The 230,686-nt window shown below is 34.8% G+C and carries 190 protein-coding genes and 1 pseudogene (1 of these 191 cut by a window edge); 94 read left to right on the top strand and 97 right to left on the bottom strand.

What is annotated here, in order from left to right; genetic code table 11:
- Positions 1–140 carry the start of a PepSY-associated TM helix domain-containing protein gene (locus ACHRV3_RS04280; protein WP_395442776.1) on the bottom strand. It extends 1,060 nt beyond the left edge of the window, so only the first 140 of its 1,200 coding nucleotides appear in the window; its start codon is at positions 138–140; the stop codon falls past the left edge of the window.
- A 46-nt stretch (positions 141–186) separates the two neighbouring features.
- A complete protein-coding gene (locus ACHRV3_RS04275; RefSeq protein ID WP_395433435.1) occupies positions 187–2,559 on the bottom strand; it encodes a TonB-dependent siderophore receptor in 2,373 nt (790 codons plus the stop codon).
- Between the two features lie 229 nt (positions 2,560–2,788).
- On the opposite strand from ACHRV3_RS04275, the gene ACHRV3_RS04270 reads away from it, so the two are divergent.
- Positions 2,789–3,778: an AraC family transcriptional regulator gene (locus ACHRV3_RS04270; RefSeq protein ID WP_047775569.1), complete on the top strand. Its 990-nt coding sequence runs from the start codon at positions 2,789–2,791 to the stop codon at positions 3,776–3,778.
- A gap of 83 nt (positions 3,779–3,861) precedes the next feature.
- On the opposite strand, the gene ACHRV3_RS04265 is transcribed toward ACHRV3_RS04270, so the two are convergent.
- Positions 3,862–6,288, bottom strand: coding sequence for a TonB-dependent siderophore receptor (locus tag ACHRV3_RS04265; RefSeq protein WP_395433433.1), 2,427 nt, complete (start codon positions 6,286–6,288; stop codon positions 3,862–3,864).
- 222 nt (positions 6,289–6,510) lie between these two features.
- Here ACHRV3_RS04265 and ACHRV3_RS04260 point away from each other — a divergent pair, with 222 nt between their 5' ends.
- On the top strand, positions 6,511–7,674 hold the full coding sequence (locus ACHRV3_RS04260; RefSeq protein ID WP_395433432.1) for an MFS transporter: 1,164 nt from the start codon (positions 6,511–6,513) through the stop codon (positions 7,672–7,674).
- Between the two features lie 166 nt (positions 7,675–7,840).
- On the opposite strand, the gene ACHRV3_RS04255 is transcribed toward ACHRV3_RS04260, so the two are convergent.
- From ACHRV3_RS04255 to ACHRV3_RS04240, 4 genes are all read right to left on the bottom strand, one after another.
- Positions 7,841–8,317 carry a DUF6265 family protein gene (locus ACHRV3_RS04255; RefSeq protein ID WP_047775575.1) on the bottom strand — a complete coding sequence of 159 codons (477 nt, stop codon included), beginning with the start codon at positions 8,315–8,317 and terminating at the stop codon, positions 7,841–7,843.
- 229 nt (positions 8,318–8,546) lie between these two features.
- On the bottom strand, positions 8,547–10,850 hold the full coding sequence (locus tag ACHRV3_RS04250; protein WP_395433431.1) for a DNA topoisomerase 3: 2,304 nt from the start codon (positions 10,848–10,850) through the stop codon (positions 8,547–8,549).
- Positions 10,851–11,089: 239 nt separating this feature from the next.
- On the bottom strand, positions 11,090–12,253 hold the full coding sequence (locus ACHRV3_RS04245) for an FAD-dependent oxidoreductase (protein ID WP_395433430.1): 1,164 nt from the start codon (positions 12,251–12,253) through the stop codon (positions 11,090–11,092).
- A 60-nt stretch (positions 12,254–12,313) separates the two neighbouring features.
- Positions 12,314–13,069 carry a helix-turn-helix domain-containing protein gene (locus ACHRV3_RS04240; RefSeq protein WP_395433429.1) on the bottom strand — a complete coding sequence of 252 codons (756 nt, stop codon included), beginning with the start codon at positions 13,067–13,069 and terminating at the stop codon, positions 12,314–12,316.
- A 275-nt stretch (positions 13,070–13,344) separates the two neighbouring features.
- On the opposite strand from ACHRV3_RS04240, the gene ACHRV3_RS04235 reads away from it, so the two are divergent.
- Positions 13,345–14,136, top strand: a complete 792-nt coding sequence (locus tag ACHRV3_RS04235; RefSeq protein WP_047775583.1) for a DUF5995 family protein — start codon at positions 13,345–13,347, stop codon at positions 14,134–14,136.
- A 134-nt stretch (positions 14,137–14,270) separates the two neighbouring features.
- Here ACHRV3_RS04235 and ACHRV3_RS04230 read toward each other — a convergent pair whose 3' ends face one another.
- On the bottom strand, positions 14,271–14,507 hold the full coding sequence (locus tag ACHRV3_RS04230) for a helix-turn-helix domain-containing protein (RefSeq protein ID WP_047775585.1): 237 nt from the start codon (positions 14,505–14,507) through the stop codon (positions 14,271–14,273).
- Positions 14,508–14,623: 116 nt separating this feature from the next.
- Between ACHRV3_RS04230 and ACHRV3_RS04225 the strand changes: the two genes are divergently transcribed.
- Entirely contained in the window at positions 14,624–14,935 is a 312-nt protein-coding gene (locus tag ACHRV3_RS04225) for a hypothetical protein (protein ID WP_395433428.1), read from the top strand.
- A 484-nt stretch (positions 14,936–15,419) separates the two neighbouring features.
- Here the strand turns inward: ACHRV3_RS04225 and ACHRV3_RS04220 are convergent, their stop codons facing one another.
- The 4 genes from ACHRV3_RS04220 to ACHRV3_RS04205 all read right to left on the bottom strand — a co-directional run bounded on the left by ACHRV3_RS04220 (position 15,420) and on the right by ACHRV3_RS04205 (position 19,440).
- The gene (locus ACHRV3_RS04220; protein ID WP_395433427.1) at positions 15,420–16,181 is read right to left on the bottom strand and encodes a methyltransferase domain-containing protein; all 762 of its coding nucleotides are present in this window, start codon (positions 16,179–16,181) and stop codon (positions 15,420–15,422) included.
- Between the two features lie 109 nt (positions 16,182–16,290).
- Positions 16,291–16,998 carry a DUF6090 family protein gene (locus ACHRV3_RS04215; protein WP_395433426.1) on the bottom strand — a complete coding sequence of 236 codons (708 nt, stop codon included), beginning with the start codon at positions 16,996–16,998 and terminating at the stop codon, positions 16,291–16,293.
- A 183-nt stretch (positions 16,999–17,181) separates the two neighbouring features.
- Positions 17,182–17,979, bottom strand: a complete 798-nt coding sequence (locus tag ACHRV3_RS04210) for a DUF5694 domain-containing protein (RefSeq protein WP_395433425.1) — start codon at positions 17,977–17,979, stop codon at positions 17,182–17,184.
- Positions 17,980–18,477: 498 nt separating this feature from the next.
- Positions 18,478–19,440, bottom strand: a complete 963-nt coding sequence (locus tag ACHRV3_RS04205; protein WP_395433424.1) for a S41 family peptidase — start codon at positions 19,438–19,440, stop codon at positions 18,478–18,480.
- A 413-nt stretch (positions 19,441–19,853) separates the two neighbouring features.
- Between ACHRV3_RS04205 and ACHRV3_RS04200 the strand changes: the two genes are divergently transcribed.
- Positions 19,854–20,525, top strand: coding sequence for a hypothetical protein (locus ACHRV3_RS04200; protein ID WP_395433423.1), 672 nt, complete (start codon positions 19,854–19,856; stop codon positions 20,523–20,525).
- Positions 20,526–20,704: 179 nt separating this feature from the next.
- Here the strand turns inward: ACHRV3_RS04200 and ACHRV3_RS04195 are convergent, their stop codons facing one another.
- The 8 genes from ACHRV3_RS04195 to ACHRV3_RS04160 form a co-directional block, all read right to left on the bottom strand.
- Entirely contained in the window at positions 20,705–21,139 is a 435-nt protein-coding gene (locus tag ACHRV3_RS04195; RefSeq protein WP_395433422.1) for a hypothetical protein, read from the bottom strand.
- A gap of 173 nt (positions 21,140–21,312) precedes the next feature.
- On the bottom strand, positions 21,313–21,642 hold the full coding sequence (locus ACHRV3_RS04190) for a hypothetical protein (RefSeq protein ID WP_230005074.1): 330 nt from the start codon (positions 21,640–21,642) through the stop codon (positions 21,313–21,315).
- A gap of 309 nt (positions 21,643–21,951) precedes the next feature.
- Positions 21,952–22,386 carry a RidA family protein gene (locus ACHRV3_RS04185; RefSeq protein ID WP_395433421.1) on the bottom strand — a complete coding sequence of 145 codons (435 nt, stop codon included), beginning with the start codon at positions 22,384–22,386 and terminating at the stop codon, positions 21,952–21,954.
- Between the two features lie 197 nt (positions 22,387–22,583).
- On the bottom strand, positions 22,584–23,435 hold the full coding sequence (locus ACHRV3_RS04180) for a TIR domain-containing protein (protein ID WP_395433420.1): 852 nt from the start codon (positions 23,433–23,435) through the stop codon (positions 22,584–22,586).
- Positions 23,436–23,665: 230 nt separating this feature from the next.
- Positions 23,666–24,112: a hypothetical protein gene (locus tag ACHRV3_RS04175; RefSeq protein ID WP_395433419.1), complete on the bottom strand. Its 447-nt coding sequence runs from the start codon at positions 24,110–24,112 to the stop codon at positions 23,666–23,668.
- Between the two features lie 252 nt (positions 24,113–24,364).
- The gene (locus tag ACHRV3_RS04170) at positions 24,365–25,195 is read right to left on the bottom strand and encodes a hypothetical protein (protein WP_395433418.1); all 831 of its coding nucleotides are present in this window, start codon (positions 25,193–25,195) and stop codon (positions 24,365–24,367) included.
- Positions 25,196–25,540: 345 nt separating this feature from the next.
- Positions 25,541–27,085: a hypothetical protein gene (locus ACHRV3_RS04165; protein WP_395433416.1), complete on the bottom strand. Its 1,545-nt coding sequence runs from the start codon at positions 27,083–27,085 to the stop codon at positions 25,541–25,543.
- 2 nt (positions 27,086–27,087) lie between these two features.
- The gene (locus ACHRV3_RS04160; RefSeq protein ID WP_395433414.1) at positions 27,088–28,152 is read right to left on the bottom strand and encodes a protein kinase; all 1,065 of its coding nucleotides are present in this window, start codon (positions 28,150–28,152) and stop codon (positions 27,088–27,090) included.
- Positions 28,153–28,554: 402 nt separating this feature from the next.
- On the opposite strand from ACHRV3_RS04160, the gene prfA reads away from it, so the two are divergent.
- On the top strand, positions 28,555–29,631 hold the full coding sequence (gene prfA / locus ACHRV3_RS04155; protein WP_047775612.1) for a peptide chain release factor 1: 1,077 nt from the start codon (positions 28,555–28,557) through the stop codon (positions 29,629–29,631).
- Between the two features lie 577 nt (positions 29,632–30,208).
- Here the strand turns inward: prfA and ACHRV3_RS04150 are convergent.
- The 11 genes from ACHRV3_RS04150 to ACHRV3_RS04100 all read right to left on the bottom strand — a co-directional run bounded on the left by ACHRV3_RS04150 (position 30,209) and on the right by ACHRV3_RS04100 (position 36,633).
- On the bottom strand, positions 30,209–30,544 hold the full coding sequence (locus ACHRV3_RS04150) for a hypothetical protein (protein WP_047775614.1): 336 nt from the start codon (positions 30,542–30,544) through the stop codon (positions 30,209–30,211).
- A 22-nt stretch (positions 30,545–30,566) separates the two neighbouring features.
- Positions 30,567–30,947, bottom strand: coding sequence for a hypothetical protein (locus ACHRV3_RS04145; RefSeq protein ID WP_047775616.1), 381 nt, complete (start codon positions 30,945–30,947; stop codon positions 30,567–30,569).
- 36 nt (positions 30,948–30,983) lie between these two features.
- Complete coding sequence (locus tag ACHRV3_RS04140) at positions 30,984–31,268, bottom strand: YtxH domain-containing protein (RefSeq protein ID WP_047775618.1); 285 nt, start codon at positions 31,266–31,268, stop codon at positions 30,984–30,986.
- A gap of 36 nt (positions 31,269–31,304) precedes the next feature.
- On the bottom strand, positions 31,305–31,457 hold the full coding sequence (locus ACHRV3_RS04135; protein ID WP_117610295.1) for a lmo0937 family membrane protein: 153 nt from the start codon (positions 31,455–31,457) through the stop codon (positions 31,305–31,307).
- A 37-nt stretch (positions 31,458–31,494) separates the two neighbouring features.
- Positions 31,495–32,142 carry a porin family protein gene (locus tag ACHRV3_RS04130; protein ID WP_395433413.1) on the bottom strand — a complete coding sequence of 216 codons (648 nt, stop codon included), beginning with the start codon at positions 32,140–32,142 and terminating at the stop codon, positions 31,495–31,497.
- A gap of 44 nt (positions 32,143–32,186) precedes the next feature.
- On the bottom strand, positions 32,187–32,756 hold the full coding sequence (locus ACHRV3_RS04125; protein ID WP_230005082.1) for a DUF4142 domain-containing protein: 570 nt from the start codon (positions 32,754–32,756) through the stop codon (positions 32,187–32,189).
- A gap of 133 nt (positions 32,757–32,889) precedes the next feature.
- Entirely contained in the window at positions 32,890–34,674 is a 1,785-nt protein-coding gene (locus ACHRV3_RS04120) for a CHASE3 domain-containing protein (RefSeq protein WP_395433412.1), read from the bottom strand.
- Positions 34,675–34,683: 9 nt separating this feature from the next.
- Positions 34,684–35,133 (bottom strand): response regulator, encoded by a 450-nt coding sequence (locus tag ACHRV3_RS04115; protein ID WP_047775625.1) that lies wholly within the window; start codon positions 35,131–35,133, stop codon positions 34,684–34,686.
- Between the two features lie 20 nt (positions 35,134–35,153).
- Positions 35,154–35,705, bottom strand: coding sequence for an AraC family transcriptional regulator (locus tag ACHRV3_RS04110; protein WP_047775626.1), 552 nt, complete (start codon positions 35,703–35,705; stop codon positions 35,154–35,156).
- Positions 35,706–35,867: 162 nt separating this feature from the next.
- Positions 35,868–36,053: a CsbD family protein gene (locus ACHRV3_RS04105; RefSeq protein WP_047775628.1), complete on the bottom strand. Its 186-nt coding sequence runs from the start codon at positions 36,051–36,053 to the stop codon at positions 35,868–35,870.
- 106 nt (positions 36,054–36,159) lie between these two features.
- A complete protein-coding gene (locus ACHRV3_RS04100) occupies positions 36,160–36,633 on the bottom strand; it encodes a Dps family protein (protein WP_395433411.1) in 474 nt (157 codons plus the stop codon).
- 159 nt (positions 36,634–36,792) lie between these two features.
- Here ACHRV3_RS04100 and ACHRV3_RS04095 point away from each other — a divergent pair, with 159 nt between their 5' ends.
- The 4 genes from ACHRV3_RS04095 (at position 36,793) to katG (ending at position 43,704) form a co-directional block, all read left to right on the top strand.
- Positions 36,793–38,976 carry a DUF5723 family protein gene (locus ACHRV3_RS04095; RefSeq protein WP_395433410.1) on the top strand — a complete coding sequence of 728 codons (2,184 nt, stop codon included), beginning with the start codon at positions 36,793–36,795 and terminating at the stop codon, positions 38,974–38,976.
- 114 nt (positions 38,977–39,090) lie between these two features.
- The gene (gene pyrF / locus ACHRV3_RS04090; RefSeq protein ID WP_047775788.1) at positions 39,091–39,909 is read left to right on the top strand and encodes an orotidine-5'-phosphate decarboxylase; all 819 of its coding nucleotides are present in this window, start codon (positions 39,091–39,093) and stop codon (positions 39,907–39,909) included.
- 178 nt (positions 39,910–40,087) lie between these two features.
- Positions 40,088–40,888: an ABC transporter substrate-binding protein gene (locus tag ACHRV3_RS04085; protein ID WP_230005087.1), complete on the top strand. Its 801-nt coding sequence runs from the start codon at positions 40,088–40,090 to the stop codon at positions 40,886–40,888.
- A 611-nt stretch (positions 40,889–41,499) separates the two neighbouring features.
- Positions 41,500–43,704, top strand: a complete 2,205-nt coding sequence (gene katG, locus ACHRV3_RS04080) for a catalase/peroxidase HPI (protein ID WP_395433409.1) — start codon at positions 41,500–41,502, stop codon at positions 43,702–43,704.
- Positions 43,705–43,881: 177 nt separating this feature from the next.
- Here the strand turns inward: katG and purU are convergent, their stop codons facing one another.
- The 5 genes from purU to ACHRV3_RS04055 form a co-directional block, all read right to left on the bottom strand.
- Positions 43,882–44,736, bottom strand: a complete 855-nt coding sequence (purU, locus tag ACHRV3_RS04075; protein ID WP_395433407.1) for a formyltetrahydrofolate deformylase — start codon at positions 44,734–44,736, stop codon at positions 43,882–43,884.
- 136 nt (positions 44,737–44,872) lie between these two features.
- The gene (locus ACHRV3_RS04070; protein ID WP_047775635.1) at positions 44,873–45,592 is read right to left on the bottom strand and encodes a DUF4197 domain-containing protein; all 720 of its coding nucleotides are present in this window, start codon (positions 45,590–45,592) and stop codon (positions 44,873–44,875) included.
- Positions 45,593–45,910: 318 nt separating this feature from the next.
- Positions 45,911–46,531 (bottom strand): hypothetical protein, encoded by a 621-nt coding sequence (locus tag ACHRV3_RS04065; protein WP_395433406.1) that lies wholly within the window; start codon positions 46,529–46,531, stop codon positions 45,911–45,913.
- Between the two features lie 25 nt (positions 46,532–46,556).
- Positions 46,557–46,976, bottom strand: coding sequence for a cytochrome c oxidase assembly factor Coa1 family protein (locus ACHRV3_RS04060; protein ID WP_047775792.1), 420 nt, complete (start codon positions 46,974–46,976; stop codon positions 46,557–46,559).
- A 129-nt stretch (positions 46,977–47,105) separates the two neighbouring features.
- Positions 47,106–48,716, bottom strand: coding sequence for a murein L,D-transpeptidase (locus ACHRV3_RS04055; protein ID WP_395433405.1), 1,611 nt, complete (start codon positions 48,714–48,716; stop codon positions 47,106–47,108).
- Between the two features lie 291 nt (positions 48,717–49,007).
- Between ACHRV3_RS04055 and ACHRV3_RS04050 the strand changes: the two genes are divergently transcribed.
- The 5 genes from ACHRV3_RS04050 (at position 49,008) to ACHRV3_RS04030 (ending at position 58,447) form a co-directional block, all read left to right on the top strand.
- Positions 49,008–52,448, top strand: a complete 3,441-nt coding sequence (locus tag ACHRV3_RS04050; protein ID WP_395433404.1) for a methylmalonyl-CoA mutase family protein — start codon at positions 49,008–49,010, stop codon at positions 52,446–52,448.
- Between the two features lie 128 nt (positions 52,449–52,576).
- A complete protein-coding gene (locus ACHRV3_RS04045; protein WP_395433403.1) occupies positions 52,577–54,163 on the top strand; it encodes a T9SS type A sorting domain-containing protein in 1,587 nt (528 codons plus the stop codon).
- Positions 54,164–54,428: 265 nt separating this feature from the next.
- Positions 54,429–56,024, top strand: a complete 1,596-nt coding sequence (locus ACHRV3_RS04040) for a T9SS type A sorting domain-containing protein (RefSeq protein ID WP_395433402.1) — start codon at positions 54,429–54,431, stop codon at positions 56,022–56,024.
- Between the two features lie 260 nt (positions 56,025–56,284).
- Positions 56,285–57,487, top strand: coding sequence for a hypothetical protein (locus ACHRV3_RS04035; protein WP_395433401.1), 1,203 nt, complete (start codon positions 56,285–56,287; stop codon positions 57,485–57,487).
- 138 nt (positions 57,488–57,625) lie between these two features.
- Entirely contained in the window at positions 57,626–58,447 is an 822-nt protein-coding gene (locus ACHRV3_RS04030) for a hypothetical protein (protein WP_395433399.1), read from the top strand.
- Positions 58,448–58,784: 337 nt separating this feature from the next.
- On the opposite strand, the gene ACHRV3_RS04025 is transcribed toward ACHRV3_RS04030, so the two are convergent.
- Both ACHRV3_RS04025 and ACHRV3_RS04020 read right to left on the bottom strand, forming a co-directional pair.
- On the bottom strand, positions 58,785–59,351 hold the full coding sequence (locus tag ACHRV3_RS04025) for a hypothetical protein (protein ID WP_230005095.1): 567 nt from the start codon (positions 59,349–59,351) through the stop codon (positions 58,785–58,787).
- 328 nt (positions 59,352–59,679) lie between these two features.
- Positions 59,680–60,018 carry a hypothetical protein gene (locus tag ACHRV3_RS04020; protein WP_395433398.1) on the bottom strand — a complete coding sequence of 113 codons (339 nt, stop codon included), beginning with the start codon at positions 60,016–60,018 and terminating at the stop codon, positions 59,680–59,682.
- Positions 60,019–60,208: 190 nt separating this feature from the next.
- Between ACHRV3_RS04020 and ACHRV3_RS04015 the strand changes: the two genes are divergently transcribed.
- Together ACHRV3_RS04015 and ACHRV3_RS04010 are read left to right on the top strand one after the other, a co-directional pair.
- Entirely contained in the window at positions 60,209–60,619 is a 411-nt protein-coding gene (locus ACHRV3_RS04015) for a helix-turn-helix domain-containing protein (protein WP_395433397.1), read from the top strand.
- Positions 60,620–60,758: 139 nt separating this feature from the next.
- Positions 60,759–60,995, top strand: a complete 237-nt coding sequence (locus tag ACHRV3_RS04010; protein WP_395433395.1) for a type II toxin-antitoxin system ParD family antitoxin — start codon at positions 60,759–60,761, stop codon at positions 60,993–60,995.
- A 79-nt stretch (positions 60,996–61,074) separates the two neighbouring features.
- Here the strand turns inward: ACHRV3_RS04010 and ACHRV3_RS04005 are convergent, their stop codons facing one another.
- Positions 61,075–61,461 carry a flagellar motor protein MotB gene (locus tag ACHRV3_RS04005; RefSeq protein ID WP_395433394.1) on the bottom strand — a complete coding sequence of 129 codons (387 nt, stop codon included), beginning with the start codon at positions 61,459–61,461 and terminating at the stop codon, positions 61,075–61,077.
- A gap of 269 nt (positions 61,462–61,730) precedes the next feature.
- Between ACHRV3_RS04005 and ACHRV3_RS04000 the strand changes: the two genes are divergently transcribed.
- The 9 genes from ACHRV3_RS04000 (at position 61,731) to ACHRV3_RS03960 (ending at position 67,862) form a co-directional block, all read left to right on the top strand.
- Positions 61,731–62,342: a murein L,D-transpeptidase catalytic domain-containing protein gene (locus ACHRV3_RS04000; protein WP_395433393.1), complete on the top strand. Its 612-nt coding sequence runs from the start codon at positions 61,731–61,733 to the stop codon at positions 62,340–62,342.
- 96 nt (positions 62,343–62,438) lie between these two features.
- Complete coding sequence (locus ACHRV3_RS03995; RefSeq protein WP_395433392.1) at positions 62,439–63,104, top strand: hypothetical protein; 666 nt, start codon at positions 62,439–62,441, stop codon at positions 63,102–63,104.
- Between the two features lie 104 nt (positions 63,105–63,208).
- Positions 63,209–63,349: a hypothetical protein gene (locus ACHRV3_RS03990; protein WP_395433390.1), complete on the top strand. Its 141-nt coding sequence runs from the start codon at positions 63,209–63,211 to the stop codon at positions 63,347–63,349.
- A gap of 66 nt (positions 63,350–63,415) precedes the next feature.
- A complete protein-coding gene (locus ACHRV3_RS03985; RefSeq protein WP_395433389.1) occupies positions 63,416–63,655 on the top strand; it encodes a hypothetical protein in 240 nt (79 codons plus the stop codon).
- Between the two features lie 442 nt (positions 63,656–64,097).
- Complete coding sequence (locus ACHRV3_RS03980) at positions 64,098–64,688, top strand: hypothetical protein (protein WP_047775651.1); 591 nt, start codon at positions 64,098–64,100, stop codon at positions 64,686–64,688.
- Positions 64,689–64,692: 4 nt separating this feature from the next.
- Positions 64,693–65,520: a penicillin-binding protein activator LpoB gene (locus tag ACHRV3_RS03975; RefSeq protein WP_230005101.1), complete on the top strand. Its 828-nt coding sequence runs from the start codon at positions 64,693–64,695 to the stop codon at positions 65,518–65,520.
- 7 nt (positions 65,521–65,527) lie between these two features.
- Complete coding sequence (locus ACHRV3_RS03970; RefSeq protein ID WP_395433388.1) at positions 65,528–65,998, top strand: hypothetical protein; 471 nt, start codon at positions 65,528–65,530, stop codon at positions 65,996–65,998.
- Between the two features lie 10 nt (positions 65,999–66,008).
- Complete coding sequence (locus tag ACHRV3_RS03965; RefSeq protein WP_395433387.1) at positions 66,009–66,914, top strand: DUF6175 family protein; 906 nt, start codon at positions 66,009–66,011, stop codon at positions 66,912–66,914.
- A 6-nt stretch (positions 66,915–66,920) separates the two neighbouring features.
- Entirely contained in the window at positions 66,921–67,862 is a 942-nt protein-coding gene (locus ACHRV3_RS03960; protein WP_047775655.1) for a hypothetical protein, read from the top strand.
- Between the two features lie 64 nt (positions 67,863–67,926).
- Here the strand turns inward: ACHRV3_RS03960 and ACHRV3_RS03955 are convergent, their stop codons facing one another.
- Together ACHRV3_RS03955 and ACHRV3_RS03950 are read right to left on the bottom strand one after the other, a co-directional pair.
- Positions 67,927–68,313, bottom strand: a complete 387-nt coding sequence (locus ACHRV3_RS03955; RefSeq protein ID WP_047775656.1) for a T9SS type A sorting domain-containing protein — start codon at positions 68,311–68,313, stop codon at positions 67,927–67,929.
- 891 nt (positions 68,314–69,204) lie between these two features.
- Positions 69,205–69,612, bottom strand: a complete 408-nt coding sequence (locus ACHRV3_RS03950; protein ID WP_230005105.1) for a secretion protein — start codon at positions 69,610–69,612, stop codon at positions 69,205–69,207.
- A gap of 908 nt (positions 69,613–70,520) precedes the next feature.
- Here ACHRV3_RS03950 and ACHRV3_RS03945 point away from each other — a divergent pair.
- The 3 genes from ACHRV3_RS03945 (at position 70,521) to ACHRV3_RS03935 (ending at position 73,195) form a co-directional block, all read left to right on the top strand.
- Positions 70,521–71,393 carry an AraC family transcriptional regulator gene (locus tag ACHRV3_RS03945; protein ID WP_395433386.1) on the top strand — a complete coding sequence of 291 codons (873 nt, stop codon included), beginning with the start codon at positions 70,521–70,523 and terminating at the stop codon, positions 71,391–71,393.
- Positions 71,394–71,707: 314 nt separating this feature from the next.
- Positions 71,708–72,577 carry an alpha/beta hydrolase gene (locus ACHRV3_RS03940; protein WP_395433384.1) on the top strand — a complete coding sequence of 290 codons (870 nt, stop codon included), beginning with the start codon at positions 71,708–71,710 and terminating at the stop codon, positions 72,575–72,577.
- 102 nt (positions 72,578–72,679) lie between these two features.
- Positions 72,680–73,195, top strand: coding sequence for a hypothetical protein (locus tag ACHRV3_RS03935; RefSeq protein WP_047775660.1), 516 nt, complete (start codon positions 72,680–72,682; stop codon positions 73,193–73,195).
- Positions 73,196–73,241: 46 nt separating this feature from the next.
- On the opposite strand, the gene ACHRV3_RS03930 is transcribed toward ACHRV3_RS03935, so the two are convergent.
- The 3 genes from ACHRV3_RS03930 to ACHRV3_RS03920 form a co-directional block, all read right to left on the bottom strand.
- Positions 73,242–75,104, bottom strand: a complete 1,863-nt coding sequence (locus tag ACHRV3_RS03930; protein WP_395433383.1) for a T9SS type A sorting domain-containing protein — start codon at positions 75,102–75,104, stop codon at positions 73,242–73,244.
- A gap of 194 nt (positions 75,105–75,298) precedes the next feature.
- Positions 75,299–76,264 (bottom strand): TerC family protein, encoded by a 966-nt coding sequence (locus tag ACHRV3_RS03925; protein ID WP_395433382.1) that lies wholly within the window; start codon positions 76,262–76,264, stop codon positions 75,299–75,301.
- Positions 76,265–76,529: 265 nt separating this feature from the next.
- Positions 76,530–77,546 (bottom strand): glutamine synthetase beta-grasp domain-containing protein, encoded by a 1,017-nt coding sequence (locus tag ACHRV3_RS03920; protein WP_047775796.1) that lies wholly within the window; start codon positions 77,544–77,546, stop codon positions 76,530–76,532.
- A gap of 427 nt (positions 77,547–77,973) precedes the next feature.
- On the opposite strand from ACHRV3_RS03920, the gene ACHRV3_RS03915 reads away from it, so the two are divergent.
- From ACHRV3_RS03915 to ACHRV3_RS03850, 14 genes are all read left to right on the top strand, one after another.
- Positions 77,974–80,163: a glutamine synthetase III gene (locus tag ACHRV3_RS03915; protein WP_047775665.1), complete on the top strand. Its 2,190-nt coding sequence runs from the start codon at positions 77,974–77,976 to the stop codon at positions 80,161–80,163.
- A 396-nt stretch (positions 80,164–80,559) separates the two neighbouring features.
- Positions 80,560–81,408, top strand: a complete 849-nt coding sequence (locus tag ACHRV3_RS03910) for a hypothetical protein (protein ID WP_047775666.1) — start codon at positions 80,560–80,562, stop codon at positions 81,406–81,408.
- Positions 81,409–81,472: 64 nt separating this feature from the next.
- Complete coding sequence (locus tag ACHRV3_RS03905; protein ID WP_395433381.1) at positions 81,473–81,994, top strand: hypothetical protein; 522 nt, start codon at positions 81,473–81,475, stop codon at positions 81,992–81,994.
- A 2-nt stretch (positions 81,995–81,996) separates the two neighbouring features.
- The gene (gene csgH / locus ACHRV3_RS03900) at positions 81,997–82,401 is read left to right on the top strand and encodes a curli-like amyloid fiber formation chaperone CsgH (protein WP_047775670.1); all 405 of its coding nucleotides are present in this window, start codon (positions 81,997–81,999) and stop codon (positions 82,399–82,401) included.
- Positions 82,398–82,727, top strand: coding sequence for a curli production assembly/transport protein CsgE (locus ACHRV3_RS03895; RefSeq protein ID WP_230005111.1), 330 nt, complete (start codon positions 82,398–82,400; stop codon positions 82,725–82,727). Before csgH ends, ACHRV3_RS03895 begins: the two co-directional genes overlap by 4 nt.
- 16 nt (positions 82,728–82,743) lie before the next feature.
- Positions 82,744–83,151 carry a curli production assembly/transport component CsgF gene (locus tag ACHRV3_RS03890; RefSeq protein ID WP_230005112.1) on the top strand — a complete coding sequence of 136 codons (408 nt, stop codon included), beginning with the start codon at positions 82,744–82,746 and terminating at the stop codon, positions 83,149–83,151.
- 1 nt (position 83,152) lies between these two features.
- Entirely contained in the window at positions 83,153–84,532 is a 1,380-nt protein-coding gene (locus ACHRV3_RS03885) for a CsgG/HfaB family protein (protein WP_395433380.1), read from the top strand.
- 97 nt (positions 84,533–84,629) lie between these two features.
- Entirely contained in the window at positions 84,630–86,114 is a 1,485-nt protein-coding gene (locus ACHRV3_RS03880) for a carboxypeptidase regulatory-like domain-containing protein (protein ID WP_395433379.1), read from the top strand.
- 156 nt (positions 86,115–86,270) lie between these two features.
- Positions 86,271–87,449 (top strand): AIR synthase related protein, encoded by a 1,179-nt coding sequence (locus ACHRV3_RS03875; RefSeq protein WP_047775801.1) that lies wholly within the window; start codon positions 86,271–86,273, stop codon positions 87,447–87,449.
- Positions 87,450–87,933: 484 nt separating this feature from the next.
- Positions 87,934–88,290 (top strand): hypothetical protein, encoded by a 357-nt coding sequence (locus ACHRV3_RS03870; protein WP_230005116.1) that lies wholly within the window; start codon positions 87,934–87,936, stop codon positions 88,288–88,290.
- 51 nt (positions 88,291–88,341) lie between these two features.
- Positions 88,342–88,938: a GNAT family N-acetyltransferase gene (locus ACHRV3_RS03865; protein WP_395433378.1), complete on the top strand. Its 597-nt coding sequence runs from the start codon at positions 88,342–88,344 to the stop codon at positions 88,936–88,938.
- 662 nt (positions 88,939–89,600) lie between these two features.
- Positions 89,601–91,955, top strand: coding sequence for a GH92 family glycosyl hydrolase (locus ACHRV3_RS03860; protein WP_395433377.1), 2,355 nt, complete (start codon positions 89,601–89,603; stop codon positions 91,953–91,955).
- A 294-nt stretch (positions 91,956–92,249) separates the two neighbouring features.
- Positions 92,250–92,693 (top strand): hypothetical protein, encoded by a 444-nt coding sequence (locus tag ACHRV3_RS03855; protein ID WP_047775680.1) that lies wholly within the window; start codon positions 92,250–92,252, stop codon positions 92,691–92,693.
- Between the two features lie 562 nt (positions 92,694–93,255).
- Positions 93,256–93,570, top strand: coding sequence for a GIY-YIG nuclease family protein (locus ACHRV3_RS03850; protein ID WP_395433375.1), 315 nt, complete (start codon positions 93,256–93,258; stop codon positions 93,568–93,570).
- Positions 93,571–93,857: 287 nt separating this feature from the next.
- Here ACHRV3_RS03850 and ACHRV3_RS03845 read toward each other — a convergent pair whose 3' ends face one another.
- From ACHRV3_RS03845 to ACHRV3_RS03775, 15 genes are all read right to left on the bottom strand, one after another.
- A complete protein-coding gene (locus ACHRV3_RS03845) occupies positions 93,858–95,717 on the bottom strand; it encodes a peptidase M61 (protein WP_230005119.1) in 1,860 nt (619 codons plus the stop codon).
- Positions 95,718–95,827: 110 nt separating this feature from the next.
- Positions 95,828–96,106: a DUF2805 domain-containing protein gene (locus ACHRV3_RS03840; RefSeq protein WP_047775685.1), complete on the bottom strand. Its 279-nt coding sequence runs from the start codon at positions 96,104–96,106 to the stop codon at positions 95,828–95,830.
- 120 nt (positions 96,107–96,226) lie between these two features.
- The gene (locus tag ACHRV3_RS03835) at positions 96,227–97,054 is read right to left on the bottom strand and encodes a sterol desaturase family protein (protein WP_395433374.1); all 828 of its coding nucleotides are present in this window, start codon (positions 97,052–97,054) and stop codon (positions 96,227–96,229) included.
- 380 nt (positions 97,055–97,434) lie between these two features.
- A complete protein-coding gene (locus ACHRV3_RS03830; protein WP_047775688.1) occupies positions 97,435–97,677 on the bottom strand; it encodes a GlsB/YeaQ/YmgE family stress response membrane protein in 243 nt (80 codons plus the stop codon).
- 44 nt (positions 97,678–97,721) lie between these two features.
- The gene (gene aqpZ, locus ACHRV3_RS03825) at positions 97,722–98,429 is read right to left on the bottom strand and encodes an aquaporin Z (protein ID WP_047775690.1); all 708 of its coding nucleotides are present in this window, start codon (positions 98,427–98,429) and stop codon (positions 97,722–97,724) included.
- Positions 98,430–98,458: 29 nt separating this feature from the next.
- Positions 98,459–98,815, bottom strand: coding sequence for a DoxX family protein (locus tag ACHRV3_RS03820; RefSeq protein ID WP_047775692.1), 357 nt, complete (start codon positions 98,813–98,815; stop codon positions 98,459–98,461).
- 84 nt (positions 98,816–98,899) lie between these two features.
- Positions 98,900–99,796: an EamA family transporter gene (locus ACHRV3_RS03815; RefSeq protein ID WP_395433373.1), complete on the bottom strand. Its 897-nt coding sequence runs from the start codon at positions 99,794–99,796 to the stop codon at positions 98,900–98,902.
- A gap of 292 nt (positions 99,797–100,088) precedes the next feature.
- Positions 100,089–101,228: a peptidylprolyl isomerase gene (locus ACHRV3_RS03810; RefSeq protein WP_395433372.1), complete on the bottom strand. Its 1,140-nt coding sequence runs from the start codon at positions 101,226–101,228 to the stop codon at positions 100,089–100,091.
- A gap of 27 nt (positions 101,229–101,255) precedes the next feature.
- Positions 101,256–102,332, bottom strand: coding sequence for a peptidylprolyl isomerase (locus ACHRV3_RS03805; protein WP_047775696.1), 1,077 nt, complete (start codon positions 102,330–102,332; stop codon positions 101,256–101,258).
- Between the two features lie 15 nt (positions 102,333–102,347).
- A complete protein-coding gene (gene gldI / locus ACHRV3_RS03800) occupies positions 102,348–102,989 on the bottom strand; it encodes a gliding motility-associated peptidyl-prolyl isomerase GldI (protein WP_047775698.1) in 642 nt (213 codons plus the stop codon).
- 6 nt (positions 102,990–102,995) lie between these two features.
- Entirely contained in the window at positions 102,996–104,000 is a 1,005-nt protein-coding gene (locus ACHRV3_RS03795; protein ID WP_047775699.1) for a bifunctional oligoribonuclease/PAP phosphatase NrnA, read from the bottom strand.
- 186 nt (positions 104,001–104,186) lie between these two features.
- Positions 104,187–105,422 carry a voltage-gated chloride channel family protein gene (locus ACHRV3_RS03790; protein WP_395433370.1) on the bottom strand — a complete coding sequence of 412 codons (1,236 nt, stop codon included), beginning with the start codon at positions 105,420–105,422 and terminating at the stop codon, positions 104,187–104,189.
- A 466-nt stretch (positions 105,423–105,888) separates the two neighbouring features.
- Positions 105,889–106,272 carry a RidA family protein gene (locus tag ACHRV3_RS03785; protein ID WP_047775703.1) on the bottom strand — a complete coding sequence of 128 codons (384 nt, stop codon included), beginning with the start codon at positions 106,270–106,272 and terminating at the stop codon, positions 105,889–105,891.
- 166 nt (positions 106,273–106,438) lie between these two features.
- A complete protein-coding gene (locus tag ACHRV3_RS03780) occupies positions 106,439–106,744 on the bottom strand; it encodes a chaperone modulator CbpM (RefSeq protein ID WP_395433369.1) in 306 nt (101 codons plus the stop codon).
- A complete protein-coding gene (locus tag ACHRV3_RS03775) occupies positions 106,734–107,651 on the bottom strand; it encodes a DnaJ C-terminal domain-containing protein (RefSeq protein WP_395433368.1) in 918 nt (305 codons plus the stop codon). The genes ACHRV3_RS03780 and ACHRV3_RS03775 overlap by 11 nt, the downstream gene beginning before the upstream one ends.
- A gap of 303 nt (positions 107,652–107,954) precedes the next feature.
- Between ACHRV3_RS03775 and ACHRV3_RS03770 the strand changes: the two genes are divergently transcribed.
- The 5 genes and pseudogenes from ACHRV3_RS03770 to ACHRV3_RS03750 form a co-directional block, all read left to right on the top strand.
- Positions 107,955–108,695 carry a hypothetical protein gene (locus tag ACHRV3_RS03770; protein WP_395433367.1) on the top strand — a complete coding sequence of 247 codons (741 nt, stop codon included), beginning with the start codon at positions 107,955–107,957 and terminating at the stop codon, positions 108,693–108,695.
- Between the two features lie 181 nt (positions 108,696–108,876).
- Positions 108,877–110,406 carry a glutamine-hydrolyzing GMP synthase gene (guaA, locus tag ACHRV3_RS03765; protein WP_047775709.1) on the top strand — a complete coding sequence of 510 codons (1,530 nt, stop codon included), beginning with the start codon at positions 108,877–108,879 and terminating at the stop codon, positions 110,404–110,406.
- Positions 110,407–110,669: 263 nt separating this feature from the next.
- Positions 110,670–112,772, top strand: a complete 2,103-nt coding sequence (locus tag ACHRV3_RS03760; RefSeq protein WP_395433366.1) for a LysM peptidoglycan-binding domain-containing protein — start codon at positions 110,670–110,672, stop codon at positions 112,770–112,772.
- Complete coding sequence (locus ACHRV3_RS03755) at positions 112,772–113,173, top strand: OsmC family protein (protein ID WP_230001248.1); 402 nt, start codon at positions 112,772–112,774, stop codon at positions 113,171–113,173. Before ACHRV3_RS03760 ends, ACHRV3_RS03755 begins: the two co-directional genes overlap by 1 nt.
- 127 nt (positions 113,174–113,300) lie before the next feature.
- Positions 113,301–113,434, top strand: a pseudogene (locus ACHRV3_RS03750) (XRE family transcriptional regulator); the annotation flags it as partial.
- 234 nt (positions 113,435–113,668) lie between these two features.
- Here ACHRV3_RS03750 and ACHRV3_RS03745 read toward each other — a convergent pair.
- The 4 genes from ACHRV3_RS03745 to ACHRV3_RS03730 form a co-directional block, all read right to left on the bottom strand.
- Positions 113,669–115,048, bottom strand: coding sequence for a Gfo/Idh/MocA family protein (locus tag ACHRV3_RS03745; RefSeq protein ID WP_047775715.1), 1,380 nt, complete (start codon positions 115,046–115,048; stop codon positions 113,669–113,671).
- Positions 115,049–115,131: 83 nt separating this feature from the next.
- A complete protein-coding gene (locus tag ACHRV3_RS03740; protein ID WP_395433365.1) occupies positions 115,132–116,472 on the bottom strand; it encodes a DUF3472 domain-containing protein in 1,341 nt (446 codons plus the stop codon).
- A gap of 109 nt (positions 116,473–116,581) precedes the next feature.
- A complete protein-coding gene (locus ACHRV3_RS03735; protein ID WP_395425891.1) occupies positions 116,582–118,279 on the bottom strand; it encodes a RagB/SusD family nutrient uptake outer membrane protein in 1,698 nt (565 codons plus the stop codon).
- 11 nt (positions 118,280–118,290) lie between these two features.
- On the bottom strand, positions 118,291–121,374 hold the full coding sequence (locus tag ACHRV3_RS03730) for a SusC/RagA family TonB-linked outer membrane protein (protein WP_395433364.1): 3,084 nt from the start codon (positions 121,372–121,374) through the stop codon (positions 118,291–118,293).
- A 645-nt stretch (positions 121,375–122,019) separates the two neighbouring features.
- Here ACHRV3_RS03730 and ACHRV3_RS03725 point away from each other — a divergent pair.
- Entirely contained in the window at positions 122,020–122,670 is a 651-nt protein-coding gene (locus ACHRV3_RS03725) for a sugar-binding protein (protein ID WP_395433362.1), read from the top strand.
- A gap of 415 nt (positions 122,671–123,085) precedes the next feature.
- On the opposite strand, the gene ACHRV3_RS03720 is transcribed toward ACHRV3_RS03725, so the two are convergent.
- The 8 genes from ACHRV3_RS03720 to ACHRV3_RS03685 all read right to left on the bottom strand — a co-directional run bounded on the left by ACHRV3_RS03720 (position 123,086) and on the right by ACHRV3_RS03685 (position 141,942).
- Positions 123,086–125,272 carry a M1 family aminopeptidase gene (locus ACHRV3_RS03720; protein WP_395433361.1) on the bottom strand — a complete coding sequence of 729 codons (2,187 nt, stop codon included), beginning with the start codon at positions 125,270–125,272 and terminating at the stop codon, positions 123,086–123,088.
- A gap of 26 nt (positions 125,273–125,298) precedes the next feature.
- The gene (locus ACHRV3_RS03715; protein WP_395433360.1) at positions 125,299–128,394 is read right to left on the bottom strand and encodes a DUF5107 domain-containing protein; all 3,096 of its coding nucleotides are present in this window, start codon (positions 128,392–128,394) and stop codon (positions 125,299–125,301) included.
- A 387-nt stretch (positions 128,395–128,781) separates the two neighbouring features.
- Positions 128,782–131,790, bottom strand: coding sequence for a glycoside hydrolase domain-containing protein (locus tag ACHRV3_RS03710; RefSeq protein WP_395433359.1), 3,009 nt, complete (start codon positions 131,788–131,790; stop codon positions 128,782–128,784).
- A gap of 38 nt (positions 131,791–131,828) precedes the next feature.
- Positions 131,829–132,818, bottom strand: coding sequence for a c-type cytochrome (locus tag ACHRV3_RS03705; protein WP_047775746.1), 990 nt, complete (start codon positions 132,816–132,818; stop codon positions 131,829–131,831).
- 263 nt (positions 132,819–133,081) lie between these two features.
- On the bottom strand, positions 133,082–134,491 hold the full coding sequence (locus tag ACHRV3_RS03700; protein WP_395433358.1) for an aryl-sulfate sulfotransferase: 1,410 nt from the start codon (positions 134,489–134,491) through the stop codon (positions 133,082–133,084).
- 102 nt (positions 134,492–134,593) lie between these two features.
- Entirely contained in the window at positions 134,594–136,102 is a 1,509-nt protein-coding gene (locus ACHRV3_RS03695) for a RagB/SusD family nutrient uptake outer membrane protein (protein WP_047775749.1), read from the bottom strand.
- Positions 136,103–136,137: 35 nt separating this feature from the next.
- Positions 136,138–139,236: a SusC/RagA family TonB-linked outer membrane protein gene (locus ACHRV3_RS03690; RefSeq protein WP_395425900.1), complete on the bottom strand. Its 3,099-nt coding sequence runs from the start codon at positions 139,234–139,236 to the stop codon at positions 136,138–136,140.
- 1,665 nt (positions 139,237–140,901) lie between these two features.
- Positions 140,902–141,942: a LacI family DNA-binding transcriptional regulator gene (locus ACHRV3_RS03685; RefSeq protein WP_395433356.1), complete on the bottom strand. Its 1,041-nt coding sequence runs from the start codon at positions 141,940–141,942 to the stop codon at positions 140,902–140,904.
- A gap of 232 nt (positions 141,943–142,174) precedes the next feature.
- Here ACHRV3_RS03685 and ACHRV3_RS03680 point away from each other — a divergent pair, with 232 nt between their 5' ends.
- The 17 genes from ACHRV3_RS03680 (at position 142,175) to ACHRV3_RS03600 (ending at position 165,860) form a co-directional block, all read left to right on the top strand.
- Positions 142,175–143,266 (top strand): mevalonate kinase, encoded by a 1,092-nt coding sequence (locus ACHRV3_RS03680; protein WP_230001317.1) that lies wholly within the window; start codon positions 142,175–142,177, stop codon positions 143,264–143,266.
- A gap of 9 nt (positions 143,267–143,275) precedes the next feature.
- On the top strand, positions 143,276–144,157 hold the full coding sequence (locus tag ACHRV3_RS03675; RefSeq protein ID WP_395425902.1) for a sugar phosphate nucleotidyltransferase: 882 nt from the start codon (positions 143,276–143,278) through the stop codon (positions 144,155–144,157).
- A 164-nt stretch (positions 144,158–144,321) separates the two neighbouring features.
- Positions 144,322–145,701, top strand: coding sequence for a sugar MFS transporter (locus ACHRV3_RS03670; RefSeq protein WP_230001326.1), 1,380 nt, complete (start codon positions 144,322–144,324; stop codon positions 145,699–145,701).
- A 27-nt stretch (positions 145,702–145,728) separates the two neighbouring features.
- Positions 145,729–147,657, top strand: coding sequence for a glucosamine-6-phosphate deaminase (gene nagB, locus ACHRV3_RS03665; protein ID WP_230001328.1), 1,929 nt, complete (start codon positions 145,729–145,731; stop codon positions 147,655–147,657).
- A gap of 277 nt (positions 147,658–147,934) precedes the next feature.
- Positions 147,935–148,171, top strand: a complete 237-nt coding sequence (locus tag ACHRV3_RS03660; protein ID WP_047778819.1) for a DUF3820 family protein — start codon at positions 147,935–147,937, stop codon at positions 148,169–148,171.
- A 384-nt stretch (positions 148,172–148,555) separates the two neighbouring features.
- On the top strand, positions 148,556–149,890 hold the full coding sequence (locus ACHRV3_RS03655; RefSeq protein ID WP_395433355.1) for a hypothetical protein: 1,335 nt from the start codon (positions 148,556–148,558) through the stop codon (positions 149,888–149,890).
- A gap of 1 nt (position 149,891) precedes the next feature.
- Positions 149,892–150,476 (top strand): hypothetical protein, encoded by a 585-nt coding sequence (locus tag ACHRV3_RS03650; RefSeq protein WP_395433354.1) that lies wholly within the window; start codon positions 149,892–149,894, stop codon positions 150,474–150,476.
- Positions 150,477–150,483: 7 nt separating this feature from the next.
- A complete protein-coding gene (locus ACHRV3_RS03645) occupies positions 150,484–152,670 on the top strand; it encodes a peptidase domain-containing ABC transporter (RefSeq protein WP_395433352.1) in 2,187 nt (728 codons plus the stop codon).
- On the top strand, positions 152,663–153,988 hold the full coding sequence (locus tag ACHRV3_RS03640) for an HlyD family efflux transporter periplasmic adaptor subunit (RefSeq protein WP_395433351.1): 1,326 nt from the start codon (positions 152,663–152,665) through the stop codon (positions 153,986–153,988). The genes ACHRV3_RS03645 and ACHRV3_RS03640 overlap by 8 nt, the downstream gene beginning before the upstream one ends.
- A gap of 278 nt (positions 153,989–154,266) precedes the next feature.
- On the top strand, positions 154,267–155,883 hold the full coding sequence (locus tag ACHRV3_RS03635; protein ID WP_395433350.1) for a CTP synthase: 1,617 nt from the start codon (positions 154,267–154,269) through the stop codon (positions 155,881–155,883).
- A 79-nt stretch (positions 155,884–155,962) separates the two neighbouring features.
- Positions 155,963–157,867: a membrane protein insertase YidC gene (gene yidC, locus ACHRV3_RS03630; protein ID WP_395433348.1), complete on the top strand. Its 1,905-nt coding sequence runs from the start codon at positions 155,963–155,965 to the stop codon at positions 157,865–157,867.
- Between the two features lie 94 nt (positions 157,868–157,961).
- Positions 157,962–158,681, top strand: a complete 720-nt coding sequence (locus tag ACHRV3_RS03625) for a toxin-antitoxin system YwqK family antitoxin (RefSeq protein ID WP_395433347.1) — start codon at positions 157,962–157,964, stop codon at positions 158,679–158,681.
- 357 nt (positions 158,682–159,038) lie between these two features.
- Positions 159,039–161,225, top strand: a complete 2,187-nt coding sequence (locus ACHRV3_RS03620) for a T9SS type A sorting domain-containing protein (RefSeq protein ID WP_395433346.1) — start codon at positions 159,039–159,041, stop codon at positions 161,223–161,225.
- A gap of 420 nt (positions 161,226–161,645) precedes the next feature.
- Positions 161,646–162,833 (top strand): tRNA 2-thiouridine(34) synthase MnmA, encoded by a 1,188-nt coding sequence (gene mnmA, locus ACHRV3_RS03615; RefSeq protein ID WP_395433345.1) that lies wholly within the window; start codon positions 161,646–161,648, stop codon positions 162,831–162,833.
- A gap of 43 nt (positions 162,834–162,876) precedes the next feature.
- Positions 162,877–164,475, top strand: a complete 1,599-nt coding sequence (locus ACHRV3_RS03610) for a S8 family serine peptidase (protein ID WP_395433344.1) — start codon at positions 162,877–162,879, stop codon at positions 164,473–164,475.
- Positions 164,476–164,487: 12 nt separating this feature from the next.
- A complete protein-coding gene (locus ACHRV3_RS03605) occupies positions 164,488–165,432 on the top strand; it encodes an NAD(P)H-dependent flavin oxidoreductase (protein ID WP_395433343.1) in 945 nt (314 codons plus the stop codon).
- Positions 165,433–165,449: 17 nt separating this feature from the next.
- Positions 165,450–165,860, top strand: coding sequence for a hypothetical protein (locus tag ACHRV3_RS03600; protein WP_047778804.1), 411 nt, complete (start codon positions 165,450–165,452; stop codon positions 165,858–165,860).
- Positions 165,861–165,927: 67 nt separating this feature from the next.
- Here ACHRV3_RS03600 and ACHRV3_RS03595 read toward each other — a convergent pair whose 3' ends face one another.
- From ACHRV3_RS03595 to ACHRV3_RS03585, 3 genes are read right to left on the bottom strand one after another with little or no spacing between them, the layout of a single operon-like run.
- Entirely contained in the window at positions 165,928–166,362 is a 435-nt protein-coding gene (locus ACHRV3_RS03595) for a DUF4268 domain-containing protein (protein ID WP_230001359.1), read from the bottom strand.
- A gap of 29 nt (positions 166,363–166,391) precedes the next feature.
- On the bottom strand, positions 166,392–167,462 hold the full coding sequence (locus tag ACHRV3_RS03590) for a PCMD domain-containing protein (RefSeq protein WP_395433342.1): 1,071 nt from the start codon (positions 167,460–167,462) through the stop codon (positions 166,392–166,394).
- Positions 167,459–168,211: a hypothetical protein gene (locus ACHRV3_RS03585; protein WP_395433340.1), complete on the bottom strand. Its 753-nt coding sequence runs from the start codon at positions 168,209–168,211 to the stop codon at positions 167,459–167,461. The genes ACHRV3_RS03590 and ACHRV3_RS03585 overlap by 4 nt, the downstream gene beginning before the upstream one ends.
- 169 nt (positions 168,212–168,380) lie before the next feature.
- On the opposite strand from ACHRV3_RS03585, the gene ACHRV3_RS03580 reads away from it, so the two are divergent.
- Both ACHRV3_RS03580 and ACHRV3_RS03575 read left to right on the top strand, forming a co-directional pair.
- Positions 168,381–169,031, top strand: coding sequence for an NUDIX hydrolase (locus ACHRV3_RS03580; RefSeq protein ID WP_395433339.1), 651 nt, complete (start codon positions 168,381–168,383; stop codon positions 169,029–169,031).
- A 126-nt stretch (positions 169,032–169,157) separates the two neighbouring features.
- Positions 169,158–169,967, top strand: coding sequence for a 1-acyl-sn-glycerol-3-phosphate acyltransferase (locus tag ACHRV3_RS03575; RefSeq protein WP_047778799.1), 810 nt, complete (start codon positions 169,158–169,160; stop codon positions 169,965–169,967).
- A 269-nt stretch (positions 169,968–170,236) separates the two neighbouring features.
- Here the strand turns inward: ACHRV3_RS03575 and ACHRV3_RS03570 are convergent, their stop codons facing one another.
- From ACHRV3_RS03570 to ACHRV3_RS03555, 4 genes are all read right to left on the bottom strand, one after another.
- Positions 170,237–170,869 (bottom strand): hypothetical protein, encoded by a 633-nt coding sequence (locus ACHRV3_RS03570; protein ID WP_047778798.1) that lies wholly within the window; start codon positions 170,867–170,869, stop codon positions 170,237–170,239.
- Positions 170,870–170,877: 8 nt separating this feature from the next.
- Positions 170,878–171,372, bottom strand: coding sequence for an RNA polymerase sigma factor (locus ACHRV3_RS03565; protein WP_047778797.1), 495 nt, complete (start codon positions 171,370–171,372; stop codon positions 170,878–170,880).
- Positions 171,373–171,413: 41 nt separating this feature from the next.
- Positions 171,414–172,475 carry a DUF3810 domain-containing protein gene (locus ACHRV3_RS03560; protein WP_395433338.1) on the bottom strand — a complete coding sequence of 354 codons (1,062 nt, stop codon included), beginning with the start codon at positions 172,473–172,475 and terminating at the stop codon, positions 171,414–171,416.
- Between the two features lie 273 nt (positions 172,476–172,748).
- Positions 172,749–173,309, bottom strand: coding sequence for a hypothetical protein (locus tag ACHRV3_RS03555; RefSeq protein ID WP_230001382.1), 561 nt, complete (start codon positions 173,307–173,309; stop codon positions 172,749–172,751).
- Positions 173,310–173,530: 221 nt separating this feature from the next.
- Between ACHRV3_RS03555 and ACHRV3_RS03550 the strand changes: the two genes are divergently transcribed.
- A complete protein-coding gene (locus ACHRV3_RS03550; protein WP_395425918.1) occupies positions 173,531–174,991 on the top strand; it encodes an aminoacyl-histidine dipeptidase in 1,461 nt (486 codons plus the stop codon).
- Positions 174,992–175,179: 188 nt separating this feature from the next.
- Here the strand turns inward: ACHRV3_RS03550 and ACHRV3_RS03545 are convergent, their stop codons facing one another.
- The 5 genes from ACHRV3_RS03545 to ACHRV3_RS03525 all read right to left on the bottom strand — a co-directional run bounded on the left by ACHRV3_RS03545 (position 175,180) and on the right by ACHRV3_RS03525 (position 180,600).
- On the bottom strand, positions 175,180–176,514 hold the full coding sequence (locus ACHRV3_RS03545) for a DUF389 domain-containing protein (RefSeq protein WP_082210676.1): 1,335 nt from the start codon (positions 176,512–176,514) through the stop codon (positions 175,180–175,182).
- Between the two features lie 157 nt (positions 176,515–176,671).
- Entirely contained in the window at positions 176,672–177,445 is a 774-nt protein-coding gene (locus ACHRV3_RS03540; protein WP_047778793.1) for a carboxypeptidase-like regulatory domain-containing protein, read from the bottom strand.
- An 88-nt stretch (positions 177,446–177,533) separates the two neighbouring features.
- Positions 177,534–179,447 carry a DEAD/DEAH box helicase gene (locus ACHRV3_RS03535; protein ID WP_047778792.1) on the bottom strand — a complete coding sequence of 638 codons (1,914 nt, stop codon included), beginning with the start codon at positions 179,445–179,447 and terminating at the stop codon, positions 177,534–177,536.
- Between the two features lie 204 nt (positions 179,448–179,651).
- Positions 179,652–180,230 (bottom strand): non-canonical purine NTP diphosphatase, encoded by a 579-nt coding sequence (locus ACHRV3_RS03530; protein WP_395425920.1) that lies wholly within the window; start codon positions 180,228–180,230, stop codon positions 179,652–179,654.
- Positions 180,196–180,600, bottom strand: coding sequence for a DUF2809 domain-containing protein (locus ACHRV3_RS03525; RefSeq protein ID WP_230001387.1), 405 nt, complete (start codon positions 180,598–180,600; stop codon positions 180,196–180,198). The genes ACHRV3_RS03530 and ACHRV3_RS03525 overlap by 35 nt, the downstream gene beginning before the upstream one ends.
- 198 nt (positions 180,601–180,798) lie before the next feature.
- Here ACHRV3_RS03525 and ACHRV3_RS03520 point away from each other — a divergent pair, with 198 nt between their 5' ends.
- Positions 180,799–181,206 carry a hypothetical protein gene (locus ACHRV3_RS03520; RefSeq protein ID WP_395433337.1) on the top strand — a complete coding sequence of 136 codons (408 nt, stop codon included), beginning with the start codon at positions 180,799–180,801 and terminating at the stop codon, positions 181,204–181,206.
- Positions 181,207–181,427: 221 nt separating this feature from the next.
- On the opposite strand, the gene ACHRV3_RS03515 is transcribed toward ACHRV3_RS03520, so the two are convergent.
- Together ACHRV3_RS03515 and ACHRV3_RS03510 are read right to left on the bottom strand one after the other, a co-directional pair.
- On the bottom strand, positions 181,428–182,939 hold the full coding sequence (locus tag ACHRV3_RS03515; protein WP_230001391.1) for an FMN-binding glutamate synthase family protein: 1,512 nt from the start codon (positions 182,937–182,939) through the stop codon (positions 181,428–181,430).
- Positions 182,940–182,973: 34 nt separating this feature from the next.
- Positions 182,974–183,753, bottom strand: a complete 780-nt coding sequence (locus ACHRV3_RS03510) for an NYN domain-containing protein (RefSeq protein WP_047778787.1) — start codon at positions 183,751–183,753, stop codon at positions 182,974–182,976.
- Positions 183,754–184,043: 290 nt separating this feature from the next.
- Here ACHRV3_RS03510 and ACHRV3_RS03505 point away from each other — a divergent pair, with 290 nt between their 5' ends.
- Entirely contained in the window at positions 184,044–185,306 is a 1,263-nt protein-coding gene (locus ACHRV3_RS03505) for an aminotransferase class I/II-fold pyridoxal phosphate-dependent enzyme (RefSeq protein ID WP_395433336.1), read from the top strand.
- A 120-nt stretch (positions 185,307–185,426) separates the two neighbouring features.
- Complete coding sequence (locus ACHRV3_RS03500) at positions 185,427–185,903, top strand: hypothetical protein (RefSeq protein ID WP_395433335.1); 477 nt, start codon at positions 185,427–185,429, stop codon at positions 185,901–185,903.
- A 53-nt stretch (positions 185,904–185,956) separates the two neighbouring features.
- On the opposite strand, the gene ACHRV3_RS03495 is transcribed toward ACHRV3_RS03500, so the two are convergent.
- The gene (locus ACHRV3_RS03495; RefSeq protein WP_395433334.1) at positions 185,957–187,075 is read right to left on the bottom strand and encodes a GTP cyclohydrolase; all 1,119 of its coding nucleotides are present in this window, start codon (positions 187,073–187,075) and stop codon (positions 185,957–185,959) included.
- Between the two features lie 53 nt (positions 187,076–187,128).
- Positions 187,129–188,109 carry a transporter gene (locus ACHRV3_RS03490; protein WP_395433332.1) on the bottom strand — a complete coding sequence of 327 codons (981 nt, stop codon included), beginning with the start codon at positions 188,107–188,109 and terminating at the stop codon, positions 187,129–187,131.
- Positions 188,110–188,233: 124 nt separating this feature from the next.
- On the opposite strand from ACHRV3_RS03490, the gene ACHRV3_RS03485 reads away from it, so the two are divergent.
- From ACHRV3_RS03485 to ACHRV3_RS03450, 8 genes are all read left to right on the top strand, one after another.
- Complete coding sequence (locus tag ACHRV3_RS03485) at positions 188,234–188,518, top strand: DUF4834 family protein (RefSeq protein ID WP_047778782.1); 285 nt, start codon at positions 188,234–188,236, stop codon at positions 188,516–188,518.
- A gap of 50 nt (positions 188,519–188,568) precedes the next feature.
- On the top strand, positions 188,569–191,007 hold the full coding sequence (locus ACHRV3_RS03480; protein WP_395433331.1) for a YfhO family protein: 2,439 nt from the start codon (positions 188,569–188,571) through the stop codon (positions 191,005–191,007).
- Between the two features lie 80 nt (positions 191,008–191,087).
- Positions 191,088–191,255, top strand: coding sequence for a hypothetical protein (locus ACHRV3_RS03475; RefSeq protein ID WP_395433330.1), 168 nt, complete (start codon positions 191,088–191,090; stop codon positions 191,253–191,255).
- Complete coding sequence (locus ACHRV3_RS03470) at positions 191,252–191,725, top strand: DUF6036 family nucleotidyltransferase (protein WP_395433329.1); 474 nt, start codon at positions 191,252–191,254, stop codon at positions 191,723–191,725. Before ACHRV3_RS03475 ends, ACHRV3_RS03470 begins: the two co-directional genes overlap by 4 nt.
- Before the next feature lie 39 nt (positions 191,726–191,764).
- The gene (locus tag ACHRV3_RS03465) at positions 191,765–193,051 is read left to right on the top strand and encodes a glycosyltransferase family 4 protein (RefSeq protein ID WP_395433328.1); all 1,287 of its coding nucleotides are present in this window, start codon (positions 191,765–191,767) and stop codon (positions 193,049–193,051) included.
- A 31-nt stretch (positions 193,052–193,082) separates the two neighbouring features.
- Entirely contained in the window at positions 193,083–194,552 is a 1,470-nt protein-coding gene (locus ACHRV3_RS03460; RefSeq protein ID WP_230001405.1) for a lipopolysaccharide biosynthesis protein, read from the top strand.
- Between the two features lie 94 nt (positions 194,553–194,646).
- Complete coding sequence (locus ACHRV3_RS03455; RefSeq protein ID WP_047778777.1) at positions 194,647–196,299, top strand: mechanosensitive ion channel family protein; 1,653 nt, start codon at positions 194,647–194,649, stop codon at positions 196,297–196,299.
- A 239-nt stretch (positions 196,300–196,538) separates the two neighbouring features.
- Positions 196,539–196,838 (top strand): hypothetical protein, encoded by a 300-nt coding sequence (locus ACHRV3_RS03450; protein WP_047778776.1) that lies wholly within the window; start codon positions 196,539–196,541, stop codon positions 196,836–196,838.
- A 538-nt stretch (positions 196,839–197,376) separates the two neighbouring features.
- Here ACHRV3_RS03450 and uvrA read toward each other — a convergent pair.
- Positions 197,377–200,172 (bottom strand): excinuclease ABC subunit UvrA, encoded by a 2,796-nt coding sequence (gene uvrA / locus ACHRV3_RS03445; protein ID WP_395433327.1) that lies wholly within the window; start codon positions 200,170–200,172, stop codon positions 197,377–197,379.
- Between the two features lie 191 nt (positions 200,173–200,363).
- On the opposite strand from uvrA, the gene ACHRV3_RS03440 reads away from it, so the two are divergent.
- The 9 genes from ACHRV3_RS03440 (at position 200,364) to ACHRV3_RS03400 (ending at position 215,445) form a co-directional block, all read left to right on the top strand.
- Complete coding sequence (locus tag ACHRV3_RS03440; RefSeq protein WP_395433326.1) at positions 200,364–203,165, top strand: triple tyrosine motif-containing protein; 2,802 nt, start codon at positions 200,364–200,366, stop codon at positions 203,163–203,165.
- A gap of 241 nt (positions 203,166–203,406) precedes the next feature.
- A complete protein-coding gene (locus ACHRV3_RS03435) occupies positions 203,407–206,481 on the top strand; it encodes a SusC/RagA family TonB-linked outer membrane protein (RefSeq protein WP_395433325.1) in 3,075 nt (1,024 codons plus the stop codon).
- A gap of 11 nt (positions 206,482–206,492) precedes the next feature.
- Complete coding sequence (locus ACHRV3_RS03430) at positions 206,493–207,992, top strand: RagB/SusD family nutrient uptake outer membrane protein (protein ID WP_395433323.1); 1,500 nt, start codon at positions 206,493–206,495, stop codon at positions 207,990–207,992.
- Between the two features lie 12 nt (positions 207,993–208,004).
- The gene (locus tag ACHRV3_RS03425) at positions 208,005–209,618 is read left to right on the top strand and encodes a hypothetical protein (protein ID WP_395433322.1); all 1,614 of its coding nucleotides are present in this window, start codon (positions 208,005–208,007) and stop codon (positions 209,616–209,618) included.
- Between the two features lie 56 nt (positions 209,619–209,674).
- Positions 209,675–211,330: a family 16 glycosylhydrolase gene (locus tag ACHRV3_RS03420; RefSeq protein ID WP_395433321.1), complete on the top strand. Its 1,656-nt coding sequence runs from the start codon at positions 209,675–209,677 to the stop codon at positions 211,328–211,330.
- A gap of 113 nt (positions 211,331–211,443) precedes the next feature.
- A complete protein-coding gene (locus ACHRV3_RS03415) occupies positions 211,444–212,202 on the top strand; it encodes a family 16 glycosylhydrolase (RefSeq protein ID WP_395433319.1) in 759 nt (252 codons plus the stop codon).
- 331 nt (positions 212,203–212,533) lie between these two features.
- On the top strand, positions 212,534–213,118 hold the full coding sequence (locus tag ACHRV3_RS03410) for an RNA polymerase sigma factor (RefSeq protein WP_047778768.1): 585 nt from the start codon (positions 212,534–212,536) through the stop codon (positions 213,116–213,118).
- A 52-nt stretch (positions 213,119–213,170) separates the two neighbouring features.
- Positions 213,171–213,314, top strand: a complete 144-nt coding sequence (locus ACHRV3_RS03405) for a hypothetical protein (RefSeq protein ID WP_165579396.1) — start codon at positions 213,171–213,173, stop codon at positions 213,312–213,314.
- Positions 213,315–214,383: 1,069 nt separating this feature from the next.
- On the top strand, positions 214,384–215,445 hold the full coding sequence (locus ACHRV3_RS03400; protein ID WP_395433318.1) for a tetratricopeptide repeat protein: 1,062 nt from the start codon (positions 214,384–214,386) through the stop codon (positions 215,443–215,445).
- Between the two features lie 350 nt (positions 215,446–215,795).
- On the opposite strand, the gene nth is transcribed toward ACHRV3_RS03400, so the two are convergent.
- Positions 215,796–216,455, bottom strand: coding sequence for an endonuclease III (gene nth, locus ACHRV3_RS03395; protein WP_047778765.1), 660 nt, complete (start codon positions 216,453–216,455; stop codon positions 215,796–215,798).
- Between the two features lie 188 nt (positions 216,456–216,643).
- Here nth and bcp point away from each other — a divergent pair, with 188 nt between their 5' ends.
- Complete coding sequence (bcp, locus tag ACHRV3_RS03390; protein ID WP_230001434.1) at positions 216,644–217,096, top strand: thioredoxin-dependent thiol peroxidase; 453 nt, start codon at positions 216,644–216,646, stop codon at positions 217,094–217,096.
- Between the two features lie 143 nt (positions 217,097–217,239).
- Here bcp and ACHRV3_RS03385 read toward each other — a convergent pair whose 3' ends face one another.
- Positions 217,240–218,700: a TonB-dependent receptor gene (locus ACHRV3_RS03385; RefSeq protein WP_047778763.1), complete on the bottom strand. Its 1,461-nt coding sequence runs from the start codon at positions 218,698–218,700 to the stop codon at positions 217,240–217,242.
- A gap of 90 nt (positions 218,701–218,790) precedes the next feature.
- Between ACHRV3_RS03385 and ACHRV3_RS03380 the strand changes: the two genes are divergently transcribed.
- From ACHRV3_RS03380 to ACHRV3_RS03370, 3 genes are read left to right on the top strand one after another with little or no spacing between them, the layout of a single operon-like run.
- Positions 218,791–219,555 carry an MBL fold metallo-hydrolase gene (locus tag ACHRV3_RS03380; RefSeq protein ID WP_047778762.1) on the top strand — a complete coding sequence of 255 codons (765 nt, stop codon included), beginning with the start codon at positions 218,791–218,793 and terminating at the stop codon, positions 219,553–219,555.
- A gap of 12 nt (positions 219,556–219,567) precedes the next feature.
- Positions 219,568–220,071, top strand: a complete 504-nt coding sequence (locus tag ACHRV3_RS03375) for a hypothetical protein (protein ID WP_047778761.1) — start codon at positions 219,568–219,570, stop codon at positions 220,069–220,071.
- A 45-nt stretch (positions 220,072–220,116) separates the two neighbouring features.
- On the top strand, positions 220,117–220,545 hold the full coding sequence (locus ACHRV3_RS03370) for a hypothetical protein (protein WP_395433317.1): 429 nt from the start codon (positions 220,117–220,119) through the stop codon (positions 220,543–220,545).
- Between the two features lie 135 nt (positions 220,546–220,680).
- On the opposite strand, the gene ACHRV3_RS03365 is transcribed toward ACHRV3_RS03370, so the two are convergent.
- From ACHRV3_RS03365 to ACHRV3_RS03340, 6 genes are all read right to left on the bottom strand, one after another.
- Positions 220,681–221,250, bottom strand: a complete 570-nt coding sequence (locus ACHRV3_RS03365; protein ID WP_395433316.1) for a cysteine hydrolase family protein — start codon at positions 221,248–221,250, stop codon at positions 220,681–220,683.
- 50 nt (positions 221,251–221,300) lie between these two features.
- Positions 221,301–221,873, bottom strand: coding sequence for a hypothetical protein (locus ACHRV3_RS03360; protein WP_395433314.1), 573 nt, complete (start codon positions 221,871–221,873; stop codon positions 221,301–221,303).
- A gap of 45 nt (positions 221,874–221,918) precedes the next feature.
- The gene (locus ACHRV3_RS03355) at positions 221,919–222,563 is read right to left on the bottom strand and encodes an alpha/beta hydrolase (protein ID WP_395433313.1); all 645 of its coding nucleotides are present in this window, start codon (positions 222,561–222,563) and stop codon (positions 221,919–221,921) included.
- 132 nt (positions 222,564–222,695) lie between these two features.
- Positions 222,696–223,022, bottom strand: coding sequence for a hypothetical protein (locus ACHRV3_RS03350; RefSeq protein WP_047778756.1), 327 nt, complete (start codon positions 223,020–223,022; stop codon positions 222,696–222,698).
- Between the two features lie 5 nt (positions 223,023–223,027).
- Complete coding sequence (locus tag ACHRV3_RS03345) at positions 223,028–224,284, bottom strand: dihydroorotase family protein (protein WP_395433312.1); 1,257 nt, start codon at positions 224,282–224,284, stop codon at positions 223,028–223,030.
- A gap of 141 nt (positions 224,285–224,425) precedes the next feature.
- A complete protein-coding gene (locus ACHRV3_RS03340) occupies positions 224,426–226,354 on the bottom strand; it encodes a BatA domain-containing protein (protein WP_395433311.1) in 1,929 nt (642 codons plus the stop codon).
- Positions 226,355–226,872: 518 nt separating this feature from the next.
- On the opposite strand from ACHRV3_RS03340, the gene ACHRV3_RS03335 reads away from it, so the two are divergent.
- Positions 226,873–227,985, top strand: a complete 1,113-nt coding sequence (locus tag ACHRV3_RS03335; RefSeq protein WP_395433310.1) for a lactonase family protein — start codon at positions 226,873–226,875, stop codon at positions 227,983–227,985.
- Positions 227,986–228,199: 214 nt separating this feature from the next.
- Here ACHRV3_RS03335 and ACHRV3_RS03330 read toward each other — a convergent pair whose 3' ends face one another.
- Positions 228,200–229,552: a DEAD/DEAH box helicase gene (locus ACHRV3_RS03330; RefSeq protein WP_395433309.1), complete on the bottom strand. Its 1,353-nt coding sequence runs from the start codon at positions 229,550–229,552 to the stop codon at positions 228,200–228,202.
- Between the last annotated feature and the right edge of the window lie 1,134 nt (positions 229,553–230,686).

The following is a 230,686-nucleotide window of genomic DNA, read 5'->3' as shown; positions in this document are numbered from 1 at the left end:
ATGATACCCGAACTTAGTCCTAACCATAAATGGAGCCAGTGATTTAATTTGCTCCATTGGCTCTTTTGTTTGACTTTTTTTTCAGTTCTTTTAATTGGATTGTTGGTCATAATAGAAAGCGATAAAAACCAAGCCGGCATTTCGAGAACGATAAGCCAGCTTGGAAAAAAACTAATTTAAGTGGTATTAAAATTTGAAAGTAAGATTAGCAACTAATTGTCTTGTAGGCATCATAGTAGCCCAGTAATCAGACGTCCAATATTCTTTGTTTGCAATGTTGTTTAGTTTTAGACCCAATCTGATTTTTTGCTTTTCGTAAAAAACAGTGGCGTCCATTACCGTATATCCGTTTACTTTAAAGGTATTCGTATCGTTTATGTAGGTGTCACTTTGTGTATTACCTCCAAAACCAAAACCAAGTCCTTTTACTTTACCATCTAATATTTTATAACTTACCCAAAGGTTTGCTACATTGGCAGGTGTAGAATATGGTCTTTTTCCCTGAGTTGCCGCATTTGTTTTGGTAAATTTACTTTCGTTGTAGCCATACCCTAATATAATGTGTAAACCTCTAATTGGATTTGCGATTAAATCTGCCTCAAAACCTTTGCTTTTTTGGGTAGCGTCCTGAATAGAATACAAGTTGTTAGTAGGATCAGTACGTACCTTATCTTTTACTTCAATATCATAATAGCTTAAAGTTCCGTTTAGTTTTCCTCCTAACAATTCAACCTTCACACCACCTTCAATTTGGTTGGCTTGTTCTGGTTTGAATTCTGTTAATTCCGTTGGATTTGCAGCTGTAGTTCCCGGACCTACATTGGTAAAGCCGTTCATATAATTTCCAAATAAAGAGACTTTATCCTTAACCACCTGATAAATCAAACCCATTTTTGGAGAAACGGCAATCTGATTGTATTTTGCAATTTTGTTTTCGTAACGGTCAACTCGCACACTGGCCATTGCAATAAATCGGTCTGTAAAGTTAATTACATCCGATACATAGCCGCTTAACGTTCTAAAATCTCGGATACCAACTACGCTTGGAGCCGGCAAGGCAGCAATCAGCTGTTTGTATTTTTCCATGTTTATAAAGGCAGCATTTCCGTTGATTGCCAATGCAGGATTTCCGGCCGCAGCATCGTATGAATTAATGACCCATCTGTTATCGTTGGTACTGATGTAAGTATAATCAAGTCCGATCAATGCGCGGTGTTTTATACTTCCGGTATGAAATGTTCCAACAAAATTTTGCTGCAATTGTGTTGTTTTGAAAACACTATTGATGTTCATTAGCCTTCTTTGTAACGTTACATCACCATTGGCTGCGGTATTAAAAAGGAGGAACAAATAGTTGGCCTTGTTGTCTGTATAAGCATTTGAAAAATTGGTCTGTGATACCCAATTATCAGACAATTGGTAGGTAGCTCTGGCGTAAATATTAGTGTTTTTTGACTCCGACTGTAAATCGTCTGTTGTATATGATTTTTTGAAATCAAAATTCAATTGATCTATATTTTTTGCAGTTGGATTCCCGGATCCAAGACCTATCCAGCTTGAGTTACGACTTCCTTTGTACAATTCTGCATCAAAATCTAAAGTTAATTTATCGCTTACTTTATAGGTAAATGACGGTGCAATTATAAAGGTGTTGCTTTTTCCTTGATCTTGCCATGTTTTTTGATTGTCCAGAGCAGCATTTACTCTAAAAAGCATTGTTTTTTCTTCGTTCAAAGGCGTATTAAAATCTATAGTTGTTCGACTTAACGCCCAGTTTCCGGTAGTGTAGCTCACTTCCCCTTTGGTAAATTCAAATGGTTTTTTGGTTACGCGGTTGATAAGACCTCCGTAGGTAGTTAAAGCAGATCCGAAGAGTGTTGCGGATGGTCCTTTTATTACTTCAATGCTTTCCAGATTTACAGGATCGCTTAAAGTTACCCAGTTGGTGTTCATTCCGTTACGGATAGATCCTGCTGCAGATGCACCACTAAAACCACGCATTCTGATGCTCAGACCAATTCCTCCTGATCCCAAACTTTGTGTTACATTATTTAATCCCGGTGCTGAATTTAATGCGCTTCTAAAATCAACTGCAATTTGCTCTTGGAAAAGTTCTTTTGGTACTACCGTATAAACCTGAGGGTTCTCAAGATTACTGATTGGTAGTCTTGCAACAAATTCACTTTTCTTTTCAGCGAATTTTTTAGCTGCAGAGACTACAACAACTTCGTTTAATTCTTTTAACGAAGACTGAAGCTGAAAAGAAACGGTAGCAGTTTCTCCTGTGGTTACGGTTACTTCTTGTTTTGATGGTGTATGTCCCGTCATATTAATTTCAATCTGATACGTTCCTGCCGGTACTTTGTGAAAAAGGAATACTCCATTTTCGTCTGTAGTTGCTGATTTTTTTAATTCAGCTATAATTACATTTACCGATACCGCATTTTGATCATCAGCTGTGATTACGGTTCCTTTTATCGAACCGGTGTTTTGTTGTGCAAATGTCTGCGTTATTGACAGACACAGCAGTATTGCCCCTAAAAATAGCTTGTTTAACATTTTTTTTGCTTTGGTTTTAATAAAAAACATTTTATCCTTATTTAGATTAGTTATAAATTGATAATTTTACGCAAAAGTAATGTGTTAACAAAAACTTAATAAACGCAAAAAGGATTAATATAAACGCAAAAGGGATTTTGTGAAACTTGCCTAGCCTCAGTTAGTTGCAACGGCTGTAAGGAATGTAAGCGCTATCTTACGCAATAAAAAAGTGGATAAAAAAGGGCCAATGAAAACAATGATGAGAAGTGATATCTTCAAAAAAGAAGTGGTGGTTGTAAATGATCCTATTCGATTTAATAAAGAAGATCTTATTGAGAAAAAAATCAATTTTGACAACAAAGGAATCAAAGGTGTAATCACTGATATTATGCTAAACGGAATCCATGTGGTTGCGAGAGATTTGACAATGGAGAATGATTCGTATGCGATTGAAGTAGAACATGATTTTTCTTTTGTAAAACTTCATATTGAAATGGAGGGAGATAACGAATATTGTCCTGAAGATAAATCCCAGCGTGGAATTTACATTCCGCAAGGACATTATAATTTATTTTATTTACCCAAAATAAAAGGGGTTCTAAACTACAGAACCAAAAGAAGAAGAACGTTGGAAATTACTTTTACGGAAGCGTATTTAGAGAAGTTATTTTATCCGAATTTAAAAACTACAATACCATTGCTGGCAGACGCAATAACAAACCAGACTTCATACGCCATGTGGGAAACCAGTAAAAGTATTTCGCCAAAACTAAATATTTTGATTGAAGATATTCTGCAATGTTCTTATTCGGGAGCGATCAAAAAAGCCTTTTTAGAGTCAAAAATAGTAGAGATTCTTTCGTATTTGTTTACGATAATTAACGAAGAGGAAAACACTTCAGTAAGTGTCGAAATAAGCGCCGGTGATTATGCAAAAGTTCTGGAAGTCGAAAATATCTTAAAAACACAATTCAAAGAGAAACTTACGCTGGCAGGTATTGCCGCTGAGGTTGGCTTGAATAATTTTAAAATTAAAAAGTATTTTAAATTAGTTTATAATACCACTGTTTTTAATTATCTGACAATGGTGAGAATGGAATATGCCAAACAATTGTTGGTCGAAAAAGACTATCCGATTTCTGCCGTTTCAGAAGAATTGGGATATAAAAATCAACATCATTTCACAGTAGCTTTTAAAAAGACATTCGGCTATTTGCCTAGTAAATTGAAGCAATAGCTTTTAACTTTAATAAAAAAACAAGCCTCGAAATCACTAATTGCATATAGGATTTCGAGGCTTTTTATTTAAATAGAAATGGATTAAAACTTATACGAGAAGCTTGCTACCAGATTTCTTGGTTTTTGTGGATTCACGGTAGACCAGCCACCGTTAAAGTAATCTTTGTTGGCCATATTATTAAGGTTTAAAGCCACACGGAATTTAGTCGAGCTGTAAAAAACAGAACTATTTACAACTGTATATTCAGGAAGTACAAATTTCCCTGTTTTTGGACTGTCCAGGATGGCATTTTCGCTAGCATAATTTCCTCCAAATCCTAAACCAAATCCATCAAGAGTACCGGAATCAAATTTGTAAGTAGCCCAAAGATTGATCAGGTTTTTTGGTCCGGCCCAGAAAGGTCTTTTTCCATTTTCCAACCAGACATCACCATCGTTTCCTTTGGTAATTTTACTGTCATTGTAGCTATATCCTGCTATGATGCTTAACCCTTTTATTGGAGCCGCATTCAAGTCAAGTTCAAAACCTTTACTTCTTGATTCACCTCCCTGTACAGTGAATGTATTGGAGCTTACTACTAAATTGGCAACATTAATATCATAAAAACTTACAGTTGCATTTAATTTATCAGAAAGAAGATTGGCTTTAACTCCAAATTCTAATTGATTGGCATGTTCAGGTTCAAAAGTTTTAGGCTGTATATCTCCGTTAGCATCAGTAGTACTGCCTGGGGCAACATTTCTAAAACCATTCATATAATTGGCAAATACAGCTAGTTTATCTTCAATAGGCTGATACAATAATCCGAATTTTGGAGATAAAGCCGTTTGGGTATAATCGTCTTTGTCATTTTTGATGTCGCCTTTTGTGTCAAAATAATCAATTCTCAAACTGGCCATTGCCAATAAAGTTGGCGTAATGTTAAGTACGTCTGAAGCATAAGCACTATAGGTCGCATCCTGTTGGTTAAAGTTTTGCGCTGCTTCCTTAGAAAGAACATTATCAACCGATGTTCTGGTCAGGTAATTTGGAGCTAAAGGATCAAATTGTCTGACTTCTCCTTGTGCGGTAATATTGTACAATTTTGCATATCCTGATCCTGCATAGGTTACATTTCTTTCAAAATAATCAAGACCGGCCACGATACGATTGCGCAGGTTTCCAATTTTAAAATCACCTACAAAATTCTGTTGTATGTCTGTTGTACTGGTTTGTGACTGTTGGTCGCTAATCCAGAAGGCAAAATCTCCTTTTCCATCTTCGTTATCATAAATATAAGAGTAGTATCCGTTTGATTTAGAAGAACCTCGTGATAAAACCGTTTGAGATGTCCATTGATCAGAGATTTTATAATTCATCTGTGCCTGTAAACTAAAACGAGGATTTTTTATCGATAAATCATTGCTGTAAAAAGAAAGATCGGTGTTGTAATTTAATTCCCCAAGGTTTGCAAATTGCAGCTGCTGGTCTCTTCCTAAAAACAACATGGACGGAGTTGTTTTTTCTTCCTGCATAAACTCGGTGTTGATAAGGAAAGACAATTTATCATTTACCTTATAAGAAAAGGAAGGAGCTACAAACAAAGCCGTACGAAAGCCCGCATCCTGAAAACTGTTTTCTGTTTGATACGAAGTATTGATGCGAAACAAAATGTTGTCGTTATCGTCCAGCGCTGTATTGACATCTGCCGTTACTCTGTTTAGTCCAAAACTTCCGCTTGTATACGAAACTTCGCCGGCGAAACCAACAAATGGTTTTTTGGTAACCGTATTAATAAGACCACCATAACTAACTAAGGAGCTTCCGAATAAAGTTCCGGATGGTCCTTTAATTACTTCTATTCGTTCTATATTGGCAGGATCAAGGCTTCCGTTTGTTAAGCCCGGCAATCCGTTTACAACATTGGCCTGAACTTCAAAACCACGTAAAGTATAGTAAGATCCTCCATCACCACCACGTCCGGTAGATTCCCAAAGTTTTTGAATTCCGGGAACATTTTTTAAGGCATCTTCATAATTGGTAATGGCTTGCTCTTTCATTATTTCAGAAGAAACAACATTATAAACTTGCGGATTCTCAATGTTTTTCAATGGCATTTTAGAAACGTAAGTACTTTGTTTTGGAAAAGCCTTTCCTTTATTACTGGTAATTACAACCTCTTTTAATTGTTTGTTAGAAACCGTTAACTGTAATTGTAGTGTAGTAACCTGATTTTCGGTAACGGTTATTTCTTGTGTCAGTTTTTCATAACCGGCCAATGAAATTTGTAAAGTATAACTTCCCGATTTTACTCGGTTTAGTTCAAATGCGCCATATTCATTGGAAGTTGTAGCGTATTTTGAATTTTTTAAGTTCAAATAAACATCTTCTGCCTTTTCGCCGTCAGAAGTTGTTATGGTTCCTTTAATACTTCCGAAAGATTGTTGGGCAGAAATAGTAGTTATAGAAAATAAGAAGGAGAAAAAAACAAAAAGAATTTGTTGTACTCTGAGGTTTAGATAATTCATGGTTATTTAAATTAATTAAAATATCTTTATTTGGAATAAATAAAAACTGCGCAAATTTAAAAATTAATATTATTTTAACAATTGTAATTCTTTAAAATTTGGTGATGAAATTGTTAAATGTTGATTTTGCAGTAATTAAAGTAAGAATCGTCTTTACAACTGCATTAGGCAGGGATTAAAAAAGTCTTATTTTTGCAACTTAATTAAGTGCAGATACAATCGATGATAAAAGCCTATTTTGATAAACTTCGCCATTCTCCTAAAGGATACAGACTGGCCAATACCGTATTTTTTTTCCTGTCCGGATTTGGATATTCTTCCTGGGCGTCCCGGATTCCACACATCAAAGCACAATTACATTTGACTGAAGCCCAATTTGGAGCTGTTTTATTTGCATTCCCAATTGGTTTAATGCTGACAATGCCTTTTACAGGAAAGTTATTAAACAAATACAGCAGTCGTTACATCATGCTTTTAGGAGCGGTGATGTTTAACCTTGTATTGGCTTTGCCTGGTTTTGCTGCTTTTGTGTGGCAGCTAATTATTATACTTTTAGTTTTTGGAGCGTCACGGAATATTTTCAATTTATCGATTAATGCGCAAGCTCTTGAAGTGCAAAAACTGTATCCAAAATCAATTATGACGCGTTTTCATGCGGTTTGGAGCCTAGCCGGATTTGCCGGTGCGGGTTTGGGTTATGTAATGGTAACGCAGCACATCGATCCGTCTCAGCATTTGTTGGGCGTTAGTATTTTGATGCTAGCCGTTACAGCTTGTTTTTACCCGCTGAGTATTCATACAGAACCGGTTCCGGAGAAAAAGAAATTCTTTTCTATGCCGGAAAAAAACCTGATTAAGTTTGCCATGATTTGCTTCGTCTCCATGGCATGCGAAAACACCATGTACGACTGGAGCGGGATTTATTTCCAGAATATATTACACGCTTCTCCCAAATTAACCACCGCAGCATTTGTGTTTTTTATGACCGCTGTTACGTTAGGACGTTTCTTGGGAGATTATGCCGTAACAAAATTCGGGATTAAGAATATCTTATTAAACAGCGGTGTTTTTATCACTGTGGGATTTTTAATCTGCTTTTTGCTACCTTATATCTATCCAACGATTTTTGGATATGTTTTAATCGGAGTGGGGGTTTCCTGCGTTGTGCCGCTGGTATTTAGTATCGCGGGAAGATCATCAAAATTAAGCAGCGGATCAGCCTTAACTTCAATATCAACAATAGGTTATCTCGGATTTCTACTTGTGCCGCCAATAGTTGGTTTTATCTCAGAATATCTAAGCATGAAATGGGCTTTTCTGATAATGGCCCTTCTAGGTGGACTTATGATTTTGATGGTTAATAAGATCGGAGAGGAAGAGGAGTAAAGGAGTAAAGTTGCTGAGGTACAAAGTTGCAAAGACACAAAGACACAAAGTTTTCTTTCCCCATATGTCAGGCTGAGCGAAGTCGAAGCCCCCTTTTATCTAACAAGCCTTCGACTCCGCTCAGGTTGACAATGGTACAGAAAAAAATATTTCACAAAAAAAAGAGCTACTTCTTAGTCATAATAAACCTTTCCGTAGTCAATTTCCCTTGTAGTTTCCCGGAAATCTCGGCTGTCATAGTATTATTGGCTCCTTTGGTATAAGTAATTTTTTGAGGATAATCGTGTTTTGGATTCTCAAAAACCAATTGTTTCTCGTTTGAAATCGTAGAAGGAAATGAAACCGCTTTACCGTCATTTTGCCCTTTTACAGTTGCTTTGTAGGTTAAGGTTTCGCCTAATTGCGCCAAAACGATGCTTTCAAAATGAATAGTATCTTTTCCTTTTATAAAATACGATGCAGCGCTAAAAGTGCTGTCGTTTAGTTTTTGCCAGTTTTCGGTAAGTACACCATCCGGATTTTTATTCTCCCAGTTTCCGATAAGCCAGTCGGCTACTTTGATTTTGTCTTTTTCTACAGTTGCTTTTTTCTGGCAGGAAACAGAGGCTAGAACAAGCGCTAAAAGAGTAATTTTCTGAAACATATTTAGAGATATTTAGTGTTAGATTAATGAGCTAAGTTAGTAAAAAAAAGATTGCTGCGAATTGCATAATTTTACACGAATTAATCATGAAAAAGAATGCCACAGATTACAGGATTAAAATGATTTTACCCGCACCATCATAGAAACAATTCGAGAAAACTAATGTAATTCGTGGCAAAAAGAAATCACTTTAATCCTTCTAATCTGTGGCAAAAAAATACTATTTGTATTAAACGCTTTCAGACAAGATAGAATAAACCAATTCTCTAGTTGGTTTATTGTCTCCGAGTTTGATTCTGACATCATCAAAAGTCACTTTAAAATCACAACCCAATTTATAGTCACCACAACCATAAGCGGTTTTTCCTTTTAGAATCGTCCCTTTTTTACATTTTGGACACGTCAAAGAATCTGCTGTGGTCTCTGATGTCGGCTTTGATGGTGTTTTCTTTGGTTCTAATTTGAGTTTGAAGTTCTCTTCAAAACGAATTAAACCCTCAACCGTTCCCGAATCGTCTTTAAATCCTTTTATGTTTACTGTTGAGCCTTTTTGAAGTAATCTCAAATATTGGCTTTCCGTTATTTTTTTTCCGGCAAAAACATTAGGCAATACAAAATCACAACCCGATTTGTATTCACTGCATCCAAAAGCCGTTTTTCCTTTTATAAGTGTCGCTTTTTTACATTTTGGACAAACTTCTGCCGCAATTCCGGCAGCTTTCTTTTTTTCTACTTTAGCAACTGGTTTGGGAACATTGGCGACATGCGAGATATTAGCATGTTTGGTTTCACTTCGGACTTCATAGACCAAAGCTTCCACCATACGTTTCATGTTTCGAATAAAAGCGGCAGCGGTAAAAGTGCCTTTTTCAATATCTTTCAGTTGTTTTTCCCAGGAACCGGTAAGTTCAGCCGACTTTATCAACTCATTTTGAATGGTTTCTATAAGCTGAATCCCTGTTGGTGTTGGTAAAACCTGTTTTTTATTTCGAACGATGTATTGACGTTTAAAAAGCGTTTCAATAATATTTGCCCGTGTTGACGGACGACCAATACCATTTTCTTTCATCAACTCGCGTAAATCCTCATCATCGACTTGTTTTCCGGCGGTTTCCATGGCACGCAGCAAAGTTGCTTCCGTAAACTGATTCGGCGGTTTGGTTTCTTTTTCCAGAAATGATGGTTCGTGTGGCCCTTTTTCACCCACAACAAAACTAGGTAACAGATCGGGTTCTTTTTCTTTACCGTTAGGATCTTCGAAAACAATTTTCCATCCTTTTTTTAAGATTTCTTTTCCGGTAGTTCTAAAAGTTACCTCGGCGGCTTTTCCGATTACTGTCGTATTGGCAACCAAACAATCATCATAAAACACCGCAATAAAACGCTTGGTAATAATGTCATAGACCTGTTGCTGATTGTATTGCAAATTGCTTTGAATCCCGGTTGGAATAATCGCATGGTGATCGGTTACTTTTTTATCGTTAAAAACCTTAGGTGATTTTTTGATTTTCTTTTCTAAAACGGGCTGAGTTAGTGCCGCATAATCCGTCAGTTTTTGCAAGATACCTTGCACTTTCGGGTAAATGTCATTCGGTAAAAATGTCGTATCCACTCTGGGATAGGTGATTACTTTTTGTTCATATAAGGTTTGGGCAATTTTCAGTGTTTCATCTGCCGAAAATCCAAACTTTGTATTGCAAAAAACCTGTAATCCTGTTAAGTCAAACAATTTGGGAGCGTATTCATTTCCGTTCTTTTTTTCAACAGAAACAATTTCAAATTCACTTTCTTTAACTTTATTCGCTAAATGTTCTCCATCTTCTTTTTTCAAAAAGCGACCTTCCTCATAGCTAAAAAGCACTTCTCGGTATAAAGTCTGAAGTTCCCAGTAGGGTTGAGGTTTAAAGTTTTCAATTTCTTTAAAACGATCTACAACCATTGCCAGTGTTGGGGTTTGCACACGTCCAATAGACAAAACCTGTTTGTAACCACCATGTTTTACGGTATACAAACGGGTCGCATTCATACCCAATAACCAGTCACCAATGGCTCTGGAAAATCCGGCGTAAAATAAATTATCGTAGTTGGCTGATGGCTTTAAGTTTTCAAAACCTTCTTTTATTGCTTCGGTTGTTAGGGACGAAATCCATAAACGTTGTACTTCACCTTTATAATGGGCTTCATTCATCACCCAACGCTGAATGAGTTCTCCTTCTTGCCCGGCATCCCCGCAGTTGATCACTACTTCGGCTTTGTCAAATAAGGTTTTTATGATTTTAAACTGCTTCTGAATTCCCGTATTCTGTACCACTTTGGTTTCAAATTTTTCAGGAAGCATCGGAAGATTGTTCAAATCCCAGCTTTTCCAATGGGGTTTGTAGTCGTTGGGTTCTTTCAAGGTGCATAAATGCCCAAAGGTGTAGGTCACCGCATAACCATTGCCTTCGTAATAGCCATCGTGTTTGGTATTGGCACCCAAAACGGATGCGATTTCTCGTGCTACACTTGGTTTTTCAGCAATACAGACCTTCATTTTCTCCTTCTAATTTGAAGGGGTAAAATTAGGGATTTAGAAATTGGTATTGAAGTTTTTTGCCATAAAGCCACAAAGGCTGTAAGTTTTTTTGTTTTTTGGCATGTGAGGAGCTGGACTTTAAAGTATTTATTGTTTTGCGTTAAAGAGACTTAGATACATAGTTCTTTTTCGAAGAGATACACTAAGTTTCTCGTATTTGGACTGTCTTTAGGTTGATGTGAAAGTCATCTTTGCTTTTAGTTTTCTCCTTTGAAAAAGTCTAACATTGTTTTTAAAGCGTCTTTCGAATGCATTTTTTCACCGTTTTCAAGGGACTCTTGTATTGCTTTTGCAGCTCTTTTGCGCATATTTTTTTCATAAAAAGAGAGTGCTTCCTGTACATTTTCATGTTGATCAGAGGTTAAACATTCACTTAATTCCAACGCATCCAGCATGGCCATATTAGCACCTTCACCTGCAAAGGGTGGCATAACATGGGCAGCGTCGCCAATTAAGGTGGCATTAGGCAAAGTTTCCCAAGTCTGATCTAAGGGCATGTAATTAATAGGACGAGGGATATATGGTACACTGACATTTTGAAATAATTCATACCAAATGCTGCTCCATTCCGGATATTCTTTTTTAAACCATTCCAGTATTTGTGTTTTGTTAGAAAAGTCCAATCCACTGGTTATTGACCAGTTTTCATCGGTTTTAAAACTGGCATAGAAACCAAGATTTCCGTCTCCTTTTTGTCCTAGTAATAGATTTTGAGTATCTCCAAAGGCCATTATTTTTCCGCCATTTAGGAGGGATGAAATATAAGGAGCGGTTTTTTGAGATTCGTAAATATTTCCTTCAAGCATTGTTATACCTGAATATAATGCTTTGATGTCAGTAATATAAGGGCGTATTTTTGAGTTGGCACCATCCGAACCAATTACAATATCGGTATAAACTGACAAACCGTTTTTGAAATGCAATAGCCAGCCTTTATTTTGTTTTTCCATTGCCATAAAATGACTGTCCCAGACTACCGTTTCCGGTTGTAAAGATTCCAGCAATATTTTTCTTAATGAACCCCGGTCGATTTCAGGACGAAAATGTTCATTGCCAAAATCCTCCTGACCATTTGTTTCGTGGTCACTGAAAAATATTTCAGCATGTTCGTTTACAATCAGTGTTTTGTCGGCACCGGGAAGAAAATTGGTTTTAAATTCGTTCAATAAACCGGCCTTTCTAATCGCTGCCAGCCCTGAATCGTCATGCAGATCCAGTGGTGATCCCTGCACTCGTGCTTCTTTATTAAAATCTCTTTCGTATACTTTTACATTTACGTTTTGCAATTGTAAAAGTCTTGCCAATGTAAGTCCGCCAGGACCGCCGCCAATGATCGCGACTTGTTCATTTTGTAGTATCATTTTGTATCGTATTCCGTTAATTTTATTCCGTTTGGCTTATCGGCCTCGGTCGGAACAAAATTATTGCTGTTTCAGAACGGATAATAGTACAAATCGGTCATCTTTATTTTTTAATAATTCACTGGGCACCACACCTGAGAATTTTTTGATCTCTTTGATAAAGTGGGTTTGATCCGCGAAGTTTAATTCGGGGTAAAGTTTGCCTTGTGCAATATGCGCTAAGGAGGCTTTAAAACGTAAAATTTTGCAGAATGCGTTTAAAGAAAGTCCAAACTGTTTATTGAAATAGCGATTGATTTCTCTGCTGCTCCAGGCTATTTTTTCAGAAAGTTCTTTGACTTTTATTTCGCCGTTTGATGCGTAAACCAATTCAAACAGCTTGCGTTTTCTTTCGTCAATTTTAGTTGGTAAAAGGGTTGTTATTTTTTGTACTGCTTTTTTATGAAAGGCATCAAAATCTTTCAAGTCAGCGGCATTAAATTCCCAAAAATCCGGAGGTAGATTTTGGGCACTGTTTAAAAAAGCAGCAATAGAAGTTTGTAAAATATATTCGACTCCCAACGGCTTAAAACTAATTTTGAAGGCAAGAGTCTGTGGAGGAATGGTTCTCTGCTCCGGTACTGTTTCCAAACCGATAAGCGTACTATGAAAAGAGTCTGATTGAGATTTCATAAAAAATAAATCAACTCTTCCATCAGGCATTAGAACAACTTCTTTTGCTTTATCAGACGGATTGTGAAACATTCCAATATTTTCTACAAAATCGCTAATGGATTGGTCCGGCAGAATGAATTTATAATAGAAGTCGTTGTTCATATGGTCTATTCTTTTAATAATGTGCCGTTCTGTAAAGTTGGAAAACTTTTGCTGGTATTCCAATTTTTTATGAAGATACATTTTTCCGGAGTGAGTTACCAACGAAATATTTTCGGGTGTATGGTAAGCTGTAAAGCAATTACATGTAATGGATTTAGTTATTATTTGAATATTAAAAGTAGAAAAAATAACAAGATAATTGCTTCAAAATAATAGGCTTTAACAGATTAAAAGAATTATATTCGTTGTTGCTAATTTAACCACAACCCATTACAATGAATATAAAACAAGCCACTACTATAGACGAGGTCATTCAGTTATTGGATGAGATAATAGAAATATCAAAAGTAGAACAAAGCGCTATAGGTTTGTTTACTATGTTGTATCGTGAAGTTACGGTAAGAATAAAAGAAGGCATCGCCGATCATTCTTTTCAGAACGGAGAGCGAATGGAAAAACTCGATGTCATTTTTGCCAATCGCTATATAAAGGCTTATTACCAATATAAAGCCAAAGAAAAGCCATCCGAATGTTGGGAATTTTCGTTTCAACAAGCAGAAAAATTTTGGCCCATAGTGGTTCAACACTTATTGCTTGGAATTAATGCCCATGTGAATCTGGATTTAGGAGTAGCCGCAGCTCAGGTCAGTACAGTAGATGACATCGGAGACTTAAAAGGTGATTTTGATAAAATAAACGGTATTCTGAGCAGTCTGGTAGGAAACGTCGAACAATGTTTAATTAAAATTTGGCCAACGCTGACGATCTTACTAAAATGGACCGGCAAAATGGACAACTTCTTTATTGATTTTAGTATGGAAGTCGCCAGAGATGGTGCCTGGAAATTTGCCAACGAATTTGTAGCACTTCCCGAAAATCAAACGGAAGCCTGTATCCAACTAAGAGATAAAAAAATCACAGAAATTGCTCGATTGGTTTCAAACCCCGGGTATTTTGTTAGTGCTATTTTCAAATTCATTCGTTTGTTCGAAAAAGGAACTGTGGCTCAGAAAATAATCGATTTGCAGATTGTCCAGCTAAAAAAGGTGGATTGTGCTGCTGGTTGATTTTAGTAAAAAACAGAAAGATTTTTAAGTTTTCTTGTGCTAGCGCGAGCGTCCCGCTCGTGACTATTTTTAATGTTTTATTGTGTTTACGAGTGGTATGCTGACGCTGGTGGTGAATTGAAATTATTTGTCTTTTATAAATCTTTAATGAAATCACTTGGACTTATTTTTAAAGCTTGAGCAATTTTAAATAGAGTACTTATCTTCATTTCTTGTGAACCTTTAATGTATTTCCTTAGATTTTCTACATCCATTTCAGCTTCATGAGCAACCTCTCTTTGTTTTAATTGATTGTCCTCTATTATATCCTTTATTCTGATTCCGAGTTGTTTTACAACTTCCGGAATTTCAGTTTTTCTTGTTCTTTTCATGGAAATGAAATTACAAGTAATAGATTGTTTTTATGGGATTGTAAAGAATCGGTTGTTTGTAACCGATTTTTTGTATATTTGTTTTTCAATTAGTAGAAATATAATTTAATTTAATCATGGAAGTACAAAATAATAAGCCAGTTACAGAATTTTCAGAATTGATGAATAAGACAAAATATTTCACGAAGTTAAAAGAGAATACGATTGATAATTCCTTTAGTGTACCAGTAAAAGTGTCCGGTTATGAGGAATTAAATCTAATAGCTTCAAATCTTCTTAAAGCAAGTATCTTTATGCTTAAAAATGATGGTGAATGTTTGTCAAACAGTTCTGATATTGATGTCATATCTTTACTTGAACTTGCATTGCAGCTTCTACCGGAGGATGAGATGGAGTTGTTGGATGAGTTAAATAAACGTCATTTGTAGTTGATACTATGCGATCGTAGTATTGGAAGAACACTTCGAAGAACTGAGGATTAAATATGCAAGTCTTTTCTCGAAGCATAAATTTTTCAAGCACATGCACTATCAAATACAGGACTTAAAATTTTATACATTTTTCTTTTTATTGATATCCCGAATTGTGAAAATCATTGCTAGTATTAATAACAAATTTGAAACAATACTTGCGTATCGATTTTCTTTTAAGTTGTCAAAGTTTAATTCACTTATGTTGAAAATGAGCAAAATTAAACTTGCAAATATTAAAAAGTAGGCTATGATTTTTCTATTCATATCTTTTCTGTTTTTTATTTCAATTTTTAGAAAACTTTTTTTTTCGTTGCAACGTAGCTGTTTGACAATTCCTTGTCCTACAGTCAGTTTTCGTTGGTTAACTAGTGGGTCATTTTATGCAATTCATTCAATAACCCGCTTTTTTGTCAAACGCCCGTTAGCAGCAGTTGTTTTGTCACTCTTGTGGTTTTATAGCTCTTGTCGCAATGAATGCAGGTAAAAATTCGTCCATTTTATTTTCTCCGCCCCAAGAGTCTTCAAACATTGCAGTTATTGTAAAACCAGCTTCTAGTTGTCCACCAATTTGATCTGTCAAACTGTGTCCAAATAGTAATGCTTCCTTGTTTTTTTTCAACTCTTCTAATTCTTCTGTCGGCAATGAATGCAGGTCTGAAAAGGGTTGCTTGTAAATTAACTTCAAGTTTTTTTCGTCAAGCTGAAGCGAAATTGGATTCATCAAACCCGTCATTAAAATTCCGTTGGGTTTTAAAACTCGAAAACATTCTTTCCAAACGGGCAAAACATCATCAACGAAGAGTATGGAGCAAGGATTAAAAATTAAGTCAAATGAGTTATCTGCAAACACAGAAAGGTCTTTCATATCTCCTTGAACAGTTTTTATGTCAAGGTCGAATTTGTCGCTTAGCGTTTTGTCTTGTAATAATTGCTTTTCGGAATTGTCAAAAATGGTTACGTCTGCACCCAAGGTCGCAAGGATTGGACCTTGTTGTCCACCACCGGAGGCAAGTCCTAATATTTTTAAACCTTTTAAAGTAGGAAACCAATTTTTAGGTACCGCTTTTTTAGGTGTCAAAACGATACTCCAATTTCCGTTTTTTACGTTTTCCAATTCTTGGTCTGAAACAGGAATTGTCCAACGGTCTTTTTTGTCAACGTAATTGTCCCAAGCTAATTTATTATGTTTTACTATGTCCATTTATTTGTCGTTTTACAATTGATGCTAACTAGTATATATGTCTTATAAAACTAGACCGCTGCTGCATGATTTTAATAAAAATAGCACAAAAGACTAAAGATATCATTTTTTATTTAGCCTCTTCTGCTTCAATTTCTTTTATAATTTCTTTTGCTTCCTTAATTGCGTTTTGATAAGGTTCTTGACTATATTGGGTGAATTTACTAAGTCCCGATAAAACAATTTTTGTCTTCTTTTTCAATACAGTTGTATTAATATCTTCATCTTCTTTTCCGGATATTAATAAATCTACATATCTTGAAATAAGTCTTTCGTATGAAACTTCGACAATTGCTATTTGTGGAATAGTTTGCTGATAATAACTCAAAATCTTATTTCTTACCTTTTGATTTTCAATAGTATTTATTTTTCCACTAGATTTGAAGCCTTCATAGCTACCATTATTTATTAAGGTATTAATGAAATTTGTACCTGAATTAATCTCTTTATGATTCGCTTCAATACTGTCTATTTTTTTTGGTGTAAGATGTAAAACAAAATCTATTTGTTTTTGCGTTTTACTTAATAACTTTTTTGTGTTTTCCAGGTTCGAAATGTCATTTTGTAAATCTCCTTTCAATCCCACTAAAAATTTTTGTGCATCTTTCTGTTGATGCTTTTCTTCGCTCCAAGAGTGAAGCCATATTGAAAGTGAAACTGCAAATACAATAATTAAAATTTCAGTAAGTATTTCTTTTACTTTTTCTTTGAAGGAATGTTTTTTATTGTTCATCTCTGAGTATATTTTTTTTGTGTGTTTTATTATTTCGTCTTGCATCTTTGTAGTTTTGTAATTTTAAATGTTTATTCGTTATTCTGCTGCTGTAAAGTGACGCACAACATTTTGCCACTTTGAAACGACTGAGAATTCGTATACGCTCCGTTTTCGGCTGAACGAAAATTGGATAAGAAACAGTAATTCCACTAAATTGTAACTCGTTTAAAAGGGCTGTTCGCGACTTTATTTTAATACGTCCTTAAGTTCCACAACATCAAAGTTATCGTTGTTTTCTAAAAAGTGTTTTATTATTGGAATGTGCCCTTGTCCAAAAATTAAAATGACATATTTGTCCGAAGGTTCAACTTGATTTATAATATTTGAATAAATAGCAAGATTTCTTAAATACCATTCTGATACATATTGTGCTCCTGCATAATTTTTACCTCCACCAATCTTTGCTAAAAACTTTAGATAAATGGATAAATTTCTTTTTAACTCTTCGGGTTTATTTACGTATTTTATGACTTCGGTTATGGTGCTTTTTTTTACTTTATTATTATAATCATTTAGCATTGCATTTGCTTGAGTCCCTAAATCTTTTAGTATATAAAGTTGATTATTTTCTTTTGCGGTCGCAGCCATTAAACTATCGTGTAACCCATAAAATTTGTCTATACAGTTTACTTGATTTAATTTTAATTTTTTTGCTAGCCTAAAGCCAATTTGTTCTCTTTCTGAAACGGTAAGTTTATAATGATCGGTTAAATATAAATGATACAAACTGTCGCTGGAACGTTGATTTTCAAATGGTCTTTCAATCATCACTTTAGTCGCTTTTGTCTGAGATAGAACATTTGTTAAGTCTTCTAATTCATTTTGTCGCTTAGCACTAAAAAAATCGTCCACTTTTAGTTCAAAACTATCTTTATGTGGGGTTTCAAAATGGATAGTTCCAATTAATAAAATTTTTGTTTTCTGAGTTTGTCCGAATGTGATAAGTCCAAAATTTAAAGCAAAAATTAACGGTAATAGTTTCATAGATTTTATTCTGTTTTGGTTGTTTTTTTTGGTTGTTGAGGTATTAATAGCCGCTAACGTTCTGACGCTAGACGAGGTTTGGAATCAAAGATGCGAGTTTTTTCCATTATGCACAAATTTTGTAAGTACAAAACACAGCTGAGTTGTAACGGCAGTTCGAGACTGTTTTTTGTTAGATATTTTTCTTCTAAATTTATTCTGTTGGAAAAACATTCAACATTTGGATTTTTGTAAACATATTTCTTCTATGGTATTGTGTAAAGTGAGTCAATAAGATTTCTTTCGGCTAGATCTTGCGTACTGTCATTAAGTTTTAAAATTTTTTCACGTAGATTCTGCGGATTTTGCGGATTTTTTTTATTCTATCCCGCTAAAATCTGCATGAGACTTTTTTGATAATCCTTAATTTAATGACGTTGAGCCATTGTGCCCCGCTCGTGACTTTTTTTAATGTTAGCCTTTATTTTAACTGTATTCACGAGCGGAACGCGAATATTATTATTTAGTAATTTTTTCGATGTAATTTTTTAAACCCGTTGTTTCAACCTGAATATCTGGAGCAATTCCTTTTCCAATTTCACGATATTCTGTTTTGTTTCGATCCATTAGAATACCCGTTGTTATTTTTAAAATTGCATTATCGATAAGTCTGAATTCTGAGTTATCGGAAGTTAATCCTTGTGTGTTGCAGCCAATTATTTTTACGTTTTTTTGTCCTTTGAAACTGGCAACAATAAATTCTCCCGAACTCGCTGTTTTTTTACTCGTTAAAATGTATATAGGTCTGTTCTTTTTTTTGATTTTTATATCCGGTGTTTGAAAGGTCGCAATTACAGTTTTGTTAAAATTGATGTTCGAATTGGTGTTGCTATAGTAACCAATTTCTCCCGAATTATCTATTGAACCCACCACATTTACAGCATCTAAAAAAGGATAAATGGATTTAAACATGGGCGAAAACATTCCTCCATCATTTTCTCTTACATCAATTATCCAGGCTTTTGGATTTATCTTTTCCAGTTTTTTAATCTTTTTGTAAAAAGAACTCACATATTCTTCCCAATCTTCCTGGTTTAGATTTCCAATGGCTGGAATGGTAATATAGGCATATTTGTCGTTTATTATACTGTCTTTTGCATAAGGAAAAGGCAAACCGCTGTCCTTGTATCTTTTTAAATAGAATTCCACCACTTGAGGTTCATAAAAGCCCGAATGTTGGTCGCCCAATTCATTCAAAATATTCTTGATAATTGGATACGTGTCTTGTATTGAATTCGATTTGTTATTTTCAAGCTTGGCCTCAGTTCTTATTTTTGCCCAATCTATTTTCTTTTTGTTGACCGAGTTTTGTTCCATTATAGCAATAGCTTTTTCTAAATAAGAATCCGGTTTTGATTGGGAGAAAGTTTTAGTGGTGAATGTTAACAAAGCTAATAGTCCTAGTAGTGTTACTCTTTTCATTTTGGTTTTTTTGTTATTCTTTTAGTGTTAGTTTTTATCTAGATTGCGTTCACGAGCGGGACGTTCGCGTTCGCGGTGGTTTGAATCAAAGATGCGGGTTTTTTCAATTATGCACAAATTATTCAATTATAAAACCATCTTTAAATTCGGACTAAGGCTCTGCTTTGGGAAGTCAGGTTGTGTACACGATTGGAATGCTCGTACTAGCGGAGTTGGTATATCTGCATGATTAGACTTTTTTTGTTTTGAAAAGTATTAATCTATATTTGTTCGAGTTTGTCGTGAGTATGTCGATTGTGATTACTTTTTCCGTTGCGAAAAGTAAAATGATTCAAATACTGTGTTTACGAACGTTGCCTTTGCAATAGCGGGCGGTATTTTATCGTTTATAGAATTTATTTTAAAAATAAAAAATGAGTACAAAAGTAGAATATAAGGACTCTTTTGGTTCAATAATAACAGAACAACAAAAAGACAATTTATCAGAACATTTTAAATTAGTCTATGATTCAAATACGGATAAGTTAAAAACAAGATTCCACTATTTTAGCAAAGGGGTCATTAATGAAGGAGTATATTATATGAATCCTTCTGAGGATATTCTTAATGTAATTTCACAAATAGATCCATCACATCGTTGGGGAATTATGAATGACTTACAAGTAATAAATGAATATAATGTTTGGAGAAGAAATTATTTTAAAAATGGAGAATTAAGTAATCTGTATAGTAAAGAAGTTTTCAATAAGAATGGAGATTATATTGCAGGTATCGGGTATGATAACAATGATCAACCGACTAGAGGTTGCTCTAAAAAATTTGATTTGAGTAATAAAAAGATGATTGATGAAGATGGTGACATTATCGGGAGATTTGAAAAGGGAGATTTTATTCTTTTTGGTCATGGTAGTGACGGTTCTTTTAGTGCACATTCATCAAACTCAGATATATTTTTTAAACCTTATAAAACCCTTCAAAGCTTTTTAGATAATGAGCAAGATAGTTTTATTATGAACCTTATGACACAAGAAATGAAAGACTATTATTTAAATTTTCATCCATTAGTACCACCATTTTTGACATAAAAACATTATTAAATTTTTAAATAGACCTCTGCTGTGCGAAGTCTCCCGACGTCGTACCCCCTCCAATGAGCGAAAAAAAGGTGTAGTGTAATATAGCAGTGTGTGCGAATTCAGGAGACTTTGAATAGCGATTGCAATATTTAAAGAACATTTTGAAAAGCTGGTGCAGGTATTAGTTTTTATTTTAATTGTTCTGTAATTATTTTTAAAATGTCAGTTGCAATTTTCTCATTTTCAATTTTATGTTTTGCTTTTTCTTGTTCCCAATTTTTCTTGATCCATATTATTTCATAATCATTATTTAGTTTTTCAACTTCAATAACTGTTCCGCCTCTTGTTCTTGTTGCGCATAAAATAATATCGCATTTTAATTTTGCAAATATTGGTAGTGAAAAAAATATTCTTGAATTTGGGTCGCCTTGACTTTCAATTCCAATTATTTTGTTATTTATTATTACGATAACTGAAATATCTCCGTTTTCGTGGGTTATTTGTTCAAAGTCTTCATGAAAGATAAAGCCTTGAAATTTTTCATGAAGTTTTTTATAAACCAATTTGATTGTTTGAGATTTTCCGACATTTGAAGTTCCGTAAAGGCCAATAAGTTTTTTCATATTTTTTATCTTAATTTTAAAAAGTACCTTTTAGGAATAGTTACACTAATAAAGCTATTTAACGCTGCTGTGCGAAGTCTCCCGACTTCGTACCTCTTCCAATGAGCAAAAAAAGGTGTAGTGTAATATAGCAGTGTGTGCGAAGTCAGGAGACTTCGCACAGCTGACTGGTTTTATTCAGTTGGTATTCCCGCATTTTTAGCGTCTTCTTTTTCTATAGCTTTCCATTTATTATAATTGACTTCATCTTTTGCTTGTAAATATGCTGCAGCTACCAAACTTGCTTGTACATAAGTTTGCATTTTATCACCTCCATTTTTTGCTATTTCATATTGTTGTTCAGCATCCAAAGCAACTTGATTCTCTATTTTTTGCATATCGTTAGCAACTTGTTTATCCATTCCGCCTCCAAAAAAATACCATATAACTCCGATAAAAATTATTGCTGAAATGATTGTTTTCGCTTTACTTGTTTTTTTAGGTGTTTCCATTTTTGTTTCCATAATTTTAATTTTTACAATCTTTAGTTAATTCTCGTTTATTTATGTGGTTTCTGAACTCCACTTTTATTTTCTATAGCTATTGTTTGGAAAGAGTGTCCGGTTTTCGATATTAGACCAAATTAGTTTCTGTTTTATATTCTTAAAAATGAATTTCCCCCACTATGCATACCCGAGCAATAGCGCACTGACAAAGTAAGTTTTGCAAGTAGAAAACAAAGCTGAGGACGTTTATGAGGAAAGAAAATAAGTTCGTATTCAATCTGAACTTTGCGAAATCTATTTGTTCGCTGAAATCCCAATTGAATCAAATTATTTTGGTAGATGCGCAATCAATTCAACTTCTAATTTTGCATTTGGTAGGTACAATTGTACTATTTGAACCCATGTAGCAGCAGGAAAATCACCATTATAGAATTTTTTTCTAACGTTATTGTATTTTTTCATTGTCTCTATATCTGTTGTATATAAATTTTCTTTTACAACATTTTCAAATGTGGCACCATAACTTGATAGTGACGCTTTTAAATCGTTATAGACAGCTGTGATTCCTTCAGGAGTTAATTCGGTTGTTACAGCACCGGAAATGTAAAGAACATTGTCAACTTTTAAAACTTGAGTATAACCAATATCGGTATCTTGTTTTGCCTCATTGTTCCAATGCCATTTTTCTTTTTTTATTTTAGCTTCTTGTGCAAAGTTTTTGGTGAAAATTAATAGAAAAGGAAGTAAAAGGAAATATTTCATAATGGTTTGTTTTTTAATTGAAGTTTGTTTTAAGGTTTTATTTGGTTAACTCAAGCTGTTAGAAGTCTCCCTACTTTGTACCAGTCGTCACAATGAGCGAAAAAAGTTGTAGTGGAATATAACAGTATGTGCGAAGTCGGGAGACTTCGCACAGCGATCACAGTATTGGAAGAACATTTCGAAGAGTTGGAAGCTTGTTAAATTGTCCTAGAACGTCTAGCCTTTCTGTTTATAGAAATTAAATAATCCTGTATTTCGTAAAGCCTTGAAAAGTTCTTTTCAAATTCTTCGTCAATGCTTTTATTTTCAGATTTATAATAATTTATCATCTCTCTCAATCTTGATATAGAATGTTCCATATCTTTCAATACCATTGCCTGGTCTTTATAAAAATCTTGTGTTCTGTCTGAATCTTTAGCTTTATTTATAGCATAGTCTAAATAATTTAAGGGTAAAATCGATTCAGGAGAAGTCAATAATCTTTGATTTGATCTTGATAATTCAAGTATTTCTTCTAAAATTTCTTGATTTTTATTATCTAGAGGATTAGTTGTTTCTTTTTCAACCTCTATTGTTTTTATTTTTGATAATTCTTCTTCTAATTTTGGAAACCAAACATCAAAGGCTTTTTCTAATCTATCATCTTTTAGATTTTCTTCTCCACAAGCTTTATTTATTGTTTTCACTAACTTTAGTATATCAGATCTATCTATTATTGTTGATTGAAATTGTAAAATAGGACCTTTAATTTCAGAACGTTTAATATCAAATAAAAATGGACTAACATATGATTTGTCAAGTTTTTTAGATAACGCTCCAGCTTCAAATTGTAACCAGGGAGCATTTATGTTTTCTTTTGTTACACATAATATTCCAAATGCGGAATCTTCAAGCTCTTTTGAAATATCAGTACTCCATCTTGCTCCTTTATCTATATCTTCAGAAGATACATAAGGTTCAACAACTTGTATTACAGAAGGTAACCAGTCTCTTAGTTTCATGGCAACTTGATGACTTGTGCTTCCTGACCAACTTAAAAATATTTTCATAATTAATGCTTTATTTTTTCGATAATGTTAAATTAAAAAACCAATATATTATTACTAAAGAAGATATATAATTAAGCTTGTAATCTATATCGCAAAGATTAGACGGAATAATTTATTTACAATATTTTGATTTAATTATAAAAACAAACATCGCCTTTAATTCAAATTAATCACCACGTATAAATACCTGATTTTAGTAAAAAAAAGAAAATGAAATCTGACTATAGGATTTAATCTCCCTTTTTAAATTCTTTAATATTTTGCGAATTGTCATCGAAGGTTTGAATAATATGTACTTTGTTTTCTTTTTCGGCAAAAGTTATTTTTTCATCATATTTTGAATTTCTCCATCGTCCATCAAGATTAGCCCAAAGAATTTTGTTTCCGTCAAACTTTATTTTGTAATCGAATTTTTGATCGTCAGATTTTCTAATGTAGGACACGAAATACAATTCGTCTTTTTTTATTACTTTAATTGTCTTCGTTGGTCGTCCCATAATCGAAGCCATTGTATATCTGGCAATATCTTCATAAGTGAAATTTTTTAAGAGTACTTTTTCAACTTTTTTAATTTCTTGAACTTGAGTTTTTATTTCTAAATCCGTTTCTTTTTGTTCTTCGTGTTTACAGCCAATGATTAGAATAATAAGAAGTGAAAAATATAAGATTGATTTCATACTGATTTAATTTTTAGTTCTGGTTTATAATTGTTTTTTAAAAGTAATTCCTTTTAATTTCAATACTTTACGGAAAACCATAAGTCTCTAAAAAAAAGATTATACCGATCTTAGATGGAGACGGTCTTTTTTTAGGTGATCAGAAATTTCTATTTTCTTAAAAACTACTGCAATAAAACTACCAGTCCTGATAACGATCGAGATAGGAAAAATTTCGTAAAAAACACACACAAATCAGCGAAAAGACCGATTTTATATTGTCTCAATTAGAACGGCCTTTTTAGAACCATTTGTCACCGCAATCACCAGCGCAATACCACAAAATAGCAACGCAATAATGGTACGAACAATTTCATTTCCGTCTTCTGTTGAGGGGTTTGCAATGGCGTAAGGCACATGGAAGAGGAGGAAAAAAAGAAACAGCATGATTGCCAGAAGAAAGGCAATTGGTCTGATTGCTATTTTAGAAATAATTGAAATGGCGGAACAGATTAGAGCAACGCCTGTAAAATAAGTCCAAAACATTGGTACCGGTAGCCATTTAGGGATCATGGTAGCGATAAAGTCAGCAAAAAGAAAATGACTGCATCCAAATAAAAGTATAAGAAGAGAATAAAAAATCCGTCCGCAGGGGATTAGTTTTTCTAAAAATGAGGTAAAGGAGCTTGTTTGGTTTTTATTAGAACCGTTCGTTGGAAATGAGCTTGCCATGACAAATGCGCCACCGCTATAGGCTAGTTCTTCGAAGGCGCTAATCAAAATTTGTGGTCCTGAAACTTTAGGGCTGAGTATGAATATATACGGAAGATGAGAAATTAGTACGAGGGCAAGAAAACAAAATCCTAAATAGAGACATGTTTTTTTGGTGTCAACAAATTTGATTTTAAATAATCCTGAAATGATAATTCCTGTCAGTATTAAGGCTATTCCGGTAAGAATAGGGAAGATGTTATAGTGATGTGCCCATTCCGGAAACGGAGATAAAATTTCGGAACGAAAATCTTTGATAATAAGTTGATGTATACCCAGAGCAACAATGCCGATGCCATAAAACAGACGACCGATTTTAATAAGTTCTTTCATTAGTAGTAGCGTTAGAAAAAATAATTAAAAAATAGTTTTTTGGTAAGAATCAAATATATAAATTGATACAGAAAATACGGACAGAATAAAGTTTGCTTTTTATTCTTTTTTGTTAAAATAATATCCTCTTATTCTGAGTTTTATGGGGAAGTGTAGAAGCTTTTTGAAAATATTTTTTTTATCCCAGATAGGAGCTGCATCCTTTTTAGGTAAAGAAAAAAGAGTAATTTAAACGTAAATAACCTGCTTAAAGAGATATAGTGTATGGCGACTTCACAGTGCGATCACAGTATTGAAAGAACACTTCGAAGAGCTCGGCCTTTAAACAGTACTTTGAGTAACTATCTATAAAATACTTTTTTTGTATAACTCAAGAACTTCTTTAGCATCCTCTGCAATATCTTTTCCAACATTATTTTTTACAATTTTATCTATAGTTGGTATTGCTTCTTGCACATTTTCGCCTATTAAAATTTCTTCCCTAATGTAATTGATAATAGCAAGAGAGTTTAAATATGTTAGTTTTTCTTCATTAGAAATTTTAATTGCTTCTGCATAATATTTTCGACCAAGATCATGAAAACCTTTTCTAAAATATAAAAGACCTGTAGTGGCAGTTAGGCAGATTCCTACATAATTGCGTGAATTTAAATCCTCTTTTTTAATTTTCTTTAAAAAGTGATCGGCTTCGTTAAGTTTGTTTTGTAAAGACAAAGCATAAATAATATTATTTAATAAGTGAGGATCGTGTGGATGTGAAATTAGACCAAGTTTCGCAATTTCAACAGCTTGATTATTATCTCTCAACTTTCTGGAAGCTACTTCATTTCCAAAAAGTACTCCTAGTTTAGAAAATGGTTGATCAAAAAACCATTTTTTTGAATAGTTTATTGATTCTTGCCAATTTCCTTCGTCAAAAAATTCTCTTGCTGACGCCTCAAAAGAATTGACCAAATTAAATTTGTTAGGATCAACATTCATAAGACTTCGGTCTTCTTGGGATGCCCATTCTGCTTGAGCTAGAGAATTATCATTTGGGCAGATTAGTGATTGTTGAAATAATTTTTTACTCTTTGCTACACTTGCATTTTTTAATTCAACACTTGCAACAGAACTCGCTAGTTCACTTACGTTGAAAGGATGAAAATTATTTGAATTTACTAGTTGAATTCCAGTTTTTGTAAATATTGAATTTCTTTCTCTTAAAGTGGCTAATGCTATTTCCGTTGCCATAAGCCAAGGATCTATTTTTGTCAAATTGCTTTTTCGAATTATATCATGCGCTAAATCAAAATCTCCAATATGAACATAAAATCTTGAAATACTGCGAAGAATGTAGCGATTTTCAGGTGCTAAATATAATGCATTTAATAAAGCTTTTTCAGCTCTTTTATCTTGTCCTAGAATTGAATAAAATCGAGCTATTTCAACCCACAGAACTGGATTGTAGGGACTGTTGGTTATTTTCTTTTTTAAATTATTTATTTTTATATGTATTTCTAATAAGTTAGTTTTAATTCCAAATTCGTTTGGGTTAGAGATATCCAAATTCAATTGAATTTCTTCCTTTTTAGGTTTTAAAATATTGTTTGCAGCTTCAATTATTGCTTTAGAAGCTATTTCCTGATTTTGCAGTACAAATTTTGATATATTTTTAACTGTTTGATTGTCTGATTGATTACAAACAAGGGCTACTCCTAAAATATCTCCTGCAATTCCAATAGATTGTGAATCGTTCCATCCATCTAATAAATCTGAAATATCAGGTTTAAAAGATGAATCTAATTTTATACTTTTACTACCATTTAATTCACCAAGTTTTGCTGTGTTGTCAAAACTTCTCCAGTTTGGAATTAAATGTCTATCCTTTTTTTCAAAAAAATCTGCCATCTTTATTTAGTAATTTTGTATTCGGCTTTTTTAGCTAAAAGATTAAACAATTCAACAAATCTTTCCATTTGAAAATTATTTCCTATTTGTTTGATATTCTTAAAATGTCCTCTTTTATTTGGATCTGGATAACACAACATCTTTATTGCTTCGATTAATTTATCTTGTCCATCAATATCTTGGGTATGATCTTTTATCACTTCTAAAGCTTCATCAAAAGCAGCTATCCAATAAGGTAAGGCATTTTCAAAATTAAGAGAGAGGATATTTATCGAGGAATTAATTTTTTGAGATAGAAGAGCCGTCATGTTTTGTCCAGTGAAATAAAAAGAAGCCATACTTCCTAGTAAATAACAATCTATAGCAAAAACTTTATCTTTCCATTCAGGTATTACGTAACTGTGAAATACTTCTGGTGGTGCATATCGCGTATCACCTGAAAAATTTAATTCAGAGTGTGGTGCAATTATTGTATCACTTAAGGCTCTTCCTAAATCTCCTACCTTCGAAATTCCATCTTCAAATATGAAAACATTTGAAGGCTTAACATCTTGGTGAGAAATATTTATAGTATGGAGTTGTTTAATTCCTGTGGCAACATTGTGAAGAGATTTTAATTTCCATGCATTATCAATTAATGAGGAGAAATTCAAATGATTCCTAACATCACTATCAGCTTTTTCGAAAATCATATAATATACGTTAGGAACAAGAAAACCTTCAAAATTTTCAAATGAAGCTTCTAATAATTTAGAAACCTTGGATAAATTTTTATTTTTACAGCGACTCAAAATTTCCTTTTCAAAATTATAGGTGTTTAACATTTCAGTCATAGAAGCTAAAAGATCAATTTTCGAGTTTAGAAATGATAAAATATTTATAGCTTTTAAAAAACCAATTTGCCCATCTTTTTCAACAAGATAACAAACTGAAAAATTTCCTCCAGTTGAGCCAGGTTTAGACTTGGCTTTTTCTATTACTGTCCAGCCTGTTTGTAGAATTTTTCCTTTGAGTGAATGAACAGCACTTAATTGATCTTCGGGAATATGTTGAAATGGATTTGACATGTTTAGAATTTATTGGTTGCTTCTTTAGTTAAATGAGTGATGCGAAATAATGGTTTGATAATCAAATATATAAAATTAACAATAGAAAGTTGATTTAATATATTTCAAAACTAAAACCTTAGATTTCAATAATATTACGGAAATCCATAAAAGCCAATATAAAATCCGAAATCCCTAGCCCTGATAGCAGCGGCATCCTTTTTAGGCAGTCAAAAACGTCTAATTCAACCATAAAATCTCTGCCTGAAAAGATACAGCGGATAGCAGGAAATAGCTCCTGAAAAAGAATATAAGTCTCCTAATGTTAAGTGAGAATAGGCTTCTAAAAAACTTGAAACATGAAACATACAACTATAAACAAAAATTTCGTAATTTTGCACTCCAAATAAAAGGGATTATAAAATGTTAGATAGACTTCAAATAGTAAAACAACGTTTTGACGAGATTTCGGATTTGATTATCCAGCCGGATGTTATTTCGGATCAGAAACGTTATGTGCAATTGAATCAAGAGTACAAAAACTTGAAAGCATTGGCTGAAAAGCGTGATGAATATGTGCTGTTGATGGCTAATATAGAAGAGGCAAACGAAATTATTGCTGATGGAAGTGATGCAGATATGACCGAAATGGCCAAGATGCAATTGGATGAAGCAAAAGAAAGACTGCCTGAACTTGAGGAAGAAATTAAATTTATGTTGATTCCTAAAGATCCTGAAGATGCTAAAAACGTGATGGTCGAGATTCGTGCTGGTACGGGTGGAGATGAAGCGAGTATCTTTGCAGGGGATTTGTTCAGAATGTATACAAAATACTGTGAAAATCAAGGTTGGAGAACTTCGGTTGTAGATATGAACGAAGGAACTTCTGGTGGTTTTAAAGAGGTTATTTTTGAGGTTACAGGTGAAGATGTTTACGGAACTTTGAAGTTTGAAGCTGGTGTACACCGTGTACAACGTGTTCCTCAAACGGAAACTCAGGGTCGTGTGCATACCTCGGCAGCTACCGTTATGGTTTTACCGGAAGCGGAAGAGTTTGATGTACAGATTGATATGAACGATGTTCGTGTGGATTTCTTCTGTTCGTCAGGACCTGGTGGACAGTCTGTAAATACTACGAAATCTGCGGTACGTTTAACACACATTCCAACAGGATTGGTGGCGCAATGTCAGGATCAGAAATCGCAACATAAAAATAAAGACAAAGCGTTAACGGTTTTACGTTCTCGTTTATACGAACAAGAATTGGCTAAGAAAGAGGCTGAGGATGCTACAAAACGTACTTCTCAGGTAAGTTCAGGTGACCGTTCGGCTAAGATTCGTACTTACAACTACGCACAAGGTCGTGTAACGGATCACAGAGTTGGATTGACTTTATACGATTTAGGAAATATAATGAATGGTGATATTCAGAAAATTGTGGCTGAGCTGCAATTGGTGAATAATATGGAGAAATTGAAGGAAGCTTCGGAGGTTTTCTAAGGGACTGAGGTTCTGAGTTACTGAGATGCTAAGATTTATAGAAAAGGCTGTTTCACTTTGTGAAACGGTCTTTTTTTTGGTTATTTGTGTTCTTTCGAACGAAGTCGAGAAATCACACAAGAAACTCCGTATAGTTTGTCATCCTGAGGAACGAAGGACCTTCGTTTGCTGAATCGATAGCGTTGCGCTTTACTTTGCGGAATTACTTGTGAAGATACTTCGTTCCTCAGTATGACAAAATTGTGGAAAATAGAAACGGAGCGCCTTGTGTGATTTCTCATTTGAAATGACAAGATTGTGGTTACGTCGCTGAAAAACAAAGAAAAAGCCTTTCCTTTTTCTAGTAACAAAAAAAACAAAAAACCCGATAGATTTTTTAAAATCCATCGGGGTCTTATTTTAAATTTCAAATTTGAACCTTTGCAACTCTGAGCCTTTGCAACTAAGCAAAGAACCTAGACTCCAAAAAATACTCTCGTAAATTCAAAACATTTATATAGATTAGAGTAGAGTTGCACACCGTTTTTTATAAGTACTTCATTGAACTTTTCCATACTATAAGATTTAAGTTAGACAATTACTCCTTTGATGATTCGTGCGGCTTAGAAACGATATTGGTTACGGCAAACTGTAAGAGTGTACCAAAGATATTTTTGATTTTAGAATCACTTTTTCCGACTACGAATTTTTTGGCCAGATAGCCAATGGCGATGCTAACCGCAGATTGTGCTAAATTGCTTTTAAAACCGACTGTTTCGTTGATTTCTTCAACGGTATTCCGAATGAGGTTAAGAGGTTTTAGATTGTCTCTGATCTCATCGATTTCCTCTTTTATGGCACACCATTCTCTGTCCTGTCGGTTTTCGAGTAGTCGAATCCTCTGATTTAAGGTATCAATAGTATAAGTTTCCATAACAGTCTTTTTTGATTTAACGTTACTTTAAATCAGGATCGATTTCTGTATTTTCGTCTTTTAAAATACTGGAAATAATCATATTCCCAATCGGAGTCTTGATTAGTTTGTGTTGCATTTTATGCAATACGATGGCCGCAATCAGATAAACCAGTGCCATGATAAAGAAACCGTAATAATACTGTCCCAGTTCGCTCCCAATCCATAAACTAAGTCCAATATTCAGGAACAAGGTAAAGAATGCAACAACAGCGCCAACCGCTATTCTGGATGTTAAGGTCGACAGCGCGTCTGCAGACGACGACACTGTTTTGAGTTTGATTAATTCAAAACTCGTTTTGGTATAATTTTCAGCCTTTTCATAAAGATTAAGGTTCTCGTTTGTTGTTGCATTCGGTTCCATTATATTTGGTTTTATGGTTTGAAAAATTCCCTTTTTCTAGTAGTTCGTTTTTACGGTTTTTGCTTCCTCCTTAATGGTATTGAAGTCTTCTTTGGCAGCATTGAATCTTGCTTTACCTTCTTCGATAATTTCTTTACCGTTTGAAGAGATGGTGTGCATGATATCATCAACTTTGCTTTTTAAATTATCTTTGTAATCTTTCGATTTATCTGAGATTTTTTTTCTTGTATTTGATCCTTTATCCGGTGCAAATAATACTCCTAAAAATGCTCCCGCCGCTGCGGCTCCTAAAATTCCTAAAACTGTGGTGCTCGTTTTCATAATATTTGATTTATTGGATTATTAATTAGTGTTGTTTTAAACTTCACGGCCTTTTATAAGCCTCAATAAAATAGCGATAATAGCAATGACTAATAAAATATGAATAATACTTCCCAGGCTGTAAACAAAAAATCCAAGGGCCCAAAGAATAACTAAAATCAATGCTACTGTGTATAGTAAGTTTGACATGGCTTTTATATTTAGGGTTAATATTCAGTTATTGTTTTTAATTTAACTTATACGAGAGGTATAAAGTCAAATTGCTGTTTTTGGCATCAGGAAAAGTATAGGTTGTTCCTAGTACTGTTCGTTCTTTACCAATTGTAGTAAGACCATAATTGTAACGTAATCCGATACTTAGAGGGTTGAAATCAACTCCTACACCTGCTGACAGACCGGCGTCAAATTTGTTCAGATCATCGGTGTCTATGTCTTGGTTAAAGTTAATATCCCCTTCACCGCTTACTTTGGAGCTTACCAGATAGGAAGCATAACCACCGGCATGAACATTAAAATTTTTGGTAATATTTACGCGTACTAACAAGGGAACTTCGATATAGCTTAATTTAAACTTCGCACTTCCACTTCCAGTTCCGATAAAGTCATTGTAGTCTAGTTTTGAACCCTTTGTGGTAAACAGAATCTCGGGCTGAATAGCGATAAAGTCCGAAATGGGTAATGTTGCATAAAGACCGGCATTAAAGCCGTACAATATATTCTCATCGTCAGCGTCGTTGCTGTATAAGTTAGACATGTTGAATCCTCCTTTTACACCAAACTCTGTATTCACATTATTGTTTTGAGCGTGCAACATTCCAAATGAGGCTGTTAAAAAAAGGGTCAAGGCGAGTAAAAAATTGGTTTGCATTTTCATAGTTAAATAATTTAGTTAATAGTAGATAGATTAATTAAAGGCGTTTAGTTTATTTGTTCTCTGATTTGCGCAGTTTCTCTTAAAAACTGATAATTTTCCGGTAGATACTGTAATACAAATTTTAAAATCACTCTGTCGTTTGTGTCTTTAGAAATGGATTCAAATAACTTGATTTGCTGTTCTAATAATTTTGCAATCGAATTAAGATAAGCTTCATCAAAGTCAACGTCATTTTTATCAATTAGTTCTCGTAAACCTGGCGTGTTGTTGGCGTTTATATCGGTAACGATTACAAGCCTGTTATTGGCCATTTTGTTTATGTCTTCTAACAAAAGATTCTGATGACTTTCTATTCTTTTACTGATTTCCCGGATACTACTTTGTGAACTCTTTTGTTCGGCAATCTGACTTTTAGAAATAATAGACTTACCAATATTTGCCGTCGCAATTAGAAAATAAGCTTCAGTATGTTCTTTGTCACTTTTAATAAAAACCTCATTTTTTAAAGTCGTTTCTATTGAATCACTTTCTTTGCATGATGAAATGCACAGGGTCATAATCAATAAAAAAAAGACTCTTAAAATAGATGCTTTTACGTCAGGTTTTGCTTTCATTTAGAACTTCATAAAGTATTACATTACAAAGATGCCACCGAAATGATTATTTTATTTTACAGCATAAAAAAGAAACGTTATATAATTCCCATAATGGGCTTATATAACGTCTTATAGGTCGGTTTTTTGAGTTTTAATCCGGTAGAAAAACAGTAAATAAAGAGCCCTCGTCGGGAGTACTGTCGGCTATAATATAACCTTTATGGTTGTCGGCTATTTTCTTACAGATGGCTAAGCCAATTCCGGTTCCGGGATAATCTGTTTTGGAGTGTAAACGTTGAAAGAGCACAAAAATAGTTTCTTTAAACTGTGGGTCAAATCCCATTCCGTTATCCTTAAAAGTGATTTTGTGGTACTTTTTGACGTTTTGATCTAACAAATTATGATAGTCGGCTGAGTTTACTTTTTCACTTTCAACCTGAATTTCAGGCGCAATACCCGGACGGTTGTATTTTAGTGAATTTCCAATTAAATTAATAAAAAGCTGTTCGATCTGGTAGGGAATTACAGATAGCTTAGGCAATTTAGAAACGGTGATCGTTGCCTTTTTCTCGTCAATAACTTCTGTTAGTTCCGATTTGGCATTTTCGAAAATATCATTCAGATTGGTTTTAATGAACTCTTTTTTGGTGGTATTGGTTCTTGAAAACAATAGTAAGTCATCGATTAAAACGCGCATTCTCTTGGCTGAGGCCTCAATTTTATTGAGGTATTCTTTAGCGCTGTCGGATAAAACGGCTTTATCGGCATCAGAAACTCTGGATATAAACGTTTGAATTTTTCGAAGCGGTTCCTGCAAATCGTGACTGGCAACATGATTAAAAGAAGCCAGCTCTTTGTTGCTTTTTTCCAATTCGTCATTTCGCTCCTGAAGTTCTATATTTAGCAAATGCTCGTCTGTGATGTCAAAATTAATTCCGAGTAAAATTTTTCCGCCCTGTTGATCCGTCAGTAGTTTTCCGGTCGATTTAAAATGTCTTATTTCATGATCGGCACGTAAAACTTTATAATAGATAAACGGCAATTGTTTTTTGTTTAAAATACCGTCCATAGAATTTGCAATAGCGTCTCTGTCATCAGGATGGACATATTCTAAAAAGGTCTCTTTTTCGGGAACAAATGAATGTGGTTTAACGCCAAGTAAACGATATTGATTGTCGGAATAATCAATTTTTTGAGTGTCTAAGTCCCATTGCCAGGTGCTAAATTTACCTGTTATTTCAGACTCTGCCATTAAACGGGACGAGATCAGGAGTTTTTTGTTGTAGACCATCAAACGATGAATGTCTCTGCTGATTTGTCTGTAAGCCAGTATGATGAAGGTTAAGGCAGTCAGGAATAAGGAGATCGAAAAAACAGGCCCCAAAGAAATTTCCTCATCGTAAATTTTCAAGCGTTTTTGCAAATACTCTTTTTCAATATCATTCATTTTGTCTACCTGAAAGCGAATGTTCTCCATTAGAATTCGGCCTCCGAACATATAATTGTCTAGTCTTCTTTTGTCGTATGTTTTTGGATCGCTGTATTTAAAACAATTTTCGAACGAAGTAAAACGCTGAATAATTAATTTAAATAGTTTTCGAAGGTTTTGTTGTTGCCTCGCATTATCTGCGGTGAGTTTTTTTAAGGTAATAAAGGAAGTATTTACCTTGTCCCGGGAATAAAGATAGGGGCTCAGGAAGCGATTATTGCGCGTTATGATGTAACCGCGCTGTCCGGTTTCGGCATCTTTTATAGCCGACATTAACCGCTCCAGCTGAATGTTTATTTCATATGTATGCATAACCAACTTACTGGATTCGTTTAGATCCTGGTTGTGTTTGTATGCAATAGAGGAAAGAAATAACAGAATGAAAACTGCAATTACAAAAATAACTCTCAATGAGTTTGAAGAATTAAACTTGGGTAGCCATTTCATGGAATGTTATTATTTTAGGCGTAACAAAAAATTATCACGGTTAAGACCAGACGTGTGGTAGTGCCAATTTAAAGTAACGACTTCATTAATAATTTTTTTCAGTGTACTAAAATCACTTGGTTTTTTGATGTAAATATTAGCCCCTTCAATAAAGGTATCTTCGATGTCTTCTTCTGAAGACGAAGTAGAATATATAGCGATAATGATGTTTTTAAGATGCTCGGTTTTTTTGATTTCCTTCAAACATTCTTTACCTGTTTTTTTCGGCATATTTAAATCCAGAAATAAAATATCAGGTATTTTGATGTCCGGTGTTTTCAAATGTTCCATCAATTGAAGACCATCATGAACGAAGGTTACATCGGTTTGAACTCTTACTTCTTCAAAGGCATCCTTAAAAAAAAGTCTGTCATCTTCATCGTCATCAGCGAGTAAAATGTGTAATGCGTTTTTTTGCATCTATTTTATGGTATTTGTATTTATTGTAAATTTTCTCGTCTCTTTTTTATAATCCTCTGAAAAGCGGATGGCGTAATTCCGGTCGTGTTTTTAAATTGTGTACTCAAATGGGCAACACTCGAATAATTCAATAAAAAAGCAATTTCGGTCAGACTCATCTCATTGACTAACATCAACTGTTTGGCTCTTTCTATTTTTTGTATAATGATGAAATTTTCAATCGAAGAATAGGTTACTTCCGAAAACACATTCGATAAATAGCCATAACTATGATTTAATTTCTCCGCCAAAAAAACAGAACTTTTCAGGTTGTTGTTATCATCTACATAAACCAGTTCAATAATTGCATCTTTGATTTTCTGAACCAAGACACTTTTTTGATTCTCAACAACTTCAAACCCATATGGACTTAGTGAATTTTTTAAGTTTTCAAGTCCTTCTGCATCAAGCATTTTAGTAAGTTCAATTTCACCAAAACCCAGGGTGCTAAAGTCTATATTTTGTTCGTCCAGCTTTTCTTGTAAAAAAAGGGAACAAATCGCATTGATATCGAACTTTATAAATAGTTTCATAGGATTAAAATAGGGTTAAAGATAATTATTTTTTTCATGCTTACTGTTGGCTTATAGATTTAATTAAGATTTTGGGGCTTGAAAATTTATGGTTTGTCGTAACGAAAAAAATACCGTCTAAGTTTAAAATTCAGACGGTATTCTCTCTGGGCCAAAAAAGGTTTATAAATCAGATAACATTTGCTTAAATTCCTCCTTCGTTTTGCCTAATTTTTGCTGAAGTTTTCCATACATTTCTTCTTCTTTTCCCTCAGCATACATTAAGTCATCATCTGTCAGTTCGGCAAATTTTTGTTTCAGTTTCCCTTTTAGCTCATTCCAGTTTCCTTTTATTTCTGTAGTATTCATAATAGTTTTCTTTAATGATTAATAGTATTGTAAAATTGCAAATTAATCATCGTTTATCTCTTACATCGATTTTTAGGAATGTTACATTATTCACAGTTATGGTATTTTAAATCTGATAACGACGAAGAATCCAGGCCATTTTTTCGTGTTGTTGTAATAATCCCGTAATAAAATCAGCAGAACCCACATCGTGATTGTCATTTTCGAAAGTCGGAATAAAAGCTCTGAATTCAGTAATCAGTTGTTCGTGATTATCGAGTAATTCCTGTAACATATGTTTCTGTGAAGCATATACTTTGGGAGATTCTTTTAAGGTTGAATTTTCGATAAATTCGTGCATCGTTCCAATTGTTTTTTCACCCAATTGACTAATGCGTTCTGCCACTTCATCGATGTTATTTTCTAAAATTCGATACTGTTCTTCAAACAATTTATGCAATTCCATGAAGCTGTTTCCTGAAATATTCCAGTGAAATTTCCTGGTTTTTACATATAATGTCATTTCATTCGATAAAATTGTGGCTAATATATTCGTGCTTTTCTTTAAATTTTTTGTGGTAATACCAATATTTGGAATCATAATCGCTTGATTTTCGGTTCATTCCAAATTTAACATAAAGAGCTGTTTTATTTTTTATAGAATTTGACAAAGATGTTACAGGAATTCAATGTTTTGGTAACCTCCGAATGAATCCTTTATTGTAGTTTTGCCGCCGAATTAACTTAAACCCCGATTTGAATGAAAAAACAAATACTTATTCTATTAACTTTCAGCGCCTCTTTTACAGTCAAAGCCCAATCTTATTCCGGTTATTTTCATGATAATTATGCTGGTGTACAAAGTGTACTTTTTAACCCGGCTTCTATAGCTGATTCTCGTTTTAAAACCGATATCAATATATTCTCAGTGAGCGGATCGGTACAAAACGATTTGTACGGGGTACGTCTTTTTGATGTTTACAAGGATGGTTATGATTTTGATAAACAAGCAAAAATGACGCCTTCTGGCTCAAATAGTGGTCTTGCCAATTTTGATATTATGGGGCCGTCTTTTATGTTTAACATCGCTCCGAAGCATACTTTGGCAGTTTTTACAAGAGCCAGATCAGTATCTAATGTTAGAAATATTAACGGATATCTTGTAGATCAGGTTAAAGACGGATTGGACATGTCAGGCAATTTTAACTTCGATGCCGGGAATGTAAATGCAGCTTCAAACTCATGGGCTGAATTAGGGATTTCGTATGCAGCAGTTTTATACCAAAAGAACCAACATTTCTTAAAAGGAGGTTTAACAGCTAAGTATTTGCAAGGTGGTGTAAACGGTTATATACAAGGAAAAGATGTAAAAGTAGCGTATGTTGAAAATACAACTAATCCGCAAGCTGGCGTTCTGGCATCTACAGGAGAAATTACGATTGGTGCAAGTCAGGATTTTGAAGCCAATGACGATTACAAATTTGATTCCGGTTCAAGAGGATTCGGTTTTGATTTTGGACTTGTTTACGAATGGAGACCGGATTATGAGCAATATGATTTGAGTAATGCAAAACCGGCAGACAATAATTTCAGAGATTTAAATAAATACAAACTTCGCTTTGGATTGTCTGTTACAGATATTGGATCTATAGATTACAGAAACGCAAAACAGGATACCTATAATGTAACTGGTGTTGTGACAGAAAAGATGATCGATGACATGAGTAATTTATACGATTTTCTAAACGAACATTATACGAAAACGTCAACTTCAAAAGGAGCAAAAACAAATTTGCCAACTGCACTTCATGCTGATGTGGATTGGAATATGTACAGAAAATTCTATTTGAATTTGAACGGAGATATCAATATGGTTTCGGCTAATAAACTAAACGGTTACGGAATCGCGGACCGAGTAAGCTTAACTCCTCGTTACGAAAGCAGATGGTTTAGTTTTTACATGCCGGTTACCTGGATGGAATACAGCGGAATGCAGGTTGGTTCCGGAATTCGCGTGGGTGCTTTCTTTATTGGTTCAGGATCTGTGTTGACTAATTTAGTTTCTAAAGAATCAAAAGGAGCCGATTTTCATTTGGGTATGAAGATTCCGGTTTACCAAAAGAAATTTAAAGATACAGACGAAGACGGTGTTATCGATAAAGAAGATGCTTGTAGAAAAGTAGCCGGACCGGCAGAAAATAATGGTTGCCCTTGGCCGGATACAGATGGTGATAACGTTTTTGATAAAGATGATGCTTGTCCGGATGTGAAAGGTCCAATCGAAAACAAAGGTTGTCCATGGAAAGATTCAGATGGTGATACTTTATTAGACAATGTTGATGCTTGTCCAAAAGTGGCCGGTCCTGTAGAAAACAAAGGATGTCCTTGGCCAGATACGGATAAAGACGGCGTTTTAGATAAAGATGATGCTTGTGTTGATGTTCCTGGTTTGGTTGAAAACAAAGGCTGTCCGGTTTTAGATGCGGATAAAGACGGTATTCCGGATAATGAAGATAATTGCCCATTGATTGCGGGACCAAAAGAAAATAAAGGTTGCCCGGAAGTTTCTAAAGCGACATTAGAGCAATTAAAAGTAGAAGCAAAATCGATCTTTTTTACAACAGGTAAAGCAACGTTGAATGATGCCAGAAAAGGAGAAACATCAGGAAGATTAGACGCGATCAAAGAAATCCTGAAAAATTATCCAAATGCTAAATTTGCGATTAACGGTCACACGGATAATGTTGGTAATGCTAAAGCCAATCAAAAATTATCGGAAGCCAGAGCCAAAGCAATTATGGATCTTTTAATTAGTAAAGGAGTAAATCCTGCTAATTTGACTTCTCAGGGATTTGGATCTTCAAAACCGGTAAAATCAAATAAAACCGCAGTAGGAAGAGCTGAAAACAGAAGAACAGAAATTGTTTATTTAGGCAATTTATAAGCCAAATTGAATATAATACCAAAAAGCCATTCTTAATTGAGTGGCTTTTTTTATTTTTGCATACTTCTAAAAAAGAATTATTTCTTGCGAATTGGAAGGATTAAAAAAACAAGAATGACAACACAACAACTACACGAACAAATTCTTCAGAAAAAATCATTTTTATGCGTTGGATTAGATCCTGATTTAACGAAGATTCCACCTCATTTATTAGAAACTGAAGATCCTATTTTCGAATTCAATAAAGCCATAATCGATGCAACACACGATTTAACGGTAGGGTATAAGCCCAATACGGCTTTCTTTGAAGCGTATGGAATCAAAGGATGGCTTTCGCTTCAGAAAACGATCAATTATATCAATGCCAATTATCCGGATATTTTTACCATTGCCGATGCAAAACGCGGTGATATCGGAAATACATCGAGCATGTACGCCAAAGCTTTTTTCGAAGATTTAAATTTTGACAGTGTGACCGTTGCACCGTATATGGGAAAAGATTCTGTTGAACCCTTTTTGGCTTTTGAAAACAAACATACTATTATGTTGGCCTTGACGTCAAATGAAGGTGCTTTCGACTTTCAAACGTTAACTACAAATGGAAAAGAGTTGTACAAACAAGTTTTGGAAACGTCTAAAACATGGAAAAACAGCGAAAACCTAATGTACGTGGTGGGCGCTACAAAAGCAGAGTACTTTGCAGACATCAGAAAAATTGTTCCGGATAGTTTCTTGTTAGTTCCCGGAATTGGTGCGCAAGGCGGTAGTTTATCTGAAGTATGCAAATACGGAATGAATGATAAAATCGGTCTATTGGTAAATTCTGCCAGAGCTATTATCTACGCCTCAAAAGGAACTGATTTTGCCGAAAAAGCAAGAGAAGAAGCTTTGAAAGTACAGCAGGAAATGGAATCGATTATTAATAATAAATAAGTTTGCAGTCTCGGTTTTCGGTCTCAGTCGGATCGGCTTTGTGAGTTTAACCGCAAGGTTCGCAAAGTTTTAAGCAAAGATCGCAAGAAAAAAACCTTTGCGAACCTTGCGTAGCCCCTTGCGCCCTTTGCGGTTAAGAAAACCTGAAACCTGAAACAAATAAAACAAATCTCCCCCTTTGAAACAATTCCCCGACCAGCTAGGAACTTTACACACCTTTGAAACGGCTCCAAAACGTATTATTTCGTTGGTCCCTTCTCAAACCGAATTATTATACGATTTAGGTTTAGAAGAAAAAATCATTGGGATAACCAAGTTTTGTGTACACCCATATCATTTAAAAGCGACCAAAAAAGTAGTTGGCGGAACAAAGAAGATTCATTTCGAAAAAATAAAACTATTACAACCCGATATTATCATTTGTAATAAAGAAGAAAACACGGCGGAAATTGTAGCACAATTAAGTGAGATTTGTCCGGTTTGGGTAACGAACATTGTTACTTTGGAAGACAATTTTCAAATGATTTCAGATTTCGGTCAAATTTTTAATTGCCGAACCGAAGCCCAAAAGTGGAATAACAAACTGGCTTTCGCCTTGAGCGATTTCAGAAAATATATTGAGGACATCCCGGTAAAAAAAGCAGCTTATTTTATCTGGAAGAATCCTCACATGGTGGCCGGAAAAGATACCTATATAAACGAATTACTGAAACTGAATCATTTTCAGAATATCTACGAAGACAAAGGGCGTTATCCTGAAGTCGAACTCAAAAAAATGCGCTTGGAAGGCGATCCCGATTTGGTTTTTCTTTCCTCAGAACCTTATCCTTTCAAAGAAGAAGATGCTTTCGAAATAGGACGTTTTACCCATCACGCCAAGACTGTTTTTGTTGACGGTGAGATGTTTTCGTGGCATGGCAGCAGATTGTTAAAGGCCTTTCCATACTTTAAGTTACTTCATGAAAGGTTGAAGAATTAATCTGTTTGAAGCTTAAAAGTTTCAAGTTTCAGGTTTCAAGTTTAACCGTAAGGATCGTTAAGTTTTTCACGCAAAGGCCGCAAAGTATTTATTAAAATCTTTGCGGCCTTTGCGTAACTCCTCGCGTACTTTGCGGTTAAATAAGCAAAGTCAAGCAACCTGAAACTTTAAACTTGAAACCTGAAACAATTCAAACCTGAAACAATTCAAACTTGAAACATTTCAAACCAGAAACATTTCAAACTTCTACCAAAAAAAGAATGCCGGCATCTCGAAGACGCCGGCATCATTTAACTAACCAAAACCAAAATAATAAATAACCAGTTTATTACATTACAAAGATCAGACATATATGAATCGTTTGCTGTTAAGGTTTTGTTATTACTTTGTTGAACATAAGTTAAGATTTTTTAATACACTGTTCTGAGCTTTCTGTAGCGTTAAATAACTTTTGGTTATTAAAATATAATAACAATCAATTTTGTTTATGAATATCGAAAGCTTTTGTTTGTATATTTGATAAAACGTTAAATATCAGTGTAATGTGGTTTTGTGAAAAAATTACCATTTCACAAAAAAACAGGCAGCTGTCTCAAAAAAAAACAAACAAAATGAGTGAATCAAATCAAAGTAAATGTCCTTTTCATAATGGACAAGTGAAAGAAACGGCCGGGTCAGGAACATCTAATAAAGATTGGTGGCCAAATCGCTTAAACGTTGATATATTACGTCAGCATTCTAATTTGTCAAATCCATTAGGAGAGGGTTTTGACTATGCGGCTGCGTTTAAAAGTTTAGATCTAAGTGAAATCAAAAAGGATATTTATGATCTAATGACAAACTCCCAAGACTGGTGGCCTGCAGATTATGGTCATTACGGGCCTTTGTTTATTCGTATGGCGTGGCATAGTGCAGGGACATATCGTATATCAGACGGTCGTGGTGGTGCAAGTTCGGGTAATCAACGATTTGCTCCGCTAAATAGCTGGCCGGATAATGGTAATTTAGATAAAGCTCGTTTTTTACTTTGGCCAATTAAACAAAAATATGGAAATAAAATCTCCTGGGCAGATTTGATGATTTTGACAGGAAACTGTGCTTTGGAATCCATGGGATTTAAAACCTTTGGATTTGCAGGAGGAAGAGAAGATATTTGGGAATCTGAGAAAGATGTAAATTGGGGTTCAGAAATAGAATGGTTAGCTACCAGTGATAAAGCGAATAGCAGGTATACTGGTGATCGAAATTTGGAGAACCCACTTGCTGCCGTACAAATGGGATTAATATATGTAAACCCTGAAGGCCCGGACGGTAATCCGGATCCACTTGGTTCAGGAAGAGATATCAGAGAAACATTTGCCCGTATGGCGATGGATGATGCAGAAACCGTAGCACTAGTTGCCGGTGGACATACTTTCGGAAAAGCGCATGGTGCTGGTGATGCTGCTTTAGTAGGAGCAGCTCCCGAAGGGGCAAGTATTGAAGAAATGGGACAGGGCTGGAAAAGTACGTATGGTACCGGTATTGCAGGTGATGCCATTACAAGTGGTATCGAAGGTGCCTGGAAACCAAATCCTACTACTTGGGATAATGGTTATTTCGAGACATTATTCAAATACGATTGGATATTAACAAAAAGCCCTGCCGGAGCACACCAATGGAAACCTTCCGATGAAAGTGCTGCCACTACAGTAGAAGATGCGCACGATCCGAACAAACGTCACGCTCCAATGATGACAACGGCTGATATGGCCTTAAAATTAGATCCTGTTTATGAGCCAATTTCAAGAGATTACTTTGAAAATTTTGACAAATTTGCGGATGCGTTTGCCAGAGCATGGTATAAGCTGACGCATAGAGATATGGGACCAATTGCGCGTTATTTAGGGCCTGAAGTTCCTAGTGAAATACTAATTTGGCAAGATCCGATTCCGGCGGCTAAAAGTGAATTGAATCAAAATGATATAGCTGTATTAAAAGATAAAATCCTTTCAAGCGGACTTTCAATAGCACAATTAGTTTCTACTGCTTGGGCTTCTGCTTCTACATTCCGTGGTTCGGATAAACGTGGAGGTGCTAATGGTGCACGTATCCGTTTTGAGCCTCAAATTAATTGGGAAGTCAACAATCCAAATCAATTAAAAAAGGTATTGGCTGTTTTAGAAGGGATACAAAATCAATTTGAAAATTCAGGAAAATCGGTTTCTTTAGCGGACTTAATTGTATTGGGAGGTTCTGCTGCAGTTGAAAAAGCGGCTGGTAATGCCGGTTTTAATTTCGAAGTTCCATTTGCACCGGGTAGAGGAGATGCTACTTTAGAGCAAACGGATGTACATTCCTTTAATGCATTAGAGCCCAAAGCAGATGGGTTCCGAAACTATAAAAATGCCAATAATAATTCGATTACAGAAGAACTATTACTGGACAGAGCGCAATTATTGACTTTGACTGCTCCAGAAATGACCGTTTTGATTGGTGGACTTAGAGTTTTAGAAGCTAATTATGACGGGTCTAAAAAAGGTGTTTTTACAAAAAATACAGATACACTAAGTAATGATTTCTTCGTTAACTTATTAGATCTAACAACAACATGGAAAGCAACAGACGAAACCGGAGAAACATTCGAAGGACGTAATCGTGCAACCGGAGAAACCAAATGGACTGCATCCCGAGCCGATCTTATCTTTGGTTCAAATTCAGAACTTCGCGCCGTAGCTGAAATTTATGGTTCAAACGACTCGAAAGAAAAATTTGCAAAAGATTTTGTTGCTGCCTGGACCAAAGTGATGAACTTAGATCGATTTGATTTGGTTTAGTTTTTTTGGGAGGTTCTGAGTTACTAAGTTTCTGAGGTTCTAAGTTTAGTTGCAAAGACTCAGAGTTGATTTAAAATAAAACCCGACAGGTTTCAAAAACCTGTCGGGTTTGTTATTTTTTTAAAGGTTCAGGGAGAAAACTCAGAGCCTCAGCAACTCAGACCCTTAGTACCTTTTTCAAGAAAACACCACCGTCTTATTGCTATAAACCATTGTCTTTCTTTCTGCATGAAGTTTTATCGCACGTGCCAGAACAATTCGTTCCAAATCACGTCCTTTCATTATAAAATCTTCGATGGAATGAATATGTGATACCGGTGCAATATCCTGCTCTATAATCGGGCCCTCGTCCAACTCCTCGGTTACATAATGACTTGTCGCTCCAATAATTTTTACACCACGTTTAAAAGCCGAATGATATGGTTTTGCACCCGGAAAAGCAGGTAAAAACGAATGATGAATATTGATTATTTTATTTTCGTAAAGCGAAATCAGTTTAGGCGTAATAATCTGCATATAACGTGCTAAAACAATAAAGTTGATCTGATATTTGTTTAACAGTTCAATTTGTTTTGCTTCCCCTTCTTCCTTATTGTCTTTTGTAAAAGGAACACAATGAAACGGAATGTCAAAACGCTCTGCTATCGATCGCAGATCATTATGGTTGCTTATAATTACAGGAATTTCAACATTCAATTCATCTGCACTGTAACGACCCAAAATATCAAACAAGCAATGATCGTATTTTGAAACAAAGAGTGCCATTCTGGGCTTTTGTTCCTGATTGTACAAATCCCACGACATTTGAAAATCGGTGGCAATCGTTTGACTGAATTCATTTTTTATGACTTCAATACTACTGTTGGGATTGGTAAATTCACACTCCAGACGCATAAAAAAAACATTTTGCTCCACGTCAACATGTTGATCAATATAGATAATATTTCCATCTACTTTTGCGATAAAAGTAGTTACTGCGGCGATAATTCCTTTTTGGTCTTTGCAGTGAATCAGAATGGTTATTTTTTGCATTTTTTCCGGGTTGTTTATAGTTTTTTGGTTTTAGATTTAAATATAAAGTCTGAAAAGGTTTATACTATGCTCTCAAACAATTAAAATCTTAGGATCTTAGTCACTCAGCAACTTAGAGCCTTGCGATTAAAAGTAATTATTTAGCATCCTGCATCGCAAAAACTTTTTGTAACAGAGGACTTGTTCTGGATTTGATATTTTCGCGGATCTCTTTTTCTTCTACGGCAATCATTTTAAAAACACCGGCTAAAGCCTGATTCGTTGTATAATCAGTTAAGTCAGGATTTACTTTTTTAACTAAGGGTAGTTTGTTGTATTTAGTAATGATTTTTGTCCAGATTGAATCGGCACCTACTTTTTCGAATGAACTTTTAACCACCGGATTAAATTTTCCGTATAAGTCTTTTGTGGTACTTCCCTGAAGATAGGTTGTAGCGGCACTTTCGTTTCCAAGCAGTATGTTTTTAGCATCTGTAATCGATATGTTTTTTACGGCAGAAACAAATATCGGAGTCGCTTCTTTAACCGCATCTTCTGCAGCACGATTCAATACTTTAACACCTTCATCTGCAAGAGAACCCAAACCGAATCTGCGTAAAGTAGCATCTACTTTTTGAAGTTCTTCGGGCATTAAAATTTTTACCGCTTCATTTTTATAAAAACCATCAACAGCTGTTAATTTACTTACTTGCTCTGTAATTCCTTTGTTTAGTGCTTCTTTTAACCCGGAAGCGATATCAATACCGCCAACCCCTAGAACTTTTGAAGATGATTTTGGAAGTTTATTTAGAATGTCTTTCACTTGGGCATTAGAACTAAGAGAAAAGACGAACATTAAAAGGATAATTTTTTTCATTAAATTTTATTTTTTATAAGTTTCAAAAATACTACTTATTCAAAAATAAAGCCACAATTTTATTGCAGGAGCAGAAACAATTTGTTTTAGAATTAACAGTAGTCCCGCTATCCGTTGCAATCTTTTGTGTCGAACTCCGACACAAAAGGATTTTCACTGCTATCGGGGCTATATTATGCGTTTTAGTTTTTTTGAGAATGTGTTTTTTATGCCAATTCTGGATTGGTAGTTATCATAAGAAAAATCTTTCGACCCTATTGTAAAGCAAAATGATTACAGATGTTTTATCGAAAAAAAGAGTTTATTTCTTAAATAATTTTAGTTAAAACCACCATTGATATTTCTTCGGTGTATTTGTTTAATTCCATTTTTTGTAAAAGAATAGGTAGATTCTTCCGTCCAGCTCCATCTTTGAGGTGTTTTTTCGTCAAAGCCTGCCGCAGTGTAAATAATTCTTATCGTATTGTTTAGGGTAGCCATTTTTAATACAATAAAAAAATCTTGACTTTTTTCTGAAGATTCCGTTTTACTGCAATATTGTAGGTTTTGCAGAACAGCTGCATCCTCTTTAAACCATTTCTTTAAAAAAGACAAATGCGTGTCAGAACATTGGTAGCCCAGATTAAGAGCCCATAGAAATTTACATTTTAGATTACTTTTGTCCGGTTTTTCATCCCCGTCCCAAGAACATTCGTTACCAATAGAAGTTGCAATATAGCCTAATGCCGCACGCTGTTGGTTTGTTATTGTTTTGATAAATTCATCGTTGAGTTGAAGGTTGCGATTTTTGTCCAGCCACAATACTGTCACATAATCCTCTTGCGATGCTGGATTGGTCGCTTCTTTATTAGTGGCTGAAGTACTTTTATTTTTGGTTTGAGAAAAAACGGAAAGACTTAAAATTAGAAGAAGCAGGGAGAAAACGACACGTAGGTTCATTAGTAAAGAGTTTTAAAATTGAGTTTTACTTCTTTAGTAAATCGATTTTTTCGTCTGTAGCTTTAATATAAACAGCCATTTCACGGTATTCCCAGGTTCCTCTTTTTTGGGCACTTACAAACAAAGTACCCGTACCTTTTGGACCTTTTATCGGAATTTCTAAATCACAATTTTCAGAATTGCCATTTATTTGAATGCTGCCGGAAGGTAGTCCGTCCATTTCGATAGGTTTTCCTAATTTTTGAATTACTACTTCATTATGGCGAACCTGATTCATTGCATTTTTATAAGCCTCTGATTCTTCCATCATTGAAGTAACTCCGAAAAAAATACCGGCAATAAACAAACCAAAAAGTACGATAAGGCTTAAACATCCGGTTGGTACAAACCATTTCCAGTTTCTGTCCCACCAATTTTTTTTAACTTCATTGTAATTTTCTTCCATAATAAAATAGGGTAATTTTAAATTTAAGTTTAACACTTGAAAGATATTCTTTTTCTCCCAAAATTTTAAACAAACTTAAAATTACCCCGCTTAAAAAATTTAAAAATCAGTTAGTTTTGAATTTAAATATTAGTTGTTAAATGCTACAGATTCCTGATACATAATTTTATTCAGATCATCATCTTTCTCATAAACATCTCTAAAGAAGCTTATTTCCCCGGATTCATTCACCCATGAAGTAAAATAACAGATGTAAATAGGTACTTTGTTCGCTAATTTAAAGGTAGTCTCTTCTTTCCCTTCCATAGCTTTGTTTATTCTGTCGGTAGTCCATTCAGGATAGTCTTTAAGCATGGCGATAGCCAGATTTTTTGCTTCTTTTACATTAATACAACCATGGCTGAAGGTTCTTTTTTCAAAATCGAATAACGTTTTTGCCGGTGTGTCGTGCATATAAATATCTTCAGGGTTAGGGAAAATAAATTTCACCAGTCCAAGAGAGTTTTCAGGGCCCGGTTTTTGTCTCACCTGACCATTTACCATTTCCATATTATGATCGGCCAGATAATTTTTATCAGCGGCCATTTTTAATTTTAATTCGTTGTCAACGATACTTTGTGGTACAGTCCAATACGGGCTGAAAACAATTCGGTCAATGTTACCGCTAAAAATTGATGTTTTAGTCAATGCTGAACCCACAAATACGCGGGATGCTAAGGCTGTTTTTCCGTTTTTTACATACACCAATTCAAAAGAAGGAACATTAACCATGATGTATTCTTTGTCTTTGATCAATTTTGGAGAAATCCAACGGCAACGTTCCATATTAACCGTCAATATTTTGATTTTATCGGCAATAGGCGTGTTCATGTCTTTAATATGTTCTTCGGCCAGAATGTAATTGGGTTTAAAACCGTTTCTTAATTTGTATTTCATTACAGCATCCATCAGTTCTCTGTCATACACATTACTTTTAGAATCCTGTTTTAAATCCCCCATAACCATCAATCGTGTTCTCACCTGAGCAATTGTATTCGAAACAGCATCAGGACGTAAATCTTTATAAGGAGTTTCTGTTCTAATTGGTGTCCATGTACCGTCTTTTTCGATTTGTCTGTATTTTTCCAGCGCGCCTTGTAATTTATAATACTGATCAAAAAGCAGTTCATCATTTTTCTCCAGTAAAGCAGGATTTACAATAAGAGAATCTAATAAAGTTTCATAAGACAATTGTTTTTTAGGTAGAAGCCAACCGGTTTTTTTTACCGTTTCTGCATCTAGTCCTTCATAAACCTGGCTCATATAGATAATGTAAGCAGCACTTAATAACAGATCAGAATCAGATTTCGAAGGTCTTTCTTTCACTTTTTTGTTGAAAATTTTATCAATTTCATTTTCGTAAGGAATTTCAATTTCTAATCCTTCCTCATGTGTTGATTTTAATTTTTGGTGTAACAACTGACCAAATTCATTGATTTTATTGTCTTCAAACCAAATCGATTCATACGATCTGTTTTTGTACAAGGCCACCACTTTGTTTTGGTATTTTTTTAAATCGGTATATCTTTTAAAAAAGTCATTTAGTACCTCATTATCTACTAAAGGATCAGAATTAGTTGAAAAGGCAGAAGGAAGATCCTGTGATTTCTTATTTTCTGTAGGGTCATTTTTTTTCAAATCAAAGGAAGAAGTTATTAAACCAGTGAATAGAATGATGGTGAAGAGATATATTGTTTTCATTGCATTAAATTTTTACGTTACTACTTAAGTTTGAAAAGTCGTGGTAAAAATTTGGGGTTTTTCTACACAGCTAAATTATGTATTATGTTGTTTTTCAAGTTGTTGTATTTCTTTTAAATGTTTCGAAATTACCATGTCCTGTAGGTTAATATACCTTATATACGTAGAAAGTTTAAATTGTTACCCCTCGATTAAAAAAAAACGATTTTTTTTGTTAACATAAAGCTATCAAAGTGATCAAATATTAAAATAATTTGTAAATTGCTCCTCTAAAATTATCATATTCATAAAATGGAACAACAAATACCATATATTCCTAAAAATAAAGTAAGAATTGTAACTGCAGCTTCACTTTTTGACGGACATGACGCTGCGATCAATATTATGCGACGTATTATTCAGTCAACCGGTGTTGAGGTGATTCATTTAGGTCACGACCGTAGTGTTGAAGAAGTTGTAAATACCGCCATTCAGGAAGATGCCAATGCGATCGCAATGACGTCTTATCAAGGAGGACACAATGAATATTTTAAATATATGTATGATTTGCTTCACGAAAAAGGAGCAGGACATATTAAGATTTTTGGTGGTGGTGGAGGTGTAATTCTGCCAAGTGAAATTTCAGAATTACATGAATATGGAATTACAAGAATCTATGCTCCGGATGATGGCCGTTCTTTGGGACTACAAGGAATGATTAATGATTTGGTGCAACAAGCAGATTTTCCGATTGGAGATAAACTAAACGGAGAAATTGATCATATCGAAAGCAAAAATCCAACCGCAATTGCGCGTTTGATTTCTGCCGCAGAAAATTTCCCTGAAATTGCAAAACCTGTTTTTGATCAGATTCATGAAAACAATGCCGATTCTAAGATTCCGGTTTTAGGAATTACGGGAACGGGTGGAGCAGGAAAGTCCTCTTTGGTTGACGAATTAGTACGTCGTTTTCTAATTGATTTCCCTGAAAAAACAATCGGATTAATATCAGTTGACCCTTCAAAAAGAAAAACCGGAGGAGCACTTTTAGGAGACAGAATCCGTATGAATGCCATTAATAACCCTCGTGTTTATATGCGTTCGTTGGCGACACGTCAGTCTAATTTGGCATTGTCTAAATATGTAGCCGAAGCGATTCAGGTTTTAAAAGCCGCAAAATACGATTTGATTATTCTGGAAACTTCCGGAATTGGACAATCGGATACCGAGATCATGGACCATTCTGATGTTTCTTTATATGTGATGACGCCTGAATTTGGTGCTGCAACACAATTAGAGAAAATCGACATGCTTGATTTTGCAGATTTAGTTGCCTTAAACAAATTTGACAAAAGAGGTGCACTTGATGCGATTCGTGATGTAAAAAAACAATACCAGCGCAATCATAATCTTTGGGATAAAAATCCGGATGATATGCCGGTTTTCGGAACCATTGCTTCTCAGTTTAATGATCCGGGAATGAACACGCTTTACAAAGCGATTATGGATAAAATTGTCGAAAAAACAGCTTCTGAGTTGCATTCGACTTTCGAAATCACACGTGAAATGAGTGAGAAAATCTTCGTGATTCCACCACACAGAACCCGTTATTTATCTGAAATTGCAGAAAGCAACAGAAGTTATGATGAATCGGCACTTTCACAACAAAAAGTAGCGCAAAAATTATACGGAATTTTTAAAACGCTGGAATCTGTTTCAGGAAAAGTTCCACAAATCAATAAAGCGGGAATCGATGATGCTACTGTTTTACCATCAGGAATTGCAGAACACGACGAAAACCGTATTTTCTTAAATCTTTTACTCAATCAGTTTGATAAAGTAAAAATGGATTTAGATCCGTACAACTGGGAAATTATCCTGAATTGGGAGGAGAAAGTAAACAAATACAAAAATCCGGTTTACTCGTTTAAAGTTCGTGATAAAGAAATCAAAATCGCAACACATACAGAGAGTTTATCACACCTTCAAATTCCGAAAATTGCTTTACCTAAATATGAGGCATGGGGTGATATTTTACGTTGGAGTTTGCAGGAAAATGTTCCGGGAGAATTTCCTTTTGCTTCAGGATTGTATCCGTTTAAACGTGAGGGCGAAGATCCGTCGAGAATGTTTGCGGGCGAAGGTGGACCGGAAAGAACGAACAAACGTTTTCACTATGTAAGTGCGGGATTGCCGGCAAAAAGGCTTTCGACTGCTTTTGATAGTGTGACTTTATATGGAAATGACCCTGATTTACGTCCCGATATTTACGGAAAAATTGGTAATGCAGGAGTTTCGATCTGTTGTTTAGACGATGCTAAAAAACTGTATTCCGGTTTCGATTTGGTTCACGCTATGACTTCGGTAAGTATGACAATCAATGGACCGGCACCAATGCTGTTAGGCTTTTTTATGAACGCGGCGATCGATCAGCAATGCGAACATTATATCAAAGCCAATGCTTTAGAAAAAGAAGTTGAAGCTAAAATCAATAAAATATATGCAGGAAAAGGAGTAGAGCGTCCTAAATACCAAGGCGATTTACCCGAAGGAAATAATGGTTTAGGATTAATGCTTTTGGGTGTGACCGGAGATCAGGTTTTGCCTTTGGAAGTATACAACGAAATCAAAGTTAAAACCCTGTCACAAGTTCGTGGAACAGTACAGGCCGATATCCTAAAAGAAGACCAGGCGCAAAACACCTGTATTTTCTCTACCGAATTTGCTTTGCGTTTAATGGGTGACGTTCAGGAATATTTTATTACCAAAAACGTCCGTAACTTTTACTCAGTATCTATTTCGGGTTATCATATTGCTGAGGCGGGTGCCAATCCAATTACGCAATTGGCTTTTACGCTTTCAAATGGTTTCACTTACGTGGAATATTATTTGAGTCGTGGAATGAATATCAATGATTTTGGGCCGAATTTATCGTTCTTCTTCTCTAACGGAGTTGATCCTGAATATGCTGTAATCGGACGTGTAGCGCGTAAAATCTGGGCGAAAGCCATGAAAAACAAATACGGTGCTAACGAAAGAGCGCAGATGTTGAAGTATCACATTCAGACTTCAGGACGTTCGTTGCACGCACAGGAAATTGATTTCAATGATATCCGTACGACATTGCAAGCTTTGTATGCCATTTACGACAACTGTAACTCGTTGCATACGAATGCGTACGATGAAGCGATTACAACGCCAACAGAAGAATCTGTTCGTCGTGCTATGGCTATTCAGCTGATTATTAATAAAGAATTAGGTTTAGCGAAAAACGAAAACCCGATTCAAGGTTCGTTCATCATCGAGGAATTAACCGATTTAGTGGAAGCAGCCGTTTTACAGGAATTCGACCGTATTACAGAACGTGGAGGCGTTTTAGGTGCTATGGAAACCATGTACCAACGTTCTAAAATTCAGGAAGAAAGTTTGTATTACGAAACCTTAAAACACAACGGAGATTTCCCAATTGTGGGTGTAAATACATTCTTAAGTTCAAAAGGTTCGCCAACCGTTATTCCGGCAGAAGTAATTCGTGCTACCGAAGAAGAAAAACAGTATCAAATCACGATGCTGGATAATTTGCATCAATTTCACGAAGCAAAAGTAAACGAGCATCTAAGTAAACTACAGGAAGCAGCCATTAAAAACGAAAACTTATTCGATCATTTAATGGAGGCTACAAAAGTTTGTTCTTTAGGTCAGATTACTTCGGCGTTGTTTGAAGTGGGCGGGCAGTATAGAAGGAATATGTAGATAGTTAAAGTATATAACAAAAGAGGACTAATTTCTTAATTAGTCCTCTTTTGTTTTATTATTAATATACATTTACGTACTAATTTTTCAGGGTTATTATTTAACCAAATTTTTAAAAACAAAAAGCAATGCAAAAAAAATTACTCTTATTATTTTTAACTTTTAACCTTACTGTAGTTAATGCACAGCAGGAAATCTATGATTTTGCTCCGGGTAATCCCAGAGGCCTTATACAATTTAATGATAAAATCTTTTTAGGAGGTCATCAAAAGAGTACTGGTGAAGAAATTTGGCAGAGTGATGGAACAATGTCAAATACTTCTTTACTAAAGGACATTAATCCAGGGGGAGGTACTGGATTAGCTGTTGCGTTACAGCAAGGTTCTACCGTTTTGAATAATAAACTTTACTTTCTGTCAAGAGATGAGAATTCGTTAGGAGAAATATGGAAAACAGACGGTACTGAAAACGGAACTGAGAAAGTAACTAATTTTATTAACGGAAGAGTTTTGAAATTAACAACAGTTGGGAATCTAATTTATTTTGTACTAAAAAAAGATGCAGAAAAAATTGAGGTTTGGAAAACTGACGGAACAACTATAGGAACAGTTTTAGTAAAAGATAATCTGCCTTCTTGGGGAGTTTCTTTTGAAGGAACCTGTAATACTACCTTTATATTTTCAAGTAGGCCGGTGAAGGCTAATAATGTAAGAATATGGAGAAGTGATGGAACAGCTGAAGGGACATTTCCAATAACTGACGAATACGATGGGAACGGTTCGGGTTCAAATAACGGGTCCGGGGGAACTCATATGCTAACACAATTTATTGAATCTAATGGTAAATTGTATTTTGCTACCAGATATTTTTTGTTTGAAACTGATGGAACTCTCGAAAATACAAAAAATGTTGCCCGGGTAAGAAGTCAAGGTGAATTACTTAATTATGATGATATTATTGCAGTGAATAACGATTTATATTTGGTACTTTTTACTGCCAGCGGTTTTAATAACTTAGTAATATTAAAATATAATACATTAGATAAGACCATTACTAAAGTTTATGAAAAAAATGCCAGCGCATATTTTTTTGCATCAAACTTAGTTAAGATAGATAATTCTCTTATTTTTACCACTTCAAATGCAACTGCAGGTACAGAATTAGTATCGTTAAATCTTACTGATAATACCATTTCAAATATTAAACAATTAGCTGCATCGGAAGATTTGAAAGCTATTCCCGCTTTATCTGTTGGGAATGCTTCCATTATGAAAATAAGGAACGATGAGTATTTTATTTTGACAGGAATAGATAAAGATTATAAAAGAAAAGGATGGATATTCAATTCTAGTACGAAAGCTACCCAAAATGTTAGTGCTTTAGATAATATTAGACAGCCTTTAGTTTATAAGGAAAATTTATATTATTTTAAAGACACTAAATTTTGTAGGTACGCTAATAATTTGAGTACAATTGATTTTGATAAAAAACAGTCAGTCGTTTTTTACCCAAATCCGTCATCTGATATCATGCAGTTAAATGTTGAGAATAGCAGTGAAGTAGAAAATATAAGTGTTTTTGACTTAAACGGGAAATTACTTCAAACCCTGTCAAACTCTTCTAAAATTGATATTTCTAAGTTACCCAAAGGAGTTTATACTGCTCAAATAAAATGGAATGGAACTTTGATTAATAAAAAGATCATTAAAAAATAACAATAGAGGAGTCTTCCTAAAAATGAAAATTCTATCCTTCAATGGAGGTTACAAAAGTTTGTTCTTTAGGTCAGATTACTTCGGCGTTGTTTGAAGTGGGCGGGCAGTATAGAAGGAATATGTAATTATTAAAGAGTATAGAAAAATAGAGGGTTAGTTCCATAATTAACCCTCTATTTTTTTATGCTTTTCAATTATTAGTATATATTTACGTACTAATTTTTCAGTGTTACTATACAATCAAATTTTTAAAATCAAAAAATCAATGAAAAGAAAATTACTCTTACTACTTTTAACTTTTATGTGTATCGGAGCTCATGCACAGCAAGAAATTTATAGTTTTACTTCAGCTCATCCAGGAGGCTTTGTACAATTTAATGATAAGATTTTTTTTGGAGGTAATCAAGAGAGTACAGGTAAAGAAGTTTGGCAGAGTGATGGAACGACATCAAATACTAATTTACTAAAGGATATTAATCCTGGTATTGGTAATGGATTAGTTGGTGTGTTAAAGCAAAGTTCTTCAGTTTTAAATAATAAGCTTTACTTTCTATCAAAAGATGAAAATTCATTAGGTGAAATATGGAAAACAGACGGTACTGAAAATGGGACAGAGAAAGTAACTAATTTTATTAATGGAAGAGTTTCGAAATTAACGACAGTCGGGAATCTAATTTATTTTTTGTTGAAAAAAGAAGATGATAAATTAGAGGTTTGGAAAACAGATGGAACAACTATAGGGACCGTTTTAGTAAAAGATAATCTACCTATTTGGAATCGGCCTTCTTTTGAGGGAAGCTGTAATAACACTTTTGTATTTGTATTTCAGCCATTTGGGACTAATAATTCAAGAGTATGGAGAAGCAATGGAACTACTGAGGGTACATTTCCGATAACGGAGGAATATGATGGTAATGGTTCAGGTTTTAATAACGGAGCTGGGGGAACTCCTATTCTAACACAATTTATTGAATCTAATGGTAAATTGTATTTTGCTACTAGATATTTTTTGTTTGAAACTGACGGAACTCTCGAAAACACAAAAAATGTTGCTAGGGTTAGAAATCAGGGTGATTTGGTTCAATATGACGATATTATTGCGGTAAATAACGACTTATATTTAATGTTTTTTACTGCCACAGGTTTTAGTAATAACTTAGTAATTTTAAAATATAATACATTAGATAAAATCATTACTACCATTTATGAAAAAAATACCAACGATTATTTTTTTGCATCAAACTTAGTTAAGATAGATAATTCTCTGGTTTTTACCACATCAAATGTAACAGCAGGTACAGAATTAGTATCATTAAATCTTACTGATAACACTGTTTCAAATATTAAACAATTAGCTGCATCGACAGATTTGACAACACCTCATTTTTTTGATGAAGTTGCGGTTGGTTCCATTATGAAAATAAAGAATAATGAATATTTTATTCTTTCAGGACTAGATAAAAATGATGCCAGAAAAGGGTGGATTTTCAACTCTAGTACACAAACGGTACAAAATATTAGTGCTTTAGAAAATATTCTGCAACCTTTTGTTTATAAGGACAATTTATATTATTCTAAAAATTTTAAATTCTGGAAGTACGCTAATAATTTAAGTACAATTGATTTTGATAAAAAACATTCAATTAGTTTTTACCCAAATCCATCATCTGATATCATGCAGTTAAATGTTGAGAATAGTAATGAAATAGAAAATATAAGTGTTTTCGACTTAAATGGGAGATTACTTCAAACCCTGTCAAATTCTTCTCAAATTGATATTTCTAAGTTACCTAAAGGAATTTATAGCGCTCAAATAAAGAGGAATGGAACTTTGATTAATAAAAAGATTATTAAAAACTAGAAATAGATGAAGCTTTCATAAAAAAACGAAAATTCGATCATTTAATGGAGGCTACAAAAGTTTGTTCTTTAGGTCAGATTACTTCGGCGTTGTTTGAAGTGGGCGGGCAGTATAGAAGGAATATGTAGTTATTTCAACCCGTTGAGAGTAACTATGTTTCTATGTGTTAAATAACATTTAGAAGAACTATCTTCAAAATAGTTATCTTTTTAATATTGGAAAACCTCTCAGAAATGAGAGGTTTTTTTTATTTTAGTGTTATGAAAAACACTATCTATTCTATTCTGTTTCTTTTTGTTACAGTTTTTGGATACACTCAGGATAAGCAATTGTTACCAACCGGAGCTATTATCGATTCGGTGAAAATTGCAACTGCTCCAACAGAATCGTATGCCCTCTATTTTCCTAAAAAATACGATGCTAAAACCCCATTGGCATTGGTTTTTATTTTTGAACCCGATGCGAGAGGTAAAATAGGGATTGAACCCTTTATTCTGGCTGCAGAAACATATCATTATATTTTGGTATGCTCTAATACGCTAAGAAATGGATCAATTCAAGATAATATCGCTGTTGCCAATAGATTATTTGAGGATGTATTGCAAAGCTATACTATTGATACTTCACAACTTTATATAGCAGGTTTTTCGGGTGGTGCAAGATTGGCCAGTTATTTCGGGATATCTACGGGGGCTTTTCAAGGGGTTATTGCTTGTGGCGCTTCTTTTAATAATATGGATAAGTTTATACCTCCTTCTAATAAATTCTCCTATGTAGGTATGGTTGGCGATCGGGATATGAATTATCAGGAAATGATAGGAAATAAACAATGGCTGGATAACGCAAAGATGGTGAACACCCTTTTTGTTTCTCATGAGGAACACGTTTGGCCCAAACAATCTGAAATGCTTCGCGCATTTGACTGGTTGGAAATTCAGGCTTATAGAAAAAATATAAGACCAAAGAACGATACTATTATTAAAAGAATTTATGATGTCAATGTGCGAATCGCCGATAGTTTAAAGACCAATAAAGAAATGGTCCCTTCGGTGAATGCCTATGAAAAAGGCATTACTTTTTTTAATACCAATGAAGACAATTTTCTAAGAGCTAAGATTGCCGAAATCAAAAAGTCCAGAGAATATAAAGAGGAAGTCACCAAAATGGAGAAGATAAATATTTTGGAAAATGAACTTTTAGATAAACTTTCGCTTCGTTTTGATCAGGAATTAAAATCGGCTAAGAGTAAGGCTAATTTTAAGTTTTGGAAATCTGAAATTAAAGATTTGAAGATGATGAAGTCAGACGACAAAAATCCTCTGTTACAGAATATGGTTATTAGGGTATTATATTGGTTTCAGGTTTCGGTTTATGAAACGGGGCAGGGAAGTAAAAGAAACCAACAAAAGGATAAGTTTGCCTATTGTGAAGAATTGTATAAAATTATTACTGAAGCTGATTAATATGAAAAGCCTGATCCTTGAAAAAGAATTAGAATAAACTTTAGAAAAGCATTCATTTATTAAGCGGTCAATTTTTGGTCATTAAATTCAAACGGTGTTATATTTACTGACGAATTAACGAAAACAAAGAGACTTGATATGAAGCATTTATTTACAATTTTATTTATTGGAATCTTATTTTTTTCCTGCAGCAGCAATGAAGATGACGCAGCGGATACTAACAGCGATCCATTGGTAAAACAAATAAAATTTGATGGGGCTACTAATACTGGTCTTGCGATTAATTCTCAGGAGATTAATTTTAATTTTGAATACGACAATAGCAAAAGATTAACCAAAAAAGTGGGTGGCTATTTAGCTATTTCTCCTAATACTGGTTTTGATAGAATTTTTTCAAATAAGGTATATACATCCTTTGTTTACAGCAATAATAAGGTTACTGTTGAAAATTTTTATGATTCAGATGTATATGCAGTTGCTAAAGGCACGATCTATTATACATTAAACAGTGCTAATCTCATTGTCGAAAAAGAAGTGCCAAATAGTATTGCCATTAATTCCAAAAAGCTAGTTTATAAATATTCAGACGGAAAACTTACAGAGGTCGTAACGAGTTATCCAAATATGACCTACTACCCGGATGATGAAACCGATTTTATATTGACATTTTCGGAGAAATTCTATTACGACGCCAAGAATAACCTGACGAAGACAGAATATACAGAGTTACATAATGGAAAGAGCGATGGAAGAAAAATCGTAAGGACTTTTGAAGAATATGATACCTCTTATAATCCGTTTAAGAGGATGCAATTAGTAGAAGAATATTTTTATCGTTCACTTTCCAAAAATAATTTTAGAAAGTATACAGAGACTTCCTATTACCATGACGATGTCTCAACAAAAGAAACAGGATGGAAATTTGTCTATGATACTCAGGGAAATATTATAGTCAATTAGTACCTAGCTCCACGAAGTGTTTGCAATCGCTACGCGAAGTCTTAAAAAAATCATTAAAATAATTCTCTCTTTGCCTCTGAATAGTCAGACGTTTGCACTGGCAGAGGATAAATTAAAAAGTTTCTCAATTAATGTTTTGAAACAAAAGAAGCTTCTAAATTTAGAAGCTTCTTTTTATATTGCTGGAACTACCCAAATACGCATTCTGCCTTTTGGCTTCCCAAACTTGTATTCTGTCCCAGTTATTTCTTTAAATAACAAATTTAATGCAGATTGTAAAATATAACAACTGAATTTGATATTTAATAACTATAGTAATTGCTTTGATTATAGTATTTTATGATGCTTCGAATTGGTCTATAAACATAATGTTGTTTCCATTCTTTAAGTTTAATGTTGACTGATTTTTATCAAATATTAATTCATATTGACCAACAGAAATTGTAAAATCCTCTTTTCGCATCGCAGTTACAACAGTAACTTCATAGATATTTGTATCAAAGAAATGATACTCAGCTATTATATTTAATGTTGTTTCATTATTAAATTGATCTTTTAAAACGACCCTCAAGGCTCTATGCCCTGGAGGTGGGTGGTTTATAAAATGAAATGATTTATGTTTTAATGAATAATATAGTAAATGAGGTAAAGCTTTTTGAATTAAGGGTTGAATGTGCAATAAACCAATATCCTCCCTTTTTGTTCCATCATCTTCACCATGTTGGTCTCGATCAGAATAGTGCTTGTCGACCCAAAAATTAATTATAATTTTTTCAGAATGACTTCCGACATGTTTTGCATTAGAAGAAGAACAATTTTCTTTATATTCTTCTATATCAATTACAATATCACCTTTAGAAGCAGGTTTAATATGAACTCTTTTTCTTCTTGATTTTTCTTCCATGATTTCTGTAAAAATGCAATGATAAAGAATATTTTGACCACTAAAAAGGAAACACATGAAAAAATACGAATTTTATTAATAAAATTAAATTATTAGCCACAATTTAAAAACTCAGCTCGCACGCAATGCCATTGAGTTAAGATCTTTTTTAACGCAGATTCTGCAATTTTTTTTTTTTCATTGCGCTAAAATCTGCGTGAGTTTTTTTGAAAACCCTTAACTCAATGGCATTGCGCACTAGCAGGGTTTAGAGTTGACTACAAATTGTAGTCAACTCTGAAAAACTACCCTGAAGAATATTGGTCAAGTTTGAAACCGTGACTATTTGTCACGATTTGGGATGTAAATCCCCATCAACCATCTCGCTAACATAACTCAAAAACTCCAACTCATCCAAAGGAAACAGAGAGAGCACGGTTTCTAAGAGCAGTGCAACATCAACAGATTCCTTTTCGTTATTTTCTGAAATTTTATGCCTGTTATGATGAAGTGCTAAAATGCATAACTTTAGCAGATCGGTAATAACACAACCCAATTCGAAATAGTTAAGAACTTTAATCTGTGCTGTGTAGGTTTGGGATTGGTCATTTGCAGGTTTTAAGGTCTGAAAATGCTCGGCAGCTAATTTTTTAAGATACTCTAAATTTTTAATTTCATTTGTTTCCATAAGGCATATATTTTTAGTTTATGTTTTGTTAAACGTTTTATTTTTTTTAAAGAAAAATCGTACATTTGTTTAACTTGGCGAAGAAAGAAAAAGATTCTACTGTATTAAATCATTTTTGGTCGTATTGTACATCACTAAATATGTTTTTTACATCTTACCAATTATTACACTTAATTATTATCTTTGAATTATGAGCACACTAACAAAACCAAATCATATAGGGCGCAAAATAAGCCGTATTCGTGAACTTCGTGATATGAAACAGGAAGCTTTGGCGCAAGCTTTAGGAACAAACCAACAAGCTATATCGGCTATTGAAAATAGCGAAACGATAGACGAAGAAAAACTGATTCAGGTTGCAAAAGCACTTGGTGTTTCGGTCGAAGCAATTAAAAACTTTTCTGAAGAAGGCATGATTAATTATTTCAATACTTTTAATGATTCAGGTAATAATACTTTTGGTGATTATAATGCCTGTACTTTCAATCCGTTAGACAAATTAATGGAAGCAGTAGAAGAAAATAAAAAGCTCTACGAACGTTTGCTTCAATCCGAAAAAGACAAAATCGAATATTTAGAAAAATTACTAAAAGGAAAATAATAATCTCTACTGAGATTTATTTATAAAAACAGCTTTTTCGGAAGCTGTTTTTTAGCTTTGCGACTCTGCGACTTCGCGAGATTTTTGTTTCTCCACAACTTTTAGAATTGATTCTAATTTTACTCAAAATTTTAATCTCATGAGAAAGAACAGATCCATATCATTGGACAGTTATTTTGAAAATTTCATAGAAGACAGCCTCTCTGATGGCAGATTTAAAAATGCAAGTGAAGTTGTCCGGGCAGGTTTACGTCTTTTGGAAGAAGAAGAAAGCAGGCTTTCAATTTTAAAAAATGCTATTCAGGAAGGAATAAATAGTGGAAGAGTGGAGGATTTCGATCCAAATGAACATTTAAAAATCTTTAAATCCAAATAGTAAGAATCCTTCATGGCAGAATGGATTTAAAAGCAAAACTTTAAAGAAAACAGTTAGCGCGAAGTCTAAAAGAAATATACTAAACCTTCTTTTTTATTGATGTTTTAGATTTACGATGCAGTTTTTCGATAATAGCATCGGCTTTTTCATTTTGACAAATAAACCTTAGAGATTCTGCATAACGGTAGTAATATTCAGCCTCTAAATCTGATGTCATGGCAAATAATTGATCGTACCACACCGCTGCTTTTTCTAATTTATTGCGAGAATAAGATGAGTCACCTAATTTCTGAAATAAGTCTATTGATTTATAGCCTTTTGCAGCGATTTTTTCATATGTTTTTATCACGTCAACATAAGCATATTTGTCGCTTACTTTATCTGTGATATAAACAGTTTGATTTTGTGCAGCAGCACGAAATGAAAATACAATTAATACTAGTAAAACAATAAGGTTTTTTTGCATAGTATTAATTTGAAATATTGGTTTTGATTCTCATTTTTTATTGAATATTTTTTTTGGTATTCTTATGTTTACAAATATATCTAAATCAGTAGTATAACTTGTTTTTTGGCTGATTTTTTTTCGTTTTATCGATTTTTTAAAGCGGTTATAAGAAATAATTTACAGTTAATTTCAGAACATTTTTTTTAAGGGAAGAATGTTTATGCGACTAATTTTTTATTTTTATAAAGTTAATTTATAGTATATTTCGACTTCTGTAATATAAAATCATGCGTAAAATAATCCTCTCTTTGCTAATTCTTATAATTGTGCTATTTGGTATAATATTATTTGTAAAGAATCCTAAAGAAGAGACAGTTTTTGATAAAAAAGCTGATAATAAATTTACCAAAAGAGTTAGTGCAGTAAAAAAACTAGTTGCGAGTGATTCTAAATACAGTAACAAAACTGCCTTTTTTATCGACATGAAAATTAGTTCGGGAAAGAACAGATTCTTTGTTTATGATTTACAAAATAATAGAGTAATTGATAAAGGTTTAGTGGCTCACGGTTCGGGATCTGAAACAAAAGTTGAAGGAGAATTGAAATTTAGCAATGTTAATAATTCACTTTCTACATCATTAGGAAAATATTACATTGGGTATAGTTATAACGGAGATTTCGGAAAGGCATACAAATTACATGGTTTAGACAAGACAAATGACAATGCCTTTTTAAGAAATATTGTTTTGCATAAGTATAGTAAGGTTCCGTATGAGGAACAAGATGCCCCGATTTGCAACAGTTACGGTTGTCCAATGGTCAATGAAAGGTTTTATAAACGAATCGAGAAGCTAATTGATGCTTCTGATAAAAAGATTGTTTTAGATATTTATTACTGATTTAAATGAATGCCTAATTTTTTCGGACATTAGAAACAATACACGAGCGTGACGCCCGCGCCAACGACAGATTGATACCAATAAAAATAATAATTGATGAGCGAAAAATATACCCTTACCGGAGGAGCAAGAATAGGTAAAGCAAACGCAAGCTATCCCCTTGCTAATTTGTATGTTGATAAAGATGTTTTAAAAATTAATGCTTCTATTGTGGGGAATTTGGTTTTTCTACCAAAAGATATCATTTCTATAGAAGCCTATACCTCGATTCCAATAATTGGAAATGGAATAAAAATTAAACACAGGGTCGAAAAATATAATTCAGAAGTTATATTCTGGACTTTTAAAAATCTAGAGACGGTACTTAATGAAATTAAGAAAACAGGATTTTTAGAAAACACAAACTCGGAGCTAAGCGAACATGATTTTGAAATTATAGAAAGACAAAATAAGGGAGGATTTCCAATAAAAAAAGGTGCTGTTCTATTTTTTGTTGTGACTTGGAATTTTCTTTTTTTATATGATATTGTTCCTTTTTTTCTGCAAGAGAAGTCAGAAGGTTTTCCAATTGGAATAGGTATGAACCTGGCTGTTGGTCTGGTTTTGATTAGCTCGATTTTGGTTTTAGTTTCAGAAAAATTCAGAAAATTAATTCTGAAAGAAGACAGAGGAATTAATGATATTAAGGGATTTATATATTTATTAATCGTGGTATGTGGATTGTTGTTTATTCAATTTACGATTGTAAATAGTAGTCGTTAATCTTCTATTGTTTTAAAAAAAAAGAAAGTTTTTTCTTTCAATTTAATTGTTATTACCAACAAATAACCTTAAATTTGAGAATTAAAATTTTGTAGATTCAGATTATGGAACATTCAGAAAATATTCAATTATTCGAAGAAAAGAAAGTGAGAGTAGTTTGGGATCAAGAGGAAGAAAAATGGTATTTTTCTATCGTTGATGTTATTGGTGTATTAACTGAAAGTGTTGATGCAAATGCTTACTAGCGAAAATTAAAACAGCGTTTAAAAGAAGAAGGAAATGAAACCGTGACGAATTGTCACAGTTTGAAGATGAAAGCTGCTGATGGTAAAATGCGCTTAGCTGACGTTGCCAATACAGAACAACTTTTCCGATTAATTCAGTCTATTTCGTCGCCAAAAGCGGAACTTTTTTTAATATACCTCGTCATGCATTTAGGTAATATTGTACTTTTTGAATTGCCGTTGGTTTTAACCAACGGATTAAGAAGTTACAGCTGCAAGGCTTTAGCCAAAACTTTACTCTTAGGTTTTTTGGCTAAAGCCGCTTGACTTAAACATACATGACCGTTGGTTGAAACCAACGGCTATTCAAATCTGGATTATTTCCCCACTTTTTTTATTTTCAAAAGAACACTTCTCTTTATCAAACGATCACTTAGATATTGGGTGTGGTTGATAATAAAAAATTAAGAGACCTTAAACTCGCACTAATAGCTCTTCGAGCCCCTTTGTTATGGATAGTTATGGATAATCAGATCTTTATAAAAGTGATCACTTATTTTCAAAAAAATATTCGTTTATGTTGCGGTAAGTTAAGTTTTATTAAAAAATAAAATTTAAAACAGCCAGAATGTGGAAAACCGTAAAAAAATTCCGAAGATAATACCTAGTTTAGCCAAAATAAGGGTGGAGTTCAGACACCACTTAAATAAACGGGGAGTAACTGAAAATCCTAAAGAGTAAGGAAATCAAAACAAAAAACAAAAGAATTATGTTAACAAAATTAGTTTACAAAGCAGCAATTTGCCTAGGTTTAATTTTAGTAATGCAACAAAACTGTTTTGCACAAGCCAAAACAAAAGACGAATTAAAAGCAGAACGTGAAGTTTTGAAATCAGAAATGAAATCAAAAGATGCTGAAGAACGTAAAGCTAAATTGGAAAAATTATCTGCACCAAAACCTTCAGGTATCTCAAGCGTTGATGGACTTGCAGCAAATTCATCACAAATGTTAACTTCTTCAAAAGAATTAAATGTATTGATTCCTGAAATGTACAAAAGAACAGTTGGAGAATCTGTTGACGGTGTTGCAGATGTAACCGTTAAAAAACCAACTTTAGACGAACTTAATGCTCTAGGATTAAATATTGCTACACAAATCAAAACAGTTTCAGAGGCATCAGCAACTGTTGCTACTGCTTCAACAGATTTAAAAGGAGCCGGAATGATGCAAGCACCAAAAGGAGCTAAATCATTAAACTTTTCAAAAGATGTAATGGCTTTGGTTTTACCGGAATTAAACTTAAACTTAAAAGTGGTAAACAATTTAATTTCTACTTTGAAATCATCAGGAAACTATTAATTATATGAGAAATTTATATTTTCTTTTAGTACTGCTTTTGAATAGCCTTGTGGGCTATTCACAAGCAGCAACGAAACCGGTTGTTGGTGTTGCTGCTTTTACTTCTGAAGTCGATTCTAAATATTCGGGTGCAGTTGCCGAAAAAGTAGTTCAGATTGTTACGAATACAAGACGTTTTACCGTTGTTGACAGAACAAGTTACGACAAAGTAAAAGAGGAATTGGAGTTTCAAAAAACGGAAGCTTTTCTTGATAGTAAAAACACTGCCAAACAAGATGTTGCTTTGGCTGCCCAAAATATGATTATTGGGAATATACTAAAAATGAGTGTTTACGCGATAAAAAATACAGACGGTAGTGTAAACGGTTACAAATCTAGTGTTGCTTTTACGCTAAAAGTAAACGAAGTAGAGACAGGACAAACTACTGAGGCTGAGAGTTTTCAAACCTCCGTTAGTCCGTTGATGTTATCACCTGAAAGTGCTGTGAACGAAGCTTTGAAGTCTATTGAGCCTAAATTGAGTGAGTATTTTATCAAAACCTTTCCTTTAACAACTAAAATCAGTAAAGTCCTGACTGTAAAAAAAGAATCAGCTGCTGTTGTTTTAATTTCAGGTGGTAAAGAATTTGGTTTTAAAGAAGGAGACAAATTAATCGTTGAAAAAAACGAATTGATTGACGGTAAGCCTTACCCATCTCAGATCGGAGAATTAAAAGTAGTTAAAGTAGCCGGAAATGATTTCTCTGAATGTGCTGTTTCTGACGGCGGAAAAGAAATTTTGTCAAGATTTAATGCGGCAGAAAAATTGACGTGTAAACTAATCGTAAAATAAGTACAACATGACTTTATCAAAAAGAATAGGTGTTTTAGTTCTTCTGATTTTAATTTCATTCACGTATAGCTGTAGTCAAAAAACACTTCCAACTTCTGAGGTTAATTATGTTTCAGGAAACGCAGGAACAATTACGATGCGAACAATTGGTAATGGTTCAAATGAGATGGAAGCAATTAGTGAAGCAGAAAAAAATGCGATTAATGTATTGCTTTTTAGAGGACTTCCGGAATCAGAGCAGAAGTCGGCCTTAGTTGGAACTAATGAGTCAGAAGAGATAGAAAAACATAAAACCTATTTTGAAAAATTTTATGCTCAAAAAAGGTATAAAACTTTCTTTATGTCGAGTATTCCGGTAAGTGATTTTGCAAAACAAAAGGGAGGGGCAAAAAGTCTGACTTTAGATGTCAAAGTTAATCTGGCGGCATTGCGAACAGACCTTGAACAAAACAACATAATCCGCAAGTTTGGATTTTAAAATAAAATTTATGAAATATAAATATATTAATTATATGATTTTATTTGTAACGTTATGCGTTACAAATTTTGCATTTAGTCAAAATCCTGCAACAAATAGCGGTGGGCAAGTAGTAACAGTTCAACCCAAAATAATGGTAATCCCTTATACAAGAGAAGGGGAAGATTTGAGAACTGTTTTAGAAGATGATCCAAACAAAAGAATTGCCATAACAAAAATAAAGGAAGGTTTTGACAGCAGAGGTTTTACAACTGTAGATTTTATTGCAAAATTAAAAGCTGCCAAAGACAATCACGTATTTACTTCAGATAATCAAACGGATATTAAGTCGCAGATTATTCAAATGTCCGGTGCAGATGTTTATGTGCAGGCAGAAGTTATTATTGACAATACAAGTTCGGGAAATTCAGTTAAGTTAATTTTGACGGCTTATGAAGCATCAACCGGAAATTCATTGGCCAATAAAGTTGGAGAAAGCGGAAGATTTTACACCGAAGATTACAACAAATTAGCCTCAAAAGCGGTTGAAAGTTGTATTCATGATTTTCTTAATGTTATGCAAGCCAAATTTACAGACATTGTAAATAATGGTAAGTCTGTAATTGTAGACATTAGTTTTGATGCAGGTTCACAGCACAATATGGCTTCAGAAATTGGTTCTGATGGTTTACCATTATCTGACCAAATCGAGGCCTGGATGGAAAAAAATGCCTTTAAAAACAACTATCATATTCAGGGAACAACTGACTTGAAAATGATACTTGACGATGTTAAAATCCCATTAAAGGATCAAGCAACGGGGAATAATTATAATCCAAATAAATTTGCGCTTGAGCTTTTTAAATTCTTCAAAGGATTAGGATTGCAACCGGCAAAAGATGTTAAAAGCAGTACTATTTACATCACAATTAAATAAATAGAGATGAAAAATATTTACTTTATACTAATTGTTTGGCTTTTTTCATTAGTGGCAAAAGCACAAACAACCAATGATATCGGAAAAATTTCTCTTTCGGTAGTGGTACCTGAATACATGGAGGATTTAGGTGATTCTCAACTCTCAAAATTAGATACAAAAATCTCTCAGATCGTGACAAGTTCAGGTTTGTCGGATTCGGGTTATGGTAATAATTTTGTGATTTATCCGAAATTTGCCGTTAACGAAACTAATGTTGTGGAAGGCGGAATGCAAAACATAACAGTTGTTACTATTGATTTTAGTTTGTTTGTGAAACAAGTAGACAGCAATATTTTGTTTTCGACTATTACCAAAGCAATCAAAGGGAGTGGAAGTAGTAAAGAATTGGCCATCACCAATGCGATTTCTAAAATTGCAACAAATGATCCGGGCTACAAAAAGTTTATTGAGGAGAGTAAAAAGAAAATTTTTCAATATTACGAAACCAAATGCACTGAGCTTATTAAAAAATCGGATGGATTTGTAAAAACGCAGCAATATGAACAGGCTTTAGGTTTACTGATGTCAATTCCTGACGCTGTAAGTTGTTATAGTCAAGTTCAGGTGAAAGCAATTGAAGCGTACAAAGGTTTTCAGAAAAATAATTGTGCGAAACAAATGCAATTAGCGAGAACCACAATCGCAACAAACGATTATGTTGGAGCATTGAATATTTTAGCTGAAATTGACCCTTCTTCCCCTTGTTTTAAAGAGTCACAAACTATGGCGAAAACCGTAGAAACAAAAGTGAACGCGGAGGAAAAGAAACAATGGGATTTTCAAATGAAACAATACAACGACGAAGTTAGTTTAGAAAAGCAAAGAGTAAATGCCATTAAGGATATCGCTGTTTCTTATTATAAAAGTCAAACAACAGACATTAATTATACTGTAATTGTAAAATAAAAATCTGTGGTAAACAAAAAAAGCAGCTCCGTAAAGAGCTGCTTTTGTTTTTTCAGGCAAAAAATTAACGACGGAATGCTGGACTTTTATTTACAGATTCGTCAAGTTTAACGGTTTTTGTTTTCTTTGTTGAAACCGTAATTTCATGCTTTGTGATTTTACCATTTTCAGTTACTTCCAAGGTATAAGTTCCAGCTGGATAAGCTTCTAAACTTAATGTTTTTGAAATTTCTAATTCATCTGTAGCAGAAGTTCCTGTATAGACTAAATTATTATTTACGTCGAAGATTGAAAAACTTGATTTCTCAACGGTGTTTATAGTAAAGCTTACTACCTTTCCATTTCCGGTTTTTATATACAAGATATAATCCCCTTTTCCATCAATTGCATAAGTAAATACAGTTGTTAAAAACACGGCTACAACCAAGCCTAATTTGATAAATCTTGTCATTTTTTTTAAATTTAAATCGTGAACCGCGCAAAACTACAAATAGAAATTGAATTTCATATAAAAAAAATATTTTTTTAAAAGACATAAGTAGTTGAATTAAAACGCTTTCGGTGTTTTGTACGAACTATGTACGTCATTACTGGATTTCCGGATGTTTTTGTAGGTGTTTTTTTTTAATGCAATACAAATCAGGATCTTAAAAATTATTAAGAATAATTTTTCAAATGAAAAAAAGCACTACGAATTATGTTTTAAAATTGTGTAATTTCTGACAAAAATAACTGCTCCGTTGATCGAATTGGTACGAATTATTTTCTGCCACAGATTAGAAAGATTCGCACAGATTATTGAATCATTTTAATGCTTTAATCTGTGGTGGGATACAAAAAGAACAGCGACATTTTTTTTAAACCATATAAGTTATAAAAGCTCATTTAAGATTGTTCTTTGTGTTTCTTGCGAAACCTTTGCGGACTTTGCGATTAGGAAGTTTAATCGCAAAGTCCGCAAAGGTTTTTATTTGTGTTGAACGTTAAGTGCGCAAGTGGTTAGGCTTTTGGGAATAGGCTTAGAGGTTCAGAGTTGCAAAGTTTTTCTTTTTCATGCAGATTTAGCAGATTGAACAGATTTTTTTAAGAGGTAAACAGATCAGCCTAATCTGCTAAATCTGTGTGAAAAAAAATAGGTACAAAATTTAAAAGGATCTACTATACCAAAATTAAACTTTGCACCCCTTGCGGTTAAAAAATGCAACACAAGATTGTGAAATATTCAATAAAGTTCTGCATAAAAAAAACAGCTCAATGATTAACAAGGAGCTGTTTCTTAAACAATCGTTTTATATAACTAACAATATAAAAACATTTTTATACCAGATAATAGGTATGTTTTTTAACGTACCGCTATGCTGCTGTTTTTGGCAGACAAACCGGTTTTGTAAACAGATGAAACTGCTTTTCGGGATAAAACAGATGTGTCATCTGTAATTGTAATTTCATGTCTTACTTTTTTTGCATTATCTTCCACTTCTAAGAAGTACGTTCCTTGTGGTAATTCTTCCAGGTTAAAAGTTCTCAAAATCCCAACTGTGCCCGAAGCATTTTCAGAATAAATAAGAGTATTCTCTTTGTCATAGATCGCCAGATGGGCTTTCTTAACCTGATTCAATGCAAACGTAATTTGTTTTCCGTTTGCTTTTAATACATGAAGATTAAAATCTTCATTCCCGTCGATTGCATAAGAGCTCATTCCTGTGAAAAGCACTGCACATACTAAACTTAATTTTAAAATCTTTTTCATGACTGTTGTTTTTTAGATTAATAGTTCTAATTCTATGGTGCTAAATTACTCCAGTCTTACATGATTTTTCACAACTCTATTGGCTAATTGTGATGCTGTATTCTCATTTACGAAACCGTTATAGGTTAAAATTTAAATTATTTTAGGTATTTTTGTTAATTATGGTGTTATTTTCTAATGTTTGTGTGTGGTGGAGTTATTTTTACTTTTTCTGTTCTTCTTACAAAAAGCGCTAGTGAAATAAAAGACGTTTTATTGTGTCACATAGTAGTTCGGGAAAATGCAGAGCCACTAAGTCTTTGCCTGCTTTTTTAACCTTTGTCCCTTTTTGACTTTTGAAGCTGATCCAAATAAGGCATAAAAAAACAGCTCAGTAACCACAAAGAGCTGTTTTGAAAAACAATTAAATGTTTTTAAACTTTACTAACTATCAAACCTCGTTTTATACTATGCAGTATAAACTCTACCAGCATGTTACCACGCTTGTATTTCTATTGCTAAAGTACTTCGATTTTAATTTTTTTTGCACAACTCTATTGACTGATTTATATGCTGTATTCTCATTTACGAAACCGTTATAGGTTAAAATTTAAAGTATTGTAGGTGTTTTGGCTGATTGAGTAATTATTTTTTAATTATTTATTGAATATAGTGTTTTGTTTTTCCTTCCGACTTTCTTACAAAAATTACCGTATTTGTATAAAATAAGCAGATTAAATACGATTTGTAAAAAAAAAGTAGTGATAAAAAATCAGATGCAAAAAAAATGACTATTTCTACGATTATTCAGTTTTAGCTATTTTTGATTTTTCGCACTATATTCTTGTTTACGAAACCGATATAGGTTAAAATATGAATTATGTTAGGCGTTTTTGTTAAATTTGTTATTATTTTTTAAAATCCTTAGCATGAAGACTATCGTTCCGACTCTTGAAATAATATCCAATTCATACGGAAGTTCTTTTACCTATACGAAACATGCTGAAAAGACCAATAGCAAAACACATTTGTGGCATTATCATCCTGAAATCGAATTGGTTTATATAAACGGAGGAGCAGGAAAAAGACAAATTGGGAGCCATATTTCATATTATACTAATGGAGATTTACTTTTAATCGGTTCGAATATGCCTCACTGTGGTTTTACTAATGAACAAACAGGAAATAAAAATGAAATCGTGATTCATCTTAAACCGGAATTTTTAGGGAATGATTTTTTTGTCGCTCCCGAAATGAAAAAGGTTTTAAGTGTCATTAATCAAGCCAACGCCGGAATCGCATTTGGAGGGGAGACTAAAAAAAATATCGGAAAAAAGATAGAAATGATGGGGGATCAGCTTCCTTTTGAACGTTTATTGACACTCCTGAGTATTTTGGATGAGTTAGAATCTTCAGAGGAATATACGGTGCTTAATGCTAATGGTTTCTCTCTTGAGTTAAATGCGCAAGACAGTGACCGGATAAATGTGGTTTTTAATTATGTCAAAGATCATTTCCAGGAATCGATTGCCATAGATGAAGTTTCGAGTTTAGTGAGTATGACTACACCTTCTTTCTGCAGGTATTTCAAGAAAATATCCAGCAAAACATTTACAGAATTTGTAAATGAATATCGTTTGGTTCACGCCTCAAAACTTTTGGCGGAAAAACCAATAACCATAAATGAAGTCTGCTACGAAAGTGGTTTTAATAATTTTAGTCACTTTAGTAAATCATTTAAGCAATATACGGGTAAAAGCGCCTCGCAGTACCGTAATGAGCATAAGATAATTATTAAGTAATGTCTTTTTAGATGCTTGATTTTTTTTTCACGCAGATCTGGCAGATTTGGCTGATTTTTTTGTTGCGTTGATAAAAGGTAAATAAATCTGCTTAATCTGCTCGCCAGAGAAAAAAACCTTACAATTCCACGAGCTAAAATTATGCTTTTGCTACCCTTGTAGTTTTAAAAAAAAGCAACCATTTCCAGAATAAAAAATCTCAGCCAACTTTACGTTAACCCTTTGCGACCCTTGCGGTTAAAAAAAACACACACAAATAATCTTTTACCTGGAAAAAGTTATATTTACAATCCCTAATCAAAAAAAACACCAATATGAAAAAGATCAGAGCTCTAGTAGTAGTATTTCTTGTAGGCATCACCTCAGTGAGTTATGCGGCAAAAGTAGATACTTTACAAATTGCAAGTACAGCGATGGGCAAGACCTACAAAGCCGCCGTTGTATTGCCAAATACCTATGCGAAAAGCAAATCGACCTATCCCGTTATGTATTTATTGCATGGTGCCTACGGTCATTTTAGTGACTGGTTGAAAAACACTCCGAACAAAAAGCTAGTCCAAAATTTGTCGGACCAATACAATATGATTATTGTAATGCCCGAAGGAGAAACATTTAGTTTCTATCTGGATAGTCCTATGAACAAAGAAAGTCAGTTTGAGACTTTTATCACGCAGGAAGTGATTCAGAAAGTAGATAAAACATACCGAACGATAAGCAACAGAAATGGTCGTGTCATTACAGGGCTTTCTATGGGCGGACACGGTGCTTTGTATCTCTCCGGCAGGCACCCTGATTTGTTTTGTGCAGCCGGAAGCATGAGTGGGGCAGTAGACATGAGCGCGATGCTCAACAGGGATTCTTCTACTCAGGTGATAAAATTGATGCAGCCAGTTTTTGGTGATAAAAGCAGTAATACGGAATTGTACGAGCAGAATTCTGTATTGGCGATGATAGATAAACTAAAAGCCAATAAACTACCTTTAATTATAGACTGTGGTGTTAACGATTTTCTGATTGAGCCCAATAGAGAATTGCACCGCAGATTGGTTTACAATAAAGTAGATCATGATTATACCGAACGCCCCGGAGCACACACTTGGGACTATTGGGAGAATTCATTGCCGTATCATGCGTTGTTTTTTAATAAAATACTACTTAAAAATCAAGTAGTTAGTAAGAAATAATGAGAAATAGCAAAAAATATTAAGGTAAAATACCCTCAATCGTTTTTTTTGGTTTGGTTTTTGGAATACCTTTATATATAGAAACTTAAAAATATATAAATTATGAAAAAGATACTTACCTTATTCGCAGTTGTTGGATTAATTGTGTTTTCTAGTTGTGAAGGACCTGAAGGGCCTCCGGGACAAGATGGATATGATGGTTTAGCACCATCCGCTTTTCAAATTAATAATGTGAACTTAACAAGGATTACTAATTTCAAGTACCAATTTGGCGCTAATTTTAATCCTGTTTTATTTAATGATGAAACTGTTTTGATTTATAGAAAGACAGATCAAACTAATTCTGGTGCTCCAGTTTGGCAGTTAATACCAAAAACAATAAATTTTGATAATGGAGATACTGCAGATTATTTCTTTGATTTCAGTAAAGAAGACTTTAATATTATAGTAATAGCTTCTTTTAATTTGGCTGAAGAACCAAGTCTAATAAATAGTCAAACTTTTAGAGTTGTTGTTATTCCTTCTACGTTAGCTAAAACTGTAAATAAAAATAGTTATTTGGAAGTGATGAAGGCAGCAAAATTAAACGAAAGCGAAATTCAAAAAATTAATTTTTAATTTTAATTTATATAAAAAAAAGGAAATCGTAAGATTTCCTTTTTTTTTAATTGCTTTTTAGAAAAGTTAGTTGGACCATGCCTGTGCCTCGTCTGCCAGTTCCAGGATCAACATTGATAAAATATGTTCCAATAGCTAAATTTGAAACATCTATACTTATTAAGTTTGGGCTTATTATTGAAAAATTATTTGAATTTACGATAGCCCCCATAGTGTTTGTTATACTTATTTTAGTATTAGATAAAATATAATCGGTAGCTTTGTTTTCAATATTTATAACTGATTTTGCAGGATTTGGATATGCAATTAATGTTGCAGGACCATAAACTCGTCCTGATTTCATATTTATTTCGTTACTGTAAGATTTTGTGCTAACATTTGTTAAGGCTCCATTGACTATATTCTCAATTACATAGTTTATTGTTGCAACTCGTCTGAAGTTGTAAGTGGTTTCAATTGTTAATCCTCGTCTGGGGTCAACTTTAAATTCTAAAGGACTTGGAAGATAGTCTTTAGATGTTGCACCAGTAATGTTTGACCAAGTACCGTATGTGTTTGGTCTACCAGTGCTAATTGATTGACTTTGCCATTGATAAGAAATGCTTGCAAGCTCAAGTTTTTTGCCGGGAAGATTTAGGTGTTCAATTGATGGAGTAGAGCCAGTAATTGTAGAAGGTTTTTCAATTGTTTTTAACGATGGGTCTTGACCTAATACTTGATCACAACAAATCATATTGTTGAAACTAACTTTTCGGGGTATTACGTTTAATAAATTGCTAACCCTACTAATGCCCTTGTACGTTGAAATTCTTCTGATACTAAAGTAGTTATCTGTGTCGTTTGAAATGTTTTTTGGGTAAAAGAAATTTAAGTATGAAGAGTTTTCATTTTCGATCGTGATCCATTTTTTATAACGGTAGCTATCTTTTTCGTCTGTTTCAGCATATTGCCATTCATATCGTTCGACATTGTCAAAACTATCTCCTCTTTGTGGGATATGATTTGAATTTTTTAAAATACTCAAATTAACATCCCTGCCACTTTCTGAACCTATTAGTTTTGGATTGGTGTCGATAATTTCTATAAATCCTTGACTATTTGGCCCTGATTCAAGGACAGAAATTTCATTTATTATTGGTGATGGGATTATTGTTAAGTAAACAGCATTACTGATATTATCAAAATAATAATTACCATATCTTCGTTTTATGGTTGTGTTTTTGGTTAAATAATCGACTAATAATATATTGTTTTCAGTTTTATAGTCAGAATCATTCCCTATGTAATTTCTTGTGCTTGGTGATTTACCGTCAGTAACATCGTGCCATTCGCCATAAGCTATCTTGGGGTCTAAATAAGATCCTACAATTGGAGCTGGTTTATCTCCGTATCTTACAATTTGATCGCAGCATATAGTGTTTTCTAAGTTTACAACAGGTGGAGTCACAGGTGGGGTTACAGGCGGAGTTACAGGTGGAGTTCCTTCTTTTACAACAGATACGTTATTACTTTTATAAGTTAAACCTGAATTCGTTTTGTATTGGGCGAATATATATCCTCCGGTAGTATTAAAATCGGTTAAATTCAGAATAATCTCAAAATTACTGGTTGAAGTTTTGCCTTGTATAAAACTTGTAATTCTTTCAGGTCCTCCTGAAACAACTTTAGGATTAATTGCAGGGTCTTTTGTGAAATAGATTGCGATAGTACCTTCAGCCCCGACTGGGACAGGAGATTCTATTTTTGCTGATAAGGATGCATTAGATTGGCTTTTGGATTCCAGATTTATTGGATTTGTACTGATTACATTTTTGCCGTTGACGACTAATGGTGTAAGCGTAACCTTCTGTGCCACTGCAAACGAACAGGAAAGAAGAAGAAAGACTAAAAAAGCGTAATTTTTTTTCATAATAAAAATTGTGTGTGATATTAATAATGTTGTAAAAATACAACTAAATAGTTTATTTTTCTTACTATTACTGTCTGTTGAATAAGTTTATTATGATTAAAATTATATTTTAAGATAAAATAAAAACTTTCAGAAATAAAAAAAGGAAATCATTGCGATTCCCTTTTGTATATATTTAAATAGAGATGTAAAGCTTATTTTTCTTTTTCTACAGCCTCCTTAGTTTTACCATACTTTAAAGAAACCAAAATTCCAACTAAAAGCGAGAGTGCGATAAACCCTAAAGAAGCCCACTCTGGAATGTAGATATAATGGTGTAGCAGCATTTTTAATCCCACAAAAGCTAAGATAGCCACCAAACTGTATTCTAAATAACTAAATTTTTCCAGCATATTGGCCAGGAAAAAGTACATTGAACGCAGTCCGAGAATCGCGAAGATATTAGAACTAAACACTAAAAACGGATCAGATGTAATGGCCAGGATTGCCGGAACACTGTCTACGGCAAAAAGCACGTCCATAACTTCAATGACGATCAAAGCAACGAATAGGGGGGTAGCGGCTTTTTTTCCTTTGTCGGTCAGAATGAAAAATCGCTCATGATCCATATGTGAGGTAATCGGAATAATTTTTCCTAAGGTTTTGTATACGAAAGAATCTTTGGGGTTGAAATCTTCCTCTTCACGCGAGAATAACATTTTGATGGCGGTAAAAAGCAAGAAAGCACCAAACAAATAAGTCGTCCAAGTGAATTTATTAATTAATAGTACACCAAAGAAAATCATTAGTCCGCGGAAGACAATCGCACCTAAAATTCCCCAGAACAAAACACGGTGTTGGTATTTTTGAGGTATTTTGAAAGAAGCAAAAATAATAGCAATCACAAAAATATTGTCAACACTCAAGGACAATTCAATTAAATATCCTGTGATGAATTTCATGGAAGCCACAGCAGGTTTCAGATTATCTGGATTTGAAATATAGTCGGTAGTGTATAACCAGTATATTACTCCGGAGAACAGAAAAGAAAGCGTTACCCAGATCAGGGTCCATTTGCTGGCTTCTTTGGTACTAATAATATGTGGTGTTTTATTGAAAACACCTAAATCTAGAGCTAAAATAAAAACTACGGCTAACAAGAAGAGAATCCAGACTATCATGATGCTATTTATTAGTGATTTACAAAGATAGTTTTTGATATTAAACTTAAAAAGTAATTATTCAAAAGTTATTTCTAAACCTAACAGGTTTTTAAAACCTGTTAGGTTTAAGATGAAAAGGTTCTCGATTTCGCTCAAACTGACAACGAATCGTTTTTAAAAACCTAACAGCTTTCTAAAACCTGTTAGGTTTAGACAATAAAAGCGGCTAAAAAAAAGTGCCATCAATTTTGATGGCACTTTTGAATATAATTTAAGCAATGAATTACAACGCTGACTTTACAGTTTTGATAATTCTTGCTGCAATTTTGTATGGATCTCCATTTGAAGCAGGTCTTCTGTCTTCTAACCAACCTTTCCAACCTTTTTGAACTGTAATTAAAGGGATTCTGATTGAAGCTCCTCTATCAGAAATTCCATAAGAGAAATCGTGAATAGAAGCTGTTTCATGTTTACCGGTTAAACGTAAGTCGTTGTAAGCTCCGTAAACCGCGATGTGCTCAGCAGTAACAGGTCTGAAAGCCTCACAGATTCTTTCGTAAGTAGCCTGATCTCCACATGTTCTTAAAACTTCGTTAGAGAAGTTAGCATGCATACCAGAACCATTCCAATCGGTGTCTCCAAGTGGTTTTGGATGGTATTCGATATAGTAACCGTATTTTTCAGTCAAACGATCCAGTAAGTATCTGGCAATCCAGATTTCGTCACCGGCTTTTTTAGCTCCTTTAGCGAATAATTGGAATTCCCATTGTCCACAAGCAACCTCTTGGTTAATACCTTCAAAGTTAATTCCCGCAGCAATACATAAATCAGCATGTTCTTCTACTAATTTTCTTCCGTGTGTGTTTTTTCCACCTACAGAACAGTAGTACATACCTTGTGGAGCAGGATAACCTCCAACAGGGAAACCTAATGGCAATAAAGTTTTAGTATCCATGATGAAATACTCTTGTTCAAAACCAAACCAAAAATCATCATTATCATCATCAATCGTAGCTCTACCGTTAGAAGGGTGTGGCTTTCCGTCAGCATACATTACTTCTGACATAACTAAGTATCCATTAATACGAGTTGGATCTGGATAAATGGCAACAGGAACCAAAAGACAATCTGAAGAACCTCCCTCAGCTTGTTTAGTTGACGAACCATCAAATGACCAGTTTCCAAGTTCTTCTAATGTTCCTTTGAAATTTTCGTGCTCTTCAACTTTAGTTTTACTTCTTAGATTTTGAGTTGGTTCATATCCATCTAACCAAATGTACTCTAACTTAATTTTAGCCATAATAATATAAATTTTTGTTTTTTTGTTTTTTCGCTGGGTCAAAGATATATTTATTTTTTTACTCCTGAAAATTAGGGGGCTATTTTGTTTGAATGACTATAATTTTTTAGAAAAGCATAATTTTGATAGGGGTGTATTTTGTAAAAAGCATTTTTAAAGGCTTAAAAAGGCAAATTCGTAAAAATTGAGGTTGTTTATTGAATTTTCTGTCTGCTGAATTGCGAAAAAATGTTTGTTTAATGAAGAATACTGCGGTGTTTTGTTATATTTATTCAATTCAAATTAATTATTCTTGGTAAAATGCTTTTTCTGTTGATAAATCGTTGGATAAAATTCTGTGATTTAAGTTTCAAACAGGGGGTTTAATTCGTTATATTTGTTTTTCTTTTTTTAGTGAAAATGAGTACGAATTTTTAAAATTATATACATGTCAACATTACGTTTCCAAGCTTTAAAAGAAGCTTCTACAAGAAAGCCGGTACATTTTGAGGAAATAGACAGAAAGTCTAACATTTTTGGTTCAAATGTGTTTAATGAGAAAGCAATGAAGCAATATTTAACTTCGGATGCTTTAAAAGGGGTACGAGACGCCGTTCAGCACGGAACTAAAATAGACAGAAAACTGGCAGATTATATTGCCATGGGAATGAAAGAATGGGCACTTGCCAAAGGAGTAACACATTATACACACTGGTTTCAGCCACTTACGGGGACAACTGCAGAAAAACACGACGCTTTTTTTGAAACTTCTTATGATGGCAGTGATCCGGTTGAAAAATTTGGAGGCGCACAATTGGTACAACAAGAACCTGATGCCTCAAGTTTTCCGAACGGAGGAATCAGAAATACATTTGAAGCCAGAGGGTATACTGCCTGGGATCCTACTTCTCCCGCTTTTATATATGGTACCACTTTATGTATTCCAACCGTTTTTATAGCCTATACAGGAGAAGCCTTAGATAATAAAATTCCGTTATTAAGAGCATTGTCTGTTATGGATGAGGCTGCAACAGAAGTATGTAAATATTTTGATAAAAATGTCAAAAAAGTAACCGCTACTTTAGGATGGGAACAAGAATACTTCCTTATCGATAAAGCATTGGCAAATTCCCGTCCGGATTTAATGATGACCGGAAGAACTTTGTTGGGACATACATCGGCAAAAGGACAACAATTAGACGATCATTATTTTGGTTCTATCCCGACTCGAGCCTTAACTTATATGAGAGATTTAGAGCAAGAATGTATGTTATTGGGAATTCCGGTAAAAACCCGTCACAATGAGGTAGCACCTAACCAATTTGAGTTAGCTCCAATTTTTGAAGAAACCAATCTTGCCGTAGACCATAACTCTTTATTGATGGACGTAATGCAAAAAGTGGCAGAGCGTCATGATTTTAAAGTATTATTTCACGAAAAACCATTTAAAGGAGTAAACGGTTCCGGAAAACACAACAACTGGTCATTAGCAACCGATACGGGAGTAAACTTATTAAGTCCGAGTAAGACGCCAATGAGTAATTTACAGTTTTTAACCTTCTTTATCAATACAATTAAAGCGGTAAATGATAATGAAACTTTGTTGAGAGCCTCAATCGCAACAGCAAGTAATGACCACAGATTAGGAGCCAATGAAGCACCGCCGGCCATTATCTCTGTTTTTATCGGAGCACAATTGACAAAGGTATTATCCGAATTAGAAAGTGTAACCACAGGAAAATTATCACCGGAAGAAAAAACCGATTTAAAACTGAATGTGGTAGGGAAAATTCCGGACGTTCTTTTAGACAATACCGATAGAAACCGAACATCACCATTTGCTTTTACAGGAAATAAATTTGAGTTCAGAGCAGTGGGTTCAACCGCCAATTGTTCGAACGCGATGACAACATTGAATGCTATTGTTGCCAAACAATTAATAGACTTTAAAAAAGAAGTAGATTCGTTGATCGATTCAAAAGACATGAAAAAAGACGATGCTATTTTTAATGTTTTAAGAGAATACATCAAACAGTCCAAAAAAATACTTTTTGAAGGGGACGGTTATAGCGAGGCCTGGGAAAAAGAAGCCAAAAAAAGAGGCTTAAGTAATTTTAAAACTACACCTGAAGCTATTAAAGCCAAAGTCTCTAAGCAGGCCTTAGATTTGTTTAGTGAATTGGGAATTTTAAATCACATCGAAGCAGAAGCACGTTACGAAATTGAATTGGAAGAATACACCAAAAAAATTCAGATTGAAGGAAGAGTTTTGGGCGATATTTCAAGAAACCACGTAATTCCTACTGCAATTCGTTATCAAAATACCTTGATTGAAAACGTAAAAGGATTAAAAGAAATCTTCGGAAAAGAATTTGAAACCATTGCAAAAGAGCAGATTGTTTTGATTAAAGAAATCTCCGGTCATATTGAAGGAATTAATTCTAAAGTTGAGGCGATGACCAACGAAAGAAAAACAGCCAATCAATTGACAGATGCGCAAAAAATGGCAGAAGCCTACTGCGATAAAGTAAAACCTTATTTTGAAGATATTCGTAATCACTGTGATAAATTAGAATTATTGGTAGATGATGAAAGCTGGACATTGACAAAATACAGAGAATTGTTGTTTACAAAATAACATTTGCTGAACATTTATTTAAAGCCTGTCTCAAAAAGACAGGCTTTTTTGTGATTATGTTAAAATTAAGTCAGTTATTTTTTAATTTTAACAAATGTTTTGGATTAAATGTAAGGAAATTGCAATAAGTAATTAATTTCTGACGACCCAAAATAACAAAAATAGTAGTTCGTCGAGATAGTGTTACATTTCATCGAAAAGATGTTAATGTATTGTGAAATAGGTATTTGTACTTGATTTTTGTTTGGGTAACTTTTTTTAATTTTGAATCAGAAAAGAGAAAATAAGTGCAAAAATTTGTTTTCAAATGATGTTAGATTCTTAAAGAATTTCACCCCAAGATTCGCTTTAGCCTACATAATAAGTTGTATTAATAACCAATTAAATATATTTATTATGAAAAAAGTAATTTTAAGCATCTCCGCGATGCTATTTGTGGGTGCAGCAGCTTTTGCTCAAGGAAACACTTCTTCTGTGAATCAGGTTGGTAACTCTGACCAAGGTATCGTAAATCAAAACGGACAAACGAATGCTTCTACAATTGATCAATTAGGAAATACCAATAAATCAGAAGTTTATCAAGGTATTATGCCGGGAGTTTACAATGCTAAAAGCAATATGGCAGATGTGAAACAAAAAGGAGACAACAATGGTGCATTTATTTCTCAAAGTAATCACGATAACAAAGCGTATCAAACTCAAACAGGAAACAGTAATGGCGCAACTATCTGGCAAGATCAGATAGCACCACCGGCTTCAGCTCTTGGAGGATGGGATAAAGCAACTCAAACTCAAACAGGAAACTATAATTCAGCTACCGTAGATCAGGGTACAACAGGAAACGAAAAACCAACCGGACTTCCTTTCAATGCTACTCAATTAGGGTATGCAGCAGCAGTTAGTGTTCCGTTTGCTCCTCATAGCCAAAACGAAGCAACCCAAACTCAAAATGGAGATAACAATGTAGCTTATGCTAGTCAAGGTGGAGTTAAAAACAAATCTTGGCAAACTCAAACTTCTCCAACCGGTACTTCTGCAGCTGATAAAAACGTTTCCAACCATTATCAATATGGAAATGAAAATGAAGCAAAAAGTACTCAAACCGGTACTAAATTGACTGAAAACACACTACAAATTGGAGATTACAACAAAGCAACTGTAACTCAAACAGGAGCTTCTCACAGTAGTATTTCTTTCTCAAAAGGAAATTCAAATACGATCTTGGTGACACAATCAGGAATGTAAGGAATGAAATAGATGAGATAGTCGTAGAACGACTATCTCATTTTTTAATTTTAAAAGAGTAAAGATGAAAACTTACATTTTAAATAGTGTCTTGCTTTTGCTTTTTTCGTCCGCATTTTATGCGCAGGAGAAAGAAGACAGTCCTTATTTCAGACCATACAGTTCTTCTGTGTTTAATACAAAAGAAGTGGCGCTGAGTGTGATTTCTTCTTTGGATAAAAAAGCGCAGAATGATTTATATGCAAGAATCCAATCGGGAGTTCAGATACAGCAGATTGGAGATTATAATACCGTAAACGCCAATCTAAAAGCAACAGAAGTAAAAGTTTCGGTTAATCAACAAGGGAATGGTAACGAATTGTTTTTAGACAAAAATGCAAAAACAATTACGCAGAATATTATCCAAAAAGGGAACGACAATGCTATTTCTGACTTCACTTTGCATACCAATTATAAGGTAAATACGCAGATGATTCAGAATGGAGATAATCAAAATATTAAAAGTATCGGAACCAATTCCATGTCAAAAAACATGAAGATTACCCAAACCGGAAATGGTGCCTCATTAATTCTTATAAATAAGTAAGTATGCATTTTTTATACAGACATATAACCCTTTTATTACTTGTTTTTACTGCGATATGCTATGGACAGGTTCCTCAGGATAAAATAAAGGCAAAAATAGAGATTGAAAAAATAGAAGGAAACGTAAAAATTACGGCCAGTGCTGAAAATCTCACAGAAGTAATTAGAAGTGCCAGTTATAGATTGTCTGCTATAAAAAATAATAATAAAAGTAATAATCAGTCTAATAATTCTCAGGAAGGGATTTTTACCCTCCAGCCAAGCGAAATTAAAAAATTGTCTACTGCCCAGGTAAATCTGGAACCCGATGATGAAGTAATAGTTTTGTTATTGTTTTATGATGAAAATAAACAAATCATAGCAAAAGATCGTGTGGTGATTGGGGATGAAAAAAAAAAGATGATGTGAAAGTTCTTCCTGTGGACGGGTTTGAGTTGAGAGGTATCATTACAGACGATACGAAAACTAAAATAGGAAAGGATTTTTACGATCGCTATTATTACAGATACAATGATATTGGAATAAATGCTGAAAAAATAGTAACAATAGGCGAAGAATATAGTTTTGCACGAAATACCTCCATATCAATTACCATTGATAATGAAGTTATTTATGAATTTTTAGCCAGACCCGATGATGATTTTTTAGATGCTGTCGCAGAAGAATCTGTAAACGCGACCTATGCCTATTTTAAAGAGAAAGAAAAACAAAGCAAATATTTCACTCAGTATTAACTTTATTATTAGCGATATGAAATTTATTTTAACCACCGCAATAGTAGTATTTCTGATCCCTCTGTCTATAAGAGCCCAGGCCTTGGTGTATAAACCTGTCAATCCGGCTTTTGGAGGAGATACCTTTAATTATCAATGGCTTTTAAGTAGTGCAGAAGCTCAAAATAAGCAAAAGGATAAGACAGTAGATACGACCCCACAAACCGATTTGGAGCGATTTAAAGCCAATTTAAATTCGCAATTATTGAGTCAGATTTCCAGTACACTCTACAAACAGCAATTTGGTACAGACGGAATCAAAGAAGGATCTTATACTTTTGGGAGCTTTTCAATAGATGTTTATCCGTCGGCAGATGGTTTAACACTTAATATTTTAGATACCAATACAGGAGAGCAGACTCAGGTAATTATCCCAAATCAATAACATGAGATCGCATCACTATTTATTTATCCTAGTCGGAATTCTTTTTACCGGTTGCGGTGCCTATTTCAATCAGCCTACAGGAGTAGAAAAAGCTACTTTGGGCGAGAGTACGCCGGCGACCTCATTGCTAAAAGAATTGCCTAAGCCAAAAGAACCAGTCATAGTAGGAGTCTATAAGTTCAGAGACCAGACCGGACAATATAAACCGCAGGAAAACGGAAGCAGTTTTAGTACGGCGGTCACTCAGGGTGCCACTTCAATTTTGATTAAAGCACTTGAAGATTCCAAATGGTTTATTCCTATCGAAAGGGAGAATATAGGCAACTTACTTCAGGAACGAAATCTAATTCGGGCAACTCGCCAGGAGTATATTAAAAATGCAAATCCAAATGAACCACAATTAACGCCTTTGCTGTATGCCGGAGTTTTATTGGAAGGCGGTATCGTTTCGTACGATTCGAATATTATTACCGGAGGTTTTGGAGCGCGTTATTTTGGAGCAGGAGGTTCGGTTAAATACCGTCAGGATCGGGTGACGGTTTATTTGCGTATGATCTCGACTTCCAATGGGAAAATTTTAAAATCAGTTTATGTTTCCAAAACTATTTTATCACAGGCAATTGATGAAAGTTTATTTAGATATGTGAATTTTAAAAGACTTTTGGAAGTAGAAACCGGTTATACTACTAATGAACCGGTTCATATGGCCGTGACAGAAGCAATAGAAAAAGCGGTAGAATCTTTGGTTTTAGAAGGAATTAAAGACAATATCTGGCAGGCCGATGCACCAAAAGAAAAAGTTGATGCACTGTTGGAAGCCTACAGTAAAGAAACCGAAACAGCAGAAGCAACGGCACTTTATGGAAGACTTTTAGAAGAACGCAGAAGTAAATTTGCTATGGAAATTTCCGGTGGAGGAACATTAATGGACGGTGATTATGCCAATCCAATTGTAAGACCTTTTGGTAGAGGAGCGTTGAAGTTTTTTATTTCTCCCAGTTTAGATATCAGTGCTTCTACAAACGTGGTAAATCTTGCGAATAAAAACTTACTCGACGTTGGTTACATCACCTTCGATCTTAATCTGGAATGGATCATACTGCCCCGGGACCGGTTTACGCCTTATGTTTACGGAGGTGGCGGATATGCGATGAATCGAAAATTTGAAAACGTTTACGGCAAATTTCAATACGGTTTAGGTCTTGAATATTTAGCATCGAGAAGAATCGGAATAAAAGTATTCGCAGAACAAAATGTAAATTTTAGCGACAATGTCGATTATATAAAAGCAGGAACCCGAGACGATTACTATTATAAATTCGGATTAGGTCTGACCTATTATTTTGCTAAAAATAAAAATAAAGCAAGTAAGAAAAACTAAAAGGATCTATGGAGTTGCATTCGAAAAAAGAGGGTACTCTATACGTTAAAATAAAGGAGGAGACAGCAGGAAGTTTAAACTTAAAAACAAATGAATAATGAAGTATTTATACAAAATAGCAAGCGTACTTTTTTTATTGTTTTTGACGGCATGCAGTGAAGAAAAAATAGACGAATCTCAGTTTGGAACAGTTTCAGGAAGAGTAGTTTCAGCAGATACTTTTACCCCTATGGAAAACGTAAAAGTATTTTCGAGTCCAACCTCTAGTATTGTATTTACAGGTGCTGACGGTAAATTTACTATACCTAATGTCAAAGTGGGTGAATATTCTTTTCAGGCTCAAAAAGACGGGTATATTGCCAAGTTTGAAGCTGTGACGGTTGGAGCTAATAAAGCGGCAGAAATTGTATTCGAACTTAAAAAATCAACAGCAAACAACAAACCGCCAACTGTTCCGGTATTGGCAGCACCAACAGATAATAGTACAGGGCAGGTGATTCCATTAGATTTGACTTGGACCGTAACCGATCCCGATGCAGACGAACTGACTTTTAAAATAACAGTAAGGAACAATAAAAACAGCGACGTAAAAGTCTATGATGCCGTAAAAGAGAAAAAACTAACCTTGACTGATCTGCTCTACGGTGTAAAATATTATTGGCAAGTTGAGGTAACAGATGGTGTAAATACCCCCGTTTTAAGTGCTTTAAGTAGCTTTACGACAATGGCATTTCCAACGGCACGCTATTTATTGGTTAAAAAAGTAAACGATAATAATGTAATTTATGCAGCCGATGATGCCGGGAAACAATACCAGTTAACCAGTTCCGACAAAAACAGCTGGCGTCCAAGGAGAAATAATCAGGCCAATAAAATCGCTTACATCGCAACAAATGGCTCTCAAAATGATATTTATACGATGAATTTAGACGGAACAGGAGCAAAAAAAGTAACCAGTTCGGTTCCAATTGCGGGTTTCAATTCAAATTATATAGGCTTCTCTTGGAATACTTCCGGCAGCGAACTGATTTACCCCAACTTCGACAAATTGTACAAAATAAGCAGTGACGGAAGTGGTCTCACAAAAATATACCAAACGCCAACAGGTAAGTTTATATCAGAATGTGATTGGAGTGCTGATGGAAAGAAAATTGCTTTGAAAGTAAATGATTCAGATGGTTACGGTGCTGAAATTTATGTCATTAATTTGTCGGGAGTACTAACAACATCGATTACTTCGGGAGAAGACGGAGCGTTGGGCAGCGTGAATTTTTCAGTTACCGGACAAAAGCTCGTTTATACCAAAGATGTTTCAGGATTTGAAAATTCGACCTACCGACAGTTAGATAGCAGAATTTTTGAATATAGTTTTCTAACGTCGACCTCCACCCAGATTGTAACGGAGAAGGTATCGGGAACAAATGATTTAGACGTTCGCTATTCGCCTAATGAATCCGAATTAATTTTCACGAACACGTCTAATGATGGTATTTCGGCGAAAAATATTTTAAAAACCAGTATCGGTATTGCCAATTCCAGACAGGTATTGTTTTCGGGAAGTTCAATGCCCGATTGGGAATGATTTAAGGAATGCTAAAAGTTTCAAAACCAGATTTAATAGCAGAATTCGGCATTGCCTAAAAACATGCCGAATTTTTTTGCGAATCAAGCAATTGAATCAACCAAAGAATTAAAAAAACTGATTATCTTTGCACCACATCAACACAAACTAATTTTCATGAGTTCAGATTCTAGCAAAAGGTACGCACAAAGAGGTGTTTCGGCATCAAAAGAAGACGTACACAACGCCATAAAAAATATTGATAAAGGTTTATTTCCACAAGCATTTTGTAAAATTGTTCCTGATTATTTAACCCAGGATTCAGATTATTGCCTAATCATGCACGCAGACGGAGCCGGTACAAAATCGTCTTTGGCCTATATGTATTGGAAAGAAACAGGAGATATTTCGGTTTGGAAAGGAATTGCTCAGGACGCTTTAATCATGAACATAGATGATTTATTATGTGTTGGTGCAACCGATAATATTTTACTTTCTTCCACAATTGGAAGAAACAAAAACTTAATTCCCGGTGAAGTGCTTTCAGCGATTATCAACGGAACAGAAGAATTAATCAACGAATTAAAATCTTTTGGCGTGACCATTCATTCAACAGGAGGAGAAACCGCAGATGTTGGTGATGTTGTTCGTACCATTATTGTAGATTCTACGGTAACGGCACGTATGAAACGCAGTGATGTTGTCGATAATGCAAACATCAAAGCGGGTGACGTAATTGTTGGTTTGGCTTCTTTTGGACAGGCCACTTACGAGAAAAGTTACAATGGCGGTATGGGAAGTAACGGACTTACTTCTGCACGTCACGATGTTTTCGGGAAATATTTGGCTGCCAAATATCCGGAAAGTTACGATGCTGCAGTTCCAGAAGAATTGATTTATTCCGGACAGGTTAACTTAACAGATGCGGTAGAAAACAGCCCGATAAACGCAGGTCAGTTGGTACTTTCTCCAACAAGAACTTACGCGCCAATTATCAAGAAAATTTTAGACACCTATACACCAAACGAAATTCACGGAATGGTGCATTGCAGTGGTGGAGCACAAACTAAAATTTTACATTTCGTTCAGAATTTACACATTATAAAAGACAATTTATTTCCGGTTCCACCATTGTTCAAGTTAATTCAGGAGCAATCAAAAACAGACTGGAAAGAAATGTATCAGGTTTTCAATTGCGGTCACCGTATGGAAATCTATGTACCGGAAGACATTGCACAGGATATCATCGCAATTTCAAAAGCATTCAATGTAGAAGCTCAAATTGTAGGTAGAGTAGAAGCCGCTGATGCTAAAAAATTGACGATCACCAGCGAGTACGGTACTTTCGAATATTAATTTTTTTAAGGTTCTGAGTTACAAAGTTTCTAAGTTTCTGAGATTTGTTCGCACAGATGAGACTGAAAACTGCGACTGTGAACTTTTGTAAAAGTTCTGAGTTGCAAAGTTTCTAAGTTTCTGAGATTTGTTCGCACAGATGAGACTAAAAACCGAGACTGCAAACTTTTGTAAAGGTTTTGAGTTACAAAGTTTCTAAGTTTCTGAGATTTGTTCGCAAAGATGAGACTGAAAACTGAGACTGCGAACTTTTGTAAAAGTTCTGAGTTACAAAGTTTCTAAGTTTCTGAGATTTGTTCGCAAAGATGAGACTGAAAACTGAGACTGAGACTGAGACCGAGAGCTTTCTAATTAAACAGCTACGCTTCTAATAGGAGCTAAAAAAAAATATTAATCCGATAAGCTATGTAAGTTCATCCAGGCACAACGCCAACAATTTAAATGAACTTACATAACTTATATGGTTTAAAAAAAACACTAGATTATGTACGAATTACTTTTTTGGAGATATTTAGACGAAATTTACCTGAACCATCATGAAGTTTATGAAGCTCTTGTGGAGAACGAAGAGGTAAATGGACTTGAAAAACTTCCGGTAGACGTAATTATGAACCGAATCAAATCGGTATTTTCTCAATGGGAAAAAGTCGATGAAAACAGTTGGAAAAACCCAAAAGGAAAAGGAGCATTTCAAGTAATCACCACTCCACAAAGCGTACGAATCGACTGTTACGGAACCGAAGGCAAAACAATGAATCAGTTGGTAAGCCTGATGGAAGAATTCAAATGCCCGTTGTACGACCCACAAGTACCGGAACGTTATGATGAAATGAGTGAGTAATCCGATTTCATTAAATTAAAAAAAGAACGATTTTCTAAAATAAATACTGCAATGAATTTTAGTTTTACCTCCACCATAATACTCGAAGACGACTCCGTTCTACTGCGTCCGCTACAGGAATCAGATGTAGAAAATCTATTGGAAATTTCTATTAATGAACCTGAAACCTGGAAATATTCTTTGGTAGGTGCCGATGGGAAAGAAAATCTGATTAACTATATTCAGTCTGCTATAAAAGCAAGAGAAAATCAAAAGGAATTTCCTTTTATTGTTTTCGATAAAAAGTCTCAGAAATATGCAGGTTCAACTCGTTTTTACGATATGAGTCTGGATTATAAAACCCTGCAATTAGGATATACCTGGTACGGTTCTGTCTTTAGAGGAACAGGACTTAACAAACATTGTAAATTTTTACTGCTACAATTCGCTTTCGAAACGCTGGGGATGGAACGCGTTGAATTTCGTGCCGATAATAATAACCAAAGAAGTATTGCCGCCATGAAAAGTATTGGCTGCAAAGTTGAAGGTGTTTTACGCAGCCACATGCCAACAGCCAATAGTGAAATCCGTCGTGATTCTATTGTTTTGAGTATTCTAAGAAACGAATGGTTTGATGAGGTAAAAGAAAATCTAAAGCAAAAATTGTAATTTTAGGTGCAATTAAAGTTGAACACGAATTACACGAATTTTCACGAATTAATTATTGAGATTCTTTGTGGGGAATTTTTTGCCACTGTTTAAAGGATTAAAATGATTAGGCAATGCTGTAGCTCACAAAGAAATTAGTGCAAATTGGTGTAATTCGTGGCGAAAAAAGGCTGGACACGAATTGCACGAATTTTCACGAATTAATTATTGAGATTCTTTGTGGGGAATTTTTTGCCACTGATTAAAGAATTAAAATGATTTGGCCAATGCTGTAGCTTACAAAGAAATTAGTGCAAATTGGTGCAATTCGTAGCGAAAAAAAACTACTTAACTTTTACTATTTGACTTGATGCTAAACCAAGATATTCAAAAGGAATTTAAATTACAGTCATTTTAATTTTTTAGAAACCAATTTTATTGTATTTTTCTACCCGGAAATTAAAACTTTAAGACTGAGTTACTAAATCGATTTTGTAATTGATTTTCAGTAGGTTAATGGATTGTTTTTTGGGCGTAAAATAGAGTGCAGTAATCGCATTTTAGGAACCGGTCGATTAATTAATTCTTTAATTGAAAGTGACTCTAATTAGTATTTCGAATATATGCACAAACAACCTCTATGGAGGAGTATTAACTTTCTAACGAATAATAAAACCAAAAGAATGATTAAACCAAGCATTTTAAAAGCTGTGAAGTATCGTAAAACCCTTTTGTTATCATCATTTTTGATGATTGCAGGTTCTTACACTATCGAAGCACAGCAAAAAAAGACAGATTTAAAAGATCTGATTCAGTATGTTGATCCAATGATTGGGACAGCCAAAATGGGGCATACCTATCCGGGTGCCACAGTTCCGTTTGGAAGTGTTCAGTTAAGTCCCGAAACCGATACAATTGCTTACGCTTCGAACGGGAAGTACAATGGCGAAGTTTATAAATATTGTGCCGGTTACCAATACGAAGACAAAACAATTGTAGGTTTCAGCCACACCCATTTTAGTGGAACAGGACATTCTGATTTGGGAGATTTTTTAATTATGCCCACAACCGGAAAATTGCAATTGAATCCCGGAACAGCCTCCAAGCCTTTGTCTGGCTATCGATCTGCCTTTTCGCATGCAACAGAAAAAGCAGAAGCGGCCTATTACAGTGTTCTTCTGGAAGATCATAATATCAAAGCAGAACTCACGGCTACAACGCGTGTCGGAATGCATCAGTATACTTTCCCTAAGTCAGATGAGGCACATATTATTCTCGATCTAACTTCAGGGATTTACAATTATGATAAAAAGAATGTGTGGACTTTTGTTCGCGTAGAAAACGATACATTAATAACAGGATATCGCCAAACCAGTGGATGGGCAAGAACCAGAACGGTTTATTTTGCCATGTCTTTCAGCAAACCTATTAAGAGTTACGGACAAGGTGCCCTTGAAAAAAGTGTGTACAGAGGTTTTTGGGGAAGATTTGATCAAACCAAAAATTTTCCTGAAATGGCCGGACGTGACCTGAAATTGTTTTTTGATTTTGATACTCAGGAGGGCGAAAAAATCAAAATTAAAATGGCTTTATCTCCTGTGAGTTCCGCCGGTGCTCTTGAAAATATGAAGAAAGAAATTCCGGACTGGGATTTCGAACGTGTTAAAAAACAAAGTCAGGAAGTTTGGAACAAAGAGTTGAATAAAATTCAAATCGAAGCCCTTCAAAAAGAAGATCTGGTTAATTTTTATACCGCGATGTACCATTCTTTCTTAGGGCCAACAGAATACATGGATCTTGATGGTACGTACAAAGGTTTGGATATGAATGTACACAAAGCCGATAATTTTCGTAATTATACCAGTTATTCTTTATGGGATACCTATAGAGCTTTGCACCCGTTGTTTAATATTGTACAACCGGCAAGAAATTCAGATATGATCAGTTCTATGCTGGCACATTCAGATCAAAGTGTACATAAAATGCTTCCGATCTGGTCACATTATGCCAACGAAAATTGGTGTATGATCGGTTATCATTCCGTTTCGGTAATTGCAGATGCTATTGTAAAAGGAAATACCAATTTTGATCGCGAAAAGGCACTTCAGGCTTGTGTGAATACCGCTAAAGTTCCGTATTACGACGGTTTAGAATTTTATATGAAAAAAGGGTACGTTCCGGAAGACAAAAACGGAGCTTCGGTTTCTAAAACTTTAGAATATGCTTATGACGACTGGGCAATTGCTCAGGCCGCTAAAAAACTAGGCAAAACCGAAATTTATAATGAATTTATTGAAAGGTCAAAAAACTATAAAAACGTGTATGATGCCAAAACAGGTTTCATGCGCCCGAAATTAAATGATGGAACTTTCAAAAAAGAATTTGATCCTTTAGATACACACGGACAAGGTTTTATTGAAGGAAATTCATGGAATTACAGTTTGTATGTACCGCACGACCCGGCTGAAATGATAAAATTAATGGGGGGTAATGATAAATTTAAGGTTCGTTTAGATTCTTTATTTAATATGCATCTGCCGGAGAAATACTTCGAAAATACAGAAGATATTACAAGAGAAGGAATCATCGGAAATTATGTTCACGGAAACGAGCCATCACACCACGTAGTTTATCTGTACAACTGGACCAATTCACCGTGGAAAGCACAAGACAAGATTAGAATGATTTTGAAAAAAATGTACCGTAACGGAGCTGACGGTTTAGGAGGAAATGATGATTTCGGACAAATGAGCGCCTGGTATATTTTTAGTAGTTTAGGATTCTACCCTGTTGCCCCTGGTTCTGACGAATATGCTTTAGGAAGTCCATTAGTAAAAAATGCGATTTTTAATCTGGAAAGCGGTAAAAATTTCGAAGTAGAAACGGTAAACCAATCAGATAAAAATGTGTTTGTGAGTAAAGTTCTTCTAAACGGAAAATTACTTTCAAAACCTTTCTTAAAACACTCAGATGTAATTAACGGAGGAAAAATCACTTTTTATATGAGTAGTAAGCCTAATAAGAATTATGGGTTATAAGTACCAAAACTAATAAAGAAGAATTTTTAATCTGACAGGTTTTTAAAACCTGTCAGATTTGTTATAAGTAATAAGTTAGTTAAATTTAAATTGTCCCCCTGAGCGAAGTCGAAGGGAGCTTTTAAAACAAACAGGGCTTCGACTTTGCTCAAGCCTGACAATCGGGTGGTATTGAAATTTGCGAAAATTATTGCAATTCGTGGCTAAAAAAACATTGCAAACAAAAAAGACAAACATAATGGAGTTTGCAAAAAACTTCACGAAATTTGCCTTTCAAATAAAATTACAATCACTATGAAAATAAATCTAAAATCGGGAATTGATAAATTGCTTTTCGGAATGAAGCAAAATGATGTAACGGCAGCTTTAGGAAAACCGGATAAAAATTACAACGACGAAGATGATAATGTAATTTTCGTATATAATGCCCAAAAAATCAGACTGACTTTTTATCAGGAAGAAGACATGAGATTAGGTTATTTAGTAGCTTCAGCCAATGATTTAGAAGTTTTTGGATTCAAACTAATCGGAAGAAAAATTGCTGATGTAAAGAAAGATTTGGCAACAAAAGGAATCACAAAATACAATCAGGAAACCTTTGATACTTTTGAGAATTACTTCAACGAAGACAACTGGTTTATTCTTCAAACCGAATTTGATGAAGTAGTAAAATTTGAAGTTGGAGCAATTATCAACGACAAAGACGAATTTGACTGGAAATTCCCGGTAAAAAAATAATTTTAAAACAAAGGCTTTTAGTAAAACTGAAAGCCTTTGTTGTTTTAGGGAAGGTTGTTATTCTAAAGGTGCAGCTCGTGAATTCGGTTGTTCTAGGGACGTTTTTGCCATTTTCGTTGTCCGAGAAATCACACGAGAAACTCCGCTAACTTTTTCCGCAATCTTGTCATTCTGAGGAACGAAGAATCCTCACAAGAAACTCCGTCCGCAATCTTTTCATTCTAAGGAACGAAGAATCCTCGCAAGAAACTCCGAAAAGCAAAATTCATGACAATCGATTCAGCGAACGAAGATTCTTCGTTTCTCAGAATGACGCACTAGGCGGTGGCTGCGTATATAATTTCTCATTTCAAATAACAGAAAAATCTGTAAATATAGTCTGTTATTTCAGGATCATCGTCAAAAAAAAACCGCAATCTTGTCATCCTTGACGAAGGAAGGATCTTCGTAAGTAACTCCACAAAGGATCATTTAAAGAGATGAGTATTATATTTTTTTATTTAAATAAGAAAAATCTTTCTTTTTAACTTCAAAAACAAATTAAAACTACTACTTTAGCTTTATGAAATTACAAGAAGGATATCATACTTACTACATTTATATAATTACGAACAAATCAAAGACTGTTTTATATACTGGAGTAACCAACAGTTTAAAGACTCGTTTGCATCAGCACAGTGAAAATTGCATAACGGGTAAAATAACTTTTGCGTCAAGATACAAAATAGAGTTTCTGCTTTACTATGAAAAATTTAATTGGATTCAAGAAGCGATTAGTCGGGAAAAAGAAATAAAAGGTTGGCGAAGGGATAAGAAAATGGAACTGATTAAAACAATTAATCCCGATTTGGATTTTTTGAATTATTTATTTGTTTAGAGCTGTAGAGATTTCGTGTTTTAATTCTTTGTAGAGCTACTTACGAAGATCCTTCCTTCGTCAGGATGACAAGATTGCGGTTAATCTTTGTCTTTTTTTCTTGTTTTGTAGCCTTAGATGATTCATACGTATGTTAGAAATCTTCTCAAAAAAGAGGTTATACATTCTTAAAATGTTGAGCTACTTGTAAAGATTCTTTATTCGAATGGCAATTTTTCCATAAAACATATTTTCATAAAAAAAACCGACAATCACTTGTCGGTTTTCATGGATTCAGATTAAAAAGATTACCCTTTTAACCAAGCATTTTTAAGTTTCTCTTTTGAAGCATCGGTAGCTTTAAAAGTTTCTGTTTCTTCGTATGGTAATTTTACAGTTCCTTTTATAGTTTGCGCTGCACCACCACGTTTAATTTGAAGCGTGATAGCATCATTTTCTTTCCAGTTTTCACTTTCTGTAATTAACTCATAGATGTTCGTTAATGAGTATGGTTTATTGTTTACTGATACAATGATATCACCACCTTTTAAGTTTAGATTTTTGAAAAAATCATTTGGCTCAATATCCGAACGAACCGCGATCTCTTTGGTTTGTTTGTCAATTGTGATATAAGGCGTTTGACCTTTTAAGAAAATTGAACCCGGTTTTTTCTCTGTTGCTTTTGTTACACCAACTTTAGCTAAATAGGTGTCATAAGGAATTGGAGTAGTACCTTGTACATATGTTTTCAGGAATTCACCCACTTCAGGATACGTCAATTCTGTGATTTTTGCAAAAAGTTCATTGTCGTTAAACGGTTTGTCTATACCATATTCATTAGATAATTTATGCATTAGATCAAGGATTCCTCTTTCTCCATTGCTTTTTTCTCTGATGATAATGTCAATACACATACCGATTAAAGCTCCTTTTTGATATACATTTAGGTATTGATCTTTATAAGGTTGCTCTAAAACATTCGCACTCATTACCGTAAAAGACATCGTATCGTTTAAACGTTTAGCTTGTTCGATTTTATCAGCAATACGAGTGTAGAATTCAGCTTCATCAATTAAACCTTGATTGATTTGAAAAAGATTCGCAAAATATTCTGTTACCCCTTCGTACATCCATAAATGCTCAGACATTTTTGGTGCGTTATAATCAAAATATTGAATTTCTTTTGAATGGATCGTTAATGGTGTTACGATATGAAAAAACTCGTGAGAAACCACATCTTTCATAGATTCTACCAACTTTTCTTTTGGCATAGATTCCGGTAAAACTACAGTCGTAGCAGTAGGATGCTCTAAAGCTCCAAAACCATGAGCGTCATCTTTAGCCATGCTTGATAAATACAATAAAACCGTGTATTTTTTTGTAGCATTTACTTTTCCTAAAAAGTTCTTCTGAGCGGTCATCATCGTTTTCATTTCCGGAGTGATACTTTCAGCCGTAAATTTTCCTGTTGGAGAATATACTGCGATCAAAATATCCATTCCGTTTACATTAAACGTAGTGTAATCCGGTTTAGAATACATAATCGGATTCTCAACCAAAACAGCATAACGTGGCGTAGAAAACACATCACTTGTTTTGCTTGCGTCTTCGTCTGTCATTGACGTTGCTCCCCAAAGTGCTTCAGGATGTGTGATGGTTACTTTATAAGGAACATCTAACTTATCTTTAAAATACCCAACAAAACCGTGTGTATTGACCATGAAGTTCACTCCCGCGTTGATATTAGTTCCGGCTGGTGAGAAAACATCGTCATTACCAAATCCGGTTCCTTTTTCAGTATCAAAAGTATCACCAACTAAATAGGTGATTTTTTTTAATGTTTTAGCATTTGAGATTGACCATGAATTATCGTCAATTCTTTTTACTGTTAATGCATTTCCTTTAGCGTCAAAAGCTTTGAAATCATCAGAATATTTACCGTAATTATCAGTAGAATAAGTTCCCGGTACTGTTTTAGGAATACTGTAAATTACCTCGTCTGTCTTGATTTGTGGAGGTGTAACGGTTACTAAAACCTTATCGTCTTTAACATCTGTAAGGTTAATGTTAACGTCGACCGTATTTGATTTTGCAGCTCCGGAAGAAGTACCGGTTTTACAGCTCCATAATGTTATGGCGAGCGCTAAAGTGTAAATTATTTTTTTCATTATGTTTGAGTTTAGTTATCTGTGTTGGACTGACAAAATGTAAAATTGTTACAGAATTGTCAGGAAACTTTTAAAAATAAAAAAAACTCCTGATTCACAGGAGCTTTATTTTAGTCTAGTTTGTTCTTTATATAATATTTGCCATCCAAATCTTCATCAAAATCATCAATTTTAACGGGTTTTGGTTTCGGTTTATTTGCTAAAGCTTTCTTTTTCCACATCTCAAATTTTTCAAGAGGCATCTTCTTCTTCAAGATTTCCAGTACTTCTTTTTCTGCCAATCCAAATTCTTTTTTGATAATTTCAAATGGATTCTTTTCTTCCAGGGCTAACGAAACAAGTTTTTCCGTTTGCTCCCAATTCAATTCTTTGCGGTTACTCTTTTTCATCTCGTGAAAATTAATTCAAAAATAGGGGTTAATGATTAGTAGATTGATTTTCAATTTATATATCAATATTAATAAAAAAAATAATTAGTTGGTTCGATCGAGTATATTTTTTTTGTGTTTTTAACTGTTTTTTGCTGATCTGGATTCCTGAAAGGGAATATGAAGTAGATTTTTTAATTTATTGTTTTCTTCAGGCTCCATATGAGTGTCTACGCCATAAACAATGTGTTCTTTCGGAAGCGAGGTAAAAGTTCCGAAAAGACGGTCCCAAATCGAGAATATATTTCCATAATTACTGTCTGTATAGGGCAAAACATAATGATGGTGCACTTTATGCATATTGGGAGAAACGAGAAAATAACTCAAAAAAGCATCTAGCTTTACAGGCAGCGAAATATTGGCATGATTGAACTGAGAAGCTATTACAGATAAGGATTGGTATAAAAACACCATCCACATCGGACTTCCAACCAGCAAAACCCCAAGTGTAGTAAACACAAAACGAATGACACTTTCTCCGGGATGATGTCTGTTGGCACTTGTGGTGTCTATCCAGGTATCGGTGTGATGTATTAAGTGAAAGCGCCACATGAATTTTACTTTGTGCTGTACAAAATGGGCCAAATAAGCGCCAATTAAGTCTAAAAGTAATAATCCGATAATGGTGTAGAATGCAATCGGGATTTCGGGTAGCCAATTTAAAATTCCAAAATGATGTTCCGTAGTCCAATTGGCAGTTTGAATCAAAATAAAAGCCAGAATAAAATTGACAATAATGGTAGTAAAGGTGAAAAAGAAATTGAGACCTGCGTGATTCCATTTTTTATATTTCATTTGAAATAGGGGAAAGGCATTCTCAATTAACCAAAAAAGGGTTATTCCTCCAATCAGAATTAAACTTCGGTGGGAAGAGGGAATCGTGCTAAAATAGGCTATTATTTCGTTCATGATTCTATAAAGGATTTTATCAAATTTAAGTAATTTAATGAAATGTAGGGACAAAAGAAGGGATTGTTTCGCTTTTACGATCTCGCAAAGTCGCCAAGCTGCTAAGTTTTTTCTACTTATTTTTAAGTTTTACCCTTTTGTTTTCCACTTTGAGTTTCTCTAAATGTCATGGAGTCTCAAAGTTTTTTTTCTGCTTTTTCATTAAAACTTTGCGATTTTGCGACTTTGCGAGATTTTTACGTCCTGTAACTTTTGAATTTGTGTCGCTTTATATGATGTTCGTTAGTAGTTAAACATAAAAAAAGAGAAAAGCGAAGGGGTTACTTCACTTTTCTCTTTTTTGCGATTGTAGTAGTACTGTATGTCTACTTATTTCGGGATTATGATTTTTTTATGAGGCTGATAATAAACAACAAAACCCATGCACCTCCAGCGGCTATAATAATCTGCCATAACAGTCCGCCACCGCCAATACCAAGTTTAGCTGCCAGCCATCCGCCAAAGATTCCACCAATTATTCCAACAATAATATTACCAAAAAGGCCAAAACCACCACCTTTCCATAATTGACCTGCTAGCCATCCTGAGATTGCTCCGATAAGTAAAAAATATAAAAAGCCCATAAGTTTATGTTTTATAAGTTATTAATTGATTTTGAATCTTCGTTTTACGCTTCGTCGTGATTCTGCAGTAAGGTTTTGTATATAAACCCTGCGACTATAGCCCCTAAGATCGGTGCTACCCAGAATAACCAAACTTGTGATAATGGTTCTCCGCCAGTGAAAACAGCCTGAGATAAAGATCTTGCAGGATTTACAGAAGTATTTGTGATTGGAATACTAATTAAATGAATTAAGGTCAATGCCAAACCAATTGCAACTCCGGCGAATTTTCCGTTGGCAAATTTATCTGTAGCACCCAAAATTACTAATAGGAAAAATAAAGTCAGAACAAATTCAGCTATAAAGGCAGATTGTAAAGAATAACCATCAGGAGAAAAAGCTCCGAATCCGTTTGAGGCAAAGGCTCCGGCTTTGGTATTGTCGATTGCAAAACCCGCTTTTCCGGATGCAATAGTAAACAAAGTACCAGCGGCTGCTATAGCTCCAACGCATTGTGCAATGATATAGGGAATCAGGTCTTTTGCAGGAAATCTGCCTCCGGCCCATAAACCAAATGATACAGCGGGATTAAAATGTCCGCCTGAGATATGCCCGACAGCGTAAGCCATTGTCAGAACCGTAAGACCAAAAGCAAGTGCTACACCGGCAAAACCAATTCCTAAATCAGGAATTCCTGCTGCAAAAATTGCACTACCACAACCTCCAAAAACTAGCCAATAAGTTCCAAAGAACTCTGCAAATAATTTTTTCATAGTAAATAATTTTAATTAATATTTAGTTGTTAACGGGTATATAGATACGCCCATAAAATCAATGCGACTTGTAAGGGCAAGCGTACTAATAGAATGATATTTAACAAAGAAAAACCCTTTTTGCTCTTTTGAAACATATACCAATTGGCAGGAAATACAGCAATCAACAAAGCTATAATTCCCCAAGCAGCAATAACTCTCGAAAAAGGAAGAGTGAGGAGGATGCCTAGAATAATTTCGGCAGCTCCACTTAAACTATTTAATAATTTGGGATTCTGAAAATAAGGGGGAATGATTCTGATGTACATTCCCGGGTTTTTAAAATGATTAATTCCGGCAATTATATATAGAAAAGCCATTAAATATAAATGCCAAGGTAAATTCATGATATCTTGTTTATCACGAATTTATAAAAAAATTAACAAATATTGTATTATTAAGCTCTTTTTTTTGGAACTATATAAAATAGATTATTTTTTGCCTTTAAAATTTACATTCATTATAATGATAGCCAGAATGATTAGGACAATTCCAACCCATTGTAAAAAGATTACTTTTTCATTCAGTAAAAAGTAAGCCATCATTACTGAAACCGGAAGTTCAAGTGCTGAAACGATACTTCCTAAACCAATTCCAGTTAGTGGAAAACCAGCATTCATAAGCATTGGCGGGATGATCGTTCCGAATAATGACAATACAATTCCCCATTTTAGGAAAATAGCAAGGTTAAAAGGCGTTACCTGAGTAAAAAAAGCAAAGGAAAACACAATTACTGCGCCACCCAATAGCATGTACAAGCTACGTTGTGCCGATGAAATTTCGGTTGCAACACGATTAGCAGTAAACATTGTTGTTGTAAAAGAAGCTGCAGCCATAACCCCCCAGGCGATACCTCTCCAATCAAGGACTACATCATTTTGAATGATATTGGTTGCCAGTACAGTTCCCACGAGTACAATAAATACGGCGATCACTTTTTGTTTAGAAGGTAATTTTTTCTCTAAAATCATTTCAAGTAAAACCCCCATCCAAACGGTTTGCATTAGTAAAACAATACCAATTGAAACCGGAATAAATTTTACAGCCAGGTAGTAGAACAAACTGGTCATTCCCAGAGAAGTTCCTGCTGTCATTAAGCTAATGATATTTTTAGGAGTAGCTTTTACTACTTGATTTTTATTTCTTATTTTCTGAAAGGCATTGATTAATAAAATCCCTGCAATTCCAAGTACAAATTGAGATGTTGTTACCTCGGCTGTGGTATATCCTTCTGAATAGGCCATTTTTACAAAAGTGGCTAACATTCCGAAAGTTGTAGCGCCTAAAGCAACTAAAAATACTCCTTTTAATACATTGTTTTGTGACATTCTGACTTGTTTAGTTTAAAAAATTAAAGCCGGCAAAGGTAAGCTATTTTGTTTAGGATTTAATGTTAAAACTGTGATAAACTTGTTAGTCCTTAAGTATCAGGGGCTAGTTCTTTCTCAATGTGATTTCTCGTTCGTTGAAATGGCGATGGAGAGAAAAAAAGAGCTTGCGGGAGATAAGAAGATGTGTTAAATGTTGGCAGACAAGTTTTAAGTTTTAGTCAATAAAAAAACCATCAGAAAACAATTCCTGATGGTTTAATTTTTATATAACAACCGAAGTCTGAAATACTTATTTCACAGGTTGCGTATTGTAAGTTTCGATTTCGAAAACTAAAGTTGCGTTTGGTGGAATCACTCCTCCGGCACCTTTTTCTCCATAGGCTAAATTAGAAGGAAGAAAGAAGATTGCTTTTTCTCCGTCGGTCATCATGTCTAATGCTTCGATAAAACCAGGAATCATTCCGTCTTTTTTACCAACTGCAAACGGAAAAGCCTGATATCCTTTTTGCGCATCTCTGTTCGCATCATATTTACCATATGCTTTTGCTACATTGGCAATGCTGCTGTCAAAAAGATTTCCATCTTCAAAATAACCGGCATAGTGGAAATAGATATTACTTCCTTCCGCTAATTTTACACCGGAACCTTTTTGAGTGATTTTATATTTTAAACCGGAAGCCGTTGCAGTTGCAGTAGCTTTAGTAGCGGCAAAGTAAGCTGCTTTTTCGGTGACCACTTTTTGACTTTCGGCTTTTTTAGCTTCTCCTTTTTTAGCATCATCACTGATTACTTTTAAAGCATCAAATTTCTTAGCAGCAGCACCTTTACGTGTGATCGTAATTTTGGTCATCACATCGTCCTGAACAATTTTATTCACAACATCCATTCCTGAAACTACGTGACCAAAAATAGTGTGTTTACCATTCAACCAAGGTGTATCTTTATGTGTGATGAAAAATTGACTTCCGTTGGTAGCCGGACCTGAATTGGCCATAGCTAAAACACCACCTTTTTCAAATTTTAAATCTGGTACAAATTCATCTTTAAAAGAGAATCCAGGACCTCCCGAACCGTTTCCGTCCGGATCACCACCCTGAATCATAAAATCATTGATAACTCTATGGAATTTTAATCCGTCATAAAATGGTTTCCCTTTTAGTTTTTCCACTTTTACATTAGGATTTTTTCCTTCAGCTAAAGTGATAAAGTTGGCTACTGTTACAGGCGCTTTTACATACTCTAAAGACAAAACAATGGTTCCTTTAGTTGTAGCAATTGTTGCAAAAATTCCTTCAGCAGGATTTGTTGCTTTCGGAGCTACTTTTGTTGTAGTTGTTTTTGCGGCCGGTTTTGCAGCCGGTTTTTTAGTTGCTTGTGCCTGAATATTGACTACTGCCAGGCAAAATAAGAATAGAAGTTTAAATTTCATTGTATTTAGAATTTAAGTCTATGTTAATTATTGTGGTTTCTCTAATAATTGAACTTCAAAAATGATATTCGCATTTGGTGGAATAACTCCTCCAGCTCCGGCTTCTCCGTAAGCTAAGTGTGCCGGAATAAAAAGAACGGCTTTGTCTCCAAAAGAAAGTTTCTCGATTCCTTCAATAAATCCCGGAATCATACCGTCTTTACGACCTGCTTGAAATGGAATTGGCTGGTAACCTTTTGCTTCAGCTCTTGCAGCATCAAATTTTCCGAAAGTTTTGCAAACCTCTTCGATACTACTGTCAAATAAAGTTCCGTCTTCTAAAAATCCTGCATAATGAATGTACAGTTGTGTTCCGATCGCCGGTTTTTTACCTGTACCTTTTTCAGTAATAACATATTCTAAACCAGTGCTTGTTTTGGTAGCTTTTGGTTTTAAAGAAGCATAATAAGCTACTTTTTCTTTCTGAACTTCTGCGTATTTACCTTTTTCTTTTGCTATTTCTGAAAAATAGTCGTGAAATACTTTTACAGCATCAAACTTTTTTGCAGCTTCACCATTTCTGATAATAGTAACAGTGGTGATATTATCGTTTTGAACTACTTTATTAACGACATCCATTCCTTTGTCCACTACATGACCAAAAATAGTATGTTTTCCGTCTAACCAAGGCGTTTCAACATGCGTGATGAAAAATTGACTGCTGTTTGTTCCCGGACCATTATTTGCCATGGCCAAAACACCACTTTTGTCAAATTTTAAATCAGTGAACTCGTCTTTAAATTTGTATCCGGTATCGCCAGAACCTGTACCTAAAGGATCTCCGGTCTGGATCATAAAATTCTCAATAACACGGTGGAATTTTAATCCATTAAAAAAAGGTTTCTTTTTTAGGTTTTCATCCGTTACAAATTCATTTTTGCCTTCTGCTAACGTTACAAAATTGGCAACCGTTATAGGTGCTTTTTTATAATCTAACTCAACAATAATGCTTCCTTTATTAGTTTCAATTTCAGCGTATAAACCATCCGGTAAGTCACTGTGTTTGTCTTTACAAGAATAAAACGAGGTAGCGGCTAATAGTAATATTAAAATACTCTTTTTCATTTTTTAAATGTTGTTTTATGGGTTTAAAGTGTCTTTTTTAGTCTGAACTACTGGCTTTGGAGCGACAGGTTTTGGAGTTTGTGTACTCGGTGTCGTTGCTTTTGGAGCTTCTTCAGGTGTGAAATTTTTAAGGGTAACGGTACAAATTAAGGATTGATTGGTTCCTATTTTTTTATTGTCTCCATGGTAACCATAGGCGATATGTGATGGAAATAAGAAGTTTACAGTTTCGTTTTTGCGCATCAATTTAATTCCATCACGCAATCCCATCATGATTTCTTGTTTGTCTACATGATAGATTTGCGGGCCAAGTTCAGCTTCGGGATAGATAATTTTACCTTGTATGTCTTTTATTTCCAGATTATAATAAGCTATATCTCCTCTTTTTGGACGTAACGTATCAATCAGATTTTGTTCCTCATAAGCATACCAATAGCCTTTTTGTGAAGCAAAATACTTTACTTTGGGATTGCTTTTGATTATTTTTTTGATGATATCTTCTTCACTGGCAACTAATTTTTTGTTCCGATCAGCTGATTTTTTCATGAAAGTACCCGAAGTTCTTGAAATAGGTCTTCTGGCTTCTTCGTGTTGTTTACAGCCTACCAATAAAACGGCAAAAAGTAGGGCACAGCTGCTTAGTTTTAAGTAGTTCATATGGGGTTATATTTTTAGTTTAGTTACTAAATCTTCAAATTTTTTGATGGTCTCTTCCATAGAAACATCAGATCTTCCACCAGCGGCATTGCTGTGACCTCCACCATTAAAATGATCTCTGGCAAACTGATTTACATCAAATCCTCCTTGCGAACGAAATGATATTTTGATGATTTTCTCGTCTCTGTTTTCTATAAAAATAGCCGTAAAATTAATTCCTTTGATGCTTAATCCATAATTAACGATTCCTTCTGTATCGCCTTTTATGTAGTTAAAAGAATCTAATTCGTCCTGTGTAAGCGTTGTATAAGAGGTTTTATGCTCTTCAAATACTTTCATGTTTTGCAAAGCACGACCTAACAATTGTAAACGGCTGTACGAGCTATTATCAAATAAAAGTACTGGAATCTGCGTATTTTCGACACCCAAATCAATTAATTCGGCTATAATGCGGTGTGTATTTCCAGTAGTTCCGGGAAAGCGAAAAGAACCTGAATCGGTTAGGATTCCGGTATAAATACAGGTAGCAATGGTTTGGTCTAAATCTTCTTTTTTATCTAAAAAGGAAATGAAATTGTAAACCATTTCACAAGTAGAACCAAAAGTAGTATCAGAGTACATATAAGTCGCATAATCATCAGGTCTTTGATGATGATCGATCATAATAAACGGAGCTTTTAGCTTGGCTAAAGTATGTTCCATTTCACCCGTGCGATGAAAAGCATTAAAATCAAGTGTAAATACGATCTCTGCTTCTTCTAATATTTTAGTACAGTTTTCGGTGTCTTTTTCAAATATTTTTACGGTTTCCGAACCTGGTAACCAAGCTAAGAAATCAGGGAAATCATTAGGTGCAATCACCGTTGGCTGATGATTGTTTTTTAATAAAAAATGGTATAAACCCAACGTAGATCCCATGGCATCACCATCTGGACCTCTATGCGGGATTATAGCGATTTTCTTTGGGGTTGCGAGCAACAATTGTATCGCTTGAATATCTTGTATTTTCATAGTGTGCGAATTTACATTTTTTTAATGTAATGCTGAAAAGATTTTAGAGATTCTTGGGTTTCAGTTTATAGCCGTGGTTTCAGTTCTTAGTTTTTAGTCTCAGTCCCAGTCTCAGTCTCAGTCCCAGTCTCAGTTTTCAATTCACATTTCACAATTCACATTTTTGATTTTGAACTACAAAAAACATCAAAGCCACTTCTGATACAACTTATATTTAGCACCCTTGACAATCTGCGATTTATAAATACCTACCGAGCCTGAAGAAAAATAAGCAATGGTACAGGCAATCGCAATAAATAACCCGGGTTGAATTCCAAATAGCTCCATTCCCATAATGGTGCAGGCAATGGGAGTATGGGTAGCACCCGAAAACACGGCTACAAAACCCATTCCGGCCAAAAGGGCTATTGGCATAGGGATGACAAGAGAAAGTGCGCTTCCTAAAGTAGCTCCGACAAAAAATAACGGAGTTACTTCTCCGCCTTTAAAACCAGCTCCTAACGTGAATCCCGTAAATAGAATTTTGAGTAAAAAGTCATACCACGGATTTGCATTTGAAAAGGAATCCACAATGACAGGGACACCCAAACCAGCAAATTTGGTAAATCCGAAACCTGCAATGGCAATGGCCAAAATGATTCCTCCAACAAACGGACGCAATGGCGGATACTTAATGTTTTTTGAAAATAAAGAACTCCAAAAATGAGTAGTTCTCGAGAACAGCAAAGCTGCAATGCCAAATAAGAGGCTAATGAGGACGGTGTAAAATAAGTTCGTAAGATTGATTTCGGGCACATCGGGAATACTGTAATGCGTGTGTTTGACCTGCCAGAATTCAACCGTAAAATAAGCGGCGTAAGCTACTAAGAAGGATAAAATAATACTTTTAAGTTTGATTTTACTAAAGTACAGTACTTCCAAAGCAAAAATTGCTCCCGCCAAAGGTGTTCCGAAAACAGATGCAAAACCCGCACTGATCCCGAGAATAATCAGAATTTTTCGCTCTGATTGCTCTAGTTTAAAAAGTTTTGTAAACTGATCGGCAATAGCGCCTCCCATTTGTACTGCTGTACCTTCGCGTCCGGCAGAACCACCAAATAAATGGGTGAGTAAGGTTCCCGCAAGGACCAAAGGAGCCATCTTGAACGGAATGGTTTTCTTTGGGGTTTCGTATTCTTCCAACAATAGATTATTGCCTTTTACAACAGATTCTCCCCAGTAATAGTAACTCAATCCAACAAGTAATCCACCAATGGGTAAAAACCAGATGATCCAGTTGTGGTGGATTCTAAATTGTGTAATCCATTCTAACGAAACTAAAAAAAATGCTGAAGCCGATCCTGAAAAAAAGCCTATTAGAAGACAAATGAGAATCCATTTAAGGACTGTCAGGAGTATAGTTTTAGAATCAGGTAGAGCCATTTGTAGTTTTAGTTTTTTTAAACGCGAATTTCACAAATGTACACGAATTTTATTTTTTTTGCCACAGATTAAAAAGATTAGCACAGATTATTTAATCATTTTAATCCTTATAATCTGTGGCAAGGAAATTAGTGCAATTAGCGTAATTCGTGGCAAAAAAAGCAGGATGTTTCTAGCCACGAATTTTACAAATGTGCACGAATTTTATTTTTTTGCCACAGATTAAAAAGATTTGCACAGATTGTAAAATCATTTTAATCATTTTAATCTGTGGCAAAAGTAATTAGCGCAATTAGTATAATCCGTGGTAAAAAAAAAGCAGGATGTTTCTAGCCACGAATTTCGCGAATGTACACGAATTTTGCTTTTTTGCCACAGATTAAAAAGATTTGCACAGATTATTTAATCATTTTAATCTGTGGCAAAAGTAATTGGCGCAATTCGTATAATTCATGACAAAAAAAAGTTACTGAACTACAGCCGTAAATTCAATTTCAACTAAATATTCTGGAGCAACTAATTTACTGATTTCATAAAAACCCGTCGTCGGTTTTACATCTTTGAAAAAAGAAGAATGCGCTCTGGCAACCTCTTCAAAAGTGGTAATATCGGTTGTGAAAATACGGGTTCTGATTACATCTTTCATTCCAACATTCAAATCTTCCAGCACTTTTTCTACACGTTCGAGGATGTTAAAAGTCTGTGCATACGCATCGTCAGCTTTTACTTTATCGCCATCAACAATTGCCACAGTTCCTGAAACTTCAATGATATTGCCAATGCGTACAGCGCGACAATATCCCATTTTGTCTTCCCAAGGTGATCCTGTTAAGATGTTTTCTCTTTTCATTTGGTAGTATTTTATTGAATTGTTTTATTCCTTTTTTAAAACAAATCCCGGTTAGTTAATTAGGCTGCAATTTATAAAATAGGAAACTGAAAAGCGCAAATTTTATTTGAAATCACTTTCAAAATCAAGCTTTTTTGTGATATTTTAAGAAATCGTTTTTTAAGATCTACTTGGTTTGCTGGTGTTCGAAAAGTCGAAGTTTATTTTGAGTTATCGTTAAGTTTTGTTGTAGCGTTTCGATTTTGTTTAATAAATGCGCTATGGCATCAATCCCTTCAAAATTAATTTTCAGATCATAATGCAACCGGATCATTTTTTCTATGGCAGGCAAGTGTTTAAGGTGCAGATATTCATCATCTTCCTGAACAATAATTTCTACCAATCCGTAATTATTTAGTTCGGTTATAAAGGTGTATTCAATTTCGTGATACGTACAAAATTGTTTAATTTGGATTAGGTTTTTACTGCTCATGATTGCTTATTTTAGATAATTCTTCAAATAATTCTTTTTCCTTCTGGGATAATTTTGTGGGGAGTTTTAAAGTATAAGTAATGTATAAATCTCCAAACTGACCTTCTTTTTTGTAGACCGGAAAACCTTTTCCTTTTAATTTGACTTTTGTTCCGGGTTGCGTTTCTTCAGGAACTTTTATTTTTACTTTTCCGTCAAAAGTGTTAACGAAAATCTCACCTCCCAGAATAGCGGTGTATAAATCGAGAGCAACATCGGCGTATAAATTATTGCCTTCGCGTTTAAAATTAGAATTGTTTTCTATGGTGAAGGTAATGTACAGATCACCGCCGGGGCCTCCATTTGCTCCAGGTCCGCCATGTCCCGGAATTTTTATGATTTGACCGTTTTCTACTCCTGCCGGAATCGTAATCCGGATATTTTTACCATTTACCGTCAGATTTTGTTTGTGCGTGGTGTACGCGGAATCTAAATCTAATTGTAGTTCGGCATTATAATCCTGGCCTCTGTATTTGGATTGCCTTTTGTTGCCGCCAGTTGAACCGTACATGGAATTGAAAAAATCAGAAAAATCACTACCGGAGAAATCACCTCCTGAAAAGTCATTATAACCAGAACTGCTTTGTTGCCTGGTTTGCTGTTGTTGATTGGGATTGTAACCTGCCTTTTCAAATTCGTCCGCATGTTTCCAGTCTTTTCCGTATTTGTCGTATTTTTTTCGGTTTTCGGGATTACTTAAGACTTCATTGGCTTCATTGATTTCTTTGAACTTTTTCTCCGCTTCTTTATCGTTTGGATTCAAGTCTGGATGATACTTTCGAGCGGCTTTTCGATAGGCTTTTTTTATTTCGGCATCAGTAGCAGACTTTGTGATTTCTAATGTTTTATAGTAGTCGATATAATCCATTTTTCTAGTTTTTAATAAAGGTAGATTAAAACATTGAAATTAGGAATAAGTTGTTAATTATCAAAATGATATATTTTTTTAAAAGAAGAATTTAACTAAGATGTAAAATAGCATCGGTATATTTTTGTGGTATTAAAAATTTAGTTTTTTGATTTTTTGGCAGGTTTTTTGTTTCCAAAAATTAGCCTAATATATTGTTATAAAAGTCTTAAAGTTGTAGTGCCTAATTAAATTATGCTATTTTTGTGAAGCTACACTTGATTTTATAAAAATTATAAAAGCCTATTCGATAATACTTTTTCAATGAAGCAAATTCTATTTTTCATATTATTTTTTACTGCTGTAACTGTATCAGCTCAAACTGAATTCAGTACAAAATTTAAGTCGATTCCGGCTCCAAAATTTAGTGCGAAACCTAAAAAGATCCCGTCTCCGGAAATCAAAAATCCTGCGGGAACTAACTTAGATATCCCAAGTATAAAAACACCTAACGTTTTTGATAATACCAGTATTACTCCTAAGTCTAAATTTCAAATAGGAGAACAGAAAAGTACTTTTACAATGTCAACCGAAACTGATTTTGCCAATCCCGGAGATCGTTATGTTGGGAAAATGGAAAAGGATTTGGATAAGGCCGTAAAAGAAGCGGGATTAAAAGAAGGCAGAGGACCATTAGTTAGAAAAAATCTTGAATTTGGTGATATTTATACAAGTTCTACTTATTTTATAATAAAATGTCGTGATGCCGGGGCGATCGATGGTGATATGATAAAGGCCGTTTTTAATGAAAACGTTATAGTGCAGAGAATGGTGTTAGAGTCCAACTATCAGGAATTTAAAATAACTTTTAATGAAGGTTTTAATACTTTCGAATTAGAAGCACTTAATATCGGAAGCCTTGGAGGAAATACAGGTGGATTTGAAATCTACGATGCCGAAGGTAATCTGATCTTATCTGATTATTGGAATAACCTGGATACAGGATTTAAAGCAAAATTTGTCATTGTGAAACAGAAAAAAGCTCTCATAAAATCTGTGAAATAATTTCAAAAAGACATAAAGTTTCAAAGATATGAAAGGAAAAATCAACTTATTATTTAATTTTTAAGACCTTTAAACCTTTGTAACTTCGAATCTTTGTAGCTAAAATCAGAACAATGAAAAAAATATTAGTTTTTTCATTGTTCTGATTTTTCAAATTCGAATATAAAAAGTATTTTTGCGCATGCAACACAACGTACTTATTTTAGATTTCGGATCGCAATATACTCAACTTATTGCGCGTAGAGTTCGCGAATTAAATATATTCTGCGAAATTTTCCCTTACAATCACTTTCCAAGTGATTTATCACCTTATAAAGCTGTAATTTTAGGAGGAAGCCCTTTTTCTGTTCGTGCAGAAGATGCTCCACATCCTGATTTGTCTCAAATTCGAGGTAAACTTCCAATGTTGGCAGTTTGTTACGGAGCACAATATTTAGCGCATTTTAGTGGTGGAGAAGTAGCTGCTTCTAATACCAGAGAATACGGTAGAGCTAATTTGTCTTATATTAAGGAGAATGAAGTTTTCTTTAACGGCGTTTCAGAAAACAGCCAGGTTTGGATGAGTCACAGCGATAGTATCAAAGCTTTGCCGACAAATGCAGTAAAATTGGCAAGTACTCATGATGTAGAATATGCAGCTTATAAAATTGAAGGCGAGACAACTTACGCGATTCAATACCATCCGGAGGTTTTTCACTCTACTGATGGATCAAAAATGTTAGAAAACTTTTTAGTTAACATTGCTGAAGTTCCTCAAAACTTTACACCAGGTGCTTTCGTAGAAGAAATGGTGGCAGAATTAAAAGAGAAATTAGGTGATGATAAAGTTGTTTTAGGATTGTCAGGAGGAGTAGATTCTACTGTAGCGGCAGTTTTATTACACCAGGCAATTGGTAAAAACCTGTACTGTATTTTCGTAAATAACGGTTTACTTCGTAAAAACGAATTCCAAAATGTATTAGATCAATACAAAGGAATGGGATTGAATGTAAAAGGAGTAGATGCAGGAGATCGTTTTCTTGGTGAATTAGCCGGAATCAGTGATCCTGAAACCAAACGTAAAACAATTGGTCGTGTATTCATTGAAGTTTTTGATGATGAATCACATTTAATCGAAGATGTAAAATGGTTGGCTCAGGGAACTATTTACCCTGACGTAATTGAGTCGGTTTCTGTAAAAGGACCATCGGCTACAATTAAATCACACCACAATGTTGGTGGATTACCGGACTATATGAAATTGAAAATTGTAGAACCACTTAGAATGCTTTTCAAAGATGAAGTAAGAAGAGTTGGGGCTACTTTAGGAATAGATCCTGAATTATTGGGAAGACACCCTTTCCCGGGACCAGGATTATCCATTAGAATTTTAGGAGATATCACTCCTGAGAAAGTTCAGATTTTACAAGATGTTGACGCTGTTTTCATCGATGGATTAAAATCTTGGGGATTATATGACAAAGTGTGGCAAGCCGGAGCGATCCTGCTTCCTGTAAATAGTGTTGGTGTAATGGGTGATGAGCGTACTTACGAAAAAGTAGTAGCGCTTAGAGCCGTAGAATCTACCGACGGTATGACTGCCGACTGGGTACATTTACCTTATGATTTCTTAATGAAAGTATCAAATGATATTATCAATAAAGTAAAAGGAGTGAATCGTGTGGTATACGATATAAGTTCTAAACCACCTGCAACAATTGAGTGGGAATAGTATTATTTTTATAGTAAGGCGTTACAATTTGTAACGCCTTATTTTCTTAACTCCGGTACGTATATCAAAAATACGGATGAATTTTTATGCGAATAAATGCAAGAAAAAGGAAGAACAGGAGTTATATAAGTAAAGGATTATTGTTAAGATCGGAATGGACTGAAGACAATAATCAAAAAAAAACAAGCTGTGCGAATCCTGCTTTAAGCAAAAATTAGTATCTTGTTTTTTGAATTAAAAATTAAATTGTTTTAAGCCCCATTATGAAATATTATTTTACATTATTGTCTCTCGTTTTTTTAGTAACCTGTTCTGCTTTTTCTCAGGAAAAGGTAGTAAAATATACAGTTTCGAGCGGAGAAACAATTAATCAGATTGCTCAAAAATTTAAGGTAACTCCTTACGATATTTATCAGTTAAATCCGGATGCCAGAAAAGCTTTAGCTCCTAAAACCGTACTGTTAATTCCGACTAAAGGAGATAAATCAACACCTGCTAAAACGGAAGTAACTCCAACGAAGCCAAGTACATCAGGAAAAACAATTGTGCATGAAGTACAACCTAAAGAAACACTTTTTGGGATCGAAAAAAAATATGGTATTTCAGATGAAGCATTAAAAGCCGCCAATCCATTTTTGGTGACTAATGGTTTGCAAATTGGTCAGACGCTTACTATTCCATCAAAAGGAGCTGCAGTTAAAACTACTGCCGCAGTAAGTCCTAAAGCCACTAAAACACCAGCTCCTGAAAAATACATATATCATGATGTTGTACCAAAAGAGACCAAATATTCTATTGCAAAACAATACAATACGACGGTTGAAGATTTAGAGAAACGTAATCCGGATATTGTAGCAAATTTAGAAGTTGGACACCGAGTAACGATTAAAGGAACCGCTCCAAAAACAGAAGTGGCTACCCCTGTTGTTGCTAAAGTTGCAAAACCGGTTGAAACTAAAAAAGTTGATGAGTCTTCAAAGAAAGGCACAACTTATATGGACTATCAAGTGAAACCAAAAGAAACACTTTATAGTTTGTCAAGAACATTTCAATTAACTCAAGCAGAATTAATAGAATTGAATCCTTCTCTTTCTGAAGGTGTGAAAGAAGGAATGGTTTTAAAAGTGCCATCCGGATTCCTTGCACCAACTCCAATTATTGTTCAGCACCAACCAACTGAAAAAGCGGTAGAAAAGCCAGTTGATAATTCCGGTTCAGGAGCAATAAAAATTGTTGAAAAAGTAAAATCGGAAACGACTTCTGCGAATCCTGAAATAGTCGAGTTGACTAAAAAAAGAGGACAAGGTGAGCGTAAAAAATTAGTTTTATTAATGCCTTTTAATTTGGCAAAAATGCAGACTGATACCGTAAGTACTACAAATAGAATTAAAAGCGATAAATTTTTGAACATGACTCTTGATTTTTATTCAGGAGCGATGATGGCAATTGACTCGGCGAAGACCTTAAAATTACCAATTGATGTGTCGATTTACGATTCGCAAGAAACAAAAAGTACTTCCAATGTATTGAGTTTAATTGCACAGAATAAATTGCAGGATGCCGATGCAGTGGTAGGACCTTTTTATCAAGGTAATGCAGAAAGTACCGCTAATGCATTGCATTCATACAATGTACCGGTAATTTCTCCACTATCAAAAGATGCGGCCAATCCAATTGATAATTTGTACCAGTCTATTCCAACAAACGATGTCGTTAAAAATGCAGTTTTTGACTATATGCGTGCTAAAAACGGAAACATTGTTGCGGTAGTAGATAAGAAAAAGGAATCGGTTGTTACCTATATTAAACAAAATCAAAAAGGAGTTGTTTTTGCTGCTTTAACAGAGACCGGAGGTTTAGATGCAGCAAACTTAAAAAGCTTGTTATTGCCTAACCGAATGAATTATGTGGTAATGGAAACGGCTAATACCGCTATGGTGAAAGCAACAATTAAAGCATTGATTGATGCGCAAAAAACTTGTCAGGTACAATTGGTGATTTTAGAACCAAACAGCACTTTAGATACAGACGAAATTAGTTTTGAAAATTTAGTGAAGTTAAAATTAATGTATCCGTCAGTAACCCGTGAAAGTGATGAATCTGGTGTTTCAATCTTTAAAAAAGAATATCGATTGAAAAACAAAATAAATCCAAATACGTATGCGACTCGTGGTTTCGATGTAACTTTTGATACAATGATGCGTTTGGTTCAGGGTAAAACTTATCAGGAAACAGCAGATTTAATGACGACTGAACAAGCGGACAATAAATTTCAATATTACAAAAAAGAAGATGGCGGACACGCAAACAAAGGTGTTTACATTTTATATTACGATTCAGATTTAACTTTAAAAGTAGCCAATTAATGACATCAAAAGTAACCTATTTAGGGGATTTAAGAACGAAATCAATCCACGTGCAATCCGGAAGCGAAATCATTTCGGATGCACCATTAGATAATAACGGAAAAGGAGAAGCGTTTTCTCCAACAGACACCGTAGCAAACGCTTTAGCAAGTTGTATGATGACGATTATGGGAATCAAAGCTCGTGATATGGAAATCAATATCAATGATTCTACAGCCGAAGTAACTAAAATAATGAACGCTGAACCAAGACGTATCGGAGCAATCGAAATTGTTTTTGAAATGAAAGGTACAACAGACGAAAAAAGCAAAACAATCTTAGAGCGTGCCGCGATGACTTGTCCGGTGTTTTTGAGTTTAAACAGTGAGATTGAAAAACGAATTACTTTTAATTGGAAGTAGTAATTTGTGTTTTTTAAAATAAAGAAAAAGAGGTCGTTGCACTAGTGTAGCTGCCTCTTTTTTTATTAATAAGTCCAATATTTTTTTTCTTATACTACGAGATTCCATATAACCCGGTTATCAGAAAAACGAAAATTACACTTTTTATCCAATCGAAAAAATCATTCAGCTTCACGATGAAAAGATTGCTCTCTATAAAGTATGTTGAAGGAAAAAGATGGGATGATGGCAAAGTTGGAGAAATTGATTGAAGGGAAATAAGATTTGCACGCAGATTAGGCAGATTAGGCAGATTTTTTCTGTGATCTTCCGTTAAAATCCGCCGAATCTGCGTGCATATTTTTTAAACCGTTTTATAGCATCCTTTGCAAGCCTTGTGTTTTTTCTCTACGTCCTTAGCGGTTAAATAAGCGCAACAATAATAAATATTAAAATTGAAAAAAGGGCATCTAATAAATTTAAGATGCCCTTTCTCACTAACTAACCAAGAAATATTTAATTTGAAAACTCTAATTTTTGTAGTTTGTTCCAACCCCCACGTGTGAAATCAGGAATTTCTACAGGAGCTGAATTGTTGTCAAGTGAAATTTCTGTTAACGGACCTAAGCAAGACCATTCTGCTAAATCGTAAACGTCCATATCTAATGGCAATCCTTTTTGAAGACAGTAAATCAATCGGTAGTCCATTACGAAATCCATTCCGCCGTGACCGCCTACTTTTTTAGCTTGCTCTTCGATATCTTTTACAATTGGGTGTTTGTATTTTTCCATCAACGCTTTTTTAACTTCTGCAGGAACAAAAGAGTGAGCGCTTAATTTTTCATGATTTGGTTTTACATCATCCCCTAATTCTTTACCGTCTAAAGCATAACCTTCCATTGGATATTTATTAGCAAAACCTTTAGTTCCGCTCAATTGATACATTCTGCTGTATGGACGAGGAGAAGTAACGTCGTGTTGAATTTGAATAGTTTTTCCGTTTTCAGTACGAATCATCGTCATCGTATGATCTCCATTTCTAAAATCTTTAATTTCCTTTCCAGATTTCTCTTTGATGTAAGCCGGGTTTCCAACAGCTTTTGTATCCATAGAAACTAAGAAATTCATTTTATCACCACGGTGAATATTAAGTGCCTGACAAGCCGGTCCCATACCATGAGTAGCATAAATATCACCACGATGTTTGATATTGTAATCCATTCTCCAGTTGTTCCAATACTCACCCCAGAAAGGTTGTAAACCATGAATATAAGATCCTTCTGCATGAAGAATTTCTCCAAATAAACCTTGTTGGGCCATGTTTAATGTCGTAAGTTCGAAGAAATCATACACACAGTTTTCAAGCTGCATACAGTGTTTACGTGTTTTTTCAGAAGTATCGATCAGTTCCCAGATTTCTTTCATTGTCATTGCTCCAGGAACTTCTATTGCAACGTGTTTACCATCTTTCATAGCCTGAACACCAATCATAGCGTGGTGTTTCCAGTCTGTTGCGATGTATACTAAATCTACATTTGGTAATGCTGTAACTTTTTTCCATGCATTTTCGTCACCATAAAATTCCTGTGCTTTTGCAAGTCCTTGTTTGGTTAAGATTTCGTTTGCTTTAGAAGTATTTTCCTGTGTCATATCACATAAAGCGACAATTTCAACACCGGGTATATGAGTCATGCGCTCTACTGCTCCGGGGCCGCGCATTCCAAGACCTATAAAGGCAACACGTACGGTTGGCAGTGGTGTTGCTGCCAAACGTAAAACGTCAGTTTGACCTTTTGCACGTGACGGGGTTTTGGTTTTGATCATTTGCGCCGATACAATTGCTCCACAAAACAAAATGCAAACGGTTAAAATGAATTTTAAATTACTAGTTTTCATAATTAATTTGATTTTAAATGATTTGATAATCTACTAGATCGATTATCGATAATATAAGTAGTTTTGTTTTTATTAAAGATTATCTACGGTAAAGTAGTGAAATTTATTTCCGGTTTTTTATTCGTTAATGGTCTTGTAAATGTAGTTTTTGGAGTTGTAAAATCATTAAAGAAACCACCATTTTTCAAGAAAAAAGAACCATTTTCTGCACCACCGGCAAAATCCATTCGGTATTCTTTTGCACCCGTATTGTCGTTTGTGAATCGAGCAGTATTAATTTCTGACCAAGCACCTTTATCATCGCAAATCCATTGATTGTTGAATAACACTTTACGCGAGAAATCTCCTTGTTCCGGAACGAAATTTTCTAAGAAAGAATGAAATCTTTTTAAATAAGTATTGGTTTCAGGACGATTAAAACTCGCAATTAACAACCATTTGTTTACTTCAGGAGCGAAGAAATAAGCAGTGTACGTAGTGGTATTATTTCCGGCTGGAAGTCCGTGTAGTAAAAACTTGTAGGTTGTACCTGCTTTCCAGTTGTATTTTAGGTAACTCTGTCCGCCTGAACCTTCATTTCCGAATTCTCCCGTATATACATTTTCTCCTTTTTTCAACATTTTAATTTTATGAGAATCAGGAATACTGTTTGGATCATCAGTAGTAAACGGACTCCATACAGAGAACAAAACTCTTCTTTCTGTCGATGAGTTTACCTGAATTCCGAAATAACCTTCACCAAAACCATTTGCCATAAAATAAGAACCGATTTTGTCTTCGTTTTCTGGAATTGTCAACTCGTTGTAATACCATTCGGCATTGATGCTTTCCTGTACTTGATAATTTAAGTGAACAGATGGACCACGTCTTCCCCAGTGATAGAAACTACCTTCGTTATTAGGGACATAGGCTATTTTACCATCATAATCAGCACTGGCAATCGTTAAGCGACTAATAGACGGAAAACGATCGCCTGTTTTGCTGATTCCTTTTATTTTGACAGCTACATAACCGGCTTGTTTAATCGTCCAGGTTCCCGCGATAACTGCTTTTTTTGTGGTGGTAAAATTTACTTTTTTTGACTCGTTGTTTATCGAAAATTCTACTTCTGATTTCCCATTCACTTCAACAGATTCTTCAACAGTAATTTGAAATGTTCCGGGATTCGAAATTTTAAAATAAGCAGTAAAAAATTCGTTGGAATCAGTCCAGTTTTCTATTCCATTGTCTGTAATCGTATTGTTTCCGTCTAAATGTTTAGAACTATAAGCATTTCCTCCAAGTGGCAGAGAAATTGTTGTTTTTGGGTTTTGAATTGTTTCATTTTTCGGTGGTGTATCCTGCTGGGTATCATCATTATTATTGCTGGCGCATGAAAATGATACTAAAGAAGCTGCAAAAAACAAGTAAAATATATTTTTCATAATTTGAGGTTATTGGATTAGAATTTATTCAACTATTTTTAAAACAACCTCTCTAATCCTTTTTAATTAGAGAGGTAATAAACAAACAAAAAACAAATATTTAAAATGATTACGGATTCTGGGTTAAAGTCCCCGGATATGCATTTATTTCTGATTGTGGAATATATTGTACTACACGTGGGCTGGAAGCCGGAACGTCTATCATTGGCAAATGTGGACCAGGATAACGACGTGTCATGGTTTGTCCGTTTCTGTAAACATCATACCCACGATGAGCTTCAAAAGCCAATTCTAACTGACGCTCTTCATCAATTCTTTGTACGGCATTTGTACTGTTTAAAGAAGTATAACCCCCACCAACAATGGCTCTTTCTCTAATGATGTTAAGGTTTGTCAATGCATTATTGTAATCTCCTTTTTTAGCATAAGCCTCAGCCATGTTCAGATACATTTCTGCTAATCTCGAAATAATAGGCGAGTGCAGGTGTGAATCATTATCCTGTAGCGAACATTTTGTAATGTAGAACATTGGATATACACGATTTAATAACATCATAAAATCTTTTTCACCTGTGTACGTTTTACCTTGATAAGAGATAGCATATTGGTTTTCTGCAACATTTACTTCGGTAAGATTGTAATCTGCATTTGAAATGGTGATATAGTATGACCCGTCTGCTTTTGTTTTTAAAGGTTGCTGGATATAATTGTATCCGGTTTGAGTACCGCTGGCATCCTTAACATCAACAATAAAACGGAATGCGTCTGTTTTATTCCCACTAGCGTCTTTGGTGTATTGCGGATCGATAAAGGCCCAACGTGCATCTTTCTTTAATCCGGCTTTACGCAACAAATCAAGATATTCTCCACTCGCGTACATTTCTCCCCATCCTTGTCCTTGAAGATTAGCATACATTCCGCCAATTCCGTAATAATGATCAAATCCGGAATATTCTGTAGCAACTCTTTTTACAGCAAAGATAGTTTCAGTTTGTTCGGCTGAATCCGGTGCATAAGTGTTGTACTTCATAAAGTTTGCACGACTTAGTAAACTGTATTTTCCGCTGGTAATAACCTTTTGTGCATAATCTATAGCAAGCGTTGCATACTCTTGATTTGGAGTTTCATACGTTCCGCTCATATACAAATACACTCGTGATAACATAGCCTGCGCAGCTTGTTTGGTTGCGTAACTTGCAGTTTTGCTTACCGTCATTAACGCTTCAGCTTTTTTCAAGTCATTGATCGCTTGATCGTAGGTTGTTTTTATTGTTGAACGATCCGGTAATTTCAGGTTGATTAAATCATCTGGCAAACCATTTACAATAGGCACACCTAAATTAGAATCAGGAGATTGTGCATAAGGCCTTCCGTAAGTACGAGCTAAGTAGAAATAAATCATACCTCTCAGATAATAAGCTTCTCCCAATTGTTGATCAACAGCAGGGCTTTCACCTTCTGAAATCAGTTTAATCAAATCACTGGATTGCGAAATGATTTTATAACCATTATTCCAGAAAGTAGATAATCTGCCATTGTCAGGAATATGTTGATAGGAGATAAAAGAGTAAAAAGAATCTGTCGAAGTTCCTCTAATCATGATATTATCTCCGGGATATTCTCCTACACGGTGCATAACATCTGACCAGCCTTTTAGCTGTGCATAACATCCGTTTAACAAAACTTCGATAGAAGCCTCTTTATCTTGTTGTATTTTTTCTTGTGTATAGGATGCAAATGGCTCTCTGTCTAACTCACATGAGGATAGAAAACTAATCGCGACACCTAATATTAATATCTTTTTCATGATTTTGTTTTTTAAAGTGTTAGGTTAAGTCCAAGTGTAATTCTACGCGTTTGAGGGTAAATTTGTGTAGCAGTACCTGAGATTACATATTGACCGGTTGCACTATTGTAATTTGGTGAAAGTTCCGGAGTTACCCCTGAAAAATGAGAGATTGTAAATAAATTTTCTCCCGCTATAAATAACCTTAGGCTATTAATATTTATACTTTTTAGTGGTAAATTATAGCCAATTGAAACACTTCTCATTTTTAGATAAGTACCAGTTTCCAGAAAACGGGAGGATGCTTTGTTTGATTGACTGGTATTGTCATAAATTGCCTGTGGGTGTGTAGCGATGTCGCCTGGTTTTTCCCAACGGCTCCATCCACTGTGCAGATTCATTTGATTTCTATCTGTATAAGCTCCATCTGAGTCAAATTCCGATCTGGCATAGTTGTAAATTTGTCCTCCAACAGAATAACTGAAGATGGCTGAAAAATCAAAGTTTTTATAATTCAAAGTAGTCGAAAATCCTCCAAAGAAATCAGGCGTATAAGAACCGATTGTTTTTCTGTTTTTTGAAGCGTCTGCGTAATTATAAGTTTTTACACGTTCTCCACTAGCGTTTGTTGTATACCACTGTGGTTTTCCGTTTTCAGGATCAACACCTGCCCATTCGGTTAAGAACCAGCTGTCTACATCTTTACCCGGTTTTAATAGTTTATTAGCAGAACCTGCAACACCACTACCGTCTCCAGCAATAATTTCCTGGCGATCACCGTAAAGTTTTGTTACTTTGTTTTTATTTGTACCAATATTAGCATCAACAGTCCATTTCAGGTTTTCGTTTTTAATGATATCTACACTAATAGAAGCTTCGAAACCTCTGTTGTTTACTGCTCCAACATTTCTCCAGATACTGGTTACACCGATCACACCCGGAAGCGGAACTGCATACAACAAATCGGAAGTATTTTTATCATAATAATCAAAAGTAAGGTTTACTTTATTGAACAAGCTTACATCCAAACCTACACCGGCTGTATATGTTTTTTCCCAGCTTAAATCAGGATTTGCTATTTGAGAAATCAAAGCTCCCGGATTTGTATTGTAGCTTTCAGAGAAAGAATACAGTGGCAAGTGTCCGTAAAGACTGTTTGGACGATTTCCTACTGAACCATAACTGGCTCTTAATTTTAAGGTGTTAACCCATTTGGCTTTAAAGAAAGCTTCATTATGAATGTTCCATCCACCACTGATAGAGAAGAAATTACCATATTGTGCATTTTTTCCAAAATTAGATGCTCCATCACGACGGAAAGAGAATTGTGCTAAATACCTATTGTCATAAGAATAGTTTATATTAGACAGTAGCGATTGTACAGCCCATTCAGAACGGTTTCCATCTACTTTTTCCGGGATAGCGGCAGGGTCTGCTACGATAATTCCGGGAGGGATTCCTGTTGCAATAGCATTACTAAATTTAGAACTGTATTCATTCCACTCATAACCCGCAATAGCGTTTATCTGATGTTTATCAAATGAGGTGTTGAATTTTAATAATTGATTGGTATATAATCTGTTAAAAGTGCTGTAGTAGTTACTAACTCTACCTTTTACTGATAAAGCAGAAGATGATCTCGGATCCTCATAAGAAGAGAAATTAGAGTTGCCAAAAATATAATTGTTTACTGAGGCAAAAGTCAACCATTTAGTAAGTCTAACGTCAAAATCAAGATTGGAACGTACGTTGTATTCTTCAGATTCAGAAAAATTCCATTGTAAATCATACAAATAGTTTGATCCTGTAGTATTTACCCACGTTGGGTTAGGAGCATTTCCTACTAAGGTCCCGTCCGGTAAGTAAGGACTGTCCCATGGGAGGTTGCGATACATGTCACTAACAGAGTGCTGTTGGTCGTAACTTGTTTGTCGGGTTAAATTTACCTGAGGTCTGATGGTCAACCAGCTGTTTGGTTTGTATTCAAATTTCAACAGACCATTATATCTTTTGTAATCATAACCTTTTACAGCTCCTGATTCGTCATAAAGACCCAGCGAAACATAACTTTTAAAGTTTTCTCCTCCACCGCTAATAGACAAGTTATAATCTTCTGCAAGACCCGTTTTGGTGGCATTATCCCACCAATCGTAGTTTTTGTTTTTTAATTCAGGTGTCCACCATGAAGCATTTTGAAAAATCTGCTTGTTTGGGAAAGAATTGTAAAGATCATATAATTCAGCTCCATTCATGATTTTAAAATTCCCTGAATCTAACGTAGCCAAAGAGGTTTTAGCAGAGAAATTTATAGTTGCTTTACCACCTTTACCGCTTTTTGTGGTAACTACAATTACACCATTAGCACCCTGAGAACCATAAACTGCTGTAGAGGCAGCATCTTTAAGAACAGTTAAGCTCTCAATATCTGAAGGATTCATTGGAGGAGAACTGTTTCCAACAATAACACCATCAACAACCCAAAGTGGGTCTGTACTACCATTTACGGTACTACGTCCTCTAATTACCACTTTTGATGCACCTCCGGGTTGACCACCGCTGGTACTTACAAAAACACCACTTGCTTTTCCTGCCAAAAGATTTTCGACAGAAGGAGTGGTAACGTCAAGTAGTTTTTTACTATTTAAAGTCTGTAAGGACCCGGTTAAACTCTCTTTCTTAATTTTACTGTATCCTACAACAACAACTTCATCCATTTGTTGTCCGGCTTCTTTCATAGTTATTTTTAGACCACCGTTTCCTGCAGGGGCTTCTATTTCTTGCATTCCCAGAAAAGAGAATACTAATATTGTAGAAGCATTTGGCACATCTATAGCAAAACTACCGTCCATATCAGTCTGAACACCTGTTTTGGACCCTTTTATAATAACATTTACGCCGGGGATTGGAACCCCTTTTTCGTCTACAACTTTTCCTTTTACTATTTTTTGGAATGCTAATAAACTGATTTTGTTCAAAGCTTTTTCATTAGCAGGAGCAGCAGCATCGGCTGTCTGAAAGCTTAATGACAAAAGTGAAACTAAAGTCGCTTTTAAGCTTTTTTCAAGTACACTATGCAGACCTGAATTTCCAGGTTTTTTTGCAAATACTTTTTTCATACTCTGGTTTGGTTTTGATTAATAAATTGAATCTTTTGTTTAGTAGGTTTTTCTTTTTTACAGTCAAAATTTAGTTTTTAATAAGGTCTTTAGGATCGTTTTAATTCACAAAAAAAAGAGTGAAATTGAACTGAAAAAAGACCACTAAATTTTAATTATTCGACGAAACTATCGATTATATTTTTATTAAACAAGAAAAAATGTGAAAAATGTGCTCGAACACACAAAATTCGTGTTCTCGAGCACATGAAAATGCAATAAATGTTTTTTTTGACATAAAAAGATGACAATTTTTCAAAATATAATACAAAATACAGAGTTCTTTTATTTAACAGGAATCTTAAGCTGAATATTTTGTTTTTAGTGAATAACCGTTATTTGATTTTATTAAATAAGAATATATTAATTTTTTGATATTTATATTGCCAATAAATTGATTATTCGTTCGCAAAGTGAGATTCCGTATTTTTGTTATTTTTTGATTTTAAAGCTAAAAATAACGTAAAAAACAGTGTTCGTTTTAAGGAAAGTTTACCTTATATTAGTGTTTTAAAAACGAAATAAAACAGTCTTTTTTTTGAGGCTGAAATTTCGAAAAAACAGAAGCCAATTTGGGTTAATGAACCGTTGAAAATCTAAAAAAATATGAGCACAATTTTAAAAGAATATCAAGTAAAATTTACCGATCAAAACGCAAAAATAAATGCTTCAGATTTGGATTTTCAGTGTTGGGAAAAAGCCAATTGTTTAACCGATTTTTGTTCACCCTGGAATACAGATCCCTTTTCAAAAATCGAATTTCGAGCGCTTTGGGATTTCGATAATCTGTATTTTAATTTTAAGGTTTTTGATGGTAATATCCATATCGATCAAAAAGATGATAGTATCGATAGTATTGGAAATTCGGATAGGGTAGAGCTATTTTTTAGGAAAAATGAAGCGATGAGCCCGTATTATTGTTTGGAGATGGATACAGCGGCCAGAATAATGGATTTTGAGGCCTTTCCCAATCACAATTTTGATTTTAAGTGGAATTGGCCTAAAACTGATTTAAAGCTCGAAGCATCAAAAGAGGATGGTTTTTTTACCGTGCAGGGTAAGATCAGTATGGCGTCTTTGAAAGCTTTAGATTTAATTCATAATAATACAATTGAAACTGGTGTTTTTAGAGCTAAATTTTCTGAAAAAGCGGATTCACAATATGAAGCTACCTGGATTTCGTGGGTGAATCCTAATACTGAAACGCCTAATTTTCATATTGCTTCTTCTTTTGGGAGGTTTGTTTTGATCGAGTAAGGGGTGGATTGTTTTAAGTTTCAGGTTTCAGGTTTCAAGTTTAACCGAAAGGGTGTTGGGGCTTGCGCAATGTTCGCGAGTTTTTTTCGCGAAAGGGAGAACAAATGGTTGTGTTCTTTTGCGGTTAAAGGCATTTGCTAAAGAATATCGTTTTTATACTACTCTCTTTTCTGTACTATTGTCACCCTGAGCGAAGTCGAAGGCTGGATAGGTAAAGGGGGCTTCGGCTTCGCTCAGCCTGACAGATGGGAAATTTGCTCAGCCTGACACATGGGAAATTCGCTCAGTCTGACAGGTGGGGGAAAAACTTTATAAAAAAAGAGATTATCTCACGGATTGCGAGATAATCTCTTCAAAAACAAACAATACTAAATAAGATCGCTTACTTAGGTTTTAATTTCTTTTTTGTCGTTTTTTAGTATTTCTGACTGTTAAACCTTTTGATTAGCGGAGTTACATGGTTTTTGGTATCCTCATCTAAAGAATTTAGTGCTTTATCTGCCTCATCAGCTGAGAATTTAGTTAGTCCGCAGATACCGGCTGCAATTACGTTGTAGGATTGATTTTTGATGCTTTCCTGCATCAATCCTTTGTATTCGGGATTAGCTGTGCTGGCAAGTTTTATAATCGCAGCAGCTCTGGCAATTGTCTTTTTGTCGTTTTTGGCAATATTAAGAAGGCTTTTTAAGGCTGCATTTTTAGTCTGATTATCTTCTAAACTAATTGCTTTAATACTTAAAACGCGCACATCGTCTTGCTGGTCTTCTAATCCTGCCAACAGAACAAGTTGAGCGTCCTGACTTTTATCTGTAGCAGCAAATTTTACGGCTTCGATTCTGTTAAAATAGGAGGGAGCATTTTTATATTGAAAAAGATAATCGGCTATTTTTTTGTTGTCAATGATTTTGCCTACTAAGATTTTATCCGGATCCAGGTCTGTAAAATTGGGCTGTGCCGGCACATCAAAACTAAAATTTTGTTCTCTTTTGTCGATTAAAATTTCTTTTCTAATTTTAGTTCCATTTACATAAAAATCCACTTTTAGCGGTAAGCTGAATGTCTGAACTGCGTTGTCTTGTATTTGTTTTACGGCAATGGTAGCTTTTCCGTCAGCATATCCGTATTCAACATTTAAAATTGGGTTTCCGCCTTGGTAATACCATTGATTAAAATAAGGACTCCAGTCTTTTCCGGTAACCTCTTCCATAGCTAAACGAAGTTGGTGTGATTCTCCCGATTTATAAGCATTTGTCGTTAAATAATGATTTAAGGATTTAAAAAAGGCTTCATCACCCATTTGATTTTTTAGCGCATACAAGATAATCGATCCTTTAGAATAGCTGATATTATCAAACATATCGTCTTGGTTTTGATAATGAAAACGAGCTAAAACTGGACTGTCTCCATTTTTTTGAGAGCGCAGGTAATTTTGTAATTTTTCATAACGAGATTTATCTTCTGCGTCTTGTCCTGCATCATGTCCGTGCCAAAGTACCTCACCAAAAGTGGCGAAAGATTCATTCATGGTTAAGTTTGACCAGGATTCAGCGGTAACATAATCTCCAAACCATTGGTGAAAAAGTTCATGAGCAATGGTACTCTCCTGGTTATCGTCTAATAATTCTCTTTCTGTTTTTTGTACGTATTCGCCATGTAAAGTGGCAGATGTATTTTCCATTGCTCCCGAAACAAAATCTCTGGCTACTACTTGTGAATATTTCACCCAAGGATATTCCACGCCCAACATTTTGCTGTAAAACGCCATCATATCAGGTGTTTTTCCAAAAATTTGTTTGGCGTAAGGCGCATACTTTGGCTCCAGATAATAACTTACTTCTTTTCCTTTATAGGGAGTGTCTTTATAAACTTTAAAATCACCAACAGCCATCATAAATAAATAAGGAGAATGCGGTAATTCCATTTTCCAGGTGTCGGTACGCGTTCCGTCTTTATTTACTTTTTGCGCGGTTAATTTCCCGTTGGATAAGGTGGTGTATTTGCCCTCAACCGTCATAGCGATTTCAGAAGTTGTTTTCTGATTGGGTTTGTCAATAGTAGGAAACCAAGCTGAAGAGGCTTCTGTTTCGCCCTGTGTCCAGATTTGAACGGGTTTGTCTCCTTTTCCGTCCGGATTTATAAAGTACAATCCTCTTGCATCTGTGATGGCATTGCTTCCTTTGGCTTTCAATTGATCCGGTTTCGCCGTATAATCGATGTAAATAGTATAATTTTCTGTGCTTTTGTATTTTCTGTTTAGCGTAATAAAAAGCTGTTCGTTATCATAGCTGTATTTTAAAGGAATACTTTTTTTTCCGTCCATAACGGCAATTTCTTTGATGTCCATTCCTTTGGCATCTAGCGTAAGCGCATCGGTTTCGTAAAAATGAGGTTTCAGCGTAAGCCATTCTTTTCCATACAAAAAACGTTTTCCATAATCAAAAGACACTTCTAGTTTGGTATGCAATATATCATGAACTTTTAACGGTGTAACTCTGTAAATCGACAGATCGCTTTTGTTTTGATCTGCATTTTGTGCCTCTATATTTTGGTAGCCCAACAAGACAATGCTAAAAAAGGTGTATTTTAAAAAATGTTTATTCATAATATTTTAATTTATATGGGTAGTTTTTATAGTTTTTCAATAATTCGAACCTCACCGTCTTTTTCATCCTCGGTCAAAGGAGTCGATTGCTTTTTAGTATATACTTGTAAGGTCCATTGAATAATTTTGTTGGAAGGATATAACGAAGCTTGATTTTTTAACCATGCTGTTGCTTTTTCTGCTGAAGAAGTTTTTTCAATAGCCCAAGCGGACACAAGCTGATTTGCGGGTAAAAAATTCATAACGGTATTGTCTATTTTTGGATTAAAAGTAACAATTTTTTCTAAGGATTGTTTTGCTGAATCTAAATTATTAAGGCTGGTATAACAGTGATAATCTAACCAGTTTTCAAGTCTTTCGTCAATATCTTCCTCATATGGTTTTCCAACACCCAGATTTTGAGGCCACAACTTGGCATCGGCGATAAACTGTAAGGCTTTTTTGTACTGTTTGTTTTTTATTTGGGTTAATGCCTGCATGAGTTTGGCTTCGTGATAAAGTTGTCGTCCTATAGTTGCTCCTTCAAACGGAAGAATTTCTAATTTGGTTAAGAAGGTATCTGCTTCTGCATATTTTTTGTTTAACAATAAAGTTTTGGCGTATAACATTCCCATGATATAATTCGTGGAATGTTGCTTGTAAAAAGGAGCTGCAATGGCCAGCGCTTTATCATATTGTTTTTGATTGATATAATGCTCTGCCAGTAATTTAGGATATCTCCAGCTCTGATTATCTAATTTAGCAGCCTGTTGCAGGCTCGATACGACCAATTGAGCGTCTTCTTTCATTAAAGCCGCTTTTGCCGCATAAAAAGCCGGATCTGCTGGTTGGCTGCCGCATTGCAGAAACAATTCTTTAGCTTTTGAAAGCGTATTGCGATTCCATTCTATTAAAGCCAAATGATATTTCAATTGCCATTGCCCGTTGGTTTGAATTAATTTCTCTAAAATTTCTGCAGTTTCGGGACGGAAAGGAAAACTGGTTCCGGGTTGTGTTTTACTTAAATCAACAGTTTTATTTTCTAAGAAAGCCATCCAATAGATAATTTCAGCATTTGGAACAGCAAGAGCAAAAACTTTTAAAGCTTCCTCTTTGCGATTCAATTGTTGATACCAAATCCCTAATTCCAAATAAGTTTGTTCCGGCATTTCATTTCGAATGAGTGAAGTAAAATGCACTTTTGAAGCCGCTGATTTTTCCCAAAGATATTTTTCAAACCCTGCGAAATGATTCAAAGGGTCAATGGAGTTTATTTGATTTAATAAAGCGGTGGCTTTTTCGGAATTGTTTTGCAAGCGGTAAATCACAGCTAACAATTGTAAACCTTCTAAATTATATGGATTGTTTAGCAGACTTTTTTCTGCGTATTCGATTGCTTTTGCTTGTTGATTTTCGTTGAAATAAAGTTTACTCAATTGCGTGTAAGCGGCAGAGCGGTATTCGACACTTGAGGCTGCAATGTCAAAACCATCCTTAGCATCCGTATTATTTCCTAAATGTAAGTTGGCTAAAGCGTAATAATAGTTTGCAGCAGGATCGTAAGTGTTTATTGCCAAAGCCTTACTTGCGGTTGCAACTGCTTCCTTGTATTGCAGTTTTCTAATTTGTAAAGAAGCCAAGTCTGACAGAGCAGGAGCGTAGTTCGGGTCTATTTTCAGACAAGCCGACAATTTCTCTTCTGCTTTTATGTAATCTTTAAAACTAATGTAATTTTTTCCTTGAAGGTACAATCCGTAAAGAGAATTGTTGTCAAAATCTTTTGGTATTTCTAAAGGACGACTTAGATTTCCGTCTTGAGGATCTGAATTCCAGACTAATTTATTTTCGCCAAGCGTAAGTCTTATTTTATTTGGATTAACCGAAACTTGAACAGAATCTTTGAAGGTTTCTAAGGTCGAAAGCGAAATGTCTTTAGAATAAATTTTCTTTTCATTATCAAAAACTTCGAGTTTGTCTTTTATTTTTTGAAGTGGCGAAAAATAAATTTTCAGCCAGCCGTTTTCATTTTTTACATTTACAGAACCATAGTTGTTTGCTTTTACGAAACCTTTGGTCTGCTTTACAGGAAACCAGTATTCGGTCCAGGAATCTGTTTGGTAGGGTGCAAAAGAGCGTTGTTTAAAAGGAGTTAGGCTACTGTTTTCGCTTGCCTGATTGAACAATCTTCCGCTTTGTACTTCTACATATTGTCCATCGGTATCGGTCAATAATTTTTCCCAGATCATTCCTTGCTGTGAAAGCCCCCAAATCCATATTTTTTTACCTGCTTTATCATCGTGATTGCTGTATCTTCCCATTCCAAAGTCTTCGTCATGCCAATAACCACCAAAGAAATCCGTGTATTTTCCAAAAACATGATAGGATTTATAACCGCCAAAATCATTATTTTTATAGAAAGAGACCTCCTTGCCATTTTGTTTGTTGATAGGCCAGGCATTGTGCTCACCGTCATGCCCCAAATAGGTCGTGCCCGGATAAATAAACTGCAGATTTCCGGCAGCTTTGATTCCCGTATTCATCCAGGTGTAATAAGGCTGTTCGAATTCGGTTGAATTAAACCAAAACGAATTGGTAGTAAAATAAGCCTTGTCTTTTGGCAGATTAATATCCAGTTTCCAGGACGTACGGGTCAGTAAATCTAAAACCTGAATCACACAACTCACACTTCCGTCTGCTCGGTTAATAGTTATAAAATCAACGGGAGTAGCACAATTGGGAGTATGTCCAATAATTCCATAATTGCCTTCTACGCCACCGCTTGTCCAGGGTCCACGCATGGCGATATCTCTGAATTTGATTACATGGTTGTTGTAAACGAAGTCTTTTCCGGTAGCTTTTTCTACGGCTGACCAAACTTTTCCGCCTACTTCGGGCAGAATCATTAATTTGATATAGTCATTCTCCAATTCAATGACCTTCCATTCTTTTTGAATCGGTTTATCAGTAAAACCATCAAAACGGAAGTACGGATAAATTTTGGTATCCGGTTTCGGAATCGGATCCGGATCTGAGAATGGATAAGTAGTGAATACTTTTTGGTACTCTTTTATTGTTGGTTGGTTTTGAGCATTTGAAAAAAGGCTTCCGAAGAGCAGAAAGGGAACGAATAGTTTAAGTTTCATAGGGAGCGATTTATTGTTTCGTGTTTTTTTTGCCACAGATTAAAAGGATTAGGAAAGATTTTTTTCTTTTTTGTTTTTCACGCAGATTTAGCAGATTTTTTTTAGCATCTGCAAAATCTGCGTGTTATTTTATCTTTACATCTGTGTTAAAAACGATTTTACTTTTGCCACAGATTTCACAGATTAAAAAAGACTTTTTGCAATCTTGTCAATTTCTACGGGTGAGAAATCTCCGAAAGAAACTCCACAATCTTTGTCGAGCTGCTTGTGAAGATTCTTCGTTCCTCAGAATGACAAACTGGGCGGTCAATCTGTGAAATCAGTGGCAAGAAAACATTTTCAATTTGTGTTAATTCGTGCAATTCGTGTTTAAATCTGGATAAAGCATTACTTAACAATAAGCAACCACCCTTTACCTTTAGCGACCGGAATTTCATCCTTTGCCGTAAAAGTTTGCGCAGGCTGAAAATTAGCCACTTCCAACGCTGTAATTGTCGCTTTGGCAGGATTGATTCCCAGTTTTTTCCAGTCGATGTTTAATTTTATTTTTACATCAGTATCTGCCCAGCTTGCGATTGAAATTAAGGCTGTACCGTTCTTTTTGTAAACCGTTGCCAATACTTTTTCGTTAGTTGTTTTTACCGGACAGTTTTCGCTCCAATAACCAATCATTTCAGAACCTTTAATGCCGAAAGTATCCCATAATTTCCAAATTGGTCTTGGGTCAGCATTGTGACTCCAAGGCATTCTGTTGGTCATTCCGTAAACCATTCCTCTCCATGGATTTCCTCCATCTTGAAGCATTTCTCCCATTAATCCAAAAGGAATACCGCTCACTTCGGTTAAGAAAAAGTCAGGATTGTTTTTTTCATAGTCAAAATACTCTCCAAACCATAGTTTATTGATGTATGGAAAGTGTTCCATATACAAATTAGCACTATTGTTAAAACCATCACTTTTGTTGTATTGATTGGCACTATGTAAATCGATGATTCCGGGGTGACCGTCTTTGGTAAGCACTCTTTTGATACGTTTCATGGTAATTCTGTCAAAAGCCACATCGTCAAGATAAACACCATCGATGCCAACGTTTTGAGTCAGCCAATTCATTCCTTCCACATAATAATTATGCCAACGATTCATACCGCTGTTTACAATGGCAGCATCTTTTATTTCGGGAACAAACCAAGCCGCGATATAATCATCACCCACATGTTCTTGAAGCCAAGAGAATCCGCCTCCTTTACCTGGGGAATAAATTTCGTGACCCAAACTTCTTAAAGCAAAAGTTTCATAAGCTTTATTAGAAACCTCTCTTACGGTGTTGTAAATTTTTACTTTTAATCCTTTTTGATGTGCTTCATCAATGTACTCTTTCATTTTTTTGAATTCAATAAAAGGATAATTAATGTACGGATTAATGGCATTGGCATGGTGTATATTGACTACCGTTGCTCCCGTTTGGGCGATAGTGTCGAGGTTACTGTATTTATGATAAAACTTCGTGTTCCATTGGAAATCAGTATCTATTTTACGAAACGGCGTAATTAGTAAATTAAAGTTGTAGTATAAAATATCCCCTTTTTTCATTGTGCGATTGCCGCTGTAGGCATTGACCAAAATTGTTTTTTGGTTTGGCGTTATTGTGATTCCACCTTTGTTTTCGTTGCCCCATGAAGAAGGTAATAATAAAGGTTTTTGCAAATAAAAATTAGTGTTTAACGGACGGCTGTATTTTTCATCTCTTAATGAAAATTGCAATCCTGCATTCACATTTCCGATCCAGGCACCGTCCTGATTTTTATGTGCCACATCCCATTTCCAATCAAAGGTCTGAGGACGATCACCCCCTTTTTGACCTAATCCCATCATGTATTTTGAAGCAGAAGATTGCAATGGCATATGAAAATTAATATCATTGAAAACAGCATCTTCCAAAGCGGTAATTTTTACAGCATACGATACAAATCCATCAAATTCGATGCTTCCCGTCACATCCATTTGAAGGGCTTGTGAAGTAGAACTACTTTCCCACGAAACGGTTCCGGCTTCTTTTTTCAGGAATTTAAGGCTTGAGTTTTTCCATTGTAAAGATTCTTTTCCTGCTGCATCTATAAAATGAAATGCTGCCGGAGCAGTCAAAATATCATTTGGTTTTGTACCGATAGAAGTCATTTCGGGCGTAAAGAAAGTTTGGATTTGGGTTGGAAATCCATTTGAACCTAAGACTAATTTTCTCCCCAATAAAGAGATTTCAGTATCTTTTACAACTAATGGAATGTAAGGGGCAATAACCGTATTTTCCTGAGCCAAAGTTGAGTTTAGCCATTTTAAACGCGTCATTTTTTCCGGAAAATCGATTCCTCCGTTTTGGGTCACTTCGTTCGTTACTTTTATCTGAAGGGTGATTTCTTTTGTTTTTCCATCACAATTCACGACTGCTTTTCCGGTATAGGTTCCCGCGGCAGTAGTTTGCGGAATGTCAATGCCACACCACATTGCCTGTACTTTTCCTTTTGAAACTGAAACGGTATTGGCAAATACAGATCCGTCATATCTGGTTCCGTCGGTATTGATGCAGTTTAAATATTTTGCTTCAATGATCGCTCCGTTGTTGCTGATTAAATTGGAGAAAGTAACTTTTAAATTAGTAATATCCTGCAAGGCGTAAACCCCCAATTGAAAAGCTAAATACTCCCCTTTTAATGCGGTGTCAGCAAAGGTGTTTTGAGCTCCTTTTTGGATCCAGCGTTGTGGCAGATCATTTTTCATTCGGATTGAATTTAAACGGTCTTCGGGAAAAACGATAAAAGAACTACCACTGTTTTTAGCAATGATGTCCTGTGTTTCTGCGGCTGTAGCAATAACTTCCATTGGGTAGTAACTGTTAAAAGCATTTACACTCTGGATTTCCTGAACAGTAGTATTGTCCGCCGCAGCTGTTTTTATTTTGGCCAGCCATTGTGCATTGGTTTTGTATTCGGGTTTGGCATACACTCCTTTTGGATAGTTTGCATCACCTTCATCAATATAGGGCATATAGTACACATAATAAGTCGTCTGACCCGAAACCGGCTCAAAGAAAATAGTACCGCTTTCTCTCGTGATGTTAACTGTTTTCAGATTTGTAATTTCTTTTCCGGTGGCATCCTGAACAATAATTCTCTTTTGATCGGGATTTGTATCTCTTCGGCGCCATTCGATAGTCGTTTTGGCAACGGTGCCAGTACCGGAAAAGACCACCACAGCGCGATGATTTCCTAATTGATTTGGATTCCAACCGTCATTACCGTCGGTATATTTTATTTGTTGTGCGCTTAATGGAATACTGATAATGAAAAAACACATTAGCACTATTCGACTTAAAATTGGGTTGTTTTTTAGGTTTGGCTTCATTTTTTTGTTCAAGTTAAAGGGAGATATTGATATAAAAGTTAATAAACGGCTTTCCATCCATTTTGTTTCCAATAAGCAATAATGGGTTTGTATGGACCGTATTTATGTTGTTCTTCAGAAAAAGTATCACTAAAAGGACTGTGGGCATAATCGATTGGTTTGCCCATTTTATTTGGATAGTCAAATGTTTTGGGATTTGGTCTCGTGTGTATGGCATCATCATTTACATAAGCGGCAATGTCCAGTGCTTCTGTGTCCGTAAGATAAGGTTTTCCGGGTGTTACTTTATCATATGGCATATTGCTTTTTAGCCACTGTGCTTGTTTGATAACTCTGTGCATGCTTGAACCCGGCTGGTAGCCGTATTGTCCCCAAAGCGGAGGATACACATAACCGGATTTGTCTTCGTTGTATTTTCCTTCTCCATCAGCTCCGTGGCAACGAACACAGTTTTCGATAAATAGTGTTTTTCCTCTTTCAGGGCTGGCAGCTACATCGGGAAAATCGATTTCCAGATTTTTAGCCCCTTTAAATTGCCCATCTTTAGGAACAAATTTGCTAATCCATTTAAAGTAAGATAAAAAAGCGACCATTTCTTTTCCGTCAAGCGGAAGGGGTTTACCGGAATGAGGACGCATGATGCAATTGTTAACCCGTTCAGCAAGTGTGAGTACTTTATTTTCGCGTCCGCGATATTGCGGATAATTGTCATGCGAAGACATCAGGTTGAAAGCATGCGGTTTTGTACCGGCATCCTGATGGCAATTGGTACAGTTCATTTTATTACCCAAATATTTTCCTTTAATGCCGTTTGGCCCAATATAATAAGCTGTTTTTAGCATTAATTCTCTTCCATATCGAACGGATTCACCAAATGGATCGTCCGGAATTTTTGAGGTATCTATGGTAATGTAACCTTCATCGTCTGAGGTTTCTTTTGCTAATGTTTGAGAATTAGAGGTATTGCACGAATTGAACACTACAATTGGCAGCACTAAAAAGAAACCAATAAGAATTATTTTTTTCATGTTTACTAGTTTTAATCTGATACTCGAATACTAAAAAAGTGAATCGCTTACGTCATTATTATTAATCCATTGGTTATAGTTTAGCTAAATGTTTTTTAACACATTAGGAACATAGATTTGGAATTTTACAATTGGAGAAATTTCAAGAAAATCACAATTTTTTCACCTCGTCTCCTGTGATTTATTTAAAGTAAAACGCCTTTTTTTAAGCTTTGTCAGCTATGCCTCTATGTGTTAAAAATTAATTGTGACTAAAGTTTTTTTTAATTGAAAAGAAACGGTTTTAATTTTTCTTCCGGAATAAACTCAACGCGATAAGGAGGAATTTCGGACTCTAAAGCCCAAAGTAAAACTCCTTTTTTATTCGTCAGAACCGTTATATGTCTTTTTGAACAACAGCACAATAGCGTTTCTTTATCAATCATATAAGCACTTCCCATTCTGTCATTATAAATTTCTTTGGGCAATTTGATCTGAAAATCCAATTGCGCGGAATTGTCTTTTTCATTTATTTTCAAAGCAAATACCGAGGATTGTTTTTTATCAACACCATTATCAAAAAAAAGTAGACTGCCTTCGGGGTTAATGTGTGCGGCATGTGCTTGCGAGAAACTGGAATTTTCTTTTTGTGATAGTGTACCTCCTTTTCCTAATTTCCAGATCACTTTTCCGGTTTTGGCATCTACTTTCCAAATTTGACCGTTATTGTAAAAAGAGATCAGAAAGTTTCCATCCTTATCATAATTCAGACTGTTGGCGTGCATCCAGTCTTTTTTTGTTTTCAATAATGCTTTATCTTTCATTGGATCTAAGTTGTCAAAAACACTCCATTTCCAGAGCTGTTTTCCTTTTTTATTCAAAATAAGAATACCATCTCCATTGATTGTATCACGTTTTTTGCCACCAATAGCCGTTAAATCGGTTATTCTTTCATCAACAAACAAGGTTACAATTTCATTAGTCGATTTTTTGATAATTTCATGATGAATGACTTGTTTAAAATCACCTTGTCCTTTTTTAATATGTGTTAAAGTGTCTCCCTGTAAATTGATTTCCAGAATTTCACTGCCGTAGCTTGTCGGTTCATTGTTTTTTCCTAAAATAGCAATAATACTTTGGTCTTTAGTAAAATGTGTAACCTTAAAACCGGTTCCTTCTACAGTGTGATACCATCTCAAATTACCTTTATAATCAACAATGTAAGCGGTACCCGGCGTTTCTCTTTTGCCCATTAGCAGAAAACCTTTTTTGAAATTTTGAGGCAAAAGTTCCGGTTTCTGAAAATTGGCTTTAAATTGTTTTTGTAACCATTCTGGTAATTTTCTGGATTTAAAATGATATATTTTGCTTGTCTTTTTTTCTCCGTCTGCAACCGTAACCACCTGAAAACTATAACTAGTTTCGGGACTAACGCTGCAAAGTATCAAAGAATGTGAAAGCCCTGTTTTTGAAATTGGAGTAGCTACTTTGTTTTTAATTCCTTTTGTATCAGCCCAATATTCTGCATAAACCGAAAGGTTGTCACTCGTAGTAACATCGATCTGAATCTTCAATTCGTTGTTGCTATGAGTTCCAATGGCAATATTTAGAATGCGATTCTGATTTTTGGAACAGCTTGCCAATACAAGCAATGCCAAAATAAAACTCCATTTTACAATTAATTTTTTGATCATAGGAAAAGCTTCTTTTGTGAAACAGAAAGGTACTTCTTTTGTATGAAATCGGGAACAGACAACGCTGAAAACGTTGTCTACTCCTGATTTTCCTGCTCTTATTTATCTATTAGCATTGCTTAAATTGGGGTTTAGATCAACCTGGCTTTGCGGATAGGTATAATATTTATTTTGTGGCATTTTGATTTGTGCCGTTTCTCCAACTCTGAGGTGATAGGCATTTACAAGAACGTCGAATTTATTCATTCGGATTAAATCCTGACGGCGTTTACCTTCATAGAAAAGTTCCCATCCTCTTTCTTGTAGAATAGCATCTCTCAAAGTACTTTGATTGTAATCTGCTAAAACCAATAATTTGGCATGAGATCTTCCTTTCACCTGATTGATAAGATCTATAGCTTCAATGGTCGGACCACTGATCTCGTTTAGTGCTTCGGCTCTGCTTAACAATACATCTGCATAACGTAAAATGTTGACACTGTGACCGTCATAATAGGTGGTAGTTTCATCATCTGCGTATTTTCTGGTCGATACATCGGGCATGTAAAATACGCCTGCCGGTGGCTCTGCACCCAAAGATGGTGCTTGTTTGTGCAGCAATTTATCTGTTCCCATAAATTCTGGAAAAAAGCATTGTTTTCTGTCATCTTCATTACCAAAGGTGTTGTAAAAATCCCAGTTTACCGTATAATACTGCCATCTGTTTTCAACAACAGGATGATCAATTGGTCCAAAATGGTTCAATAGCTCCGTTCCGTTTGTATTGGCATCGCTAAGAGAAGAAAAAATGTTTTCGCTGCACCATTTGTTACTTTCTTTGAACAATCCTGAATAACTAGGATAAAGACTGTATTGACCTAAATTCATTACTTGTTGTGTAAGTGTAGCGACTTTTTGCCAGTCGTGGGCACGCAAATACAATTTTGCTAATAAAGTTAAAGCAGCACCTTTTGTAGCGCGTCCTACATCATTACCACCATAGATGGGATTGTCCTGATAATTTACAGGAAGTACAGCAGCAGCATCGTTGAGTTCTTTGATCAGAAAAGCATCAATTGCCTCAACCGATGTTGGAGGGGTTTGTGCCAAGTAATCCGGATTAGTTAAATCAGCTTCCGTAATTAAAATTACAGGTCCCCAGGAATCTGTTAAGTCCATATAGCCCGAAGCTCTTAGAAATCGGGCCTCGGCTATAAATTGCGCTTTATCTGAACTTGAAATTTCCTGCATTTGATTGATGTAGAAAATGGCATTATTGGCATTGGCAATCAATTTGTACATGGCATTCCAGTCTTCTAAAAGCAATCCATTAGTAGAACTCCAGGTCCCTAAAGATAATTGACCCGGATCCCCGCCGTACTGACAATGTCCCAAATCTGTTGCAATATCCGTTAAAGCAAAATGTCGTGTTGCCCAGTACGAAAAGTTGTCACCTACAGACGGACCTTTCAATCTGCCGTAAATTCCGTTTATAGCCGCTATGGCATCCGATTTTGTTTGATAGCCATTCGCAGTTGTTAAACTACTGTATATGGTGGGGTCTAGATCTTCATTACACGAAAAATGTGTACCTGCGACAAGTAAAAGTAAGAGTACTGTATATTTTTTCATTTTAATAAATTTAATGTTACTAAAAAGCCTTTAGACTAATGAATTGCAACTTTAATACCTAGAATAAACGTTCTGGAAGCCGGGAAGGAGTTAAAATCAATTCCTCCGCCTAAGTTCTGTTTGGTATTATCAGTGGTAAAATGTCCATTTACTTCCGGATCATTTCCGGAATAATTTGTAATAGTCAGCAAATTTTGTCCAATAGCATACAATCTGATACTATCTATAAATTTAACTTCTTTTAATACGCTTTGCGGAATAGAATAACCGATAGAAACATTTTTCAGACGCAGGTAGGAAGCTTCTTCAACAAATTTCGAATTGACATAACTGCCATATTTACTTTTGTAATAACCATCTCTCGGAATATCCGTATTTTCATTTGTATTGGCAACCCAGCGATTTAAAGCATCAGTACTTGTAGTAGACTCACCAACCATTGCAGTCATATTATAAACGGAATAGTCGAAAGCACCCTGAAAGAAGATATTCAAATCAAAATCTCCATATTTAAAATCATTATTAAACCCGAGAATAAAATGCGGCGTAGAATTTCCTAAATAAGTTCTGTCGGCAGCTGTAATGGTTCCGTCACCATTTAGATCTTCATATTTTGGATCTCCGGGTACAGAAAGCGGCTGCGGAGCATACGTTTCTCCTGATTTTATAACCCCTGCATACTTATAACCGAATAAAACGCCCATTTCCTTACCTGGCTCCAGTCTTGTAAATTCTTGTCCGGAAACAGTTCCGCTTGGGTTAGAAGTACTGTTACTGATTATTTTAACATTATCAGCAAGGGATACAATTTCTTGTTTGTTGTAAGCAAAATTTAGAGAAGTACTCCAGGTAAATTTATCATTGCTAAAGTTTACAGTGTTAATGCCTAACTCGATTCCTTTGTTATCAATAACCCCGGAATTGAATCTTAGGGTACCAAAGCCCCACCATCCACCAACAGGAACATTCAAAAGAGCATCAGTTGTTCTTTTTTTGTACGCATCGATAGTGATGTTCAATCTGCTGTTAAAGAAACCCATATCCAATCCGATATTGGTTTGGGCTGTTTCTTCCCATTTCAGATCAGGGTTTGCTAAATTGGCAGGCTCGTTACCACCCGAAAGACCGCCTTGTCCAATTACTGTTCCCCATGGAGTCAGTCTGCTCAGGTAGGCATAGTCTCCAATACCATCACTTCCTGTAATACCGTAACTCACTCTTAATTTAAGCTCAGAGAATGTATTTAGTTTTTCTATAAAAGGTTCGTTGGAAAGCTTCCAGGCAACGGCTCCGGATGGAAAAATTCCGAATTTGTTATTTGGGCCAAATCGGGAAGAACCGTCTTTTCTTATTGTAAAGGAGGCTAAATATTTATCTGAATAAGAATAGTTTAATCGGCCAAAATAAGAGGTAAGTTTCGTTTCTGTTTTTTCTGTTTCCGGTCTTAGGTATACTTCAGCACTTTCGAGTTTATGATAGGTCAATAAATCATTAGAAAAACCGGAACCGGAAGCTTTTAGACGTTCGTAAGTATCTTTTTGATTAGAAGTTCCAATCATTGCTGTTATGGAATGTTCTTTTATTGAAAATTTATAAGTCAGATACTGATCTGTACTCCATCTGAAATAGGTTTTATTTTCTTCAGATCCGGTACCATGCAGGGCAGCTCCGGCAATTAACGTACTAGGCGTATATTTTCCTTGGATATTTTCCTGCCATTCTGCTCCGGCACCAAAATGGAACGTAAGGTTTTTAATAATTTCATAGTCCATAAACATACTTCCGTTTACCAATCTGTTGATGACGTGGTCTGTAGGTTCCAATAACAAGGCCAAAGCATTGTCTTTTCCCTGATATTTGTAGTAAGAACCATCAGGATTGTAAATAGGAATAGTTGGAATAGCGGTCTGAATCGTAAACATAGGAGATAGGATATTGTCGCCAAAATCGCTGTTGTTCCCTTCACTTGCCGCACCATAAATATTAGTGCCGACATTTAATTTGTCGTTGAATTTTTTCTCGCCACCCATTCTTACACTATATCTTTTAAAATCAGTGTTTTCAATAGCTCCGGTTTGTTTCAGGTAATTTCCGGAAAGAAAAAATTTAGAGGTTTTATCGCTTCCGCTAAAACTAATTGTTCTGTTAATCACTTCTCCCGGACGTGTTGCAGCTTCAAACCAATTGGTATTGGCGATTGGGAAACTTGCAGGAAAAACGGGAGGTCTTCCATTTTCCTTTGCAATCGCATTTTGGATATTGGCATATTGCTGTCCGCTTAATAAAGAAGGCTCATTGATAATGTTTTGAAAACCATCCGAAATTTCGGCCTCAATTTGCATTTTTCCTGATTTTCCTTTTTTAGTTGTAATGATGATAACTCCATTTCCTCCTCTGGCACCATAAATAGCTGTAGAGGAAGCATCTTTAAGAATTTGGATGTTTTCAATATCATTAGGACTGATAGAAGCACCTGTGCTGGTAATAAATCCGTCTACAACATATAATGGAGCGTTGGAAGTATTAATAGAATTTCCTCCTCTGATTACCACTGACGGGTTTGTTCCGGGTGCGTAGCTGTTCTGCTGTACCTGAACTCCTGAAGCACGTCCTTGTAGCGCTTGACCAACATTGGCAATCGTACCTCCTAAATTTAAATTGTCTTTGCTGATCGAACTGATAGAACCCGTAAGGTCTTTTTTCTTTTGTTTTCCGTATCCAATAACAACTTCATCTAATTTTTGTCCTGCTTCTTTCAGCATAATTTTCAGAGGAGCATTTGTTATGGTAATTTCCTGGTCTTCCATACCAACATACGTTACAATAAGTTTCGCGGCATTGTCCGGTACTGTGATTGCAAAGTTTCCGTCAAAATCAGTTTGTACGCCTTTTGAACTTCCTTTTACTACAACGTTGGCACCCGCCAAAGGAACACCATTTTGATCGGTGACAGTTCCTTTTACTATTTTTTCAAAAAGAATGACTATAGTATTTTCGTCTGAAGTAGTTATCGAGGAAGCAGCCGAAGCCTGAAACGCAAAAACTAATAACGAGAGAACTGTTAATTGGACCTTTTTATCGGATAGAATGTTAATCCGAAAATCTCTAGGCTTTTTTTGGGTTAAAAATTTCATACTTTAATCGAGTTTGGTTAATTAATAATCTGTTTTTTATTATTTGTAGGTTTTGGATTTCTTTTCTGATTGGGAATAATATGGTATTCTTTAATCGAATCTTTTTTTTCAATAAATCACTGCTTCATTTTTCAACCTTAATGTTGGTTTACTTAATCCATTTTACTCGCTTTAAACCTTATAAAACGCTTTAAAAATTTCACCTATTAACTTAATTTTAAGAATAGTACCTAACGAAATTATAGATTATATTTTTATTAAACAAGAAAAAACATGAAAAATGTGCTCGAACACATTAAATTAATGTTCTCGAACACATAAATAGTTGCAAATTGTAATTATTAACTTAAAATGATGTGATTTGTATAAAATGTTTTGATTTTAAAAAGATTTATTAGTTTGAGTATTTCTAATGTTAAATTGCTATAACTTATTATATCATTAGTGTTTGTGTGAAAATGCTGAATATTTTATATTGTATAGTCTTGTGTTATGCACGATAAAGAGACTTGTGTTTTTGCAAAAAAGGGGTTTCAAAAAAGCTTTTTTACGTTTAAATTTCTAGTTTAGAAAACTATGTTGGAATTGATATAAATAAGGGATCATTTTTGATGCTATTTTCAATTTTTAGAAAAGTGAAAATTAACAAAAAATTAAGAATTAAGTTTTTGGAAGAATATCAAGTGGTTTTGGCAAAAAAAGAATAGAAAATTTCTAAGGAGTTTACGGGATTAATATTCTTTTAAAGAGATGAAGTTGAAGTGATGTGAAATGTAGAATGTTGTAGTGTGAAATGTAAAGTGTAAGATAATGAAAGAGGATGTGTTGATTTAGGGTAATGAAGAGCCGTTGTTTTTTATTAAACCATAAAAGTGTTTAAGAAAACAGAAGTATCGCTTAAATGGACTTACATTACCTCATAACTTCTGTCATCTCGAGCGAAGTCGAGAAATCGCACCAGAAACTCCGCACAGTTTGTCATCCTGAGGAGGCGTAATCAAGCGAGAAACTCCGTCCAGTTTATCATCCTGAGGAACGAAGGATCTACATTTGCTGAATCGATACCGTTGAGCTTGACTTTACGGAATTACTTGTGAAGATACTTCGTTCCTCCGTATGACAAAATTGTGGAAAATAGAAGCGGAGCACTTAGTGTGATTTCTCATTCTTCGAAATGACAAAAAAACAGAAGTACGATGTTATTATGGTTTTAAATTTTGCGCGTAACAATATTTAAGAAAATGTAGATACTGCTAAAATGGACTTACATTACCCCACAACTTCTGTCCTTTCGAGCGAAGTCGAGAAATCGCACCAGAAACTCCGTACAGTTTGTCATCCTGAGGAGGCGTAATCAAGCGAGAAACTCCGTACAGTTTGTCATCCTGAGGAACGAAGGATCTACGTTTGCTGAATCCATACCGTTGAGCTTCAGTTTATTGAATTACTTATAAAGATACTTCGTTCCTCACTATGACAAAATTGTGGAAAATAGAAGCGGAGCACCTAGTATGATTTCTCGACTTCGCTCGATATGACAAAAAACAGAAGTACGATGTTAATATGGTTTTAGATTTTGCGCGTAACAATATTTAAGAAAATGTAGATACTACTAAAATGAACTTACATTACTTATATGGTTTAAAACTTAACATCATGTATTTTTTATGAAATATAAAAACCGGCATTTTCGACATTGATAATGTCAATTGGTAGTAATACCGTTTCAGGAATTTCTTTGCTGTATAAAAAATGTTCTACTAAGGTGCTTACACCCAAATAGGCTTGTCTCTTTTGATTTTGATGAATTAAAAAGTGAACCAATCCCTGATTTAAGAAACTGACATTTTTTTCAACTAAATCGTATCCGATTAAGGCAATTTTTTTATTCTTTTGTTCGGCGAGTATCGAAGCAATTTCGTAAGCTTTGGAAGTGGTGATAAAAATTCCTTTCAGATTAGGATGTTCTTCTGTGAAATTTAAAAACTTACTTTCTACATTCGCATGTTTTAATTTTAAAGTGGTTAAGGAAAAGTTGGTTAGTTTTTTTTCATCAAAATAATTCCGGAAACCTTTTTCCTTTTCCTGCATGTGAACGGCATTTTTTAGACTCTCATCAATGTGCACAATCGCGATATGACCGTCTTCTAAAATCAAATTCATTAAACTGGCTGCAACACGACCGCTCTTGTATAAATCCTGCCCGACAAAACTTTTAATGGTATCAGACTCCACCTGGTTGTTAAACGTATTGACCATGATGTTTAACTCATCATATTGTTTTACAGCTTCTAAAGTCTCTTTGTGAAATAGGGGTGCTATCAAAACCGCTTCAGGTGCAATTTTGATCACCACATCATTGGTATTGATAAATGATTTTTTGCTTTCCGGATTAAAATAATGGATAGTGATATTGACATTGTAAGCTTTATACTCCTTTACCGCATCCTGGATTCCGTTTACGCACGGAAGCCAATAGGAATCTATTTTAGGATCAGGTAGTAAAACACAGATGCGATAAATTTTATTATTTTTTAAATTTCTCGCAATAAGGTTGGGTTCATAGTCAATTACCTTTAAGACTTCGTTTATCTTTTCAAGTGCTGCAGGAGAGACCTTTCCTCTTTTGTGTAATACACGATCAACAGTTCCTTTAGAAACTCCGGCCATGTTTGCAATATCCTTAATAGTGTATTTCTTATCCATATTAGCAAATATATAAATTTGATTTAATTATTTGAGTATATAGTTTAAGGAAATATTAAAATGTGCTCGAGAACATTTTTAAGTGTGTTCGAGCACATTTTTTTGTTTTTTCTTGTTTTATCAAAAAATAATCTATAGTTTCGTAGAATCAAAACCCGAAATCAGAGCCGAATTTATAATCAAGTAATACTGTATTTTTTTGAAATTCAGTATTTTAATATCATATATGTAAGTGAAAAGAATCATATCATCAGCACCAGGAAGAACATGTCTTTTTGGAGACCATCAGGATTATTTAGGATTACCTGTTATAGCCTGCGCCATCAATAGAAAAATTAGCCTAACGGCAGAACAAAACGGTAGAGAAACATTTGTTCTTAATATGGTTGATATTGACGAAGTTAGAGTGATTGCTATAGATGCCGCTTTTACGACGTTGGAACCACGTGATTATTTTGCTTCCTCGCTGCGGGTCTTGCGCAGATACGGCTGTATACCAACAGTTGGTTACGATATCACGATAACAGGAGATATTCCGATCAATTCGGGAACGTCAAGTTCATCGGCTTTGTTGATGGCTTGGATTCGTTTTTTAATTGCAGCTTTCGGAGTTGATGATGAGGTTACTCCTGAGTTTATCTCAAAAATCGGATACGAATCAGAAGTATTGGAGCACAGAGAGCCGGGTGGAATGATGGATCATTTTAGCATTGGTGTTGGCAATATAGTGTATATCAATACAAAAGATCCTTTTTCTTATAAAGTTATCGGGGCTGAATTAAAAGGTCTGATTACCGGAGTTTCCGGGGTTCCAAAAGAGACCATCGGTTTGTTAGGGGACTTAAAAGGGAATGCTTTAATGGCTATTGATGTGGTGAAGCAAAATTTTCCCGATTTTGATTTATATACTGCTGAAATTGAAGATATAGACCGATACAGAAATTGTCTTCCCGATCGGTTAATTCCGTTTTTTGAAGCGGCGATTAAAAATTATCATTATACCAAAGAAGCCTTAAAAGAGTTCGAAAAACCTGTTTTGGATCTTAAAAAGATAGGTTCTTTAATGAATGATCATCATGCCGTTTTGCGTGATTTATTGAAAATTACTGTTCCAAGAATTGATGACATGGTAAATGCAGCTTTGAAAGCAGGTGCATACGGAGCTAAAATCGTTGGTTCAGGCGGTGGCGGAAGTATTGTAGTTATTGCCGATCCTAAAGTGGAAAATCTGGTTATTGAGGCCATTTTAAAAGCCGGAGCAGAGGAGGCTTACGCTGTAAATGTAGATGCTGGCGTAAGAATTTTAGAAAATATTGAAATTTAAAAAAATAAGATGCACAACAATTTAGTTATTCTTGCCGGAGGAGCTTCTTCCCGCATGAAAAAAGAAGCGATTACCACTAATTTATCGCCGGAAGAAATAGCACAGGCAAACGAAAGAAGTAAAGGTTTGATCGGAGTAGGAGCCAGTGGAAGACCGCTATTGGATTATCTTTTGTTGAATGCAAAAAAAGCAGGGTACCAAAATATTTACATTATTATCGGAGAACAGGGAGGTTTGTTTAAAGAGTTTTACGGAAGTGAAATGAAGAATAATGATTTTCATGGACTCAACATCTCATTCGCTGTACAGTATATTCCGGAAGGAAGAGAAAAACCGTTTGGTACTGCTGATGCTTTGTTTCAGGCTGTTGAGCAATATCCGGAATTAAATACACAACAGTATTCCGTTTGTAACAGTGATAACCTGTATTCAGCTGCCGCTTTATTGGCACTTCGTGAAACCGAAAGTCCAAATGCTTTTATTAGTTACGATCGTGATGCTTTGGCGTTTCCAATAGAACGAATTTCACGTTTTGCGATCGCGAAACTGGATAAAAACAATCAATTGTTGGATATTTTAGAAAAACCTACGGCTGATGTTTTAGAAGAATATAAAGATGTTGACGGGAAAATCAGAGTGAGTATGAATGCTTTTAAATTTAATGGCGCAACCTTATATACGCATCTTAAAAACTGTCCGGTTCATCCCGAAAGAGACGAGAAAGAATTGCCAACGGTACTTTTGAACTCCGTTAAAGAAAATCCGGGTACAACAATTGGTATCGCATTTTCTGAGCATGTACCTGATTTAACCGCAAAAGAAGATATTGCAGACGTAAAGGAATACCTTCAAAAATATTACCCTGACCTAAATTGGGAAACAAAAAATTAACAAAATTTTCATATCTGAATTAGGAATAAGACCAACTTATTGTATTACTTTTGTTTTGCAAAAAAAATGCAAAACATTTGCGTAAAAACCGCAATAAGTAATTTAGTGTTGATTCTACTTTAGATTTGAAATCAAAATCTTTTTAACAATCAACCAAAAATAGTATGTCAAACATTGAAAATGCAGTCCGTTTAGAGAGAGGGAATCCGGTTATTCCGATGGTTATTTTAACCTTATTGTTTTTTATTCTAGGTTTTGTTACCTGGCTTAACGGGCCTTTAATTCCATTTTTCGAATTGGCCTGTGAGTTATCCTCTTCACAAGCTTATTTTGTGACTTTTGCTTTTTATATTGCCTATTTTGTGATGGCAATTCCATCCTCTTGGATTATCGAAAAAGTAGGGTATAAAAATGGTATTTCTTTAGGATTATTGATCATTGCAGCCGGTGCATTTATGTTTTATCCCGCTGCGTCAAGCCGTACTTTTTTGCTGTTTTTAATTGCATTATTTGTGATGGGAACAGGCTTAGCTGTTTTGCAAACTGCCTCTAATCCGTATGTTGTCGTTATAGGTCCTCGTGAAAGTGCTGCGGCAAGAATCAGTGTTCTGGGAATTGCAAACAAACTGGCCGGATTTGTGGCTCCGATTGTATTAACAGCCTTGGTTTTATCAAACATGCAGGATTTTACTGCCGATAAGATTGCGTTGTTAGATGAAGCATCAAAAACTGCTGCCTTAAATTCACTTGCACTACAATTGCAAAGACCTTATCTTTATATGGGGTTGATCATTATGGTTTTAGCGTTGTTGGTTAAGTTTTCTCCGCTTCCTGAGATTGATTTGGATGAAGACGGAAATGTAACAAATTTGAGTATTTTTCAGCAAATAAAAAACGCATTTAAGTACCCGCAATTGGTTTTAGGTGTTGTAACTTTGATGCTGTACATATCAGCGGAAGTTTTGGCCGGTGATTCAATAGGTGGTTTCGGAAAACAATTAGGAGTTTATGGCGATGAAGGGAACTTTTATTTGAAATTAACCTCATTCACTATGTCATTTATGGTAGTGGGTTATGTATTGGGAATCACATTAATTCCAAAATATCTTTCGCAGGTTACAGCTTTAAAAGCTTCGGGATTTTTAGGTTTAATTTTGGTTTTAGCGATTGTATTAATCTCTCCAAAGTTAATGATTCAGTTGCCCGGAATTCCAAATTTACCGATTGTAATTCTTTTGGTAGCCTTACTTGGATTGGCAAATGCACTTTGTTGGCCGGCAATTTGGCCAATGGCCCTTCAGGATTTAGGAGGTTATACTAAAATTGCAAGTGCAATTTTGATTATGGGAATTATTGGTGGTGCTGTTTTTCCGCTGTTTTATGGGATGATTGTGGAGCACGTAAATACATCAAATATTGAAAATGGAGTAGCGTTAACTTCAAAAAGCGGGAATCAAATTGCTTATTTAATATTATTGCCTTCGTATTTAATGATTCTTTTTTATGCAATAAAAGGTCATAAATACAGAAGTTGGAAGATTTAGAATCAGGAATAAAAAAAGATATATATCATGTTAAAAAGTAAAATAGACAAAGCAACAGGCTTCGAAAAACGATTTGAAAACATCAATACAGTAGTTTTTGAAAATTCTAATGAGGCTTCTAAAGCGGTTGCTCAGGAAATTGCAGCTTTAATTCAATCCAAACAAAAAGAAAACAAACCTTGTATTTTAGGTCTGGCAACCGGTTCTTCTCCAAAAGGATTGTATGCAGAGTTAGTACGTCTTCATAAAGAGGAAGGTTTGAGTTTTAAAAACGTAATTAGTTTTAATTTGGATGAATATTATCCAATGGAACCTAATTCTATCAACAGTTATGTTCGTTTTATGAAAGAATTACTGTTTGACCATGTCGATATTTTACCTGAAAACTTCCACGTTCCCGATGGACTTTTAACCAAAGAACAAATTGCAGATTACTGCCACGATTACGAAGCTAAAATTGAAGCTTTAGGTGGAATCGATTTACAGATTCTTGGAATTGGAGGAAACGGACATATTGGTTTTAACGAATCGGGTTCACTTCAAAACTCTAAAACGCGTTTGGTAGCTTTAGACCATATTACAAGAGTTGCCGCAAGTAAAGATTTTTCCGGTTTAAGTAATACACCTAGAACTGCAATCACACTTGGAGTTAAAAAAATCATGGAAGCCAAACAAGTTATTTTGATGGCTTGGGGTGAAGGAAAATCCAATGTGATCAAAAAATCAGTTGAAGATGAGGTGACCAATCAGATTCCGGCTTCGTTTTTACAGGAGCACAATAATGCTGTTTTTGTTTTAGACAAAGAAGCGTCTTCAAAACTAACCCGAATCAACAGACCTTGGTTGGTAGAAAAAGTAACCTGGAGTGATAAACTAATCCGCAAAGCCGTTTTAGGATTGGCACTTGATCTTAAAAAACCAATTTTAATGCTTACCGATGCCGATTATATCGAAAACGGTATGAGTGATTTATTGGCCGATTCAGGTCCTGCTTATGATATTAACATTAAGATTTTCAATAAATTACAAAATACAATTACAGGTTGGCCAGGTGGAAAACCAAATGCGGATGATGCTAACCGTCCTGAAAGAGCGGAACCAGCCAGAAAACGTGTATTGCTTTTCAGTCCACACCCTGATGATGATATTATCAGTATGGGAGGAACGTTTATGCGTTTGCAAGAGCAAGGTCATGAAGTGCACGTAGCCTACCAGACTTCAGGAAATATTGCCGTTGCCGATGATGAAGCCTTGCGTTTTGCAAGTTTCGTAATTGATTACAATGAGAAATTCGGAATCAAAAGCCCGGAAGCTGATGCGATTTATGAAAAAGCAGTTAACTTCTTAAAAAATAAAAAGAACAGCGAAATTGACATCCCTGAAGTACGTTATATCAAAGGACTAATCAGAAAAGGAGAAGCAAGAGCAACAAGTCATTTTGTTGGTTTAACAGACGATCAGATTCATTTTATGGAGCTTCCATTTTATGAAACGGGTACTATCGAGAAAAAACCAATCGGACAAGAAGACATTCAATTGACGATGGATTTAATTGAAAAAATTAAACCACATCAAATCTATGCTGCAGGAGATTTAGCAGATCCGCACGGAACACACAAAGTATGTTTAGATGCTATTTTTGAAGCCGTGAAAGCCCTAAAACCAAAATCATTTATGGACGACTGTTGGTTATGGCTATACCGTGGTGCTTGGCAGGAATGGGGTATTGACGAAGTAGAAATGGCGGTACCTATGAGCCCGGATCAGGTTTTGGCAAAACGCCATGGAATCTTCAAACACCAATCACAAAAAGACGGTGTTGTTTTTCAGGGAACCGATGCCAGAGAATTTTGGCAAAGAGCTGAAGACCGAAACCACGAAACAGCAGCTTTGTATCAGCAATTAGGTCTAGCGACTTATGCGGCGATGGAAGCGTTTGTGAGATGGCATTACTAGGTAGAAGGTGCTAAGATTCTGAGCTGCTAAGGTTCTGAGTTTAGGAAAATTTTTAGCCACGGATTACACGAATTTTCGCGAATTTATTTTCGGGATAATTGGTGTGATTCGTGGCTTTTTTTTGCCACAGATTAAAAGGATTCTCACAGATTAAAAAAATCATTTTAATCCTTTTAATCTGTGGCAAAAAAATAAAAAATAAAAGTAACTTTGCACAATTAGAAGCAAGAAAAGAGAATGAGTCTATTCTTTTTTTCTTGCTTTTTTTTCTAGAAAAATGCAACAAGACAGTAAACTTCTCATAAAATTAGCCCATACCAAAATGCCTTTCGGAAAATACGAGGGACGTTACTTAATAGACTTGCCCGAGTATTATGTTGTTTGGTATCAAAATAAAGGTTTCCCGAAAGGAGAGCTGGGGCAACAACTACAACTGATCTATGAGCTAAAACTAAACGGATTAGAAGAGTTGATCCGTAATATCAAAAAGCAGTATCCTAAGCCTTTGAAGTAGTTTATGGGTTAGCTGCTAGAGCTATACTTGTATTTGTTTTTCAATTATCGAAGTTTTTTTAACGGAATTAATATACCACGATTTTGCTTACGCGAAGCGGTTAATTTATGCCTTGGTTTTGCTTTGTAGCGTTAGCGTTGTGAAAAATAAATAAAACAGGCTATTATAGAAAAATAATAGCACAATTGTTTCTTTTTGGTAACAGTCTTATTCGTAAAAACTTCATTATAATGTGAAGGAGGAAGATTATCAAGGTTTTAAAAGTGGTCTTCAGACGCATAAGAGAGTTTTTTTGAAATGTAAAGACTACAAAATTTTTAAATAAATTTTATTATTTGTAAGAAATATTTTATATATTTGAATAAATATTGAAATATCTCTATTATGAAAAATCTTAAAAAAATGAAATTTTCTGACATTACAGGAATGTTAGAGGCAGATGAAGCAAAGGGAATTTTGGGAGGAGGACCTATAAAGTATACTAACGACCAAGAAGCCCCAGGTGAAGCGGATAATATTGGAGGAAACGGTGGTTTTGGCTTGACAGGTTTTGGCCAAGGTGGTTTTGTTAGCGGGAGTGCTAATAATTTTTCTCAATTAGGCAGTTATGGTAATACTTCCTTTGGTGGGAATTACTCTAATTCAGGGGCTGGTGCAAATTCTGGTTCAGGAACAAATAATTTAAATTCTTCTACTTCTAATACCAATTATAATAATGATTGGTTTGTCAATGCTCAAGGCAATCTAAGTACTACAAGTGCAATTGCTATAGATCGTTATTTTCAATTTATTCGCGCAAATAATGGGATTGTAAATGCGAATCAAATAAATGCCTTCGTAAATAACGAAAAAACGGCAAGCGGACAGCAGCAAAATTTTATTCAGTATAATATTCAATTGCCGGGCACACGATTAGATAATGTTACTGTAGTGAATTATTACAAAGGGCCAAGTACAATAAAACAAGGTACTGTAATTGATAATATGACATTGCAAATTAATCTTTCCAATGGTCCAAGAAGCACAAGTACAACCAATACGACAAATTCAAATGCGTCTTGGTATGTAATGCCTATACATGGTAGTTCTTCAAAACCTTCACCTTTAGAAGCTGCATTACTATCGAAATCAGTTTATGGCGGTAAGGACACGGTTGGGCCTGATAAGCTTTTCGGATGGAAAGTTTCCAATGAAGTAAAAGGTATTAAATATAATGACCCTTCCTCAGGTTTTAAATCGCAATTATATGAAAGAATTACAGCTGGCAAAAAAGAATATTGCTATGTAACTGCTGGTACAGAATCTGAGATAGGAGATTATGCTGCGGACGTCTTACAAACAGCGGGGATTTCTCTGCAATATAAAGAATCTGTGGATAATGCTAAGGCATTAAAGGCTCTGTTTGGTGATGCATTATCTTTTTCAGGGCATTCTTTAGGCGGAGGTATGGCAGAAGCCAATGCCCGCGCTACGGGAGGAAGTGCTGTGACAATTAATGCGGCAGGATTGAGTTATTCAACAGCTTTACTTTTAGGAATAGGGTTCGTGTCAGATACGCATTCTTATATTATGACAAATGATCCTTTAAATATAGCGCAAATGGTGATACCGGGACTAACAACAGCGGGAGGGCAAAAACACTTTATTACACCAACCAGAACATCAGGGGGACACGGTGTAAATGAAATGGCAATAGAACTGGGTATAAAATCAAAGTGAGATGAAAAATATAATTATGTTATTTGTTATTGTCGCGTTTATACTAAGTTCATGCAATTGCAAGTGTACTAAAACTCATTTATCTAAAGACGAAAAAGAGTGGTTTTCGGCTTACAAAAAAGGGCAGCAAATAATTTTTAAAAGCAATCTGGGGAAATTGGACACGCTTTTTGTAGCGGATAAATATGAAACATATGATAATAAAGAATGTAATTGTTACGAAGTAGGTAATTTACAATACAATATGATGCATATTGACTTTAAGTCTAAAATTTGCCACAATGATTCCTATTGTGTTAGCGGAGTATCAATTAGTAAAGACGAAATAAATAAAAAGTCTTTTCCTACTTTTAATGTTTTTGGTCTATTTTATCCCGATGTTCAAGTAAAACCTATACCGACAGAAAGTTGGGTTGTCCTGAGAACATCTTTAAAAAAGTATACACATGTGTATGTTTTTGAAGACGGTATCAATGCAAAAAACTTTGGTAATAACTATCTAAAATCTTTTTACTGGGATAAAAGAGAAGGTTTAATACGTTACGATACAGGTGAAGGTGAGATATTCGAGCTGCTAAAAAAATAAACCACTTATGATTAATTTCCCCCACGAGTTTCAGCTCGATGCTAAAGATTGTGGTCCTGCCTGTATAAAAATTATTGCAAAATATTATGGCAGGTTTTATAGCCTGCCTTTTTTACGTGATTTATGTGGTATCACGCGCGAAGGGGTCAGTTTTTTAGATCTTAGCGATGCTTGTGAAGCAATTAGTTTGCGTACTAAAAGTGTTAAAGTTGATTTTAGTGTTTTGCAGACAATTCCATTGCCATGTATTGTACATTGGCAGGAGAGTCACTTTATTGTGGTTTATAAAATAACACAGAAACAAGTATATGTTTCAGATCCCGCAAAAGGGTTGTGTGAATATTCTTACGAGAGTTTTCAGGAAGACTGGTTAGAAGAATCAAAAGTGGGTGCTGTTTTAGCTATAGAGCCCATGGCGGATTTTAAACAACGCTCTATAAATGATAAATTGGAACGCAGAAAAACATTGGAGAATTTTCTGGGGTACTTTACACCTTACAAAAAGAGTTTTGTAAACCTGTTTGTGGTGATGCTTATAGTAACATTGTTACAGGCCTTTTTACCCTTTATTTCAAAATCAGTTATCGATGTTGGAATTCAGACCAATGATTTAGATTTTATTGATCTTGTTTTAATCGCCAATATTACCATTATAGTGAGTATCTTATTGAGCAACATGATTCGCGATTGGATTTTGCTGCATCTTACTTCGCGAATAAACATCTCTTTGATATCAGATTATCTGATAAAATTAATGAAACTGCCTATTACTTTTTTTGAGAATAAGTTGATTGGAGATATTTTACAGCGAGCCCAAGATCATGAGCGTATTCGGGATTTTATAATGAACAATTCGCTCAATTTTATCTTCTCTATTCTTACCTTTTTTATATTCGGGATCATTCTGTTTGTTTACAGTCCGGTCTTGTGTTTGATTTATTTGATTGGCAGTACTTTATTTATCGGTTGGGTGGTCTTTTTTTTAAGATTCAGGAAAAAACTGGATTGGGAATATTTTGACGTCCACACAAAAAATCAGAGTTACTGGGTGGAGACCATTGGAAGTATTCAGGATATAAAAATCAATAATTACGAAAAGCAAAAAAGATGGAAATGGGAGGCTTTGCAAGTTCAGTTATTTAAGATTGACCAAAAAATACTGCGAATTACCAATGCACAAAATCTGGGAGCGCAATTTATTAATCAATTAACCAATTTAATGATTACGTTTTATTGTGCAAAAGCAGTGATAAAAGGTGACATTACATTTGGTGTAATGATTTCGACACAATTTATAATAGGGATGCTTAATGGTCCGATTATGCAGTTCATTTCTTTTGTTCAATCTGCTCAATATGCAAAAATTAGTTTTTTAAGGCTTAACGAAATACATGAATTAGAGGAAGAAGAAGAAAACGAGATTAATAACAGTATCAAACTTCCGGAAGATAAAAGCTTGCTCTTGCGAAATGTTAGTTTTCAGTACAGTAGAAATAGTCCTTATATTTTGACTAATATTTCAATATTGATTCCGGAGGGAAAAGTAACGGCGATTGTAGGAGATAGCGGTAGCGGTAAGACCACTTTGTTAAAACTTATTTTAAGATTGTATAAACCGACCCATGGTGAACTTTCTATGGGGAATCTTAATATTCAGAACGTTAATCTAAAACAATGGAGAGCAAGTTGCGGAGCGGTGATGCAGGACGGCAAAATTTTTAGCGATACGATTCAAAATAACATTGTCTTGGACGATGAGAATATTGATTATACAAGGTTGAAAAAAGCGGTAATGGTAGCCAATATAGCAGCAGAAATAGAAGCTATGCCCAAAGGATATCAAACGATGATGGGAGAAAACGGCAGAGGTTTAAGCGGAGGTCAGAAACAACGTGTTCTGATAGCAAGGGCTTTGTACAAAGATCCCGACTATTTGTTTTTTGATGAGGCAACGAATTCACTGGATGTTATAAATGAGCAAAAAATTGTGACAGCATTAGAAGAGATTTTTAAGAACAAAACAGTAATTGTGGTGGCACATCGATTGAGTACGATTCGTAAAGCAGATCAGATTATAGTGCTTAAAAATGGATTTATTAGTGAAATTGGAAATCACGATATGTTGATGACAAAAGAAGGTGGGCATTATTATGAATTGGTTAAAACGCAGACAGGAGATACTGTAAATGGATAATAAAGGATTTCATAAAACACTAAACTCAAATCGAACCGAAGAGGTAGCTTGGATTATTGAAAAAATGCCGACTAAATTCGGAATTTTAATCAGCTCAGTTGCTATAGGTTTGGTATTGCTATTGTTGCTTTTTGGCTGGTTTATAAAATATCCGGAAGTATTAATGGGTCAAATTGTAATAAATACAAGACAGGCTCCGGTCAAATTAGTTGCATCGACTCAAGGGAATATTATATTGTTAGAACATGCTTCCGGTGCTAATGTACATGCCGGAGAATACATTGCCTACATAAAAAATGAAGCCAATTTAGACGATGTTAAACTGTTGAAAAAAACACTCGATGATATAAATATTCATGAAGTCGATTTTCAAAAACACCGTCATTTATTTCCTGAAAATTTATCTTTAGGAGATGTAAATAATAAATACTATAACTTTTTAAATGCGCTGTATCAATATTTAGATTATACGAATCAACAGCCTTATGAGGTTCAAAAACAAATTAATAAAAAATTACTCGAGCTGCAGACAAAGAAATTTGAGCAGTTAAAAAATGATTTTAAAAGCCAAAAAATAAAACACGAAGTTTCACAGAGTCTTTTTCATAAAGATTCGACACTATATAGTAAAAATGTCACTTCCAAAGCAGATATAGAACGTTCTATTATAGCAAAAGCAAATAGTGAACTGGATTATAAAGCAATTGATAAAGAGATTAATAATACAGATTATCAAATCAATGAAGCTCATAATAAATCACAAGTAATTGCAATTGAAAAAACAGCTAAAGAAAGGGAATTGATTATTGGGTTATTTAATAGCTATTATGATTTAATCGATGCCATAAAAAAATGGGAACGGACGTATGTTTTTCTTTCCCCGATAAAAGGAAAAGTAGATTTTTTGAATTTTCTTAAAGACAACGATTATATTCAGTCCGGAGAAGAATTATTTAAAATAGTACCGGATAATAACCAAATAATAGGACAGGTTAATCTGCCTGAAAATGGCTCCGGTAAAGTGAAAATTGGACAAAGTGTTATAATTAAACTGAATAATTATCCTTATAATGAATATGGCTCGATTAAAGGTAAGGTAGTAAGGATATCACTTGCAACAAACCAGCAGGTTCTTTCTGATAATCAAAAGAAAATGAGTTCCTATCTGGTTGATGTAAATCTGCCCTACGGATTAAAAACGAATTATGATGTTGTATTAAACTTTCATGCTGAAGCTAAAGGGACAGCCGAAATCATAACAGAAGACAGGAGACTGATCGAACGTTTCTTTGATAATTTGAGATATAAATTAGAATAGAATTTCTCCCGAATAGTAGGAGCAATGTTTTTAACTTTAAATAAAAATAAGGGTTACTTATTCCGTATTTTAGATTTATAGTAAAGCAGGATTTAAGTGAGACCAATAAATTATTCAAAAATAAGTCGCTATAACATCTAAAATTAGGGATTACGGAAACAAGTAAACGATCTGTTTATAAATTTGCAAATTATCTCATTCGCTATTTGCCAAAATGTCCAATTAAATTTGTACTTTTGCCAAGTTTTTTACACAACTACAATACAAACAACAACAGAATGAATCAGACAAAATATATTTTTGTTACAGGTGGTGTGACTTCATCTTTAGGAAAAGGAATTATCGCGGCATCTTTGGCAAAATTGTTACAAGGAAGAGGGTATCGTACAACTATTCAGAAATTTGATCCATATATTAATGTGGATCCGGGTACGTTAAATCCATATGAGCATGGGGAATGTTATGTGACTGATGATGGTGCTGAAACCGATTTAGATTTAGGTCATTATGAGCGTTTTCTTAATGTTCCTACTTCTCAGGCGAATAATGTGACAACAGGAAGAGTATATCTTTCGGTTATTGAAAAAGAAAGAAGAGGAGAATTTTTAGGAAAAACAGTTCAGGTTGTTCCTCATATTACCAACGAAATCAAAGACAGAATGCAATTGCTGGGTAAATCCGGTGATTATGATATTGTTATTACTGAAATTGGTGGAACAGTTGGTGATATTGAATCACTACCTTATATAGAGTCTGTTCGTCAGTTGGTTTGGGAATTAGGTGAAAATAACGGAATCGTGATTCATTTAACATTAGTTCCATTTTTAGCTGCTGCAGGGGAGTTAAAGACAAAACCAACACAACACTCGGTAAAAACATTAATGGAGAGTGGTATCAAAGCCGATATCCTGGTTTGTAGAACCGAGCATGAATTGTCTCAGGAACTACGTCAAAAATTGGCATTGTTCTGTAATGTGAAAAAAGAAGCGGTTATTCAGTCTATTGATGCTTCAACGATATACGAAGTACCTAATTTAATGCTTGAAGAAGGATTAGATGTAGTGGCTTTGAAAAAATTAGATTTACCTAAAAAAGCACTGCCGGACCTTAAAAACTGGAATACTTTTTTACGCAGATTAAAAAATCCAAAACATACCGTAAACATCGGTTTGGTTGGGAAATATGTAGAAATGCAGGATTGTTACAAATCGATCTTAGAGGCGTTCATTCATGCCGGTGCTGCTAATGAAACCAAAGTAAATGTAATTTCTATTCATTCAGAACACATTAATGCGGACAATATTATAGAAAAACTAAAAGATCTTGATGGTGTTTTAGTTGCTCCTGGTTTTGGAGAAAGAGGTATAGAAGGAAAAATCGAAGCCGTTCGTTACGTACGTGAAAATAATATTCCGTTTTTTGGAATTTGTTTAGGTATGCAAATGTCAGTAATCGAATATTCAAGAAATATTTTAGGATACAAAGATGCGAATTCTACAGAGATGAACGATAAAACGTCACATCCTGTTGTAGATTTAATGGAAGAACAAAAAACAATTACAGATAAAGGTGGAACAATGCGTTTGGGAGCCTGGAAATGTGATATTAAACCAAATACGCTTGCACATAAAATTTACGGAGAAAAAACGATTTCAGAGCGTCACCGTCACCGTTATGAGTACAACAATAAATATGCTGAAGAATTACAAAAAGCAGGTTTATTGGCTTCAGGAGTTAATCCGGATACCGGTTTAGTGGAGATTGTGGAACTTGAAAATCACCCGTTTTTTATTGGGGTTCAATACCATCCGGAGTACAAAAGTACGGTTGCCAATCCACATCCGATTTTTGTAAACTTTGTAGCTGCTGCTGTAAATTCACATAAAAAACAATAATTAATATTCTGTAAGGTTGTAACGTTTGGATTAAACTCAAGACAAATAGCCTTTAACGAATAACCTTTTTTAAACTATAATGGAAGAAAAAAAATTTGACCTTAATTCAATCATTGGTTTTGTATTGATATTTGGAATTTTGATTTGGATTATGTACCAAAATCAACCTTCTGATAAGGAAATTGCTGCTGAAAAAGCCAAGAAAGAATTAGTTGCGAAACAAGAAGCTCAAGCTAAATCGGATAAAACTAAAACGGCAGTTTTGCCAGTTGCAGCAACAACTCCGGGCGATACAGTTCAATTAGCACAATTGCAAAAAACCTTAGGTAGTTTTGCTTACTCAGCGACACTTCCTTCTGCAAAGGAATCTTTTACAACAATCGAAAATGAGAAGATTAAACTAAAAATCGCTAATAAAGGGGGTTATATTGTTGAAGCTACTCTTAAAGAATTTGAAAAATTTCAAAAAGGTTCAAAACAATTAGTGGAATTAATCAAAGACAATAATTCTAATTTAAACATTCAGTTACAAACAACAGATAACAGAACTTTAAATTCGAAAGATTTGTTTTTTGAGCCAACACTAACTAAAGTTGGAGCAGATCAGATTTTAACAATGCGTTTGAAAGCTGGAGCGAACGAATTTTTAGAATACAAATACATTTTAAAACCAAACGAATATTTAGTTGGTTTTGATGTTCGTTCACAAGGTTTGAATAAGATTTTAAATTCGTCTAAGCCATTAGATTTAGTTTGGGATTTAAAATCATACAGAAACGAGAAAAGTATTTCTATCGAGAAGCGTTATGCGCAACTTGAATACGAATATGGAGATGAAAAATACAGTTCGGTAAGCGACGGTACAGCAAAAGAAGATACTCCTGAAAAAGTGAGTTATGTAGCTTTTAAGCAACACTTTTTTACGGCTATTTTGGAGAGTGATAAACCATTTGAGAAATCTAAATTACAATCTGATGCTTTAGTAAAAGATGAAAAAATAGATACTACTTTTATCAAACAATTTAAAGCAACAGTTCCTTTAGCTTTTTCTAATGGAGAAGTGGATTATAAAATGAGTTGGTATTTTGGACCAGCTGATTATAAAGTTTTAAAAGCATATGATAAAAACTTCGAAAAAATTATTCCACTAGGATGGGGGATTTTCGGATGGATTAATCAATGGATTTTCATTCCATTATTCGGATTCTTAAGCTCTTATATTGCTTATGGAATTGCGATTATCATTTTTACAATTATCATCAAATTGGCAATGTCGCCAATTACCTATAAGTCATTTTTGTCTCAGGCTAAGATGAAAGTTTTACGTCCGGAGATTACAGAGTTGGGAGAAAAATTCAAAAAAGACCCAATGAAGAAACAACAGGAAACGATGAAATTGTACAATAAAGCAGGGGTGAACCCAATGGCAGGATGTATTCCGGCATTGATTCAGCTTCCGTTTATGTATGCGTCATTCCAGTTCTTCCCATCTGCTTTTGAGTTAAGACAAAAAAGTTTCCTTTGGGCAGACGATTTATCATCATTTGATGCGGTTGTAAACTTACCATTCCACATTCCTTTATATGGAGATCATATCAGTTTGTTTCCAATTTTGGCTGCAATTGCGATTTTCTTCTATATGAAAATGACTTCAGGTGACCAACAAATGGCAGCTCCTCAACAAGAAGGTATGCCGGATATGGCGAAAATGATGAAAATCATGATTTACGTTTCGCCATTAATGATGTTAATTTTCTTCAATAGTTATGGTGCAGGATTGAGTTTGTATAACTTTATCTCTAACTTAATTACAATCGGAATTATGTTTGTAATTAAAAACTATATTGTGGATACAGATAAAATTCATGCTCAGATTCAGGAGAACAAGTTGAAAGAGCCTAAAAAGCAAAGTAAATTTCAACAACGTCTTCAGGAGGTAATGGAGCAACAAGAGGCCGCAAAAGGTCAGAATAAAAAGAAATAAGTACTAAAAAAAATCTCGATTTATCGGGATTTTTTTTTACGACAGATATACTTTATAAAGTGTAATTTCGTTAAAGTTTAAAAGGAATTAAAAGATGATTTTAAGAAGAATACTACTTGGCTTAGCCTTACTGAATGTTATAGTAATAAATGCTCAAACAGATTTTAATAAGTTAGACGCAAACGGAAAAAAAGAAGGTTTGTGGAAAGGAACTTATGAAGTTTCCAAACGCCCGAGATACGAAGGGACTTTTAACCACGGAAAAGAAACCGGAGTATTTAAGTTCTTTGATGACACGAAAAAAGGAGATGTTGTCGCAACACGTGATTTTAGTGCCAATGATGGAAGTGCTTATAATATCTTTTATGATCAGAAGAAAAATAAAGTAAGTGAAGGAAAAGTGATCGGGAAAAATTACGAAGGGCAATGGACATACTACCATAAAGCTTCAGCTATAGTAATGACCACCGAAAATTATAAAAATGGGAAATTGGAAGGTGCAAGGACCGTTTTTTACCCAAATGCTAAAGTCGCAGAAAAAATGACTTATGTGAATGGTCAGAAAGAAGGGATCTACGAAAAGTACGGGCAGAACGGAATTATTCTGGAGAAAAGTACCTATAAGAATGACGAATATAACGGAGACGCTGTTTTCTATGATTCTGATGGGGTTGTGGCTTCTGAAGGAAAATTTTTGAAAGGGAAAAAAGCCGGAATGTGGAAGTTTTACTTAAAAGGAAAACTGACGAAAGAAGTAAATATGAGTGACCCGAAAAGTAATTATCAGTCTGACTCAAAACCTAAAATGGAATAGAACTTTTTGGTGGCAGTTCAAATTTGAGGCTTTTTTTATGCCAAAATTTTTAGGCTTCTATTTCGGACTAAAGTAAAATAGATGCTAAGGATTTTTTTTTGATTGGTAATTTGTAACTGTGATTTCGGATTATAGCTCGACTCAATGAAAATTACTTTATATTCTATTTTGTCTAGATTGAGTTGTTTATATGTGGAGTTTTTTTGATAGTATTTTTTTTAATTTTTAATAAAAAAATGGAGTGATGTTCTTTTTTGGTAAGTAAATATCTATATTCGCCGCTTAATCGCAATTTTGCATTTTAATTAAAGAAGTGTTTTATTAGACTTCTTTTTGTATGAAAAAAAAGGAATATATATGAGGAAAAACTACGATTTTTTATTGATTTTATTAGTAATGTTTTTTTTTAATAATGTCGCTATCTCTCAAACTTCTCTAGGGACATGTACAAGCTTTATGAATAGCTTAAAGAAGGAGTTTATTGTTTCAAAGGGAAAAAGGGACGTGAAAAGTGTTTTACTTCAGACTGTCGATTCAAAAAAGTTTAATGGAAAAATAAATTACAAAGAATCAACTCCTTCGAGTGAATTTTTGATTGGAGAAATTAAAGATATTTCAGAGTCTTCTTTTTATATTAAAGTAATTGGGCAGTCATTGGAAGGGCATATTATTTTAAGAAAAACAAAAGAAGCATATAAGTATTCTTCTGATGCTCATGGAAATGCTTATGTTTCAAAAGTAGACATAAATTCTTTGATTTGTGTGGAATATAGTAAACTGCCACAAAAAAAGACCACAACTACAAAGTATAATGTTGCAGAGTTGAGTGCTAACATATTTACTTTAGAAAGCTTGCCAGGCGGAAAAGGTTGTGTACTGTTGGATTTTGACGGTTACAATATGCTTGCTGGAAATTATTGGAATGAAGGGAAAGCAATTAATGCAGCTCCGGCTGGATTGAGAAGCGCTTATATAATGGAACTTTTTGAAATTGTTGCAGAAGATTTCAGACCATTTAATCTGAATATAACAACAAATGAAGCCGTTTTTAATAAGTATCCTAAATCGAAAAGGATGCGTATAGTGCTGACCACAACAAAAACTGCAAGTCCAAAAGCGGGTGGAGTAGCTTATATGGGGTCCTTTGGCTGGGATAATGATGTTCCGGCCTGGTGTTTTAATCTTAATAATGGTAAGGATGCTGGAGATACCTGTTCTCATGAAATAGGGCATACTTTTGGGTTAGAACATGATGGCCGTACTTTGCCGACGGAAGAATATTTTTACGGATTAGAGAATACTTCCTGGGCGCCAATTATGGGGTTTAGTTATTACAGACCAGTTACGCAATGGAGCAAGGGAGAATACAATAGCGCAAATAATAAAGAGAGTGATGTTGATATTATTTCCGGACGGGAATATGGAGTGGGGTACAGAATGGATGATTATGGTAATGATGTATCTTCAGCACTTAGTTTAACTCACGATGATACAGGATTGATTATTAAAAAAGAGGGCGTAATCGAAAAAGAAAGTGATCGTGATTTCTTTGCATTTACCACCAAAGGAGGAAATGTAATAATCAACGCTAATGCAATAAACGGATCTGGTAAAGGGAATCTCCATCTTGCAATTACGTTGCATAATTCGACTGGTGCTGAAATAGAAAAATTTTGGAATCCGAACCCTTATTCGCTCAATGCGTCAATGAGTATAGACCTGCCGGCAGGTAAATATTTTATCAGCGTGAGTGGAATTGGAGCTGGCGATATTTTATATGGCGGTTATTCTGCATACGGTTCGGTTGGGGGGTATTCTATTTCAGGGTTTATTTCGATCTCGGACACCCCTGTTTCGGATATCTTTATTTCCGGAGTACAAACAAACGTAAGTTGTTATGGGGAAGCTGACGGAGTTGTTCGTGCAAGCGTTGTGGGAGGATCCGGTAATTACACTTATGCTTGGACGCCTTTCGGAGGAACAACTGCCACCGCATCCGATTTAAAAGCAGGTATTTATAGCCTAATAGTTAAGGATGATAAAGGGGGAAGTAAAACGAGAACCTTTAATATAACAGAACCTCCGGCTTTAAATTCAAATGTAACGGTTGGAACTGAAGTTTTAATTGCAGATCAATCCGGTGCGACTTACCAATGGTACGAATGTCCTATATCATCAATCGATGGAGAAACAGGTCAATTCTTTGAACCAAAGATAGATGGCTCCTATAAAGTTGTAATGACTTTAAATGGTTGTACTGTTTCTTCCGATTGTATAAACTTTAACAATCTTAGTACAGTATCGTTCGATAAAGCTGTAAAGTTTATGTTACATCCAAACCCAAGTAATAAAATTATAACGATCAAGTCAGATCATGATGCGGATTTAAATCTTATTAACTCATTGGGAGGAATTATTAAAACATTTAAAGTAGTAGCAGAGGTAGATAAAATAGTAAATGTCGAAAATTTAGCTAATGGTATTTATTTTATTTGTGAAATAAGGGAAGGAAAATTAATCACTCATAAATTTGTGAAAAACTAGTATTTAGAAAATATTTTTTTATCTGTCATTACACCTGATTTTTGCCTGTAGTAAGACCTGAATGGTTTGGTAAAATCAGGTGTAATGATTTTGATTCAGAAAAAAATACATCCCAAAATTTTTTGGACAGAAAAATAAAAAGTATAATTTCATCTTTAGTAGTAAAGTTTAAATAGTGGTGAGCGTATTTAAGTTTTATCCAAAAAACGACTTAGAGAAATTCCTGAAGAAATTTAAAGAACTTCACATTCTTTAAGAAAAAAAATAGGTGCCTTGCATTGACTTTGGTGATTTTTGCGGGCAAACAAAAAATACAATAAGTTTTATCTACCGCAGCATTATATAAAGTAATCAAAAGAATTACAATTATCTATAATTTGGCTTACCTTTGCACCCTTGTAAAAATATAAACGAGTTAAAATGAAACGTGTAGTTGTTGGACTTTCCGGTGGTGTTGATTCTAGTGTTGCAGCTTATTTGTTGCAAAAACAAGGGTACGAAGTTATTGGCCTTTTTATGAAAAACTGGCACGATGATTCGGTTACTATTTCTAACGAATGTCCTTGGTTAGAAGATAGTAATGATGCTTTATTGGTAGCCGAAAAACTTGGAATACCGTTTCAAACCGTAGATTTAAGCGAAGAATACAAAGAAAAAATCGTTGATTATATGTTCAACGAATACGAAAAAGGAAGAACGCCAAATCCGGATGTACTTTGTAACCGTGAGATCAAATTTGATGTTTTTATGAAAATTGCTTTAAGTCTTGGGGCTGATTTTGTGGCCACAGGACATTACTGTCAAAAAAGCGAAATTGAAGTAGATGGAAAGCCGGTTTATCAATTAATAGCAGGTGCAGATACAAACAAAGACCAGTCTTACTTTTTATGCCAGTTGTCACAAGAGCAATTAGCTAAATCATTGTTTCCAATTGGGGCTTTAACCAAACCCGAGGTTCGCGAAATTGCTGCCGAAATGGATTTGATAACAGCAGAGAAAAAAGATTCCCAAGGATTATGTTTTATCGGAAAAGTGCGTTTACCGGAGTTTTTACAACAAAAACTACAACCAAAAGAGGGTAAAATTGTACAGATTGATAAAAATGATCCGATTTATACAATCGAAAAACCAACTGGTTTATCTATTGAAGAAGAATTAAAATTAGAGTCTCAGAAACGAAATTACCTTCCTACAATGGGGAAAGTAGTGGGTAAACATCAAGGCGCACATTATTTTACAATCGGACAAAGAAAAGGCCTTAATGTAGGCGGAACGACTGATCCGTTATTTATTATTGCCACCAATGTTGAAACCAATACAATCTATACAGGTTTAACAAGTCAACATCCGGGATTGTTTAAGAAAGCTTTGTTTATCGAAAAGTCTGAGGTACATTGGATTCGTACTGATTTGGCTTTAAAAGTCGGAGAAACGATGGAAGTAATGGCTAGAATTCGTTACCGTCAACCTTTACAAAAAGTAACTTTGCATCAATTTGAAGAGGGGATGTATGTTTCTTTTGAAGAACCTCAATCTGCTATAACAGAAGGTCAATTTACAGCTTGGTATTTTGAGAATGAATTAGTTGGTTCGGGAGTAATTTCTTAGCTTTATACTTTTTAAGAAGGTTTTGCCTTTAAAAAAGTATACTATGAAAAACAACTACCTATTTTTTCTATTGTTATTTTCTTCTGCCCTGTTTGCGCAAGAAGATGCGTGGGTGTATTTTAATGCAAAGCCCAATGCACAGTTCTATCTGGATAACCCACTGCAAATGCTTTCACAACGAGCATTAGATCGACGAACCAATCAGAATATTGCCTTAAGCAGTACTGATGTTCCTGTAGAGACTACCTTTGTTACTCAGGTAAAACAAAGTACCGGAATTACGGTAATGGCACAATCCAAGTGGTTAAACGCACTTCATATCAGGGGGAGTCAGGCCGATATTAATGCTTTGAAAAACTTTACTTTCGTTGACAAAGTAGTTTTTGCCAATAAGATTTTAAATACGACTTCAAAAAAAGATACGCAGAATAAAATAGCGAAAACAAAGGATAAGTTTAAAGCTACCGTTAACTATGCTTACGGAGCTTCCGCAAATCAAATTCAGATGTTGAATGGTCAGGTTTTGCACCAGCAGAACTATACCGGATCGGGAAAAATAATTGCTGTTTTAGATGCCGGTTTTCCGGGAGTAGATGTGGCGCAACCTTTTCAAAGACTGATAAATAATAACCAAATTTTAGGCGGTTATGATTTTACAACCCGTAATGCCAATTTTTATGCCGGAGACGAGCATGGTACGATGGTGCTTTCAACAATGGGTGGCTACAAAGAGAATTCTTTAGTAGGAACAGCTCCGGATGCTTCTTATTATTTGTTCATTACAGAAATTGATGCTACAGAAAATCCGGTGGAAGAATCACTTTGGGTTGAAGCGGCAGAAAAAGCAGATGAGTTTGGAGTTGATATCATTACGACCTCATTGGGATATTTTGGTTTTGATAATGCGAATTACAGTCATACCTATAGTGATATGAATGGAACTACGAATTTTATTTCTCGTGGTGCCGAAATGGCGTTTAGTAAAGGTATTGTGGTGCTTGCTTCAGCAGGAAATGAAGGAAATACAACAGAACGACATATTGGTGGGCCGGCAGATGCTGTTTCCGTTATAGCAGTGGGTTCCGTTACCGCTTCAAAGGTTAGATCAAGTTTTAGTTCAATAGGGCCAAGTTTTGATAGTCGAATTAAGCCGGAAGTTATGGCACAAGGAAGCTCAGCAGTTGTTTCAAGCCCTGCCGGTACTATTACTACGATTGATGGGACTTCATTTTCGTGTCCTATTATGGCGGGAATGGTCGCTTGTTTGTGGCAGGCTTTCCCTTCCAAAACGAATCAGGAAATTAGACAAATGATTCTGAAATCTTCAGATCGATATACCGTTCCAAATAATGATTATGGTTACGGAATCCCTAATTTCGGGTCGACTTTAGGTGTTGATGATTTTCAGATCTCCTCTTTTTCGGTATATCCAAATCCGACTCAGGCCACAGTTACATTTGCCCTTTCAGATCAAAATACAGCTTCCATAACGATTTATTCTGTTTTGGGGCAAAAAGTTTTGGAGAAACAAATTACAAATGAAAATTCAACTCTTTCTTTACAAACCTTAAAAAGCGGTCTCTATTTTTATACTTTTGATGCCGAAGGTTTACATAAAACAGGAAAGATTATCAAACAATAACAGTATTTTTGAATGAATAAAATCACACAACTTTTTAAAATAAAATATCCAATAATTCAAGGAGGAATGATTTGGAACAGCGGTTATAAATTAGCAAGTGCAGTTAGTAATGCGGGAGGTTTAGGACTTATTGGCGCCGGCTCTATGTATCCGGAAGTATTACGCGAACACATTCAGAAATGTAAAAAAGCTACGGACAAACCTTTTGGAGTCAATATACCGATGTTGTATCCCAACATTGAAGAAATTATGAATATCGTTGTAGAAGAAGGCGTGAAGATCGTTTTTACTTCAGCAGGAAATCCTAAAACATGGACTTCTTTTTTGAAAGAAAAAGGTATTACAGTAGTGCATGTGGTCAGTAGCAGTGTTTTTGCCTTAAAAGCGGAACAAGCAGGTGTAGATGCTATTGTGGCGGAAGGTTTTGAAGCCGGTGGACACAACGGACGAGATGAAACCACAACGCTGACGTTGATTCCCATGGTGAAAGAAAAAGTTCAGATTCCGCTTATCGCTGCCGGAGGTATTGCAACCGGAAGAGGAATGATGGCCGCTATGATTTTAGGTGCCGATGGTGTTCAGGTTGGAAGCCGTTTTGCAGCTTCTGTAGAATCTTCTTCTCATGATAATTTCAAACAGACCATTTTGAATGTGAAAGAAGGGGATACCCAACTAACATTAAAAGAATTGGCACCGGTACGATTGATTAAAAATAAATTCTACCAGGATGTTCAGGACTTATATGAAAGATGTCCGTCAAAAGAAGAATTGGTACAGCTTTTAGGCAGAGCACGAGCTAAAAAGGGAATGTTTGAAGGAGATTTAGAAGAAGGAGAACTTGAAATAGGTCAAATTGCCGGAATTATTCATGAAATTTTGCCTGTAGAAAAAATTATTCAACAAATGATGGCCGATTTTGAAATTGCAAGCAAGGAAAAAGCTAAATTTGAGTTTTAATAGCCCTAAATTACATCATGAATACTTTACGTACCTACATATTATTCCTTTTCCTTGGACTTGGTTTGCAGCAGTCCTATAGTCAGTCTTATCGTTTTAAAACATCCGGATTTAGTGTGTTAGAAAAAAATGAAAGAGGAAAATGGGGAGAGTGGTCCACACTTGATCTGGTCAATCTTTCTGTAATTCTGGATACTGATAAACACCGAATCGTGGTGTATTCTCAGGAAATTCAGTTGTACACGATTACCAATTATATCGAACGCGAAGAAAACGACACCGACATAGTGTATTCATTTTTATGTAAAGATAATAACGGAAACGACTGTAAACTCTCTATAATTACACGGAAAAAACAAGACTATCGCAAACAGCTTTACATTAATTACGATAATCAGATTATAGTTTATAATATTGTTACGGTCTAAAAGCCTAAAAAAAATTAAAAATAAATCCGACAGGTTTCAAAAACCTGTCGGATTTATTTTTAATTAGCTACTCAATATCCTTAATGAATTCATCATATTCAAGATAGAACATTTCAAGAGCGTGCATTTTTTCGTTGAAAAAATCAAAAATAGCATCCCAATTAGTACGATTACTAAAACCAACGCCTGTTATTTCTACCCAGATTCGGCTTATGGTTTTGCCGCTTTCAAGGGTATATTCCTTTTCGAAAACCAAATCTTTGATAAATTCTTCTTCCAGAATATTTTTTAGGGCTTCCAGTTTTTCAAAATAAGCAATTCGTTTCTCATCGTTTCGTTGCTCGATATCAATTAAAACCTGTGCTTTTTTATTGTCTACATAAAATTTAAAAGAGAAGTCTTTAATTTTGGTATCATAAAGTACCCATTTACGCGGGTATTTTTCGGCGAAAGCCACCCAAAATTCTCTTTTTATTCGCTGTGATTCTTCTTTACTGTACATTTTTAAAAATTGGTATAGTCGGAACTATTTTAATATTTAAGTTCAAAATTATTTACGAATAACGTACTGTTTACACCCCCCTCATACAAGATTCCGTCAGCACTGGAGGCAAAAACAACGATGATGTGTGTTGGTTTATCATTAGAGTTTCCATAAATTCCGTTGCCAGGCTTCTGATAATCAGGGAATGTTGCGTTTAACGTTCCGTAGGTCAAAGCTACATTAATATTTTGAAGATTCACACCTGTTGTTGTCCCGGTTCTGTACCAACCTGTTGCAATACGTTTGATCGCATTAAGATCCTCTCTGTTTTCAAGAATAACATAAATATCCGCTTGGTCGGTTTTGTCTAAAACATTGCCTTTGCCATCCTGATATGGTGTTCCGGCCGTGTACTTAATTTCGGCAGAGAAACTTTTGGGTTTGGCGGTAAACGGAATTCCAAATTGTGCCGAAGCAGGCGGATTTGCAACATTCAAAACAAATTTTCCGGTAAATAAAGTACCCGATCCCATACGTTGCCCAACAATTCCGGAGACACTGCCCAAATCTTTGGTAATAATTTGAGCTACATAATCAGTGCCCGTATTCAGATAAGGATAAGTGGTTACATTGGCGCTGCTGGTAGTGGTGGTTCCGTCATTGGCGGTAGCCCAAATGGTATTATCATTGGTTCCGGGTTGTTTGTATGATTTTCCCGAAGGTTGATACCAGGCATCAAAAGTGCTGTTGTCTAATTGCGGGTTAGCATCTTCTTGCGTAATAGTAACAAGGTAGGCTGCCTGATCTCCATTTTCGGCGGTTACTATATAAGTCTGAGGAGTGGTAAAATCTCGTATCGTTTCTTTAACTGGTGAAATTGTAGCAAAAGTTGATAAAGCAAGTGAATCGATTGTTAGTTTTGTGATATCAGCTTCAGAATTCACCGTGATCTGAATCGTTTTTGTTGCGATGTTGATGGTAGAAAAACCCGACTGTCCTGCGACTGTAAAATAGCTAATAGCGTTTTTGTCGGATTTACCAAAATAAGTATCGTTTACGCAAGCAGCGGTAAGCAGAAACAAACAAAAGCTGAAAATTTTAAAGATTATATTTTTCATTTTGAGTGTTTTTTAATGGGGAAATAATAATAAAAACCAATATTCAACCGTAATAAATTGATACTGAAATCGGCATCGGTTGCATGTGATTTCTCTGTAACTTCATTATTGAGTGTAGTCTTTGACCAAGTTGAGCTAAAACCGGCAATTTGAGCGCCTACTTCAATAGAAAACCCCTTTACAACATTGACCATAATTCCCGGATTAATCTGCAATTCAAGAGCGACATCTTTGGTATAACTTCTTTTTAGCAAATCGTTTGTAGTTCGTTCTTCAATTATATGTTTAAAACTGGTTCCCAAAAGAACCAAATTGTACAAATAAAAGCGTCTTTTTGAATCAAGTGGAATGAAATTTTTCATTCCGCCATAAATTCCATAAGAATCCTTGGCATATTGCACTGCTGTTTTTGTGCCTTGTTGATCCGTTTCGGTTTGATTATGACGATCATTTTCGAAACTAATTAAGGCTCCTAAAGCAAAATTATCTTTGATAAAATAACCCGCATCGACGCTCATTTTAAACTGATTTCGTGATTGATCACTAACGTCTACAAGCAAGCCTTGCTTAACATCGGTATCTTTTGTTGAGAAATTAAAAGTTATCCCACTGTACATATTGCCTTTTGAGGTGAGCCTGTTTTTTAAAATCAAAGTTTCTTTAACGATTTGATTTTGAGCGTTAATCCTTTGGCTAGAAATAAGTAAAATAAACAGAAAAGAAAAGAGGAGTAAGGTTTTCTTAATCATAAATTAGTTTTTTGTGACTTTATTATTCATTTAAAAAATTGCCTTTTATAAAAGTACACTTTTTATTTACGCATTAAGATTTTCAGAAGTAGTTTGCATTAAAATTTGTGGGGCGATGAATTCTAAACTATCTTTAGATATTATTTAAAAGTATTCGCAACGCTATAATATGGATTTTAAAGATTTCTTGCATTATGTTCCTAATATAATTCCGGTAGAGTTGCCGGCTATACTGGCTCATTTGAAAATGGCTCCAAAAGAGCGGGCAGAGGCATTAAAGAACTTAAATGCAGAAGCGATAAATCCCAGAATAGCAGCTGTTATGATGTTGTTTTATCCTAAAAAGGGAAAAACACATTTGGTTTTAATAGTCCGAAATGCCTACAACGGAGTTCATTCTTCGCAAATTGCTTTTCCGGGTGGAAAATACGAAACGACTGATGCCGGATTTGCAGCAACCGCTTTAAGAGAGACACATGAAGAAGTAGGGATTTTACCGGAGAAAATAAAGGTAATTAAGGAATTTACGCCCATGTTTATACCGCCGAGTAATTTTATGGTGCATCCTTTTTTGGGAGTTTCTTTAGAAGAACTTTCTTTTTATCCGGATGTCAGAGAAGTTGCGGACATTATAGAATTGCCTCTTTCTGTTTTTTTGAATGACGAAATTATAATCGAGGCCACATTGTCAACTTCTTACGGATCAAATATTCTTGTTCCGGCATTTAATATTCAAAATCATATCGTTTGGGGAGCAACAGCGATGATATTAAGTGAATTAAGAGATGTGCTAAAATTGACTTTTGCAGAAAATTCGTAAAAACAATAAATTAACAATTTGATATTCATTACGATAAGCATTTGTCTTAGAAATTGCTTAATACTATAGGTAAAAGAATAATTTTTGTATGTTTGCGAACTTAACTAAAAAATACAATACACAGCTATGGGATTGTTTAAACGAAATCCTTTCGGACATATATTATTCATCAAGAAATGGTTAATCCGTGTTTTGGGTGCCATGACGCACCGAAGATATAGAGGTTTTAATGAATTACAGATTGAGGGATCTGAAATCATAAAAAACTTACCGGATACTAATGTTTTGTTTATATCCAATCACCAAACTTATTTTGCTGACGTTGTAGCGATGTTTCATGTTTTTAATGCAAGTTTATCAGGTCGTCAGGATACGATCAAGAATATTGGTTATTTGTGGCAACCTAAAATGAATCTGTATTATGTTGCTGCCAAAGAAACGATGCAAGCTGGTTTATTGCCAAGAATTTTGGCTTATGTTGGTGCAATTACAGTAGAAAGAACCTGGCGTGCAAAAGGGGTTGATGTTACCGAAAAAAGAGACGTGAATCCTAATGATACCGAAAATATTAGAATCGCACTGGAAGACGGCTGGGTAATCACATTCCCGCAAGGAACTACAAAATCGTTTAAACCCGTTCGAAAAGGAACCGCTCATATTATAAAACAGCATAAACCAGTTGTAATTCCAATTGTCATTGACGGTTTTCGTCGTTCATTTGATAAAAAAGGATTGCGAATGAAAAAGAAAGGGATTCTACAGTCCTTTATAATCAAAGAACCTCTTGATATTGATTACGAAAACGATACGATCGACGAAATCGTAGAAAAGGTAGAATATGCAATCGAACAACATCCATCATTCTTAAAAGTAATTCCCGCAGAAGAATTAAAAGTGCAGGAAGAACTGAACCAAATGAGAAGATGGGGGTATTAGAATTTTAGATTTCTGATTTTAGAGTGTAAATTTTAGATTTTAGATTTTGGAGTGTAGATTTTGGAGTGTAGATTTTTGATTGAAAATTTTTAAGTTTTTTTGGTTTGCGGACAGCAGACCCGGTATTCTAAAGTTTGTTGGTCTATTGTTTAGATTTAGTACCACAATAGGCATTGTAACTCAAAGAAACCTTTGCAACTCTAAACCTTTGCGCCTAAGAAAAAAACTCAGAAGCTTAGCAACTCAGCACCTCAGAACCTTTTTTAAAACTACAGATCAATCTTCTTCAACTCCTTATAGTTAGCGTACAATCTGCGTAAAAGTGTTCCGTACAACAATCTGTAAAAGCACCAGAATATCCCTAAGAAAGCTAATGTAACCAAAAGTAAAATCCCACCGGTAACAAACATTGCTTTACCGTTTGTGGCTAATTTATCTCTTAAAAAGCTCATATCCGGATTGTATACAAAGGCAATAAAGAAACTTATTATCGAGCTGATTACGGCCATTCCCAAATTATACCACACATAATATTGAACTGTTCTTCGGGTTTTCAAAATACTACTCATTAATAGTTTAGTAGACCCCGTAGTCGATATTGTTTTGTAATTTTTATAGAAAAAATAGACAAAAATAAGCACAACTACATAGTTGAAGTAGGTTAAAACAGCAAGATAAAAAATCATTTCAGGATGTTTTATCTTAATTAACATTTCATCAGTACTGAAAAATAAATTTGAAACGGTCCAGAATAAAATTTCCAAAATGCTGATAATCAAAATCCACTTCACGATCGAAGAAGATTTTTTGTGTATCATTTTGTAGATTTCATTTTCTGAAATTTGCTCAAAAGAATCGGCATTCTTTTTCCAGTCTTTTTTTAATAAATCCAGTTCTTTCATAATAATTTTTAAGGATTTAATATTTTTTTAAGTTTCCCCTTTATTCTGTTCATTTTCACACGTGCATTCACTTCGCTGATTCCTAAGGTCTCTGCTATTTCTTGATAATCTTTGTCTTCTAAATACATAAAAACTAATGCTTTTTCGATGTCATTAAGCTGATAAACGGCTTTGTACATCAGTTTAATTTGTTCCTCCTCTTCATAGTTGTAATCAACGTCTTTTACAAAATGCTGATGACTTTCATAATCTACAGTAGATATGGTTCTTTTGGTTTTTCGATATAAGGTAATGGCGGTATTTAAAGCAACGCGATACGTCCAGGTCGAAAATTTACTGTCGCCTCTAAATTTAGGATAAGCTTTCCATAATTGAATAGTAATTTCCTGAAACAAGTCTTTATGAGCGTCTTCGCCAGCAGTATATAATCTACAAATCTTGTGGATTATATTCTGATTTGCCTGCAATTGCACAACAAATGACTGTTCTAAATTTTCGCTCATAATCTATTAGTAGTACTGTTTTAATTTTTGTTACACTTCAATTAAAATTCTTTTCCTTTATAATAATTAACCATTAGATCGACAAATTTGCTGTAACTCTCCATGCCGTCTTTTTGCTGGTTTATTTTTAAGAAATTATCATAAAAAATATGAAAACCAGTTTCGATCGGGGTCTCATATTGTTTCCAAAAATCCTGACTTTCCTGATAGTTTTTTAAAATCCCAACATGAACCGTTTTCTTTAATTGATTAAAAAGGGGTTCGTTTTTTGCCTGCCAAATGCCAAGACAATAACGCAAAGCAAAACTATAACCGGAATATTGGTAATATAAATTATCGTTTTTAACGGTTGCCAAAACGCCAATAAAATTACATTCGCTTTCGCTGGCAAACCCGATTTGATGTGCCATTTCATGACAACTTGTTGCTGGGAAATTATACATAGGCAATAAGTCATTGACCTGCGCTTCATTGGTAAACGGATTCAGGTAACCTCCAAATCCCATATAAGTCAATGGCAGACTGAAAAGAGATTTTTTGATACTCAGATTTTGATAAGCAAAATAAGGATGTTCTTTTGCAAGATTTTGATATCCGTTTAAATTCATCTGTAAAGCTTGCTGCTGTGAATACGGGAAAACGACTTTTGAACTGTCTTTTTTTGTTATTTGAAATTGAATTTCATTCGTTTTTGCAATTAGCTTTTTGGTAAAAACCAATAGTTCGGCATCCGTGTATTCTCTTTTAATCTTCATTTTTTCAAAAAGAGGTTCACGATAATAATTAAGAGCCCAAAGCAGGTGAAAGAAAAAGTAAAATATAGAAATTACGCTTAGTGTTCTTAAAAGATGGTCTTTCCAATTTGATTTCCAGGTCTTACGGTTTTTCCAAAACCAACGAATTAAAAGGAGAATTAAGACCGAATATATACAATCGCCTATAGAAAACGGAATCCAGCCTAGAATAATTCTCGAGAAATGAGAGATTTTCAAATACATTCCATTGCTATAAAAGCGTTCGATGAATTCCGGAAAAAAGGGAAGAATCTTTAAAAGAATAATCTGCAGGAGAAGTAATAAAGGTAGAATGTATTTTCGTTTCACAATGTAAATTTTGGTTACGTAAATATAAATACAATTATTAATTTTTTATAAGACATTCTTGATATTCTGGCAGATCGTAAATGGGGGACATACATTTATGGCGATGCGAAGTATTAAAAAACAGAAAAACCGAAGAGACTTCGGTTTTTGGTTGTATTTTTTAAGTGTTATTTTTTGATGAGCTTACATTGCAATGATATCATTTTTCATAACTGTTTTGTTTTAAGTTTAATATTGTAAATGTATGTATTTATTATTGATCTAAAAAGTTAATTAACATTGTAAGATTTCTTTGAAGTTTCCTTCTTTAAATTTTCCTTCACGGATCGCGGCTTTATTGACAAATTCATGTGTAAATATGTTGTTTAGCCCCGTTAGACTATGACGGGCGGTAATTTGAAATTGTATATGTGTAGGGGAATATTTCATTTTTTCAGGTAAATCTTCATAAGTGAAGAACTGAATACAGTTATGACCGTAATTCTTTTTAAAAGGAATATAACCGGGTATGTAATTGATTGTATCTGTTTTAAGTTCAATTCTGGAAAAGATCTTATTAATAATGCCATTTTCGCCTTGTATGATGTAATAATAATTGGTTCTGGCTTCAATGTTATAAGCACCAAAGAGTGATTTGTTTATAATTTTGAACGAATAACAAATTTGGTCAATATTATCAAATGGACTATTGTTTTTTGCTATTAAGGGTACTATTTCAAATTTGGGTTTGAAAAAAATTAAAAGCGTAAAGATAAAAAAGAACGAAGCAAAGAAGCTGCAAATAATATTGAATAATAGAGTGGAAACTGTAAATTCTGAAAGGAGAGATTCCATAAAATGATTTTTAGTTTAAAAATTAAAACAATAACTAAAAGTAAGAAAAATTTTATAATTTTAAATAGATTTTTACTTTTTATAACCTTCCTTATTTGTTAATTGGAAGTAATATCCAACGATTCGTTTTATTTGTTGATTGAATGGTAGATACTTTTTTTTAAGAGGTAATACTTTCTTAACTTTGATGCTCTTAATTGTTAAACTTCAAACACAAAATAATGAGTCAGGAAATAAGAAATCTGGAACCTAAAGCGCTATGGAATAAATTCGCTGATCTGAATGCCGTTCCACGTCCGTCAAAGAAAGAAGAACGAGTGATCGAGTTTATGAAGAACTTTGGAAATAGCTTAGGTTTAGAAACTTTTGAAGACGATATCCGCAACGTTATAATTAGAAAACCGGCAACTGCTGGAATGGAAAATCGTAAGGCAATTGTAATGCAAGGGCATCTTGATATGGTGCACCAAAAAAATGCAGATACTGTTTTTGATTTCGATACGCAAGGAATTGATATGTATGTTGATGGTGACTGGGTTCGTGCGCGTGGTACTACACTTGGTGCAGATAACGGGTTAGGGGTAGCTACTATTATGGCTATTTTAGAAAGTAAAGATATTCCGCATCCTGCGATTGAAGCTTTGTTTACAATTGATGAGGAAACTGGAATGACAGGGGCCTTAAACCTAAAAGGAGGAATTCTTCAGGGGCAGATTTTATTGAATTTAGATACTGAAGAGGATGATGAAATTGATATTGGTTGTGCAGGAGGAATTGATGTAACGGCTACAAGAAGCTATCATGAAGAAGAAGTTCCGGAAGGTTCTGTTGGACATATTATTACCGTAAAAGGGCTTAAGGGAGGTCACTCGGGAATGGATATTCATAAAGGTCTGGGGAATGCGAATAAAATCATGAACCGTTTGTTATTTGATGCCTTTGAAAACTTTGGTTTACAAGTGGTTGAAATAAACGGAGGTAGTTTGCGAAATGCAATTCCAAGAGAAAGTGTTGCTAAAGTAATCATTTCTGAAATGTTTGATGAAGCTTACATTTTTGATATGCAAGAAATCATCAACGATATTAAAGCGGAGTATAAAACGACTGAACCTAATCTTTCTATTGAAATCGTGAAATGTGATTTACCGGAAAAAGTAATGGATTTAGGGGTTCAGGAAGGTATTATTCGTGCTATTTATGCAGCTCATAATGGCGTTTACAGAATGAGTGCTGATATGGAGGACTTAGTTGAAACCTCAAATAATATTGCCAGAGTAATAATAAAAGACGGTGAAATCACAATTGGATGTTTAACACGTTCTTCTGTAGAAACTTCAAAATTTGATTTGGCAAATGCATTGCGTTCTGCTTTTGAATTAGTAGGTTGTGAAGTAGAACTTTCAGGTTCTTACCCGGGTTGGACACCAAATGTAAACTCAGAAATACTAGAAGTATTAAAAGAGATTTACGAAAAGCAAAATAACGAGAAACCAAAAGTAGTGGCTTGTCATGCTGGTTTGGAATGTGGAATTTTAGGAACAAATTATCCGGATATGGATATGATTTCTTTTGGGCCAACCATTCATGGAGCGCATTCTCCGGACGAAAGAGCAAGTATCTCTTCTGCTAAGAAATATTGGAAATTTGTATTAGAAATTCTATCAAATATTCCGGTTAAATAAGTAATTAGTCTCAGTTTGCAGTCACAGTTTTCGGTAATAACTGAAAACTGCGACTGCGACTGAATACTGCTATCAATCTCGTTTAGGATTGTTTTTCTTCTCTCTTTTCTCTTCTTTCTTTTCTTTAGCCGTTTTTAACGGTTCTTTTTTTACCGTTTTTTTTGCATCTTGACTTTTTGACATAATATTTATTTTTTTAGGGTTTTTATTTCGGGTACACTTTGTCTATAAACTTCTATAGAGTCTTTTTGTAGTCTCACTTTTAGCCAGGACTTTAGTTTTTCTTTGGTTTCTGAAGTGATGTCTTTTTTACTTTGAAAAAGGATTATCGGGATAATTTTGGTCTTACTGTCTTTGTGTTCAGACGAATAATTTCCGATAGACAGTGAGGTTACAAATGGAAACAGAATTTTGGCTTCGCTTCCTATCTGAAGGTTTTTGAATTGATATTGTGACAATTGATTTCTTAAATCGTTAATCAGGACATCTTTTTGATCGACTAAGTTTTTGCTGCTGTTGATTTTATTCATGATGTCTTTTGACAGATTAAAAGTATCTTGTTTGATAATCAATCGGGTATTTTTCAGATCGTATTCCGTTAATTTTTTATTTAAATTGATAATCTCGGCATCGTTAAATTTCTTTGTTAAAAATGCAAGCTCTATTCTTTTTGGATTAGTATTGTATTCGATGTTTTTGTAGATAATAGGATAATCGTTATCCAGAAATTCTTTTCGGATAAAAGTTTCTGTTTTAAAGGTATAATTTTTTTGAATGAATAATTGGTAAGCAAAATAGATGCTGGGAACTATTAAAAATAAAATCAGAATCGTAATAATGTATTTAACACGTTTTTGATGTACAGTATCAAGCTGTCTGGTTATAGGGTATTTCAGGTAGTTAACAATTACAAAAGTAGCGATACAGATAAAAACACAATTGATGGTATATAAGTACATGGCACCTAAGAAAAACTTAAAATTACCTAAAGCAAGACCATAACCCGCGGTACATAAAGGAGGCATTAAAGCCGTAGCAATAGCAACACCCGGAATTGGATTTCCTTTTTCGACTCTGGTTACGGCTATCACACCAACCAAACCTCCGAAAAAGGCAATTAAGATGTCGTAGATATTAGGAGATGTTCTGGCTAGTAATTCAGATTGTGCTTCTTTAAAAGGGCTAATGTAAAAGTAAATAGTAGAAGTTGCTAAACTTGCGATTGTTGCAATTAAAAGATTCTTAATAGACTTTTTTAGTAATTCAAAATCATACATTCCTAAGCCAAATCCTGCGCCAACGATTGGTCCCATTAAAGGAGAGATAAGCATGGCGCCAATTATCACAGCGGTAGAGTTGACATTTAGTCCTACAGATGCAATGATGATAGCGCATACTAAGATCCAGAGATTTGATCCTCTAAAAGATACCGTGCTGCTAATGTTTTGTATTACTGTTTTTTTGTCTTCTTCCCCTTTATGCAGATCTATAAAATTTAGAATCTTATCGGTTATGTTTATCATTTTAAATTGATTTTTAAAATCGATGACGATTTTAAGAGATGTATAATGACTAATTTAATCAATTATTTGTTGAAATACCATTATTTTGAAAGAATAATGCCGTAAATAAAAAAATCCCCAATTAGACAATTGAGGATTGATTTTTATAATGTAGCAATTAATTTCGTTTTAATACTTTATATTGTTCATAACAAGCACTTATGGCATCCATGATTTGCAGATCGTTTGCAGTCTGAATAAAAGAATCAGAATAGTTACAACGGTGCATAATCTCCGGAATTTCATCTTTACTGATACCTAATAGTACAGAAACTGTTTCGCGGTCGTATTTCGACTCTAAAAGATTTCGAACCGTATCGTCTTTTTTCATCTCTTTAAGCTTCTTGAGTTCTTTACCATTTTTTCCGAAGAAATTATAAAGCATATCTGCAGGATTAAAGATCGAACCGAGTACTTTTCCAAAGGCATTTGGTGAATATTCACCGGCTTCATACCCTTGTGTAAGACCTGAAATGCTATAACGATAGTTTTCTTTAGTCGGAATTAATTTAGAATCAACTTCAAGGTAACCCGTTAAGCTAAAGGGAGCAATAATAACTTCTTCAAGCGCAATTGCTTTTTCAGTAAGCTGAATTCTGGTTACTTTATTTTTTATCCAGTCATTGGTTACTCTGATACGCAGCGATTGAAATCCTAAAATCGAAAAATGAAGGGTATCATTGACTTGTACATCGATTTCGAAATATCCTTTTTCATCAGATTTTGCACCTCTCACCTTGTTGGTGTTGATGATGTTAACTCCTGAAAGAGGTTGTTTGCTGTTGTCATTAATAATGTAGCCCGAAACTCTTTGTGGTATTGTAGACGGGGTGTCTTGTGCAAAAGCAATAGTAGATAGTAATGTAAAAAAGAAAACTGCGAAATATTTCATATCCTGATTTAAAGCACTAAAAGTAGTGAATCAAGATTAAATATTTCGCAGTATCCAAATATAATTATCAGAAAATTAACAAAGAGAATTAATCTCTTCTTGGTCTTCTTGGTCTTGGCGAATCACCAAAGCTTTCAGAACGTCTTGGGGCTCTGTCAGAACCACCTTCAGTTCTTGGAGTTGAACTTCTGAAACCACCTTCTCTTTTTGGAGCAGATGAATTTCTGTCGCTTCTGAAACCACCTTCTCTAGGAGCAGAGTTTCTGTCGCTTCTGAATCCACCACCACCAGAACCTTCACGTCTTGGAGCAAAACTTCCTTCTCTTCTTGGTCCTCCAGAGCTTCTTCCGCCACCAGAACGTCCGTTATGATCACGTCTTCCGCCACCGTCATTTTTAGAAATCTCAACATTAATACGACGTCCTTCTAATTGTACGTTGTTTAATACTTCCATTACTTTTTCTGTGTGCTCAGGATCCGTGTTGAAGAAAGAGAAACCTTCTTTAACATCTACTTTGAAAACGTCATCACGACCTAAGTCTAATGTTTCTTTCAAGTAATCTTTAAGTGACATCCAATCGAAGTTGTCTCTTGAACCAATGTTTACGAAATAACGAACTGCTCCGTTATTATTGAATTCTCTTGGTTCAGAATCACTTCTTTCGCGTCTTTCTCCAGCTTGAGATGAAATATCTCTGTTTTTTTTGTAGTAAGCGATAAAACGATTAAATTCTACAGATACCATTTTTTTGATCAACTCTTCTTTAGATAACTCTTCAAGAACGTTGTTGATAGCCGGTAGGTAGTTGTCAATTTCGTGATCTACCTCAGTATCTTTAATTTTATTAGCTAAGTGTAATAATTGAATTTCGCAGATTTCGATTCCGGATGGAATAACTTTCTCTTCGAATTTTTGTTTGATAATTCTTTCGATAGAAGAAATCTTACGCAATTCACTTTTAGTAACAATTACGATAGAAGTTCCTAATCTTCCAGCTCTACCTGTACGTCCTGAACGGTGATTGTAAGTTTCAATCTCGTCAGGTAATTGATAGTTTACTACGTGAGTAATATTATCAACGTCAATTCCACGTGCAGCAACGTCAGTAGCAACAAGCATCTGAATTTGTCTTCCACGGAAAGATTTCATTACACCATCACGTTGCGCTTGAGATAAATCTCCGTGCAATGCAGCAGCGCTGTATCCATCTTCGATTAATTTTTCAGCTACCGCTTGTGTATCACGTTTTGTTCTACAGAAAACTACTGAGAAAATGTCCGGATTAGCATCAGCGATACGTTTTAAAGCTTCGTAACGGTCACGTGCATTTACTAGGTAAAATTCGTGAGAAACAGTTGCAGAACCTGAGTTTTTAGCACCTACTGTAATTTCTACAGGCTCGCTCATGAATTGTTTTGCAATTCTGGCTACCTCTTGTGGCATAGTTGCAGAGAACAACCATGTACTTTTTTCGTCTGGAGTATCGGATAAAATAGATACGATATCCTCATAAAATCCCATGTTCAACATTTCGTCAGCCTCATCAAGAATACAGTAATCTATATTTTTAATGTTAACTAAACCTCTGTTGATCATGTCTTGCATTCTCCCCGGAGTAGCTACAATAATCTGAGCTCCTCTTTTAATTTCTCTGGCTTGCTCTGTAATACTAGCCCCGCCGTAAACTGCTACCACATTAATACCTTTTTCGTATTTTGAGTAGTTTTTAAGTTCGTTGGTAATCTGTAAACAAAGTTCTCGTGTTGGCGATAAAACTAATGCTTGTGTATTTCTGTTGTCAGCATCAATTTTTTGAATTAGCGGAAAACCGAAAGCTGCCGTTTTCCCTGTCCCTGTCTGAGCCAACGCAACCATATCTGTGTCTTTTTCCAATAATAGGGGAATCGCCTTTTCCTGTACCTCTGACGGATTTTCAAATCCTAGATCTAAAATCGCCTTCAGTAACGATTCATTCAATCCTAATTGTTCAAATTTATTCATATGTATTTTTAAAATAGGGTGCAAAATTACTGTTAATTATTCAGATAAACTAATGCTTATTTAAGAATTATGGATTTGTTATGATTTGATTATCAAAAAGTTATAAATATTGTAAAATCATTTTGAGTAAGAAATCGTTAAAAAAGAAAAAAAATACGTCGTGAAATATAATTTTTTGAGTTTAAAATGTTGTATTTTAAACGATTATTTTGCTGAATTCAGAAAATCAATTAGTTGCTGTGTTGCTTTTCCGCGATGACCGATTTTATTTTTGATCTCTAAAGGCAGTTGCGCAAAAGTTTCCGTATAGTTTTCGGGCTGAAAAATCGGATCGTATCCAAAACCCTCATTTCCTGCTTTGGTAAGTGTGATAGTTCCTTTTACGATTCCCGTAAAAAGATGTTGCTCTCCTTTTATGTTTAAGGTTATAACGGTCTTGAACTGGGCGCTGCGATCTGATTGATCTGATAGCGCATCTAAAAGTTTGTCCATGTTATCATTTGCATCACGGTGTTCGCCTGCATAACGGGCGGAGTATACACCCGGAACGCCATTCAAAGCAGTAACTTCAAGGCCTGTGTCATCTGCAAAACAATCGTAGCCATAGTTTTTAGTTACATAATCGGCTTTTAAAATTGCATTTCCTTCTATGGTATCGGCAGTTTCGGCAATATCTTCGTGACAGCCAATTTCTTCAAGACTTAATATTTTGATAGAATCCGGAAGGATGCTTTGTATTTCTTTGATTTTATTTTTGTTGTTTGAAGCGAAAACGAGATTCATAAGTAGTATAGTTTAAGGTAAGTTTTTCTATTGTATAGGCAATTGCAATTCCAAAAGTATAAGCTAGGAGATCACTCCATAAAAATCCCTGTCCTAAAACATATCTTCCAAAGAGCGTTTTTCTCAGAGCGATAATCCATTCTTGCTGACAGAGTTGAAAAATTTCAATACTATAACAAATCAATAAAGAAATTAGTATAATAAAGTATGCTTTTTTATTAATGAATACAATTCTAACTAAAGTATACATCATTATAGCGTATAATACATCTCCAAAACATAGCGGAATTAGTGTGATTTTTCTGGAGAGTATTCCAAGACAGATTACCAAAAGAAATACGAGAGTATAGTAGATTCTTGATTTTTTCAATTTCTGTATTAATTTAGGTCTTGGTAGTCTTTTAATTAAACAAAGATATAAAAAGGGGCTTAAAGTAGTGTGATTTTAGCGTGTCTAAAAAAAAGGCAACAGATTAGGTTTCTTTTTTGACTTTATAAATTAGACGGATTATTATTATCTTGAGACACTTTTAAGAGTAAAGCGATTAATGTAAAAATTCTAAAAATTATGAGGAAGAAAATAAGTCTGATTTTGTTTGCAGTTAGTATCATGGTACTGTTGGTAAGTTGTAAAAACACTAAACAAAAACTTCAGGAGTATGTGGTTGAATATAACAATACGGCTAAAGGTTTTAAAGCGGAAAATGTAACATTAACTACTGCAAGAGGATATGTTAATGATAATAAGATTGAACTGCGATTTGAGACCAACTTAGAGCAAAACGAACCTAATAAAGTAGCTGCCAATGCATCATTTCCTAAATTATTGAAAGAAATGATCCATAAAAATCAAATTGCCAAAGAGCTAATCGAAGAAGGAGTGCGATTTGACGTATATTTTTTAGCCAATGATAATACGGTTCTGGTAAAAGAGATTCTGGATAAGGAAGCTGTTGCTGTTTTGTTGAAAAAATAGTTTTATCAAAGGGGTCTAGAGGGGTGAGAAGGTTTTTTTTAGTTTAAGGTTTTGAGGTTTCAAGTTTCAGGTTGGGACTGAGACTGTAAACTGAGACTGTTTCAAGTTTCAAGTTTCAAGTTGTGACTGAGACTGTAAACTGCGACTGTAAACTGCGACTGAAAACTAAAAATAAAAGCTACTTTTCGGTTGAATATAACCGCAAAGTAGCTTTTGTTGTTTTAATGTTTGGTGACATTCGTTAGGTTATCAGGGAAATAACTGTCTGATAAATTGCTGAATTCATCACCACGCATGAATATATTAATGTCTACATCGGCGAAGCTTTTTTTACCGGCTGCGGCTAGAAGTTCATTTGCGGCATGTAAAGTGTTTTTATGAAAATGGTAGACACGATCTGATTTATCGGTTACTACCAAACCTTTCATGAGCATTTTGTTTTGAGTTGCTACTCCGGTAGGACATTCGTTATTGTGACAACGTAATGCTTGGATACAACCTAGAGAAAACATAAATCCACGGGCACTATTGCACATGTCGGCGCCCAAAGCAACGGCATGTAGGATAGAATAGCCCGAAATAATTTTTCCGCTGCCAATAATGCGTATTTTGTCACGAATATTTAAACCAACCAATGTTTTGTTTACAAAGATCAAAGCGGGTTCAAAAGGCATTCCGACACCATCAGAAAACTCCAGAGGTGCTGCTCCCGTACCACCTTCTGCACCATCTACTGTAATGAAATCCGGGAAGATGTTTTCTGCGATCATTTCGTGACAAATGGCTTCGAATTCGGCAGTGTTTCCGATACATAATTTAAAACCGATTGGTTTTCCGTTCGACAATTCACGTAAGTGTGCTATAAAATGAACTAAGCCTTTTGCATCAGAAAAAGCACTGTGGCTAGGAGGGGAGAGGATCAGCGTATGTGGAATAACTCCTCTTATTTTTGCAATTTGAACGGTGTTTTTTGCTGCCGGAAGAACACCACCATGACCTGGTTTTGCACCTTGCGAAAGTTTAATCTCAATCATTTTTACATTTGGATGATTGGCTTTTTCTTTAAAGTTTTCCGAACTAAAATTTCCTTCAGCGTCACGACAGCCAAAATAACCGGTTCCAATTTGCCAGGTAATATCTCCGCCTCCGGCAAGGTGAAATTCTGTTAATCCTCCTTCACCGGTATTTTGATAAAATTTTCCTTTTTGTGCGCCAATGTTTAATGCACGAACAGCATTTTCGCTTAGAGAGCCAAAACTCATGGCCGAAACATTAAAGAGAGAGGCAGAATAAGGTTGTTTGCAGTCTTTTCCTCCAACTAATACACGTGGTAGTTCGTCATTTACTTTTGCAGGAAAAATAGAATGTTTGATTCCTTCGTAGCTGTCTTGGTTTAAATTGAGTTGTGTTCCAAAAGGGGTATTTGAATCAATATTTTTGGCTCTTTGATAGACTAAGGAGCGTTGATTTCTGGAAAAAGGTTTTCCATCTGTAGATCTTTCGATAAAGTATTGTTGAATTTCCGGAGCGATCATTTCAAATAAATACCTGAAATAGCCTAAAACCGGAAAGTTTCTCAGAATGGCATGTTTGGTTTGAACAGCGTTATAGATTCCGACAACCAATAGAATCGGCAGAATGATAACGAGTAAAAAACCACGATCTGTATAATAATAGACGGCAGCAACAATTAGAAACAATAAGAATCCGTAAATAAAGAATTTTTTTCTCATGTTTTTTTGAAATTAAAATGGAATAGTTTGGTAATTAGTTGAAGCGTAAACGAACGTATACGTGTTTAATGCCTTTTTTGTCTGATTCTCTTTCGTCAATTTCAAGAATATCAGTTAAGGATTTCAACATGGGCGTAAGTTTTGAGAAACCATAGTTTCTAGGGTCAAATTCGGGTTTTTTCTTTACAATCAGATTTCCGACATCACCAAGGAATGCCCAGCCGTCATCGTCTTCGATGTCTTCAATTGTAGCTTCGATAAGTTCGATAGTTTGTTTGTCGATTTTGTGAAGGGCTTTTTCGGCGGGTTTTTCGACCGGTTTTTTAATATCGGCTACGGCGGTTTTTGTTTTCTTTTTCTGAATGGCTCCGTCTAAAACTTCAATATAAATAAATCGATCACAGGCGACAATAAAAGAGTTTGGTGTTTTCTTTTCCCCAATACCAATCACTTTCATGCCGGATTCCCGAAGACGAATTGCTAAACGTGTGAAATCGCTATCGCTGGAAACAATGCAAAAACCATCCAATTTACCGGAGTAGAGCAAGTCCATGGCATCGATTATAAGTGCTGAATCGGAGGAGTTTTTACCGACCGTATAACTGTATTGTTGTATGGGAGTGATGGCATGCTCGAGTAAAACCCCTTTCCATCCGTTAGCGTTTGGTTTGGTCCAGTCGGCATAAATACGTTTGGTGGTTGGTGTTCCAAATTTGGTTATCTCTTCCATCATACCCTTTACATTACTATAAGGAACGTTGTCGGCATCAATAAGAACGGCTAGTTTTAAATCTTTTGAGGTGCTTAAAGCCATTATTTAGATATTAGAATTTATAATGTTCATTTTGTAAAATGCTTTTAAAATTAATAAAAAATAAAACAATTTCGTTCGTTTATGCGGAATTTATAACAGGTATAAATTACGGTTTTTGTTGTTGGTTATATTTTTTTAAAGGAAAAACACTACAAATAAAAAGGTTTTTACTCTTAAAGTATATTAAAGTATTGCCTTGAATCCGATTCATTTTTAAATTATTATGATAACATAGAATAAATATTTATTTTTGCTCGCGTTTAAAATTAAAAATATTACTTCATTATATTATGGTAAAAGATTTATTCGAAAGAATTCAAAACAATAAAGGGCCGTTAGGAAAATGGGCTTCACAAGCTGAAGGGTATTTTGTATTCCCTAAATTAGAAGGAGAACTTGGTCCAAGAATGCAATTTGGTGGGAAAAATATTTTGAACTGGAGTATAAACGACTATTTAGGTTTGGCAAATCATCCTGAAGTACGTCAGGCAGATATTGATGCTGCTGCAGAATATGGTGCTGCTTATCCTATGGGAGCACGTATGATGTCTGGTCACACTAAATACCACGAACAATTAGAAAATGAATTGGCTGCTTTTGTAATGAAAGAATCGGCTTATTTATTGAACTTTGGTTACCAGGGAATGGTATCTACTATTGATGCTTTGGTTACTAAAAATGATATTATTGTGTATGATGTAGATTCTCATGCTTGTATCATTGACGGAGTTCGTTTGCATATGGGGAAACGTTTTACTTACAAACACAATGATCTTGAAAGTATAGAGAAAAACCTGCAGCGTGCTACTAAAATGGCATTAGAGACTGGTGGTGGAATCTTACTTGTTACAGAAGGTGTTTTTGGAATGCGTGGCCAACAAGGAAAATTGAAAGAAATTGTTGCACTTAAAGAGCAATACAACTTCAGATTATTAGTGGATGATGCACACGGTTTTGGAACTCTTGGTAAAACTGGAGCCGGAGCAGGTGAGGAGCAAGGAGTTCAGGACGGTATTGATGTTTACTTTTCTACTTTTGCAAAATCAATGGCTAATATTGGAGCTTTTTTAGCTGCAGATAAAGATATTATCGATTATTTAAAATACAATTTACGTTCTCAGATGTTCGCTAAGGCGTTACCAATGATTCAGACTATTGGATCTTTGAAACGTTTGGAATTATTGCGTAACCACCCGGAATTGAAAGATAAACTTTGGGAAAACGTAAATGCATTACAAAACGGATTACGTTCAAAAAATTTCAATATTGGAGATACTAATACTTGTGTAACACCGGTTTATTTAGAAGGAAGTGTTCCTGAAGCAATGGTTATGGTGAATGATTTAAGAGAAAACTACGGTATTTTCTTGTCTATTGTAATCTATCCGGTAATTCCAAAAGGAATTATTTTGTTGAGAATGATTCCAACAACTTCACATACTTTAGCTGATATCGATGAAACGTTAGTTGCTTTTGAAGCAATTCGTGAGAAATTAGAAAACGGTACCTACAAAGAAATAGCAAGTAAAACAAAGGTTGATTTAGATGCTTAATTGCTAAAAATGATAGATTCCTCAAATAGTGGGAATTATGTAAAAAAATCCATTCTGTATAAGAATGGATTTTTTTTATTTCAGCTAAATTTATAATAGTAAAACATAAAAATTATTATTATGAAAAAAATACTCGCACTAACAATAGTTGCTTTGGCTGTTTTAACATCCTGTAAAAAAGCACCTGAACCGGTAGAGATTACACCAAGTCCGCCAAAAGAGGCAGAGATTGCAGAGCCTTCCGGAGATCAATGTTATGCTTCGATTGCGAATAACAGTATTGTGCAACTTAGTTTTAATGTAAATTCACATCAGGAAGTTAACGGAAAATTGAGTTATGCTTTATCGGGAAAGGATAAGAATGACGGAACTATTATCGGAAATATGAAGGGAGATACGCTGATTGCAGATTATACCTTTATGTCGGAAGGACTTTCGTCTGTCAGAGAAGTTGTTTTTCTTCAAAAAGACGGTGCATTTATTGAAGGATATGGAGATATTGTCGAGGTAAATGATAAAGCAACCTTTAAGGATAAAACAAAACTGAAGTTTGATCAGAAAAATGCGTTGACGAAGGTCGATTGCAAGGTCGAATAAAATAATAAAATCAAACCCGACAGGTTTTTGAAACCTGTCGGGTTTAGTTTATTTTAAAGCTCCTTTTTATACGTTTTTCTTCGACAGTGTACTTTTGGGTCGAAATTTTTCCAAAGTAAATGAATGGCCGTATTTTCGGCTAATTCCGGAGTTCTGATGCAGTTTACGATTCCTTTTTCAGAAAAAGTTTTAAAATATTCGTCAAAGATAATCGCTGTAACTCCTTTGTTTTGATAGTCGGGATGTACGCCAATTAAATAGAAAACAACATCTTTACTGTGTTTTCTGGCTTTTAACAGATGGTAAAAACCAAATGGGAAAAGTTTTCCTTTTGCTTTTTGTAAAGCTTCAGAAAAACTAGGCATTACAATACTAAACGCTACTAATTTATCCTCCTTGTCAACTACAAATTTGATGTATTCCGGATTGATAAAACTGATGTATTTCTTTTTGAAATATTCTTTCTGCACATCAGAAATGGCAACAAAGGAAGCCAGGTTTGCATAAGAATCATTAAACAAATCAAACATTTTATCCACGTGCGGCATAATGTCTTTTGTTTTGGTAAAGGTAAGCGATCTTAAACCGTATCTTTTTTTGATTAATTCCTGTGCTTTCAGGAAAAATTCAGGTTTTACGTTAGAAAATGGGAAGATGCTTTCGAGATATTCTTTCTCGACCTGAAAACCTAATTGTTCAAAATGGGTTACATAATAAGGATTGTTGTACCAGGTAATCATAGTTCCCATCTGATCGTATCCTTCTGTAAGTACTCCAACTTTATCCAAGTTAGAAAAGCCCATTGGACCTTCAACATGTTCCAGATTGTTTTGTTTTCCTAATTCGTATACTTTTTCTAATAAAGCTTTGGTCACTTCAATATCATCAATAACATCAAACCAGCCAAAACGAACTTTCTTTTTGTGCTGATTGTTTACTTCCGACCAGTTGATGATGGCCGTTATTCTCCCAACAATTTCATCATTTTTGTAAGCCAGATAAAAATAAGCTTCGGCATTTTCAAAAGCAGGGTTTTTGGTTTTATCAAAAGACTCCAGTTCGTCAGCAATTATAGGCGGAACCCAATACGGGTTGTCTTTGTATAGTGAAAACGGGAATTTGATATAATCTGTTAATTCTTTTTTGCTTTTGGCTTCTTTAATTGTAATCATTAAGATCGTATTGTGAAATATCTCTTTGTTTAGAGATTTAGGTTATTAAATTTTTATTCGTATTTAGATTTACGTTTTCTCTCTTGTGCCTGATAATCTGTTTCCTTCTTAGATTTAGCATCTTTAGGATTGTTTTTTTCTTTTCGGGACTGTCTCTTGGATTCTATTTGTTTCTCTTTATATTTTCCATCATAACGCCACGAAACCCCAACTCCTCCGTATAATATAGACGGTGTGTTTTTAAAATTGGTGCTTACAGAAGCATCAACCTGTAAGTTTGGGTTAATCAGATAGGCTGCCCCACCGCGCACGATGGCATCGCTGTAAAAATCACTTTTATAACCCTGATTTTCAACAAAACCAGACCATTTGTTGTTGAAACCGTGCGTTAAAGTTAATACATAACCATAACTTGGGTAATCTGTTGTGATATAATCGGCAATAATATTAGTTACAAATACCCATTTCCCGCCACCAAACTGATTTTGTGTAATCAATACTACTTTTGGAGAAATACTGGACTCCGGAGAAAAAGAGTACGGATTGTTTGCGCCAACAAAATTGGCTCCAGCAAAAAGAGATACGGCAGGTATTAACTGATGCCAGTCAAAACTATGATTGGCTTTGTAACTGTATATGTTTTTTGTTTTTTCGTAGTTTTTAAAAGGATCGTAGATTAAATATTTCGCTCCCAAAACGGTTTGTCTGAAATTATTTCTCTTAGAATTGTTGTAGGGTGTATTAAAAGCTTCCATTTGATATTGCAAATCAAGTACAAATTCAAGTTTTTCTAAAAATGCACCATAACGGAATGTTAAATCGGTACCAAAGCCATTCGCATCATAATTTAATAAATCATGTTTTTCTTTTATTCCATAGATGCCAATTTCGGCCTGAATAACAGTTTTTCCAACAGCAAAGGCAGACATTGTCTCCCCTGGACGGTTAGAATTAATGATATCAGTGTATTGTGCGAAAAAGAATTGTGGTGTAAAAAAAAGAGTAGCAATAAATAAGTTTTTAACTTTTAACATAAACGTAATTTTTGATTAAAAAGTAATAACGCATTTCAAATGTACATATTTTATTATTTATTTAAGATTGATATTTTAATTTTAAACAACAGATTTCTTAATTTTGAAAAAAAAATATACAATTATGCAAGAAGCATCTTTTTCAGGTTTAATAAAAGCTATTTTTTACATCTTGGCTTTTTATTATATTTTTAAATTTTTAGCTAGAATCTTTTTGCCTGTGTTGGTTAAAAAGGCTGTAGAAAAAGCAGGAGAGAATTTTCAGAGACAACAACAATATAGTCAGGGTAACTCATGGCAAAATACGCAACGCAATAAAGATGAGATAATTATCGATACTGCGAATGCGAAAAATCCCCGTGAAACCAAAAAAGTGGGAGATTATGTTGATTACGAAGAAATAGATTAAGTTTGTGTCCTGAAAAAACAGGATTCATCATTTAACCAAACTTGCCTAAATTGAAAATAGTAAATAAGTTCTATCCGCACGCCCTAGTAGTTTTGGGCTTTATTCTCGTTTCCCTAATTTATTTTTACCCGGTTTTACAGGGAAAACAAATTTTCCAGTCTGATATTGCTCAATATACCGGAATGGCAAAGGAACAAAATGATTTTAGAGCTACAGAACATGCCGAGCCTTATTGGACAAATTCTGCTTTTGGAGGGATGCCGACATACCAGCTTGGTGCCAATTATCCGAACGATTATGTTGGGAAATTAGACGATGCATTGCGTTTTTTACCTCGTCCTGCTGATTATTTATTTTTATACTTTTTAGGTTTCTACGGTTTGTTGTTGGTTTTAAAAACAGATCCTTTAAAAGCTTTTATCGGGGCATTGGCATTTGGTTTTTCGACGTATTTAATTATTATCTTGGGAGTAGGGCACAATGCAAAAGCACATGCGATTGCTTATATGCCATTGGTTATTGCCGGATTTATATTGGTTTTTCAGAAAAAATACGTTTGGGGAGGTTTGCTCACCATGTTTGCGGTGGCTTTAGAGGTTAATGCCAACCACTTCCAGATGACCTATTATTTATTGATTTTTCTGCTGATACTTTCGGGTTATTATGCTTTCAATTTCATTAAAGATAAAGAATACAAGCCACTTTTAATTTCGTTTGGTGTTTTGGTAGCTGCAGGAATTTTGGCTATTGGAGCCAATGCAACTAATTTATTGGCGACTAGCGAATATGCTAAATTTAGTACACGAAGCAATAGCGAATTGACTTTTAATCCAGATGGAACTAAAAAGACAAATGAGAATGCGTTAAGCCGTGAATATATCACAGAATACAGTTATGGAATTGCGGAGAGTTTGAATCTAATTGCGCCAAGACTTTTTGGAGGTTCAAATCATGAAAATGTAGGGACAGACAGTCGTATGTATTCTTTCATGATCGAAAAAGGAGTTCCATCAGAACAAGCACAAGATTTTGTATCGGGGATGCCTACTTATTGGGGAGACCAGCCTATTGTTGCGGCTCCGGCTTATATTGGGGTTGTAGTTTTCTTTTTAGCCGTTTTGGCATTGTTTATTGATGATAGAAAAATAAAATACGTTTTTCTTTCGGGAGCATTAGTTTCACTTATACTTTCATGGGGGAAAAACTTCTCTCTTTTAACAGACTTTTTTATCGATTACGTACCAATGTACGATAAATTCAGAGCCGTTTCCTCTATTCAGGTGATACTCGAATTGTGTTTCCCTGTTTTGGCTGTTATGGGCTTACAATCGTTTTTTAAAGCGAAAGAAGAACCAAAATCACAACAGAAAGCATTGGTGCAAACCGGAGTTTTTGGTCTTGGAATTTTGTTGATTTTAGTAATTACCAAAAGCATGTTTCATTTTTCAGGAAGCAGCGATAGTTATTACTTAGAAAGTTACGGACCTGATTTTGTTGACGCTTTAAAAGAAGACAGAATGAGTTTGTATTCGGCAGATTTATTGCGATCAGGCTTTTTTATTGTAGTGACTTTTGGAATTCTGTGGTTGTTCATTAAAAACAAATTTTCGCAAAGTACAACTTTAGTCATTGTTGGTGTTTTAATGATTTTTGATTTGTTCTTTGTAGATAAAAAATACGTTTCAGCCAAAGATTTCGTGAGTCCGGTGCAAATTGCAGCTCCATTTCAGGAAACGCCATCTGATGCTCAGATTTTAAAAGATACCACACATTACAGAGTTTTTGAAGTAAACGGAAATATGTCGAGTGCACGTGCTTCTTATTTTCATCATTCATTGGGAGGATACCACGCAGCAAAACCAAGAAGAATTCAACAGTTGTTTGATTACCAAATTGCAAAAAACAATATGGAAGTACTGGACATGTTGAATGTGAAATATATTATCCAGACCGATAAAGAAGGAAAAGAATTCCCGACCGTAAACCCGAATACCAATGGTAATGCCTGGTTTGTAAGTTCGGTTAGACTGGTAAACAAACCGGATGATGTCATGAAAGCATTAGACAATATCGATACCAAAAGGGTCGCTGTTTTTAATGTCCGTGAACACGAAGGTAAATTCAGAAATGCACGCTTAAAAAAGCAATGGGATACAACCGGAACAATCAAAACGGTAGTATACAAACCAAATTATATTAAATACGAATCAGATAATAAGAAAGACGGTTTGGCTGTTTTCTCTGAAATGTATTATAAAAATGGTTGGAATGCCTATATCGATGGACAATTGACAGATCATTTCCCTGTCGATTATGTCTTAAGAGCGATGGAGATTCCGGGTGGTCAACACACTATTGAGTTTAAATTTGAACCTCAGGTTGTAAAAACCGGAAGTACGATTACCTTGATAAGTTCAATCGGAATGTTATTATTGTTGATTGGTGGGATTTATTTTGAGAGAAAGAATTATAGCAAGGTTAAAAACTAACAAACTATTTTTAGCCTTTTTGTAATTTACTATAAAAGAATCATTTAGTATATTTGCTGTAGTAATTTAAAACTTAAATTATGAAGACAACTGTTTTAAATTTTGGTACTCCAAAAGAGTTAGAAGAGAGAAGAATAGCTGAAATCAAAGGACTTTCTTATTTGGAAAGATTAGAACGATTAATGGCTATTCTTGAGCTTTCTTACATGCTTAAAACAGCAAAAAAAATACAACCTAAAAATAGATGAACGAACAAATAGTTGCTATTTGGAATAGTTTTTTTGAAAACAAAGTTAAATACATAACTATTGGTGGTTTTGCGGTAAATATTTACGGATATAATCGTGGTACTGGTGACATTGATATTTATTTAGAGGATACTCTGGAGAATAGAGTGAATTTAAGGAAAGCATTGAAGTCAATTAATTTAGGTGATTTTGAAACTATTGAAACCATGCAGTTTATTCCGGGCTGGACTGATTTTAGTTTGAGTTATGGTTTACGACTGGATGTAATGACGACCGTTAAAGGGTTGGAGGACAAAAGTTTTTCGTCACTTTTAGATAAGGCAACAATAGTAATGATAGGAGAAACGCCTGTTTACTTTATTGATTACAATAATTTAATCATTGCGAAGAAAGCTTCAAACCGACCAAAAGATATCTTAGATATTGAAGAATTAAACAAATTAAATAGAGATACAGAAGACGAAGTTTAGTCAAACGATCCTTAGTTTTTGTGTTAGAAATAAAATAAATTGGAACAAAAAAAGCTCTTAATCATTACCTATTATTTCCCACCTGCCGGAGGGCCTGGTGTACAACGTTGGTTGAAATTTGTAAAGTACTTACCTGACTTTAATGTTCAGCCTATCGTTTATGTTCCTGAAAACCCAACTTATCCAATCGTTGATGAAGCTTTGGTTAATGAAGTGTCGGATCAGGTAATTGTTCTTAAAAATAAAATTATGGAGCCTTACCAACTGGCGGCTCTTTTTTCTAAAAATAAAACAAAGAAAATCAGTTCGGGAATCTTTCCGCAAAAGAAAAAGCAAACTTTTCTGGATAAACTTTTTCTTTGGGTCAGAGGGAATCTTTTTATTCCGGATGCCCGTGTTTTATGGGTAAAACCTTCTGTTTCTTATCTTGAAAAGTATATAAAAGAAAACAATATAGATACGATTGTAACTTCCGGTCCGCCGCACAGTTTGCATTTAATCGGATTAGAATTAAAAGAAAAACTAAATGTAAAATGGTTTGCTGATTTTCGCGATCCGTGGACTACAATTGGCTATCATAAAGCATTGCGTTTATCTGCTTACGCTGCGAAAAAACATAAAAAATTAGAACATAAAGTGCTTAATTCGGCAGATACGATTATTGTAACCAGTAAAACGACGAAAACGGAGTTTCAGGCGATCACCAGTAAACCAATTTCGGTAATTACAAACGGTTATGACATAGAAAATGTTGAAAAACAAACGCTGGATACCAAGTTTACTCTGGCTCATATCGGATCCTTTCTTTCAGATCGTAACCCGCGTTTTTTATGGGAAAGTCTGATCGAATTACTTCAGGAAGTTCCGGATTTTAAGACACATTTAGAAATAAAATTAATTGGTGCCGTAAGTCAGGAAGTATTAGATGCTATTAAAGAGTTTAATCTGGAGGGATATTTAAACCTGTTGGGTTACGTTTCGCATCATGAAGCTATTGTGCATCAAAAAAAATCACAGGTTTTGCTGCTGATCGAAATTAATTCAGAAGATACCAGAAGTATTATTCCGGGTAAATTGTTTGAATATATGGTGTCAAACAGGCCTATAATTGCAATTGGACCACAAGGTTCTGATTTCGCGGATATTATAAAGGAAACAAATACAGGCGTATTTTTTGATTATTCTGAAAAAGCGAAACTAAAAAGTGTAATTTTGGACTTTTATAATCAATATTTGGAAGGGAAATTACAAGCGAATGGCGTTGGTTTACAACAATATTCGAGAAAAAACTTAACCAAACAGTTAGCACAGTTGATTAGCGAATAAACGATCAGAACACTACAATCTAAAATTACAAATGGGCATTGTCTTAAATCAGTCTTTCAAAAATACCATAATTACTTATATAGGCTTCGGAATTGGAGCCATCAATACCCTTTATTTGTATCCTGTTTTTTTAGGTGCTACCTATTATGCTTTAACCAATTATGTTCTTTCTGCGGCCAATGTAATCATGCCCTTGTTTGCCATCGGAATGCAAAACACACTGGTTAAATTTTATTCCCAGTATAAAACAGAAAAAGAAAGAGAGCAGTTTCTGTCGTTTACGGCATTGTTTCCTATTATAATGTGTATTCCGTTAGGGATTATTGGTTTGCTCTTCTTTGACGATATTACGGCCTTTGTTTCTAAAGAAAATCCTGTTGTAAAGGAGTTTATGCTTCTGATTCCTTTTATCGGAATTTGTATGGCTTATTTTGAGATTTTTTATGCCTGGGCAAGAGTACACATGCATTCGGTTTTTGGAAATTTCATTAAAGAAGTAGGATTGAGATTGTTTTCTTCGTTTGCATTGGTTGGTTTGTATTTTCATTGGATTACCTTGGTGCAATTTGTTTACGTGACCGCAGTAATTTATTTTATTGGCTTTCTGGTGACCATGTTTTATGCGTTTTACATAAAAAGGCCCAATTTTCAGATTACAATTCCGGCGAATGTAAAAAGTGTAATGGAATATACTTTCTTTATTATTCTATCAGGAAGTGTAGCAAATTTACTTTTGGACGGGGATAAACTGATGCTGAATCAATACATGAAAATTGAGAATATTGCCTATTACTCTGTTGCAACATATATTGCGTTGGTAATTTCGGTTCCAAGTCGGGCGATGCATCAGATTGTATATCCAATTACGGCAAAATTGATGCATGAAAATAAACATGATGAACTGAATGTTTTGTATAAAAAAACTTCAATAAACCTACAGTTCGTGGGTGGTTTTGTAATGTTGTGTATTTTTGTAAACATCAATCAATTGTACGAATTGGTTCCTAAAGAATACAGTGGGGGAATTCCTGTAGTGTTTATGATTGGATTGTCGAAGTACTTCGATTTGATTTTAGGAAACAATAATGCCATTATTTTTAATACCAAATACTACCGAATGGTTTTGTATTTAGGATTACTGCTGGTGTTTTTGACTTTTGTTTTAAACATGATCTTTATTCCGTATTGGGGAATATTCGGTTCTGCATTCGCGACTTTATTGTCTATTACTTTATACAGCTTAGCTAAATTGCAATTTGTGGTTAAGAGACTGCATCTGTATCCGTTTACAAAACAGACGATACATTCTATTTTAATAACAGCTGCTTTGTTTTTAGTGTTTTATTTTTGGGAATTTCCTTTTTATCAATTGATTAGCATTGCATTAAAATCCGCTATAGTAACTGTTTTTTATGTTTATTTCAATTATAAGTTCAATATCTCACCTGAAATTAATCAGGTTATTAAGAATCTTTTAAAAAGGATCGGAATTAGCATTTAATAAGATTTTACAGAAAATAAAAAGAAATGTTAAAAGGAAACTTAATTGTTTTTATATTTGTTAGAAAGGATAATTAATTTATTTCTAATAGCTTATGAAAAAAAGATTAGTTTGTTTTTTAGTGCTCTTTATTGCACTGTCTTCTTCTGTCAGTTTTGCTCAGAAAAAAGAGCCGCAAGAGCCAGCAAAAGCTATAGATTCAGTTAAGTTAAAAGGTTATCCTGTAAGCCCTTTTAAAGATACACTTTTTTACGTTTATAATAAAGTAGGCTCTTTTTCTGCCGAGAATAGGGCGAATGCTATTACAGAAAAAATCAAAAAACTATACGAAGAGGCTTTTTTTGATGCCGATTCAATCCGAATTGTTCCGTCAGATATTACTCAGGATATCATGTACAAAGGCGATTTTGTCATTATGTCTATTTTAGAGATTGATGCCAAAGTCGAAAAACAGTCCGCAGCTTATCTTGCAAAACGCAATTTAAACCTGATTAAGAAAGCAATTGTTAATCAGAACGAAAACCATTCCCAGCTTCCAAAAAGATTGGGTTATACGGTTCTGCTGATTCTGATTGTTGGTTTTATACTGTTTTTTGTCGGCAAGATTTTTAATAGAGTTAAACTTTACATTTTAAAGAACAGCGACAAACACTTTAAAGGGTTTGTTTATAATAATATCACGATGCTTTCGCCGCAAAGACAGCAATTTGTCGTGATGCGTTTATACGGATTCATCAAGATTATTGCGCTGATTCTGATCGTTTATTTCTCTTTGCCTTTATTGTTTAGTATTTTTCCGGCTACAGAAGATTACACCACAACATTGCTTCGTTGGGTGCTTTCTCCGGCAAAACTTGCTTTTTTAGGATTTGTTGGTTTTCTGCCAAGTTTATTTGCTATTATAGTCATCATTGTAATATTCAAATACGCACTTAAAATTATCAAATTCTTTTTCGATGAGATAAAAAAGGAGAACATAAAAATCGATGGTTTTTACAGCGATTGGGCAATGCCGACCTTTAATATTATTCGGTTTTTAATGATGGCCTTTATGTTGGTTATTATTTTCCCGTATCTGCCGGGTTCCGATTCTCCGATTTTCAAAGGAGTTTCCGTATTTGTGGGGGTTTTGTTTTCATTGGGTTCTTCAAACGCCATTGCGAATATGGTGGCAGGATTAGTTATTACTTATATGCGCCCTTTTAAGATTGGTGATTTTATAAAGATTGGTGATGTAAGCGGGGAAGTGATCGAAAAAACAGCTTTAGTAACCCGTGTAAGAACTCCGAAGTTTGAAGACATTACGATTCCAAATGCGACCGTATTATCGAGTACATCGACGAACTTCTCGGCGAATACAAAAAATGCCTCAAATGGCTTGTTAATCCACACTACAGTGACAATTGGATACGATGTTCCGTGGAAAGATATTCATAAAGCTTTGATTGAAGCAGCACTAAAAACAGACATGATAGAACAAACTCCGGCTCCTTTTGTATTGCAAACGAGTCTGGATGATTTTTACGTTTCTTATCAGGTAAACGTTTATACTAAAGAACCTACAAAACAACCGAGGATTTATTCGTCGTTGCATCAAAATATTCAGGACTCTTTTAATGCTGCCGGGATAGAGATCATGTCTCCACATTATAAAGCGTTAAGGGACGGAAACACAACAACAATTCCTGAAAATTATTTAAAAACAGACTATGAAGCACCAACTTTTAATGTAAAGAACAAGAGTTAAGTCGCTGATAGGCAGATATAAGTATTGAAATTTTAACAGTTTTTTATTTTGTTGTTCGCTTAATAAAAACTAACTTTAGGTGAGAATTTAATAGCAGTTTAATTAGTATGATTAAAAAAATCTAATAAAATGCAATAAATATAAAGTAATGGTGTTTTAGTAGATTGAAATAATTGATAGTAATTAAGAAAAATTAACAATGAGAGTGGAAGTATTGGGATTAATTTAATTTGGTAATTATGAAGCACAATCAACTTAGTCAGGAACAAAGCTTACAAGTATTTTCTAATATGATATCGAATAAAGTTCATAATGGATTTACACTGGAAGAAAGAAATGATGAATTGCTTTTTGCAGTTCTTTCAAAAGGGGGAAAAGTGGTCAATCACAGTTTGAATTTTACAATTTTTTGTCTGACTTTGGGGTTATGGTCATTTGCATGGCTTTATCTTACTCTGGAAGCGTCTAAACAGAAAAAAATATTAGTCGCAATAGATGAAGACGGGTTTCCTTTTGAAGAGAAATGTTTAGTAGCTTAAAAGTAACAGCTAACAGTAAGTAAAACGGCCAGAAATAGGATTTCTGGCCGTTTTATTTTTTGAGTTATTTAGTTACGTATTAAACGCAATTTATTTATTTTTTTCACGCAGATTTTGCAGATTTTTTTTCATTGTTTTTTGAAAAAATCTGTTAAATCTGCAAAATCTGCGTGCTATTCTACTTTTGTATTTCCTATCCCAAAAATGTACTTTCTAGAAATCTGTGGTACAAAAATAAGTACGCTCGTTCAGAGTGATAGCAATACAAAGAAAAGCTGGCCACGAATTACACTAATTTACACGAATTAATTATTGAGATTCTTATAAAATTTTTTTTCTACTGATTGAAGGATCCAATCTATTCAATTGACAAAGAAATTAGTGTAAATTAGTGTAATTCGTGGCTATTCCTTTTTATTTTGCCACAGATTAAACGAATTAAAAGGATGTGATCTAAGGTTTGTGATTTCTCCTTTTACTATTTCGTCATTCTTGCACTGACTAAACGAAATAGTATTCGTAAAGCTTTGTGCAAAACCTACAGTTTGTCTTTTAAATATATTCCAGTAACCGATTCTTTTACTTTTACAATGTCTTCCGGAGTTCCTACCGCTAGTAAATGACCTCCATTTTCTCCACCTTCCGGGCCTAAATCAATGATCCAGTCAGCACATTTGATGAGATCCAGATTGTGTTCAATAACAATTATCGAATGACCTTTATCTATCAATGCTTCAAACGAAGCAAGTAATTTTTTGATATCGTGAAAATGCAAACCGGTAGTAGGCTCATCAAATACAAACAGAGCTTTGTCTTTTGTAGCTCCTTTTACCAAAAAGGAAGCCAGTTTAATACGTTGCGCTTCACCACCTGAGAGAGTAGAAGAAGATTGCCCTAATTGCACATACCCTAAACCTACATCCTGAAGCGGTTGTAATTTTTGAGTGATCTTAGTTTGTTTGTTTTTTTCGAAAAAAGCAATAGCATCATCGATCGTCATCGTAAGGATATCGTTGATGTTTTTATCATCGAAAGTAATTTCTAAGACTTCTTTTTTAAAGCGTTTGCCCCCACAAGTTTCGCAGGGTAGCTGCACATCGGCCATGAAGACCATTTCAACATTAATAGAACCTTCTCCTTTACAGGTTTCACATCGGCCTCCATCAACATTAAAAGAAAAATGTTTGGCCTGATATCCTCTTATTTTAGATAGTTTTTCTTTGGAGTACAAATCACGTATATCATCATAAGCTTTGATATACGTAACAGGATTAGATCTCGAACTTCTTCCAATCGGATTCTGATCGACATACTCAATATGTTTTATTTGCGAAAAAGAACCTTTTATTTCGCTAAACTGACCCGCTTTTTCAGAAGCACTTTCCAGCATTTTTTGCATGGCCGGAAATAAAATTTTCTTTATCAGGGTACTTTTTCCACTTCCGGATACACCGGTAACGACTGTTAAAACGTCTAAAGGAAAAGTAACATTGATATTTTTTAAGTTGTTTTCTCTGGCGCCAACAATGTCAATATGATTTTTGAATTTTCGTCTTTTTTTCGGAACGGTGATTTCCAGATCTCCATTTAAATACTTTGCAGTCAGAGATTCTGATTGCAGGATTTCAGGATAAGTACCTTGCGCGACTAGATGTCCACCAAAAGTACCGGCTTCTGGACCAATATCGATAATCATATCGGCTGCCTTCATGATATCTTCGTCGTGCTCTACAACAATAACGGTATTGCCTAAATCACGCAGAGAGAGTAAAACTTTTATTAAGCGTTCCGAATCTTTTGGATGCAAACCAATACTTGGCTCATCTAAAATGTACATAGATCCAACCAAACTACTTCCTAGAGAAGTAGCCAGATTAATTCTTTGTGATTCTCCTCCCGAAAGCGTTGCTGAATTTCGGTTTAAGGTAAGGTAATCCAAACCTACTTCGGTTAGGAATGACAAACGATTATTGATTTCGATCATCAGACGTTTTGCGATTTGATGTTCGTAAACGTTTAGTTCTATATTTTTGAAAAAAGTAACCAGATGTTTAATCGGTAAATCGACTAAGTCAGAAACCGTTTTTCCATTGATTTTTACATAGGACGCTTCTTCGCGTAGGCGTTTACCACGACAAACATGGCATTTTGTTTTTCCACGGTAACGGGATAACATTACCCTGTTTTGGATTTTATAATTTTTTTCTTCTAATTCTTTGAAGAAATCATTTAGCCCTTGAAAATATTGATTTCCGCTCCAAATCAACTCTTTTTGTTCTTCTGACAGTTCAAAATAAGGTTTATGAATGGGAAGATCAAATTTATAAGCATGTTTAACCAATTCATCTTTGTACCAGCTCATGCTATCACCTCTCCAGGGATAGATGGCGCTTTCGAAAATAGATAAAGAAGTATTTGGAACTACCAGATCGGCATCTATTCCGATAATGTTTCCATAACCTTCACAAACCGGACAAGCACCGTAGGGATTATTGAAACTGAATAAATGAACATTCGGTTCTAAAAACGTAATGCCATCCAATTCAAAATTATTAGAATAAGAAAATCTTCGTTCTGAGTTTAATTCCTGTAGATAACAAATCCCTTTTCCTTCAAAAAAAGCAGTCTGTATCGCATCTGCCAAACGATTATAGAATTCTTCTTCCTCTTTTACAACGATTCGGTCAATAATAAGCAGTATGTCTTTATTGTCAAATTGATGTAACTCTGCCTCAGCAAATTCATCCAGACGAACCATTTCATTATTCACAAGAATACGGGCAAAACCTTGTTGAAGCAGTACTTTTAGTTTGTCTTCCAATTGTCTTCCTTCTTCCAGATGGATCGGAGCCAATAAAAGCCATTTGCTGTCTAATTCCAATGTTTTTACATCTGAAACAACATCAGTAACGGTATTTTTCTTTACTTCCTGACTTGAAACCGGAGAGTACGTACGACCAATTCGGGCATACAGCAGTTTCATATAATCGTAAATCTCAGTCGATGTTCCTACAGTAGATCGGGCATTGGTGGTATTTACCTTTTGTTCAATCGCAATTGCCGGCGCAATCCCTTTGATATATTCAACTTTTGGTTTGTCTAAACGACCTAAAAACTGACGCGCATAAGAAGACAAACTCTCTACATAACGACGCTGCCCTTCGGCATACAAGGTATCAAAGGCTAAACTAGATTTTCCGGAACCTGAAAGTCCTGTAATAACCACGAGTTTGTTTCTGGGAATAGCTACATCTACATTTTTTAAGTTATGTACTTGTGCGCCTTTAATGATGATATTATGTTTTGGGTCGAGTGTAGAAAGGTCGATTTGCATAAAAAAAGTCAATTTCTACAAAAGTAATCAATTTTGACTTGAGTTTAGTTAATGAGATTGATCCAAATCTTAACAATTTACAGCTTGGTTTCTCATTTTTTAATATTGGTTTTTTTATTAAAAAGTTATTGTATCAGTATAAAATAAGCTATTTTAGAGCAGTTTTTATAGTAAATTAATACCATTCCAGTTTGAAATCAAAATTACATCTGCTATTTGTTTTGGTGAGCTTTACGGTGTTTTCGCAAGAGCTGCCGCCAATTGTAAAATATCCGCCTATCGTTTATGGTGCCGGAAATCAAAGTTGGATGATCTCTCAGAACGAGCAAAATTACCTGTATTTTGCCAACAACGAGGGCCTTCTGGAGTTTAATGGTACCAATTGGAAATTATATCCGACGCCAAACGAAACCATAATGCGTTCTGTAAAAGTAATCGACAATAAGATCTACACAGGTTGTTATATGAATTTTGGCTATTGGACAAGACAGCCAAACGGAAAATTGACGTATACATCGCTAAGTGATACCATTAAATCAAAAATTCTGGATGATGAACAGTTTTGGAACATTCTAAAATACGATCAATGGATTTTGTTTCAGTCCTTAAACAGAATTTATATTTACGATACAAAAACAAAAAATTTCAAAATCATTTCGCCCGAAAAAGGGGTTATAAAATCGTTCAGTACCAAAAACTCGATTTATTATCAAACCGCAAACGAAGGTCTTTTTGAAATTGAAGCCGGAAAAGGAAAACTAATTTCAGATCATCCCGTTTTTAAAAAATATACTATTGTTAATGTTTTTACACTTGACGATGGTTTATTAGTTCAAACCCAATTAGACGGATTTTATAAGTTAACCGGAACTGCATTAACACCATTTAAAACCGCTGTAGATGCAGATTTGAAATCAAGTTTTGTATACAGCAGTCAGCGCTTGCAGGATGGAGGATATGCTTTAGGGACCGTTTCAAATGGGATTTATATTCTGTCAAAAGAAGGACAATTAAGATACCATATTTCGCAAAGTAAAGGTTTGAGTAACAATACCGCTCTGTCTTTGTTTGAAGATAAAGATCAGAATGTATGGGTGGGTCTTGATAATGGAATTAATTGTATTAATCTGCAAACACCGGTACATAATTTTACAGACGATACCGGCGTTTTGGGAACCGTATACGCATCGATTACCTACAACGGAATGTTGTATGTAGGTACCAATCAGGGATTGTTTTGTAAAAAATACCAAAGCAATGGAGATTTTCAGTTTATAAGCGGAACAAAAGGACAAGTTTGGTCGCTGTTTGTTTATGATAATACACTTTTTTGCGGGCACGATTCAGGGACTTTTATCGTGGCGAATACCTCAGCAAGAACTATTTTCTCCGGTTCAGGAACCTGGAAATTTGAATCCGTTCCGAATGCGAAAAACCAGTTAATACAAGGGAATTATTACGGAATTTCGGTTTTAGAAAAAGTAGGGGATCAATGGCAGTTTAGAAATAAGATTCAGGGATTTGATTATTCTTCCCGTTATTTCGAAATAACAAATAATCTGGAGGTTTATGTTAGCCACGAGTACAAGGGGATTTTTAGGTTTAAACTGGACAAAAGTCTTTTAAAAGCAAAAGAATTCTATGCCTATTCAGCTCCAAAAAAAGGAAAAAATGCAAGTTTAATAAAATTCAATAATTCGATTTATTATGCTTACAAAGGAGGAATTTTTAAACTGAATCCTGCCACAAAACAATTTGAAAAAGAGAAAGTTCTAAGTTCTATTTTTGAAAAGGACGAATATACTTCCGGTAAATTAATTGTAGATAATTCCAACAGAATATGGCTTTTCTCTAAAAACTATATTCATTACTTCTCTGCCAGCAAACTTAGCAATCAGTTAAAACAAAACATAATTCCGATTCCGTCCTCTCTGACCAATTCGATGTTGGGTTTCGAGAATATTACACAAATTTCAAAATCAACTTATTTAATCGGAACTACCGATGGTTATTATATGCTGGATATTGATGATTTAAGTTTTAAAAACTATACCGTCTTGATTTCGGAAATTTCAATAAATAAGCAAAATCAAACGCTGAAGGATGTTGTGCTCAATGAAGAAGGACGTTTTAAATCGAATGAAAATAACATCACCTTAAACTACACCGTTCCCGAGTACAACAAATACATCAACACAGAATATCAATATTTACTCGAAGGATTTCAAAACGATTGGAGCGAATGGAGTACAAAATCGTCGGTTAATTTTAAAAATCTGGCACCGGGCAAATATACATTCAAATTAAAAGCTAAATACGCCAATACGATCCTGCAAAATACAGCGGTTTATACTTTTGTGGTTTTAAAACCTTGGTATTTAACCTATCTGGCTTACTTTATTTATTTTCTGCTAATCCTTATTCTGGCCTATTTTGTAAACAAAACCTATCGTAATTTTTACCGAAAGCAAGAAGAAAAGCTAATCGAAGAAAACAATCTTTTGCTGGAGATAAAAGAACTGGAAAATGAGCAGCAACTCATGAAGTTAAGAAACGAACAGTTGTCGCAAGATGTCGATACTAAAAACAGAGAGCTGGCCGTTTCGACTATGAGTTTGAATAGTAAAAATGAACTTTTGGCTTTTATCAAAGAAGATTTAAAGAAAACAGCTCAGGACGATACTAAAAACATCAAATCGGTGATCAGAACCATAAACGATAACATTACCGAAGAGGATTCGTGGAAGGTTTTTAAAGAAGCATTTGATAGTGCCGATAAAGATTTTCTAAAGCGAATTAAGCTTTTACATCCCTTATTAACACCCAACGATTTGCGCCTTTGTGCTTATTTACGATTGAATCTTTCTTCAAAAGAAATCGCTCCCTTGTTTAATATCTCCGTTCGAAGTGTGGAGATAAAAAGATATCGTTTACGCAAAAAAATGGATTTACAGCACGAAAATGGCTTAGTAGAGTACATTCTGGCTGTATAGGAAACCCAAGAGTACCCCAAAACACCTATACATCACCACAACATTAACGTTTTGTTGTGCATTTTCGATGCAAATGTTAAAAAAATTAACATTTGTAATTTACAGTTAAATAAGGGTTTGTTTTATGATATCTTAAAAATTAGTCTTATTTTTTTATGATGTATGTTTTTTGTTGAGGTTAATTTTGGGTTATTGTTAAAAGGATGCGATAAATTTAACTTTCAATAAAAACTAACTAATTATGAAATCTAAATTATTACTAATGGTATTGTTACTGTTTACATCTTTTGCATTCTCGCAGACTTTTGATGTAACCGGAATAGTACTGGATGGATCAGGTTTATCATTACCTGGTGTGAATGTAAAAGTTAAAAGTTCATCACAAAGTACAACCACAGACTTTGATGGATCTTTTAAGCTCTCAGGTGTTCCAAAAGGGACTATAATTGTTTTAAGTTATATTGGTTTTCGTACGCAGGAAGTTGCGGTTACGGGACCTAAAATAACGGTGAAATTGAGTGAGGATGCCAGATCACTGGACGAAGTTGTTGTGATTGGTTATGGTAGCCAGAAAAAGAGAGAAGTAACGGGAGCAGTAGCGGTTCTGGACAGTAAAACACTTGATATTTTAAAACCTACAAGAATCGAACAAGCTTTACAAGGAACTATTTCAGGAGTAAATGTGACCACACAATCAGGTTCGCCGGGAGCTCCGTTGGATATCCGTATTCGTGGTATTGCTACTAATGGACAAAATTCACCTACCGTAATTATTGACGGTTATGTGGGAGATTTAGGAATTTTAAACCCAAACGATATTGAGACTATTACCGTTTTAAAAGATGCTCAGGCCGCCATTTACGGGACGATTGGAGCAAACGGAATTATTTTAGTAACGACCAAAATGGGGAAGAAAAATTCTAAAACCAAAGTTTCTTTCAACAGTTACACCGGATTTCAGGAAACATCCAGAAAAATACAAATGTTGAATGCCACTGAATATGCTTTATTGTTAAACGAAAGTTATACCAATGGAGGAAAACCGGTTCTTTACCCGAACGTAAGCGGTTTAGGCAAAGGAACCAATTGGCAGGATGAGGTTTTTAAGACAGGAGTGCCTATTCTCAATAGCGATTTGACTATTTCGGGAGGTTCAGAAAAAATCACGTATTCTGTTAGTGGTTCTCACTTAGATCAGGAAGGTATAGTAGGCGGTGATAAATCAGGTTTTTTAAGAAATACAGCTAGGATAGCCCTTAGTGCTGATTTAAGCGAAAAATTCAAATTAAGAACCAATGTTATTTATACGTATTTCACCAGAAAAACATTAAATGAAAATGGATTAGGATCGGTTTTGTTTAATGCCTTAAACGTGCCTGCAACGATGACTCCTTACGATGCTAATGGTGAACTTACCAAAGTGCCTATAGCCGGATTTGGAAACGAAATTATAAATCCACTAGCACAAATTGAAAATACTTATAATGACTATAATTATAAAAAAATCAATGGAAATTTTGGCTTGGATTATAAAATTTTTAAAGGATTTACGTTATCGTCTTCTATAGGTTTTAATACGGCTAACAGTGAATCAAAAACTTTTGCGAAAAAACTTTTGTACTGGATTAATCCTAGTGATAAAGTATTTGACGTATTGAGAAGTTCCGTTAATCAGGGTGCAACGAATGACAATGACTATTCATTTGACCTTTTTGGAACTTATACGACTAAAATTTCAGAACATCATAACATTGTCGCTACAATAGGTAATACCATCTACAAACAATGGGGAAACAGTTTTAATGCTACCGGTTTTGATGTTCCGAACAATTCCTGGGAGTATGCCGACATTAGTTTAACAAGAGGAGTACCGGTCGCGGTCAATACAGCCGGATATGTGTACGATCAAAGAAGGCTTTCTTATTTTGGAAGAGTACAATACGACTACAAAGGAAAATACTTGTTTTCGGCTATGATCAGACGTGATGCCTCTACTAAGTTTGGTCCCGGGAACAAAGTAGGTTATTTTCCCTCTCTTACCGCAGGATGGGTGATCTCTGACGAAAATTTCTTTGGCAAATCTGAAACATTTAATTTTTTAAAGTTCAGAGCCAGTTATGGTACGCTGGGGAATGATCAAATTCCAAATTACGGCTATATCTCTCTATTAAATGGTGAAGCGACCTATGTGTTTGGAGGTTCTTTGGCCAGTGGCCAGGCAACAGGACAAGTGCCAAATCCTGATTTAAAATGGGAAGAGGCGAAAAAATTTGATGCAGGTTTAGATTTAAAACTCTTTAACGACAAAGTTTCCATCGTTGCCGATTACTTTATTGATACGAGAAAAGATTTGTTGATTCCCAATGTCCCTGTTTCAGGAATTAATGGTACCGGAGCACCTGGTGCAAGTCCGCCAACAGTGAACGCAGGTACCGTTAGAAATTCCGGGGTTGAATTCTCAATAGATTATAAAGAAAAGTTTTCTAATTCGTTTTCATTAAGTGTGGGGTACAACGTAACGTTTTTGAAAAACGAAGTGCTGGAAGTAAACAATGGTACCGGATTTATTCCCGGAGGAGCTTTTGGAGTAGGGCAATTGGCGCCTTCCCGTATGGAAGTAGGTAAACCAATTGGTTATTTTTATGGCTATAAAACCGATGGGATTTTTCAGAATCAGGCAGAAGTTGCAGCGCACCCTTCTCAATTAGCGTTGGGAGCCAATGCGGCGCCGGGAGATCTTCGTTTTGTTGATGTAAACGGTGATGGAAAAATTGATACTCAGGATAAAACAAATATTGGAGACCCAATTCCCGAAGCCACAATGGGATTCAATTTACAACTGAATTATAAAAACGTAGATTTTGCGCTCTTTACTTTTGCCTCTGTCGGAAATGACATGGTAAGAAACTACGAAAGAACCGTTACAAACGCCAATCGTTTAAATTATGTTTTAGACCGCTGGACCGGAGAAGGAACCAGTAATTCGACACCAAGAGTTACAACAGGAGCTACCGCAAACAATGTTTTCTCCGATTATTTTGTTGAGGATGCTTCTTATCTGAGAATTCAAAATATACAGATAGGATATTCACTTGACCCGAAAGTAACGCTGAAGGCCGGAATAACAAAACTAAGACTGTATGCAGGAGTAAATAATCTGTACACTTTTACAAAGTACAAAGGTTTTGATCCCGGAGCTTCTTTTGGACCTCAAAATAGAGACGGAGTATCGCAATCTCCTATTGGAGCCGGAATCGATTATGGATTCTATCCCGTTCCACGAACCTATTTGTTAGGCTTAAACATTAATTTTTAATTTTTATTAAAATGAAAAAATATTTTTTTACAACAATAGTAATGGTAACACTGTTTTCAGCCGTAACGATTTCCTGTTCGGATGATTTTGTTGATCCCACTCCGCCATATTCCATCGACTCTGAGAATTATTTTAATTCAAAGGCCGATTACGATCAGGCTTTGATCGGAGCTTACGATTTACTTCAAGCCACATATGTAAATGTTTTATTGGGTGAAATTGCATCAGACAATACACTTTGTGGAGGAGAAAGTCCAACAGATGTAATTGGTTTTCAGCAAATAGATGATATGATTCATACACCGACAAACAGTAACCTTAAAGATGTATGGGACTGGATGTTTGCAGGTGTTCAAAGAGCTAATTATATACTAGAGTTTCAAAATAAAATAGATTTTGAAGGTAAAACACAACTTATAGCGGAGACCCGTTTTCTTAGAGCCTACTACCAATTTGAATTAGTGAAATGGTTTGGTGGTATTCCGATGAAAGGCGACGCGAGGTTTAAAATTGGAGATGAAACGAAGATACCACGTTCATCAGTTGCAGAAGTTTATGCTGCTATTGAAGCGGATTTGACTTTCGCGGCAGCTAATTTATCTCCAATACCTTCACAAAAAGGAAGAGTTACAAAAGGTGCTGCTCAGGCATTGCTTGGTAAAGTGTATTTGTACCAAAATAAATTTGTTTCGGCTGCGAATATTTTACAAACCGTAATCACTACCGGAGGTTATTCGTTACTGCCTAATTACAATGAAATATTTGAAGCAGAGCAAGAAAACGGAAATGAATCTGTTTTTGAAGTGCAATACACCGATGTTGAAGGAGCAGCTTTTACCTGTTTACAATGTAGTGAAGGAAACGTTGCCGTAGGTTTTAGCGGAGTAAGAGGTTATGACGGACCGCTTTACACATCAGGTTTTAGTTTTAATCTTCCAACGCAGGAAAGTGCAAATGCATTTGCGGCAGGTGACAAACGCAAAGAGGTTGCTATTTTGGATATTAATGCGTGGGCTTTGGCAAATGCAAGTTATGATGGTGGCAACGGAATTAAATTCGGAAAGGGAAATGAGGACACGGGTTTCTTTAACAGAAAATACATTCCAAGAAAAAGAAGTACCAATTCTCAGGGAGATTTGAACCTGACAAATCCAAATAATTACAGAGCCATTCGTTATGCCGATGTTTTATTGATGGCAGCAGAAGCCTACAACAGAGGTGCAATCGACGATGGCAAAGCAAAAGAATACCTGAATCAGGTAAGAAGACGTGCTTTTGGAGACAACAATCATGATGTAAATCTTACAGGAGCTTCTTTGACGGATGTGATTTTGAATGAAAGAAGAGTAGAACTTTTCGGAGAAGGACACCGTTTCTTTGATTTAGTAAGAACCGGAAAAGCAGCTGGAACCATACCTGGTTTTAAAGCAAATAAAAACGAATTATTTCCGCTTCCGATTGAAGAAATTCAATTTGCTAATGGAAACTGGCCTCAAAATCAGGGTTATTAAAAAAAAGTAATTATGAAAAAAATACATTTTATTATAAGTCTTTTCGTTTTAGCCACACTTATAGGCTGTGCAAACGATGACGGTGGTACGATTGATTTAGATGGAGTTAGCGCGCCGGCAAATATTTCGGCTTTGACGACTGTAACGCAGGATAATACCGGTAAAGTAACTTTTGTTCCTAAAGGTGAAGGTGCAACGCAATACAAAATCAATTTTGGCGACGGTAGTGCCGAATCGGCTTATGTAGCTCCCGGAGAAGGAATCTTACACACCTATGCCGAAGGCGTGTATCAAGCTAAAATCACTGCAATGGGAATCAACGGAAAAATCACCACAGTAGACAAAGAAGTGGTGGTTTCTTTCAGAGCTCCCGAAAATCTAGTGGTTCTTATTACAAATGATATCGCTATCTCTAAAAAAGTAACCGTTAAAGCAACAGCCGATTTTGCTTTGTTCTACGATGTTTATTTTGGAGAAGCAGGAAAACCGGATCCCGTTTCGGCAAACAATGGAGATCCTGTTTCCTATACCTATCAGCAAGCGGGAGTTTATACGATACGAGTTGTTTCAAAAAGTGCTGCAATTCAGACTACAGAAAAAACACAGCAGTTTGAAGCCATCCTTATTCTAAACCCGACTGCATCAGCGCCAACGCCTCCAAACAGACAAGCCGGAGATGTAATTTCGATTTATGGGTCTAAATATACTAACCTTGCCGGAGTCAATTATTTCCCGGATTGGGGACAAGCCAGCCAAGGTAGTAGTTGGAGCGAGTTTGATCTGAATGGTGATAAAATGCTGAATTATATCAAGCTGAGTTACCAAGGGATTGCATTAGCAGAGGGGACTTCTATAGATGTTTCCGGTATGGATTACATTCACATGGATGTTTGGACAGCTGATGTAGAGAAAATTGAAACTTCTTTAATCAATACAGCAGGTAAAGAAAGACCGGTTGTGAAAAATCTTACCGCAAATCAATGGACTAGTATAGACATTCCGATTTCGGCCTTTACAAGTCAAGATGGATTCATCGTGACCAATATTTTCCAATTGAAATTGGTTGGAACACCTTGGGCACAAGGAACGGTCTTTATAGATAATATTTATTTTTATAAAGAAGGTACGAGTTTAACCCCCGCTCCAACACCAACAAAAGCAGCCGGAGACGTTATTTCATTGTTTAGTGATACGTATACCAATATACCAATGAGTACTTGGCGAACTTCATGGTCAAGTGCTGTATTGGAGGAGACTGCCATTAGCGGAAATGCAGTAAAAAAATACGCAGATTTAGATTTCGTAGGTGTTGAACCTGTTGCACCAATTGATGCCACTGCAATGACACATTTTCACGTAGATGTATGGTCTTCTGATTTTACAGAATTTAGAATAAAACTAGTCGATTTTGGAGCAAATGGCGTTTACAACGGAGCAGGAAGTGATGATGTTGAACACGAAATTAAGTTTACGGCACCCGTACAGGGAGGCTGGGTGAGTCTGGATATTCCTCTCAGTGACTTTACAGGATTAACTACCCGAGGACATATTGCACAGTTGATCTATTCAGGAAAGCCTGCCGGAAGTCATACTGTTTATATTGATAACGTTTATTTTCATAAATAGAAAGTAAGTCTTATTGATTCATTTAAAGTGAATTTACATTTTATAAAAAAATCGAAATGAAAAAATATATTAAATACTTCGTGTTCCTTTTTGCACTACTGGCAATGAGTTGTCAAAAAGAAGATTATGCGTTTGGGGCAATAGACACACCAACAAATCTTAAGATAACCGCTGAGATAGTAGGTAAGACGGCCGAGATGCCTTATGGTGACGGATCAGGAAAAGTTAATTTTAAAGCCACTGCAGATAAGGTTATTTCGTATAAATACGTATTTAGCGATGGTGGCTCGGAAAATTCGCCGAATGGAATTTCTGAAAAGAGATTCAACACCACCGGAATTAATAAATACACGGTTACTGTTATTGCTTATGGAAGAGGTGGTGTCGCAACCAATATAACAATGGAGGTTGAGGTTTTTAGTGATTTCAAAGACGAGCAGGCCGTACAGTTCTTAACAGCAGGAACTTCTAAAAAATGGTATTGGGCCGCGGCAGAAGTAGGGCATTTAGGGGTAGGACCAAATGATGATAATGTCGATAAAAACTGGATTCCGGATTACTACAAAGCCACTCCTTTTGAAAAAGCGGGCTCACCAACGAGCAGTTGTTTGTACGAAAACATATTGACTTTCTCTTTAGTAGATGGACAGCTAAAATATCAGTTAGACAATGGTGGAGCTACATTCTTTAATGCTGCTTTCGAAGCTATCGGTGGCGGAAGTTCCGGTTCTGATGCTTGTTTGGCGTACGATGCGAGCGGAATTAAATCGGTTTTACTGGGGCCTTCAGAATCAGTAGTGATGAAAAACCCAAAACATGCCGAGCAAACCAGAGGAACGATGTTGAATTTCTCTGATGGAGGTTTTATGGGGTACTATATCGGACAAAGTTCTTACGAGATTTTATCAATAACCGAAAACAGAATGACGGTTAGAGCCGTAATGGGAGGCAACACAGCATTGGCTTGGTATCATACCTTTACCACAACACCGCCCAATCAAAATCCAACTACAGATTACACCAATTTAGTTTGGTTTGATGAGTTTAATACGGATGGAGCACCGGATCCTTCCAAATGGGTTTATGACTTAGGAAATGGCGATAACGGATGGGGAAATAGCGAAAAACAAAATTATACCAATGCCGCATCAAATGTAGTAGTACAAGGAGGAAACTTAAAAATCACTGCAAAAAAAGAAGCCTCAGGTGGATTCAATTATTCCTCTGCACGTTTAAAATCAGAAGGAAAATTTGATTTTACATATGGTAAAGTTGAGGTTCGCGCTAAACTTCCAATAGGAGGAGGAACCTGGCCAGCCATCTGGATGCTGGGCGCCAATTATGCTACTAATGCATGGCCGGCATGTGGCGAGATAGATATTATGGAACATGTTGGAAACAGTCAAAACCTGATACACGGAACACTCCATTATCCGGGACGTTCCGGAGGAAATGCGAATACAGGTTCTAAAACCATTCCTAATGTATCCACAGAGTTCCATGTATATAAAGCGATTTGGTCACCTGCATCGGTAAAAATTTACGTTGATACTGAGTTGATTCACTCTGTTCCGAATGATGCCACTTTGCCATTCAATAAGGATTTCTTTCTGATTTTGAATGTTGCGATGGGAGGAACTTTCGGAGGTGCAATTGATTCTGCCTTTTCACAGTCGGCTATGGAGATTGATTATGTGAGAGTGTATCAATAAAGTAACCCGTTGGATGTGATTTAAAACAACAACAACGAGTTGAGTAGTAAGAATAAAAGAAGAAGGTCAGTTGCAGGCTGATCTTCTTAATTGTAGAAATCTAAAACGTACGTATGAAGAAAATAATCGTGTTGGTATTAATGAGCAGCTTTTGTTTTGCACAGCAGACAGACAGAAAGCTCATCTGGGAAGAAAATTTTAACAAAAAGAAAATAAACGAGACCTTTTGGAATTTTGAACTGGGAGACGGCTGCCCGGATTTGTGTGGTTATGGTAATAATGAAAGACAGATTTATACCAAGACAAACCACGAAATAAAAGACGGAAATCTGATTATTGAAGCCAGAAAAGAAGGAAATAAGTACACGTCAACTAAAATTACAACCAAAAGGAAAAAAGAATTTAAATATGGCAGGATAGAAGCGAGAGCAAAATTGCCTGTAGGTCACGGTTTATGGCCGGCATTTTGGATGTTGGGCGCTAATATTGATGAGGTAAAATGGCCAAAAACAGGAGAAATTGATATTTTAGAATATATCGGAAGAGATCCTCATATGGTGTATACAACTCTGCATACACAAGACAGTCACGGGAATACAATCAATACCAAAAGAACAGAATTTCCTAATATTGAAGAAGGGTTCCATGTATACGCAATAGAATGGTCTAAAGATAAAATTGATTTTTTTGTAGACACTTCTTTAGTTTATACTTTCGACCCTAAGGTAAAAGATGAAAATACCTGGCCTTTTGATAAGCCCTTTTATATAATTGTCAATTTAGCGATCGGAGGTAACTTTGGAGGGCCTGAGGTTGATGATAGTATATTGCCTCAAAAGTACTATATCGATTATATTCGTGTTTATCAATAGCAATATAAGTACTATAAATAGTACAAAAAAATGAAGGATAACTTGTTTGTACTGAATGTTTTAACTTGTTATTCTTCATTTTAAATTGTTAAAGAAGTCGCTGTTATTTGGTGATTTTAAGCACTTTGCACCTAAAAATTACTTTTAATTTGCAATAGTGCCCTTTTTATTATTAATTAATTGTCGCTCTAATTTGCTTTTTAGAATAATAATTTGTTAAATTTGAACAGAATATTAACATAACTCACAAAAAAAGATCCGCCTATTACATAAAATTACTTTTTAGAAAAAATTACTCCAAATTTTAAACAGAAACTAAAAAAGTAGTATTATGGTTGATCTGCATATTCCAGACGCTCTATTAGTAAAAAATTATATCGAAGGCAACGAAACTGCCTTGGCGACACTAATAAAAAGACACGAATCTAAGATATATGGTTTTATATATTCGAAGATCGCTGATAGAGATATTTCAAATGATATTTTTCAAGATACTTTTATTAAGGTAATCAAAACCCTTAAAAGTAATTCCTATAATGAAGAAGGAAAATTTCTGCCTTGGGTAATGCGTATTTCGCATAACCTAATTGTAGATCATTTTCGTAAAACCAAAAAAATGCCCATGTACAGAGAAACAGAAGAGTTTTCTATCTTCTCTGTAATGTCGGACAACTCTTTGACAATCGAAAATAAAATGATCTTTGATCAGGTTGAGGTAGATTTGAAAAAGATAATCGAGGAGCTTCCTGAAGATCAAAAAGAGGTTTTGGTAATGCGCATGTATCAAGACATGAGTTTTAAAGAAATCTCAGAACTTACAGGAGTAAGCATCAATACCGCATTAGGAAGAATGCGTTATGCATTAATGAATTTGAGAAAAATAATTGACAAACATCAAATTATTTTAACCAACTAATACTATTTTGAGTATTAGTTCGTTATACTATAAAACAAATCATTTTAATAGTATGGCGAAAATTTACTCTAAAAAAGCGTTAGCTTCTAAAGACCTAAAACCTAGAAAAGAAGTTGTTTCTTTTTTATTAAGCTATTCACAAGCACTTTCTGTTGTGAAAGTGGAAGGCAAAAGTTTTGAGATAATAGCGAATTAAACTGCCCGGTACTTTTAACGGGATATATTTTAAAAAGAAAAACCAACTGGTCGTTTGGTTGAAAGCTCACTATAGGTATGTAAGTACAGCTAGTGAGTTTTTCTGTTTGTTTCAGGTTTTAAGTTTAAGGTTTCAGGTTTCAAGTTTTTGGAAACCGCAAAACTTGAATTAGTTTTACCTGTAGAATGAATAAGCCGATTAGTGGGTGATCTTTTTGCTACGAATTACAGCAATTGTCATGAATTGTTTTTTTGCCACAGATTAAAATGATTCGCACTGATTATTTAATCATTTTAATCTTTTAATCTGTGGCAAAATATAAACAAGCCACAGACTGAATAGTTTTATTATTTCTATTCAATAATTTTATCATTCCCCACAAAGAAAATTTAAGAGTCTGTTAAAACCAATAAGCCTGTCACTCTGAGCGAAGTCGAAGAGCACTCTGAGCAAAGCCGAAGAGCTCCCATCAACTCCACAATTTTAAAGTTTGATCCATTTGTCTTTTTAAAAAGATTAAAATGTTCAAATAGGATCAAAAATGTAATTCAATGTTATTATTATAGTAAAATACTTTCTTACGTGTGGTAATTCATAAGTTATTACTTATTTTACCTAAAATGTTATATTTTAGTTAAAAAATTGCCCGTATTTTATTTGTGCATTCAGTTTTTAATTTTATTTTAGTTAAAAATAAATTCTTTTTAATAATTTATTGATTAAAAAATATTTATAGCTTAAATATTGTTAAAATGATATTTTTTCTGTAATTATGATAAAGAAGTAATGTGATATGTTTAACCTGTAAAATGCTCAGTATGATAAAAAACTACCCTTTTTAATTTTTTAGTTTGATACACTTTTGAATCCACGAGAGGATATTAAAAGGAAGACACAATTTTGCTTAAAAGAAAGCCATCGGACATTGAGAAACCTTCGTTTTGTCTGGAATCATAAAGGATATTTTGTTTAAAATATTCTGATGGTAATTTTTTAAGCTGGCTTACTGCTAAAAATTGGTCGCAAAATTAGGCCCAAAATCTATTTTAAAAATCAAACTTAATCTCCAATGAAAATAAAATTTATAATAGTATCCATACTACTGGTAAATGTTGGTGCGTATGCACAAAATGCACAAATAAAAGAAGCCCAATCTATTTTTGAAAAAGGTAATTCCCAAAATGCAATTACGATTTTGAATAAAACAGAGTATCTTATTCTTAACGCATCCGATGAAGACAAATCTGATTTTTACTTTTTAAAAGGAAATGTATTAAAGGATTTAGCGACCAAAAATATAGATGCAGCCAATAATTTCACCTTAGCTTCACAAGCCTATCAGGATGTTTTGCTATATGAAAACGAGTCCGGTAAATACAAATCCAGTATAAAAGCGAATGCCGCACTAAAACAAATGAAATCGAATCTCGTTAACGGCGCGATGAATGATTTTAAAACAGGTAATTTTAAAGAAAGTGCAAAAAAGAGTTACGAGGTTTATTTGTTTGATAAAAAAGATACTTTGAACTTATATAACGCGGCCGCAGCTTCTATAAACGGAGAAGATTATGACTTAGCTATAAAATATTATGAACAGTTAAAAAAGATTAAGTTTTCAGGAAAAGGAATCCTCTATTTCGCTACAAACAAAAAAACAAAAGAAGAAGATACTTTTATCTCGCCGAAAGCAAGAGAATCTGCTATTCAGGCCGGGCTTTACGAAAAACCAAGAACGGAGTCTATTCCATCCAAGAAAACGGAAGTCAATAAGAATTTGGCTTATGCCTATCTGGAAAAAAAGGATTTCGCCAAAGCAGAAGTAATCTATAATAATGTATTGGAATTAGATCCTAACAATATAGATGCGTATATCAATCTGGCATATTTGAAATTGGAATTGAAAAAGGTATTGGCAGACGAGATTGCGACTTTAGGTACCAGTGCGTCAGAAATGCAAAAGTATGATAAACTAAATGCTAAAAAAGATGATATAACCAGGAGTGCCATACCTTATCTTAAAAAAGCACTTCTTATTGAACCTAAAAATACGTCTGTTACAAAAACACTTTTGGGAGTTTATAAATCACTTGATATGACCAATGAGTATAATTCTTTGAAAGGAGGGATGTAGAGAGGGAATAGGTTTGAAGGTTCAGAGGTACAAAAAGGCAAAGGTTTTAAAATAGGTATCAGTATTTGTTATAAAGGGATTAAATTCCAAACAGCAAAATCCATGTTTATTTTAAAATCTTTACGTTAACCTTGCTTTTACTTTAAGATTAAAAAAATAAACGCAAGGCTCACAAAGATTTTCTTTTTCACGCAGATTTAGCAGATTAGGCTGATCTTATTTAACTCTTGAAAAAAAATCTGCGCAATCTGCTAAATCTGCGTGAAAAAAAATTAGGCATAAAATTAAAAAGGAGTCGTAATGTTATAAGTAAACTTTGCGAACGTTGCGAAACCTCACGAACTTAGTGGTTAAACTTGTAATTTTTTATTCATCTCCTCAATAATAGACTTTTTCCCAATGGTTCTGGTGATAATATCTTTTTCTAAACTCCAGCCACGTGCAGGGGAGTACTCACGTCCGTACCAAATAATCTGAAGATGCAGATCATTCCATATTTCTCTTGGAAATAATCTTTTGGCATCTTTTTCAGTTTGCACTACATTTTTCCCATTAGTAAGGTTCCATCTGTACATCAATCGGTGTATGTGTGTGTCAACCGGAAATGCCGGAACGCCAAAAGCTTGAGACATGACAACACTTGCTGTTTTATGACCAACAGCCGGCAATTCTTCAAGTGCTTCAAAGCTTTGAGGAACTTTTCCGTCATGTTTGTCAATTAATATATGTGATAAACCATGAATTCCTTTCGATTTCATTGGCGATAATCCACAAGGACGGATGATTTCTTTGATTTCTTCCACCGACATTTTAATCATGTCATACGGATTATCCGCTTTTGCAAAAAGTAAAGGCGTAATTTGATTCACCCGCACATCTGTACATTGTGCTGACAGTAAAACAGCAATCAATAAAGTATAAGGATCTTTGTGATCAAGAGGAATTGGTATAGTAGGATAGAGTTCTTTTAACGTATTTATAACAAATTGTACGCGAGCTTCTTTATTCATTTCCGTAATTTTAGTCCCGTAAAAATAGCATAATTTTATTAGTGAAATGTGTATAGTGAAATGTAAAATGCGTATTCTGAAAAGTTAAAATTAATAAAATTGAAAATTTCAGATCTTACAAACACATTTGGCATCAAACATTTGATAATTCACATTTTCACAGAACGATAGTAAACAATAAACAAGATATGACAACACTACAAAAAGGAGATAAAGCGCCGCAATTTTCGGGAACAGATCAGGATGGAAAAGTGCATAAATTGGCGGATTATGCGGGTAAGAAATTAGTGGTTTTCTTTTATCCCAAAGCTAGTACACCGGGTTGTACGGCAGAAGCTTGTGATTTAAGAGATAATTTCGAGCGTTTTAAAGCCAATAATTATGAGCTTTTAGGTGTAAGTGCAGACAGTCAGAAAGCACAAGGGAAATTTAAAGATAAATATGAATTTCCTTTTCCACTAATTGCCGACGAAGATAAATCGGTAATCAATGCTTTTGGTGTTTGGGGACCTAAAAAATTCATGGGAAGAGAGTATGATGGAATCCACAGAACTACTTTCGTAATAGACGAAAACGGTATCATCGACGAGGTAATCGAAAAAGTAAAAACAAAAGAACACGCAGCGCAGATTTTGAAATAAGTACCCAGTCTCAGTATTCAGTCTCAGTCCCAGCGTTCAGTATAAAACTGAGACTGAAAACTGCGACTGAAAACTGAGTACTGCGACTGAATACTAAAAAAAATCCCCTTAAAAAGAATGAATTTCTTCTAAGGGGATTTTTTTTAATTTGTCTGATTCAGCTCTTTCTCCGGATGGTAACCAAAAAGATGGTGTTCTTTTATGATTTCGGCGATACCTGGAGGTAACATATGTTCCCAACCGGTTTTTCCTTGATTGATCATTTTTAGAACCTCGCGAGAGAAAACTTCCAAATTATGTGGATCGTAACCAACGACATCAACCACTTTTCCGTTGAATTTAAAGAATTTGTACAATTCTTTCATTCGTGGATGTACTTTTAAGTTTGTTGAATTCATTAGAGTCCCATTTTCATCTAACATCGGATATAAGAACACTTTCATGTCTCGGTAGAATAATTTTCCGAAAGCTTCGAGAATTCCTCCACTTAAATGACGGTAATATTTCTCATCAAAAATATCAACTAAATTGTTAACACCCATTGCTAGTCCCATACGTGCTTTGGTATAGTTTGCAAAATATTCAACAACCTTATAATATTCCTGGAAATTCGAAATCATAACAGTCTGGCCTAGCGAACAAAGTAGTTCGGCTCTGTCCATAAAGTCACGCTCGTCAATTTCACCATCTGAACGTAAATTCGAAAGTGTAATTTCAAAAACCACCAAAGTATTGTCTTTGTCAACTTTGTTTTCTTCGAGAAACATTTTTAATGACTTCTCATACATGTCCATGTTAACTTTTGTAACGGGACGAAAACTTCCTCTTAAAGCTAAAAGGTTCTTTTTGTATAAAATAGCAGCTGGTAAGATGTTTTTTCCTTCAGGATTGAACATTACCGCATCAGTCATTCCGTTTTTAACCAATTGTAAACTCATCAAACGATTGTCAACATCAGCAAAACGAGGTCCTGAGAAGTTAATCGTGTCAATTTCTAATTGATCTTTGTCTAAGTGATCGTATAAATAACGAAGTAATCGTTTTGGATCATTGTATTTGTAAAAAGCACCGTAGATTAAGTTTACCCCTAAAATACCAAGTGTTTCCTGTTGTAGTCTGGCATCGGTTTCTTTAAAACGAATGTGTAGAATAATTTCGTTGTAAGCTTCGTCCGGTTCAATTTGATAGCGGATTCCAACCCAACCATGACCTTTAAATTGTTTTGCAAAATCGATAGTTGCAACGGTATTCGCATAACTAAAGAAAAGTTTGTTTGGGTGTTTTTCACGGCTCAAACGCTCTTCAATAAGCTCCCCTTCAAAAGTCAGCATTTTTTTTAGACGGTTTTCCGTCACATATCTTCCATCACTTTCAATTCCGTAAACCGCATCACTAAAATCTTTGTCATAGGCAGACATTGCTTTTGCAATTGTTCCCGATGAACCTCCGGATCTGAAAAAGTGTCTAACGGTTTCTTGTCCAGCACCGATTTCAGCAAATGTCCCGTAAATATTCTCGTTTAAATTAATGCGTAAAGCTTTGTCTTTTATAGAAGGAATCTGTTCGATGACCTTGTCACCTTTGAGTTTTATTTCTGTACCCATTTTATTTTAAATAGATTTGTTACAAAGTTAGCAAATTAGGCTTCTAATGAAAGAGAAATAATCCTATTTTTGTAAAAAAAATAAGTTCAATTGAAGATCAATTTTTTAGGTACCGGCACTTCTCAAGGCATCCCAATTATTGGGGTTGATCATCCTGTTTGTAAAAGCACTGATGCTAAGGATAAAAGACTTCGAGTGTCCATTTGGATCACTTGGGGTGAACATTCGTATGTGGTAGATTGCGGACCTGATTTCAGGCAACAAATGCTTACTTGCGGCTGCAGAAAACTGGATGCAATCCTATTTACACACGAACATGCGGATCACACTGCGGGATTGGACGACATTCGTCCGTTTAATTTCAGGCAAGGTGAAATTCCGGTTTATGCACATCAGCGTGTTATAGACAATTTAAGACGTCGTTTTGAGTACGTTTTTGAAACCGTAAACAAATATCCCGGCGCTCCAAGTGTCAGAACCATCGAAGTAAAAAACAATGAACCTTTTGCTATTGGAGATAAAATGGCAATTCCGGTAAATGTAATGCATGGTGATTTACAGGTTTTTGGATATCGAATCGATGATTTTGCTTATCTGACCGATGTAAAGACGATAGAAGATGTTGAAATACAGAAACTTAAAAATCTGAAAGTTTTGGTGGTGAATGCTTTGCGCGTTGAACCGCATGATACCCATTTTAACTTACAGGAAGCTTTAGATTTTATTGATTTAGTAAAACCTGAAGTGGCTTATTTGACGCATATCAGTCATGTTTTAGGTTTTCACGAAGAAGTGCAAAAACTACTGCCTAAAAACGTTTTTCTGGCTTACGATAATTTAGAAATTACAATTTAATTATATTACAAAATGAAAAAATCCTTAATGCTTTATCTTTTTATCCTGGCGATATTAATGAATGTTTTTACTTATATGTTTTATAGTCGCGAAGTGAAATTTGAGCAGGAAAGATACGAGAAGACTACTAAAAAGCTCAGAGACAGTATCAGTTTGGTTTCGACAAAACTATCTGAATCAGATTATTTTTCTTTAGAGCGTAACGAAAATGCCCAAAACTACTTTGATAACAGTGCTACAGGCGGAAAAATTATTCAATACGAAAAACTGATTCCGGTTGTGACTGAAAAATTATTAGACCTGAATTCGAATCCAAACGGGAATCCTTATACAGGACAGGATAAAATTGAAGGTAAAAAGTTTATCATCAATAAAATTAAAATCCTGAACCACAGATGGATTATCGCTGATTACAGTAATGGTGAATTATGGGGAGAAGTCTTATTAAAATACTTTGTTAATACTGACGAAAGTATTACATTTGAAGTAAATCAATCTTTGTTGTATCAAAAATAAAGAATGATAATACTTTGATATGTAGTAATTTAAAACAATGAAATTATGAAAAAACTATTTTTATTCGCAGTTATTATCACACTTTCTTTTTCTTGCAATAAGAAAGTTGCTCAGGAAGCCAAACCAGTGCAAGAAGAACCAAAACCAAGAGTGGTTGGTGGCGATAGTGATGCTCATGGATGTAAAGGGTCTGCCGGTTATACCTGGTCAATTGTTAAGAAAGAATGTGTACGTCTTTTTGAAGTCGGAACACAGTTGGCTCACGCCGAAGACGGAAAAACATATTCGACGGTTGCCTACGTAATTTTTGAAGGAGATAAAGCAGAGCTTTTTCTGGACAATACAGAAAACGAAACCATTATCTTAGAAAGAAAATCAGAAGGTGAGTCTTGGAGAAAAGGCGATTATGAGCTAATTCCATGGAAAGGATATGTTCTGAAAAAAGCAGGTAAAATTATTTATACAGGAATATAGGTTTGGAAATTCCAAATTTTTGAAATTCCAAATTCCAAATTTGTAAAATGTGGGATGTGAAAAAGTGAGATGTAAGATGGTGAATGCCAAATTATATCTCACTTTTTTATTATGTGAATCAAACTTCACATATATCTAGACAATTTGTTTGATAAAAGCACTTGTTACCACTTGTGCAAACTCTTCGTTTAAACTTGCTAATGCGGTTTGATGAATTATTTCTGCTGAGAAATCTTCTCCGTTAATACCTTTTTTATTGAATGTTGCTGTTGCGTCCGAAACTAAATATACGGAGTAACCGAAGTTTCCGGCCATTCTCGTTGTTGTAGAAACACAATGATCGGTTGTTAGACCTACAATAACAAGGTTTTCTATTTTTGCAGTATCGAGTAACTCTTTTAAGTTAGTTCCGATAAAAGCGCTGTTTACATTCTTTTTGATGACGGTTTCTCCTTCAAGTGGCTTTACAACATCCTGAAATTCATTTCCCGGACTTGTCTCATTCAAAATTGAATTTGGATTAGAGGAACAATGTTGTACGTGAAAAATCGGTAAGTTTTTAGCTCTCCAGATTCCTAAAAGTTCGCCGGCTTTTTGTTCTGCAGTTACATTATTTCGGTCTCCTCCCCAATAAGCAATATCATCGAATCCTTTCTGAATATCAATTAAAATTAATGCCGGGTTATTAAGTTTTGTGTTACTCATATTTTGAAGTTTTAATTTCAGTTGGGTTTGTTTGTGGTGTCAATTATAAATTAGTACAAATACATTGTCATAAATAGAATGGTGTAAATCCAGAAATTATAAAGAAATGTAAAGCTAAGTCCATAGAAGATGCTTTTTGAATAACTTCCTTTACAAATTACTGATTTTTTAAAAACGAGTTTTAATGCGCTGAAAAAAATCCAATATAATATACCGATAAAATTTAAGATTGTAATCCAGAAAATGGTTTCAAAAACCCAAAGAAGATAACTTGCAATTATGGATATAAGGAACCATAAAATTATGCTGACTATAATGCCCATTATTCCTTCTCCTATGTCGGGAATATCTCCATTACTGTCAAGAGCGGTATTTTTTTGAAAAAAAATATTATCCTGTTCTAATTCACCGAGATTGTCTTTCATTTTTTTTCCATTATACAAACCAATTGAAATAAAAAGAAAGAAGGCTAAAGATAGAATTGTTGTAGATAATAATGAATTTTCAAATATTGACCTTTGATTTTGTAACCCAATAATCCAAACAGATATAATTGTTAAAGGAATAATAATAAGAGTAATTATAAAAACATTTTTGGCATTAATAATTTTATAATTACTCATATATAGAATTTTATTGTTATTGTAAACTGCGACCGAGACTGTAAACTACTCCGCCAGCCAATTCTTAAAATCAAAGAAATTCTGAGGCGCCACACCGTGACCGACAGGATATTCTTTATAAACAGCAGGAATATGTAATTTTTCTAAAATTGCAGGAGTTTTTCTCGCCCAGTCAATTGGGATAACCTGATCTACAGTTCCGTGAGAAGCAAATATTTTCAGGTTTTTGAAGTCGTTTTGCGCGAAACCTTCTTTTATGATTTCGTCATTAAAATAACCGCTCATCGCAACTACTTTCTGAATCTTTTCCGGATAAGAAAGCGCCACTGCATAACTTAAAATCGACCCCTGACTGAAACCAATTAAAGTAACATTATTAGCGTCAATAGGATATGTAGCTACCAATTCATCAACAAAAGTGGCGATCAAATCACGAGAGGTTTTCGCCTGTTCGTTATCTGAAAATTTGTTTTGATCCGCATCAAAATTTATAGCGTACCAAGCATAAGCGCCATATTGTATGTCATAAGGTGCTCTGGCTGAAATAATGTAATAATGATCGGGTAATTCGGTTGCAAACGAAAACAGATCCGCTTCGTTGCTGCCATAACCATGTAATAAAAGTAAAACAGGATTTTTATCTAAAATAACTTTTGGTTCTTGTATTTTATATTCTAAAGATAGATTCATTTTTTTTTAAGATTCTAAGAGGCTAAGATTCTGAGGCTCTAAGTTTTTAATTGTGAAATGTAAGTTTTTGGTTTTCGGCTTCAACTTTGCCAAAGATTGGAATTTGGAATTTAAAAAGTTTGGAATTTAACGTTAAGAGATGCTTTTAAACCATTTCTGGAAAAGTTCACCTACCAAAGGAATTGGTTTTGTATGTCCCTGGATAGCACTGAAAATGCCATAAGACCATAGAACAGAAATACAAATCCACATTGGGAAAGTGATGAAAAAGCTGTCAAAGTTGCTGATAATCGCTCCAAACGAAATAAAAGCTAAAGACAATCCCAAAGCCTGACGAATATGAAAAGAAGCAAAACTATTTTTATTTTCCGAGTTCATAGACATGGCAATTAGTACACCAACGATTAAAATATAGCTGGTAATTGCGGCCGTTTTTCCCTCTTCGATTGAATTATTCATTGTAATTATTTTGTGATAACGAGTTGATTTTGATTTAAAATGCCATAAACAGTACCTTTTGTTTCAGTTCCTAAGAAGGCAGAGTTTTTTGATTTTGAAAGGATGTTTTCTTTTGTGAAAGTTGAGTTGCCTTCAGGAGAAAAGAAGGTGAAATTAGCTTTAGAACCTTCCGCAATCGAATTATTTTCGATTCCAAAAACAGCTTTTCCAAGAGTTAGTTTCTCGATAACAGTTTCCAAAGGCAGAACGGTAAGCAAAGCTCCGAAAGCACTTTCAAGACCAATAGTACCATTTTTGGCCGTATCAAATTCCATTTTCTTAAATTCAATATCAATCGGATTATGGTCAGAAGTAATCATGTCAATAGTTCCGTCAAGAACAGCATTTACAAGAGCAGCTCTGTCACTTTCAGTTCTCAGGGGTGGCGTCACTTTATAACGGGTATCAAACCCTTCCAGTTTTTCATCGTTTAAAACCAAATGATGCACAGAAGCGCTGCAAGTCACGTTAAGACCTTTAGCTTTGGCTTCTTTAATCAAAGCACCCGATTTTGCTGTAGAAACAGTTGGAATATGTAATTTTCCACTGGTATATTCCAGTAAAAACAGATTTCTTGAAATTTGTAATTCTTCGGCTAAATTCGGAATTCCTTTCAATCCTAATTTGGTAGAAATGATTCCTTCATTTACAACACCAGTCCCTTTTAAGTTAACATCTTGCGAATAGGACACTACCAAACCATCAAAATCCTGTACATATTGTAAAGCGATTTTAAGCAAATTGGCATTGTCTAAGCTTTTGTTGTAATCTCCAAAAGCCACGGCACCCGATTTTTTCATATCAAACAATTCTGCCATATCTTTTCCTTCGCTGGCTTTGGTTAAAGCACCGATAGGGAAAAGTTCTGTAGCAAAACCATTGGCTTTACTTTTCACAAAATTAATTTGCGATTGATTGTCAATAATTGGGAAGGAGTTCGGTTGTAAGGCTACACCCGTAAAACCACTTTTGGCAGCAACAGTTAATCCGTTTGCGATGGTTTCTCTGTCTTCGTAACCAGGTTCTCCAAAAGAAACACTGCTGTCGAACCAGCCTTGTGAAAGATGCAGGTTATCAAATTTTACTTCTTTAGCCTCTGTAGATTCAGGAAGTGAAGCTCCTATTTTTTCTATAATACCATCTGCAATTAAAAGATCAACGGTCTGGTTGTGAAACGGACTTTTGGAGTCGATAATTTTGGCGCTTCTGATGATTATTTTCATATGTAGATAAATTTATTTTGTACTGAAATCGTTTTTTAACCATTCTATTTGTCATTTCGACGAAGGAGAAATCGCATTCAATATTCCATGTAGTGTATTCTCAGTGCTTGTGTTTTTTCTTTCGATGAAATGACGACTGAATTACTTTACAAATTTGATGATTGCCATTTCTAATGCTAAAAATAACAGTGCAAAGATAATAAACCATTTCCAAAGTTGGCTGTCAGTTCGCTCAGTTTGTAGGGTGTTAAAAATAGTAGAAACGGTATCGGCAGTTTTGAAATCTGAAACCACATTTGTATTGACCTGGCTTAAATCGCTTTCGCTTCGTTTGTAGTTGAAACTCAGATTTTCTACCCAGTTTTTTTTGTCAAATACACTATAATTTCCAGCAGTTTCAGGGAAATCATTGAAAACTAATTTTACTTTATTGTTCAATATTTGCTGAATCGGAATAAAAGAATCATCATTTCCTTTTACTTCCAAAATCGCATCTTTCGTCAAAAGAACATCAACAAAATAAGGCTGATTATTGCCAATGGTCAAAGCATTAACTCCAGTTTTTTGATTGTTCTGTCCCATTTTGTAAAAAAGAGGAACAATTAACGGAGATTGCTGAAAGTTTGAATTCACAGCATTAATAGGTGCCGAAAAAACAGAGACTCCCGAAACCGGATTTTGAACCATGGTCAAAAATACACTTTGGTCTTCATAAGATAAAACCGCCGGATAAGGACTCGAAATATCAAATGACTTAGACGTTTTCGGATATTGAAAATTGGTGATTTTATTTTCAAAAACACCCGAAAACAAAGGATGATCAAAGTTGATTTTGGTAATTAGTTTACTGGTATTTTGAAGGTTTTTGAATTGAATTTTTCCAAAATTGCTTAAAAAAGAATTTAGATTCGTAACCGAAGTTTTTTCAGATGGAATGATTACCAGATTACCGCCTTTTGCTACAAATGCTTTTAAGGTCGTTTGCAAAGCTTGTGGCACTTCTTCTAATTCATTTAAAATAATAGTATTTTGTTTATCTAGACTATTATAGTCCAAACTACTAATCGAATAATTGTTGTAATTGAATTCGGTTGGCGTATAGATTCGCGATAAAAAGTTGCTTTTTTCCGGTTCTCCGATACTAATTATATTCGTTTTTTTAGTTTTAGAAATGCTAAAATAAAGTTTATTATCGTAAGTCAAACCATGATCTTCGATCGTTACGTAACCATGAAAAGCTTCTTTTGGAATTGTAAAATTGATTTTCTTTTCCTTACTGTCAAAATTGATAATGGTTTTGGCAATTAATTTCTCCTGATTGTATAAAGCCATCGAAACAGGCTTGAAATCTTCACCGTAAGCAGCTAAATTGACAGTGATTTCGTAAAAATTCTCTAAAGTCTGATTGATAAAAACACTATCAATGGCCACATTGTTTTTTTGTTCGGCCTCGGGAATTATGAAATACGGTTTTTCTTCAAAATCAATGTTTTTTAACTCTTTTTCGGCCAGACCTACGGCATCTGTAATAATGACGATGTCTTTTTTATGAGCCGATTTATGCGCTTTTATTTTCGCCAGTATAGCCGAAAGTTCAAACGGAGTGGCACTGTAATTTAGATTTTGCAAAGCACCTTTGGATGATTTGATATCCGTATTCCAAAAGTTTTCGGTATTGGTAAGTAGCGAGAATTGTGCTGTTTCGGGTGTGTTTTCCAGTAATTCCTGAACGGCACGTTTTAGTAATTCGCCTTTTTTTCCTTTGGCCTGCATACTAAACGAATTGTCCAAAACGATATACATTTCGTTTGTAGCATTCTTACTGTCTTTTGCTTCGAAGAAAGGCTGGGCAAAGGCAATAATAGCAAAGGCCAACAGTAATAAACGGGTTGCCAGTAGCAATCGTTTTTTAATTTTCGAACTTTTTCGGGTTTGTATCGAAAGTTCTTTCAGGAAACGGACATTAGTAAAATAAGAGATTTTAAAGCGGCGTAATTGAAATAAATGTACCAAAATTGGAACAATCAACAGAAACAGAAAGTATAGAATTTCAGGGTGTTTAAAATGCATTCTGGCTTCGATTTACTTCACTACGTTTGATTTTTCGTGAAGATGCTGGTCAAAAATACAAATTTGTTTTTTTATTTTAACCATATAAGTTATATAAGTTCATGTAAATACAGTGCTTTGAAAATCAAACGGACTAAACTTAAATTAATCTAAGCTGGCGGCTGTAATGCTGTAAAAGTTCTTTAACACATAGAAACATAGCTTGTAGAAATCTTAATAAGGCATTTCATTTAAAATAAATCACAGATACCTATGCGAATAAATCACGATTTTCTTAAAACCACTTAGAACAATCCATTTTAAAACTATGTTTCTATGTGTTAAAAAGAAATACAACTTGTGCGAATTTATTCCAAAGCGTTAAGACAAAATGGGGACTATACGCAAAAGTAAAATGAACTTACATAACTTATATGGTTTAAAAAGAAATATAACTTTTGAGAATTCATTTGTAATAAAAATTTGATGCCCTAATTAGAATATTAAGTATTTTAGCCAGATTCAAAAAAATAAAAAATATGAAAAGAGTCTATATGTTGCTTTTTTCTGTGTTGGCTTTTTCGGCTTCACAGGCTCAGAGCAAATTTAATTTGTTGGTTGGGACTTATACCAATACTTGTCAAAGTGACGGAATTTACGTTTACGAATTTGATTCTAATTCCGGAGATTTTAAGTTAAAGAGTTCTTCAGAAAATGTTTTGAGTCCAAGTTATTTGTCGGTTTCAGCGGATAACAAATTTGTTTATGCAGTAAACGAAAATGGAACTCAAAGTACAGTAAGCGCTTTTGGTTATGATTCAGCAAGCGGGAAACTTAATTTTCTGAATAAAAATGATGCTCTAGGAGCCGATCCCTGTCATCTGATTAATGACGAAAAAAACGTAATTATCGCCAATTACTCCGGTGGAAACATCGCTGTATTCAAAAAGAATCCCGACGGAAGTATTACAACAGGACAGCAATTAATTCAACATGAAGGAAAAGGAGTTAATCCTGCACGTCAGGAAAAGGCACATGTACATATGGTTTGTTTTTCTCCCGATAAAAAATATGTTTTGTCTAATGATTTAGGCTTAGATAAAGTTTTTGTTTATAAATACAATCCCGATTCTAAAAACGAAATATTGACATTAAAAGAAAGTGTTGCTGTGAAAGCGGGAAGTGGCCCAAGACATTTGACTTTTAGCAAAGATGGCAAGTTTGTATATCTGGTCCAGGAATTAGACGGAACACTAACTACTTTTTCTTTTGATAAAAATGGAAGTCTGAAAGTTATCGCAGAAACAAGCATTCTTGAAAAAGATTTAAAAGGAGGGACAGGAGCAGCAGCCATAAAAATTTCGCCTGACGGAAAATTTTTATACGTGTCCGATCGTGTAGATGTTAACGCTATTTCCGTATATAAAATCCTTAAAAACGGAGGTCTTGAAAAAGTAGAGCAAGTAAGTACTTTAGGAAAAGGCCCAAGAGATTTTGCTATCGATCCAACTGGAAATTACCTTTTAGTAGGGCATCAATACACAAATACTATAGTTATTTTTAAAAGAGATAAAACAACAGGGAAATTGACAGATACAGGCAAGAAAATCGAATTGTGCTCGCCGGTTGGGCTGGTTTTTACGAAGATTTAGTTTTTTTGAGTTTCTGAGGTGCTGAGTTTCTAAGTGGCTAAGAATCGGAACTTAAAAAGCTTCAAATACAGGTTTAAATGATTAAACTTGTATTTGAAGCTTTTTTAATATTTTAAAACTTAGAACCTCAGTATCTTAGTGTCTCAGAATCTCAAATTGAATATTTTAAAACTCAGAACCTCAGCAACTCAGTACCTCAGAACCTTCAGGAAAACTATTTATTCTTATCTTTCCTCTTCTTATCCCTAGTCTTCAACATGTTTCTATTAACAGAACCATGCGTTTTCTTTTTGGTTTTTGAAGGACCTCCAAGATTGACTTTTTTATTCTTTTTATCTTTTTCGTGAAAAGCACCATCTCCGGTAAGTTTTGGTTTTTTCGTTAAGAATTTAATTGGTTGACGGTCTTTTTCCGGCTCGATTAATTTCAAGGAAACTTCAACTTCTTCAGGGAAATCAGCGATTTCAAGTTCCTGATTCATCAAAACTTCAACTTCGACTTTAAATTCTTCTTCACGAGGAGTGATGAAACTAATTGCAGTTCCCGTTGCATCAGCACGACCGGTACGACCAATTCTGTGCATGTACAATTCAGGGAATTCCGGAAGTTCAAAGTTGATAACGTGCGAGATGTTCGAAATATCCAAACCTCTGGCCATAATATCGGTTGTGATCAATCCGCGTAGATTTCCTTCTTGAAATTCTGCCATCGTACTCAAACGGTAATTTTGAGATTTGTTCGAGTGAATTACCCCAAACTGACCTTCAAAATCCTCTTCGATTCGGGTATGAAGCATATCCGAAATCTTTTTATTATTCACAAAAACCAAAACACGTTCCATGCTTTCGTTTGTTTCTAATAAATGTTTCAGTAAGTTAACTTTGGTATTAAAGTTCGGAACATTATAAGTAATCTGTGTGATTTTTTCAAGTGGAGTTCCTGAAGCGGCAAGTGTTACCTCTTCCGGAAAATCAAAAAAGTCATTCAAAACAGCATCAACTTCATCGGTCATTGTTGCAGAGAATAAAATGTTTTGACGTTTGGTTTTCATCATTGCCAAAAGAGCCGTCAATTGAGTACGGAACCCTAAGTTCAGCATTTCATCAAACTCATCGATAACTAATTTCTGAGTTTCATCAAAGCGAACCACCGCGTCCAAAGCCAAATCCATGGTTCTTCCCGGAGTTCCGACTAAAATGTCGATTCCTTCGTAAACAGCTTTTTTCTGTGTATTGATGTTTACACCACCAAAGATTCCAAGTGTTTTAACCGACATGTATTTGGTTAATTTCTCGATTTCTTCTACCACCTGAACAACTAATTCACGTGTTGGAACCAGCACTACAATTTTAGGTGTATTGGTTGGTGTAAATTTGTATAATTTTAAAAGTGGCAACAAATAGGCAAATGTTTTACCCGTACCGGTTTGGGCAATTCCCATCATATCGCGACCTGACATAATCACAGAAAAAGTTTTTTCCTGAATAGGAGTAGGTTTAACAAAACCTAATTCGTCTATTGCTTTTTGAAGTGATTTTGGAAGATTGAATTGTTCGAAAGTGCTCATTTACATTAAATTTTGTGCAAAGGTACGTTAAAATAACGGTTTGATTGTTAGATTATTAGTTGATTCGAGAAATTTAGGTGTTTAATTAATTGATTATCAATGATTGTGTGCTTTAAAAAGAACGAATTCAAAGAATGTAACATTACATTTTATCGACTCTTTTTATCCCCATGTTCCTCAATATTGTCATTTCGACGTAAGGAGAAATCACACAAGCAGAGCACGCACTGTACGGAATATTGGATGTGATTTCTCATACTGCTAAAATGAACTTACATTACCCCACAACTTCTGTCATTTCGAAGAATGAGAAATCACACAAGAAACTCCGCACAGTTTGTCATCCTGAGGAGGCGTAATCAAGCGAGAAACTCCATACAGTTTGTCATCCTGAGGAACGAAGGATCTACGTTTGCTGAATCGACAGCACTGAGCTTCACTTTACGGAATTACTTGTGAAGATACTTCGTTCCTCAGTATGACAAAATTAGGGAAAATAGAAACGGAGCAGCTTGTGTGATTTCTCCTTGTGTCGAAATTGACAATCGAAACGTATTATTGTTACAGTTTAAGAAAAAAATCAACTAGATTAGGGATTTTGTTATTTGATTGTTAGTGAAATATATTACATTCACTTTTACCTCCATGTTCCTCAATATTGTCATTTCGAGCGAAGTCGAGAAATCACACAAGCAGAGCACGCACTGTACGGAATATTGGATGTGATTTCTCATACTTCGAAATGACAGAATTGTGACAACCTCCATACCAGTAAGCAATATACTGAAATCTGTAAAATGTATTGTGTAGCTTGTCAATTACGAGATACAAGAAATCACACAAGAAACTCCGTACAGTTTGTCATCCTGAGGAACGAAGGATCTTCGTTTGCTGAATCGATAGCGCTGAGCTTCACTTTACGGAATTACTTGTGAAGATACTTCGTTCCTCAGTATGACAAAATTGGGGAAAATAGAAACGGAGCAGCTTGTGTGATTTCTCCTTGCGTCGAAATTGACAATCGAAACGTATTATTGTTACAGTTTAAGAAAAAAATCAACTAGATTAGGGATTTTGTTATTTGATTGTTAGTGAAATATATTACATTCACTTTTACCTCCATGTTCCTCAATA

Origin of the sequence: Flavobacterium sp. FlaQc-49 (genome assembly GCF_044005985.1) — a bacterium.
GTDB classification, from domain to species: domain Bacteria; phylum Bacteroidota; class Bacteroidia; order Flavobacteriales; family Flavobacteriaceae; genus Flavobacterium; species Flavobacterium cupriresistens.
Note: the sequence above shows the minus strand (reverse complement) of the source record. Positions and strands in the feature narration are given on the sequence as shown.

What these genes read in the sequence shown, in the direction of transcription:
- ACHRV3_RS04275 (WP_395433435.1), bottom strand. Translation starts at nt 2,559, where the DNA reads ATGTTAAACAAGCTATTTTTAGGGGCAATACTGCTGTGTCTGTCAATA.
- ACHRV3_RS04270 (WP_047775569.1), top strand. Translation starts at nt 2,789, where the DNA reads ATGAAAACAATGATGAGAAGTGATATCTTCAAAAAAGAAGTGGTGGTT.
- ACHRV3_RS04265 (WP_395433433.1), bottom strand. Translation starts at nt 6,288, where the DNA reads ATGAATTATCTAAACCTCAGAGTACAACAAATTCTTTTTGTTTTTTTC.
- ACHRV3_RS04260 (WP_395433432.1), top strand. Translation starts at nt 6,511, where the DNA reads ATGATAAAAGCCTATTTTGATAAACTTCGCCATTCTCCTAAAGGATAC.
- ACHRV3_RS04255 (WP_047775575.1), bottom strand. Translation starts at nt 8,317, where the DNA reads ATGTTTCAGAAAATTACTCTTTTAGCGCTTGTTCTAGCCTCTGTTTCC.
- ACHRV3_RS04250 (WP_395433431.1), bottom strand. Translation starts at nt 10,850, where the DNA reads ATGAAGGTCTGTATTGCTGAAAAACCAAGTGTAGCACGAGAAATCGCA.
- ACHRV3_RS04245 (WP_395433430.1), bottom strand. Translation starts at nt 12,253, where the DNA reads ATGATACTACAAAATGAACAAGTCGCGATCATTGGCGGCGGTCCTGGC.
- ACHRV3_RS04240 (WP_395433429.1), bottom strand. Translation starts at nt 13,069, where the DNA reads ATGAACAACGACTTCTATTATAAATTCATTCTGCCGGACCAATCCATT.
- ACHRV3_RS04235 (WP_047775583.1), top strand. Translation starts at nt 13,345, where the DNA reads ATGAATATAAAACAAGCCACTACTATAGACGAGGTCATTCAGTTATTG.
- ACHRV3_RS04230 (WP_047775585.1), bottom strand. Translation starts at nt 14,507, where the DNA reads ATGAAAAGAACAAGAAAAACTGAAATTCCGGAAGTTGTAAAACAACTC.
- ACHRV3_RS04225 (WP_395433428.1), top strand. Translation starts at nt 14,624, where the DNA reads ATGGAAGTACAAAATAATAAGCCAGTTACAGAATTTTCAGAATTGATG.
- ACHRV3_RS04220 (WP_395433427.1), bottom strand. Translation starts at nt 16,181, where the DNA reads ATGGACATAGTAAAACATAATAAATTAGCTTGGGACAATTACGTTGAC.
- ACHRV3_RS04215 (WP_395433426.1), bottom strand. Translation starts at nt 16,998, where the DNA reads ATGCAAGACGAAATAATAAAACACACAAAAAAAATATACTCAGAGATG.
- ACHRV3_RS04210 (WP_395433425.1), bottom strand. Translation starts at nt 17,979, where the DNA reads ATGAAACTATTACCGTTAATTTTTGCTTTAAATTTTGGACTTATCACA.
- ACHRV3_RS04205 (WP_395433424.1), bottom strand. Translation starts at nt 19,440, where the DNA reads ATGAAAAGAGTAACACTACTAGGACTATTAGCTTTGTTAACATTCACC.
- ACHRV3_RS04200 (WP_395433423.1), top strand. Translation starts at nt 19,854, where the DNA reads ATGAGTACAAAAGTAGAATATAAGGACTCTTTTGGTTCAATAATAACA.
- ACHRV3_RS04195 (WP_395433422.1), bottom strand. Translation starts at nt 21,139, where the DNA reads ATGAAAAAACTTATTGGCCTTTACGGAACTTCAAATGTCGGAAAATCT.
- ACHRV3_RS04190 (WP_230005074.1), bottom strand. Translation starts at nt 21,642, where the DNA reads ATGGAAACAAAAATGGAAACACCTAAAAAAACAAGTAAAGCGAAAACA.
- ACHRV3_RS04185 (WP_395433421.1), bottom strand. Translation starts at nt 22,386, where the DNA reads ATGAAATATTTCCTTTTACTTCCTTTTCTATTAATTTTCACCAAAAAC.
- ACHRV3_RS04180 (WP_395433420.1), bottom strand. Translation starts at nt 23,435, where the DNA reads ATGAAAATATTTTTAAGTTGGTCAGGAAGCACAAGTCATCAAGTTGCC.
- ACHRV3_RS04175 (WP_395433419.1), bottom strand. Translation starts at nt 24,112, where the DNA reads ATGAAATCAATCTTATATTTTTCACTTCTTATTATTCTAATCATTGGC.
- ACHRV3_RS04170 (WP_395433418.1), bottom strand. Translation starts at nt 25,195, where the DNA reads ATGAAAGAACTTATTAAAATCGGTCGTCTGTTTTATGGCATCGGCATT.
- ACHRV3_RS04165 (WP_395433416.1), bottom strand. Translation starts at nt 27,085, where the DNA reads ATGGCAGATTTTTTTGAAAAAAAGGATAGACATTTAATTCCAAACTGG.
- ACHRV3_RS04160 (WP_395433414.1), bottom strand. Translation starts at nt 28,152, where the DNA reads ATGTCAAATCCATTTCAACATATTCCCGAAGATCAATTAAGTGCTGTT.
- prfA (WP_047775612.1), top strand. Translation starts at nt 28,555, where the DNA reads ATGTTAGATAGACTTCAAATAGTAAAACAACGTTTTGACGAGATTTCG.
- ACHRV3_RS04150 (WP_047775614.1), bottom strand. Translation starts at nt 30,544, where the DNA reads ATGGAAACTTATACTATTGATACCTTAAATCAGAGGATTCGACTACTC.
- ACHRV3_RS04145 (WP_047775616.1), bottom strand. Translation starts at nt 30,947, where the DNA reads ATGGAACCGAATGCAACAACAAACGAGAACCTTAATCTTTATGAAAAG.
- ACHRV3_RS04140 (WP_047775618.1), bottom strand. Translation starts at nt 31,268, where the DNA reads ATGAAAACGAGCACCACAGTTTTAGGAATTTTAGGAGCCGCAGCGGCG.
- ACHRV3_RS04135 (WP_117610295.1), bottom strand. Translation starts at nt 31,457, where the DNA reads ATGTCAAACTTACTATACACAGTAGCATTGATTTTAGTTATTCTTTGG.
- ACHRV3_RS04130 (WP_395433413.1), bottom strand. Translation starts at nt 32,142, where the DNA reads ATGAAAATGCAAACCAATTTTTTACTCGCCTTGACCCTTTTTTTAACA.
- ACHRV3_RS04125 (WP_230005082.1), bottom strand. Translation starts at nt 32,756, where the DNA reads ATGAAAGCAAAACCTGACGTAAAAGCATCTATTTTAAGAGTCTTTTTT.
- ACHRV3_RS04120 (WP_395433412.1), bottom strand. Translation starts at nt 34,674, where the DNA reads ATGAAATGGCTACCCAAGTTTAATTCTTCAAACTCATTGAGAGTTATT.
- ACHRV3_RS04115 (WP_047775625.1), bottom strand. Translation starts at nt 35,133, where the DNA reads ATGCAAAAAAACGCATTACACATTTTACTCGCTGATGACGATGAAGAT.
- ACHRV3_RS04110 (WP_047775626.1), bottom strand. Translation starts at nt 35,705, where the DNA reads ATGAAACTATTTATAAAGTTCGATATCAATGCGATTTGTTCCCTTTTT.
- ACHRV3_RS04105 (WP_047775628.1), bottom strand. Translation starts at nt 36,053, where the DNA reads ATGAATACTACAGAAATAAAAGGAAACTGGAATGAGCTAAAAGGGAAA.
- ACHRV3_RS04100 (WP_395433411.1), bottom strand. Translation starts at nt 36,633, where the DNA reads ATGATTCCAAATATTGGTATTACCACAAAAAATTTAAAGAAAAGCACG.
- ACHRV3_RS04095 (WP_395433410.1), top strand. Translation starts at nt 36,793, where the DNA reads ATGAAAAAACAAATACTTATTCTATTAACTTTCAGCGCCTCTTTTACA.
- pyrF (WP_047775788.1), top strand. Translation starts at nt 39,091, where the DNA reads ATGACAACACAACAACTACACGAACAAATTCTTCAGAAAAAATCATTT.
- katG (WP_395433409.1), top strand. Translation starts at nt 41,500, where the DNA reads ATGAGTGAATCAAATCAAAGTAAATGTCCTTTTCATAATGGACAAGTG.
- purU (WP_395433407.1), bottom strand. Translation starts at nt 44,736, where the DNA reads ATGCAAAAAATAACCATTCTGATTCACTGCAAAGACCAAAAAGGAATT.
- ACHRV3_RS04070 (WP_047775635.1), bottom strand. Translation starts at nt 45,592, where the DNA reads ATGAAAAAAATTATCCTTTTAATGTTCGTCTTTTCTCTTAGTTCTAAT.
- ACHRV3_RS04065 (WP_395433406.1), bottom strand. Translation starts at nt 46,531, where the DNA reads ATGAACCTACGTGTCGTTTTCTCCCTGCTTCTTCTAATTTTAAGTCTT.
- ACHRV3_RS04060 (WP_047775792.1), bottom strand. Translation starts at nt 46,976, where the DNA reads ATGGAAGAAAATTACAATGAAGTTAAAAAAAATTGGTGGGACAGAAAC.
- ACHRV3_RS04055 (WP_395433405.1), bottom strand. Translation starts at nt 48,716, where the DNA reads ATGAAAACAATATATCTCTTCACCATCATTCTATTCACTGGTTTAATA.
- ACHRV3_RS04050 (WP_395433404.1), top strand. Translation starts at nt 49,008, where the DNA reads ATGGAACAACAAATACCATATATTCCTAAAAATAAAGTAAGAATTGTA.
- ACHRV3_RS04045 (WP_395433403.1), top strand. Translation starts at nt 52,577, where the DNA reads ATGCAAAAAAAATTACTCTTATTATTTTTAACTTTTAACCTTACTGTA.
- ACHRV3_RS04040 (WP_395433402.1), top strand. Translation starts at nt 54,429, where the DNA reads ATGAAAAGAAAATTACTCTTACTACTTTTAACTTTTATGTGTATCGGA.
- ACHRV3_RS04035 (WP_395433401.1), top strand. Translation starts at nt 56,285, where the DNA reads ATGAAAAACACTATCTATTCTATTCTGTTTCTTTTTGTTACAGTTTTT.
- ACHRV3_RS04030 (WP_395433399.1), top strand. Translation starts at nt 57,626, where the DNA reads ATGAAGCATTTATTTACAATTTTATTTATTGGAATCTTATTTTTTTCC.
- ACHRV3_RS04025 (WP_230005095.1), bottom strand. Translation starts at nt 59,351, where the DNA reads ATGGAAGAAAAATCAAGAAGAAAAAGAGTTCATATTAAACCTGCTTCT.
- ACHRV3_RS04020 (WP_395433398.1), bottom strand. Translation starts at nt 60,018, where the DNA reads ATGGAAACAAATGAAATTAAAAATTTAGAGTATCTTAAAAAATTAGCT.
- ACHRV3_RS04015 (WP_395433397.1), top strand. Translation starts at nt 60,209, where the DNA reads ATGAGCACACTAACAAAACCAAATCATATAGGGCGCAAAATAAGCCGT.
- ACHRV3_RS04010 (WP_395433395.1), top strand. Translation starts at nt 60,759, where the DNA reads ATGAGAAAGAACAGATCCATATCATTGGACAGTTATTTTGAAAATTTC.
- ACHRV3_RS04005 (WP_395433394.1), bottom strand. Translation starts at nt 61,461, where the DNA reads ATGCAAAAAAACCTTATTGTTTTACTAGTATTAATTGTATTTTCATTT.
- ACHRV3_RS04000 (WP_395433393.1), top strand. Translation starts at nt 61,731, where the DNA reads ATGCGTAAAATAATCCTCTCTTTGCTAATTCTTATAATTGTGCTATTT.
- ACHRV3_RS03995 (WP_395433392.1), top strand. Translation starts at nt 62,439, where the DNA reads ATGAGCGAAAAATATACCCTTACCGGAGGAGCAAGAATAGGTAAAGCA.
- ACHRV3_RS03990 (WP_395433390.1), top strand. Translation starts at nt 63,209, where the DNA reads ATGGAACATTCAGAAAATATTCAATTATTCGAAGAAAAGAAAGTGAGA.
- ACHRV3_RS03985 (WP_395433389.1), top strand. Translation starts at nt 63,416, where the DNA reads ATGAAAGCTGCTGATGGTAAAATGCGCTTAGCTGACGTTGCCAATACA.
- ACHRV3_RS03980 (WP_047775651.1), top strand. Translation starts at nt 64,098, where the DNA reads ATGTTAACAAAATTAGTTTACAAAGCAGCAATTTGCCTAGGTTTAATT.
- ACHRV3_RS03975 (WP_230005101.1), top strand. Translation starts at nt 64,693, where the DNA reads ATGAGAAATTTATATTTTCTTTTAGTACTGCTTTTGAATAGCCTTGTG.
- ACHRV3_RS03970 (WP_395433388.1), top strand. Translation starts at nt 65,528, where the DNA reads ATGACTTTATCAAAAAGAATAGGTGTTTTAGTTCTTCTGATTTTAATT.
- ACHRV3_RS03965 (WP_395433387.1), top strand. Translation starts at nt 66,009, where the DNA reads ATGAAATATAAATATATTAATTATATGATTTTATTTGTAACGTTATGC.
- ACHRV3_RS03960 (WP_047775655.1), top strand. Translation starts at nt 66,921, where the DNA reads ATGAAAAATATTTACTTTATACTAATTGTTTGGCTTTTTTCATTAGTG.
- ACHRV3_RS03955 (WP_047775656.1), bottom strand. Translation starts at nt 68,313, where the DNA reads ATGACAAGATTTATCAAATTAGGCTTGGTTGTAGCCGTGTTTTTAACA.
- ACHRV3_RS03950 (WP_230005105.1), bottom strand. Translation starts at nt 69,612, where the DNA reads ATGAAAAAGATTTTAAAATTAAGTTTAGTATGTGCAGTGCTTTTCACA.
- ACHRV3_RS03945 (WP_395433386.1), top strand. Translation starts at nt 70,521, where the DNA reads ATGAAGACTATCGTTCCGACTCTTGAAATAATATCCAATTCATACGGA.
- ACHRV3_RS03940 (WP_395433384.1), top strand. Translation starts at nt 71,708, where the DNA reads ATGAAAAAGATCAGAGCTCTAGTAGTAGTATTTCTTGTAGGCATCACC.
- ACHRV3_RS03935 (WP_047775660.1), top strand. Translation starts at nt 72,680, where the DNA reads ATGAAAAAGATACTTACCTTATTCGCAGTTGTTGGATTAATTGTGTTT.
- ACHRV3_RS03930 (WP_395433383.1), bottom strand. Translation starts at nt 75,104, where the DNA reads ATGAAAAAAAATTACGCTTTTTTAGTCTTTCTTCTTCTTTCCTGTTCG.
- ACHRV3_RS03925 (WP_395433382.1), bottom strand. Translation starts at nt 76,264, where the DNA reads ATGATAGTCTGGATTCTCTTCTTGTTAGCCGTAGTTTTTATTTTAGCT.
- ACHRV3_RS03920 (WP_047775796.1), bottom strand. Translation starts at nt 77,546, where the DNA reads ATGGCTAAAATTAAGTTAGAGTACATTTGGTTAGATGGATATGAACCA.
- ACHRV3_RS03915 (WP_047775665.1), top strand. Translation starts at nt 77,974, where the DNA reads ATGTCAACATTACGTTTCCAAGCTTTAAAAGAAGCTTCTACAAGAAAG.
- ACHRV3_RS03910 (WP_047775666.1), top strand. Translation starts at nt 80,560, where the DNA reads ATGAAAAAAGTAATTTTAAGCATCTCCGCGATGCTATTTGTGGGTGCA.
- ACHRV3_RS03905 (WP_395433381.1), top strand. Translation starts at nt 81,473, where the DNA reads ATGAAAACTTACATTTTAAATAGTGTCTTGCTTTTGCTTTTTTCGTCC.
- csgH (WP_047775670.1), top strand. Translation starts at nt 81,997, where the DNA reads ATGCATTTTTTATACAGACATATAACCCTTTTATTACTTGTTTTTACT.
- ACHRV3_RS03890 (WP_230005112.1), top strand. Translation starts at nt 82,744, where the DNA reads ATGAAATTTATTTTAACCACCGCAATAGTAGTATTTCTGATCCCTCTG.
- ACHRV3_RS03885 (WP_395433380.1), top strand. Translation starts at nt 83,153, where the DNA reads ATGAGATCGCATCACTATTTATTTATCCTAGTCGGAATTCTTTTTACC.
- ACHRV3_RS03880 (WP_395433379.1), top strand. Translation starts at nt 84,630, where the DNA reads ATGAAGTATTTATACAAAATAGCAAGCGTACTTTTTTTATTGTTTTTG.
- ACHRV3_RS03875 (WP_047775801.1), top strand. Translation starts at nt 86,271, where the DNA reads ATGAGTTCAGATTCTAGCAAAAGGTACGCACAAAGAGGTGTTTCGGCA.
- ACHRV3_RS03870 (WP_230005116.1), top strand. Translation starts at nt 87,934, where the DNA reads ATGTACGAATTACTTTTTTGGAGATATTTAGACGAAATTTACCTGAAC.
- ACHRV3_RS03865 (WP_395433378.1), top strand. Translation starts at nt 88,342, where the DNA reads ATGAATTTTAGTTTTACCTCCACCATAATACTCGAAGACGACTCCGTT.
- ACHRV3_RS03860 (WP_395433377.1), top strand. Translation starts at nt 89,601, where the DNA reads ATGATTAAACCAAGCATTTTAAAAGCTGTGAAGTATCGTAAAACCCTT.
- ACHRV3_RS03855 (WP_047775680.1), top strand. Translation starts at nt 92,250, where the DNA reads ATGAAAATAAATCTAAAATCGGGAATTGATAAATTGCTTTTCGGAATG.
- ACHRV3_RS03850 (WP_395433375.1), top strand. Translation starts at nt 93,256, where the DNA reads ATGAAATTACAAGAAGGATATCATACTTACTACATTTATATAATTACG.
- ACHRV3_RS03845 (WP_230005119.1), bottom strand. Translation starts at nt 95,717, where the DNA reads ATGAAAAAAATAATTTACACTTTAGCGCTCGCCATAACATTATGGAGC.
- ACHRV3_RS03840 (WP_047775685.1), bottom strand. Translation starts at nt 96,106, where the DNA reads ATGAAAAAGAGTAACCGCAAAGAATTGAATTGGGAGCAAACGGAAAAA.
- ACHRV3_RS03835 (WP_395433374.1), bottom strand. Translation starts at nt 97,054, where the DNA reads ATGAACGAAATAATAGCCTATTTTAGCACGATTCCCTCTTCCCACCGA.
- ACHRV3_RS03830 (WP_047775688.1), bottom strand. Translation starts at nt 97,677, where the DNA reads ATGGGCTTTTTATATTTTTTACTTATCGGAGCAATCTCAGGATGGCTA.
- aqpZ (WP_047775690.1), bottom strand. Translation starts at nt 98,429, where the DNA reads ATGAAAAAATTATTTGCAGAGTTCTTTGGAACTTATTGGCTAGTTTTT.
- ACHRV3_RS03820 (WP_047775692.1), bottom strand. Translation starts at nt 98,815, where the DNA reads ATGAATTTACCTTGGCATTTATATTTAATGGCTTTTCTATATATAATT.
- ACHRV3_RS03815 (WP_395433373.1), bottom strand. Translation starts at nt 99,796, where the DNA reads ATGTCACAAAACAATGTATTAAAAGGAGTATTTTTAGTTGCTTTAGGC.
- ACHRV3_RS03810 (WP_395433372.1), bottom strand. Translation starts at nt 101,228, where the DNA reads ATGAAATTTAAACTTCTATTCTTATTTTGCCTGGCAGTAGTCAATATT.
- ACHRV3_RS03805 (WP_047775696.1), bottom strand. Translation starts at nt 102,332, where the DNA reads ATGAAAAAGAGTATTTTAATATTACTATTAGCCGCTACCTCGTTTTAT.
- gldI (WP_047775698.1), bottom strand. Translation starts at nt 102,989, where the DNA reads ATGAACTACTTAAAACTAAGCAGCTGTGCCCTACTTTTTGCCGTTTTA.
- ACHRV3_RS03795 (WP_047775699.1), bottom strand. Translation starts at nt 104,000, where the DNA reads ATGAAAATACAAGATATTCAAGCGATACAATTGTTGCTCGCAACCCCA.
- ACHRV3_RS03790 (WP_395433370.1), bottom strand. Translation starts at nt 105,422, where the DNA reads ATGGCTCTACCTGATTCTAAAACTATACTCCTGACAGTCCTTAAATGG.
- ACHRV3_RS03785 (WP_047775703.1), bottom strand. Translation starts at nt 106,272, where the DNA reads ATGAAAAGAGAAAACATCTTAACAGGATCACCTTGGGAAGACAAAATG.
- ACHRV3_RS03780 (WP_395433369.1), bottom strand. Translation starts at nt 106,744, where the DNA reads ATGAGCAGTAAAAACCTAATCCAAATTAAACAATTTTGTACGTATCAC.
- ACHRV3_RS03775 (WP_395433368.1), bottom strand. Translation starts at nt 107,651, where the DNA reads ATGGATTATATCGACTACTATAAAACATTAGAAATCACAAAGTCTGCT.
- ACHRV3_RS03770 (WP_395433367.1), top strand. Translation starts at nt 107,955, where the DNA reads ATGAAGCAAATTCTATTTTTCATATTATTTTTTACTGCTGTAACTGTA.
- guaA (WP_047775709.1), top strand. Translation starts at nt 108,877, where the DNA reads ATGCAACACAACGTACTTATTTTAGATTTCGGATCGCAATATACTCAA.
- ACHRV3_RS03760 (WP_395433366.1), top strand. Translation starts at nt 110,670, where the DNA reads ATGAAATATTATTTTACATTATTGTCTCTCGTTTTTTTAGTAACCTGT.
- ACHRV3_RS03755 (WP_230001248.1), top strand. Translation starts at nt 112,772, where the DNA reads ATGACATCAAAAGTAACCTATTTAGGGGATTTAAGAACGAAATCAATC.
- ACHRV3_RS03745 (WP_047775715.1), bottom strand. Translation starts at nt 115,048, where the DNA reads ATGAAAACTAGTAATTTAAAATTCATTTTAACCGTTTGCATTTTGTTT.
- ACHRV3_RS03740 (WP_395433365.1), bottom strand. Translation starts at nt 116,472, where the DNA reads ATGAAAAATATATTTTACTTGTTTTTTGCAGCTTCTTTAGTATCATTT.
- ACHRV3_RS03735 (WP_395425891.1), bottom strand. Translation starts at nt 118,279, where the DNA reads ATGAAAAAGATATTAATATTAGGTGTCGCGATTAGTTTTCTATCCTCA.
- ACHRV3_RS03730 (WP_395433364.1), bottom strand. Translation starts at nt 121,374, where the DNA reads ATGAAAAAAGTATTTGCAAAAAAACCTGGAAATTCAGGTCTGCATAGT.
- ACHRV3_RS03725 (WP_395433362.1), top strand. Translation starts at nt 122,020, where the DNA reads ATGAGCACAATTTTAAAAGAATATCAAGTAAAATTTACCGATCAAAAC.
- ACHRV3_RS03720 (WP_395433361.1), bottom strand. Translation starts at nt 125,272, where the DNA reads ATGAATAAACATTTTTTAAAATACACCTTTTTTAGCATTGTCTTGTTG.
- ACHRV3_RS03715 (WP_395433360.1), bottom strand. Translation starts at nt 128,394, where the DNA reads ATGAAACTTAAACTATTCGTTCCCTTTCTGCTCTTCGGAAGCCTTTTT.
- ACHRV3_RS03710 (WP_395433359.1), bottom strand. Translation starts at nt 131,790, where the DNA reads ATGAAGCCAAACCTAAAAAACAACCCAATTTTAAGTCGAATAGTGCTA.
- ACHRV3_RS03705 (WP_047775746.1), bottom strand. Translation starts at nt 132,818, where the DNA reads ATGAAAAAAATAATTCTTATTGGTTTCTTTTTAGTGCTGCCAATTGTA.
- ACHRV3_RS03700 (WP_395433358.1), bottom strand. Translation starts at nt 134,491, where the DNA reads ATGATCAAAAAATTAATTGTAAAATGGAGTTTTATTTTGGCATTGCTT.
- ACHRV3_RS03695 (WP_047775749.1), bottom strand. Translation starts at nt 136,102, where the DNA reads ATGAAAAAATATACAGTACTCTTACTTTTACTTGTCGCAGGTACACAT.
- ACHRV3_RS03690 (WP_395425900.1), bottom strand. Translation starts at nt 139,236, where the DNA reads ATGAAATTTTTAACCCAAAAAAAGCCTAGAGATTTTCGGATTAACATT.
- ACHRV3_RS03685 (WP_395433356.1), bottom strand. Translation starts at nt 141,942, where the DNA reads ATGGATAAGAAATACACTATTAAGGATATTGCAAACATGGCCGGAGTT.
- ACHRV3_RS03675 (WP_395425902.1), top strand. Translation starts at nt 143,276, where the DNA reads ATGCACAACAATTTAGTTATTCTTGCCGGAGGAGCTTCTTCCCGCATG.
- ACHRV3_RS03670 (WP_230001326.1), top strand. Translation starts at nt 144,322, where the DNA reads ATGTCAAACATTGAAAATGCAGTCCGTTTAGAGAGAGGGAATCCGGTT.
- nagB (WP_230001328.1), top strand. Translation starts at nt 145,729, where the DNA reads ATGTTAAAAAGTAAAATAGACAAAGCAACAGGCTTCGAAAAACGATTT.
- ACHRV3_RS03660 (WP_047778819.1), top strand. Translation starts at nt 147,935, where the DNA reads ATGCAACAAGACAGTAAACTTCTCATAAAATTAGCCCATACCAAAATG.
- ACHRV3_RS03655 (WP_395433355.1), top strand. Translation starts at nt 148,556, where the DNA reads ATGAAAAATCTTAAAAAAATGAAATTTTCTGACATTACAGGAATGTTA.
- ACHRV3_RS03650 (WP_395433354.1), top strand. Translation starts at nt 149,892, where the DNA reads ATGAAAAATATAATTATGTTATTTGTTATTGTCGCGTTTATACTAAGT.
- ACHRV3_RS03645 (WP_395433352.1), top strand. Translation starts at nt 150,484, where the DNA reads ATGATTAATTTCCCCCACGAGTTTCAGCTCGATGCTAAAGATTGTGGT.
- ACHRV3_RS03640 (WP_395433351.1), top strand. Translation starts at nt 152,663, where the DNA reads ATGGATAATAAAGGATTTCATAAAACACTAAACTCAAATCGAACCGAA.
- ACHRV3_RS03635 (WP_395433350.1), top strand. Translation starts at nt 154,267, where the DNA reads ATGAATCAGACAAAATATATTTTTGTTACAGGTGGTGTGACTTCATCT.
- yidC (WP_395433348.1), top strand. Translation starts at nt 155,963, where the DNA reads ATGGAAGAAAAAAAATTTGACCTTAATTCAATCATTGGTTTTGTATTG.
- ACHRV3_RS03625 (WP_395433347.1), top strand. Translation starts at nt 157,962, where the DNA reads ATGATTTTAAGAAGAATACTACTTGGCTTAGCCTTACTGAATGTTATA.
- ACHRV3_RS03620 (WP_395433346.1), top strand. Translation starts at nt 159,039, where the DNA reads ATGAGGAAAAACTACGATTTTTTATTGATTTTATTAGTAATGTTTTTT.
- mnmA (WP_395433345.1), top strand. Translation starts at nt 161,646, where the DNA reads ATGAAACGTGTAGTTGTTGGACTTTCCGGTGGTGTTGATTCTAGTGTT.
- ACHRV3_RS03610 (WP_395433344.1), top strand. Translation starts at nt 162,877, where the DNA reads ATGAAAAACAACTACCTATTTTTTCTATTGTTATTTTCTTCTGCCCTG.
- ACHRV3_RS03605 (WP_395433343.1), top strand. Translation starts at nt 164,488, where the DNA reads ATGAATAAAATCACACAACTTTTTAAAATAAAATATCCAATAATTCAA.
- ACHRV3_RS03600 (WP_047778804.1), top strand. Translation starts at nt 165,450, where the DNA reads ATGAATACTTTACGTACCTACATATTATTCCTTTTCCTTGGACTTGGT.
- ACHRV3_RS03595 (WP_230001359.1), bottom strand. Translation starts at nt 166,362, where the DNA reads ATGTACAGTAAAGAAGAATCACAGCGAATAAAAAGAGAATTTTGGGTG.
- ACHRV3_RS03590 (WP_395433342.1), bottom strand. Translation starts at nt 167,462, where the DNA reads ATGAAAAATATAATCTTTAAAATTTTCAGCTTTTGTTTGTTTCTGCTT.
- ACHRV3_RS03585 (WP_395433340.1), bottom strand. Translation starts at nt 168,211, where the DNA reads ATGATTAAGAAAACCTTACTCCTCTTTTCTTTTCTGTTTATTTTACTT.
- ACHRV3_RS03580 (WP_395433339.1), top strand. Translation starts at nt 168,381, where the DNA reads ATGGATTTTAAAGATTTCTTGCATTATGTTCCTAATATAATTCCGGTA.
- ACHRV3_RS03575 (WP_047778799.1), top strand. Translation starts at nt 169,158, where the DNA reads ATGGGATTGTTTAAACGAAATCCTTTCGGACATATATTATTCATCAAG.
- ACHRV3_RS03570 (WP_047778798.1), bottom strand. Translation starts at nt 170,869, where the DNA reads ATGAAAGAACTGGATTTATTAAAAAAAGACTGGAAAAAGAATGCCGAT.
- ACHRV3_RS03565 (WP_047778797.1), bottom strand. Translation starts at nt 171,372, where the DNA reads ATGAGCGAAAATTTAGAACAGTCATTTGTTGTGCAATTGCAGGCAAAT.
- ACHRV3_RS03555 (WP_230001382.1), bottom strand. Translation starts at nt 173,309, where the DNA reads ATGGAATCTCTCCTTTCAGAATTTACAGTTTCCACTCTATTATTCAAT.
- ACHRV3_RS03550 (WP_395425918.1), top strand. Translation starts at nt 173,531, where the DNA reads ATGAGTCAGGAAATAAGAAATCTGGAACCTAAAGCGCTATGGAATAAA.
- ACHRV3_RS03545 (WP_082210676.1), bottom strand. Translation starts at nt 176,514, where the DNA reads ATGATAAACATAACCGATAAGATTCTAAATTTTATAGATCTGCATAAA.
- ACHRV3_RS03540 (WP_047778793.1), bottom strand. Translation starts at nt 177,445, where the DNA reads ATGAAATATTTCGCAGTTTTCTTTTTTACATTACTATCTACTATTGCT.
- ACHRV3_RS03535 (WP_047778792.1), bottom strand. Translation starts at nt 179,447, where the DNA reads ATGAATAAATTTGAACAATTAGGATTGAATGAATCGTTACTGAAGGCG.
- ACHRV3_RS03530 (WP_395425920.1), bottom strand. Translation starts at nt 180,230, where the DNA reads ATGAATCTCGTTTTCGCTTCAAACAACAAAAATAAAATCAAAGAAATA.
- ACHRV3_RS03520 (WP_395433337.1), top strand. Translation starts at nt 180,799, where the DNA reads ATGAGGAAGAAAATAAGTCTGATTTTGTTTGCAGTTAGTATCATGGTA.
- ACHRV3_RS03515 (WP_230001391.1), bottom strand. Translation starts at nt 182,939, where the DNA reads ATGAGAAAAAAATTCTTTATTTACGGATTCTTATTGTTTCTAATTGTT.
- ACHRV3_RS03510 (WP_047778787.1), bottom strand. Translation starts at nt 183,753, where the DNA reads ATGGCTTTAAGCACCTCAAAAGATTTAAAACTAGCCGTTCTTATTGAT.
- ACHRV3_RS03505 (WP_395433336.1), top strand. Translation starts at nt 184,044, where the DNA reads ATGGTAAAAGATTTATTCGAAAGAATTCAAAACAATAAAGGGCCGTTA.
- ACHRV3_RS03500 (WP_395433335.1), top strand. Translation starts at nt 185,427, where the DNA reads ATGAAAAAAATACTCGCACTAACAATAGTTGCTTTGGCTGTTTTAACA.
- ACHRV3_RS03495 (WP_395433334.1), bottom strand. Translation starts at nt 187,075, where the DNA reads ATGATTACAATTAAAGAAGCCAAAAGCAAAAAAGAATTAACAGATTAT.
- ACHRV3_RS03490 (WP_395433332.1), bottom strand. Translation starts at nt 188,109, where the DNA reads ATGTTAAAAGTTAAAAACTTATTTATTGCTACTCTTTTTTTTACACCA.
- ACHRV3_RS03485 (WP_047778782.1), top strand. Translation starts at nt 188,234, where the DNA reads ATGCAAGAAGCATCTTTTTCAGGTTTAATAAAAGCTATTTTTTACATC.
- ACHRV3_RS03475 (WP_395433330.1), top strand. Translation starts at nt 191,088, where the DNA reads ATGAAGACAACTGTTTTAAATTTTGGTACTCCAAAAGAGTTAGAAGAG.
- ACHRV3_RS03470 (WP_395433329.1), top strand. Translation starts at nt 191,252, where the DNA reads ATGAACGAACAAATAGTTGCTATTTGGAATAGTTTTTTTGAAAACAAA.
- ACHRV3_RS03460 (WP_230001405.1), top strand. Translation starts at nt 193,083, where the DNA reads ATGGGCATTGTCTTAAATCAGTCTTTCAAAAATACCATAATTACTTAT.
- ACHRV3_RS03455 (WP_047778777.1), top strand. Translation starts at nt 194,647, where the DNA reads ATGAAAAAAAGATTAGTTTGTTTTTTAGTGCTCTTTATTGCACTGTCT.
- ACHRV3_RS03450 (WP_047778776.1), top strand. Translation starts at nt 196,539, where the DNA reads ATGAAGCACAATCAACTTAGTCAGGAACAAAGCTTACAAGTATTTTCT.
- uvrA (WP_395433327.1), bottom strand. Translation starts at nt 200,172, where the DNA reads ATGCAAATCGACCTTTCTACACTCGACCCAAAACATAATATCATCATT.
- ACHRV3_RS03435 (WP_395433325.1), top strand. Translation starts at nt 203,407, where the DNA reads ATGAAATCTAAATTATTACTAATGGTATTGTTACTGTTTACATCTTTT.
- ACHRV3_RS03430 (WP_395433323.1), top strand. Translation starts at nt 206,493, where the DNA reads ATGAAAAAATATTTTTTTACAACAATAGTAATGGTAACACTGTTTTCA.
- ACHRV3_RS03425 (WP_395433322.1), top strand. Translation starts at nt 208,005, where the DNA reads ATGAAAAAAATACATTTTATTATAAGTCTTTTCGTTTTAGCCACACTT.
- ACHRV3_RS03420 (WP_395433321.1), top strand. Translation starts at nt 209,675, where the DNA reads ATGAAAAAATATATTAAATACTTCGTGTTCCTTTTTGCACTACTGGCA.
- ACHRV3_RS03415 (WP_395433319.1), top strand. Translation starts at nt 211,444, where the DNA reads ATGAAGAAAATAATCGTGTTGGTATTAATGAGCAGCTTTTGTTTTGCA.
- ACHRV3_RS03410 (WP_047778768.1), top strand. Translation starts at nt 212,534, where the DNA reads ATGGTTGATCTGCATATTCCAGACGCTCTATTAGTAAAAAATTATATC.
- ACHRV3_RS03405 (WP_165579396.1), top strand. Translation starts at nt 213,171, where the DNA reads ATGGCGAAAATTTACTCTAAAAAAGCGTTAGCTTCTAAAGACCTAAAA.
- ACHRV3_RS03400 (WP_395433318.1), top strand. Translation starts at nt 214,384, where the DNA reads ATGAAAATAAAATTTATAATAGTATCCATACTACTGGTAAATGTTGGT.
- nth (WP_047778765.1), bottom strand. Translation starts at nt 216,455, where the DNA reads ATGAATAAAGAAGCTCGCGTACAATTTGTTATAAATACGTTAAAAGAA.
- bcp (WP_230001434.1), top strand. Translation starts at nt 216,644, where the DNA reads ATGACAACACTACAAAAAGGAGATAAAGCGCCGCAATTTTCGGGAACA.
- ACHRV3_RS03385 (WP_047778763.1), bottom strand. Translation starts at nt 218,700, where the DNA reads ATGGGTACAGAAATAAAACTCAAAGGTGACAAGGTCATCGAACAGATT.
- ACHRV3_RS03375 (WP_047778761.1), top strand. Translation starts at nt 219,568, where the DNA reads ATGAAAAAATCCTTAATGCTTTATCTTTTTATCCTGGCGATATTAATG.
- ACHRV3_RS03370 (WP_395433317.1), top strand. Translation starts at nt 220,117, where the DNA reads ATGAAAAAACTATTTTTATTCGCAGTTATTATCACACTTTCTTTTTCT.
- ACHRV3_RS03365 (WP_395433316.1), bottom strand. Translation starts at nt 221,250, where the DNA reads ATGAGTAACACAAAACTTAATAACCCGGCATTAATTTTAATTGATATT.
- ACHRV3_RS03360 (WP_395433314.1), bottom strand. Translation starts at nt 221,873, where the DNA reads ATGAGTAATTATAAAATTATTAATGCCAAAAATGTTTTTATAATTACT.
- ACHRV3_RS03355 (WP_395433313.1), bottom strand. Translation starts at nt 222,563, where the DNA reads ATGAATCTATCTTTAGAATATAAAATACAAGAACCAAAAGTTATTTTA.
- ACHRV3_RS03350 (WP_047778756.1), bottom strand. Translation starts at nt 223,022, where the DNA reads ATGAATAATTCAATCGAAGAGGGAAAAACGGCCGCAATTACCAGCTAT.
- ACHRV3_RS03345 (WP_395433312.1), bottom strand. Translation starts at nt 224,284, where the DNA reads ATGAAAATAATCATCAGAAGCGCCAAAATTATCGACTCCAAAAGTCCG.
- ACHRV3_RS03340 (WP_395433311.1), bottom strand. Translation starts at nt 226,354, where the DNA reads ATGCATTTTAAACACCCTGAAATTCTATACTTTCTGTTTCTGTTGATT.
- ACHRV3_RS03335 (WP_395433310.1), top strand. Translation starts at nt 226,873, where the DNA reads ATGAAAAGAGTCTATATGTTGCTTTTTTCTGTGTTGGCTTTTTCGGCT.
- ACHRV3_RS03330 (WP_395433309.1), bottom strand. Translation starts at nt 229,552, where the DNA reads ATGAGCACTTTCGAACAATTCAATCTTCCAAAATCACTTCAAAAAGCA.